The sequence below is a fragment of the Sphingomonas chlorellae genome (assembly GCF_056485145.1).
The window spans coordinates 110458-336427 of the sequence record NZ_JBQXXM010000004.1; the positions used below are offsets into that span (position 1 = coordinate 110458).

A 225970-nucleotide genomic window follows, 5' to 3' on the forward strand; every position below is an offset into this window, starting at 1 on the left:
GCCCGAACATCGCCGACAGGTCGAAGCGCCCGGCATCACCCTGCGCCAGCGCGATCCGACCGCCCAGCCCGCGCTTCGCCACCGATCTGTGCGCCGTATCGAGCATCGCCTCGCTGATGTCGAAGCCATGGAAGCGTGCGTTCGGCCATTGCCGTGCCGCGACGATCAGGTTGCGCGCGGTGCCGCAACCGATCTCGACCACATTGCCGCCCGGCGGGGGCGCGAGCTCGCGAATCAGCCGATCGCGCCCCAACAGGTAAAATTTGCGCGTCAGGTCATAGAAATGGCGATGGAGCGCATAGGTCGCGTCCATCAGCCCTTTCTGATCGGCGGCGACGCCCTCGATCTGCACGCCCCGCGTCATGCGTGCGGCTTCAATGTCCAGAGGTGGACCGCGCCATACACCGCCGACCGGTCCCGACGGGTCCAGTCGTCGCGCAGTTCGCGCGGCGCATAGTCCCATTGGTCGAGGATCGCCGCCGGCACATGGCCCGCGACGACGTCGGGGGTGGCTGCTGTGCGATAAAGAACGCGCGCGCCGGGCGCGGCAGTACGCGTGATCGCCGCCCAGAGCCGGGTCAACTGCGCGTCGGTCATCCAGTCCTGCGCATCGAGCAGAATGAACCGGTCGAGCGACTGGGCCGGCATCGATTCGAGATAGTCGACCATGTTCTGGTGCCGGATCTCGACGCGATCCGCGCGGCTGTGGACCGCGTCGTAATGACTTGCCTGAAGATAGGTGGGCAACGGCGCGTCCGGCCCCTTGGCATAACCGCGCCCGAATGCCTGCCACGCATAATAGTTGTCGCGGATATCGAAATCGCAGGCGAGCTTGCGCAGGCGGCTTTCAAGCGCGCCGGTGATACCGCCCACGGGATCGTCCGCCTTGAGCAGATCATATTGTGCCGGCGGAATGCCGAAGCCGAACAGCGTCGCCGGCTGATCGACCAGCCACCGCAACAGCCGCTTCTGGAAAAAGGGCGCGTATCGTTCGGCATAGATCTGGCGCTGCTCCTCGATCGAACGCGCCGCCAGGATCGCCCGCGGGTCGATGGCGTAACAGCGCGCGAGAAAATGGCCGATGCCGATCAAGCCGCCGAGCAGACCCTCGCGATAGAAACCCCGGGCAAAACCGCTAATCCGACGCCGCCCGCGCCAGTCGCGGGAATCCCAATAGGCGCGGGTGTCGGCATCGAGCCACGGGCGGAGATAGTCGCGATAGGCAACCAGATTGTCGCGCCGGTCGGCATCGCCGAAGAAGGTGCGGAAGCTCGCATGCCCCGGAAGGCGCAACGCCGCCTCGCGCTTGAGCCGGTTGAGCGCGATGTGCGCAGGATTGAGGTCGACCGCGGTGATCGCGCGCGGATTGGCGGTCAGATAGGAAAAGACGTTGCACCCGCCCGAAGCGATGGTGACGACATGGCTATCGGGCGTGATCGCCAACGCCTCCATGTCGATTTCGGGGTCTTCCCAGATCTGGGCATAGACCAGCCCGCGAAAGGCGAAAGTGAAAGCTCGTTCGAGCATTCCCTGCTTTGTCAGACGGTCATGCCGATGCACCGCCCCCCGCACCGCGCCGTTCCTAGGCGCCTTGGCAACTGAACGCATTCCCCACTCCTGGCCGGACGGCCCGAGCGGGCCGTGCAAGCCCGACCTATAACAAAATGAGATCGGGTCATAACACTATTAGCAGGGTGGTGTGACAGAATGCGGTCATCCCGCAGACCAATCGCCCGGCCGCCTGCCGATCCGTGTCCGCAATGCGGTCGAGCGCCTGCAAAAGATCCGCGGGGGTTGGCTTGCCCGATCGCCAGCCCGCCCCCTTCGCCGACCACGGGGCCGGCCCGCATCAGGTTTAGCGCGCCTGATTGTCGATCGCGTCGCCCGCGTTATCGAGCCCGTCCGAAACGGCATTACCCACATTGTCCGCGCCGTCGCGAAGCGCCTGCCCCGCGCGATCGGCACCGTTTTCGATACGATCGCTCAGCCGATCGGCAGCATTTTCGAGCGAATCTCCCGCGCGATCGAGCGAATTGTCGACGCGATCCTCGGTCCCCGGCGAGCAGGCGGCAAGCCCCAGCGCAAGCGCAGGCACCAGGACAAAGAACGACTTCGACATCATTGACTCCCTATGGTCTAGCCAGCGGACGCGCACCGGCGTAGGGAGCGCGCCATGTCGCACCGCATCGCCATCGCCTCGGACCACGCCGCCTATGCCATGAAGGCAGAACTCGCCGATTGGTTGCGTGAGGCCGGCCACGACGTCGCCGATCTGGGCACGCACGGGCCCGAGAGCGTCGACTATCCCGACTATGGCTATCGCCTCGCCGCCGCGATCGAATCGGGTGCGGCCAGCTTTGGCGTGGCGCTTTGCGGATCGGGGATCGGCATTTCCATCGCGGTCAATCGCAACCCGGCGGCGCGGTGCGCGCTGGTTTCCGAGCCGCTTTCGGCAAGCCTGGCGCGCCAGCATAACGATGCCAACGTCATCGCGCTCGGCGCCCGGCTGACCGGAATCGAAATGGCCAAGGCCTGTATTTCCACTTTCCTCGAAACCAGCTTCCTGGGCGACCGCCACCAACGTCGCGTCGACAAGCTGAGCAACCCCGAAAGGAGCCCCGCATGAGCACCAACCCCGTAACGGCAGGCCTGCAACCCGACGGCTTCTTTTCCAAATCGCTCGCCGAGGTCGACCCCGCAGTGTTCGCCGGCGTCGCGCACGAGCTCGACCGCGAGCAGCATCAGATCGAACTGATCGCCAGCGAGAACATCGTTTCGAAGGCGGTGCTCGAGGCGCAGGGTTCGGTCTTCACCAACAAGTACGCCGAGGGCTATCCCGGCAAGCGCTATTATCAGGGCTGCCATCCGTCGGACGAGGTCGAGCAGCTGGCGATCGATCGCGCCAAGCAGTTGTTCGGCTGCGGTTTCGCCAATGTCCAGCCGCACTCGGGCGCGCAGGCGAACGGCGCGGTGATGCTCGCGCTGACCAAGCCCGGCGATACGATCCTCGGCCTCAGCCTCGATGCGGGCGGCCACCTGACCCACGGCGCCCGCGCAGCGATGAGCGGCAAGTGGTTCAACGCGGTTCAGTACGGCGTGCGGCCCGACGATCATCTGATCGATTTCGACCAGGTCGAGCGGCTGGCCAAGGAACACAAGCCCAGCCTGATCATTGCCGGCGGCTCCGCCTATCCGCGCCACATCGATTTCGCGCGCTTCCGTGCGATTGCCGATGAAGTGGGCGCGCTGTTCATGGTCGACATGGCCCATTTCGCGGGCCTGGTCGCCGGCGGCGTGCACCCGACCCCGTTCGGCCATGCGCATGTCGTCACCACCACCACGCACAAGACGCTGCGCGGTCCGCGCGGCGGCATGATCATGACGAACGACGAGGCGATCGCGAAGAAGATCAACTCGGCGGTGTTCCCGGGGCTGCAGGGCGGTCCGCTGATGCACGTGATCGCCGCCAAGGCGGTTGCGTTCGGCGAGGCGCTGCGCCCCGAGTTCAAGAGCTATGCCGCAGCTGTGGTCGAGAACGCCAAGGTGCTGGCGGCGACGCTCAAGGAGCGCGGTGCGAACCTCGTCTCGGGCGGCACCGACACGCACCTCGCGCTGGTCGACCTCACCCCGATGGGCGTGACCGGCAAGGACGCCGACGAGGCGCTGGAGCGCGCGGCGATCACCTGCAACAAGAACGGCATCCCCAACGATCCGCTGCCGCCGATGAAGACCAGCGGCATCCGCGTCGGCTCGCCAGCGGGCACCACCCGCGGCTTCGGCCCGGCCGAGTTCCGCGAGATCGGCAACATGGTCGCCGACGTGCTCGACGGGCTGCGGAACAAGGGCGAGGCGGGCGACGCCGCGGTCGAGGCCGATGTGAAGGCCCGCGTCCGCGCGCTGTGCGAACGCTTCCCGATCTATAACCAAGCCTGATGCGCTGCCCCTTCTGCGGCAATGAAGCGAGCCAGGTGAAGGATAGCCGCCCCACCGAGGATGGGGCGGCGATCCGGCGCCGGCGACAATGCGAGGCCTGCGCAGCCCGCTTCACGACCTTCGAACGCATCCAGTTGCGCGACCTGACCGTGGTCAAGAGCGGCGACCGGCGCGAGCCGTTCGATCGCGACAAGCTGGTCCGATCGGTGTCGACCGCATGTCGCAAGCGCCCGATCCTGCCGGCGCAGATCGAACGGCTGGTATCCGGCATCCAGCGCCAGCTGGAGACGGCAGGCGACAGCGAAGTGCCGTCACAGCGGATCGGCGAGCTGGTGATGGAGGCGCTCAAGGGCCTCGATTCGGTTGCCTATATCCGCTTTGCCAGCGTGTATAAGGATTTTCGCGAGGCGAAGGACTTCGAGGAGTTCGCCGGTAACGTCAGCGAGGTCGGCAAGAATTGAATCCCCCCGTCATCGTGCTCGTCCGCCCGCAGCTGGGTGAGAATATCGGCAAGGCGGCGCGTGCCATGCTCAATTTCGGATTGACCGAGATGCGGCTGGTGAGCCCGCGCGACGGCTGGCCGAATCCGTCCGCGGGTCCGGCCGCAAGCGGCGCCGATCTGGTACTCGAAAGGGCTCAGCTCTTCGAGAACGTCGCCGACGCAGTCGCCGATTGCGCGCATGTCTATGCGACGACGGTGCGCAAGCGCGGCGTGACCAAGCCCGTGGTCACGCCCGAGGTGGCAGCACGCGAGGTTCACGCCGCGGTCGGGCGGACGGCGATCCTGTTCGGACCCGAGCGGTCGGGCCTGGAGACCGACGACGTCGCGCTTGCCCGGACGATCGTGACCGTACCGATCAACCCCGAGTTCGGATCACTGAACCTGGCGCAGGCGGTGATCCTCGTCGCCTATGAATGGTCGAAGCACGTCGCACTTGAAAGCCCGCCGTCGGTCGAGCTCGACCCTCCGGCACCGCAGGAAGAACTCGACGGCATGATCGGCCAGCTCGACGCGATGCTGGATGAATCGGGTTATTACTTCCCGCCCGACCGTGTCCCGGCGACCAAACGGACGCTGCGCGGCCTGCTGACCAAGCCCGGCTGGACGAGCCAGGAGCTGCGCACGCTGCGCGGCGTGCTCTCGGCCCTCGAGGGCAAGAAGCGTCACCGCGCCGGCTAAAGCCCGGCGCCGCGCCACAGCTTGACTCGGCGAGAGCCTGCCGCTAGGCGCACGCCTTCGCAATTGGCGCCGCACCCCGGTGAAGCGGTTGCCCTGCGCACTTTCCCAGGAAAGGCTCAGGCGAAACCGGGATCGCGATCAGGACGGCTTGCCGCCCGGGTCAACGTCAACGCAATTGGTAAGGAAATACGATGTCGAAGCGCTCCAGCGCCAAGCATAAGCTCGATCGCCGCATGGGCGAAAACATCTGGGGGCGTCCCAAGTCCCCGGTGAACAAGCGCGAATACGGTCCCGGCCAGCACGGCCAGCGCCGCAAGGGCAAGATGTCGGACTTCGGCCTGCAGCTCCGCGCGAAGCAGAAGCTGAAGGGCTATTACGGCGACGTCACCGAGAAGCAGTTCCGCAAGGCCTATGACGATGCGTCGCGCATGAAGGGCGACACCTCGCAGAACCTGATCGGTCTGCTTGAGCAGCGCCTCGACATGATCGTCTATCGCGCCAAGTTCGCGCCGACGATCTTCGCCGCGCGCCAGCTGGTCAACCACGGTCACATCCGTGTCGACGGCGAGAAGTGCAACATCGGTTCGCGCCGCATCAAGCCGGGCCAGACCGTCGAGCTGGGCAGCAAGGCCAAGGAAATGGCGCTGGTGCTCGAAGCGCAGGCGCTGAGCGAGCGTGACGTGCCGGACTATGTGGTTCCCGATGGCAACGGCAAGGTGACCTTCACCCGCGTGCCGACGCTCGACGAGGTTCCGTATCCGGTGAAGATGGAACCGAACCTGGTCGTCGAGTTCTACTCGCGCTAAGAACGGTTTCCTTCGGGAACGAAAAGAGGGCGGTCCTGCGGGGCCGCCCTTTTTCGTTGCCTCGATCCGAAGCGCAAGGCCGCCGGCAGCGACGCCGCCGACGGCAATCGGAAAAGCTCTGTCAGGGCCGGATCGACATGGCTTCGCGCAGGAAGGCGTCGGAGCGGCTCAGCAGGGTGGTACGGGCGGCATCATCAGCGAGCTGGTGATCGAGCCCCTTGAACTCGACATATTCGACACGACGCCCCGCTGCCTTCAGCCGATCGGCCATCATCCGCGATTCACCCACGCCGACATTGATGTCGACCGAGCCATGGAAGAGCAGCACGGGCGCCTTGATGCGTTCGGCATTCCGCGCGGGCGATCCCGCGCGAACATGATCGCCATGACCGATAAAGCGGTCGACCATCGGGAAGCTGGTGAAGTTGCGGCTCTCATCGCGCAACGTTTCCAGGTCGGTGACGGGCGCCACCGCAACGATCGCCTTGAACAGATCGGGATCGAGCACGCTCGACTGGAGCGCGGCATAACCGCCATAGGACCAGCCGACGATGCCGAGCTGGTCGGCGCGGGCGATGCCCTTGGCAACGAGCCAGCGCCCGGCATCGTTGACGTCGCCGATCGCGGTTTTCCATGACTGGAAGCCGTTGTTCTGGAACCAGGAATCGCCATAGCCCGTCGATCCGCGGAAATTGGGCTGAAGCACCGCATAACCCCGGGCGGCGAAATATTGCGACAGCCAGTCGAAGCCCCATTCGTCGCGCGAGCCCGGCCCGCCATGCGGCAGCACGATCGCGGGCAGACCCTTGCCGCTGCTACCCACGGGGAGCGTCAGATAGCCGGGGATCATCGTGCCGTCGGCGGCCGGAAACCGCACCGGCTCGACATGGGCGAGCGCGACCTTGGCGAGCGGCGGGCGCACGGGAAGAATCTCCTCGAGCCGGCGCGTGGCCTTGTCGTAGCGATAATAGGTGCCCGGATCGTTGTCGCCTCCCGCAAGAAGGAGCAGCTTGCTCTCGTCGGCGCTGGCATCGACGAAGGTCACGATGGGCTTGTTGGGCAGCGCGCGGCCGAGCGAGGCGGACAGTTTGCGCAGTTCGGGATCGAAGAATTCGACCTGGCGCCGATCGGTGGCGAAGCTGGCGCCCACCACGCGCCGGCTGCGCCCGATGCGGACAAGGCCATCGACATCGACGTCGGGATGGCGAACGAGCGTGGTGCGGGTGAGCGTCCCGTCGAGCGAAACCGCAACGAGCGCCAGCCGCCCCTCGATCTTCTCGAAGCCGATCGCACGATTGGTATCGCGGTCCACCGCCACCGGCTCGAACCCTTCGCTGCGGCCGTCGGGCAAGCTGGTGACGGTGCTCAGCGGCTTCCACTGGCGGCTGTCGGTCGTGCGATAGTAATAGCGCTCGACATTGCTGCTGTAGCCGTCGTCGTTCCGGTTGCGCGTGGCCATGATGCGGACGGCGCCATGCCCGTCGCTGATGAATCCGCGCGCGTCGCGGTTTGGCTGCTCGACGACGCGGCGCTCGAGCGTCGCCACATCGACGATCTCGACTCCCAGCCCCTCGCGCGTCTCGGCCGTCAGCCGACCGGTCGTCTGTTCGGGAACGAACTGGCGCGTCATCATCACCGAGCCGTCCTTCCCCTCCGGCCCCCAGTCGACGATCGACCCGCCAAACTGCATGAATCCAAGCGCATAGGGGCTTTGGCGGACATCGACCATCTTGAGGCCCTTGCCCTCGGCGTCGATCGAGATCTGCCGCGTCACCGCCATATGATCGGTGGTATCGTTGATCAGATAGACCTCGCAGATCAGCCGGATGTTGCTCACCCAGCGACATCCGGCGAGTCGTTCGGGCTTGCCGTTGGCGGCGAGGATGATCCTGGTCCCGTCGCCGGCGACCAAGTCGCCGATCGCCAGCACCTGGGCGCGGCCTTCCGCCGACTCGATGATCGCGACGCGATTGCCGTCGGGCGAAAGACGCATCTGCTCAACGAACTCGCGCGCGCCGAACCTTGCGGCCAGATCATCGGGCGCCGGCGCGTCCAATGGCAGTACAAACGCCGCAAAAAACGGCCAGATCATGCTGTTGACCATCGAAATCCCCCTGTTCTTTCCAGCTTATCTGTCGTTCGGACGCGCGCAAGGGCCGTTCGGAATCCACCCGTCGCGCCTGCTGGACCTTTGCGCCCACGGGCCTAAGACTTGGCGGGTTCAAGACAGAATCCAGGGAGCCATGATGTCGCAGCGCCGGTTTGCCCTTTTCACCTGCACCAGCCTGATCGCCGCAGCGGCGGTCGCCGTGCTTCCCGCCGCGACGCGGGCCCAGACCGCGACGCCGCCGCAGATCCCCGTCGAGACGTTGCGCACGGTGACGCAGACGCTGGCGTCGGACGCCTTCGAGGGCCGCAAGCCGACGACGGCGGGCGAGGACAAGACGATCGCCTATCTGATCGAGCGGTTCCGGAAGGCGGGCCTCAAGCCCGGAAACAGGGGCCAGTGGGTGCAGGATGTCCCGCTGGTCGAACTGACCGTGAACAAGCCGACGCCGCTTGTCTTCACCGGCGGCAAGGCACCGCTGTCGCTCGCCTATGGCAGCCAGGCGGTGTTCGGCACCTATCGCGTCGCGCCGCGCATCGACCTGAAGGACAGCGAGGTCGTGTTCGTCGGTTACGGCATCAACGCCCCCGAGCGCGGCTGGAACGACTATGCCGGCGTCGACGTGAAGGGGAAGACGGTGGTCATCCTCATCAACGATCCCGACTGGGAGACGATGACGCTCGACGGACCATTCGGCGGACGCGCGATGACCTATTACGGCCGCTGGACGTACAAATATGAGGAAGCGGCCCGCCAGGGCGCCGCCGCAGCGATCATCGTCCACGACACCGAGCCCGCCGCCTATGGCTGGGGCGTGGTGGAAAGCTCGTGGACCGGCCCGAAGCTGGAGCAGGACACGCCGGGCGACCATGCCGACCAGTCGCAGGTGATCGGCTGGATCCAGCAGGACGCCGCCCGCGCGCTGTTCGCGGGCGCCGGCAAGGACTATGCCGCGCTCGCCGCCGCCGCCAAGCGGCCGGGCTTCCGCGCGGTGCCGCTGGGGGTCAAGGCATCCGTCGGGTTCGACGTGGGGATCAAGCGCCAGGCGTCGAAGAACGTCGTCGGCATCCTGCCCGGCACCGAACGCCCCGACGAGGTCGTGCTCTATTCGGCGCACTGGGACCATCTGGGCCACTGCACGCCCGTCAAGGGCGACGGCATCTGCAACGGCGCGGTCGACAATGCGACGGGCACCGCAGGGCTGATCGCGCTGGCCGAAGCACAGGCCAAGGCCGGGCCGGCCAGGCGCAGCATGGTGTTCCTGGCGGTCACCGCCGAGGAACAGGGGCTGATCGGTTCGCAATATTATGCCGAGAACCCGGTCTATCCGCTCGCCAAGACGGTCGGCGGCGTCAACATGGACGGGCTCAACATCGTCGGCAAGGCGAAGGACTTCGTCCTTGTCGGCGCGGGCAAGTCCGAGATCGAGGACATGGTGAAGCCGTTCGTCGCCGCCGAAGGCCGCGTGATCGGCGTCGAGCCGAGCCCGGAAAAGGGCAGCTATTACCGGTCGGACCATTTCAGCTTCGCCAAGCTGGGCGTGCCGATGCTCTATGGCGAGAGCGGCGAGGACCTGGTGAACGGCGGCAAGGCGGCGGGCGCGAAGGCGGCCGAGGACTATGTCACCAACCGCTATCACAAGCCGCAGGACGAATATGATCCCGCGTGGAACTGGGACGGCGCGCTGTCGGACCTGCGCATCTATTACGGGCTCGGCCGGACACTCGCCGAAGGGCAGATGTGGCCCAACTGGTACAAGGATGCCGAATTCCGCGCGATCCGCGACAAGTCGCGCGGCGGCAACTGACGCGCGACCGCGGCGCGCCGGGGGCGCCGCGCCGGCCGGTCTTTTCCGCGCGACACGATGTGGTAAGGGCGGCGGATGACTTTGACCCCTCCCCCCGAATGGGCGCCGCATGATGCGGTCTGGATCGGCTTTCCCAGCCATGGCGAGCTGTGGCTCGAGGATCTGGAACCGGCGCGCGCCGAAGTCGTCGCCTTTGCCCGCGCGGTCCATGCCGAAGGGCGCGGCGAACAGGTGATCCTGGTCGCCGCCGACGCCGATGCGGGCGCCGCCGCCACCGCGATGGCGGGCGATTTCGCGCAGGTCGTCGTCGAGGCGTTCGGCGACATCTGGCTGCGCGACACCGCGCCGATCCTCGACGCCGCGGGACGCGCGCACGACTTCGGCTTCAACGGCTGGGGCGGCAAATACGACCTGCCCGGCGACGGCGACATTGGCGCCCGGCTGGCGGCGAGCCGCGGGCTCGATTGCGCCGCGCACGACTGGGTGCTGGAAGGCGGCGCGATCGACGGCGACGGCACCGGGCTGGTCGTCACGACCGAGCAGTGCCTGTTGAACCCCAACCGCAACCCCGCGCTGACCCGCGCCGAGATCGAGGCGCGGCTGGCGTCCGACCTGGGGATGACGCGCGTGCTGTGGCTGGGCGACGGGCTGTTGAACGACCATACCGACGGCCATGTCGACAACCTCGCCCGCTTCATCGGCCCCAACCGGCTGCTGATCCCCGAGGCGGCGGAGAACGACCCCAACTGGCGTATCTATCAGGATGCCGCCGCGCGCGCGCAGGCGTTCGGCGTCGAACTGGCGCGCCTGCCCTCGCCCGGCCGCGTGCTCAACGACGAAGGCGAGGTGATCCCCGCCAGCTACATGAACTTCTATATCGGCAACGCCGCGGTGGTCGTGCCGCTGTACGGCACCGACCAGGACGAGGCGGCGGTGGCCGCGCTCGCGGCGCTGTTCCCCGGCCGCACGATCGCGGGACTGCGCGCCGACCATATCCTGACCGGCGGCGGCAGCTTCCACTGCATCAGCCAGCAGATTCCGGCGCGCTGATCCCGACCCGTGCCCCCGTTTCCGGCGTCCGCCGGGACGGGGGCACGGACGCGACGGGGGTGGATTTGCCGCCGCCATCGATTACATGGGCGCCATGACCCAAGTGACCGTCGCGGCGCTGCAGCTGCCCTTCACCAACGACATCGACCACAATATCGCGCAGGTTTCCGAACTGGTGCGCGAGGCCGCCGGCCGCGGTGCGCAGGTGGTGCTGCCGCCCGAGCTGTTCGAGGGCGAATATTTCTGCCGCGTCGAGGACGAGGGGCTGTTCGCCAACGCCAAGCCGGTGGGCGAACACAAGGCGGTGCGGGCGATGCAGGCGCTGGCCGCCGAGCTGGGCATCCATATCCCGACCAGCTTTTTCGAGGCCGACGGGCCGCACCATTACAACAGCCTGGCGATGATCGGCCCCGACGGCAAGGTCGCCGGGGTCTATCGCAAGAGCCATATCCCCGACGGCCCGGGATATGAGGAGAAATTCTATTTCCGCCCCGGCAATACCGGGTTCAAGGTGTGGGACGGCCCCGGCGCCAAGCTGGGCGTCGGCGTGTGCTGGGACCAGTGGTATCCCGAAACCGCGCGCGCGATGATGCTGATGGGCGCCGAGCTGCTCTTTTATCCCACCGCGATCGGCAACGAGCCGCATGACGAGAGCCTCGACACCGCCCGGCTGTGGCGGCGCGCGATGGTGGGCCATGCGGTGTCGAACGTCGTGCCGGTGATCGCCGCCAACCGCGTCGGCACCGAGCATGGCCAGACCTTTTACGGCACCAGCTTCATCTGCGACGAGCGCGGCGACATCCAGGCCGAGCTCGACCGGACCGAGACCGGCGTCATCACCGCGACGCTCGACCTCGACCGGATCAAGCGCCACCGCGCCGCATTCGGCTTCTTCCGCGACCGGCGGCCCGAGCTTTACGGGCGGCTGGTGCAGGACATCTGAGCCGCCGCGGCGCGGTCAGCCGCGCAGCGCGATCGCACGGGCGAACACCGCGTCGAGCATCGCGGGCGTGATGCGGCCGGTATTCTGGTTGTAGCGCGAGCAGTGATAGCTATCGAGCACCACGCGCCCGTCGGGCATGCGGTGCTCGGCACCGTGCGCGAAGCGGGCCTTGGGCAGCTTTCCGCCCAGCGCCTTGACGGTCGACTGGTGCGCGACCTCCCCCAGCGCGATCCAGATCCGCGCGGGCAGCCGTGCCGCATCGGCGGCGAGGAAGTCGCGGCAGCTATGGATTTCGGCGGTCGTCGGCCGGTTTTCGGGCGGCAGGCAGCGGACGGCGTTGAGGATCACCACCCCGTGCGGCCGGCCTTCGTCGGCAAGCCCGGTCCGCGCGAGCGTGGCGAAGAGCATCGCGCCCGATTCATCGCCGGTGAAGGCGAGCCCGGTGCGGTTGGCGCCCGTCCGCCCGGGCGCGAGCCCGACCACCGCGAGCCAGGCATCGGCGTCGCCATGGGGCGGAACCGGCGCGTTCCACCAGTCGGGCTGCGCCGCGCGCAACTGCGCACGCAGCGCGACGAGGCGGGGACAGCGCGGACAATCGCGATTCGGCTGGGGGCTTGGCGTGGACATGCACCCCGGATAGGCAGACGCGCGTGGGAACGACAAGCTATGCCATCGCGCTGGGATCGAACCGGCGGGGACGCCATGGCGGCCCCGAGCGCGAACTGGCGGCAGCGCTCGACGCGCTGGCGGCGCTGGGCAGCGTGCGTCGCGTCGCCCCGGTGATCCGCACCGCGCCGGTGGGGCCGTCGCTGCGACGCTTTGCCAACGGCGCGGCCATTCTGGACACCGGGCTGACGCCGCCGGCGCTGCTCGCGGCGCTGAAGCGAATCGAGCGCGCGTTCGGGCGACGCCGGGGCCAGCCCTGGAGCGCGCGCGTGATCGACCTCGACATCCTGATGTGGTCCGAGGGGGCCTGGGCCGGCCCCGGACTGGTGGTGCCGCACGCGCTGTTCCGGACGCGCCGCTTCGTCCTCGACCCGCTGGTGACGATCGCCGCGGACTGGCGCGACCCGCTGACCGGGCTGAGCGTCCGCCAGCTCCGGACCCGGTTGACCCGAGCCGCCGCCGTGCGTAGGGGCGACGATGTGGGTCCGTAGCTCAGTCGGTAGAGCAAGCGACTTTTAATCGAGAGGTCCCGGGTTCGAATCCCGGCGGACCCACCACCGTCCCCTTTCCGCCTCTCGCTGCCCTTGCCCTGCCGATTGCCCTGCGACGCCGGGGCGGCACGAGGCGCGCGGCCCCGTGCCGCCGGCATGTCAGGCCTCGGCCATCTGTTCGGCGCGCAGCGTCCGCGCCGCGGCGACCATCGCCTCGATCGCGGGGCGCACCTCTTCCCAGCGGCGGGTCTTGAGCCCGCAATCGGGGTTCACCCAGAGCTGGCCGGGCCGCAGATATTCCTGCGCCAGCCGCATCAGCGCGACCATCTCCCACCGCCCGGGGACGCGCGGGGTGTGGATGTCGTACACGCCGGGGCCGATCGCCGCGGGATAGCGATAAAGGGCGAAGGCCTCGAGCAGCTCCATCTGCGAGCGCGCCGTCTCGATCGAGATCACGTCGGCGTCCATCGCCGCGATCGCGGGAAGGATGTCGTTGAACTCCGAATAGCACATATGCGTGTGGATCTGGGTGGCGTCGGCCACGCCCGAGGCGGCGAGACGGAAGCTTGCCACCGCCCAGTCGAGATAGCCCTGCCAGTCGCGCCGGCGCAGCGGCAGCCCCTCGCGCAGCGCAGCCTCGTCGATCTGGACGATGCGCGCGCCGGCGGCCTCGAGGTCGAGCACCTCGTCGCGGATCGCCAGCGCGATCTGGCGGCAGGTTTCGGCGCGCGGCTGGTCGTCGCGGACGAACGACCAGTTGAGGATCGTCACCGGGCCGGTGAGCATCCCCTTCATCGGACGCTTGGTAAGCGACTGCGCATAACGCCACCAGTCGACCGTCATCGCATGCGGGCGCGCCACGTCGCCGAAGAGGATCGGCGGGCGGACGCAACGCGAGCCATAGCTCTGTACCCAGCCGTGCGTGGTGAAGGCAAAGCCGTCGAGTTGCTCGCCGAAATACTGAACCATGTCGTTGCGCTCGAACTCGCCATGGACCAGCACGTCGAGCCCGACCGACTGTTGCCAGCGCACCGCACGCCGGGTCTCGTCGCGGAGGAACGCGGTATAGCCCGCATCGTCGAGTTCGCCGCGATTGTGTGCGGCGCGGGCGCGGCGGACCTCGGCGGTCTGGGGCAAGGAGCCGATCGTCGTGGTGGGAAAGAGCGGGAGGTCGAGCGCGGCCGCCTGGGCGCGGGCGCGCGCGGGCTGATCGGAGGCGCGGCGCACCATCGCCGGCGTCACCGCCGCGAGCCGGGCAGCGACCGCCGGGTTGTGGATGCGCGGGGATCGTGCGCGGCTCTGAACCGCCCGGCGCGCCGCGGCGAGCGGTTCGGCCACGCTGTCACGGCCATGGTTGAGCGCCTGCTTGAGGATCGCCAGCTCGTCGAGCTTCTGGACCGCAAAGGCGAGCCATTGCGCCACCTCGGGGTCGAGCTTGCGTTCGAGCGCGAGATCGAGCGGGACATGGAGCAGCGAGCAGGAGGGCGCGAGCACCAGGTCGCGGCTTGCCGCGACGGGTTCGAGCCGGTCGAGCAGGGCGTCGAGATCGGCGCGCCACACGTTGCGGCCGTCGATCACGCCGAGCGAGAGGAGCAAGTCGCGCGGCGCGGCGCGCAGCAGCGCATCGAGCTGATCGGGCGCACGCACGAGATCGACATGGAGCCCGGCGACCGGAAGCGCCGCGGCCAGCCCCAGATTATCGTCGAGCCCGCCGAAATAGGTCGTCAGCATCAGCCGCACGCCGGTGCGCGCGAGCCGGGCATAGGCGCGCGTGAAGGCGCGGCGCTGAACGTCGGTGAGATCGGTGGCGAGCACGGGCTCGTCGATCTGCACCCACTGCGCGCCGGCCTGGCCGAGCTGGCCGAGGATCGCGACATAGAGGCCGAGCACCGCGTCGAGATAGTCGAACGGATCGACGCCGCGCCCCTTGGCGAGGCTGAGCCAGGTTACCGGCCCGACCAGTACCGGGCGGGTTTCGAAACCCTGTGCGCGCGCCTCGCGATATTCCTCGACCACCTTGAGCCGGTTGAGCGCGAGCCGGTCGCCGAGCGCGAGTTCGGGGACGGTGAAGTGGTAGTTGGTGTCGAACCACTTGGTCATCTCGCAGGCGGTATGGCTGGCATGGCCGTGCGTGCACCCGGCCTCGCCGGTGGTGCCGCGCGCCATCGCGAAATAGGTGTCGAGCCCCGCCTCGCCCGGCGCCGCGCCATAGCGCGACGGCACCGCGCCGAGCATCACGCTCATGTCGAGCACATGGTCGTAGAGCGAGAAGTCGTTCGAGGGCAGCCAGTCGATCCCTGCCCGCTTCTGCCGTGCCCAGCCGGCGGTGCGCAGCGCACCCGCCGCCTCGACCAGCATGGCCTCGGTCGAGCGACCGGCCCAGTAATCCTCAAGCGCGAATTTGAGTTCACGGCGCGGCCCCATGCGCGGGAAGCCGAGCGTGGCAATCGAAACGGTCATCGGTTTCTTCTACCCCGAAGAAGGGCAGGACACCGGGCCGAACGCAGGCGCGCGCGGACGCCGGGCGGCCGCGACAGGCAAGCGGCCAGCCCGGACACCCCGCCGGTGGACGTTATCGCGTCGGAGGCAGGTCTCCTGGCTCGCGGGTCGACGCGGGCGGTCTGGCCTTCCCGGAAGCAGTCGCCTCCAGTGACACGTATCGACCGTCCGCTCACCGCTTACAGTTGCGGGGGCAGCGCCGGAATCGCACCGGCTTCCCGTCTTCGCTTCGGCGCGGCGCGAGACCGGCCGAAGAACCTCGACCCGGCCAGCATCGCGGCACATCGGCAGCGCGTCAAGCCTGATATAAAGATTTCTTTATATCACGTTCCACGCCGTGCCTGGGATCCTCGCGCGCTTTCGCAACCCGCAACGCGGCTTTGCCCGCCGATATATTTTCTAACCAGCGCGCGCGGCGACGAGCCTATAGTCCGATCCGGACAATCAGAATTAGGGGCAATCCAACGATGCGATTCCGCACGACCACGCTGCTTTCGGCCGCCACGCTGGCGCTGGTGCACGCCGCACCGGCATGGGCACAGGACGCGACCGCCGCGGCCGGGGACAAGAATGCGAGCGAGGCCCGTTCGGGCCAGGCAGGCGCCGCGGCAAACGAAGGTGACGTCATCATCGTCACCGGCACGCGCGCGCAGGGCCGTTCGCGGCTCGACACCGCGTCGCCGGTCGACGTGCTCGGCGGCGCGGCGCTGCGCCAGCAGGGAACGACCGAACTCGGCAGCGCGCTGGCTGCAGTGGCGCCGTCGATCGACTTTCCGCGTTCGTCCGCGACGGACGCCACCGACGCAATCCGCCCGGCGACGCTGCGCGGGCTTTCTCCCGACCAGGTGCTGGTGCTCGTCAACGGCGTCCGCGCCAACAGCTCGGCCCAGCTCAACACCAACGGGTCGGTGGGCCGCGGCAGTTCGGCCGTCGACCTCAACACCATTCCGACGGTCGCGCTCGACCGGATCGAGGTGCTGCGCGACGGTGCGTCGGCGCAATATGGTTCCGACGCGATCGCCGGCGTCATCAACCTGCGGCTGCGCGAGGCGCGTGAAGGCGGCGGCGCGTCGGTGACCTATGGCTTTTACGATACCGACATCATCACCGCGCGCGGGCGCCGCCACACGACGGGCGAACCCGCGCTGACGGCGTCGGCGTGGCAGGGCTTCGGCTTCGGCGACGACGGCTATGTCACCGTTTCCGGCGAGTATCTGAACCGCAAGCCGACCAACCGGGCCGATTTCGACCCGCGCGTCACGCCCGCAGGCACGCTGACCGGCCGTTTCGGCGATCCCGAGCTGGAGCAGTATAGCGGGTATGTGAACGCGGGCAAAAGCCTGAGCGATTCGCTCAAGCTCTATGGCTGGGCAGGCTATCAGGACCGCGACAGCAAGGGTGCGGCCTTCCCGCGGCTTGCCAGCGCCGCAGCCGCGGGCGGCGTGGGGGCGATCTACCCCAACGGCTTCCTGCCGATCATCAACACCAAGTCGATCAACGCCAACGGCGCGATCGGGCTGAAGGGCGAGTTCGGCGACTGGTCGACCGACCTCAACCTCGCCTATGGCCGCAACAAGGTGAGTTTCCGGACGCTCAATTCGGCCAACTATGCCTATGGCAGCGCGTCGCCGACCAACTTCTATGACGGCGCAGTGATCTATGACCAGTGGGTCGCGGGTCTCGACGTGTCGCGCAAGTTCGACCTGTTCCGGTCGCTCAACCTCGCCTTCGGCGTCGAGGCGCGGCGCGAGGGGTACAAGATCACCGCGGGCGAGCGCGCCTCCTATGGCTATCCCGAAGGCGCGACGGTGTTCAACCAGACGCCGGGCGCCCAGGGCTTTGGCGGCTTTTCGCCCGCCAATGCGATCGAGCGCAGCCGCAAGAACATTTCCGGCTATATCGACGTCGAGGCGCAGCTGACCGACGCGCTGTTGATCGGCGTCGCGGCGCGCGGCGAGCATTATACCGATTTCGGCGACACCGCGACCGGCAAGCTGTCGCTGCGTTACGACGTGACGCCCTGGTTCGCGCTGCGCGGCACGGCGTCGACGGGCTTCCGCGCGCCGAGCCTGCAGCAGCAATATTTCACCTCGGTCGCGTCGGTCGTGCAGAACGGCGTGCCGGTCACCACGGGTACCTTCCCGTCGGTCGATCCGGTGGCCAAGGCGCTGGGCGGCAAGCCGCTCGAGCCCGAGAAGTCGACCAACCTTTCGTTCGGCACGGTGATCCGCAGCGGCGGGTTCGACCTGACGGTCGACGCCTATCAGATCCGGCTGCGCGACCAGCTGGCGCTTTCCGAGAACATCTCGCGCACGTTCAGCGCCGAGGTGGCAAAGATCCTGGACCCGCTGGGCGTGCCGCAGGCGCGGTTCTTCATCAACGGGCTGCGCTCACGCACGCGCGGCATCGACGTGGTGGCGCATTACCGCTTCGCCACCGCCGCGGCGGGCAAGTTCGACCTGACGCTGGCCGGCAACGTCAACGAGACCGTGATCACGCACGTTCCCAACTCGACCGCGACGCTGGCCAACCCGCCGGTGCTGTTCGGGCGCAACCGCGTGCTGAGCCTGGAGGAAGGCACGCCGGGCGAGAAGCTGACCGGCACGATCGACTGGAGCCTGGGCGATCTGGGCGTCACCGCGCGCGCCACCTATTACGGCAACGTCAACCAGCCGGGTACGACCCCGGCGGCCGACGTCAACAGCGGCAAGCACGTCATCACCGATCTGGAGTTCCGTTACAGCCCGCAAAAGGGGGCGCAGTTCGCGCTGGGCGTCAACAACCTGTTCGACGTCTATCCCGACGCGACGATCGCGGCGAACAATTCGACCGGCGTGGTCGGGTTCCCCTATTACTCGCCCTTCGGTTTCGGCGGGCGCTATCTCTATGTCCGCGCCGGGCTGAACTGGTAAGCGGATACCGGCGGGGACGGCCATGTCCCCGCAACCATCGCCAAGGGAGCGAGCCGAAGCCGAACGGCGGCGGCCGCTCCCTTTTCGATGCGGCAAAGCCACATGCGCCATTTTCGTTGCCGGCGATGCGCGATCGAGGCCGATTGGCGCTTGATACTTTATATCATCCCGTCTAACCGCCACGCAGCTCCCACGATCTAACGGATTGCCCATGCTGCGTTTCCTGCTTCTTGCCTCTGCCGCCATCGTCTCCCCGCCCGCGTTTGCCGACGGCAGCGACACGACCGCGCCGGCCGGCGCGACGGCGACGCAGGACCATGACGCGCCCAATGCCGAAATCGTCGTCACCGGCACGCGCGCGCGCGCCAATGTCGACGTGCTCGGCGGCACGACGGTGCTCGCCAAGGAAGAACTGACGCGCGAGATGCGCTCGACGATCGGCGAGACGCTGGCGCGCCAGCCGGGCGTTTCGGCCACCTCGTTCGGTCCGAATGCGTCGCGGCCGATCCTGCGCGGCTTCACCGGCGACCGGGCGCGGCTGCTCGTCGACGGGATCGGCAGCATCGACGTTTCGAACACCTCCGCCGACCATGCCGCGATCATCAACCCGCTGACCGCCGAACGAATCGAGGTTCTGCGCGGGCCGGCCGCCCTGATGTTCACCCCGTCGTCGGTCGGCGGCGTCGTCAACGTCATCGACGCGCGCATCCCGCGCCACGTTCCCACCGAACCGGTGCACATCGACGCGATCGCCACCTATGGCAGCGCCGCCGACGAACGTACCGTTTCCGGCGCGGTCGACGTGCCGCTGGCCGGGAAGATCGTCGTCCATGCCGACGGCAGTTACACCAAGACCGACGATCTGGGCATCGGCGGCCATGTGCTGAGCCGCGGGCTGCGCGCTCAGGCGCTGGCGAGCGCCGACCCCGAGACGCGCGCGCTGGCCGACCTGAAGGGCACGCTGCCCAATACGGCGACCGAGAACTGGGAAGTGGCCGGCGGCGCCGCGCTGATCACCGACGGCGGCAATCTGGGCTTTTCCGCGAGCCATTACGACACCTTCTATGGCGTGCCGGTGCGCTATTCGCTCGATCCCGCGGTCGAGGCCGAACGCGTCCGGCTGCACGCCAAGCAGGACCGTTTCGACCTGCGCGGCGAGGTCGATGTCGGCGGCGGCTTCCTGCAGAAGATCCGGCTGCGCGCCGCGGCTGCGGATTACCAGCACAGCGAGATCGCCGAGGACGGCACCGTCGGCACGACCTTTTTCAACCAGGGTTTCGAGGGGCGGCTCGAACTGGTCCAGAAGGTTCGCGGCGGCTGGGACGGGCTGATCGGCGCCGAGGCGTCGGTGCGCGACATGCACGTCGTCGGCGACGAGAAGTTCCTGCCCAAGAATTCGAGCAACCGCGTCGGCCTGTTCACGCTCCAGTCGCTCGATTTCGGGCCGTTCCGCGCCGAGGCCGCGGGCCGGTACGAGCATAACGAATTGACCGCGCAGGCGGATGCCGACATCGGCAATCCGCGCATCCAGCGACGCTTCGACAGCTTTTCGGCGTCGCTGGGCGGCAGCTATGCGCTCGCGCCCGGGCTGCGCTTCGGCGTCAATGTTTCGCGCAGCGAACGCGCGCCGACGCCCGAGGAACTGTTCGCCAACGGCCCGCATGCCGGCACCCAGGCCTATGAGATCGGCAACGCCGACTTCCGGTCGGAAAAATCGTGGGGCGTCGAGGCGACGCTGAAGGGCAGCGGCCAGGGCTGGAACCTGTCGGCCGCAGGCTATTACACCTGGTTCGACGACTATATCTATGACACGCCGACGGGCGCGGTGCGCGACGACCTGCCCGTGTTCGAATATCGTCAGGCCAATGCACGCTATTACGGCTTCGAGATCGAAGGGTCGGTCGTGCTGGGCACGGTGGGCGAGTTCCGCATCAACGCCGACGGGCTGGCCGACTATGTCCACGCGCAGATCGTCGACGGCGGCCCGGTGCCGCGCATTCCGCCGCTGCGCCTGATGGGCGGGCTCGAGGCGCAGTCGGACCAGCTCACCGGCCGAGTCGAGATCGAGCATGACTTCGCGCAGGGCCGGATCGCCGCGTTCGAGACGCGCACCGATGCCTATACGATGGTCAATGCCTCGATCGCATGGAAGCCGTGGGGCGCGCAGTCGAACACCAGCCTGGTTCTTTCGGCGAACAACCTGTTCGACGTCGAGGCGCGCCGCCATACGAGCGTACTCAAGGACTATGCGCCGCTGGCAGGACGCGACATCCGCGTGACGGCGCGCTTCCAGCTCTGAACGCAAGCGCTCGATACGCAAAGGGGGCGCCCGCATGGGTGCCCCCTTTCTGCCGCCCCCGTCGGGAGGGGGCGGAGATCAGCCCTGGCGTTCGGCGAGCTTGCGCTCCCACGCCAATGCGTCGCGCACGATTCCTTCGAGATCGTCGTGACGCGGCCGCCACGGCAATGCGGCGAGGATCGCGCCGTTATCGGCAACCAGCGCGTCGGGATCACCCGCGCGCCGGCCCTCGAGCCGACGGTCGATCTTCATGTTGGTGACGCGATCGACGGCGTCGAGCACCTCGAGGACCGAGAAGCCGCGCCCATAGCCGCAATTGAGCGTGTGGCTGGTGCCCGGATCGGCGATCAGCAGGTCGAGCGCATCGACATGCGCCGCGGCGAGATCGCTGACATGGATATAGTCGCGCACGCCGGTGCCGTCGGGCGTCGCGAAATCGGTCCCGAACACGCTGACATGGCTGCGCTTGCCGGTCGCCGCCTCGACCGCGACCTTGATGAGGTGCGTTGCCCCCGCGGTCGACTGACCGCTGCGCCCCTGCGGATCGGCGCCGGCGACGTTGAAGTAGCGCAGCGCGCAATAGTTGAGCGGATGCGCCGCGGCGACGTCGCGCAGCATGATCTCGGTCATCAGCTTCGACATGCCATAGGGGTTGATCGGCGACTTGGGCGCATCCTCGCGGATCGGGATCGCATCGGGGATGCCATAGGTCGCCGCCGTCGACGAGAAGATGAAGTGCCGCACGCCGCACGCCACCGCGCTTTCGATCAGCGAACGGCTCGCGACCGTGTTGTTGCGATAATATTTGAGCGGGTCGGTCACCGATTCGGGCACCACGACCGACCCGGCGAAGTGCATCACCGCGACGACATCGTGCGCGCGCATCGTCTCGCGCACCGTTTCCGAATCCTCGATATTGGCGACCACGAGCTTCGCGCGCGGATCGACCGCCCAGTCGAAGCCGGTGACGAGATTGTCGACCACCACCACCGGCCAGCCCGCGTCGAGCAGCGCGAGCACCGCGTGGCTGCCGATATAGCCCGCACCGCCCGTGACCAGCACCGTTCCGTTACGCATTGCGTCAAATCTCCTTTGCGCGCGGACCTACACCCACGCGTTGCATGGCGCCATGGCGCACCTATCTTCGAGACGACGAAACGAGGAGATTTTGATGACGATCGAGACCGCGACGCTGGCGGGCGGCTGTTTCTGGTGCACCGAGGCGGTGTTCAAGGACGTGATCGGCGTCCAGTCGGTCGAGAGCGGCTATACCGGCGGCACGGCGGCCAACCCGACCTACAAGCAGGTCTGTTCGGGCGATACCGGCCACGCCGAGGCGATCCGCGTCACCTATGACGCCGATCAGTTGCGCTATGCCGACCTGCTCGACATCTTTTTCGCGACGCACGACCCGACGACGCTCAACCGCCAGGGCAATGACGTCGGCACCCAGTATCGTTCGGCGATCTTCCCGCATTCGCCCGAGCAGGAAGCCGAGGCGCGTGCCGCCATCGCGCGCAACCAGGCCGAATGGCCCGCGCCGATCGTGACCGCGATCGAGCCGCTGGGCGAATGGTGGCCCGCCGAGGACTATCACCAGCAATATTGGGAAGGCGAAGGACAGCGGAACCCCTATTGCCTGGCGGTCATCCCCCCCAAGCTGCGCAAGCTCCGCAAGAGCTTCGCTGCGCGCGTGAAGGAAGAGGGCGCCACGCCCGCCGCCTGACACCCGCGCGCACCGCGGGTTCGCCGCCCCTACCCGGCCGTGTTGCCGGCGGGGGCGGCATCGCGCGGAAAGGCGGCCCGGCGGAGGCGGTCGTTGATCGCCACGCCGATGCCGCTTTCGGGCACCGGCGCAACGGCGATACGCGGCGCCGGTGCGGCGTCGGCGCGATGGAGGGCATCGAACAGCCGCGCCGCCGCCTCCGCCGGATCGCCCGTCGCCGACAGCGTGTCGTCGCCCGCAACCGCGCCGAAGCCGATCAGCCATTCGTCCGGATCGGCGACGGTGACGCCCAGGCGGACGGGCTTGCCGGGCGCATAATGGCTCGACATCTGCCCCGGCGCGACGATCCCGGCGGTGGTGGCGACGCGATCGGCCAGGCCGAGCACCGCCGCGGTCAGCGGCCCAGGGCGCAGGATCGCATCGCCCGCCACGATCGTCGATTCGATCCCCGCCGGCGTCGCGCCGTCGTCGATCACCAGCGGGATGCGGCCGGCGAGGCTTGCCGCGACATGCTCCGCACGCGTGGGGCTGATCGAACCGCTGGCATTGGCGGACGGGGCGGCGAGCGGGCGCCCGCTGGCGGCGAGCAAGGCCTGCATCGCCCGGTGACGCGGCACGCGCAGCGCGACGGTCGGCAGGCCCGCGGTCACCAGGCTGGCGATTTGCGACTCGGGGCGAAGCGGAAGCACCAGCGTCAACGGCCCCGGCCAGAAGCGACGGGCAAGATCGCGTGCCCGATCATCGAACACCGCGATCCGCTCGGCTGCGGCAAGATCGGGCAAATGGACGATCAGCGGGTTGAACGACGGCCGCCCCTTTGCCGCGTAAATACCTGCGACCGCTTGGGAATTGGTGGCATCGGCGGCAAGGCCATAGACGGTTTCGGTGGGCACCGCCACGCAGCCGCCGGCCCGGATGATCGCCGCCGCTTCGGCGATCGCGGCCGTACCAAAGGTCATCAAACGCGGATTTGCTGAGATCACCTCCCTGGGGCTATAGCGCCGACGGGAGTCACACAAGAGAGGGCAAGAATGTTCACCCCCGCCACGACCGAGCAGCGTTTCGTACTGGACCATGTCGTCCGCCTCTCGGAAATCAGCGATGAAGCGACGCCGGACCTGGTCGACGCCGTTCTCGAAGGCGCGGGGCAGTTCGCAGCGGGCGAATGGGCGCCGCTGGAACGGCTCGGCGATACACAGGGTCCGAAGTGGACGCCCGAGGGCGTCAAAATGCCGGAAGGCTTTCCGGCCGCGTACAAGGCCTTTGTCGAAGGCGGCTGGGGCACGATCGGGTCGCCTGCCGATTTCGGCGGGCAGGGCCTGCCCGTGAGCCTGTCGGTCGCGGTGCTGGAGACGCTGGGCACGGCGAACATGGGCTTTGCCCTCGCCCCCATCCTGACCGTCGGCGCGGTCGAGGCGCTGACGCACCACGGCTCGGCCGAGCAGCAGGCGCTTTACCTGCCCAAGCTCGCGACCGGCGAGTGGAGCGGCACGATGAACCTGACCGAGCCGCAGGCCGGTTCGGACGTCGGCGCGCTCAAGACCAAGGCCGAGCCCGCCGGCGAAGGCAAGTGGAAGATCAAGGGCACCAAGATCTTCATTTCGTTCGGCGACCACGACATGGTCGACAACATCGTCCATCTGGTCCTGGCGCGCACGCCCGGGGCACCGGCGGGCACCAAGGGGCTGTCGCTGTTCCTCGTCCCCAAGTACCGCCTGAACGCCGACGGTACGCCGGGTGCGTTCAACGACATCCGCGTCGTGTCGATCGAGCACAAGATGGGCCTGCATGCCTCGCCCACCTGCGTGCTGAGCTTCGGCGACAATGACGACTGCATCGGCGAGCTGATCGGACCCGAATTCGGCGGCATCCGTGCGATGTTCACGATGATGAACAACGCGCGACTGAACGTCGGGCTGCAGGGCGTGCAGGTCGCCGAACGCGCGACGCAGCGCGCCGTCGCCTATGCCCGCGAGCGCATCCAGTCGGCACGCGCCGGCTCGGCCAGCCGCGACTCGGTGGCGATCATCGAGCATCCCGACGTGCGCCGCATGCTGCTGCGCATGAAGGCCCAGACGCAGGCGGCGCGTGCGCTCGTCTATTACGCGTTCGGCCAGCTCGATCGCGCCCATAAGGGGATCGAGGGCGCGCAGGCGATGGTCGACCTGCTGACCCCGCTCGCCAAGGCGCACGGCACCGACATCGGCAACGAAGTCGCGAGCCTGGGCATCCAGGTGCATGGCGGCATGGGCTATATCGAGGAGACCGGTGCGGCCCAGCATTTCCGCGATGCGCGCATCACGCCGATCTATGAAGGCACGAACGGCATCCAGGCCGCCGACCTGGTCGGTCGCAAGCTGAGCATGGACAACGGCGCGACGATGCTGGGGCTGCTCGCCAAGATGCGGGCCGAGGCGGAGAGCCCGGTGCTGCTCCAGCTTGTCGATACCTGCGACGAGGTCGCGCGCTACCTGCTGGGCGCCGAGACCGACGACCGGCTGGCCGCGAGCTATCCGTTCCTCACCATGCTCTCGACCGCCGTGTGCGGCTGGCTGCTCGAGGACCAGGGCCGGATCGCCGCCCGCTCGGAAGGCGAGCCGAAGTTCCTGAAGATGAAGCAGACGGTCGCGCGCTTCTATGTCGAGCAGATCGTGCCGGAGGCGCTGGGGCTGAAGGCCGCGGCGATGGCGAAGGCCGACGTGCTCTATGCGGTCGAGGCAGAGGCGTTCGCCGCCTGAGCCTGCCGACCGGCTGAACCGACGATGCCCCGGGGGTGCCTGTCCGCACCGCCGGGGCATTTTCGTTGGGCTGCGGCGACGTGCTCCGACGCCGGCGAAGCGTCAGTCGCCGGCCCTGCCGTCGTCCTGCGACGACGCCACCTCCTCCGGCAGCGCCCAGAGCAGGTCGCCCTTGCCCAGCACCCTGCCGTCGTGCGCCTGGACCGTCACCGGCGCGATCGGACGATGGTCGCGCGCGTCGACCAGAATCGGGCTGGCGGGCATTCCCGTTTCCCACCGTTCGCCCCACTGGCGCAGCGCGACCATGGTGGGGAGCAGCGCATAGCCCTTCTCGGTCAGCCGATACTCGATCTTGCGACGATCGTCGGCGCACCGGCAGCGTTCGAGGATGCCCTTGTCCACCAGCCGTTGCAGCCGGTTGGCAAGGATGTTGCGCGCGATCCCGAGTTCGGACTGGAACTCCTCGAAATGGCAGAGGCCGTTGAACGACCCGCGCAGGATGAGGAAGGACCAGCGCTCGCCCATCGCCTCGAGCGCGGCAGGAAGGCTGCACCGGGCCGCCAGTTCGCGCAGCGCCTGCTGGATCGCCCCTGCCATGTTCCATTCCCCTTTCGACTGACGACGCGAACGACACCACATCTTGCGCCGCAGCAATAGTTCTCCATTGCAACTTAACGTGATGTCATTAATCCTGCTGCGCAAGCATAATGGACAGGAGAGGGATTGAAATGCGGGGGATTTCCAGTGTCGCCGGGCTGGCTGCCGTCATGCTGGCAGCGACGACGGCGGGCATCTTTTCGACCGATGCACTCGCGCAGGCGCGCGGCGGCTATTATTCGGCGGTCCCGGCCAAGACATCCGCCAAGGCGAGCTTCGTGACGCGCAGCGCGATCTGGAAGTGCCAGGAAGGCGGCTGCACGGCGCCGCGCGCCGAGATGCGCGACGCGGTGATGTGCGAACTGGTTGCCCGCGAGATCGGCACGCTGACCGCTTTCCGCGCCGGCGAGACCGAGTTCAGCGCCGATGCGCTGGCCAAGTGCAACGCAAAAGCACGCTGACCGCGGAAAAGCGTTGCATTGCCGCGGCACGGCGCCCCATTTAGGTGCCGTGCTGCGACAATATGAACTGGTCGATCGGGTTCTTTCCTACGATCCTCATGCCGATGAGGCGCTGCTCAACCGCGCCTATGTGTTTTCGGTCAACGCCCATGGCACGCAGAAGCGCGCGTCGGGCGATCCGTATTTCAGCCACCCGATCGAGGTGGCGGGCATTCTGACCGACCTGCACCTCGACGACGAGACGATCGCCACCGCAATCCTTCACGACACGATCGAGGACACGGTGGCGACGCCGGACGAGATCCGGCGCCTGTTCGGCGAGAATGTCGCCCGGATGGTCGACGGCGTGACCAAGCTGTCGAAGATCGAGGCACAGACCGAAAGCGAGCGCGCCGCCGAAAACCTGCGCAAATTCCTGCTCGCCATGTCGGACGACATTCGCGTGCTGCTGGTCAAGCTTGCCGACCGGCTGCACAACATGCGCACGCTCCATTTCATCAAGAACCCGGACAAGCGCAAGCGGATCGCGCGCGAGACGATGGACATCTATGCCCCGCTCGCCGAGCGGATCGGCATGTACGAGTTCATGAAGGAGATGCAGACGCTCGCCTTTCGCGAACTCGAACCCGACGCCTATGAATCGATCAAGCGCAGGCTCGAGGCGTTACGCATCGAAGGCGAGGACCGCGTCCAGAAGACGTCGACCCAGCTCCAGCAACTGCTCGCGCGCGGCGGCATCGAAGCCGAGGTCACGGGGCGCGAAAAGCACCCCTATTCGATCTGGAAGAAGATGTCCGAGCGGCACGTCAGCCTCGAACAGCTGTCGGACATCATCGCCTTCCGCGCGATGGTCGAGACCGAGGAGGAGTGTTACCGGGCGCTGGGACTGATCCACCGCCGCTGGCCGATGGTGCCGGGACGGTTCAAGGATTACATCTCGACGCCGAAGCGCAACGGCTATCGTTCGCTGCACACCACCGTCATCCACGCCGAGAATATGCGGATCGAGGTGCAGATCCGCACCCGCGAGATGCACGCACAGGCCGAATACGGGCTCGCCGCGCACTGGGCGTACAAGCAGAGCGCCGTCCGCCCCGACACGCAGGTCAGCTGGATCCGCGATCTGGTCGAAATCCTCGACCATGCCGCAAGTCCCGAGGAACTGCTCGAGCACACGCGGATGGCGATGTACCAGGATCGCATCTTTGCCTTCACGCCCAAGGGCGAGCTGATCCAGCTGCCCAAGGGCGCGACGCCCATCGACTTTGCCTATGCCGTGCATACCGACCTGGGCGACCAGGCAGTGGGGGCCAAGATCAACGGCCGGGTGGTGCCGCTGCGCACCGAAATCCAGCAGGGCGACCAGGTCGCGATCCTGCGGTCCAAGGCGCAGGAACCGCAGCCCAACTGGCTTGCCTTTGCCATCACGGGCAAGGCGCGCGCGGCGATCCGGCGGCACATCCGCCTGAAGGAGCGCGACGAGACGCTGAAGCTGGGCCGCAAGCTGTTCGAGGACATCCTGCATCGCCTGCCCACCCCCGCCGGCCCCGAAGCGACCGGCGACGCGCTGAAGCGGCTGAAGCTCAGCGACGAGGACGCGTTGATGGAGGCCATTGCGCGGCGCAAGCTGACCGATGCGCAGGTGATGGAGGCGATCATGCCCGGATCGGCGGAAAATGCCGAGCACGCCGCGCCCCCGCAAAGCTCCGCGATCGATATCAAGGGGCTCACTCCCGGCGTCGCATTCGTCCTGTCGGAGGATTGTCGACCGATTCCCGGCGACCGGATCGTCGGCATCCGCCGCCCCGGCAAGCCGATCGAGGTCCACGCCATCGACTGCGCGAGCCTGGCGGATGTCGGCGAGGACGACTGGGTCGACCTCACCTGGGGCGACAAGGCCGAAGGCGGGACCGCGCGCATCGCCGTGACGCTGAAGAACGAGCCGGGCGCGCTGGGCGCGATCGCGACGATCATCGGCCAGCACAAGGCGAACATCCTGGGGCTGCGGCTCGACAACCGCGACACCACCTTTCACACCAACACGATCGACCTGGAGGTACGCAACGCCGCGCACCTGATGCGGCTGCTTGCGGCGTTGCGCGCAGCAGACGCGGTGAACTCTGCCGAACGCGCGTGACGACGCGGAACCTTTCGCCTGCGCCCTGCTAATCGCCTTTGCGAAGCGGGGCGCACAAGGCTAGAGAGGCCGCCCATGAACCGACCCAAACTTTCCGTCGTCGTCCCCTGCTACAACGAAGAAGCGTGCCTGGAGGCGCTGCACGCGCGCGTCTCCGCTGCGGCACACGCGGCCGTGGGCGACGATTACGAGATCGTGCTGATCAACGACGGATCGCGCGACAATAGCTGGCAGGTGATGCAGCGGCTTTCTGCCGTCGATCCGCATCTCGTCGCGATCAACCTGTCGCGCAACCATGGCCACCAGCTCGCGCTGACGGCCGGACTCGACCTGTGCGCGGGGGACGAGATCCTCATCATCGACGCCGACCTGCAGGATCCGCCCGAATTGCTGGCCGACATGCGCGCGGCGCTGCGGTCGCAACAGGCCGACGTGGTCTATGCCGTTCGGCGCAAGCGCGCGGGCGAGAGCGTGTTCAAGAAGATGACGGCGGCGATCTTCTATCGCGCGCTCGACCGGATCACCGACACGCCGATCCCGCTCGACACCGGCGATTTCCGCCTGATGACCCGCCGTGCGCTCGACGCGCTGCTGTCGCTGCCCGAACAGGCGCGCTTCATCCGCGGGATGGTGGCGTGGATCGGGTTCAAGCAGGTGCCGTTCGTCTATGACCGGCACGAGCGCCACGCGGGCGTGACCAAATACCCGCTGGGCAAGATGATCCGCTTCGCACTCGACGCGATCACGGGCTTTTCGACCGCACCGCTGCGCTTTGCCAGCCATGTCGGCCTGATCCTGACGGCGGCATCGGCGTTGCTGGTGCTCTATATCGTGTTCGGCTGGCTGATGGGTTCGGCGATCCCGGGCTGGACATCGCTGATGCTCGTCGTCGTCGTGCTGGGCGCGGTGCAGATGTTCGTGCTGGGGATGATCGGCGAGTATCTGGGCCGCCTCTATGTCGAGTCGAAGCGCCGGCCGCTCTATCTGATCGCCGACATCGCCGGACCGGTGCAGCGCCACGCAACGCTCGGCTATCGCTATGCCGACGATGCCGAGGAGGAAGTGCCGCTCCACCCGCTTCAGGGCGAGAACGAACGCCACTGACGCGGAACGGGGCGCCAGCCCCACACCGGCACCCCACACCGGCAAAAAGCCCCGTCGCGACCGCGTGCCGCGCGGGGCCGCCGGAACTAACGCGGTTCGGCGAGCGCGATCAGCGAAAGGCCCGGCGGCATCGGCAGCCGCCCGACCAGATGGCGCTCGGCCGCAAAGATCCGCTGGAACACCGCATTGACCAGCGCGGGCGGCGGCGAGTCGTCGCTGTCGTCCTTGCCCATCAGCTTGCCGGCGAACCGCGCCGCGACCGCCACCGGGAACAGCAGCGAATTGAAATAGCCGAGCTTGCGCCACTTGAGCCCGGCGCTGGCGAGCGCCGACTCGAACGCCGCCTTCGAATAGCGGCGCTGGTGATGGTTCACGACGTCATGCGCGCTCCACATCCACTGATGCGCCGGCACGGTGACGAGGATCTTGCCGCCCGGCTTGAGCAAAGTCGCCATGGCACGCAGCGCACCGACATCGTCGGCGACATGCTCGACGACATCGAGAACGGCGACCAGATCGTAGCTGGCACGCGGCACGCCGGGCAGTTCGGGCAGCGGCGCGGTCCCCACCGGCTTGCCGAGCCGTTCAGCAGCCTTGGCGCGGGCGGTCGCGTCGATCTCGATCGCATCGACCGTTCCGAACCGCGACAGCATCGGCAGGTTATGCCCGGTGCCGCAACCGATCTCCAGAATATGGGCATCGGCGGGAAGATTCCCCCAATGCGCAAGATAGTCGGCCAGGATCTCGCGGCGCGCGCGATACCACCAGTGCGTGGTGTCATGCGCCGCCATGCGGTCGTAAACGATACGGTCCATCAGCCGAAAACCCAGAGACGATTGAGAAGGAAGGTGGCGAAGGGCGTGACGAACACCACCGGGACCAGCGGAAGCCAGGTCGGTCCCGGCACGATGCCACCGGTGAGCGCCCAGGTGAAGCCCGCATTGAGCAGCATTCCCACGCCCTGCACCACGAAGAAGCGAAATTGCGTGCCGGGCCCCTCATCGGCCTGGTGCCCGCGGAAGCTCCAGCGGCTGTGCATGAAGAAACCGAACACCACCGCGACCAGAAATCCGGCGATCGACGCCAGCACGGGATGCATCACGTGACCGGCGAGCGGCAGATAGACGGCGGCATAGACAAGCGTCGACAGTCCGCCGACGATGACGAACCGGATCAGCTGTCCCAGCGCCCCGCTGGCGTGCAGCGCCTCCAATCGATGAAGCAGTCCCGTCACGATCCCTTGCCCTGAAGCCAGAACGCGCCCTAATGCGCGCGACGGAACGAGGAAAGCCATTTTGCAGCGCAACACCATCGCCCGCCTGTTCGCCGGATGGCGGATCGACCGTGATCTCGATCAGAACTGGAAGACCTGGACCTTCGCCTTCTGGGCGGGCGTCGTCGCCTGGTTCCTGTGGCAGCGCCACGGCAACATCTATTGGCTGGTGCTGGGCGACACCGACGACAATATGCGGCTGATGCAGGTCCGCGCGCTGCTGGCGGGCCAGGGCTGGTACGACCTGCGCCAGTATCGCATGGACCCGGCACTGGGCGGATTCGACATCCACTGGTCGCGTTTCGTCGATCTGCCGATCGCGGGGCTGATCCTGTTGCTGAAGCCGATACTGGGCACCGCGGCGGCCGAACGCTGGGCCTGCGGCATCGCGCCGCTGCTTCCGCTGAGCATCGCGATGACCGGGCTGGTGCTCACCATCCGCCGCCTGCTGGCCCCGGCGGCATGGCCGATCGCGCTCGTCATCCTGCTCGGCTGCACCTCGACGATGCTGATGTTCGCGCCGATGCGGATCGACCATCATGGCTGGCAGCTCGCATGCCTGGCCCTGACGGTCGCCGGACTGGCCGACCCCAAGGGGGGACGCGGCGGCGCCACGGTCGGCCTGTCGAGCGCACTGTCGCTGACGATCGGGCTCGAACTGCTGCCCTATTGCGCGATGGCGGCGGCGATCATCGCGCTGCGGTGGATCTGGGATTCGGCCGATGTGCGCCGGATGCAGGTCTATGGCCTTTGCCTTGCCGGCGGATCGAGCGCGGGCTTTGCGTTCTTTGCCTCCAACGCCAACCACGCCATGCGCTGCGACGCGCTGACGCCGGTATGGCTGACGGTGATGGTCGCGGCGGGCGCGCTGCTCTTTGCGCTCTCGCTGGCCAATCCGCGTAGCCGCTGGGCACGTTTCGGCCTGGCGGCGGTTGCCGGCGCGGCGATCATTGCCGGGTTCGTCGGCATGTTCCCGCAGTGCCTGGGCCGCCCCGAACAGGTTTCCGACGAACTGGCCAACACGTGGCTCAACAATGTCCGCGAGGCGCGGCCGATCTATCGCCAGACGTTCAAGAACGCGTTTCCGGTCGCGACGCTGCCCATTCTGGGGCTGATCGGCGCGCTTGCCGGCGTCTGGCGCACGCGGGGCACGCAGGCAGCGGCCGGGTGGGCGGCGATTGCGCTGTTCACGGCCTTTGCCGGCGGGATGCTGTTATGGCAGATGCGCGCCGCCCCGGCCGCACAGATGCTGGGCGTTGCCGGCGCGACCGCGCTCGTCTGGATCGTCGTGCCCTGGTTCCTGCGCCGCCGCTGGATGGCGGTGCGCGTGCTGGGGGCCGTGGCGGGCTTCCTTGTCGTCTCGGGCTTCTTCACCGGGCTCGTGCTCCGCTTCATGCCGGCAGAGAAGCCCGCCAAGCCGGGAACGAGCGGCCCCGACAAGGTCGCACAGGCCAATGCCGCCTGCGCCCGCGTGACGTCGCTCAGCCCGCTCAACAACCTGCCGCGCGCGATCATGTTCACGCATGTCGACCTGGGGCCGCGGCTGATCGTCGTGACGCACCATGACGCAGTTGCCGGCCCCTATCACCGGAACGGCGACGCGATCCTTGACGTCCACCACGCCTTCACCGGCCCGGCCAAGGCGTTCCGCGCCATCGCCGCGCGGCACCATGCCGAATATCTGCTGGTTTGCCCGAACCTGTCCGAAACGACGGTGTACCGCGCACGCAATCCGAACGGCTTTTACGCCCAGCTCCACCGCGGGCAGGTGCCGAGCTGGCTTGAGCCCGTGGCGCTGCGCGCCGGATCGCCGTTGCGGCTGTGGCGAATCCGCTATGACCTGCCCGACGACCCCGCGACGGACAAGAAGGCTGGCGTCAGTGCCCCGTCGCCGCGCGCACGGCCACAAGGCTAGCGCGGATCCCGTCGATCACGAACTGCGCCGCCAGCGCCGCGAGCAGGACGCCGAGCAGCCGTGACACCACGGCCTCGATCCGTGCTCCGACCAGCCGCATGATCGGCCCGGCGGCAAGCAGTGCCAGCAGCGACAGCGCGAGTACCGCGATCATCGCCGCGAGGACGACCGCCGAACGATCGAGTCCGCTGTTCTGCGACATCAGCAGCATCACCGACGCGATCGATCCCGGCCCCGCCAGCATCGGCATCGCCATCGGAAAGATCGAGATGTCGACGGGCTCGCCCGCCTTGACCTTCTCGGCGCGATCCTCACGGCGCTCGGTGCGCTTTTCGAACACCATTTCGAGCGCGATCAGGAACAGCATGATCCCGCCCGCGATCCGAAACGCGCTGAGGCTGATGCCGAGCGCGCGCAGCAGCAATTCGCCGAAGAGCGCAAAGCCGATCAGGATGATGCCCGCGACGATCACGGCCCGGACCGCCATCGCGCGCCGGTGAACGGCATTGGTGCCCGCCGTCAGCCCCGCAAAGATCGGCGCACAGCCCGGCGGATCGATCACGACGAAAAAGGTGATGAACGCCGAGACGAAGAGTTCGATCATGCCGGACACGCTCCCGCGCCGATCACAACGCCGACTCGTCGAGATCGATGCCGTCGCGACGGTGCGCGGCGACCAGCGTGTTGCGGAGCAGGCAGGCGATCGTCATCGGCCCAACTCCGCCGGGGACCGGCGTGATCGCGCCTGCGACGGACGCCGCGCTGTCGAAATCGACATCGCCGACCAGAACCCCGTCGACGCGGTTGATGCCGACGTCGATCACCGTGGCGCCCGCCTTGAGCCATTCGCCCTTGACGAAGTGGGGACGCCCGACCGCGGCGACGACGATATCGGCATGGGCGAGGAAATGCGGCAGGTTGCGCGTGCGCGAATGCGCCAGCGTGACCGTCGCGTTGCGCGCGGTGAGCAGCGCCGCCATCGGCTTGCCGACGATGTTGGACCGGCCGATCACCACCGCATTGAGCCCCGACAGGTCGCCCAGCCGATCCTCGAGCAGCATCAGGCAACCCAGCGGGGTGCACGGAACGAACCCGGGCAACCCGGTGGCGAGACGCCCGGCATTGACCGGATGGAAGCCGTCGACGTCCTTTTCGGGGTCGATCCGCAACAGCACCGCCTGCGCGTCGAGATGCGCCGGCAGCGGCAACTGGACGAGGATGCCGTCGACCCGCGGATCGGCATTGAGTTGATCGACGAGTGCGATCAGCGCATCCTGGCCGGCATCGGCCGGCAGGCGATGCTCGAAACTCTCCATACCCGCTTCGCGGGTCATCTTGCCCTTTGAGCGCACATAGACGGCCGATGCGGGATCGTCGCCCACCAGCACCACCGCAAGGCCGGGAACGCGCCCGGCTGCGGCCTGGAATTCGGAAACCTGGTTGGCGATACGGGCCCGCAGGCCCGCGGCAAAGGCCTTGCCGTCGATCAGTGCTGCGCTCATGGTTCGCCCTCATAGAGACGCGCGGCGATTTGCGCCAGCGCCGCGGCGTCGCCGGCGACCGCCAGCCGCTTGAGCCGCGCAGTATCGCCCGCAATCAGCCGGACGTCGCGCCGCGCCACGCCAAAGCTGCGCGCGACCAGCGCCACGAGTGCGGTGTTCGCCGCCCCTTCGACGGGCGGGGCGGCAAGCCGGGCGGCGAAATGGTCGGGCGTTCCCGGCCCGATCCGGTCGCGCGAGGCGCGCGGCGTCACGCGGACGGCGATTTCCAGTCCGTCCGCCGTCTCACGCCACGCAGGCACTCAGACGCCGGCTGCCGACAGCGCGATCTGGCGCGCGGCAAAGGGGATCAGGTAATTCTGCAGAATGATGACCAGCAACAGCACCACGAAGGGCGAAAAATCGAGCCCGCCGAAATCGGGGAGAATCCGGCGGATCGGCCGATAAAAGGGTTCGGTCATCACGCGCAGCGCGTTCCACAGCGAACGCACGAAGTCGTTATAGGTGTTGATCACGTTGAACGCGATCAGCCACGACATGATCGCCTGGACCACGATGATCCACCAGAACACCGTCAGCAGCATCTGCACGATCTGCAGCAGCGTTATCAGAAAGTCGCTCAAGGGGGTCTCCGCAATTCGCCGAGGGGCTGGATACAGGAAAGCCTGCCGCGCCCACAACCGGCATTATCGTCCGGGCATATAGGGGATGCACAACCCGGGCGCATCCGCCGCCCGGGTCGTAGCCTCAGGCGCGGACCAGCGTCCCGGCGCCGCACCGGGTGAAGATTTCGAGCAGCATCGCGTGCGGGATGCGGCCGTCAAGGATCACCGCGGCATCGACCCCGGCCTGAACCGCAGCGACGCAGGTATCGACCTTGGGGATCATGCCGCCCGAGATCGTGCCATCGGCCTTGAGCGCGGCGATCCGGGCCGGATCGAGATCGGTGACGAGTGCGCCCGACTTGTCGAGCACCCCCGCAACGTCGGTCAGCAGGAAGAAACGCGATGCGCCGCACGCGCCGGCGATCGCGCCCGCCATCGTGTCGGCGTTGATGTTGTACGTATGGCCGTCGGCACCCATCGCGATCGGCGCGACCACGGGGATGAAGCCCTGGTCGGCGAGCGTCTTCAGTAATGACGGATCGACCTCGACCGGCTCGCCGACGAAGCCGAGGTCGACGTGGCGCTCGATCCCCTGAAGCGGGTCGGCGGCACGACCTTCAACCTTCCGTGCAGTGACGAGGCCGGCATCCTTGCCCGCGATCCCCACGGCCCGGCCGCCCGCCTGCGCGATCCAGCCGACGATTTCCTTGTTGATCGAGCCCGCCAGGACCATCTCGGCGATCCGTGCGGTTTCGGCATCGGTGACGCGCAGGCCGCCGACAAATTCGGATTCGACGCCCAGGCGCTTGAGCATCGCGCCGATCTGGGGGCCGCCGCCATGAACGACGATCGGGTTGATCCCCACCGCCTTGAGCAGGACCATGTCATTGGCGAACTGGCGCTGAAGCTCAGGATCGCCCATGGCGTGGCCGCCATATTTCACCACAAACGTCGCCCCCGCATAGCGCTGCAGATAGGGCAGCGCCTCGGTGAGCGTTTCGGCCTTGGCGAGCATCGCCGGATCGGGTGCGTGATCGGTCATTCGGGCGCCCTTAGGCCAAATGACGACGAAGCCCAACCCCTGGGACGACGCACGCCCGCTGCGACGTCAGAGCGGACGCCGCCCGTCGAGCCGGCGCCCGAACGCGACAAAGGCATAGATCAGCGGCGGAACGAGCACGAGGCTGAGCACCACCTTGGCAATCATCTGTCCGACGAGCAGTTCGCCGATCGGAAAGACGTTATAGAAGGCCACGGTGACGAAGATCAGCGTGTCGGCAATCTGGCTGAGCATGCTGGCCAGCGCCGCGCGCAGCCACAGCATCCGCCCCGTTCCCGAACGCAGCGCGCCGAAGATCGTCACGTTGAGGATCTGCGAAATGCCATAGGCGATGATTCCGCCCAGCCAGATTCGCGGCGTCCCCTCCATCATCAGGGTAAAGGCGGCGAGCCGGCTCGGCTCCATGCTCGCCGAAGCGGGGAGCCTGAGGACGAGCAGCGAGAGCAGCACCGACACGACGAGCGGCACGAAACCGAACAGCACCAGGCGGCGCCCGATTTCCGGACCATGGAGTTCGGCAACCGCGCTCGACACCGAGACGAGCATGAGGAAGGCAAAGATTCCCGCCTCGACCGCGAGCGGACCGACGCCCACCCATGTTCCGAGGACCGACAGCGGCCCGAGCGAGACCTGCTTGTTGCCAAGCACCCCCGCAATGCAGACCATGCCGCCGTAAAAGACCGAGAAGAAGAAGAGCGAGCGCGTGATGCTGGCGCTGGAGCGGATTTCCATCGGAGGACGCTAGCGGCAAAGCGCCGCCGGCGAAAGAGGGCGGCGGCAAGACCGTGCACCGAAGCCGCCATGAAGGCGTCGCACCTGTCCCATTTGCGGGCCTGCATCGTCGATCGTACGCGTGCAATGCCCCCTATCGCCTTCGCCCGCCCGACGTGTATGAACGGCAAGTTTGGCCGGCCGCCCATGGGCCGGCGCTGGGGCGCATTTCAGCGGATGACTCATTTTCCGACCGGTATCTTCGGTATTCTGGCGATCCTTGCGATCGCATTCCTGCTTTCGACCAACCGCCGCGCGATCCAGCTTCGCGTCGTGGGCGCGGCATTTGCGTTGCAGACCGGCATCGCAGTGCTCGTGCTGCGGACCAGCTGGGGCCAGGCCCTGTTGCACACGATGTCGAACGGCGTTTCGGCGCTGCTCGGCTATGCGAGCGCGGGCACGAGCTTCCTGTTCGGCCCGCTCGCCAAGCCTGAACTGGGGGGAAACAGTTTCGCGATCAGCGCACTGCCGGTGATCGTCTTCTTCGCCGCGCTGGTCTCGATCCTCTATCACCTTCACATCATGCAGTTCGTGATCCGCTGGATCGGCGGCGCGATCGAGAAGGTGGTGGGAACGAGCAAGGTCGAATCGCTGTGCGCGGCGGCCAACATCTTCGTCGGCCAGAGCGAATCGCCGCTGGTGATCCGGCCTTATCTGGCGCGATTGACGCCGTCGCAGCTCTTTGCGGTGATGAGTGTGGGCATGGCCGGCGTCGCGGGCACGATCCTTGCCGCCTATGCCAGCCTGCTGGGGCCGGGGTCGCTCCCCTACCTGCTCGCCGCGTCGTTCATGGCGGCACCGGGCGGACTGCTGATGGCCAAGATCATCATGCCCGACACCGACGTCGCCGACGACGAACTGCCGCTGGGCGACGATGTCGAGGAAGAGGTCATCAAGCTCGCCGAGCACGACCTGGAGGAAGAGCGCGCCGCCAACATCATCATGGCGGCGGCGACGGGCGCGTCGACCGGCGTGAAGATCGCGGTGGCGGTCGGCGCGATGGTGCTTGCGTTCGTCGCGCTCGTCGCGCTTGCCAACGGCCTGCTCGCGAGCGCAGGCGACTGGGTTTACCACGCGAGCGGCAATGCCGCCTGGGCAAGCGGCCTGGCCGGGCTGAGCTTTCAGAAGATCATCGGCACCATCTTTGCCCCGGTGATGTACCTGCTCGGCATTTCGTGGCGCGAAGCGGTCGAGGCGGGCGGCCTGTTCGGCACCAAGCTGGTGCTCAACGAGTTCGTCGCATTCATCGACCTGGGCAACATGACCGACCTGGCGCCGCGCACGCGCGCGATCATCACCTTTGCGCTGTGCGGCTTCGCCAATTTCAGCTCGATCGCGATCCAGATGGCTTCGACCGGAAGCCTCGCGCCCAATCAGCGCCCGCTCATCGCTAAGCTGGGCATCCGGGCGCTGATCGCCGGAAGCCTGGCCAATCTGATGTCGGCAGCGCTCGCGGGGCTGCTGCTTCCCTGACGCATCCGCGCCATCGCGAACCAAAAAAGGGGGGCGCCCGGCACTGGCCGGACGCCCCCTTTTCGATTGCGGCAACCGCGAAGATCAGCGCGTCGGGACCGGCTCCGGACCGGTATAGTCGTAGAAGCCGCGCTTGGTCTTGCGACCGTACCAGCCGGCTTCGACATATTTGACCAGGATCGGCGCCGGGCGGAACTTGGGATCGCCCGTCCCCTCGAACAGCACGCGGCAGATCTCGAGGCACGTGTCGAGACCGATGAAGTCGGCCAGCGTGAACGGCCCCATCGGGTGGTTGAGGCCCAGCTGGCACGCCGCGTCGATGTCACGGATCGTCGCGACGCCCTCGCCCAGCGCGAAGCAGGCCTCGTTGAGCATCGGCAGCAGGATGCGATTGACAATGAAGCCGGGCGCGTCGTTGGCATGAACGATACGCTTGCCGAGCGACTGACCGAACGCCTCGACCGTCTTCACCGTCGCGTCCGAGGTCGCAAGGCCGCGGATCAGTTCGATCAGCCCCATCACCGGCACCGGGTTGAAGAAGTGGACGCCGACGAACCGCGCGGGATCGGGCGCAGCCTGGGCCAGCCGCGTGATCGGGATCGACGAGGTGTTGCTTGCCAGGATCGCGTCGTCGCCGAGCACCTTGCCGACATTCTCGAAGATCTGGCGCTTGATCGACTCACGCTCGGTCGCGGCCTCGATCACGATGCCGCACGGCGCCATCGCCGCGACATCACCGACCGGCTCGATCCGGGCGAGCGCGGCGTCGGCGTCGGCCGCGGCGATCTTTTCCTTCTCGACCAGACGCTTGAGCTGCTTGGCAATCCCCGCCTTGCCGGCTTCGGCACGCGCGACGTCCACATCCGACAGGAGCACATGGTACCCCGACTGCGCCGAAACCTGGGCGATCCCCGCCCCCATCTGACCTGCACCGATTACACCGATCGTCTGCATCGTTTCGTCTCCGTTGGTGGTTCGTGACCGCCGCCCTACCGCTCCCTGCCCGGCTCGGCTAGACTGCGATCATGCTGCTCCTCGCGATCCTTGCCGCCGTACCGACCGATCCTGCCATGGGTTCGATCAAGACTTTCTCCGATTGGGCCGTCGCCTGCGACAATGTGCGGGCGTGCGAGATGACCGCGCTGGCGCCCGATGGCGGCGACTGGCCCGATGACGGACCGCGGCTCGCCTCGATCGAGCGCAAGGCCGGGCCGGATGGCACGTTCCGGGTCTCGATCGACGCCGGGGATGCCAAGGGCGACGCGGTGGTCGCCATCGACGGGCAGCGGGTCGGTGCGGGCCGCATTGCCGAGGGGCAAGTGACGCTGACGGGTGCGGACGCCGCGCGGCTGGTCACGGCTGCGGCCAACGGCACGGCGCTGACGCTCGCCGACGCGCGGGGGAAGATGATCGCGCGGGTTTCGCTGAAGGGGTCGTCGGCTGCGCTGCGCTTCATCGATGCCGAGCAGGGGCGTGCGGGCGGGGTGACGGCGGCGATTGCGCGGGGGCCGAAACCGGCGTCGGCAGTGCCCGCACCGCCGGCGGTGCCGCGGATTGTCGGGGTGAAGGCCGATGGGACGGCGGTGCCGATTACCGCCGCGATGCGGGCGCAGATGGAAAAGATGGTGGATTGTTCGAGTAATTACAGCGACGACAATCCCGCCCCGGAAGTCGAGATGGCAGCACTGGGCGGCGGCGCGACGCTTGCGCTGCTACCGTGCGGGAACGGCGCCTATAATTTTTCGAGCGTCGCCTTTATTGTCCGCGGAAGCAAAGTAGAAACGGCAGACTTCGATTATCTTGGCGACGCGGAGTTGCTGACGAATGCGGGATGGGATCCGAAGAAATCAGAACTATCCACCTATTCAAAAGGGCGCGGCGTCGGCGATTGTGGAGAAAGTGCGCGATATATTTGGGACGGCACCTCGTTCCGCGCGATCGAGGTGCGCGAGATGGACGAGTGCCGGGGGTCGATCAACTGGCTGCGAATCTGGCACGCGGAAGCCGTAACGCGTTGAGATAAAACAGCTTGTCAGGGCGCGCTGGTCATCGCGCGCGCCTGGCACAGCAGCAGCGCGAACCAGTCGCGCGGATCGGTCCATTCGGCCACGGGCTCCCAATGGCCGGCGCGAAGCAGCAATCGGCTGCCGTTCGGGCCGTATTTATGGCTGTTTTCGGTGTGAATCGTGTCGTTCGCCGCGATTTCGAAGTCGTTCCCGGAAACCGAAAAGCCAACCGCCCGGACTGCCTCGAGATGCATTTCGATCCGCGCCGAATCGGCATTCCAGATCGCGCGATGGCGGAAGGCGTCGACCGGGATCGTCCCGTCGAGCTCGCGATTGATCCGTTCGAGCAGGTTGCGGTTGAACGCCGCGGTCACGCCGGCCGCATCGTCATAGGCGCGCACGAGGATGTCGGGATCCTTGATCCGGTCCATCCCGATCAGCAGCCACGCCCCCTCGCCCAGCCAGTCGCGCATCGCGCGCAACAGGTCGACCGCGGCCGGCGCGGTGAGGTTGCCGATCGTCGAGCCGGGAAAGAAGCCGATCTTGGGCAGCCCCGCGACCGGCGCGGGGAGCGGCACCGGGCGCATGAAATCGGCCTCGACCGGATAGACGGGCAGCCCGGGAAACGCGCTGCCAAGCGCGGTCGCCGATTCGCGCAGGAAATCGCCCGAAATGTCGATCGGCACATAGGCCGCAGGCGCGACCGCGCGCAGCAGGTGCGGCGTCTTGGCCGACGCGCCCGACCCGAATTCGACCACCGCCGCCCCCCGCGGCACCGGCAGCGCCGGACAGACGCGTTCGAGCAGCGCGGTCTCGGTCCGCGTCGGATAATATTCGGGAAGCCGCGTGATCGCTTCGAACAGTTCGGAGCCGCGCCGATCGTAGAACCAGCGCGCCGGAATCGCGCGCGGCCGCCGCGCGAGCCCGGCGAGCACATCGGCGCGGAACTGGGGATCGACGCGCGAGCGCGGCCCCGTCGTCGGATGGGCGAGCGCATCGGCCGGCGTTTCGAGAAGCGTGTGCATCGTCAGAGATCCTTGGCGAGCCGCACGCCGGTGAACTGCCAGCGCTGATGCGGGTAGAAGAAGTTGCGGGTGGTCGCGCGCACGGTGCCGCGCGGCGTGGCGCAACTGCCGCCGCGCAGCACGAACTGGCCGCTCATGAACTTGCCGTTATATTCGCCCACCGCGCCCCCGGGCGGATCGAAGCCCGGATAGGGACGATAGGCGCTGCCGGTCCATTCCCAGACATCGCCGAACCAGCCCGCACCCGCCGGACGCGGCGCCACCGGACCGGCGGCGTCGAGCTGGTTGCCGCCGTCGGGATCGTCGCCCGCGGCCGCGGCCTCCCATTCGGCCTCGAGCGGCAGGCGCGCGCCGGCCCAGCGCGCATAGGCGTCGGCTTCGAAAAAGCTGACATGCGTGACCGGCGCCGCCGGATCGACCGGACGCCGCCCGTCGAGCCCGAACCGCGTCCAGCCGTCGCCGTCGCGCGCGCGTTGCCAGTAGAGCGGCGCCGCGATCGCATTGGCCTGGACCCAGGCCCAGCCGTCGGACAGCCAGAGCCGCGGATCGCGATAGCCGCCGTCGGCGATGAACCCCAGCCATTCGGCGTTGGTGACGGTGCGGTCGGCCAGCGCATGCGCGTTGAGCAGCACGCGATGCCGCGGCGTTTCGCAGTCGAAGGCGAAGCCGTCGGCCCCGGCCGCGCCGTCGGTGCCGATCGCGACGATGCGTTCCCCCGATTCGCGCCAGCGCACCGGCGCGGGCACCGCCGCGGGCGGCCGCGGCGCCCCCGCCGACGCGGGCGGCCAGACGGCCGGTTCGAGCGGGTTGACCGAGAAATGATGGAGAATGTCGGTGAGCAGCAATTCCTGATGCTGCGCCTCATGCTCGCACCCCAGCCGGACGAGCGCGGCGGCGGCGGGGGACAGGTTGGGAAGCGCGTCGCGCACCGCGGCATCGACCGCGGCGCGATAGGCGATCACGGCATCGAGCGTCGGCCGCGAGAGCATCCCGCGCGCGGCGCGCGCCTGGCGTGCGCCTTCGGCGTCATAATAGCTGTTGAAGAGAAAGCCCCAGCGATCGTCGAACAGCCGGTAGCCGGGGACGTGATCGCGCAGCACGAAGGTTTCGAAGAACCAGCTGGTGTGCGCGAGATGCCATTTGGCGGGCGACGCATCGGGCATCGACTGGATCGTCGCATCGGCGTCGGAAAGCGGCGCGGCGATCGCGGCCGTGAGCGCGCGCGTGCGCACGAAGCGATCGGCAAGGGGCGACAGCGCCGGGTCGGCGGCGGTCGATATTGGCATGATCCGTCTCCTCCACGACCGCGCTGCCCGCCCCGGAGGAACCGTTATGGTTCAGCGCGATGCCCCTGGAACCCACAGAACGTCGCCGCCACGGCTTTGGTTCACAAAGCGCGCCGCAACGAAGAGCAGGTCCGAAAGCCGGTTGAGATAGGCGAGCGCCGCCGCGTTGAGCGGCGCGGTGCGGTTGGCGAGCACGGCGGCGCGTTCCGCCCGGCGCACGATCGCGCGGGCGAGATGGACCGCCGCGGCATCGGGATTGCCGCCGGGAAGGATGAAGCTGTTGAGCGGCGCGAGCGACGCGTTCATGTGGTCGATCGTCGCCTCGAGCCATTCGACCTGCGGGTCGGTGATGCGCAGCGCCCCCGCCACTCCGTCGGGCGTCGCGAGATCGGCGCCGAGATCGAACAGATCGTTCTGGATGCGCGCGAGCACGGTGTCGCGCAGCCATGGATCGGCCAGCCCCGCGCGGGCGACGCCGATCGCGCTGTTGGCTTCGTCGACATCGCCGATCGCTTCCATGCGCGGATCGGCCTTGGAAATGCGCGAGCCGTCGACCAGCCCGGTGGTGCCGTCGTCGCCGGTGCGCGTGTAGATCTTGTTGAGCTTGACCATCGTGCCGCCGGTGTAGAGCGGAAGCGGCGCGGGGGAAAGCGGCCGGAGGGGAAGCCCCCGCCCCCACCCGGGCGCGGCGCGCTCAGCCCTTGGCCGAGGCGACCATCAGCAGCAGCACGAGCACGACGATCGCCCCCGCCTGGAACAGGATGCGCTGTTGCATCAGCTTGTTCGAGCGGAGGCTGGGGTTGCTGGGGCCTTCGCCCTTCAGATCGGCCTCGGTCGCGCGCAGGAAGTTCACCACCCCGCGAATGAGCGTGAAGAGCGTCGCGACCATCATCGCGACCAGGACGAGCACGAGCAGCCAGTTCATCCCGCGAGCCTAACCCGCCGCCGGGGCGAAGCCAATCGGAAGTTGGCCGCCGCGCAACGCATCGGCGACGGCGCGGCCGTCATGCCCCGCCTCGCGCATCGCGGCGAGCGTCGGCGCGCCGTGGCGCTTGGCAAGGCGCCGGCCGTCGGGGCCGGCGAGCAGCGCGTGGTGGCGATAGAGCGGCACCGGCAGCCCGAGCAGCGCCTGGAGCAGCCGGTGGACATGCGTGGCCGCGAACAGGTCGGCGCCGCGCACGACGTGCGTGACCCCCTGGGCCGCATCGTCGACCGTGACCGCGAGATGGTAGCTGGCGGGCGCGTCCTTGCGCGCGAGGATGACGTCGCCGTGCGCGGCGGGATCGGCCGCGACATGGCCGGCAAAGGCATCGTCCCAGCCGAGCGCCGCGGCACCGCCGGGAACGGCCGCGAGCGCGCGCGCCATGTCGATCCGCCAACTGTGCGGCGTCGCGGCGAGGCGGGCGGGATCGGGCGGCAGCCCGCGGCAGGTGCCGGGATAGACCGGCCCGTCGGGGCCGTGCGGCGCCGACAGCCGCGCGGCGATGTCCGCGCGCGTGCAGAAACAGGGATAGAGCAGCCCCCGTTCGCGCAGCCGGGCGAGCGCGGCGTCATAGGCGGGCTGGCGCCGCGACTGGAACCAGACCGGCCCGTCCCATTCGAGCCCCAGCCAGTCGAGATCGGCGAGGATCGCATCGACATGTTCGGGGCGGCTGCGCGTGCCGTCGATATCCTCGATCCGCAGCAGGAAGCGCCCGCCATGCGCGCGGGCGAAATCGTGCGCGGCCAGGGCGGACCAGGCATGGCCGAGATGGAGCCGCCCGGTGGGGCTGGGTGCGAATCGCGTGCAGACCCCGGCAGCTTCCGGGGGTTGACCATGAGTCAAGGGCTGTGCTGTCATACCCCGGTCACGCTTCCCCGGCAGGAAGCGTCGGCGTGAAAATTAGGGCGAGGGTGTGCATGTACCATCCCGATCTGATCCGCCATCCGGACGGTTGCCCGGCGCTCGTGCTCAATGCCGATTATACGCCGCTCAGCTATTATCCGCTCAGCCTGTGGCCGTGGCAGACGGCGATCAAGGCCCTGTTCCTCGAGCGCGTCGACGTCGTTTCCTATTACGAGCGCGAAGTGCGCAGCCCGAGCGCGCGGCTGAAGCTGCCGTCGGTGATCGCGCTGAAGCAATATGTGAAGCCGTCGCAATTCCCCGCCTTTACCCGGTTCAACCTGTTCCTGCGCGACCGTTTCGCGTGCCAATATTGCGGCAGCCACCACGACCTGACGTTCGACCATGTCGTGCCGCGCGCGCAGGGCGGGCGGACCACCTGGGAAAATGTGGTCACCGCGTGCGCGCCGTGCAACCTGAAAAAGGGCGGCCGGACGCCGCGCCAGGCGGCGATGCCGCTGGCCGAGGCGCCGATTCGCCCGACGAGCTGGCAGTTGCAGGAACATGGCCGCCGGTTTCCGCCCAACCACCTGCACGAGACCTGGCGCGACTGGCTGTACTGGGACGTGGAGCTGGAAGCCTGAACGGGGGTGGGCTGCGGAACGGGCGGGCACGCGGGTTGGTGCGCGGCTTGCCGGGCGGACTGTATTGGAATATCAATACACCTCATGGCTAGTGCTTTGCAGCGGCGCGCGAGGGGTCTAGAGGCGCGCCATGGCGCGTGATCCCGGTTCCAGCGAGAGCAGCTTTCCGCTGCGTCGGCGTTCCCAGTCGGACGAGGACGAGGCAGCGCCGCCGCGCGGCTGGCGATCGCGGCCGCTCGACGACGATGCGGCGCCGCTGCCGCTGGCGCCGGGCGGGCGCGTGATGCCCCCGGCCCCCCCCTATCCCGCGGTCGATCCGGTCGCCGAGGCACCGGCGCCGCGGCGCGGCGGATGGTGGCGGCGCGGCGACGGCGCGCAAGGCCCGGCGAACGGCGCGGGCGGCCCCGGAATGCCCGGCGGCGGCGGCGCGGGCGGCGGCGGCCCCGACGATCCCGACGCACCGTGGCTGCACGGCCAGGAACCGGAGCAGCCCGGCGGCGAGGCCGCGGCGCCCCGGCGCAATTTCCTGTTGCGGCGATCGACGTGGCGCTGGGCGGCGCGCGGCGTCGCGGCGCTGATCGTGCTGTTCGTCGTGGCGGTGGGATGGCTGGCGGTGACCGCACCGCTTTCCAAGTCGCTCCAGCCGCCGACGCCGCCGTCGATCACGCTGCTTGCCGCCGACGGCACGCCGATCGCGCGGCGCGGCGCGGTGATCGACAAGCCCGTCGACGTGAAGAAGCTGCCCCGCCATGTCGGCGAGGCGTTCGTCGCGATCGAGGACCGGCGATTCTACAGCCACTGGGGCGTCGACCCGCGCGGCATCGTGCGCGCGGTGCTCCACAATGCGACGAGCGACGGCAGTTCGCAGGGCGCGAGCACGATCACGCAGCAGCTTGCCAAGAACGCGTTCCTGACGATGGACCGCACCGCGACGCGCAAGTTCCAGGAGGTGCTGATCGCCTTCTGGCTCGAGGCGTGGCTGAAGAAGGACGAGATCCTCTCGCGCTATCTTTCGAACGTCTATTTCGGCGACAATGTGTACGGGCTGCGCGCGGCGTCGCAGCATTATTTCTCGGTCGCGCCCGAGGACCTGACGGTGAGCCAGGCGAGCATGCTGGCGGGGCTGGTCAAGGCGCCGTCGCGACTGGCGCCGACGGGCAATCTCGACGGCGCGCGGGCGCGGCAAAAGCTGGTGGTGGCGGCGATGGCCGATGCCGGTTTCCTGACCGCGGCCGAGGCGGCGCGCGTGCGCCCCGCCGTGCTCCACGTCCGCAAGACCGCCGAGGACCTGCCGAGCGGCACCTATTTCGCCGATTGGGTGCTGCCGCAGGCGCGCGACCGCGCGGGCGAGATCGCGAGCGAACAGACGGTGCGCACGACGCTCGACACGCGGCTGCAGGCGGCGGCCGAGCGCGTCATCAAGGGCGCCGGCCTCAGCGGTGCGCAGGTGGCGATGGTGGCGATGCACCCCGACGGCCGCGTCGTCGCGATGGTGGGCGGCCGCAGCTATACCGAAAGCGCGTTCAACCGCGCGACGCAGGCGCGACGCCAGCCGGGTTCGACCTTCAAGCTGTTCGTCTATCTCGCCGCGCTGCGTTCGGGGATGACGCCCGACACGATGGTCGACGATTCGCCCGTCGAGATCGCCGGGTGGAAGCCCGAAAATGCCGAGGGCCGCTATGCCGGGCGCATCCCGCTGCGGCGCGCCTTCGCCAAGTCGAGCAACGTCGTCGCGGCGCGGCTGACCGCCGACATGGGACCGAGCAAGGTGATCCAGGCGGCGCGCGACCTGGGCATTTCGACGCCGATCCCCAACGAGGCGTCGATCGCGCTCGGCACCTCGGGCGTGTCGCTGCTCGAACTGACCGCGGCCTATGCGTCGGTGGCCAATGGCAGCTATCCGGTGCGGCCGCGCGGCGTCGACGACGACCCCGCCGACAGCGACTGGCTGTCGCGCCAGCTCAGCGGCCCGCGCAGCTATGGCGGGCGCGAGCTGGCCGACCTGCGCTCGCTGCTGGCGACGGTGGTCGAGGCGGGGACCGGGCGCGGCGCCAACCTGCCCGTGCCGACCTATGGCAAGACCGGGACGACGCAGGACGGCCGCGACGCGCTGTTCGTCGGCTATGCCGGCGACCTGGTCGTGGGCGTGTGGGTCGGCCGCGACGACAACAAGGCGGTGCCGGGCCTGGCGGGCGGCGGGTTGCCGGCGCGGATCTGGAAGGACTTCATGGTCCGCGCGCTCGACCTGACGCTGCCCCCGCCGCCGCCGGTCGAGGAGGAAGGCAACAACGCGATGACGCTCGACGACGTGCTGAACGGCGTCCAGGACTTTGTCGAGGGCAGCCGCGTCGAGACGCAGGTGGATCCGCAGGGCGATCCCGACGCCGGGCCGCCCGAGCCCGCGCCGCCGCCGTCCGCACGCGCCGCCCCCAGCCCCGGCGCACGCGGCGCCCCGGCCCCGGCGCGGCCCGCGCCCGACACCGGGCGGCGCCCCGGCGGTGACGCGACCCCGACGGCGCGGCGGACGCGGACGCCCGACGCGCCCGCCGGCGACGGCACCTTCTGATCCCGTCGGGGGCGGTTGACCCGCGCCGCGCGGGGCCGCAAGGCAGCGCCATGCGCTTCTTTTCGGACAATGCCGCCCCCGTCGCGCCCGCCGTGCTTGCCGCGCTGGCCGAGGCGAACACGCTCGACACCGCCTATGACGGCGACCGCTGGTCGCAGGCGCTCGACGCCCGCTTCTCGGCGCTGTTCGAGACAGAGGTGCGCGTGCTGTGGGTGCCGTCGGGGACCGCGGCCAACTGCCTGGCGCTCGCCGCGCTGTGCCCGCCGCACGGCGGCGTGATCTGCCACCGCGACGCGCATATCCAGAACGACGAGGGCGGCGCGCCCGAATTCTATACGCACGGCGCCAAGCTGATCCTCGCCGACGGACCGGGCGCGAAGCTGACCCCGGCCGCGATCGAGGCGGTGGCGGGCGCGATCCGCAACGACGTGCACCAGGTGCAGCCGCACGCGATCTCGATCACCAACGCGACCGAATATGGCCGCGTCTATACCCCCGACGAGGTGGCGGCGATCGGCGCGGTGGCGCGCGCGCGCGCGCTGGGCCTGCACATGGACGGCGCGCGCTTTGCCAATGCCGTCGCGCATCTGGGATGCTCGCCCGCGGCGCTGACCTGGCAGGCGGGGGTCGACGCGCTGAGCTTCGGCTTCATCAAGAATGGCGGGATGAGCGCCGAGGCGCTGGTGTTTTTCCGCACCGAGCTGGCCGATGTCGCGCGTTATCGCCGCAAGCGCGCGGGGCTGCTGTTTTCCAAGGGCCGCTATCTGGCGGCGCAATTGCTGGCGATGCTGGCGGAGGACCGCTGGCTCGACCATGCGCGCGCGGCCAATGCGGGCGCGGCACGGCTGGCCGCAGCGGCGGGACCGGCGCGGCTGGTCCACCCGGTCGAGGCCAACGAGGTTTTCCTGAAGGTCACGCCCGCCGAGGCGGCAGCGCTGCGCGCGCAGGGATTCGACTTTTACGACTGGGCGCCGGGCGAGATCCGGCTGGTGACGGCATGGGACCAGGACGCGGGCGTCGTCGCGCCGCTGGCCGACGCGATCGCCGCGCTGTGAGCGCGCCGGACGACGCCTCGCCCCCAACGCCCACGCCGCCGCGCTCGACGCGGCTGACGGTGCTGATCCCGTTCGCGATCGTCGTGCTGATCTGGGGATCGACCTGGATCGTCATCCGCGACCAGATCGCGGTCGTGCCCGCAAGCTGGTCGATCAGCTATCGGTTCCTTGTCGCGGGCGTGACGATGCTCGGCTGGGCGGCGATGCGGCGCGAACGGCTGTGGCTCGACGCGCGCGGCTATGGCTTCGCGGTACTGCTGGGGCTCGCGCAGTTCGTGCTCAACTTCAACCTCGTCTATCGCGCCGAGGCGCACATCACCTCGGGCGTCGTCGCGATCGTCTATGCGCTGCTCCTCGTCCCCAACGCGCTGCTCGCGCGGGTCTTTCTGGGGCAGCGGATGGGACAGCAACTGCTGATCGGATCGGCGATCGCGATGGCCGGCATCGCGCTGCTGTTCGTCCACGAGGCACGGATGGCCCATGCCGGGCCGCACGAGGCGGTGATCGGCATCGGGCTGGCGCTGGCCGGCGTGCTGGCAGCGTCGATCGCCAATGTGATGCAGGCGACGCGCACCGCCCAGGCCTATCCGATGACGGCGATGCTCGGCTGGGCGATGCTGGGCGGCGCGGGCATCGACGCCGCGATCGCCTGGGTCATGGCAGGACCGCCGGTGTTCGAATGGCGCCTCGCCTATCTGGGCGGCATCCTGTATCTGGGCGTGCTGGGATCGGCGGTGGCGTTCAGCCTTTATTTCCGCATGATCCGCACGATCGGCCCGGCCAAGGCGGCGTATACCGGCGTGGTCATTCCGGTGGTCGCGATGCTGTTTTCGACGTGGATCGAGGGTTATCGCTGGTCCGGACTGGCGATCGGCGGCGCGGTGCTGGCGCTGGCGGGGCTGGTCGTCGCGCTGAGGGCGCGCAGGCCCGCGCGGTAATCGGGATAGAGCGGCGCCCAGCCGAGCAGCCGCCGCGCCCGCCCGTTCGCGACGCGCCGGTTTTCGGCATAGAAGGCAAGCGCCGCGGCGCTGAGCCCCGCCCGGTCAAGCGGCACCAGCGGCGGCGGCACGCATCCGAGCAGCCGCGCGGCATAGGCGATCACGTCGGCCTGCGACGCGGGAAGATCGTCGGCGAGATTGTAGATGCCGGCCGGCGCGTCGAGAGCGGCGAGCACGCCCGCGACCAGATCGTCGACATGGACGCGGCTGAACACCTGTCCCGGCACGTCGACACGCACCGCCTGCCCGGCACGGAGCCGGTCGAGCGGCGATCGGCCGGGACCATAGATGCCGGGCAGCCGGAACCGCCGCGCGCCGGGAAGCGCGCCCCAGGCGGCATCGGCGGTGCTGCGCGCGCTGCGCCGGCCCGTGCCGGTGGGGCTCGCCTCGTCGACCCAGGCGCCGCCGACATCGCCATAGACGCCCGTCGACGAGAGATAGCCGATCCAGCACCCGCCCGCCGCCGCAGCGGCGATCGCCGCGCCATGGCGGCCGAGCACGGGATCGCCCGCGGCATCGGGCGGGACGGTCGAAAGCAGGTGGGTCGCCCGCGCGAGCGCGGCCGCGACAGCGGGGCTGTCGTCGAGCGCGAGCGTGGCGTCGCGCCCGTCGCGCGTCACCGCCGTCACCTGTCCCCCGCGCGCGACGACGGCGGCGGCGATCCGCGCGCCGCAATAACCCGGCCCGAACAGGAGCAGGCGGACCGCCGACAGCGTCGTGCGGTCGCCCGCCCCGGCCGGGGCACGATCAGCGGGCGACAGGGCCGCCAAAGAAGGTGCCGAAGAAATCACCCTTGTTCCACACCGGCCGCTGATCGGCGTCGGCGATCGCGCGGGCGATGCGATAGTTGACGTCGACGAAGCGCACGCCCGATTCCCAGTCGATGCCGGGTTCCTGCGCGACCTCGTCCGAGGCCTGGTGATAATGTTCCTTCATGAAGCGTTCGGTCGCTTCCTTGCCCGGCCCGGCCTGACCCGGCCACAGGAACACCGAGGGGATGCCCTGCTGGACGAAGCGATAATGGTCCGAACGCACGAACAGCCCCTCTTCGGGCATCGGATCGGGCGAGATGGTGACGCCGATTTCGGCCGCCGCCTTCTGCACGATCGGGCCGAGCGTCGAGCGCGGCGCGCCGAACACGACGATGTCCGAGAACTTGTAGGTGATGATCGGCATGTCGAGATTGACGTCGGCGACGAGGTTCGCCTTGGGCAGCGTGGGGTTGTGCGCGAAATAATCGGCGCCCACGAGGCCCTTTTCCTCGGCGGTGACGGCAAGGAAAAGCACCGAGCGGCGCGGCGCCTTGCCCGACGCCTTGAACCGCTTGGCCTCCTCGATCAGCGAGGCGACGCCGACCGCATTGTCCATCGCGCCGTTGTAGATGGTGTCGCCCTTCCGATCGGGACGACCGACGCCGACATGGTCGAGATGCGCGGTGAGCACCACGACCTCGTCCTTGAGCTTGGGGTCGCTGCCCGGCAGCAGGCCCGCGACATTGTAGCTGGTGAGCGGCTTCGACGTCGTCTTGAGCGACACGGTGAGCGTGCCCGGAAGCTGGACCGGCTTGAAGGTGGCGCCGTCGACCTCCGCCGCCTTGCGGATCGCATCCCACGCGCCGGGCGTGCCGGCGAAGAGCTTGGCCGCGCCCGCCATGCTGAGCGCGCCGAGGCCGGGCGTCGCCGGGGTGGGGATGTGGCCCACGCCGCTCGCGTCGGCCCAGGTCACGCGCGGGCGATCCCAGAAGCTGGCCGCCATCGCGAAGGGGCGGTTGCGCGCGGTGATCGGCGATTCGAGCGTGATATAGCCGACCGCGCCCTTCTTCATCGCGATTTCGGCCTTGGACGCGGGGCTGCCGAAATGCGCGCGCTCCTCGCCCGGGAAGCTGCTGGGCGCGCCGCCGAAAAAGGCGACGATCTTACCCTTCACATCGGCGCCCTTATAGTCGTCGCGGCCCACGCCGACGATGCCGTAGCCGACGAAGACGACGGGCGCGGTGAGCGTGAAGCTGGGGCTGGCGGGAACCGCGCCGGGGACGAAATCCTGGCCGAAGGCGAGCGCGACCGGATCGCTGCCCTTGCGCGAGACGACCATGCTGCCCTTGTCCGCGGCGTTGTAGGCGACGAGCGGCACCTTTTGCAGATAGCCGCCGGCATCGCCCGCCGGGCGCAGCCCCTGGGCATAGAATTGCGACGCCACATATTGCGCGGCGATGTCATATTCGTTCGAGCCCGCGTCGCGGCCGCGCATCGGATCGGAGGCGAGGAACATCACATGGCTCTTCATCGCCGCCTGATCCTCGGGCAGCGGCGCGGTGATGATCGCGTTCTTTTCCGCCGCGGACATGCCCGTCGCGGCGGGGGCCGGTGCGGGCGCCGGCGTCGGCGCCGTCTGGGCGGTGGCGGCGGACGCGGCAATGGCGGCGATCGCCAGCGGCGCGGTCAATCGGAACATGCAACCCCTCTTCCTGAAAACCTGTGACCGGCGTATCGGTAGCATCACACACCGCCGGCGCAACGACAGAAATGGTTCGGGCGAGAATGGGATGGCGGGCGGCGCCCATGGCCCTATATCCTGTCGCATGATGGCAGACGCACCGAATGCAACCGCGACGCCGCGCGTGACGCGCCGCGACGATTACCGGCAGCCCGACTGGCTGGTCCCCGAAATCACGCTCGATTTCGCGCTCGATCCCGCCGCGACGCGCGTGCGCGCGGTGCTGGAGGTCGTGCGCAACGGCGCGCACGACCGGCCGTTGCGGCTCGACGGCGACGGGCTGACGCCGGTGCGCGTGGCCGTCGACGGCGATGCGAGCGCGCGCCGGTCGATCGAGGACGGCAACCTGATCGTGCCGCTGGCCGGCGAACGCCACCGGATCGAGACCGAGGTGGTGATCGCCCCCGAACGCAACACGCAGTTGCAGGGGCTCTATGCGTCGGGCGGGATCCTGTGCACGCAGTGCGAGGCCGAGGGGTTCCGGCGCATCACCTTCTTCCCCGACCGGCCCGACGTGCTGTCGCGTTACAAGGTGCGGATGACGGCGGACAAGGCACGCTTTCCCGTGCTGCTCGCCAATGGCGACCCGGTGGGCGAGGGCGTGCTGGACGACGGCCGCCACTGGGCCGAATGGCACGATCCGTTCCCCAAGCCGAGCTATCTGTTCGCGCTGGTGGCGGGCGACCTGGTCGCCAATCGCGGCAGCTTCACCACGCGGTCGGGACGCGAGGTGGCGCTGGGCATCTGGGTCCGCCAGCCCGACATCGCCAAGACCGGCCATGCGCTCGAGGCGCTGAAGCTGAGCATGGCGTGGGACGAGCGCGTCTATGGCCGCGAATACGACCTGGACGTGTTCAACATCGTCGCGGTCGACGACTTCAACTTCGGCGCGATGGAGAACAAGGGGCTGAATGTCTTCAACAGCCGCTATATCCTGGCCGATCCCGACACCGCGACCGATTACGACTATGACGCGATCGCCGCCGTGGTCGCGCACGAATATTTCCACAACTGGTCGGGCAACCGCGTGACGTGCCGCGACTGGTTCCAGCTCAGCCTGAAGGAAGGCTTCACCGTCTTTCGCGACCAGAGCTTCTCGGCCGACCAGGGATCGCCCGCGGTCAAGCGGATCGAGGATGTGCGGTCGCTGCGCGCGAGCCAGTTTCCGGAGGATTCGGGACCGCTCGCCCACCCGGTGCGGCCCGAGGAATATATCGAGATCTCGAACTTCTACACCGCCACCATCTACAACAAGGGCGCCGAGCTGATCCGGATGATGCACACCATCCTGGGCCCCGACCGGTTCCGCGCGGCGACCGACCTGTATTTCGACCGGTTCGACGGCACGGCGGCGACGTGCGAGGACTTCGTTGCGTGCATGGAAGAGGCCGGCGGCGTCGACCTGGGCCAGTTCCGGCTGTGGTACAGCCAGGCCGGGACGCCGCGCGTGCGGGCGGCGCTCCACCACCAGGACGGGCGCGCGGTGCTCGACCTGACGCAGACGGTGCCGCCGACGCCCGGCCAGCCGGTGAAGGCGCCGATGGTGCTGCCGCTGAAGCTGCGCCTGTTCGGCGGGACGAGCGGACGGCCGCTGACCGAGGAACGGCTGGTGCTGCTCAACGAGCCGACGCAGCAGATCGTGTTCGACGCGATCGACGAGGCGCCGGTGCTTTCGATCAACCGCGGCTTTTCGGCGCCGGTGATCGTCGAGACCAACCGCAGCGCGGCCGACCTGGCGTTCCTTTCAGCGCACGACGACGATCCGTTCGCGCGCTATGAGGCGATGCAGCAGCTGATGCTCGACACGCTCGTCACTGCGGTGCGCGAGGGCAAGGCCGACCATGGGCCGGTGATCGAGGCGGTGCGCAACACGCTGGCCGACCCCGCGCTCGACCGTGCCTTTGTCGGCGAGGCGGTGCTGCTGCCCTCCGACAGCTTCATCGGCGACCAGATGGCGGTGGTGGAACCCGAGGCGATTTTCCGTGCGCGCGAGGCGCTGCGCGCCGAACTGGGCCGCGCGCTGATCGCCGAATGGCGCGAAACGCATGACGCGTTGCGCCAGAACCGGTTCGAGACCTCGCCCGCGGCCAAGGGCGCGCGGCGGCTGCGCAACGTCGCTTTGGGCTATATCGCGGCGAGCGGCGCGGCCGACGCGCCCGCGCTTGCCTATGCCCAGTTCGAGGCGGCGGACAACATGACCGACCGGCAGGGTGCGCTGAGCACGCTGGTGAGCGGCGATTCGCCGGAACGGGCAGAAGCGCTGGCCGCGTTCTATGCGCGCTATGCCGGCAATGCGCTGGTGATCGACAAATGGTTCCAGACGCAGGCGCTGTCGCCGCGCGACGACACGGTCGAGGCCGTCGCGGCGCTGGCGCGGCACCCCGACTTCACGCTGGCCAACCCCAACCGCGCGCGCGCGCTGATCGGCGCGTTCAGCGTCAACCAGCGCGCCTTCCACCACGAATCGGGCCGCGGCTATCGCTTCGTCGCGGACCAGCTGATCGCGCTGGACCGGTTGAACCCGCAAACCGCGGCGAAGCTGGTGCCGCCGCTGGGACGGTGGAAGCGTTTCGGCGCCGATCGCGCCGCGCGGATGCGTGCCGAGCTCGAACGGATCGTCGCGACGCCGGGGCTGAGCAAGGACACCTATGAACAGGCGACCAAGTCGCTGGAAGGATGAACAGGCCCCCTCCCGCCGCACCGACGGCGGGAGGGCGGACGCTCAGGCCATGACGTTGCGGCCGCGCAGCACCGTGGCGGTGTGGCCGATGCTGGCGCGGGTCGAACGCTGGCGCACCGTATCGACGAAGATCCAGTCGTTGGTCGCGCGATCGGGCGTGAGCGTGAGCGCCATGTAGCCGCGACGGCTGGTGTCGCACCATTTGAGCTCGGGATTGGCGGCAACGAGCCCCGCGGCGACGACCTTCGGATCGGCCGCGGTCGCGCTTTCGAAGCCCGGCGAGGTGACGCTGTGGCCCGCAAACTCGACGCCCGCGGGGCGGCCGTCCTGCGCCAGGTCATAGGCCCAGGCATTGTGGCTGTCGCCGCAGACGACGAGCAGATTGGCCCCCATCGCCTGCGCCGATTTGAGGAAACGCGCGCGCGCCGCCGGGTAGCCGCCCCAGTTGTCATAGCCGAGCGGCAGGCCGAGCCGGCTGGCGGCGACGCCGGCCTCGACATATTGGCGCGCCCGCGACGAGGTATCGGCGGAAAGCCAGCTCGCCGCCTGTTCGGGCAGGCGGGTGTTGCCCATGATCGTGCCGAAGCCGACCACCTGCCAGCGCTGGCCGGTGCGCACCGAGGCCGCCATGGCATGTGCGAGCCAGTTTTCCTGTTCGGACCCCAGCATCGAGGCGGCGGGATCCTGCCACGCGCCGTCGCGGAACGCCGCGAGCGCGCGGGCCGGATCGGCTTCCTTGAACAGCGGCGCGATGTCGGGCTGCTGCGTGCGGCCGAGCAGCCGCGATTCGGTGCGGAAGAAGGTCGCGAGGTTGCCGATCGCATAGGTGCCCCAGGGCGATTCGGAGACGGGCATCCATTCGCGGAACACCTGCATCGCCGCCGCCTTGCGCGCCGACCAGTCGCCCTCGTCGGCGTCGTGGTTCTCGGCACCGCCTTCCCAGCTGTCGTTCGCGCTTTCGTGATCGTCCCACTGGACGAGCATCGGCTTGAGCCGGTGGAGTTCCTGGAGATCGGGGTCGCTGCGATAGCTGGCATAGCGCAGGCGATAGTCGGCGAGGTGGATCATCTCGCCCGCAGGTTCGGGCCAGCGTCCGTCCACCGCGCCGTCCTTGGGCGCGTAGCCGCCGCGCTTGTACTCGTAGAGATAGTCGCCGAGATGGATCCACAGGTCGATATCGTCGCGCTGCGCCGCATGGGCATAGGCGTTGAAATAGCCGAAGGGCAGGTTCGAGCAGGAGAAGACGGCGATGCCGAAGCGGCGCGTGTCGCCTTCGGGCAGCGTCATCGTGCGGCCGATCGGCGAAATCGTCCCGTCGGGCGCAATGAAGCGGTAGAAATAGCGCCGGCCGGGCGCGAGACCCGCGACGGTCACCTTGACCGTGTGGTCGCGCCAGGGTCCGGTGATGACTTGGCCGCCGCCGACGACGCGCGCGAAATCCTGGGTTTCCGACAATTCGGCGCGAACATGCGCGGCGCCGCCATCGGCGGGGACATAGCGCGTCCAGACCAGCACCGAATCGGCCGCGGGCTCACCGCTTGCCACCGAATGGGTGAAGCCGCGCGCGGCCGACTGGGCGAGCGCAAAGCCGGGGATGGCAAGCGCACCGAGCCCGAAGCTGCCGGTGAGCAGCAGTGAACGACGATCGATCTGGGTGGTCATGGGGCGTCCCTCTGATTTTGTGACGGCCTGTTGCCGCGCGTAGATGTCGCCCCCGTGACAAGCGCCGCCGGCTCGGCTAATTCCGACCCGACGGGGGCACAAATGCAGGTTTCACTTCCTATGTGCTCAGACTATCGGCCGGACGATCACGCCCGGCACCCATGCGCTCGCTGATGCCGGTCGAGACGCTGGCAACCACGCGCGCAGCGACGCGCATTCCGGACCGGGCGCTTGCCCTTCCCATCTGGCTGGCCCTGCTCGTGACCGCGATCGCGGCGCGCGCGCTGACCTTTGGCGATCCGCTCGTCCATGTCGACGAGCAATTCTATTTCGTCACCGCCCAGCGGATGCTCGACGGCGCGCTGCCGTTCGTCGACATCTGGGACCGCAAGCCGATCGGGCTGTTCCTGATCTATCTCCCCGCCGCCGCGCTGGGCGTCCCGACGGGCATCTGGGCCTATCAGATGATGGCGCTGGCAAGCGTGGTGCTGACGGCGATGCTGATCCATCGCATGGCCTGCCGCGCCGGATGGGAGGCGGGTGCGCTGCCGGCCGCGATGCTCTACATCGTGGCGCTCAACCTTGCCGACGGCCAGGGCGGACAGTCGCCCGTCTTCTACAACCTGCTGACCGCCGCCGCCTTTGCGCTGGTGCTGCCCGACACGCCGGCCGCCGACAACGAGACGGTGCGGCGGATCAAGGCGGCGGTCGCGATGCTGCTGTTCGCGATCGGGCTGCAGATCAAATACACGGTGCTGTTCGAGGGCGTGTTCCTGGGGCTGTGGCTGTTGTGGCGCGAACTGCGGCTGGGCGTCGCGCTGCCGCGTGTGCTGGGACTGGGCAGCGTGCTGGCGGGCGTCGCGCTGAGCCCGACGCTGATTGCCGGACTCAGCTACGCCGCGATGGGGCATGGCGACGCCTGGTTCTATGCCAATTTCGGATCGATCCTCGACCGGCGCAGCGACCCGCCGATCGAACTGATCGGCGGGCTGCTGGAGGTGCTGCTGTACCTTGCGCCGTTGCTGATCGTGAGCGGGCTTTCCTATCGGGTAACGCGCGCGGACAATGCGGTGCCGCCGGTGCGCACCCTGCTGTTCGGGTGGCTGATCGCCGCGTGCGCGGGGCTGATCGCGTTCGGCGGTTATTTCACCCATTATGCGTTGCCGGTGATGCTGCCCGCGGCGCTCTGCTGCGCGGGCTATTTCGGGATGGGGACGCAGGGCCGGCGCACGGCGGTGGCGCTGCTGGCGCTGATCGGCGTGATCGGCACCGCGATGGTGTGGCAGAAGCAGCGCGGACGCGGCAGTGCCGCCGAGATCGAAGCGCTGGCGCATGCGATCGGCCAGGGGCGCGAGTGCATGTTCGTCTATTCGGGCGATGCGATGCTGTACGGCTATACCGGCCGCTGCGGCGTGAGCCGCTGGCTCTATCCCAGCCACCTGACGCGCACGCGCGAGGACGGCGCGATCGGCGTAGACCAGATGGCCGAGATCGACCGGGTATTTGCCCGCGCGCCCCGTTTCGTCGTGATGCAGCCGCGTTTCATCGGCGAGCGCGCCGAAATCCGCGCGCGCACATTCGCTCAACTGCGCGCGGGCCGTTATCGCCTGAAGGGGCAGTATCGCGTGGGCGACCGGATGATCGACCTCTATGAGCGTCAGGCGATGCCCGCGACCCGCGCCAGCGCAGGCTCGGGCGCACGTGCGGGCACCGGCGTCGTCCCCCCGGCGCGCGGCGCAGACGCCGCCGTCGGGCGTGCCGACACCGCCGCCCGGCGCCGCGCGAGCAGCATCGCATAATGCGCGGACAGTTCGCGGGCATGGTCGCGATCTGAACGGACCGATGCCGCCGCCTGCCGTGCGGCGGCGCGCAGCGTCGCGGGATCGCGGGCGACGAGGCGACAGATCGCCGCCGCCGCGGCCCGGCCGTCGCGCGCCGCATAGGTTTCGGCAAAGGCGGGCCGCGCAATCTCGGCAAAGCCGCCTTCGTCAGGCCCGATCAGCGGAACGCCCGATGCCAGCGCCTCGGCCGCGACGAGCCCGAAGGGTTCGGCATCCGAACCATGGATCAGCGCGTCGCAGCTTGCCATCACCCGCGAAAGCCGCGCGCGGTCATAGACGGGGCGGAAGATGCGGATGTGCGGGCTCCCCGCGATCCGCGCCTCGAGCCGCCGGCGCTCGACGCCGTCGCCGATGAGGATCAGGCCCACCGGCACCTCCGTCGCGGCGCGCTCGACGGCGTCGATGACCATCGGCCAGCGCTTTTCCTTGTGGTGCCGCCCCAGGCCGAGCAGCAGATGCGCACTGGGCGGCAGGCCGCATTCGGCGAGCAGCGCGGCGCGCAATGCCTCATCGCGCAGATCGGGGGAGAACCATTCGCGCTCGATGCCGAGCGGCATCACCGCGTCGACGCGCAGCCCGCGCCGGGTGAAGCGCCGCTCGAGCGCCGGACCGTTGGTGACGAAGCCGTCATAATGCGACAGGAAGCGCGCCATGTAGCGCGTGTACCAGGCAAAGGCGCGTTCGACCTGAAGCGGCGTCGCGACGCGTTCGAGCCAGCGTTGCGGATAGGCGCCGATATTGTCGTTGTGGGCGAAGAAGATCTTGAGCGCGTCGCCACGCCAGCGCGCCACGGTCCATGCCGGGAGCCAGGGCGAACTGGTTTCGACGATGTCGGGTGCGAGCCGGTCGAGTTCGGCCCAGACGGGTTCGTCGCGAACGAAGATTCGATAGGCCGGATCGAGCACGAGCGGCGGCGCCTTGACCCAGTGGATCCGTCCGCCGCCCGGGCGATGCTCGACCCGCGTCTCGCGGCCCGGGGCGACGACGATGAGTTCGTGCCCCAGTTCGGCCATCAGGGCCATTTTACGATCGAGATAGGTGCGAACGCCGCCGCCGGTGGGAGAATAATATTCGTTGACGTCGACGATGCGCATCCATGGCCCTCACTCGAGCGGGCCGAACCCTCCCAGCCCGCGAAGATACTGGGCCCGAACGTTCACGACCGTCACACCGTTCCCGACATGAACAAGCGCCTGCCGCAGCTTGGGACGGCTGCGGCCCAGCCGCTGGTTGCTGGGGAAGCCGGCGCCGTCCTGCCAGAAGTTGAACTTGTTCTTGTGATCGCGGTCGTGCGTGAAGAGGATCGCGAACGTGCCCGGGTGCGGCACGCGGATGCACATCGCGACCGGCCCCGACCCGCCGGGCGTTTCGGCCCAGATCCGGCGGAAGGTCTTGCCCTCGCGGACGAGGTCATGGTCGTCCTTGAGGAAATCCTCCTCGGTCGCGGGATAGAGTTCGAGCTTCAGACGGCCGCTGCGGTCCTTGAGCCCCGTCACGTTCACCTGGACCGCGGGACCGCGGCCGGAGGTGCAGGCGGACGCATCTTCACCCAGAACCTGGGCCTGGACCGTGACGGGGGTGGCAAGCGCCGCAAGCGCCAGCACGACCATCGTCGTTGGACGAATCATTGCTTCTTCCTCGTGATGAACGACTCAACGCCGAACAGGGCGATCAACACCACATGCGCCACCAAGCATAGCGCGGCGATGAACGCCATGAGTTCCGACAGCGCCTGGCCCGACCCGATCAGCATGATCGCGAAAGTGGCGAACACCACCTCCTTGTTGGGGACGAGCGGCAGGCGCGAAGCGAGCAGGCGTGCGGCGGCCAGGAACAGCCAGTCGCGCACGGCCACCTCGGGCAAGGCGAAATGCCAGGCGAGTGCGATGAACAACGATCCCGACAGGATGCGCAGGCAATGGACGCCGAACACCCACCACAGCGTCCCGCGCGGGAGCGAGAAAACGCGTTTCGAGAAGATCATGAACGGCACCGAGGTGCCGATGATGATCGCCACCGAGCCGATCGCCGCCTTTTGCTGACCCGGGGTCAGCAGGTTGATGCCGAGCGGGAGCGCGATCGCGACCAGCGCCAGCGTGATCGCGTTGCCCGCGATCGCCGACAGGATGGTGACGTCCTTGACCGCACCGAACGGCGCGGCGACCATCTGGGTCCGCTGCCGCGCCCAGGCGTAGAAATAGGCCTCGCCCGAATAGCCGACGAGCACCTCGTTCGCGATGCGCTTCTTGTGGAGCGCGACCATGCCGGCAAAGGGAATGCGCCACAGCCGCCGGAAAATGATGTAGTCGAAGGTCGGCGGGCCGAGATAGTAGAGCACGAACGCGATGTAGAAGAGCGGATTGGACGGCGTCGCCTTCCGGAGCGGCTCCAGCCCCGAACCGAGCAGTTCGTGCAGCAGCCCGGCCACCATCAGCAGCGTCACGCCCGCGCCGAGGAACATCGGCCAGCGCCGCTTGATCTTTTCAACAGGCTCGAGCCCCGCAAGATCGGGGGCGCTCGCCAACACGTCCTCGACGGCGCCTGCGCCCCTCGAAGCTTCTACAGCCTGTCCGTTCACTGATTCGTTATCCGCTGCCGCCACGCCATTCATCTATAGACTGTCCGCGTCTCGCTGTGCCCTCTGAGCGTCCGGCGCAGGCGCGGTGGCTGTCGTTGGCAGCAGATTGCGGTTTATTGCGGGGCCGATTTGGGCTTAAGAGTGGCAATCTGCAAGTCCGCAATGTTGTATCAGAGCCCCCCTTCCCCCCCGGCCGCGCATATTTTGACCTTTGCCGAGACGCTTGACGGCGGCGGGGTGGAACGCGCGATGCTGCGCATGATCACCGGCTGGATCGAAGCCGGACGTCGCGTCACGCTGGTCGCGGGCGACTGCAGCGGGCCGTTGTCGCGCGAGGTGCCGCCGGGAGTCGAACTCGTCGAGCTGGGATCGCGTGCGTATGTCGCGCTGTTCGCGCTGGCCGGGCATATCCGCCGACTCGCCCCCGACATCGTATTCTGTCCGGGCAACTATTACTCGCTGATCGCAGCGGTCGCGCGCTGGCGGCTGGGCGCGGCGTGCCCGCCGATGATCGCCAAGGTCTCGAACGCCCTGGTCCGGCCGGAGATGAATGCGGTGACGGCCTGGGGCTATCGCCGATGGCTGCGGATGCATCCCGGCTTTGTCGACATGCTGGTGGCGATGAGCCCGGCCATGGCCGAGGAAGCGGCGACGACGATGCGGATGCCGCGCGAGCGGATCTGTGTGATCCCCAATCCGCCGGCACGGCGCATCCCGGGCGTGGCGGGCGTCGCCCTGCCGCAGGGGAAATATCTGTTGGGCGTCGGACGGCTGGAGCCGCAGAAGCGCTGGGACCGGCTGATCGCCGCCCTGCCCCGGATCGCCGACCGAACGATCCCGCTGGTGATCCTGGGCGAAGGAAGCGCGCGCGCTGCGCTGGAAGCACAGGTGGCGGCGCTGGGCCTGGGGAGCCGCGTGACGATGCCCGGCCATGCGGGCGACCCGATCCCCGTGCTTGCCGGCGCCGCGGCGACGGTGCTCACCTCCGATTTCGAAGGCGTGCCGGGCGTGCTGCGCGAATCGCTGTCGCAGGGCACGCCGGTGATCTCGACCGAATCGAGCGTCGCGGTGCGCGAGATCATCCATGCGCCCGAACTGGGCAGCATCGTTCCGCGCGACGACGGCGACGCACTGGTTGCCGCCATCGATCACTGGCTGGCCCCCGGGCAACCGCGCCCCGCCCCCGTCCCCGACCCTGCCCGCGATTCGGTAGCGGATTATCTGGCGCTGTTCGACACGATCGCAGCGGCGCGTCAGCGGAGCCGATAACGCAGCCCGAGCCACAGCGTCCGCGGACTGGCCCGTTCGATCACCCCGGGACCGCTGACCGCCGCCTCGACCCGCGCATCGGCAAGGTTTTCGGCACGCGCCTCGACCGCCAGCCGCCCGGTGACGGGAAGCACAAGCACCGCGTCGAGCGTGAACGCGTCCGCCAGGCGACGGACATTCTGGTCATCCTCGAACTGGGGGCCAAGATACCGGGCGGTGATGCCGAGGTGACGGCCGTCGCGTTGCCAGGCGGCGGTCAGCGACGCCTGGTGCGCGGGCGTCTGGGCGGGGCGGAGGCCGTCGAGCGCGGCGGCCGCCCCGCGCGCCGACACGCGCGCGTCGGTCCAGGCCCAGCTTGCCGCGAGGCGCCATGGGCCGCGATTCCATTCGGCATCGAGTTCGACGCCATGCGCGCGGATGGCGCGAAGATTCTGGCGCTGGCGATAGCTGCCCGCGGCCGAGACGAAGCCCACGCCCGCGAAATTGCCGGGACCGCGGGCGAGCGTGACGTTGGCGATCGCGTCGTCGAGCCGGTTCCAATAGCCGGTGGCTCGGAGGCTGAGCGCGGGTAGCGGGTGCCAGTCGACCCCCGCTTCGGCGCCCAGCAGCGTTTCGGGCGCGAGCGCGGCATTCGCCGCCGTCGCGTCGGCACCGGCGCGGAACGGGCGGTAAAGCTCGTTGAGCGTGGGCAGGCGCCAACCGCGATAGGCAGCCGCGCGCAGGGCAAGCGCGGGCGCAACCGCAACCGCGATCCCGCCGCGCCCCGTCGGCGCCCAGCCCTGGCGATCGGCAAAGCGCTGGTCGTTGATCGGCGCGCCCGGCTGGAGCGGCGCCTCGACGAGCCGCCCGTCGGCGATCCACCAGCGGTCGAGCCGGCCGCCCAGGCTGAGCGTCAAGGCCCCGCGGACCAGGCTGGCATCGGCGAAGGCGCCCAGCGTGGTGGCGGCACCGCCGGCAACGCGGCGGCGGGTGGGCGCGCCCGCGACATAGCTGTAAAGTTCGTGCGTCTCGCCGCTGACCCGGCGCCAGTCGCCCCCGAGACGAAGCGTCAACGCCGAACCCGCAGGCGACGACAATTCGATCCGGCCGCCGGTGCCGGTGGCGGGAACGCTATATTGGTCGAGCGTCCTGGTCACGCTGGTGCGGGCGTCGTTGGCGCTGGCAAAGCCGGAGGCAAAGGCGCGCGATTGAAGATAGGCCAGCAGCGATGCGTTCCAGCGGCCGCGATGAACAAGGCGGAGACTGGCATCGGCCCCGTCGCTCGCGACGCGCGTGCCGGCCAGCCCGCGATCACGCCGGTCGCGAAAACCGGAAAGATTCGCCTGAAGCTCGGCATCGGCACCGATCGCCACGACGCCGCGCAGCGCCGCGCTCGCCTGGGCATAGGGCGCGGCGCGGTCGGCGGGGCCGCGCGCCTCGGCAACGATCGGGACGAAGCCGTCGCCACGGGCGACGTCCGCCCCCAGCGTGACGAAGCCGGTTCCCAGCGGGGCCGCAAGCGTGCCGCCGACGTCGAGCCCCGCGCGACTGCCGCCGGCGGCGTGGAGCGCGAGCGGGCCGAGCTCGCCGGCATTCGCGCTCGACAGTTCGATCGTCCCGGCGAGCGCGCCGGGGCCGGCATAGCCGCTGCCGCCGCCGCGCGTGACGCGTACCGCGCCCAGGCGATCGGGCGCATAGGCGGGGAACGCCACCCAGCCGCCGAACGGATCGGCCTGCGGCACCCCGTCGAGCAGCACCAGCACGCGGCTGGCCGCGTTGCCGCCGAGCCCGCGCAGCGTCGCGCCCTGGCTGGTCGGATGCGCCGAGCGCGAATCGGCGCGACGAAACTGGGCAAGCCCGGCGACGTCGCGCAGCGCGTCCTCGATCCGGTCGGACGCGAGGTTCTGCAAGCGGTCGCGATCGATCGACACGCTCGCATAGGCGGCGCTGCCGGGCGGCGCATCGAGCCCGCGGCCGGTGACGACGATCGCATCGTCGGTCGAGGCGGCGGCGGCGATATGGTCCTGTGCCGCGGCGGGCGCCGCAAACAGCAGCCCGACCGAGGTCGCGGCAATCAGCCGCACCGACTGGCGCTCATGCCGCGGCGGGGCGGTCGGGATGCGTCGTGGCGAACGCATCGAGCGCCAGGCACGCCGCCTCGGCAGCGCGCAGCCGCGGATAGGCGTCGAGCGAGAGGCCGAACCGCCGCGCATTGACGAGTTGCGGCACCAGGTACACGTCCGAGATGTCCGGCGCGGCACCGCCGAGGAACGGCCCCGCCGCGACCGCCGCCGCATCGCCGGTCGCCATCGCTTCGAGCGCGGCGAAACCCTCGGCCATCCAATGGTGCATCCAGCGGCGGCGCGCGTCGGCATCGGCGCCGAGTTCGGTTTCGAGCCAGCGCTGCACGCGGAGGTTGTTGAGCGGATGGACGTCGGCCGCAATGACCATGGTGCGCGCGATCGCCGCCGCCCGGGCGCCGGGCTCGACCGGGATCAGCAACGGATCGGGATATGTCGCGTCGAGCCAGTCGATGATCGCATAGCTTTGGGTGAGCAACCGGTCGTCCACCGCAAGCGCGGGAATCAGCCCTTGCGGGTTGCGGGCGAGATAGGCGGGATCACGCTGCTGGTTCTCGAGCAGCATGATATTGTGCCGTTCGGGTTCGACGCCCTTGAGCGCGAGCGCGATGCGGACGCGGTAACAGGCCGACGAACGCGTATAGTCGTAGAGCAGCAAGGCATGCCTCCCCTAAAAGCGGCCGGCGCCCGGGCCGTTCGGCCGAGGCGCCGCCGACCGGTGTTCAGCTCGCCGAGGCAGGCTCGGCGGGATCGCTTTCCTCGACGCTGCCGCCGCGACGGCCGCGCAACCGGACCCGGCGCACGCCCTGCGTTCCCGCGGCGGCACGCGCGGCGCGTTCGGCCTCGCTTTCGAGCGCCACCTTGATCATCGCGACCATCGGATCGGCCAGCGCGAGCCCCATCACCCCGAACAGCGTGCTCGACAGAATCTGGGCCGAAAGCGTGAGCGCGGGCGGAAGGTCGACCGTATGCTTCGCGACGAGCGGGATCAGGACATAGCCGTCAAAGGTCTGCACCCCGAAATAGACGGCGATCGCCCAAAGCCCCTCATGCGGGCCCGCGCTGAACCCGACCGAGACCATCAGCACGCCGCTGACAAAGGCGCCGATATTGGGAATGAACGCCAGAATTCCTGTGAGAATGCCTAGCAGTAGCGCCATCGGCACACCGACGATCGACAGCAGGATCCAGGTAAGCACGCCTTCGAACACCATGCCGAGCAGGCGTCCGCCCAGCAGCACGCGCATCGTGCGCGCCATGCGGGCGAGGATGATTGCGAACTGGTCGCGCGCGCCGATCGGCACCAGCCATTGCAGCCCGCGCTCATAGATGCGGGGATCAAGCGCGACGAACAGCCCGATCGACAGCATCATCACCAGGCTGGCACCCGCGCCGAGCACAGTTCCGACCGCCGAGGTGAGCCGGCCGATCGACCCCAGCGCCTGCTGCACCATGCCGGAGAGATCGGTGCGCCCCGGCATCAGCCCCATGCTGGTAATCCAGCCCATGACGCGATTGCCCTGAAGCTCGAGCGTGGTGCGCAACTGTTCGGCCTGCTGCGCGATCTGCACGCCGGTCAGGTAGAAGGTGCCGCCAATGAACGCGAACACCGCCAGGACGACGATGAAGATGTTGACACTGCGCGGCAGCGGCAGGACGCGGCCGAGCAGCCGCGCGCCGCCGTCGAGCAGCGAGGCGATGACGAGCCCGGCAAAGATGATGAGCAGCGGCTGGATGAGCAGCACGACCAGCGCCACCGCGAGCCCCAGCCCGACCCACACCGACGCCCGCTTGAGTTCGGCGCGGACGAGCGGATCGCGCAGTTCGTTCGGCCCGGGCGTGTGGACGACGCTGATCCCCTCGCTTTCGGGCGAATCGACGCTCATTTGCCGTCCTGGGCCGGGTGGAGCGAGGTGCCCGCCCGCCCCGGCCGGAACGAGCCGAACCAGGTCAGCGGATTCCAGGTGGCGCTGCCGTCGAGCGAGAAGGTGATGAATTCGGCGCGCCCGCCGATATTCTCCCACGGCACCGGCCCGCCCAGCCCGTGTTCGGCAAGCGAATAGCGGCTGTCGGCGCTGTTGTCGCGATTGTCGCCCATCAGGAAGACGCGGCCCTGGGGCACGACGATCTCGGCGAAATTGTCGCCGGGGCTCCAGCCCTTGTCGACCGTGTCGTAGGAACGGCCGCCGGGCAGCGTTTCGCGGTAGATGGGCAGACGACAATAGACCCGGCCGTCGCGTTCGACACGCAACCCCGGATATTCGAGCGGGCTGCACCGCGTATTGGCGTCGACGGGCACGTAGCGATCGGGCATCGCGCGCCGCGGAACCGCGACGCCGTTGAGATAGACGACGCCGTTGCGAACGCCGATCCGGTCGCCGGGCAGCGCGATCACGCGCTTGATATAGTCGCTGCTTTCCCCGGGCGGCGTGACGATCACGACGTCGCCGCGCTCAGGCAGCCGGCCGAAGAGGCGACCCGGCATGAACGGAAGCAGGTGAAAGGTCGGCGTGACGAAGCTGTATCCGTAGGGATATTTGGTCACGACCAGCCGATCACCGATCTCCAGCCCGGGCAGCATCGATTCGGATGGAATGTAGAAGGGCTTGGCGACCAGGCTGTGAAAGCCGAGGACGGCCAGGACCAGCCAGACGATGCCGCGAAGCTCCGCCCACCAGTCGGTCCGTCCCGCGCGCGCTGCCGCGGGCTGTGTCTGCTTTGCCTTGCCCTGATCCAACGCCAACTCGTCCGCGGCCATCGCCCTCAATCGTCCTTTCCGATCGCCACCGCCTCGATGATCACGAGGGCGAAGGCCCAGGGATGATCGTCGGTCAGCGTCAGATGCACCCGCGCTGCGTGGCCCGGGGGCGTCATGGCGTCAAGCCTCGCCTTGGCGCCGCCGGTGAGCGCCAGCGTCGGCGCCCCGGATCGCGCGTTGACGACGCCGATGTCCTTCAGGAACACCCCCGCCTTGAACCCGGTTCCGACCGCCTTGGAAAAGGCTTCCTTTGCCGCAAACCGCTTGGCGAGCGTTGCGGCGCGCGTGTGCGGACGGGCGTTGGCCTTGGCGATCTCGACATCGGTGAAGGCGCGCGCTTCGAAGCGGGCGCCGTAACGGTCGAGCGAATGCTGGATCCGATCGATGTTGCACAGATCGGAACCGAGACCGAGGATCATCGCCTTCATTCGACGGGTGTCGCCAGCGGGCGCGCGACGGACGCGGGACGATGCCCGGCCGAAATCGCGGTCACCGCGCCGAGTCCATCAGGGCGCGCATCCGGCGGACGACGGGCACGAGACCGTCGAAGATCGCCTCGCCGATGAGGAAATGGCCGATGTTGAGCTCGGCCACCTGCGGGATCGCGGCGATGGGCGCGACATTGTCGAAGGTGAGGCCGTGGCCCGCATGCGGCTCGAGCCCGTTGCGCGCGGCGAGCGCCGCGGCATCGGCGAGCCGCTTGAGTTCGCCCGCGAGCTCGTCACCCGCCAGTTCGGCATAACGACCGGTGTGGAGCTCGACCACCGGTGCGCCGAGGCGGACCGCCGCCTCGATCTGGCGCGGCTCGGGCTCGACGAACAGCGACACGCGGCTGCCATTGTCGCGCAGCCGCGCAACGATCGGGGCGAGATGGTCGAACAGCCCGGCGGCGTCGAGCCCGCCCTCGGTCGTCCGCTCCTCGCGCTTTTCGGGCACGATGCAGACGGCGTGCGGACGGTGGCGAAGCGCGATCGCGAGCATCTCGTCGGTCGCGGCCATTTCGAGGTTGAGCGGCACGGGCAGTTCGGCCGAAAGCCGTTCGATGTCGCGATCGGTGATGTGACGGCGATCCTCGCGCAGATGCGCGGTGATGCCGTCCGCACCGGCCTGTGCCGCGAGCAGCGCCGCACGAACCGGATCGGGATAGCCGCTGCCGCGCGCATTCCGCACGGTGGCGACATGGTCGATATTGACCCCCAGGCGCAGCGGGATGGTCATACCAGCGCGCGGCTCCCCGGCTTGGTTGCCGGCAGCGCGGCGAGTTCGGGCGGAAGCTGGTCGGCGGGATAGGCCGGCACGTCGAGCCGGCACAGCGACACCAGCGGGACGCCGATGTCGGCCTTGCCGTTCGAACGATCGATCAGGCAGGCGGCGCCGAGCAACTCGCCGGGATATTTGCGGATCGCGGCGATGCATTCGCGCGACGACAGGCCGGTGGTGACGATATCCTCGACCATCACCACGCGTGCGCCCGCCGGAATCTCGAAGCTGCGCCGCAGCTGGAACTCGCCGTTCTCGCGTTCGACGAACACGGCCTTGCACCCGAGCGCACGCGCCGTCTCGTAACCGGGAATGATGCCCCCGATGGCGGGCGAAACAACCAGATCGACATGGCCGAACGACTCGCGGATCAGCGCGCCGAGCGCCGCGCAGACGCGGCCCGTGCGGACCGGATCCTCGAAGATCCGCATCTTCTGGAGAAATACGGGGGAATGGAGCCCCGAGGAGAGGATGAAGTGCCCCTCGAGCAGCGCGCCCGCATCCTTAAACTCTTCAAGAATCTCGTTACCCGTCACGACCCGTTTCCTCCGTCTGGTGCGGCTGCTGCGACACCACCTCTTAGGAGGCGCATTGATCCACCGCAACCGCACGCGAAAAAGGTTGAGAATGGCCCCCGCGCCGTATACGCCTTGACGCACTGGGCAGGTTACTTGCCCCGCCTTTGGCGCCACACGCGAACAGGGTGAAGAACAACGATGCGGATGCTTGGGTTGACTTCGATATTCCTGGCGGCGGGACTGGCGATGGCCGCCCCCGTCCAGGCCCAGAATAGTGCGGCGCCCGCCGCACCTCCTCCCGCCGCGGCCAGTACCGGAACGGCGACCGCAACCACGCCGGCCGATCCGACGGTGGACGCCAAGGGCGTGCCGCTCAACGGGGGCAGCGGCACGATCGGTCAGCCCAGCAATGGCGGCTGGTTCCTGCAGGATCAGGTGACGCCGACGGGGCAGGAAGCGCACTGGTTCCACAACCAGGTGCTGTTGCCGCTGATCACGCTGATCTCGCTGCTGGTGCTGGTGCTGCTCATCTGGGTGATGCTGCGGTATCGGCGCGGGGCCAACCCGGCGCCGTCGCGCACCAGCCACAACACCGTCGTCGAGGTGCTGTGGACGCTGTTGCCGGTGCTCATCCTGATCGCGATCGCGGTGCCGTCGATCCGGCTGCTCGCCGCGCAGTTCAAGCCCGCGCCCAAGAACGCGGTGACGCTGAAGGCGATCGGCAACCAGTGGTTCTGGAACTACGAATATCCCGACCATGGCGTCCGGCTGACGTCGAACATGCTGAAGGAACAGTCGCAGGTCGGCCCCGGCGAGCGCCACCGGACCGATCGCGACGGGCCGCGCCTGCTGGCGACCGATCAGCGCGTCGTGCTGCCCTATGGCGTACCGATCCGGTTGCAGACGACGGCGCAGGACGTGATCCACAGCTGGGCCGTTCCCGCTTTCTGGATCAAGCTCGATGCGATTCCCGGCAAGGTGAACGAGACGAGCTTCATCATCCCGCGTCCGGGCGTGTATTTCGGCCAGTGCTCCGAACTATGCGGCGCGCGCCACGCCTTCATGCCGATCGCGGTCGAGGCGGTGAGCCCCGCGGTGTTCGAACAATGGGTCCGCGCGAAGGGCGGCACCATGCCCGGCGCGCCGAAGGAACCCGCCACCGCGGCGAGCAACGACAGCGTCGACGCGACCGCGAACGGCACTTCGGACGCAAGCGCCCCCACCGTGAACGCCACCGCCGCGCCGGCGGCCAGCAACAAGCCCGCGACGCAAAATCCCGCGGGCCTTGGACAGACGGGCAACTGACATGAGCGATACCGCGCTTTCCTATTCGGCCGCGGGTCATCTCGACCACGCCGGCGATCACGCGGACCACAAGCCGGGCTTTTTCGCCCGCTGGTTCCTTTCGACCAACCACAAGGACATCGGCACGCTGTACCTGATCTTCGCGATCTTCGCGGGGATCGTGGGCGGCGCGATCTCCGGGCTGATGCGCGCCGAACTGATGCATCCGGGCATCCAGTACCTGCCGCAATGGCTCAGCATCCTGCGCGGCGGCGACGCATCGTTCGACGAATCGCTCCATTTCTGGAACGTGCTGATCACGGCGCACGGGCTCATCATGGTGTTCTTCATGGTGATGCCGGCGATGATCGGCGGCTTCGGCAACTGGTTCGTGCCGATCATGATCGGGGCGCCCGACATGGCGTTCCCGCGGATGAACAACATCAGCTTCTGGCTGACCGCAGTCGCGTTCGTGCTGCTGCTCGCCTCACCCTTTGTCGGCAACGGCGCCGGGACCGGCTGGACCGTCTATGCCCCGTTGTCCACCTATGGCGAGCCGGGGCCGTCGGTCGACATGGCGATCCTGTCGCTCCACCTCGCGGGCGCGGGATCGATCCTGGGCGCGATCAACTTCATCACGACGATCTTCAACATGCGTGCGCCGGGCATGACGCTGCACAAGATGCCGCTCTTCGCCTGGTCGGTCCTGGTGACCGCGTTCCTGCTGCTGCTCGCGCTGCCGGTGCTCGCCGCGGCGATCACGATGCTGCTCACCGACCGCAATTTCGGCACCGCCTTCTATGACCCCAATTATGGCGGCGATCCGGTGCTCTATCAGCACCTGTTCTGGTTCTTCGGCCACCCCGAAGTCTATATCATGATCCTGCCGGGCTTCGGCATCATCAGCCACATCATCGCGACGTTCAGCCGCAAGCCGGTGTTCGGCTATCTGGGCATGGCCTATGCGATGGTCGCGATCGGCCTGGTCGGCTTCGTCGTGTGGGCGCACCACATGTTCACCACCGGCCTGTCGGTGACGGTCAAGATGTACTTCACCGCGGCGACCATGGTGATTGCGGTGCCGACCGGGGTGAAGGTGTTTTCGTGGATCGCCACGATGTGGGGCGGCTCGATCAGCTTCAAGACGCCGATGGTGTGGGCGATCGGGTTCATCTTCATGTTCACCGTGGGCGGCGTGACGGGCGTGGTGCTCGCCAATGGCGGCGTCGACGATTACATGCAGGACACCTATTACGTCGTCGCCCACTTCCACTATGTGCTGTCACTGGGGGCCGTGTTCGCGCTGTTTGCCGGCTTCTATTACTGGTTCCCGAAGATGTCGGGACGGATGTACAACGAATTCCTCGGCCATCTCCATTTCTGGGTGTTTTTCATCGGCGTGAACCTGTTGTTCTTCCCGATGCACTTCCTGGGGCTGCAGGGGATGCCGCGGCGCTATCCCGACTATCCCGACGCCTATGCCTATTGGAACAACATCTCGACGATCGGCTACATGATCATGGCGACGGGTGTGGCGATCTTCTTCGTCAACATCCTGTGGTCGCTGTTTGCCGGACGCCGGGCCGAGGCCAATCCGTGGGGCGAAGGCGCGACGACGCTCGAATGGACGCTGTCGAGCCCGCCGCCCTTCCACCAGTTCGAAACGCTGCCGCGGATCGACTGACCGACGGCACCGGGAGGCAATGCAATGCGGCATCAACAGCCCAACGCCCCCCGCCCCGCGACCGACATCATGCCGGTCGCGGCGGGTGCCGGGGCGGGCGCCTTTGCGACAGCAGGCAGCGCGCCTATAGCCGGGCGGATCATGGCTTCCTCCACCACCCCGATGCTGCCCGCCGACTGGCGCGATTTCCTGGCGCTCACCAAGCCGCGCGTGATGACGCTGGTCGTCTTCACCGGGCTGTGCGGCATGCTCGCCGCGCCGGTGCCGATCCATCCGGTGCTCGGCTTTACCGCCATTCTGTGCATCGCGCTCGGCGCGGGCGCGGCGGGGGCGCTCAACCAATGGTATGAAGCCGATCTCGACGCCAAGATGCGGCGGACACAAGGGCGCCCGCTGCCCGCCGGCCGGATGGACCGCCAGTCGGCGCTGCATTTCGGCGTTGGTCTAGCGGGCTTCAGCCTCGCCCTGATGTATTTCGCGCTCAACCTCGCCGCGACGTTGATCCTCGCCGCGTCGATCCTCTTCTATGTCTTCATCTACACGATCTGGCTCAAGCGCCGGACGCCGCAGAACATCGTGATCGGCGGGGCGGCCGGGGCGTTTCCGCCGCTGATCGGTTGGGCCGCGGCAACGGGACAGGTGGCGCTGCTGCCCGTGCTGTTGTTCGCGCTGATCTTTCTGTGGACGCCGCCGCATTTCTGGGCGCTCGCGCTGTTCGTGAAGACCGATTACGCCAATGCGGGCGTGCCGATGCTGCCCGTCGTCGCCGGCGAGCGCACAACGCGCACGCAGATCGGCCTTTATACGCTGCCGATGGTCGCCGCAGCAGTCGCGCCCTGGCCGCTGGGCCTGGTCGGGTCGGTCTATGGCTGGAGCGCCCTCCTCCTCAACGCCGTTTTCCTGGCGCTGGCGGCGCGCGTGGCGCTGCGCCAGTCAATGCCGGGCGACGGCATGAAGCCGGAAAAGCAGTTGTTCAAATTCTCGATCCTTTATCTCTTCCTGATGTTCGGCGCGCTGGTCGTCGACCGGTGGCTCGCATGAGCGGCGAACACGGGAGCCGGCGCGGCACGCTGGAAGCGCCGCCACGCGCGGGCGACGAGCCGCCCTCGGTCGAGGCGGTGCGCGCGCGCCAGCTGGGGCGGGCGCGGGTGATGGCGTGGCTGCTCGGCGCGTTCGTGCTGCTCGTCTTCGCCATCTCGATCGTCAAGATCGCGCAGGGGCACGCGCCATGAACCCGCGCCACCGCACAGCAATGCTGGCCGTTGTCGGCATTTGCGGGATGACGGGCCTCGGCTTTGCGAGTGTGCCGCTCTACCGCGCCTTTTGCGAGGCGACGGGCCTCAACGGTACCACGCAGCGCGGCGAGCGCGCGCCGGGGGCGACGGGACGCAAGATCACGATCGCGTTCGACAGCAATGTCAGCAACAAGCTGCCCTGGCGGTTCGCCCCCGAGCATCGTCGCGACGTGGTCGATATCGGCGCGCGCGACATGGCGTTTTTCGTCGCGACGAACACCGCCAACTATCCCGTCACCGGGGCCGCCGGGTTCAACGTCTCGCCGGCGCAGGCGGGCAAGTATTTCACCAAGATCCAGTGTTTTTGCTTCACGCAGCAAACGCTGGGACCGGGCGAGACGGTGCGGATGCCGGTGATCTATTATGTCGACCCGAAGATTCTGGACGATCCCGACGCGCGCGACATCGAACAGATCACGCTTTCCTATACCTTCTACCCCTCAGAACCCACCAAGAGCTGATATCAATACCTTAGAAACATAGAAAACAGGAACGGGGACAGCCAATGGCCGGAACGAAGAACCACGAATACCACATTCTGCCGCCCAGCGCCTGGCCACTGATCGGATCGCTGTCGGCGCTGACGCTTGCCTTTGGTGCGATCCGGTGGATGCACCAGATGCCCGCCGGGAACATCGTGTTCTTCGTGGGGCTGGCCGGGTTGCTCCTGACCTTTTTCGGCTGGTGGCGCGACGTGATCCGCGAGGCGCATCGCGGCGACCATACGCCCGTCGTCCAGCTGCACCTGCGCTATGGGATGATCCTGTTCATCGCGTCCGAGGTGATGTTCTTCGTCGGCTGGTTCTGGGCCTGGTTCGACTTTTCGCTGTTCCCGGCGACCGTCGACGTGGTCGGCGGGCAGTGGCCGCCCAAGGGGATGGAGGTCATCAACGCGTGGGAACTGCCGCTGCTCAACACGATGATCCTGCTGCTTTCGGGCTGCACGGTGACCTGGGCCCACCACGGGTTGATCCACAACGAGCGTGGTGGTGCGCTGAAGGGAGCCTGGGGGCTGATCGGCGTCGGCGAGAACGACACGGTGAAGAAGGGGCTGTGGCTGACGATCGTGCTCGGGCTCGTGTTCAGCGCGCTTCAGGCCTATGAGTATGTCCATGCGCCGTTCCCGTTCAAGGCGGCGAGCGAAGGCGGGTCGAATTATGGCGGCGCCTTCTTCATGGCGACGGGATTCCATGGTTTCCATGTGATCGTCGGCACGCTGTTCCTGATCGTCAACCTGGTGCGCGTGTACCGGGGCGACTTCACGCCGCGGCAGCATTTCGGCTTCGAGGCGGCGGCGTGGTACTGGCATTTCGTCGACGTGGTGTGGCTGTTCCTCTTTGCCTCGATCTATGTCTGGGGCGGCTGGGGCGCGCCGGTCCACGCGGGCTGATGCCCGACGAAACGCCCGGGACGGGCGGCGGCGCCACGCTGCCGCCCCCGATCGCATCGGGGCTGAAGGGGTGTTGCCCGCGCTGCGGCGCGCGCACGCTGTTTCGTAATTTCCTCGCCTTTTCCGATCGTTGCAGCGCGTGCGGGCTCGATTTCGCGGCGTTCAACGTCGGCGACGGGCCGGTGGTGTTCCTGACGCTGGGGATCGGTGCGATCGTGACGGTGCTGGCGCTGTGGGTCGAGTTCACGCTGCAGCCCGGATTGCTGGTCCATATCGCGCTGTGGGTGCCGATGACGCTGGGGTTGACGGTGGGGACGCTGCGGGTGGCGAAGGGGTGGTTGCTGGCGCTGGAATATCGCAACCGGGCGCGCGAAGGCCGGATCGCGCCGGGCGAATGAATCGGCGGATTCCCGTGGTTGCGACGGCGGTCGTCGCGTTGGCGGTGCTGGCGATGCTGGGGCTGGGATGCTGGCAACTGTTCGTTCGATTGCCCGAGAAACGGGCCGCTTTATCGAAATTCGCTGCCAATCCGGGGCTCCCCCCCGTCGTTTTCCCGCAATTTCCCGACGAAAAGCTGTTGTTCCGGAGAACGCGCGTGACATGCGCCGATTCCCGCCGCGTCCAGCTGACCGGCGCGGGCAAGGCCGGGTTCCGCGCGATCGCCGAATGCCCCGCACGCCCCGGCGACGCGACCCCGTTGCGCATCCAGATCGGCACGACGCACGACCCGCGCCAGCCGGTCCGCTGGGCCGGAGGAACGGTGACGGGCTATATCAGCCTGGCGCCCGAGGGGCAGCCGATGCTGGTCCGCGCGCTGCGCCACGGCGCCCCCGCGCTGATGGTCGTCGCCGACCGCCCCGCCCCCGGACTGGCCCCCAACGGCGCACCCGACCTGAGCGCGGTGCCCAACAACCACCTCGCCTATGCGGTGCAGTGGTTCCTGTTCGCGGGCGTCGCGGTGGTGATCTATACGATCGCGCTGCGGCTGCGCCGGCGCGCGGCGCGCAGCCCGGCGGCCGACTGACCCCACAGGCGCCGCTTCAGCCGTCGCAACGGCCGAAGAAGCGCATCGTCCGCCCCGGATAGTCGAGCAGCATCCGCAACCGCATCGCGTCGAACAGCCGGTTGCCGACATTGGCGACGCGCGTCGTGCGCGACCCCGGTTCGGCATAGCTGCTCATCGCCACGCCGGGCGGCAGCGCGAACGGCCCGAAGCCCAGCGGCGCATCGAACCGATAGGCCGCCGACCGCGCCTGGCCGCGCGCGCCAGTGCGCGTCACCGCCCCCGCCGGATGGAGCGCCGCCGCCATGCCGGGGAGCGCCACCCCGCTCTGGAACAGGCCGACGAAACCGGTCGACCCGGTATCGAGGCTGACCGGCGCGGCGACGCCGCCGAAGCGGAAACGCGGGATGATCGGAAAGCCGTCGACGATACGCAGCGGCGCCTGCCAGCGCACGCGACACGGCCGGACCAGCGCCGCCGCGCCGCGCGGATCGTCGAGCAGCACCAGCCGGCGCGCGGGATAGTCGATCAGCACGCGCTTGTCGGCAAGGAAGCTCTGCCCCAGCACGCCGTCGAGCCGCCGCCCCAGCCCCGCCGAGATCGCACGCATGTCCGCCGCGAGCGCATCGAACCCGCCATAGCGCCGCCCGCCGAGCACGATCGCGGGCACGCGCGTCGGATAGATGGTCGCGCCGCGCCCGTCGCCGAAACCGCTCGCCTCCCCCGCATCGCCGCGATCGACCTTGAGCCCGATCCGGTCGGCAACGGCGAGATCGACGATCGACGGATCGACCCCGGTGTCGAGGATGACGTGGAGCGGCGTGTCGTTGACGACCACGTCGAGCTCGATCGCCGCGCGCGAGAAATCGAACGGCACGACGCGCGGCGCCGCCGACCCGCGCGGCGCGGCGCCCGCCGGGGGCGCGGCGGACAGCCCCGCACCGAACAGCAAGCCGAGCAGCGCCCCGGCCGCGAGGCGCAAACGCCGACGACGCGGCAGGACGGCGGAAGCGCGACGACGGCAGGATCGGGGCATGACGGCTCCGGTCGGGAGAGGCGGGATGCCCGCAGCGTGCGCGATCGGCAGGGCGGCGGCAAGGGGGATGCGCGCGCGACGCGGGCGCAGGGGGGTTATGGCAAAAGCCGAGTCTTCAGCACGATCCAGCGCATGCCGAAGTAGCAAACCGATCCCCTTGGCGGCCCGCATGTCGCGGACAGAACACCGCGTTGGGCGCGCCAGCGCCTTTCCATATCGCTGATGGTCGCGTGGTTTCCGCCGAACGGGAAAGCGGCTGCGTCGATGCCAATGTGGGCGCTCCCCATTTCACCCAAGATGTTGCAGCGGAACCGGCTCCTGAATTGCCTTGTTGCGCGGAAGCGCCCGCAATGCATGCGCGAACGGGGCCGTGACGCCCGTTCGGGAAAACTCGACCAATTCGTTAAGCCCGCTTGCACTGCGCAAAAGGGCCGCCTCGTAGCGGCAGACCGGAATGCGGCGGTTATCGCGAAAGCGCCGATCAGGCCCCCCGTTTTTGTTCGGATGCTTCCACGTATAATCGATCACCTGCGCGTCACGCGGGACGGTGCCTTCCTCAATGAAATTCGAATCTTGCCAGGTAATCTGCAGGTCAGAATAGCCAACTGCTCCCACGCGCCGGCCGTCGTCGATCACGGCAACGTCCGGGAAGAAATAGATGACCTGTCGACCGACATGGAGCGCGGGTGGCGTCAAATTGCAGCGAACCACCGAAGGAAGTTTATACCCAAGCGCCGTCGGCTTTTTCCGCACGATATGGGTGGCGCCAGCATTTCGTTTCCACGTCGTGAGATCCCGAACTGCCCCGCCCGCCTCGACGTGCCATTTGCCAATACAGGCGGCCATGGCATCGAAGCAGCGAACCGCCTGCTCATAGCTGCGCTCAACTTCGGGTTCGAGGTCGTAGAAGAGCACGCATGTGCGCCGATATGAATCGAGCCACTTGCCCACGATCCAGCCGGGCAGCCCAAGAAGCGCGAAGAGGCTCCACGCACCGCCAGCCGCAACGGAAATGAACAGACCGAGAAGCCCAAGCGACCAACCCAGCAACGCTGCCATGCGGAGTTGCTGTCGCTTTGCATTAGGCCGTAGACTCATAAACACGCAGCCACAGGCGCATTGATGCGAGTTGGACCATGGCCAAGAAGTTCTCGGCCAGCTTGTCGTAGCGGGTGGCAACGCGGTGGAAGTGCTTCAGCTTGGAGAAAAAGCGCTCGATCAGGTTCCGCTCACGATAGAGCCACGTGCTGAAGTACGGTTTTGACCGGCGGTTGGACTTTGGCGGAATGTTTGCGAATGCCCCTTTCTCGGGGAGAGACGGCCGGATGCGATCGGCATCGTAGGCCTTGTCCGCCAGAACGATTGTGCCGGCACCGACATGATCGAGCAAATCGCCAGCGGCTTGGCCGTCATGGCTTTGCCCTGCGGTCAGGCTCAGCCGGATCGGGAGGCCTTGGCCATCGACGATCGCATGGATTTTCGTGGTGAGCCCGCCTCGGGGGCGACCGAGACAATGATCTCGATCCCCCTTTGCCGTCGGGGCCTGCTGGTGGGCGCGAACGGAAGTGCTGTCGATCATCTGGATGTCGCCATCATGTGCGGCGGTGATGGCGTCCGTCATCCGATCCCACACTCCGGCCTTCCGGCAGCGCGCGAAGCGCTTGTAGCAAGTAGTGCGCGGGCCATAGCGTTCCGGCAAATGGCGCCACGGCGCAACGGATCGAAGCACCCAGAAAATACCGTTCAGCACGCGGCGATCATCAACGCGTGGCACGCCCCTAGGTTTGTTGGGCAGAAGCGGTTCGATCACGCGCCACTCGAAATCGGTCAGATCATATCGGCTCATGCCGATGCTGAATCAGAGTTGCGCTTAGAGGTAAGGCCTGGAGCTTGCGCCATGCATGCCGAACGATCAGCTTGCAGGCACAGCTTTGCATTGCATGTCCGTCCGGCTGTGCCCGGAGCCGCGCGGCGGTCGATGCTTCACCATCCACCCGTCGGATCCTTCCTGGCGAACGAACTGCGCAGTGCAATTAAGCCGGTCGGGTGCTGCTTCGTTGAAGGCCATTCGCACACCACCGTCACGCAACAGAGTAAAGGAGCAACGATGTCCCTCGCGGTTGCTCCCACAGGACATATCCAGAATGTGGAGGTCGGGTGCCTTGGCGTCGTCATGACCCGCATTGTACCAAAGCGACGCCAGCCAGTTGCCGTTCCCAATCATGGCGTTGAGTTGCAGATCGCTCCAAATCGCAGTACGAAGCTGGCCGGCTAACGGCTCCGCGGGTGGAGAGAGACTTGCTGCGGCCATGATGGTCAGCACGAACAACATGTGGCTATCGATACCACGTCAGACGGAGCTTTCTACCCCATCTGCAACGAAGCCGATTTATGGGTTCACCAATCGCCCGCCACCGGCGCCGTCGCGATGTCGGCGAGGCAGGGGGCGGCGGTGGTGAAGCGGGGTTCGTCGCCCGGTTTGCCGCGCGCCATCCAGTCGCGCTTGTCGCGCAGATAGGCGAGCAGCGTGGCGAGATCGGCGGCCTTTTGTTCGAGGCGGGCGAGCTGGGTGTCGATGATCGCGATCTCGCGTTCGGGCGCGAGGCCGTCGGCGAGCAGTTCGCGCGCGATCTCGGCGACCTCGCGCAGCGGCATGCCGAGCGACTGGGCGAAGCGGATCATCCATGCGGTCGAGACGTCGCGTTCGCTGAAGATCTGATACGGATTGCGCCCGCCGCGCGCGCCCGATTGCGGCGCGAGCAGCCCCTTGCGCACATAGAAGCGCACCGTGTCGTGGCTGAGCCCCGTCCGCCGCGCGAATTCGCCGATCAGCATGTGCATTCCCCCTTTTGGCCCGCGCGGGCGGCGCCGTTGCGCGTTGTCCGTTGCCCGTTGGTCGTTGGTCGTTGTCCGTTGGTCGGGTCCGCCGGTCCGGTCCCGCGGCCCCGTCGATAGTGCCTTGACCATGGACCATGGTCCACTCTTATGGAGCCGGCTCCCCTGATGGATGTGGAGCAATGACGATGATCGACGATCCGGCCCCCGGCGCCCCCGCAGCGGGCGCCCCGCCGACGGCCTTTGTGACGGGCGCGACGGGATTGCTGGGCGGCAACCTGGTGCGCGCGCTGATTGCCGAGGGATGGCGGGTGCGCGCGCTGGCGCGATCGCCCGACAAGGCGCAGCGGCAGATCACCGACCCGGCGGTGGAAATCGTCGCGGGCGACATGCGCGACGTGCGCGGCTTTGCCGCCGCGCTGACGGGGGTGGACACGGTGTTCCACACCGCCGCCTATTTCCGCGATTCGTACAAGGGCGGACGCCACTGGCCGATGCTGGAGGCCGTCAATGTCGCGGGGACGCGCGACCTGCTCGACGCGGCATATCGCGCGGGGGTGCGGCGGCTGGTGCACACCAGTTCGGTCGCGGTGCTGCACGGGCCGCGCGGCGCGGTGATCGACGAGACGATGCTGCGCGCCGAAAGCGACGCCGACGATTATTACCGCAGCAAGATCCTGGCCGATCGCGCGGTGCTCGCCTTTCTGGACGCGCATCCCGATTTCTGGGCGGCGATGGTGCTGCCCGGATGGATGCACGGCCCGGGCGACGGCGGCCCGACTTCGGCCGGGCAGACGGTGATCGACGTCGCGCTGGCGTGGCTGCCTGGCGTGCCGCCGGGGTCGTTTTCGGTCGTCGATGCGCGCGACGTGGCGCAGGCGATGATCCTGACGGCGGCGAAGGGCCGGCGCGGCGAACGCTATCTGGCGGCGGGGCGGCACATGACGATGGCCGAGCTGGTGCCGATGATCGCCGCCGCGACCGGCGCGACGCCGCCGCGCCGCGCGATGCCGTTGTGGCTGATGCACCTGATCGCGGCGGGATATGAGGGCTATGCCCGCGCGACGGGGCGGCCGGTGCTGCTGAGCTGGGCGATGGCGCGCACCGTGGCGCGCGAGAACGACCGATCGCGCTATGCCTCGGCCAAGAGCGCGCGCGAGCTGGGGCTGACCTTTCGCCCCGTCACCGAGACGCTGCGCGACGCGGCGGCATGGTTCCGCGCGGCGGGGATGCTGCCCGGATAGCGCGCGGCCGGGTCAGCGCGCCGGCGGCCGGGCGCCGATATGCGCCTCGCCCCGCGTGGCGGCGAAGCATTGCTGGCGATGGCGTTCGCGGTAGCGCGCGCGCTGGGCATCGGTACGCTCGGCATGGCAGGCGGGGCACGACACCCCCTCCTCGTAGAGCGGCGAGCGGCGATCCGCGGCGCTGACCGGGCGGCGACAGGCGTGGCACAGCGCGAAGCTGCCCGGGGCGAGGCCGTGGCCGACGGTGACGCGCTGATCGAACACGAAGCATTCGCCCTGCCACAGGCTTTGTTCGGGGGGCACGGTTTCGAGATATTTGAGGATGCCGCCCTTGAGGTGATAGACCTCGTCGACGCCCTCGGCCTTGAGGAAGGCGGTCGACTTTTCGCAGCGGATGCCGCCGGTGCAGAACATCGCGACGCGGCGCGGACGGTCGCCGGTGCCGAGCAGCTCGTCGCGATGCGCGCGGAACCAGGCCGGGAATTCGCGGAAGCTGTGCGTGTGCGGATCGACCGCGCCGCGGAAGGTGCCGGCGGCGACCTCGTAATCGTTGCGCGTGTCGATGACGACGGTGTCGGGATCGGCGATCAGCGCGTTCCATTCGGCGGGGGCGACATAGGTGCCGACGATCGCGCGCGGATCGACATCGGGCTCGCCCATGGTGACGATCTCGCGCTTGAGCCGCACCTTCATGCGGTGGAAGGGCAGGTCGGGCGCGCGCGAATATTTGACGTCGAGCGTCGCGCAGCCGGGCAGGCCGCGCAGATGGTCGAGCACCGCGGCGATCGCGTCGTCGCTGCCCGCGATCGTGCCGTTGACGCCTTCGCGCGCGAGGAGAAGCGTGCCGCGCACGCCCTGCGCGACGCACAGCCGCGCGAGCGGGCCGCGCAGGGCCGCAGGATCGTCGAACCGGGTAAACTGGTAGAGCGCCGCCACACAGACCGGCAGCGCGGGCACATGCTGCGCAAGATCGTTCATCGGCGGCGCTGTAGCGCGTTTCGCGCGCGATGGCGATGTCCGCGCGGCCCGCGCGGCGGCGCGCCCTGTCCCGCAGGCGGCGCGGGGGCAAGCAGAGCTATCTTGTCGTCCCCCGCCCCGCCGGGTAACGCGGGCGATCATGCAGTATCACAGCACCCGCGGCGCCGCGCCCAGGCTGGGCTTTCGGGACGTCACCCTTACCGGGCTTGCCAGCGACGGCGGCCTTTACATTCCCGAGAGCTGGCCGCGGCTGAGCCGCGAGGCGATCGCGGCGATGGCGGGGCTCGATTATGTCGAGACCGCGGTGCGCGTGATGCAGCCCTTTGTCGAGGGCGACCTGGACGCGGACGAACTGCGCACGCTGTGCCGCGAGGCCTATGGCCGGTTCGCGCATGCCGCGGTGACGCCGCTGGTCCAGATCGACGCGCAGCACTGGCTGCTCGAGCTGTTCCACGGGCCGACGCTGGCGTTCAAGGACGTGGCGTTGCAGTTGCTGGGGCTGTTGTTCGAGAAGTTCCTGCGCGGCACCGACCAGCAGCTGACGATCGTCGGCGCGACGTCGGGCGACACCGGCAGCGCGGCGATCGACGCAGTGGCGGGGCGCGAGGGCATCGACATCTTCATGCTGCACCCCAAGGGCCGCGTGTCGGACGTGCAGCGCCGCCAGATGACGACGGTGCTGGCGCCCAACGTCTATAACATCGCGATCGAGGGCAGCTTCGACGACGCGCAGGCGCTGGTGAAGGCGATGTTCAACGACCCCGGCTTTTCGGGGCGGTTCCAGCTGAGCGCGGTCAATTCGATCAACTGGGCGCGGCTGATGGCGCAGGTGGTGTACTATTTCTACGCCGCCGTCCGGCTGGGCGCGCCCGAGCGGCCGGTCGCCTTTTCGGTGCCGACGGGCAATTTCGGCGACGTGTTCGCGGGCTATGTGGCGGCGCAGATGGGGCTGCCGGTGGCGAAGCTGATCGTCGCGACCAACGTCAACGACATCCTCCACCGCGCGCTGTCGGCGGGCGACTATTCGGCGGGCACCGTCACCCCCACCGCCGCGCCGTCGATGGACATCCAGGTCAGCTCGAACTTCGAGCGGCTGCTGGCCGACCTGGCCGGCGCGCCGATCGCCGAGCAGATGCGGGGTTTCGAGACGACGCGGGCGATGCAACTGACCAACGCGCAGCGCGACGGCGCCGCCGCGCTGTTCACCAGCGACGCGATCGACGCCGACACGATGAACGAGGCGATGCGCCGCGCCCATGCCGAGAGCGGGCAGGTGATCGACCCGCACACCGCGATCGGGCTGGCCGCCGCGCGCCGCGCGGGGATCGACCCGGCGACGCCGGTGGTGACGCTGGCGACCGCGCACGCCGCCAAGTTCGCCGATGCCGTCGAGCACGCGACGGGCGTGCGTCCCGTGCTGCCGCGCCGCGTCGGCGACCTGTTCGAGCGGCAGGAGCGCTATGACGTGCTGCCCGCGACCTTCGAGGCGGTGACCGGCTATATCGCCGAGCGCGCCCGCGCCCGGGCATGAAGCTCGTCACCCTCACCGGCGAGCCGTGGCGCGACTATGGGCTGGTCGATTCGGGCCATGGCCGCAAGCTCGAGCGTTATGGCGCGTATCGCTTCATCCGCCCCGAGCCGCAGGCGATGTGGGCGCCCGCGACCGCCGAATGGGACGCACATGCCGAGTTCGTCCCCGGATCGGACGAGGACGGCGGCGGCCGCTGGCAATATCTGAAGCCGGTGCCGCGCGAGGGCTGGCCGCTCGCATGGCGCGAGGTCCGCTTCACCGCGCAGACGACGCCGTTCCGCCACCTGGGTTTTTTCCCCGACATGGCGCCGGTATGGGACTGGATGCGCGGCCGGATCGACGGGATGGACAGCCCCGAGTGCATGAACCTGTTCGGCTATACCGGCGTCGGCTCGCTCGCGCTGGCGGCGGCGGGCGCGAAGGTGACGCATGTCGACGCCTCCAAGAAATCGGTGATGGAGGGCAAGGCCAACGCCCAGCTTTCGGGCATGGCCGACAAGCCGATCCGCTGGATGATCGACGACGCGATGAAATTCACCGCGCGCGAGGTACGCCGCGGCCGCCGTTATGACGGCATCATCCTCGATCCCCCGAAATGGGGCCGCGGGCCGAATGGCGAGGTGTGGAAGCTGGAAGAGGGCCTGCCCGGCCTGATCGAGGACGTGGCCAAGCTGCTCGATGCGAACTCGCGCTTCCTGTTCCTCACGGTCTATGCGGTGCGGATGTCGGCGCTGGCGATCGGCGAGCTGGTCCGCCAGGCGATGGCCGACAAGGGCGGGACCGTCGAGGCGGGCGAGCTGACCGTGCGCGAGGAAGCGCGCGGGCTGGAACTGCCGACCGCGATCTTTGCGCGGTGGAGCCGATGAGCGCGCCGCTGTTCGCCTTTCTGGCGACGGCGATCGCCGACACCGCCGAGGGGCGCCGGCCGGGCGGGCGGCACGCGATGCTGGTGTTCGTCACCGCCCCCGATTTCGAGGCCGCGCAGCGCAGCGCCGCCGGCGTCGCGATCGGCGCGGGCTGGATGCTGGTGCGGCTGGAAAAGGGGATGGCCGTCCCCGCCGGGCGCGTCGGTGACGACCCGGTGATCGCCGACGCCGCCGCGACCGCACGCGCCGAGGGATCGGCGCTGGTCGTCTATGCCGACGAGTTGCCGCCCGAGGCCTGATCCGCCGGGGTGCCGTGCGCGGCGCTCAACGCAGCGCAGCGCGGTCCAGCGCAGCTCAGCTCAGCTCCGCCCCATCCGCACCGCCGCCCCCGCGACGAACGGACACCCGGCGACGAGCAGCAGGCTGACCGCGCCGAGCAGCTTGATCGCGCCCGGCTGATCGCCGCCCGCCCCGGCGCCGAAGATGAGCAGCGGCACCGCGAAGGGCAGCATGACGAGCCCGCCGAGCGCGCCCGCGCCGCGCAACCCCGCGACGAGCGCGGCGGTGGCGATGCCGAGCGCGGCGAGCCCCGGCGTGCCGATCGCGAGCGCGACGAGCAGCGGTCCGAGCGCCGCGCCGTCGAGGTGGAGCAGCCCCGCCGCGACGACGGTCGCGCCGAGCAGCGCGGGCGCGAAGCCGAGCCAGTGGCCGATCATCTTTGCCGCGGCGACGACCGCATCGGGAATCCCGCGCGCCGCGAACTGGTCGAGCACGCCGCTTTCGGCATCGGGCGCGACGAGGCGTTCGACGGGAAGCAGCGCCGCGAGCAGCGCCGCCGCCCACACGACGCCGCCGCCGACGCGCGCGAGCAGCCGCGCATCGGGACCGATCGCGAAGGGGAACAGGATTGCGACGAGCAGGAAGAAGGCGACGGGAAGCATCAGCCCGCCCGTGCTCCACGCGCGGCGCAGTTCGCGCCAGACGATTGCGGCAAACATGGTCATAACCGCACCGCCTGGGCATCGGGGAGGTCGATCGGCTGGTGCGTCGCGACGACGACGATGCCGCCGGCGGCGCGATGCGCGGCGATGCGCGCTTCGAGCGCGGCGACCGAATCGCGATCGAGCCCATTGGCGGGTTCGTCGAGCAGCCACACCGGCGCCCCGCTGGCGATGACGCGCGCGAGCGCAGCGCGCCGGCGCTGGCCGGTCGACAGCAGCCGCACCGGCACGCGCGCGAGCGCGGCGAGCCCGACCGCCTCGAGCGCGTCGGCGACGGCATCGCGCCGCCCGTCGAGCGCGGCCCAGAAGCCGAGCGCCTGCGCGATGCTGCATTCAGGATCGAGCGCCGCCGCCTCGGCGAGCAGCGCCCGCGCGCCCTCGCCCGTGACGCGGCCCGCCGCGGGCGCGAGCAGCCCGGCGGCGATGCGGATCATGCTGGACTTGCCGGTGCCGTTGGGGCCGACGACGAGCGCCGCCTCGCCGGGGCCGAGCGCGTAGGACAGCCCCTCGAACAACAGCCGGCCGCCGCGCAGGCAGGCGACATCCTGAAATACCAGGCCGGCGCTCACCCGACGGCTTCTTCCAGCGCGTGCATGTCGTCATCCGACAGGCCGAAATGATGCCCCACCTCGTGCACGACGACGTGCGTGACGAGCGATTCGAGCGACACGCCGGTCGCCGCCCATTCGTCGAGCAGCGCGCGGCGATAGAGGTGGATGCGATCGGGCAGCGCCCCCGAATCGAACGCCGATTTCTCCCCCACCGGGCGGCCGTGATAGAGGCCGGTGAGTTCGAACGGATCCTCGATCCCGAGCGCGTCGAGCGTTTCGTCGTCGGCCAGTTCATCGACGATCAGCACGATGTCGGCGAGATAGCCGGCGAAGGGCGCGGGAATGCGCGCCAGCGCGTCGCGGGCCAGCCGCTCGATCGCGGCGGCATCGGGGGCGTAGGTGGCGGGTTGCCCGTTCATCGGCTAGTCCATAGGCACAGCCGCGAAGCCACGGCAAGGCGCGAGCGCAAGGAGGGGACCGATGGTTGCACGACTGACCGAGCATGAACGCGGCGAATCGCTGACCGCGATCGAGGGATGGCATTATGACGCGACGCGCGACGGCGTGCGCCGCGTGTTCGAATTCGCCGATTTCAGCGCCGCCTTCGGCTTCATGGCGCGCGTGGCGCTGCTCGCCGAAAAGGCCGACCATCACCCCGAATGGTCGAACGTGTGGAACAAGGTGGACATCCTGCTGACCACGCATGACGCGGGCGGGCTGTCGCCGCGCGACATCCAGATGGCGAAGGCGATCAACCGCCTGCTCGACTGAACGCCGCCGGCCCCGCCCGCGCGGGCGGGGCGCCGATCAGCGTTGCAGCCCCGACCGCCGCATCTGGCTGCGCAGCCGGCCGGGGAACCAGCGCGCGGCAAAGGCCAGCCGCTGCGCGGTGCGGCCGACGATCATGTGCAGCCGATCGCCGTGCACCGCATCCCACACCGCCTGCGCAACGGTTTCGACCGGGGTGAATTCGAGCCCGGCGGCACGCACGCTTTCGCGCGCGGTTTGGTTGCTGCCGTGCGACACGGCGTCGAGCAGCGGCGTGTCGATGAAGCTGGGCATGATCGAGCGGACGCGGATGCCGTCGGCCGCCCATTCGGCATCGAGCGATTCGGTGAGCCCGCGCACCGCGAACTTGCTGGCGGCATAGAGCGCGAGCCCCGGCGAGCCATAGATGCCCGCCGCCGAGGCGGTGTTGACGAGGCACGACCCCGGCGTCGCGCGCAGGAAGCCGTGGCCGATCCGCGCGCCGTTGACGACGCCCATGAAATTGATCGCGACGAGCCGGTCGATCGCGTCGAAGTCGGTGGCGGCAAGCGGACCGCCGACCGCGATTCCCGCATTGTTGCACAGCACGTCGAGCCGCCCGCCGCTCTGTTCGGCGAAATCGGCGAGCGCGCGCGCCCATTGATCGCGATCGCGCACGTCCATCACATGCACGCTCGCCGGCCCCGGCAGCATCGCGCGCGTCGCGGCGAGCCCGGCTTCGTTGACGTCCGCGAGGCCCACGCGCCAGCCGCGCGCGGCAAACAGCCGCGCCACCGCCTGACCGATGCCCGACGCGCCGCCGGTGATGAAGATCGCCTTTTCCTCTGCCATGCCCTCTCCCCTATGCATCGCGGGCGCTCGTCGTGCGGCGCCCTTGGCACCTTCATCCCCCAGTCGGCGCGGCTTGGCCAGCCCCGGCGTGCGGGGGCGCAGGCGCGGCGGATGCCCAAAGGGGGACTTGCGAACGCATCGCCGCCGCGCCAACGCTGAACGCCGTGCCCATTCCCCCGCCCATGCCCGCCGCCGCGCCGCCCGAGGGGCTGCCCGACGTGCTTGCGCGATGGTTTGCCGCGCGCGGATGGGCGCCGCGACGGCACCAGCAGGCGATGCTGGCGGCGGCGCGCGCGGGGCGCCACGCGCTGCTCGTCGCGCCGACGGGCGCGGGCAAGACGCTGTCGGGGTTCCTGCCGAGCCTGGTCGAGCTGATCGAGGCGCCGGCCGAGGGGCTCCACACGCTCTATGTCTCGCCGCTCAAGGCGCTGGCGGTCGACGTGCAGCGCAACCTGCTCACCCCGATCGCCGAGATGGGGCTGCCGATCCGCGTCGAGACGCGCAGCGGCGACACGCCGCACGAGCGCAAGCAGCGCCAGCGCGTGCGGCCGCCGCAGATCCTGCTGACGACGCCCGAATCGCTGAGCCTGTTGCTGTCCTATCCCGACAGCCTGACGCTGTTCGCGGGGCTGAAGACGGTGGTGGTCGACGAGGTCCATGCCTTTGCCAACGGCAAGCGCGGCGACCTGCTCGCGCTCGGGCTCGCGCGGCTCCAGCGGATCGCCCCGGGGCTGCGCCGCGTCGCGCTTTCGGCGACCGTCGCCGACCCCGACGACTATCGCGGCTGGCTGGCGCCGCACGGCGACATCGACAGCGTGGCGCTGGTCGAGGGCGAGGCCGGGGCACCGCCCGCAGTCGAGATCCTGTTGCCGCAGGGCCGCGTGCCATGGGCCGGACATTCGGGACGCTATGCGATCCCGCAGGTGATGGCCGAGATCGAGCGGCACCGCACCACGATCGTGTTCTGCAACACGCGCGGGCTGGCCGAGCTGATCTTCCAGGAACTGTGGAAGGTCAACGCGGCGCGGCTGCCGATCGGGGTGCATCACGGCAGCCTGAGCCTGGAGGCACGGCGCAAGGCCGAGCAGGCGATGGCCGACGGCAAGCTGCGCGCGCTGGTGGCGACCGCGAGCCTGGACCTGGGCGTCGACTGGGGCGATGTCGACTGCGTGATCCAGATGGGCGCGCCCAAGGGCTCGTCGCGACTGTTGCAGCGCATCGGCCGCGCCAACCACCGCATCGACGTGGCGAGCGAGGCGGTGATCGTGCCGGGCAACCGTTTTGAATATCTGGAGGCGCGCGCGGCGCTCGACGCGGTGGCGGCGGGCGAGCTCGACGCGGACGCGTTCCGCCCCGGCGCGCTCGACGTGCTGGCGCAGCATGTGATGGGATGCGCCTGTGCCGAGCCGTTCGCGGCGGCGGCGCTTCTCGACGAGGTGCGTGCGGCGCTGCCCTATTCGGCGCTGAGCGACGAGACGTTCGAGCGCGTGCTGGGGTTCATCGCCGACGGCGGCTACAGCCTGCGCGCCTATGACCGGTTCAAGCGGCTGACGCGCGGTGCCGACGGGCGGTGGCGCGTGACGCAGCCCGCCTTTGTTGCGCAGCATCGGCTGAACGCGGGGATCATCGTCGAATCGCCGATGCTCGAGGTCCGCTTTCGCAACGGGCGCAAGCTGGGGCGCGTCGAGGAAGGCTTCGGCGCGACGCTGAGCCCCGGCGACACCTTTTTCTTTGCGGGCATGAGCCTGGAGGTCGAGCGCGTCGATGCGACCGACCTGGTGGTGCGCGCGACGACGCGATCGGCGCGCATCCCCTCCTATATGGGCGCGCGGCTGGCGATCAGCACCAACCTGGCGGCGCGGGTGCGCGGCTTCCTGCACGACCGGAGCCAATGGCCGCGTTTCCCGGACGAGGTGCAGGAATGGCTGACCGCGCAGGCCGAACGGTCGGCGCTGCCCGCGCCGGGGCAATTGCTGGTCGAGACCTTTCCGCACGAGGGCCGGCACCACATGGTCGCGTACAGCTTCGAGGGGTGGAACGCGCACCAGTCGCTGGGGATGCTGCTGACGCGGCGGATGGAGGCCGAGGGGCTGAAGCCGCTGGGGTTCGTGGCCAACGACTATGGCCTTGCCGTCTATGGGCTGGAGAAGATCACCGACCCCGCCGCGCTGTTTTCGCCCGACATCCTGGAGCATGAGTTCGTCGACTGGGTGCAGCAGTCGGCGCTGCTCAAGCGGGCGTTCCGCGAGGTGGCGATCATCGGCGGGCTGGTCGAGCGCCAGCATCCGGGCAAGCGCAAGACGGGGCGCCAGGTGAGCTTTTCGACCGACCTGATCTATGACGTGCTGCGCCGGTACGAGCCCGACCATCTGTTGCTGCGCGCGGCATGGGAGGATGCGCGCGCGCGGATGACCGATGTGGGGCGGCTGGCGCATCTGCTCGACAGCGCGGCGGCGACGATGCTTCACCGCGACCTGGCGCGGGTGAGCCCGATGGCGGTGCCGATGCTGGTGATGATCGGGCGCGAATCGGTGCCGCAGGGCAGTGCCGACGACGCGCTGCTGATCGAGGCCGAGGCGCTGGCGGCCGAGGCGATGCGGCGCGACTGAACCGCGACGCGGCGCGGGCGGCCCCGTAGCGGCCCGCAATTGCTGCAAAATGCTGCATGCAATAGGGCTGCAGCATGAACCGACTCGCGCCTGCCCTCGCGACGTTGACGATCGCGACCTTCGCCCTTGGATCCCCCATGGCCGGCGTCGCGGCGGCGCAGGCGACCGGCGGCGCGACCACCGCGCCCGCCCCTGCCCCGCCCGCCGAGGCACCGCCCGCCGCGCCGACGGGCGACGACCCGATCGCGGTGATGCTGGGCACGCTCGACATGCGGCTGACCGTTCCGGTGGCGGTGGGGAGCAGCGGCCCCTATCCCTTCATCATCGACACCGGCGCCGAGCGCAGCGTGATCGCGCGCGAGCTTTCGGGGGCGCTCAGGCTGGCGCCGGGCAACCCGGTGCGCGTCGTGTCGGTGACGGGCACGCGGCAGGTCGACACGGTGCTGATCCGCGACCTGATGATCCCGGCGATCGGCCAGCGGCACGACGTCGTCGCGCCCGCGCTGGCGGCACGCGACATCGGCGCGCTGGGATTGCTGGGCATCGACACGCTGGCCAACCACCGCGTCGAGATCGACTTCGCGGCCGGGACGATGGCGGTGCGGCCGAGCGAACGGCGCGCGCGCAACGACGCCCCGCGCGACCCCGATGCGATCGTCGTCACCGCCAAGAGCACGCACGGCCAGCTGATCGTCACCGACGCGCATTACGGATCGACGCGAATCCGCGTGATGATCGACACGGGGTCGCAGGTGACGGTCGGCAACACCGCGCTGCTGCGCCGCATCCTGCGCAGCAAGGGCGTGCCGACGCCGGTGCTGGTGACGACGGTGACGGGCGACCAGCTCCACGCGGTGTCGCACCTGGTCCCCGACATCCGGCTGGGACCGATCGCGTTCGGGGCGATGCCGATCGCCTTTGCCGAGACGCCGCCCTTTGCCCGGTTCGGGCTGGGCAAGGGACCGGCGCTGATGCTGGGGATGGACGCGCTGCGCAGTTTTCGCCGCGTCGAGATCGACTTCGCCAACCGGCAGATCCGCTTCATCGTCCCCGAAGCGACCACGCGACCGCCGCGGCCGGCGCGAACCGCAGTGGCCGATGCGGGATCGCCGGCGCGCGCGATCCCCTGACGCGCGCGGCGCGGCGGATCAGAGCCGTTCGGGCACCCCGTCGCGCAGGACGTGCGTGCAGAGCTGCGCTTCGGGCGTATCCTCGGCCTCGAGCGCAGCAACGGTCACCCAGCCTTCGGCCCGCAGCGCCGCACCCTCTTCGGCGGGCGTGCCGAACGGGAGGAACAGCCGCCGCCGCTCGTCGGCGCCGACGCCCGCATCGAGCACGGGATCGACATAGAGCGAGAAGCCGACCGCCGGTTCCTCGCGGCCGTCGCCATGGAGCACGGTGTAGGTGCCGCCGCGGCCGATTTCGCCCATCACGCCCTTGGCGAAGAGCGAGAAGCCGAGCCAGCTCTGATATTCGAAGCCATGGCGTTCGGTGGGATCGAGCGTGAGCTGCGCCTTGCCCCCGATCCCCGCCGCGATCGCCGCGAGCCCTTCGAGCCGGCTGTCGAGCGCGTTGCCCGCATCGAACGCGCGCAGCCGCGCCATCGCGGCATCGAACGGCCCCGCCGCCTCGATCAGCGGGAGGTAGCGCGGGTCGATCGCCGCGACGCCGCCGGCATCCTTGGCATCGAGCCGCTCGCGCAGCGCTTCGAGCCGGGCAGGATCGAGCTGGGGACCGGCGAGCGTGTCGACCAGGTCGGGCAGCGTGAAATCGACCGCGATGCCGCGCAAGCCCGCGGCGTAGAGCGCCTCGATCGCGACCTCGACGATCTCGCGCGCGGCGGCGACGCTGTCGCGCCCGATCAGCTCGCAGCCGATCTGGCGCATCGCGCGCTGGGGATGGAGCGACGGCGCGCTGAGCTTGAGCACCGGGCCGGCATAGGACAGCCGCACCGGGCGCGGATGGTGCCCCATGCGCGTCGCGGCGATGCGGCCGACCTGTGCGGTCAGATCGGGACGGATCGCCAGCGTCCGCTGCGACACCGGATCGACGAAGCGCACCGCGTCGCGCATCCGTGCCGCCTTGAGCCGCGCGGCGAGTTCGTCGGCGAATTCGGCGAGCGGGGGATCGACCTGCTCATAGCCATAGAGCCGCGCGACGCCGAGCGCGCGCGCCTCGATCCGCGCCGCCGCGTCGGCCGCGGGCGGCAGGCGATCATGGAATCCTTCGGGGAGCAGTCCGGTCATGGTCGGGGAAACGCCTTCATCTTCATGGACGCGCCGGCGGGCAGGGCACGGTCGCGGCGCACAGGCTGCGCTAGAAGATGCCGCGCGCTTCGACAAGCCGGCGCCGCGCGGGAAGCCCGCCACCGGGTGCGACGCGACGCGACCGCCGCGCCGCACCCGGCACCGATGCTTACTGGAACGCCAGCGCCATCGCGGTCTTGACGCCCGGCAGCGCGCGCACGCGCGCGATCAGGTCGGGCTTCACCTCTTCGTCGACCGAGAGCAGCAGCACCGCCTCGCCCCCCGCCGAACGGCGGCCGAGGTGGAAGGTGCCGATGTTGACCCCCGCCTCGCCCAGCGTGGTGCCGAGCCGGCCGATGAAGCCGGGCGCGTCCTCGTTGACGATGTAGAGCATGTGGCCCGAAAGATCGGCCTCGACCTTGATGCCGAACAGCTCGACAAGGCGCGGCGCGCCGTTGCCGAACAGCGTGCCGGCAACCGAACGATCGCCCGCCTGGGTACCGACCGTGACGCGGACGAGCGTGTGGTAGTCGCCCTCGCGATCGCGCCGCACCTCGCGCACGTCGAGCCCGCGTTCCTTGGCCAGATAGGGCGCGTTGACCATGTTCACCGTGTCCGAATGGACGCGCATCAGCCCGGCGAGCACCGCGCTGGTGATCGGCTTCTGGTTGAGTTCGGCGGCCGCGCCCTCGACCTCGATCGCGATGTTGACCAGTTCGCCGTGCGCAAGCTGGCCGACCAGGCTGCCGAGCGCCTCGGCAAGCGCCATATAGGGCTTGAGCCGCGGCGCTTCCTCGGCCGAGAGGCTGGGCATGTTGAGCGCGTTGGTGACGCCGCCGGTGGTCAGATATTCGGCCATCTGCTCGGCGACCTGGATCGCGACATTGACCTGCGCCTCGGTGGTCGAAGCGCCGAGGTGCGGGGTGGCGACGAAGTTGGGCGTGCCGAACAGCGGATGTTCCTTGGCCGGTTCGGTGACGAACACGTCGAGCGCCGCGCCCGCGATATGGCCCGAATCGAGCCCTTCCTTGAGCGCCGCCTCGTCGATCAGGCCGCCGCGCGCGCAGTTGATGATGCGCACGCCGCGCTTGGTCTTGGCAAGGTTCTCGCGGCTGAGGATGTTGCGCGTCTGGTCGGTCAGCGGGGTGTGGAGCGTGATGAAGTCGGCGCGCAGCAGCAGATCGTCGAGGCTCATCTTTTCGACGCCCATCTCGAGCGCGCGTTCGGGGGTGAGGAAGGGATCATAGGCGATCACCTTCATCTTGAGCCCGCGCGCGCGGTCGGCGACGATCGAGCCGATATTGCCCGCGCCGATCAGGCCGAGCGTCTTGCCGGTGACTTCGACGCCCATGAAGCGGTTCTTTTCCCACTTGCCCGCCTGGGTCGAGGCGTCGGCCTCGGGAAGCTGGCGGGCGAGCGCGAACATCAGCGCGATCGCATGCTCGGCGGTGGTGATCGAGTTGCCGAAGGGCGTGTTCATCACCACCACGCCCTTGGCCGACGCGGCCGGGATGTCGACATTGTCGACGCCGATGCCGGCGCGGCCGATCACCTTGAGGTTGGTCGCGTGCGCGAGGATGTCCTTGGTGACCTTGGTCGAGCTGCGGATGGCGAGGCCGTCATACTGGCCGATGATCGCCTTGAGCTCGTCGGGGGTCTTGCCGGTGATCTCGTCGACCTCGAGCCCGCGCTCGCGGAAGATCTGCGCGGCCTTGGGGTCCATCTTGTCGGAAATCAGTACCTTGGGCATGGGTCGTATCCTTGGATTCTACCGCCGCCCCGGCCGTTGCGCCGGGATCCTGCTGTCGCGGAGACGGTTAGAAGCGGCCCCCTGGCGCAAAGGCCGGGGGCCGAAAATGGGTGAAAATCAGCCGGCCTTGACGGTGGCGTAGGCCCAGTCGAGCCACGGCCCCAGCGCCACGATATCGGCGGTGTCGACCGTCGCGCCGCACCAGATGCGCAGCCCCGCCGGCGCGTCGCGATAGCCAGCGACGTCGAGCGCGGCGCCTTCCTTTTCGAGCAGCGCGGCCATCTTCTTGATGAAGTCGGTATCGGCGCCCTCGACGGTGAGGCACACGCTGGTGCGCGACCGGATCGCGGGATCGGCGGCGAGATGGCCGAGCCAGTCGCGTTCGGCGACGATCGCGTCGAGCGCGGCGGCATTGGCGTCCGAGCGGGCGATCAGCCCCTCGGCGCCGCCCAGCCCCCTGGCCCATTCGAGCGCGAAGATCGCATCCTCGACCGCGAGCATCGACGGGGTGTTGATCGTCTCGCCCTTGAACACGCCTTCGACGAGCTTGCCGCCCTTGGTCAGACGGAACACCTTGGGCAGCGGCCAGGCGGGGGTATAGGTCTCGAGCCGTTCGACCGCGCGCGGGCCGAGGATCAGCACGCCGTGCGCGCCCTCGCCGCCCAGCACCTTCTGCCAGGAGAAGGTGGCGACGTCGATCTTGTCCCAGGGCAGGTCATAGGCGAACACCGCCGAGGTGGCGTCGGCGAAGCTGAGCCCCTCGCGATCGGCGGCGATCCAGTCGCCGTTCGGCACGCGCACGCCCGAAGTGGTGCCGTTCCAGGTGAACAGCACGTCGTTCGACCAGTCGACCGCGGCAAGATCGGCGATCCGGCCGTAATCGGCGCGCAGCACGGTCGGTTCGAGCTTGAGCTGCTTGACCGCATCGGTGACCCAACCTTCACCGAAGCTTTCCCAGGCGAGCGCTGTGACGGGACGTGCGCCCAGCATCGTCCACATCGCCATTTCGAAGGCGCCGGTATCCGAACCGGGCACGATGCCGATGCGGTGCGTGTCCGGCAGGCGGAGCAGCTCGCGCATCAGGTCGATGCAATATTGGAGGCGGGTCTTGCCCAGCTTCGAGCGGTGCGAGCGGCCGAGCGACTCGGTGGCGAGCTTCTCGGGCGACCAGCCCGGAGGCTTGGCGCAGGGACCGGAGGAGAAAAAGGGGCGCGCCGGAAGCGTGGCGGGCTTGGCAGGCGCAAGTGTGGCGCCGGCGGCAGTCGTATCAGTCATATAGACTCTCCTTGCAGAGAGCACGCGCGGCGTTGGGACCGCGTGGCCCGTCGGCCGCTCTAAAGCCGTTTGCGCGCCAGTCAAGCTATAAACTTGCCCGATGCGCCGCCCCTGCGCAGCAATGTTACAGAAGGCCCGCGCCGATCCCGCGATTGCGGTGAACCGCGGGCGCAGGGCGGCGGCGACGGTGGCCGCGACGGGCGACGATCTGCTAGGAGACCGGGCGATGCCGCGTCGTTTTCGCCCCATCGCCTTTCGCGTCCCCGCGCTGCTGTCGCCGATCGCCGCGCTGGCGCTGGCCGGGTGCCTGTTCGGCGGCAGCGACGCGCCGCGCGGTGCGCCGCCGCACCGGCCGCGCGTGCCCGAAAGCCCCGGCTTTCGCCCGCTGACGACGCGCGAGACGCAGCAATGCTATACCGACCTGACGCGCAACGCCGCGGTGTTCGAACCGGTGCCCGATCGCGATTTCGGCAACGGCTGCACGATGCAGGCGTCGGTGCGGCTGCTCGACATCGGCATTCCCGTCACCGGGCTGAAGGCGATGCGCTGCCCGCTGGCACGCGCCTTTACCGGCTGGGTCCATTATGCCGTGGCGCCGGCGGCGCGGCAGATCCTGGGCAGCGACGTCGTCCGCATCGAAAGCTATGGCACCTTTGTCTGCCGCGCGATCGTGGGCGGCGGCGCCGCGACGGCGGGCAAGCTGTCCGAACATGCCGCGGCGAATGCGGTCGATGTCAGCGCGTTCGTGCTGAAGGACGGGCGGCGGGTGCGCATCCTCGACGACTGGCGATCGCCCGATCCGGCCGTGCGCGAGTTCCTGACGGTGATCCACCGTTCGGCGTGCAAGCGGTTCCAGACGGTGCTGAGCCCCGATTACAACGCCGCGCACCGCGATCACCTGCACCTCGACATGGGGCGCGGCCCCTTTTGTCGCTGATTCACGCGCGCGTCATTTGCAGCGCGACGGCATTCGTCCTATTCCGGGCTAAATGAACGATACCCGCGTACCCAGCCGCGTCTTCCGCCCTGCCCAGCAGGAAGCCGAGACCGCCAACACCGCCAGCGGCACGCCCCAGACCGAGCATCCCGCCTATCGACTTGCGTTCCAGGACATGGATTTCCTGTTGCGCGAGGATCTGCGCCCGGTCCGCTTCCAGCTTGAGCTGCTGAAGCCGCAACTGCTGTTCGACGAGGCCAAGATCGCATCGACGCTGGTCGTCTATGGTTCGGCGCGCATCCCCGAGCCGTCGAAGGCGCAGGCGCTGCTCGAGCTTGCCGACACCCCCGAGCAGAAGCGCATCGCCGAACGGCTGATCGAGAAGTCGCATTATTACGACGTCGCACGCCGGCTGGCACAGCTGGCGAGCAGCGTCGCCCCCGACGAGGCGGGCAACCGCCACTTCGTCGTGTGTTCGGGCGGCGGCCCGTCGATCATGGAAGCCGCCAACCGCGGCGCGACCGACATGGGCGCCGAATCGGTGGGGCTCAACATCGTGCTGCCGCACGAACAGGCGCCCAATCCCTATGTGACGCCGTCGCTGTCGATGCAGTTCCACTATTTCGCGCTGCGCAAGATGCATTTCCTGCTGCACGCGCGCGCGGTGGCGGTGTTCCCCGGCGGTTTCGGCACGTTCGACGAGGCGTTCGAGCTGCTGACGCTGATCCAGACGGGCAAGATCGACCCGATTCCGGTGCTGTTCTACGGCAAGGACTTCTGGCAGCGCGTCGTCAATTTCGAAGCGCTGTGCGAGGAAGGCGTGATCGGGCCGCGCGACCTGAAGCTGTTCCGTTTCGTCGAGACCGCCGAAGAGGGATGGGAAATCATCCAGAACTTCTGGCAGGAAAAGGAAGCCGCGCGGGGCTGACCCGGCGGCACGGCCCCGCCCCGGCGCCGCCGCCCGCGTTCAGGCGGCGGCGGTGAGGCCGTGGTGCCGCGCGACATAGTCGCGCAGCGCCGCCTCGGCCATCGGCGGCGCCATCAGATAGCCCTGAAGCTCGAGCGCGCCGAAGGCGTCGAGCGCGCGACGCTGGTCCTCGGTCTCGACGCCTTCGGCGGTGACGGGAATGTGAAGCGCCGCGGCGAGGCTGGTGACGGCGTGGACGATCGCCGCCGATTCGGGATCGGCGAGCGCCTGGATGAAGCTCTTGTCGATCTTGACCTTGTCGATATCGAGCCGCTGGAGATGGCTGAGGCTGGAATAGCCGGTGCCGAAATCGTCGAGGACGATGCGCACGCCATGCCCGCGCAGCCGCTCGAGCACCTCGGGCACGCCGCCGTCATCGGCGAGGAGCGCGCTTTCGGTCACTTCGAGCTGAAGCCGCCGCGCGGGGAAGCCGGTTTCGGCGAGGACCGCGAGGATGCGTTCGACGAGCAGCGGGTTGCGGAGCTGAACCGGCGAGAGGTTGACCGCGAGTTGCAGATCGCCCCAGCGCGCCATCGCGGCGCAGGCATGCCGCAGCACCCATTCGCCGAGCAGGTCGATCTGGCCCGTTTCCTCGGCGATGGGAATGAACTCCGCGGGCGGGAGCGCGCCCAGCCGCGGATGCTGCCAGCGAACCAGTGCCTCGACGCCGATCAGCGCATGATCGGTGCTGGCAAGCTGGGGCTGATAATGCACCGCCAGCCCCTCGCCATGCGCGAGCGCGACGCGCAGATCGGCCTCGATCGCACGCCGGCGGCGCGTTTCGGCGTCGAGTTCGGGCGAGAAGAAGCGATAGCAGGCGCGGCCTTCGCGCTTCGCCTGGTAGAGCGCGACATCGGCGCGGCGCTTGAGTTCGATCCGCGAGACGGGCGTGCGCGGCACCCCGACCACGCCGACCGAAGCGGACACGAAGGCGGACACGCCCTCGACATGGAACGGGCGCCCGGCCGCATCGAGGATGCGCGTACACAGGCGCTCGACATCGCTGCGGCCGTGGAGGCCGCGCACGAACAGCGCGAATTCGTCACCGCCGAGACGCGCCACCGTGTCGCTGGCACGCACGATCGACGTCAGGCGCTCGGCGAAGCGGGCGAGCAGCGCGTCGCCGACCTGGTGGCCGTTGGCGTCGTTGACCGCCTTGAAACGATCGAGGTCGATGAACAGCAGATAATCGCGCCCGGTGCGCGATTCGCGGGCAAGCGCCTGCTCGATCCGTTCGTTGAGCAGCGCGCGGTTGGCGAGGCCCGTCAGATGGTCGTGCAGCGCCAGATAACGATTGTGCGCCACCGCCTCGCGATAGGCGGTGACGTCGGTGATCGTCGTCAGCACATGGGGGACACCGTCGAGGATCACCCGCGCCTTGCGCGTCACGACGGTGCGGCGCGATCCGTCGCCGCGCGTGAGGACTTCCTCGACCTCCTCGGGCTCACCGCTTTCGAGCACACGCCGGTCGGCGCGGAGAAATCCGTCGACCTCGTCCGCCGGGACGAAATCGCTGTCGAAATGACCGACCACCTGCGCACGCGAATGGCCGATGAGCGCACACATGGCGTCATTGGCCATCAGGATGCGATGATCGCTGTCCTTGACGAGGATGGCGCACGGGATGACCTCGATCATCGCCGCCAGATCCGCCAGGCTCATCACCGATCCGGCCGCAACCACGCCAACCTCCCTCTCCACGCGCACCGGGGGGAATGCATCCTTTGGCTAGGGCCGCGGTCGTTCAGGAAGGCTTGCCGGGCGGTTAAGGAGATGTACGGGATCGCCCGCGACCGCGGCCGGCGCAAACGAAAGGGCGGGCCGCGACAGCCAGACTGTCGCGCCCGCCCTTCGGCAACGCCATGAAAGGCACCCCGCTTCGCGGAGGCTCTCGCCCCCGGTCGCGGCGCCGTGCGTTATTTCGACTTGGCCGGCGCGCCGGCAGCGGGCGCGGCCTCGTTCGACAGATTGGCCGTGTCGCCGCCGGCCGCGACATTGGCCTGCGCCCCGGCATCGGCCGCCGGCGCCGCATCGGCGGCCGGAAGCGGCAGGTTCGAGCCCTGGCTGTTCAGATAGGCGATGACGTTCGCGCGATCCTGAGGATTGGCGAGGCCGGCAAAGGTCATCTTGGTCCCCGGCGCATATTTGCGCGGGCTGGTCAGCCACGCATCGAGCGCATCGAAGGTCCAGTCGCCGGGCACCTTCTTGATCGCGTCCGAATAGGCGAAGCCGGCGAGATGGCCGTGCGGCTTGCCGACGACACCCCACAGATTCGGGCCGACGCCCGAAGCACCGCCCTGATTGACGGTGTGGCACGCCGCGCACTGCTTGAACACGTCGGCGCCCTTGGCAGGGTCGGCCTTCGCCAGCCGCGCCCCGATCGGCTCAACCGCAGCCGCAGCCGCGCCACCGGCAGCCGCACCACCGCCTTCCACGGCATATCCCATCTTTTCAGGGGTTTCGGAATGGAAGATCTTGCCGCTGACGACGGTGAACCCGAGCGCCGCGATACCGCCGGCCAAAACCCAGCCAGCGAAAGTAATGAAGCGATTATCCATCACTTGCCCCTACGAAATTTTCCGAGTTGTTTAATTCGGGTGCAGCAACCTCGCAAGGTGGGGTTGCTCCGGGTTGCGGTGCGGAGTAGCGCGCGTGCGCAATGGACAATTTCGCCGCCCCCGCCCGGCCCATCGTTGCCGACCTGATCGCCCGTGCCGAAGCCGAACCCGCCCGCGCCGTCGCCTTTCAGGGCGCACCCGGCGCCAATTCGCACATCGCGGTGGGGCAGGCATGCCCCGGCGCGCTGCCGTTGCCGTGCTTCAGCTTCGAGGATGCGATCGATGCGGTACGCGAGGGGCGCGCCGACCACGCGCTGATCCCGATCGAGAATTCGCTGCACGGCCGCGTCGCCGACATCCATTTCCTGCTGCCCGAATCGGGGCTGGCGATCGTCGGGGAGCATTTCCTGCCGATCCGGTACGGGCTGATGGGCACCGGCTCGCTGGCCGACGTGCGCGAGGCGATGAGCCATCCGCAGGCGCTGGGCCAGTGCCGCCACTGGCTGAAGGACCACGGCATTTCGCCCGTCGCCTATCCCGACACCGCCGGCGCCGCCGCGATGGTGGCGGAGATCGCCGACCCCGGCATCGCCGCGCTCGCCCCGCCGGGCGCCGAGGCACTTTATGGGCTCAACCTGCTCGCCAGCGATCTGGCCGATGCCGACCACAACATGACGCGTTTCGTCCTGCTGGCGCGCGCGCCGCTTGCGCTGCCGGTCGCGGGGCCGTGCATGACCACCTTTGTCTTCGAGGTGAAGAACGTGCCGGCGGCGCTCTACAAGGCGCTGGGCGGGTTTGCGACCAACGGCGTCAACATGACCAAGCTGGAAAGCTATCAGCGCGGGGGCAGCTTTGCCGCCACCGAATTCTATGCCGACATCGTCGGCAGCCCGGGCGACCCGGCGGTCGACCGCGCGCTCGACGAGGCGCGCTTCCATTCGAAGTGGCTCCGCGTGCTCGGCACCTATCCGCAGGCGCGCCCGCGCCCCTGAACGGGCGCGCGGGCGACGCGGACGGCGATCAGTCGCCCGCCGCCCAGGCGGTGAGCAACGTGTGCGCGATCGCGAAGGGCGGCGGTGCGACGAACGGCGCCTCGGCCGAGCCCGCAAGCGCGAGGCGCACCGCGTCGCGGCTGAACCAGCGCGCATCCTCGAGCTCGTGGACGTCGATGCGGATCGCGTCGTCGGCAGCCTCGGCGATGCACGCGATCATCAGCGACGACGGGAACGGCCAGGGCTGGCTGGCGACATAGCGGACGCGCGCGACCCGGACGCCCGCCTCCTCCGTCACTTCGCGCGCGACGGCCTCCTCGATCGATTCGCCGACCTCGAGAAAGCCGGCAAGCGCCGAATAGCGGCCGGCGGGCCAGCTCGGCTGGCGGCCGAGCAGTGCACGCCCGTCATGTTCGGCGATCATGATGACGACCGGATCGACGCGCGGATAATGTTCGGCCTGACAATTCGGGCACTGGCGGCCCCAGCCCGCGCGGAACATCGCGCTGGGCGTGCCGCACACCGCGCAGAAGCCGTGGCGGGCATGCCAGTCGACGAGACTGCGCGCGGCGGCATAGAGCGCCGCTTCCTCGGCCGGCATGCGGTCGAGCATCGCGGCGAGCGTCGGGCTGCGCCCCGCCGCAAAGCGGGCACCCGGCGGCGGCGGCGCGACGAAGCACGGCACGCCGCCGTCGTGGAAGCCGAGGAACAGGAGCGCGGCGGCCGGATCGGCTTCGACCGGCTTCCAGACGAGACGCCCCTGTTCGTCGATCTGCGGATCGAGCCCGTCGAGCACCAGCCGCCGCGCGCGCGGATCGGCGCGGGCGGCGGCGAGCAGTTCGGGTTCATGGCGGACCCGATCGGCGCGATCGAGCGTCGCGCCGGTAAAGCCGGGACGCAGGATCACCGCGTCGCGGCCCCGGCACCGGCGGCAGGAGCCGTCGCGGCAAGATCGGCGTAGACGGTCTGGCCCGCCGCGCGCTTGAACGCCTGGTCGAGCAACAGGTTGATCATGCCGACGGCGCGGACGCGGTGGACGGGGTCGACCCACGCGATCGTGCCCGCCGCGCCGCCCCAGCCATAGGTGCCCTTGCCCGGGCCATTGGGCTTGTCGGCCAGATAGACCGAGCCCGCCGCGCCGAAGCCCATCGGCACGCCGCTGTCGCGCGTGAGGCTTTCGAGGCTGGAACGGTCGACCGTCGGCGGAAGCAGGTCGGACATCGCGAGCCGCACCGTCTCCGGCTTGAGGATGCGGGCGCCGTCAAGCTCGCCGCCGTTGAGCAGCATGTGGAGGAAACGATCATAGTCGCGCGCCGACATCACCAGCCCGGCGCCGCCATAGGGGAAGCTGGGCGGCGTGAGCCAGACCGAGCCCGCGCCGGGATCGACCGGGATGCGGTTGCTGCCCACCATCGCATAGTCGGTTGCGAGCTGCGACGCCTTGGCGGCGGGGACGGTCCAGTAGCTCGACGTCATGCCGAGCGGCGTGAGAATGCGCGTGTTGACGAAACGGTCGAACGGCATGCCGCTCGCCACCTCGATCACGCGGCCGAGCACGTCGAGCCCGATCGAATAGCTCCATTTGGTGCCCGGTTCGGCGATCAGCGGCAGCGTCGCGACGCGGTCTGCGAAAGCCGCGAGGCTTTCGGGGCGCAGCTTGCGATCATTGGCTTCCATCGCGGCGCCGACCTGTGCCGGGTTGATGCCGAGGCGGATATATTCGTTGAGCAGCGGCCCCTTGGTGATGATGTTGTAGCCGAGCCCGGCGGTGTGCGTGAGCAGGTGGCGCACGGTGATCAGGCGCGTCGCGGGGCGCGTCGTCAGATCCTTGTCGGGATCGACGAGCACCTTCATGTCGCGAAAGGCGGGGATGAAGTCCGAGATCGGCTGATCGAGCCGCAGCTTGCCTTCTTCGACCAGGATCATCGCGGCGATGCCGGTGATCGGCTTGGTCATCGAATAGACGCGCCACAGGCTGTCGGCATCGACCGCGCGCGCGGCGGGACCGTCGCCGATCCGGCCCGCACTGACGATCCGCGGCGCGGCGTCGCCGACGCCGATGCTGATGAGCGCACCGGGCACATGCCCTTCCGCCACATAGCGCTCGACCAGCGCCTGGCTCTGCGGCGCGGCGGCAAGCCCGGCAGAAGGGGCCGCATGGCCGGCATGGGCATTGTGCATCGCATGGGCGGCAGGCGCCTGCCCCGTCTGCGTCGTCTGCGTCGTCTGCGTCGTCTGTGCCGTCGCCGGCATCGCGACGAGCGCCGTTGCCACCACCAACGCCGGAACCCCGATCAACCGCTGCATCACATTCTCCCAAATCGTCTGGCCGCCTTGGCAAAAACGGTGGGAAGCCCCGCCGTTCCAAGCGCTTCGATCGGCCACCATTCCCCATCGACGCCGCCTGCATGCCCCTCGATTGTGGCAGCTGCAAGCGCGACCGTAAGATGGAAATGCGTGAAGCCATGCGTCACCGTATCGGGAAGCAGCCGCCAGTCGGCCGCGACCGGCGCGCCGTCGAGCCCGGGCGGCGTTTCGGCCCAGGGGCCGGTGGGGAGCGCGCGCATCCCGCCGAGCAGGCCGCGCGCCGGCCGGCGGACGAGCAGGACGGCGCCGTCGCGTTCGAGCCAGAACATCGTGCCATAGCGTTCGGGACGCGCGGGCTTGGGCGACTTGCGCGGATAGGACTCGGGCGCGCCGAGCGCATGGCCGCGGCAGGCGTCGCGCAGCGGACAGGCGAGGCAATGCGGCGCGCGCGGCGTACAGATCGTGGCGCCCAGGTCCATCATCGCCTGCGCGAAATCGCCCGCGCGCAGATCGGGCGTGATCGAATCGGTGAGCACGCGAATCGCCGGGCGCGCGCCGGGCAGCGGATCGTCGAGCGCGAACAGCCGCGTCACCACCCGCTCGACATTGCCGTCGACGACCACGGCGCGGCGGCCGAAGGCGATCGCGGCGATCGCGGCGGCGGTGTACGCGCCGATCCCCGGCAGCGCACGCAACCCGGCTTCGGTATCGGGCAGCGCCCCGATCCGGGCGACCTCGCGCGCGCAGGCGAGCAGGTTGCGGGCGCGCGCATAATAGCCGAGCCCCGCCCAGGCCGCCATCAGCTCGGCATCGTCGGCAGCGGCCAGCGCTGCGAAATCGGGCCAGCGCGCGGTGAACGCCTCGAAATAGGGAATGACGCTCGCGACCTGCGTCTGCTGAAGCATCACCTCGGACAGCCAGACGCGATAGGGGTCGGTGGCGTTGCTGCCCGGCGGCGCGCGCCAGGGCAGGCGGCGGGCATGCCGGTCATACCATTCGAGAAGCTGGGCGGCGATCGCGCAAGGAACATTGTCGGGCACGCCCCGCCTATGGCATGGACGGGCACCCATGACGAAGCCCCCCCGTACCAGCTCGCGCCGGCCCCGGCCCGAACCGCAGCGATCGAACCGCGTCCGCGCGGTCGCCGACCTGCTGCCCGATGTCGGCCGCGCCGCGTTTCGCAAGTTCGGCTTTGTCCAGCACAGCATCGTCAGCCGGTGGAGCGAGATCGTCGGCGAACGCTATGCGCGCGTGTCGATGCCCGAATCGATCCGCTTTCCCCAGGGGAAGCGGGCCGACGGCGTGCTGCACCTGATCGTTTCGGGCGCACATGCGCCGATGATGCAGCACATCACGCCCGAGATCATGGAGCGGGTGAACCGCTTTTTCGGCTATCCGGCGATCGCGCGGATCGCGATCCGCCATGGCGACGTTCGCCGCGGCGCCCCCGCCGCGCCCCCGCCGCCGCAGCCCGAGCCGCTCCCCGAATCGCTGGGACAGGGGCTGCGCGGGATCGCCGACCCCGAACTGCGCGCGGTGCTGGAGGCGCTGGCCGCCGGCGTCGCCGCCAACGAACCCAAGCCCAAGATCGGACGGATTGACTGATGAAGCTATCGCGCCTTGTCCCCATGCTGATGGTCGCCGCGACGGCCGCCACGGCGGCGACGGCGGCGGTCGCGCTACCGCAAGCACGCCGCGCCGCGCCGCACCGGGCCCCCGCGACGGCCCGGCCCGCGGCGACCAACTGGCTGAACGTCGTGGTGCGGACCCCCGAGGGCGGCTATCGCCAGGGCAATCCGAATGCGCCGGCCAAGCTGGTCGAATATGGATCGCGGACCTGCCCGACCTGCGGCCGCTTCGCGAACGAGGCGATGGAGCCGCTGCGCCGCGAGTTCATCGCGACGGGCAAGGTCAGCTATGAATATCGCGACCTGTTGATCCACGGCGCGCCCGACATGGTGCTGGCGCTGGTCAACCAGTGCGTGCCGACCGCGCGTTTCTTTCCGGTGCTCGACGCCATCTATGCCAACCAGCCGCAGTTCGAGGCGAAGATCGAGGCGCTGGTCAAGGACCAGAAGCGACTGACGGCGTTGCAGGCCAAACCGACCCCGCAGCTGATCGCCGGTTTCGCCGACGCGATGGGCGCCGTCCCCTTTGCCCAGCGGCTGGGGCTCGCGCCGGCCCAGACGCGCAAGTGCCTAGGCGATCCCGCGCTGATCAAGCGGATCGCCCGCGCGAATGCCGCGGCGGTCAACCAGCAGCATGTCCAGAGCACGCCGAGCTTTTTCCTGAACGGCCGCGCGCTGCGCGCCTTTACCTGGGACGCGCTTCAGCCCGAACTGCGCGCCGTCCTCAACTGACCCCTTTTCCGACTGGAGCCTTTGCCATGCGTCTTGCCCTTGCCCTGATTCCCGCGCTTGCCCTGACCGCCTGCGGCGGCGACGGCGGTTCGAACGGATCGGCCCCGGCCGCGTCGAGCGCCCCCGTGGCGGCCGTCGCCCCGCCCGCGGGCAAGCAGTGGGTCGACGTGGTCGAGAAGACCGCCGACGGCTATCGCCAGGGCAATCCCAACGCGCCGATCAAGCTGGTCGAATATGGTTCGCGAAACTGCCCGGCCTGCGGCCAGTTCGGCCAGTTCGGCGCGCCCAAGCTGCGCGAGAAGTACATCGCGACGGGCAAGGTCAGCTATGAGTTCCGCGACTTCCTGATCCACGGCGCGCCCGACTTTGCGGCGGCGCTGCTCAACCAGTGCGTGCCGACCGAGAGCTTCTTCGGCGCGCTCGACCAGTTCTTTGCGCACCAGGGCGAGTTCCTGGACCGCACCGAAAAGCTGGTGAAGGAAAACCAGGCCTTTGTGCAGCAGGTGCAGAGCCAGGCACCGCAGCAGCAGGCGGTCGCCTTTGCCGACGCGCTGGGCTATATCCCCTTCATGCAGCAGATGGGGCTGCCCGAAGCCAAGGCGCGCCAGTGCCTGACCGACCAGAAGGCCGCCGACGCGATCACCAAGGTCAATGCCGATGCGGTCAATGTTCACAAGGTAAGCGGCACGCCGACCTTCTTCATCAACGGCGAAATGGTGCCGAACGCCGCCGGCTGGGAAGCGTTGGAGCCTGCGCTCCAGGCCGCCGGCGCCCGCTGATCCCCGCCTGAGCGCGAAAGGCGCAGGGCACATGCAGATCAAAAGGCTGCGGCTGACGGGGTTCAAGAGCTTCGTCGACCCGGCCGATCTGCGCATCGAGCCGGGGCTGACGGGAATCGTCGGCCCCAATGGCTGCGGCAAATCCAACCTGCTCGAAGCGCTGCGCTGGGCGATGGGCGAGAACAGCGCCAAGTCCATGCGCGGCAACGGCATGGAGGACGTGATCTTTGCGGGCACCGCCGCCCGCCCGGCGCGCGATTTCGCCGAAGTCTCGATCCTGGCCGAACAACCCGCCGCGGCAGGCGACGGCGAGGGCGATGCGACCGAGGATGTCGAGATCGTGCGCCGCATCGAACGCGGCGCCGGTTCGGCCTATCGCATCAACGGGCGCGACGTTCGCGCCAAGGACGTCGCGCTGCTCTTTGCCGATGCGGCGACGGGCGCGCATTCGCCCGCGCTGGTGAGCCAGGGGCGGATCAGCGCGGTGATCGCCGCCAAGCCCGCCGAGCGGCGCGCGATGCTGGAGGAAGCGGCGGGAATCGCCGGACTGCACGTCCGCCGCCGCGACGCCGAGGCACGGCTGCGCGCGACCGAGGCGAACCTGACGCGCCTCGACGAGCTGATCGGCGAACAGGAAAACCGCGCGGCCGCGTTGCGCCGTCAGGCGAGGCAGGCCGAGCGCTATCGCGCGCTGTCGGACCGGGTCCGCACCGCCGAGGCCCGACTGATCTTTGCCCGGTGGCGCGACGCCGCCGAGGCAGCCGAAGCCGCGCGCAAGGAAGCCGCGGCGGCAGAAGCGCTCGTCGCCGAGCGCACCGCGCGCCACGAAGCGGCGGCGACGGCGCAGCAGGCGGCGGCGGGAACGCTGGCGACGTGCCGCGCCGAGGCGCTGCAACTGCGCGACCGCGCGAGCGAGACCGGGCACCGGCTGTCGACGCTGCGCAGCACGCGCCACGGTGTCGAGCGCCGGATTGCCGAACTGGCCGAGGCGCAGCGCCGGCTGGAAGAGGATCGTGCGCGCGAAGGGGCCCTGGCGCGCGACGCGGCAGAGGCACTGGCCCGGCTGGCCGAGGAAGGCGCCATGCTCGAGCGGCGGATCGCCGAGGCGAGCGCGCGGATGCCGATGCTCGACGCCGCACTGGGCGATGCCGAACGCGCCGCGCGCGACGCCGAGGTGGCGCTAGCGCAGGCGCTGGCGGCACAGGCTGCCGAAGCCGCCGAAGCACGCGTCGCCGAGGCGGCACTGGCGGCCGCGCGGACGCGCGCCGATCGAGCGGCACGCGACGAAGCGCGCGTGGAAGCCGATCTGCGCGCACTGGGCAGCGTCGAACCGCTCAACGACGCGCGCCGCGCGGCGAACGACGCGCGTGCGGCGGCTCTCGGCCAGATCGAAGCGGCGCGCGCTGGCCTCACCGAGTGCGAGAGCGCCGAACGCGCGGCGATCGCGGCCCGCGACGGCGCGCAGTCGGCACGCGCCGCCGCGCACGCCGAACTGGCACAGATCGACAGCGAGATGGCGGTGCTCGCCAAGGCGACCCAGACGACGGGCAAGGACCGGCTGCTCGACCGGGTCCGCGCCGCCCCAGGTTATGAACGCGCGCTCGCGGCGGCACTGGGCGACGATCTGGAAGCCGGGCTCGATGCCGGCGGCGAGCGTTATTGGGCCGGCGCCGCGCCCGAGCCGGACGACCCCGCCGCCCCCGCCGGAACCGTTTCGCTGGCGGCGCACGTCACCGCCCCTGCGGCACTCGCGCGGCGGCTGGCGCAGATTTTCGTCGCCGAAACCGATGACGGACGACCGCTTGCCGTGGGACAGCGGCTGGTGACGCCGATGGGCGTGCTGCGCCGATGGGACGGCTATGTTGCGCGATCGGGCGGGGCCGCGGCGGCCGAACGGCTGGAACGACTCAATCGCCTCGCCGCGCTGGAGGCGACACGCCCGGCAGCGGCGACCGCCGTTACCGCCGCCGACGCGGCGCTGCACGAGATCGACGCCACGATCGGCAGCGCGCGGAGCCGCGCCGCCGAACATCGCCGACAACTGGGGCTCGCCGAAGTCGCGGCACGCGAGGCGGCGCGCGCCGAGGATCGCGCGACGGCACAGATCGAGCGGCTGGAGGCACAGCGCGCCGACCTGGAGGCGCGTCGTGCCCGCAGCGCCGCCGAGCGCGACGAGGCGCAGGCCGAGGTGGCGCGCGCCGAGGCAGCGAAGGCCGCGCTCCCGGACGGCAGCGCGACCCGTGACCGCGTGGCGGCGCTGTCACGCGATGCCGAGATGCGCCGGGGCACGGTCGCGAGCGCACGGGCCGACCGCAGCGCGCTTGACCGCGAGATGGCCCAGGCACGCGAGCGGCAGGCGGCGGCGGCGGCAGAGATGCGCAGCTGGAAATCGCGCGCGGGCGATGCCGCCAAACGCGGCGCGGAAATGGACAAGCGCGCCGCGCAGCTCGCCGAGGATGCCGCCGCGCTGGCCGGGCGCCCGGCGCGGCTCGCGGCTGAAATCGCCGAAGCCGAGGGTGCCGCCGAGGCGGCGCGAGTCGCATCGCAACAGGCGCAGGCCGCCGAGCGCGAGGCCGAAGCGGCGCTGCACGCGACCGAAGGCGCGGTGCGCGCCGCGAGCGAGGCGCTGGCCGAAGCCCGTGAGGCGCGAGCCGGCGCCAGCGCCCGGGCCGAAAGCCAGGATCTGCGCCGCGTCGAGATGGGACGGCTTTCGGGCGAGCGCTTCGAATGTCCGCCGCCGCTGCTGCCCGTGCGCGCCGGGTTCGAGGCCGAGACGGTGGACACACCCGCCGTCGAATCGGCCGCGCATGACCGGCTGGTGGCGGAGCGCGAGCGGATCGGGCCGGTCAACCTCGTCGCCGAAACCGAACTCGCCGAAATCGAGGCCGCGTTTGCGGACAATGCGCGCGAACGCGACGAGCTTGCCCAGGCGGTCAACCGGCTGCGCGGGTCGATCGGGACGCTCAACCGCGAGGGGCGCCAGCGGTTGCTCGCCGCGTTCGAGGCCGTCGACCAGCACTTCCGGCGGCTGTTCAGCACGCTGTTCAACGGCGGCCAGGCCCATCTGGAACTGGTCGATTCGGACGACCCGCTCGAGGCGGGGCTGGAGATCATGGCGCAGCCGCCGGGCAAGCGGCTGCAGTCGCTGACGCTGCTGTCGGGCGGCGAGCAGGCACTGACCGCGGTTGCGCTGATCTTTTCGCTGTTCCTGACCAAGCCGTCGCCGATCTGCGTGCTCGACGAGGTGGATGCGCCGCTCGACGACGCGAATGTCGACCGGTTCTGCGACCTGCTCGAACGCATGACGCGCGAAACGCAGACGCGCTACCTGATCGTCACGCACAACGCCGCGACGATGAGCCGGATGCACCGGCTGTTCGGCGTGACGATGGTCGAGCGCGGCGTCAGCCGGCTGGTATCGGTCGACCTGGGCGGTGCCGAGCGGCTGCTGGCGGCCGAATAGGCCAGCTTCAGGCGAGAACCGCGCGCACCGGCCGTCGCGGCGAATAGGGCAGCGCCGGACCATGACCGAACCGGATCAGCAGGTCGGGCCGGCGGCCGGGCAGGCCCGCCAGCCGGGCCAGCGCGGCCCGGAAGCGCACCACCTCGACCGGTTGATTGACATAGGCGCATTTGAGCCCGGCGGCGGTCGCCGCGAGCGTGAACCGCTGACTGGCGCGACCGACCGCCATCCAGTGCGCCGGATCGGCAGATGCACCGACGAAGATCGCGACACCCGCCGACGAGGCAAGCTGGTGGGCATAGCGGTCGCGCTCGGCAGCGGGCGTGAAGAAACCGTCGAACAGCCGTCGGCCGAGCCATTCGGGGGCGACCGGGCTCCCCGAGCACGCGCTGAACAGCCCGTCGCCGAGGGCAAGCGCGCGGTCGGGGCTGAATCGCAGCCAGCGACGAAGCTCGCGGACAAAGGCGGAGTCGGCCATCTGCGCGTCGTTTCCGGCAACGACGAGATCGCGCACCTGCGCCAATGGCGCGCGGCCGGTCAGCAGCGCGAGCGAGACGCCGGGCTCGGCCGCCGCCGCCTCGAGCGCACGGAGCGTCGCTGGCGGCACGGGGCGGCCGTCATAGCAGGTGCGGCTCGACTGGCGCCGGGCGATCGCCGGGGCCAGCGCCGCGTGCGAGAGTTCGCCATCCCCCAGCCGCAGCGACGCGCCGCCGCCGCCGGCGTCGATCACGACCTGCCCAGCGATCCCCTGCCCCGCCGCCGCGATCGCCGCATTCTCGATCGCGCCGCCCAGGCTGACGAAGAGGTGATGATCGTCCGGATCAACGGCCGGCGTCCGGCGCGCGAAGTCGGGAAGGATGTCGATCCGGCCGGGGGCGAGGCGAAACCGCCAGGGCTGGGTATTGTGGCCGTTGGCGGCGAGCGTCGCGTGCCGCACCAGTTCGGGAAGTGTCGGATGCACGGCAACTGCCGCCCGCATCCGCGCCGTCGCCGCGCGATAGCCAGCCATCGCCGACGCGCGCTGCCATTCGAACAGCGCCCCGCCGCCCAGCCCCAGCGTCGCCAGCGCGCCCGCGCCGACGAGCAGATTCCTGCGCTGCATCGCGATTCTCCCCGATCGAGCAACGCTCGACATGCGACAGGAACGAGGCGGCGGCCATCGGGAAACCCCGCAACCGCGTTCGTTCATCGGAAGTGCGATTTGGGAATCCGGGTAAGCCGGCAGGCCAGATCGGCCTCGCCGCCGGCGACCAGATAGGCGTCCCCCGCATCGACCAGGCCGGTCGTGAACACCACCGGCGTCGGCAGGTAGCGCTGGTGCGCGATGTCGGCGGTGAGCGCCGGCGCGGCCTCGATCAGCGGCCGGTCATCCTCCTGGCGGAGCACGACGCTGGGATCGTCAGCGTCGAGCAGCGCCCAGAAGCTGCGATAGACGCCGATTGCGGCGCGGCGTTCGACGCCGTGATAGATCAGCAGCCAGCCTTCGGGCGTCCGCACGGGGGGGCTTCCCCCTCCGATCCGCTGGTTCGACGTCGAGCCCTTGCGCGCCCGGATGCCGGGCTTGTCGAGCGGCTTCCAATGGAGCCCGTCGGGCGAACGGGCGAGGTGAATCGCCGGGCCGCCCAGCCAGGGCGATTCGTCGGGATAGGCGAAATAAACCTCGCCCAGCGGGCGCGTGAGCGCGTGGTAGAAGCCGCCGATCCGCCCTTCGAACAGCACCATGTCCTTGTTCTGGTGATCGAGCACGATACCGCACGAATCCCAGTCGAGCCCGTTCGACGACCGATAGAGCGCGGTACAATGCCGCTCTGCCGAAACGCCGCACACCGTCATCCAGTAGCCGCCCTCGATCCGGCTGATCCGCGCGTCCTCGACACCATAGGCCATGAACGAGGCGCTGGGCGCGATCGCACGATCATAATGGACCGCGAGCACGCGCACGCCCTCGCCGTCGAGTTCGACCGGGAGCAGCCATGACAGCGAGGTAAGCCCGATCAGCCGGGGATTGTGCGCCTTGAAGGCGAACTGCCGCGGATCGGCGATGTCGAGATCGGCGATGCGATGGCGGTCGAGCACATAGCCGTCGTGCGTCCAGCGGATCGCCCGGGCATGATCGTCGACCACCGGATCGCGCAACGCCTCCGCCACGCGGACCATGAGCAGCAGGTTGCCATTGGGCAAGCGAGTGAAGCCCGGGTTGAAGGCGCCGAGAACATAGGTCGCCTCGCCAATCCCCCGGCGCAGCGGGGAGCGCGCGAGATCGACATCGTCGGGACGGAAGATCAGGACATCATCACGCCATGTCATCGCCGCCTCCGTTGCACGCCGGTCAGACCGCGGCGCGCCCGGCGGCGATCAGCAGCCGGGAACGCGCGAACTTCCGCCCCGAAGCCGATAGGTGCCGCCGTCGCGCACGTAGCGTTCGGCGAACGTCCGGGTTCCACGATAACGCACGGTGAAGCCCCGGCCGGGTTCGATCGGGCCGATCGTGCCGGTAAATCGCTGTGCGCCGCGTTCGACCGCGCCGCCATTGTCGTAATAGAGCGGCACGTCGGCAAGCAATTGCGGCCCCTTGGGGGTGAGTTCGACGAGCGAGGCGACGCTCATCGTGCATCCCTGCCAGGTGCCGCCGCCCTCGACCCGGACCACCGGATTGGCGCCGAACGCGGTGCTGACCTCCCATTGCGCGAAATCGCCGAAACTGCCCGTGCTGACCATCTCCGGATAGGCCTGGGCCAGCGCGAACCCCGTCGCATCGCGTCGCAGATAATAGGCGGCGACCAGCCCACCGTCGGCATGCGCGCCGTCGGGCGCGCGCCCCCGCCGGAGCAGCACCGGACCAAAGGTGGTGGCGACCAGCCGGTCCTCGACAAAGCGATAGCCGGCGGGCGGCTTTTGCGCTGCCACGGCACGGACCGCCATGGCGAGATCGGCCGGCGAAGCGGTCGGGCTCGACGCCGCAGCAGGCGCGGCGGCCGAACCGCGCCCGCCCGCCCGATCGGCGGCACAGCCCGCCAGCGCGGACGCCAGCGCAGGCAACACGAGCACGGCGCGCGTCAGAAATGATGAGGTCATCGACGATCAGCCCGCCTTCTGCATTCCGGCATGATGCCGGATAACCTCATCGATGATGAAGCGGAGAAACTTTTCGGAGAATTCAGGATCGAGCTGCGCTTCGCTCGCCAGCTTCCGCAGGCGCGCGATCTGCTGTTCTTCGCGCCCCGGATCGGCGGGCGGCAGCCCCGATTCGGCCTTGTAGCGGCCGACCGCCTGCGTAACCTTGAACCGTTCCGCCAGCATGAACACCAGCGCCGCATCGATATTGTCGATGCTCTGGCGATAGCGGGTGAGCGTGGCGTCGGGCATTCGGTTTCCCCTTTCGCGCCTCTATTCGCCTGCGCAGGCCGTAGAGGCAAGCCATGCTCTTGCGTTTGGCGATGACAGAGGCCAGAGCGAGCCCATGACTGCCACCATCCATCGCCTGGGCTCGCGCCCCGAGCCTTCGCTGGAACCGATGATCGCGCTGGTGGCGAGCGACATGGACCGCGTGAACGCCGTGATCCTGGACCGGATGCGGTCCGAGATCCCGCTGATCCCCGAACTCGCCGGACACCTGATTTCGGGTGGCGGCAAGCGGATGCGGCCGATGCTGACGCTCGCGAGTGCCCGGTTGCTCGGCTATTCGGGCACTCGGCACGTCAAGCTGGCCGCTGCGGTCGAGTTCATCCACACGGCGACGCTGCTGCATGACGACGTGGTCGACAATTCGGACCTGCGCCGCGGCCGCCGCACCGCGAACATCATCTGGGGCAATTCGGCGAGCGTGCTGGTCGGCGATTTCCTGTTCAGCCGATCGTTCGAACTGATGGTCGAGGCCGAGAGCCTGAAGGCGCTCAACATCCTGAGCCATGCGAGCGCGGTGATCGCCGAAGGCGAGGTCAACCAGCTGACGGCGGTGCGGCGGATCGAGATCGACGAGGAACGCTATCTCGACATCATCGGCGCCAAGACCGCGGCGCTGTTTGCCGCGGCGTGCCGGGTCGCGGCAGTGGTTGCCGATCGCACCGATGCCGAGGAAGCCGCGCTCGACGCCTATGGCCGCTATCTGGGCGTGGCGTTCCAGCTGGTCGACGACGCGATCGATTATGTCTCCGACGCGAGCACGATGGGCAAGGATGCTGGCGACGATTTCCGCGAAGGCAAGATGACGCTCCCCGTCATCCTGGCCTATGCGCGCGCCGGCGACGCCGAGCGCAGCTTCTGGCAGGACGCCATCCTGGGGCGGCGGACGAGCGACGAGGATTTCGCCGAAGCGGTGCGGCTGGTCCGCGCCACCCGCGCGCTCGACGACACGCTGGCGCGGGCACGCCATTACGGTCAGCGCGCGATCGAATCGCTCGCGATCTTCCCCAACGGCCCCGCCAAGGATGCAATGATCGAGGCGGTCGAGTTCGCGGTGGCGCGCGCCTATTGACGCGGCCGCCGCGATCGGCGCGGCAGACGGGCGTTATTCCTCGTCCGTTTCGGCGTCGGCTTCGTCGGCATCGACGCCCAGCAATTCCTCCTCGTCATCGTCGAGCTGTTCCTCGATCGCCTCGACGATCAGGTCGAGCTGCTCGAAGCTGGCGGTGAATTCGGTGGTTTCGCCCTCCTCGTCCTCGAGGTGGAGCGTATAGTCGCCATCGCCGTCGGCGGTGATCGTGAACTGAGCCAGGGTCTTCGCCATGGTGCCATGCTCCTTCGCTTCGCTTGCGCCCAACCCCGGCGCGGGCAATTGGTTGCAGCAGGAAACCCCCGCTTGAGATGACCCAAACGCTTCCGATCCATGAAGTGCTGGACCAGCTGGTCGCCGGGCTCGACGCGCAACCGAACGCGGTGCTGGTCGCGCCGCCGGGCGCGGGCAAGACGACCAGCGTCGCCCCCGCGCTGCTCGACCGGCCCTGGTGCACGGGCGAGGTGCTGCTGCTTTCGCCGCGCCGGCTGGCGGCGCGCGCCGCCGCCGAACGGATGGCAGCTTTGGCGGACGAGCCGGTCGGCCGCCGCTTCGGCTATGCGACGCGGATGGACAGCCGGCGGTCGGCCGAGACGCGGGTGACGGTGGTGACCGAAGGCATCTTCGTCAGCAGGATCCAGGCCGACCCCGAACTGAACGGTGTGTCGGCAGTGTTGTTCGACGAGGTGCATGAACGCAGCCTCGACAGCGATTTCGGCCTGGCGCTCGCGCTTGATGCGCAGGCCGCGCTGCGTCCCGACCTGCGGCTGATCGCCATGTCGGCGACGCTCGACGGCACCCGCTTCTCCGCCCTGATGGGCGATGCGCCGGTGATCGAAAGCGCCGGGCGCAGCCACCCGCTGACGCTGCGTTATCTGGGCCGCACCGGCGAGGTTCGCATCGAGGACGCGGTCGCGCGGGCAGTGCGCACCGCGCTGGGCGAGACGGAAGGCGGCGTGCTCGCCTTCCTTCCCGGCGTGGCCGAGATCGAGCGGACCGCCGAACGGCTCGAAGCAATCGCGGGCACCGTGCTCCACCGTCTCCACGGAAGCCTGGACCCGGCCGCGCAGCGCGCCGCGATCGCGCCCGACGCCGAGGGCCGCCGCAAGATCGTGCTCGCGACCTCGATCGCCGAGACCTCGCTGACGCTCGACGGGATCCGTGTCGTGGTCGATTCGGGGCTGGCCCGGCGCCCACGCTATGACCGCGCCGCAGGGATGACGCGGCTGGTGACCGAGCGCGCGAGCCAGGCCGCGGTGACGCAGCGCGCCGGACGCGCCGCACGCCAGGGGCCGGGCGTCGCCTATCGACTGTGGGAGGAAGCCGCGACCGCCGGATTGCCGCCGTTCGACCCGCCCGAAATCCTCGAAGCCGATCTTTCGGCGCTCGTTCTCGATTGCGCCCTGTGGGGCGTCGCCGACCCGCGCCAGCTCGCCTGGCTCGATCCGCCCCCCGACGCGGCGATCAGCGAGGCACGGACGCGACTCACCGCGCTCGAAGCGATCGATGCTAACGGGCGGCCGACTGGCCATGGCCGCACGATCGCGCGGCTGCCGTTGCCGCCGCGGCTGGGACACATGCTGGTACGCGCCGGCGAGCAGGGCCTGGCGCAGGTCGCGGCGCAGGTCGCGGTGCTGCTGGGCGAGCGCGGACTGGGCGGCAACGACGCCGACCTCGAACTGCGCATGCGGCGCTGGCGCACCGAACGCGGACAGCGCGCCGAACACGCCCGGCGGATGGCCGCGCGCTGGGCCGGGCTGGTGCCGGCCGCGCCAGGCGCCGAAATCGATGACGCTGCGGTTGCCCGCTGCGTCGCGCTCGCCTTTCCGGACCGGCTGGCCAAGCGCCGCGATGCGTCCGGCGAAAGCTGGGCGTCGGTCGGCGGCCGCGGCTTCCGACTCGACCCGACCTCCCCCCTGGCGCGCGCGGAATGGCTCGCAGTGGCCGAGACTCAGGGCATGGCCGCGGGTGCCCGGATTCTCTCGGCCGCGCCGATCGAGGCTGCGACGGTCGAGTCGCTGTTTGCCGACCGGATCGAGACGCGGCGAACCGTGCGCTTCGATCCCGCTACCGGGCGCATCGAGGCGCTGCGCGAACGGCGGCTGGGCGCGGTGCGGCTGTCGAGCGGCCCCGATTCGGACGCAAGCCCGACCGAGATCGAGGCCGCGTTGCTTGAGGGCGTGCACGCGCATGGCCTCGCGCTGCTGCCCTGGTCCGACCATGCCCGTGCGCTGCGCACGCGGGCGGCCTATGCGGGGATTGCCGCGCTCACCGATGCCGAATTGCTCGCGGCGGTGGACGAATGGCTGCCGCCGGTTCTGGCAGGGAAGCGACGGCTCGACGCAATCGCACCCGAGGCACTGACGCAGGCGATCCAGAATCGCATCGGCTGGGACGAACAAAAGGCGCTCGACCGCCTGGCACCCGCTCGCTTCGAGACGCCGGCGGGTTCGAGCCATGCGATCGACTACGCCGCCGAAGGGGGACCGCGCGTCGAACTGCGGGTCCAGGCGCTGTTCGGGCTTTCGGTCCATCCGACGATCGGCGACAATGTGCCGCTGGTGCTCAGCCTCACCTCGCCGGCGGGACGGCCGATCCAGACGACGCGCGATCTTCCGGGCTTCTGGGCGGGAAGCTGGACGGCGGTCGCCAAGGAAATGCGCGGGCGCTATCCGCGGCATCCCTGGCCCGACGACCCGGCCGGCGCCAGTGCGACGCTGCGGACGAAAAAGGCTGATGCAAGAAACGCCGCATCGCGTTAGAGGCGATGCGACCGATTGGAGGCCAGAAGTGAAGACCGCCCGTATCTTTCAGCGTCCCAAGAACTCGATGCAGTCGGGCCGCGCGCGCACCGACCAGTGGATGCTCGAGTTCGAGCCGCACACGCCGCAGCGGCCCGACCCGCTGACCGGCTGGGCCGGCGGCGGCGAAACCGCGAACCAGGTGCGCATCCCCTTCCCGACGCTCGAAGCCGCCAAGGCCTATGCCGAGCGCGAAGGTTATGCCTATCACGTCGTGCCCGCGCCGACGCGGACGCTGAAGCTCCAGGCCTACGCCGACAATTTCCGCTGATCGCAGCCGCGGCGCGCTCCCGGTCCGGGGGACGCGCCGTTGCTTGCGGCATTAGCCGCGCGCAGCGAGAAGCGACGGCCCGAGCAGCAACAGCAGCTTGACGTCGATGGCCATTCCCTCGGCGCGTCGCGCTGCGACATAAGCAGGGACATCGGCCAACGGCACGCGGTGGACGACAATATCCTCGCCATCGACGCCGCCGCCCTCGCCGATCCGGCGGAGCCCCGTCGCGCGGACGAGCGTGAACCCTTCGCTCACCATGCCGGGCGAGGAATGGAACGCGCCGATCGGCTCGATCGCAGCGCAGGCATAGCCCGTTTCCTCGGCAAGCTCGCGCCGCGCCGCGGCCTCGACCGTATCCCCCTCCAGTTCGTCACCGACCAGCCCGGCCGGAAGCTCCAGGCAGCGCCGGCCCAGCGGGACACGATACTGGTCGACGAGCAGCACATGGTCCGTCTCGTCGATCGCGAGCAGAACGACCGCCTGCATACCCCGCGCGCGCGAAACAAACTCCCACTTCCCCTTGCGGTTGGCGGTGATCCACTGGCCCTGCCAGGCGATTTCGGTCGGTTCGTCGGTCATGCGGCTGCTTACTGCCGTTGCGTTGCAGCACAAAGCACACATGCGCGGGTCGAACGCGTCAGCCGCTCGATCCACCGCACCGGGGTCAGAGTTCGATCACCGCGTCGGGCAGTTCGTTGATGTCGTCGTGGCTGCGTGGGAAATGCCTCGAAAGCACGACACCGATCTGCCGTACCGCTTCGGCCATGCCGGCGCCGACGCGATCGTCGCGCATTCCGCCGACCAGCGTCGCCATCGCCTCTCCCCACACGCCGGGATCGACGCGGCCGTGGATGGCCGCATCGGCAACGATCTCGGCACGGTGCTCGCCCAGCGAGACATAGACGAGCACCGCTGTCGCCGCCCGCGTCCGACGCTCGGCACTGGCCCGGAACAGCATCATCGCGCGACGATGGACGCGGCGCGCGCGGGTGGCCGGCGGCGTCAGCGCCATCCGCAGCGCATCGCGCGCGAGCACGAGGCGCGTCACCAGAAAGACGAACGCCATCACCACGATCGCGACGGTTAGATGCCAGCCCGCGGGGGTTTCGGCCCAGCCGCCGACCAGCTGCTCGTGCAACCAGAATGACGGCGTGGGAAACCAGGCAAGCGCGCCGGTCGCGAACAGCATCGCCACGAACGCCCAATGGAGCGCCACATCGTGATAGGCATCCGATTGCCGTGCGACGATCGTCACGATCTCACCATCGGTGGTCGCTTCGGCTGCGGCCACCGCCTCGGCAATACGTTGCCGATCCAGGTCGGTCAGGATCATCTCACCAACTCCCCGAAGCACCGCCGCCACCGAACGAACCGCCGCCGCCCGAAAAGCCGCCATCATCGCCACCGCCGCCGCCCCAGCCGCCGCCCCAGCCCGATCCGCCGCCGCCGCGCCGGGCGCTGTTGGCGATCTGATCGGCGATCGTCCACAGGACGATGGGCAGTACGTTGTCGTTGCCGTCGCGATAGGGACGGGCCCCCCAGGGGCCGCGCCGGCGCCGGCGCCGGAACAACGGCACCAGGATGATCAACAGCACGATTCCCCAGAAGATCAGCCCGAACGGCACGCCGTTCTGCTGGCGCGCGCGCGTCTGGGCCGCCGGTCGCTGGCTGTCGAGCTGTTGCTTGGCGCGCGCCTCGGCGGCCTCGAGCGGAAGCTTCATCTGCTCCGCGATCGCCTGGGCACCCGCAACGATCCCCCCGGCGACATCCTTGTCGCGGAAGTGCGGCAGGATCGTCTCGTTGATGATCTGGCTCGACAGCGCGTCGGTCATGATGGGCTCGAGGCCATAGCCGACCTCGATCCGGACCTTGCGTTCGTTGGGCGCAACGATGAGGATGATGCCGTTGTTGGCGTCCTTGCGCCCGATCTGCCAGGCCCGGCCGAGCCGATAGCCATAGTCGTCGATCGCATAGCCCTGAAGATCCGGGATCGTCGCGACAACGAACTGGCGCCCGGACGCCTTTTCAACGTCGGCGGACATCTGGGTAAGCTGAGCCTCCTGCTCGGGCGACAGGAGGTTTGCGGCATCGACGACCCGCCCGGTGAGCTTCGGAAAGCTGGGATCGGCGGCGGCCGGAAGCGGCAGCAGCAATACGACCAGCATCAGCAAAAAACGCAGCAGCTTCATGAGCCAATCTCGCGAAGAATAGAGCCGGCGCCGGCGACGATGCCGCCCTTCATATCCCCCCGGCGAAAATGCGGGAGCACGTCACGCCGGAGAATCTGCGCCGCCTCGGCATCGGTGAGCACATCCTCGAGCCCGCAGCCGACCTCGATCCGTACCTGGCGGTCACGAGGGGCGACGATCAGCAAGACGCCGTCGTCATGCCCCTTGCGCCCGATCCCCCAATGATTGCCGAGCGCGCGGCCATAGGCAGCGATGTCGAGCCCCCCGAGAGCCGGGACCGTCACGATGACGAACTGATGCCCCGTGCGACGTTCGAGTGCAGCAGATCGGGCAGCGAGACGCCGCGCAGTTGCAACCGGCAATAGGACGCTCGTATCGACCACCCGCCCGGTCAGCGCCGGGAAGCGCGTGACCGCGGCAACCGCGGCCGCCTTATCGGCCGCCTTATCGGCCGCCGCCCCGCAACGCCCGTGTACCGTCGGCGTAACCATCGTGCCCGACGGCGCCGCGCCGCCCAATAGCAGCGCAGCGGCAAGCAGGACGGCCGGCGCGATCAGTTGCTGTTCCCGAAATCGACCGTCGGCGCCTTGTCGGCGCCCGCCTGCGCCTGGAACGGCGTCATCGGCTTGGCGCCGTAGAAGATCTTGGCGCCGATCGCGTCGGGAAAGGTGCGGATGCGCGTGTTATACGCCTGCACCGCCTGGTTATAGTCGCGGATCGAGATCGTGATGCGGTTCTCGGTCCCTTCAAGCTGGCTCATCAGCGTCTTGAAATTTTCCTGGCTCTTGAGGTCAGGATAAGCCTCAACGCTTGCGAGCAGGCGGCCGACCGACGAACCGAGTTGCTGTTGCGCATCCTGGAACGCCTTGACCTTGCCGGCATCGGTCAGGTCGCCGGCATTGACCTGGATCGACGTTGCGCGGGCGCGGGCGTTGGTGACGTCGGCGAGAATCTTGCCCTCGGACGCGGCCGCGCCCTTCACGGTCGCCACGAGATTGGGGATCAAGTCGGCACGACGCTGATAATTGGCCTGAACATCGGCCCATTTGGCCTTGGCGGCCTCTTCGGCGGTCGGCACGCTGTTGAGGCCGCAGGCGGACAGCAGCGCAGCGGCGGCAAGCGCGATCACGGCACGGAACTTCATCGACAATCCTCTTTCACGACCACGGGTCAGCGGTGTCTTATACGGCAACAACACTGGAGCGCGGAAGCGAAATCGGACATCAAGGGCGTCGAGGCGCAACGCAACTCCAGGGGTCTGCACCAAGATGTTCAAGGAATTCAGGGCTTTCATCGCACGCGGCAACGTGCTCGACCTCGCCGTCGGCGTGATCATCGGCGCAGCGTTCGGCAACATCACCAAATCGCTGACCGACGACATCATCATGCCGGTGATCGGCGCACTGTTCGGCGGGTTCGATTTTTCCAGCTATTTCATCGTCCTCGGCGAGATTCCGGCAAGCTACACCGGATCGCACAGCAACTATGCCGCGCTGAAGGCGGCCGGCGTGCCGCTGTTCGGATTCGGCCAGTTCATCACCGTGGTCATCAACTTCGTGATCCTGGCGTTCATGGTGTTCCTGCTCGTGCGCTTCGTGAACCGTGCGATGGCGCTGGTGGAACACGACAAGGCTGAGGGCGATGCGGCGCCTGCGCCCGAGCCGGCCGACGTCGCGCTGCTGCGCGAGATTCGCGACGAGCTGAAGAAGCGCAACGACGCGGCCTGATGCTGCCCGTGGCCGCCCCGGGTTCAGGCGGCGGCGAGATCCTCTGCGACGGCATCGGCGAGGCTGGTGCCGTCAAGGATTCGCGCGGTTTCGTCGCGAACGCGCGCCATGGCGCGACGGATCGCGCAACTCGCCTCGTCCTTGCAATCCGCACACGGGCGATAGGCGGTGCGGCTGACGCAGGGGACGAGTGCAAGCGGCCCTTCGATCACCCGGATGATCTCACCGAGCGAAATCAGATGCGGCGCCCGCGCCAGGCGATAGCCGCCCATCTTGCCGCGCGTCGACAGCAGAAACCCGGCTTCGCGCAGATCGGCAAGAATGAGCTCGAGAAACTTGCGCGGCACGTTCGCCTCAGCCGCGATCCGGTTCATCGGCGTGGGGGCGGCCGCCGCGGGCTGTTGCGCCAGGAACAGCATCGCGCGGAGTGCATAACGGGAACGCTGCGTCAACATGATGCACCTTCCATGCCGATTGTTTATGGCGGTGTGAAGGCCCGGAGGCTGCAAATCCCCAATAGAATCGCGCGCCTGACCTTTTCATGAAGCAAAGACGCGCTATATGTCCCTTTGCCGGGTTTGCCCGGCTATGGCGATAAACTGCGGCGTGCAATAGGCGCAGCGGACCCGGGGGCAGTACCCGGCGGCTCCACCATAACCGGTGGTGTATCTGGACACCGTTTCTGACGGGGCCGAACCAGGATCGACGTGTGTTGAAAAGCGCTGTTTTCGCCCGGAATGGGACCACCGCAACGGCCCATTTTACAAGTGCCAACGATAACGAGGCGCTCGCGATTGCGGCCTAACCCAAGACCTCACGGTCTAGGTTAGATTGACAAAAGCGCGGTTGGACCACACCGGGCAACAGAAGTGGATTCCAGCGGCACGGGGAGCGCCGGGCAACAGAAGCTCCCCACCCTTCTTCAGCATCATAATCTTCCTGCGGTTCAGCCCGGCAGGATCAGTCGCGCGATCGTGACGCCGTTCCCGGCGACCAGATCGAACCGCCCACGCAACTGCTTCGCCATCGCGCGCGCGATCCGCAATCCAAGGCTCGCCGACGCCTCAGCATCGAAGCCGGGCGGCAGGCCGCGGCCGTCGTCGCGGATCTCGATGTCGATGCGTCCGGTCGGCTCGCGCGCGAGCACGACCTCGACCCGGCCGGTTTCGCGACCCTCGAAACCATGTTCGATCGCATTGGCCAGCGCCTCGGCGACGATCAGCGCCACGGGAACGGCGGCGTCGGGATCGATGACGACATCATCGTCCCCATGGACCGACAGCACGATTCCGGCGCGACCGCTGGCGGCAATCACGTCGTGGCAAAGCGGTTCGAGAAACGATCGCATGGTGCGCGCCGCCCCGGCGGCGTCATAGAGTTGGCGGCTGATCCGGCCGATCCGGGCAAGACGGTCCGCCGCCTCGTCGAGCGCCGCCCGCGCGGCCGGATCGGCGACACCGCGCTTCTGAAGGACGAGCAGGCCGGCGGCGACCTGAAGGTTGTTCGACACACGGTGCTGAAGTTCGCTGAACAACAGTTCGCGCGTCTCCGCCAAACGTCGATTCCGTTCCCGCGCATCCCGCAGCCGCGCGTTGGCGCGCTGCATCCAGGCGACGAGCAGGATGTCGGTCGCCGTTACGAAGGCGAAGAAGCCAAGCGCCAGCAGCGCGCCCGACGACAATTGCCAGCCATGCCCGCCGGGGATGAAGAAATACCATGCGAGCAGCCCGCAAAGGACGGCCGTAAGCGTTCCAGACAACACGCCGAACAGGAAGGCCGCGATGATGACCGCCGGAAAGAAGGTGAGAAAAGGATAGCCGGGCGGCAGCGTCGTGTCGGCCAGTTGCCGAACGGTGAGCGCCGCAAGCGAGAGCAGCACCGCCGCCGCGATGCCCACCCAGCGGCGCCGCGCGGCAAACGGCAGCCGTTCGATACATTCTGCGCGATCGTTTCCGACAAGTTTCGGCATCGCACAACGGCGTATCACAGCGGGCGTGCAAGTAAATGGCCTCGCCCGGACCGGTCAGGCCGGGCGAGTGTCCGTTGCCGCCGGCGGTAATCCGGGAAGGCAGAGCGCGACGCGGGCACCGCCCCCCGACGTCGAGCCCAGCCGCAGCGTTCCGCCATGCCCCTCGGCAATGCGTCGGCAGATCGAAAGCCCCAACCCGAGTCCGCCCGTGGTCGAACAGCCGGTCACCGGCGCACCGCCGGTAAAGCCGGGCCCATTGTCCTCGACCGCGAGCACGGTCATCGCACCTTCGACCGTCGCCGACAGCGACAATCGCGGCCGTTCGACCGCGCGCGTCGCCTGGGCGGCGTTGCGCAGCAGGTTGGCGAGAACCTGCACGATCTGAACATGATCGCCGCGAATGGTTCCCGCACGTTCGGCCACATGGATCTCGACGGGCGGGAGCGGTGCGTCGCGCGCCGCTCCGACGAGCTCGATCGCTTCGGCAAAGGCGTGGCGAATGTCGACGCGTTCGGTCTGCACCGCGCCATGTTCGAGCAATGCACGCGCGCGGGTGATGATCTGCGACGAACGGGTGATCTGCGCACGAGCCTGGGCAAGCCGTTGCAGGACATCCGCCCCGCCGGTGCCGCGCAGCGCCATTTCAACCATGGCGATATAGTTGCTGGCGGCGGTGAGCGGCTGCGCCATTTCATGCGCCAGCGTCGACGCCACCGCCGCGACCCCGCTTTCGGGCGCATCGGCGGAAACGCGTTCGAGCAACCGGGCCTGCTCGCGCACCAGCGCATCGCGCGCGCCGAGCGACTCCAGCAGCTCGGCCTCGACGATCATGCGATTCTTGGCGACGGCGACATAGGAGCACATCGTCCGCAGGAAACGCAGCTCAACCTCGGTGAAACGATCCGGCCCGCGACGACCGAAGCCCAGGGTGCCGAGCAGCACCTGGCCATAGATCAACGGCGTGCAGGCATAGCTGTCGAGGCCGATATCCCGGATGAAGTCGGTTTCGGGATCGGGTGAGGTCTGGACATCGGCGACCACGCACGGCGTGCGGTCGCGCGCCACTCGCCCGCAGACGGCCTGACCGAAACGCAATCGCTGCGCAGCCTGGGCCTGTTCAGGCGAAAGCCCGCCATATGCCTCCAGCACCAACATGCCCTCGGCATCGATGCCATAGTGAAAATAGACGTCGAGACGGACCTCGGCCCGGATCGTTTCGAAAAGATAGTCGATCATCGCGAGCGGATCGGCCGCGCCCAACATGCGTGCAGCGCAATCGGCCAGCAGCGCCAGCAGACGGCCCTCGCGATTCTCTGCGAGAATCTCGGGCCCCGACGACCCGGCGGCGGATAAGGCCATCGTTTCCCCTTTCCGGCCTGAACCCGCGGTTCAACAACCGCACCCCACCGGAAAGGATAGGACAGCTTCGACGTCGAGGCAAAACCCGCCGACACGAAAAAGGGGCCCGGTTTCCCGGACCCCCAATTCGGTTTGCGCCAGTGCAGCCGCGATCAGTCGCGATCGCCGGTCAGAAAGGCAGGCGCGAACTCGGGATCGGGCCCCTCGTCCTTGCCGCCTTCACGCCGGGGCTTCTCGCCACGTTCGCGACGGCCGCCGCGGCCACCCTCGCGACGACGATCGCCACGGTCACCGCGGTCGCCGCGATCACCACGGTCGCCGCGCGGCTCACGCGGTTCGCGCGCAGGACGCGAGTCCTCGAGCTCGGCGCCGGTCTCCTGGTCGACGACGCGCATCGACAGGCGAACCTTTCCGCGCGGATCGATCTCGAGCACCTTGACCTTGACTTCCTGGCCTTCCTTCAGGACGTCGGCGACCTTTTCCACGCGCTCGTTCTTGATTTCCGAGACGTGGACCAGGCCGTCGCGGCCGCCCATGAAGTTCACGAAGGCGCCAAAGTCGACGATATTGACGACCTTGCCGTTATAGACCTTGCCGACTTCGGGCTCTTCGACGATGCCGAGGATCCACTTCTTGGCGGCTTCGATCTGGTCGATGTCCGACGAGCTGATCTTGATGATGCCCTCGTCGTCGATATCGACCTTGGCGCCGGTGGTGGCAACGATCTCGCGGATCACCTTGCCGCCCGTGCCGATAACGTCACGGATCTTCGACTTGTCGATCGTGATCGTCTCGATGCGCGGGGCATGGGCCGACAGTTCGGTGCGGGTTTCACCCAGCGCCTTGGCCATTTCACCCAGGATGTGCGCGCGGCCGTCATGCGCCTGCGCAAGCGCGACGCGCATGATCTCCTCGGTGATGCCGGCGATCTTGATGTCCATCTGGAGCGAGGTGATGCCTTCGCTGGTGCCGGCCACCTTGAAGTCCATGTCGCCGAGGTGGTCCTCGTCGCCCAGGATGTCCGACAGGACGGCGAAATCCTTGCCCTCCAGGATGAGGCCCATCGCGATACCCGAAACCGGGCGCTTGATCGGCACGCCGGCGTCCATCAGCGCAAGCGAGCCGCCGCACACCGTCGCCATCGAGGACGAGCCGTTCGACTCGGTGATGTCCGACGTGATGCGGATCGTGTAGGGGAACTCTTCCTTCGTCGGCAGCACCGGGTGCAGCGCACGCCACGCCAGCTTGCCATGACCGATCTCGCGACGGCCCGGCGCGCCGAAGCGGCCGACTTCACCGACCGAATAGGGCGGGAAGTTATAGTGCAGCATGAAGTGCTCGTAGTGGAGCCCGTTCAGCCCGTCGATCATCTGCTCGGCGTCCTTGGTACCGAGCGTGGTCGTGGCGATCGTCTGGGTCTCGCCGCGGGTGAACAGCGCCGAGCCGTGCGCGCGCGGCAGGAAATGCGCTTCCGCGACGATCGGGCGGACCGTCTTGGTGTCGCGACCGTCGATGCGACGACCTTCCTTGAGGATCGCGGTGCGAACGACTTCGGCCTCGAGCTTCTTGAACGCCTTGGTGGCCTTGAGCTGCTCGACCGGCGCTTCCTCGGCAGTCATCGCCTTCAGCTCGGCCTTCAGTTCGTTGAGCGCCGCCTGGCGCTCGGCCTTCTTGACGTTCTTGTAGGCGGCGCCGATCTTCTTGGCGAAGGTCGGACGCAGCTTCTCGACCCAGCTCTTGGTCGGATCGGTGATGTCGACGTCCCAGGGCTCCTTGGCCGCCTGCTCAGCGAGCTTGATGACCGCGTCGATCACCTGCTGGCTCGCCTTGTGCGCGAACATCACCGCGCCGAGCATGACCTCTTCCGAAAGCTCCTTGGCCTCGGATTCGACCATCATCACCGCATCGTGCGTCGCGGCGACGACCAGGTCGAGCTCGCCCTCGGCGACCTGCGAGTCGGTCGGATTCAGCTGGTATTCGCCATCCTTGTAGCCGACGCGCGCAGCGCCGATCGGGCCGAGGAAGGGCACGCCCGACAGCGTCAGCGCCGCCGAAGCCGCAACCATCGCCAGAATATCGGGCTCGTTCTCGCCATCATAGCTCAGCACCTGAGCGATGACGTTGATCTCGTTGTAGAAGCCTTCGGGGAACAGCGGACGGACCGGACGGTCGATCAGACGCGAAATCAGCGTCTCGCGCTCCGTCGCGCCGCGCTCGCGCTTGAAGAAGCCACCCGGAATCCGGCCGGCAGCCGAATATTTTTCCTGATAGTGGACGGTGAGCGGAAAGAAGTCCTGCCCCTCCTTGACCGACTTGGCCGCGGTGACGGCGCAGAGCACCACGGTTTCGCCGAGCGTCGCGAGCACCGCACCGTCAGCCTGGCGGGCAACACGGCCCGTTTCGAGCGTCAGCGTCTTGCCGCCCCACTCGATCTCTACTTTCTTGATGTCGAACATTCGTCTTCCTTCACTCCCCACGCCCTATGCGCGGGGGGCCTATGGCGGGCACCGGCGGCAAGTCTAACTGCCCCGCGCCCGATGTGCGAGCCGGATTTGGCTCGGGACGGTCGGCCGGATTGCCGCACGTCCGATTTTCGTTACGGCCCCCTCCCTACGCGACGCCGGAGGGCCGATTGCACCGGCGGACCCACGGTCCGTCCGGCGATGCGTGTCCCGCCAGCATGGGTGCGGGACGTACAAAAAGGCGCCCCGCAGGGCGCCTTTCCGTCACTTGCGAAGACCGAGCTTCGCGATGAGTTCCGCGTAGCGTCCCTCGTCCTTCTTCTTCAGATAGTCGAGAAGCGCGCGACGCTTGTTGACCAGCATCAGCAGGCCGCGACGCGAGTGGTTGTCCTTGGCGTGCGTCTTGAAGTGCTCGGTCAGGTTGGCAATGCGCTCGGTGAGGATCGCGATCTGGACTTCGGGGCTGCCGGTGTCGCCGTCGGCGCGGGCATGTTCCTTGATCAGCGCTTCCTTGCGCTCTGCAGTGATCGACATCGTCCGTCCTTTCATCAATCGAGGTTGAAGCCGCGAACGACCCGGATCAATCCGGACCGGGCCTCGACCAGCGCAACCGGCACATCGTCCAGCGTCGCAAAGTATTGGCCATCGTCAGCGGCGGTCCCGGCCACTTGCTGCCCGTTGCGGAGCAGTCCTGCCTCGCCGGGAGAGAGGGGTAGAGCCGGGATGTCGTCCAGCCCCGCCCTCAACGGCAGGATTATTTGTTCAAGCATGCGCGCCTTAGCGGCATCGGCCAATTTGTCCAGCGAAATCGCCTGATCGAGCGTGAACGGACCCGCCTTGATCCGACGCAGATAGCTCACATGGCCGACCGTTCCGAGCGCGTGGGCGATATCTCGCGCCAGGCTGCGAATATAGGTTCCCTTCGAGACATGGGCGCGCAGCGTCACGGTCTCGCCCGTCGCCGAAAGCATCTCGAGCGCACGAATCGTCACTGCGCGCGTGGCGAGAACCACCGCCTCCCCGGCGCGGGCAAGGTCATAGGCACGCGCGCCGTCGACCTTGAGCGCCGAATAGGCCGGCGGCACCTGGTCGATCGGCCCGGTAAAGCGGGAAAGGATCGCGACGATCGCATCGGTGCCGGGGTGCACGTCCGAACGGGCGACGACCTGCCCCTCGGCGTCGAGCGTATCGGTCTCGATCCCGAACGCGATCGTGAAATCATATTGCTTGTCGCTGTCGAGCATCCGCCCGGCAAGCTTGGTCGCCTCGCCGACGGCAACGGGGAGCACGCCGCTTGCAAGTGGGTCGAGCGTCCCGCCATGTCCGACCTTGTGCCGGGGAAGCCCCGCTTCGCGCAGCGCGCGCTTGACCGCGCTCACCGCCTGTGTGGACCCAAGCCCCAGCGGCTTGTCGAGAATGAACCATCCGTGCATCGGCAGCCCTTAACGACGCGGCACGCCCGGCCGCAAGGGCTGCCCGCCGGGCAGCGATCACCCGATCTCGCCGCGACGTTCCATGAAATGCCGGCGGCACAATGCGACATAGCGTTCGTTGCCGCCGATCTCGCGCTGGGCGCCGTCGCGTACCGCGAGGCCGTGCGCATCGACACGCAGGTTCATCGTGGCCTTGCGCCCGCACTCGCACACCGATTTGATCTCGACGAGCGAATCGGCCAGCGCGAGCAACGTGGCGCTGCCCTCGAACAGCTGCCCCCGGAAATCGGTACGCAGCCCGTAGGCGAGCACCGGAATGTCGTCGACATCGCACAGAGCCGCGAGCTGGCGGACCTGTGTCGCCGAAAGGAACTGCGCCTCGTCGACCAGAACGCATGCCAGCGGCGCGCGAAAATGCGCGTCCTCGGCAACCTCACGCAGATTGGTGTCGGCATTGAACGGGATCGCTTCGGCATGGAGGCCGATGCGCGAATCGATCACGCCATGGCCGCCGCGGTCGTGCACCCCCGCCGTGAACAACAGCGTGCGCATCCCGCGTTCGCGATAGTTGAAGTCGGCCTGGAGCAGCGTGGTCGATTTGCCCGCATTCATCGAGGCGTAGTAGAAATAGAGCTTGGCCATCAGCCGGGCGTCCCAATCCGCGCAACGGTGCGCGCCAACGATTGATTGCCGGACGAGTCGCCCGGCAGCGAGCGATCAATCGTCCTCGCCGTCGAGGTCGCGCGCCACCTTGGGATCGCGCAGCAGCCGGTCGATATGGCTGCCCTCGTCAAAGCTCTCGTCGGAGAGGAACTTGAGGCGTGCAGCATATTTCATCTTCACGTGGTGTGCGACTTCGCGCTGCAGGAAGGCGGTGTTGGTCCGCAGCGCCTTGAGCACGGCGTCCTCGTCCTTGCCGAGCAACGGCTTCACGAACACCGTCGCGTGGCGGAGGTCGGGCGACATCCGGACCTCGGTGATCGACACCATATGGCTCGCCAACACATCGTCATGGACCTCGCCGCGCTGAAGGATCTCGCTCAGCACATGGCGCACCTGCTCGCCAACGCGCAGCACGCGGACGGAGCGGGTTTCATCGGTTTCGTTGTGGCGCATCTTGTGATTTCGACCGGTTCGCTAGGTGAATGTGGACCGCAACTGTGCCCTTGGGCGGTGCCTCGCTTCCAGAGCCCGGATGCGCCGGCGCGACGACGGCGAATGGGACGCGCGGCACCCGAACTGCAGAAGCCGCATCACGGGTGGGATTGCCGGCGAACAGAAGGCGTTCACCGGCAATCCTGCCCCATTACAGCGTGCGTTCGCGCAGTTCGACTTCGAAGGTTTCGAGATAGTCGCCCGGCTTGATGTCCACGAAGTTCTGCGTGAACGTCACGCCGCACTCGAGACCCGCACGCACTTCCGCAACATCGTCCTTGAAGCGACGCAACGAGGCGATTTCACCTTGGTAGATGATGACATCGTTGCGCGTGATGCGCGCCTTGAGCGCCTTGCGGATGAAGCCCTCGACGACCAGCAGACCGGCGGCCTTGCCGTGCTTGCCCGCCGAGAAGACTTCCTTGATTTCGGCGCGGCCGACAACCGTTTCGAAGGCTTCCGGCCCCAGTTCGCCCGCCATGCCGGCACGAATCTCGTCGGTCAGGTCATAGATGACGTCGTAATACTTCAACGCCACCTTGTTCCGCTCGGCGATTTCGCGCGCCTTGGCATTCGCACGGACGTTGAAGCCGATGATCGGCGCACCGCTTGCCGAAGCGAGCGTCACGTCGCTCTCGGTGATGCCGCCCACGCCCGAATGGAGGATGCGGACCTTGATGTCGTCGTTGCCCAGCTTGCTGAGCGCACCGACGATCGCCTCGGTCGAACCCTGGGTATCGGCCTTGATGACGAGCGGATACTCGATCGCCTGGTTGGCCTTGAGCGCCGAGAACATGCTCTCGAGGCTGGCCGGGGCCTGCGTGGTCCGCTTGCGAAGCAGAACACCCTGGCGATATTCGGCCACTTCGCGGGCACGCGCCTCGTTCTCGACGACCTGAAGCGGATCGCCCGCCATCGGCACGCCCGAGAGGCCGAGCACCTCGACCGGCATTGCCGGCCCGGCCTGCTTGACCTGACGCCCCTTGTCGTCGACCAGCGCACGCACCTTGCCGCTCTCCGCGCCGACGACGAACACGTCGCCCACGCGCAGCGTGCCGCGGCTGACCAGCACGGTCGCAACCGGGCCGCGGCCCTTGTCGAGCTTGGCCTCGATCACAGTGCCTTCCGCCGGACGATCGGGATTGGCGCGCAGATCGAGCAGTTCGGCCTGGAGCTGAATCTTCTCCATCAGCGCGTCGAGACCGATCTTCTTCAGTGCCGACACCTCGACGTCCTGCGTCTCGCCGCCCATCTCTTCCACGATCACCTCGTGTTCGAGCAGGCGCTCGCGAATGCGCTGCGGGTTCGCTTCGTGCTTGTCGACCTTGTTGATCGCCACGATCATCGGCACGCCGGCCGCCTTGGTGTGGTTGATCGCCTCGATCGTCTGCGGCATCAGCCCGTCATCCGCCGCCACCACCAGGATGACGATGTCGGTGACGTTGGCACCGCGCGCACGCATTTCAGTGAACGCTTCGTGGCCAGGCGTGTCGAGGAACGTGATCTTCGACTTGTCCTTCAGCGTGATCTGATACGCGCCGATGTGCTGGGTGATCCCGCCGGCCTCGCCCTTGACCACATCAGTCCCGCGCAACGCGTCGAGCAGCGACGTCTTGCCGTGATCGACATGGCCCATGATCGTGACGACCGGGGGACGCGGCAGCAGCTTGTCCTGCGGATCCTCGCTGGTGTCGATCTGAAGGTCGACGTCGCTCTCGCTCACGCGCTGGACGTTGTGGCCAAACTCGGTGACCAGCAGTTCTGCCGTGTCCTGGTCGATCGTCTGGTTCACGGTGACGGGCATGCCCATCTTGAACAGCGCCTTGACCAGGTCCGCGCCCTTTTCCGCCATACGGTTGGCGAGTTCCTGCACGGTGATCGCGTCAGGCACAACGACGTCGCGGACCTGCTTTGCCTGCGGTTCGCGATAGCCGCCGAACTGGGCGCGCTTTTCCTTTTCGCGGGCACGCTTCAGTGCCGCAAGCGAACGCGCACGCGCACCATCGTCGCCGCCGAGCGCACGATTGACGGTGAGCTTGCCCGACTGGCGACGATCATCGCCCTTGCGGTCGCGCTGCTGCGGACGCTGCGGAGCATCGCGGCGCGGCGCCGGGCCGCCGCTGGGCGCCGGACGCGACGGAGCGGAGTTGCTCGTCGTGGCGGCTGCGGCGGGCGCAGCGCGGGGGGCTTCAGCCTTGGGTTCGGGCTTCGGCTCGGGCTTCGGCTTGACGATTTCCGGACGCTGCACCGGCGTGAAACGGCGCGGTGCGGGCAGGCCTTCGAGCTGCACCGTCAGCGGGCGCTGCGGCGCGGCCGGGGCACGCGGCGCAGCGGGCTTGCCGGCGGCCGGAGTCGCCGCGCGATTGGCGGTATTGCCGCGCGCCGGAGCGGCGGCACGAGGCGCGGGCTTCGCAGGAGCAGGGGCCGGAGCGGCTTCCGCAACGGGAGCCACAGGCGCCACAACAACCGGAGCCGTCGCTTCGGCTACAGCGGCCGGGGCGACCGGCGCGGGCGTTTCAGCGACAGGGGTGTCAACCGGCGCCACGGGCGCTGCGGGTGCAGGCGCTTCCACCGGCTGCGGCTTTGCCGCCTCGTTCTCGCTGCGAGCACGCTCTTCGGCACGGCGACGCTCTTCCTCGACGGCCTCGTGACGCTCACGCTCTTCGCGACGGCGCGCCTCTTCCAGGGCGTTCATCCGCGCCTCTTCGGCCTCACGCAACAACTTGGCCTGAAGTTCCTGCCGCGACAACAGGCTGGCGCCTGCGGCGGGGCGCGGCGCAGGCGGCGGCGTTGCCGGACGTTGGGGCGGCGTCGGCGCCTTGGCTTGCGGTGCAGGGGAAGGCGAATCAGCCGGCGCGGGCGTCGGCGCAGCAGCTTCATCCTGGGCGTGACCATGCGGCCCGATCACGCGCCGGCGCTTGACCTCAACGACCACGGTGTTCGAACGACCATGGCTGAAGCTCTGCTTCACCTTGCCCGTTTCTACCGTGCGCTTCAGCCCCAGCGGCGCGCGCATGCCCAGTTTCGGCTTATCGTTGTCCGTATCGCTCATGCGGCTCTTCAGTTTCCTTGCGAGTGTTCTTCGTGTTCGTTCAAATGCTGCGCGTCCGGCCGAAATGCCGATGTACCCTGCGAGCCGGTTTCGCAAGGCTTGGGGCAATGATCGGGTCCGATAAAGTGCAGCCAGCGGTCGAGCGCCTCGCTCACCCGCTTCGCCGCCCGGGCGTCGGTCAGTCCGGCGTGTACCACATTTTCGCGGCCTAGCGCCAAGGACAATATGGTACGCGAGACGGGCAATGTTAAGCCCTTGAGCGCCGATCCTTCACGATCGGTGCCGACGCGCCACGCCTGGGCGAGCCGGCGGGCGCCGTCCTCGCCCGCATCGGCGGCGTGAAGCAGCAGGTGCAACCGCCCCGACCGCGCTGCAGTTTCGATCTTCTCGCCACCGGTCAGCAGATAGCCCGCGCGCGACTCGAGGCCGAGCCGGTCGAGCGCCGCCCGCTGGAGCGCTGCCGCGATCTGGGCACCCAGATCGTCGGGAACGCGAATCTCGCCCGAGCGGAAGGCCCGCGACAACGCGGCCTTGAGCCGCCCCTTGGCCTGGGCGGCGTCGAGCTCTGCACGACTCACGCCGATCCAGGCGCCGCGCCCCGGCGCCTTGGCGCGGACATCGGGAAGCACCGCACCGTCGGGCGCGAGCGCGAGGCGAATCAGCCCGTCACGCGGCGCATCCTCGCGTGACAGGACACAGGTACGAACCGCACCGACTTCCGCCCCGTCTGGGGCGGAAGCACGGCGGCTGGCCTTTACGCGTGCCGTCTCATTGTTCGGAGTCCGCAACAGCGTCCTCCTCGGCGGCGTCCGCGGGCGCTTCATCGGCGAACCAATGCGCGCGCGCGGCCATGATAATTTCGTTACCCTGCTCTTCGCTCAGGCCATATTCGGCCAGGATGCCGCCCTTGTCCTCGGCGCGCGAGGACGATTGCGTCTCGGCACCGCGACGGCGCGGCTCGGAGCGCTTCTTTGCCACGAGTTCGTCGGTCGCAAGGTCGGCGAGATCGTCAAGGGTCTTGATGCCCGCCTTGCCAAGCGTGACGAGCATCGCCTCGGTCATATACGGGATCGTCACCAGATCGTCCGAGACGCCCAGCCCGCGGCGCTCCTCGCGCGCGGCCTCTTCACGACGATCGAGCGCTTCCTGCGCGCGGCTCTGCAGCTCCTGCGCCAGATCCTCGTCAAAGCCCTCGATCGCGGCGAGCTCGTCAAGGTCGACATAGGCGACCTCCTCGAGCGCGCCGAAACCTTCGGCGACGAGCAACTGCGCGAGCGTCTCGTCGACATCCAGCTCGTTCTGGAACATCTCGGAGTTCTGGATGAACTCCTTCTGCCGCTTCTCGCTCGCATCGGCTTCGGTCAGGATGTCGATGGCCTTGCCGGTCAACTGGCTCGCCAGGCGAACATTCTGGCCACGACGACCGATCGCCAGGCTCAGCTGATCGTCCGGAACCACCACCTCGATGCGGTCATCCTCTTCGTCGATGACGACGCGGCTGACGTTGGCCGGCTGAAGCGCGTTCACCACGAAGGTCGCCGTGTCGGGCGACCACGGGATGATGTCGATCTTCTCGCCCTGCATTTCCTGCACGACGGCCTGGACGCGGCTGCCCTTCATGCCGACACAGGCGCCGACCGGGTCGATCGAGCTGTCGTGGCTGATCACGCCGATCTTGGCACGGCTGCCCGGGTCACGCGCCGCCGCCTTGATCTCGATGATGCCGTCATAGATTTCGGGCACCTCCTGCGCGAACAGCTTCTTCATGAAGTCCGGATGCGCACGGCTGAGGAAGATCTGCGGCCCGCGATTCTCGCGGCGGACGTTCAGGATGATCGAGCGGACGCGGTCGCCGACACGAACGACTTCGCGCGGGATCTGCTGGTCACGACGGATCACGCCCTCGGCGCGACCGAGATCGACGACGACATGGCCGAATTCGACGCGCTTGACGACGCCCGTGATGATCTCGCCGATCCGGTCCTTGAACTCGGCGAACTGCCGGTCGCGCTCGGCGTCGCGGACCTTCTGGAAAATGATCTGCTTCGAGGCCTGCGCCTGAATGCGGCCGAACTCGATGGGCGGCAGCGGATCGACGATGAAGTCGCCGACGGCGGCGCCCTTCTGGAGCTTCTGCGCGTCCTTGACCGACACCTGCTTGAAGAAGTCGTCGACCTGTTCGACCACCTCGACCACGCGCCACAGCCGAAGGTCGCCGGTGTTGGGATCGAGCTTGGCGCGAATGTCGTTCTCGACGCCATAGCGGTTCTTGGCGGCGCGCTGGATGGCGTCCTCCATCGCCTCGATGACGATGGCACGGTCGATCAGCTTCTCCCGCGCGACCGAATCGGCGATCGCGAGCAGCTCGGCCTTGTTGGCGGAAATGGCAGTGGCCATCCTCTTACCCTTCTACTTCGATGATGTCGTCGGCGCCGTCGGAAGAAAGCGGCGCCGTGGCGGCGATAAGCGCGTCGGTCATCAACAGCTTGGCATCGGCGATCTGGCCGAAGGGCAGCTGGACCGACTTGTATTTGCGAACGTCGATGCCGACCAGGTCGCCTTCGACGCCAAGAAGAATCCCCGTCAGCTGCTTGCGACCGTCGGCATTCGGCTCGGCAAGGTTCAGCCGGGCCTCGTGTCCCTTCCAGTCGGCATAGTCCTGAAGGCGGGTAAGCGGACGGTCGATGCCCGGCGAGCTGACCTCAAGCCGATAGGCATGGTCGATGGGATCGCGCCCTTCCGCTTCCAGCGCGTCGAATTTTTCCGAAAGGCGGCGCGACAGCGCGGCACAATCGTCGATCGTCAGCTGGCGCGTGTCGGGGCGTTCGGCCATCACCTGCAGCGTGGGATCCGACTGGCCGCCGAACATCTTGACGCGCACGAGCGCGAACCCGAGCGCAGCCGCTTCGGGTTCGATCAGCCTGGTCAGTTCGGCGATGTCCGCCACGCATTCCTCCGGATAGTCGATAAGCGCCTTCGGCGCCGGAGCCCCGGGGGCCCCGACCTCGGCATGTTTGACGATGTCGAGAAAGCATCGGCGATATACGCGTTCCGAGTCGGTTCGGCAAGGGCCCACACTGGCGGGTTAAAGGTGCCTGGCCCCGGTGGTAGAACGGCCCCCCGTGGCACCGCGCGCGGCATCGTGCGTTGCGCAATCGCCGGCGGACATATGGATCACCGGTTGCCGCGCCCTGCCGCCGAATAGGCGAAACGGATGCACGGATGAAAGGACCATGGCTGTGACGACACGAACCCGGCTCATCTGTCGCCTTGTTCCTTTGTTGACGCTCGTTGCGGCGTGCGAACCTTCGCAGGACGCACCCAAGGTCGACGGAATGACAAGCGCCCCGACACCCCCCGCCCCCTCGCCCACGAGCGATTCGGCAACGACGGCGCCGTTCACCGTCACTCCGGTGGCAACCTTCGATTCGCCTTGGGCGATGACGTTCCTCCCCGACGGGCGGATGTTGGTCACCGAAAAGGCGGGCAGGCTCCAACTCGTCACCGCCGACGGCAAGGGGCGCACGCAGGTCACGGGCGTGCCGACGGTATCCAGCGCCGGACAGGGCGCGCTGATGGATGTGGTTCCGCATCCCGATTTCGTGCGCAATCACCTGATCTATTTCAGCTTTTCTCAAGCAGACGAGGCCGGCGGCAAGGGCGTCGTCCTCGCGCGCGCACGGCTGGATGAACAACGCGGAGGCACCGGCGCATCGCTCGCCGATGTCGAGATGCTGTTCCGCGCTACCCCCTATGTGACCGGCGACGGGCATTTTTCGGGCCGTATCGCCTTTTCGCCGGACGGGCTCCACCTGTTCTTCACCAATGGCGAGCGGCAGAAGTTCGATCCGGCCCAGGATCCCAAGTCGACGCTCGGCAAGGTGCTGCGGCTCACGCTCGATGGCCGGCCGGCAGGTGACCCAGCGTTGACCGCGCGCGGTTTCCACCCGGCGGTCTGGTCCTATGGTCACCGCAACCTGCTCGGCCTTGCCTTTGATGGCGACGGCAACCTTTGGGAGCAGGAAATGGGCCCAAAGGGCGGGGACGAAGTCAATCTGATCCTTCCTGGCCGCAATTATGGCTGGCCGCGGGCATCGAACGGCGACCATTATGACGGAACGCCCATTCCCGACCATCGGCCCGGCGACGGCTATGAGCCACCCAAGGTCTGGTGGAACCCGGTGATCTCGCCGGGGGGACTGATCGTCTATTCGGGCAACCTCTTTCCGCAATGGAAAGGCGATCTGTTCATCGGCGGTCTGTCGAGCCGATCGCTGGTCCGCGTTCATCGCAGTGGCACCGCGGCCAGCAAGGGCGATCAATGGCCGATGGGCGCGCGCATCCGCGAGGTCGAGCAAGGCCCCGACGGCGCGATCTGGTTGCTAGAGGACGGCCCGGGCGGACGGCTGCTGCGCCTCAGCCCGCGGTGAAAGCGGCAGCGCGCGCCGCCCGTCAGTCGCGGCGAACGATCAGATAGTTCATCCGCGCCGCCGCAATCGGGCGCTCGCGCTCGTCCTGCCAGGCGATCGCCTCGATATTGGCGACGCGGGTACCCAGCCGGGTGACGATGCCCTGGGCGCGCGTCGTCTTGTCGCGCCCGCCGCGCATGAAATCGATCGTCAGGCTGACCGGCTTTATTCGCGGAACTGCAATCTCGCCCTCGGTCGTCCCGCGCCCTTCGAGCGCCAGCGCGTGACGCAGCGCGCCCGCCGCCGCCATCTCGAGCAGTCCGCTGATCGCTCCGCCGTGCAGGAAGCCCGGCCGGCCGACGACGTCGGGGCCAAAGGGCATGCAGAAAACGGGACCGTTCGCATCGCTTTCCACCGTCAGGTGGAGCACGCCGGCATAAGGGATCGTCACCAATAGCCCTCCACCGCCATGAACGTCCCCGCCACATGCGCGATCGGGTCGGCCGGATCGCCGTCATGCGCCTGGCCGCGAACGAACGCGATCGACCGCGTGATCCGATAGCATTCGCCGTGACCGATCACGGTCTTGCCCGGGGCCGCCGGGCGCAGATAGTCGATCCGCAGGTCGAGCGTTGCGTGGTTGCGCCACCGCCCGAGGCGGCACCACACGGCAAAGCTGTTGGCTTCGTCCATCATCGTCAGGATCGGGCCGGAGGCGAGAACACCGCTTTCAGGATCGCCGACCAGTGCGGGGCGATAGGGCAGCGCCAGTTCGGTCCAGTCCGCGCCATGGGCGTGATAGCGAATTCCCATTCGCCGACCATGACCGTCGACAGCGGCATAGATGATGCTGGGATCGAAGCTGTCGCTCATGCGGCGCGTGGACTTCCCATGATTTCGTTCGGCGGAACTGCCCGCGACCGGCGGTTACCGGGCACGTAAACCGCGACCCTAAGCGAGCCGGGCGCGCACCGCAACGCCCCGCCCGCAGGCATTTGCGCGGCTTGGCGCCGGCGGGAAGCAGCGGCTATCGTCGCCCCACAAACCTCGACGCCGCGAGCCGATGCGCCGCCGAAAGGTGAAATGACAGAGGAGCCTGCCGATGACTGAAGCCCGTGTCGCAATCACTATCGAACAGGGTGTCGCCGATGTCCGGATGACGCGGGGCGAAAAAATGAATGCGCTGGACCCCGCGATGTTCGCCGCACTGATCGACGCGATCGCGCGCCTGGAAAAAGAGGACGGGCTGCGCGCGGTGGTGTTGTCGGGCGAGGGCCGGGCTTTTTGCGCGGGCCTCGACATGGCGAGCATGGCGGGAGGGGCGCCGATCGACCTCGACGCACGCACGCACGGTGCGGCGAACGACTTTCAACAGGTCGCGTGGGGATGGCGGATGCTTCCCGTCCCGGTGATCGCCGCAGTGCACGGCGTCGCCTTTGGCGGCGGGCTCCAGATTGCGAGCGGTGCCGATGTGCGGATCGTCGCACCTGACACCCGGCTGTCGGTGATGGAAATGAAATGGGGCATTGTCCCCGACATGGCAGGCTATGCCTTGTGGCGCGGCATCGTCCGCGACGACGTGCTCCGCGAACTCATCTACACGGCGCGCGAGGTAACGGCGGATGAGGCCGTGGCGCTGGGCCTCGCGACGCGAGTCGCCGCCGATCCCCACGCGGAGGCGATGGCTTTGGCCAGGGCGATCGCCGGACGCAATCCGCACGCGATCCGCGCCGCGAAGCGGCTGGCCAACCTTGAGGGCGACGCCGCCTGCCTGCTTCGTGCCGAAAGCACCGAGCAGGCAAAGCTGCTCCGTTCGCCCAACCAGATCGAGGCCGTGATGGCCAATATGCAGCGGCGCGCGCCGGCCTTTTCCGACTGAGGGTTGCAAATACAGCCCGCATCCCTAGACAGATCTCCATACCAGAACTTCGAAAACGGAGTCACGGATGCGAGAGGCTGCAATTGTTGCGACCGCCCGGACAGGCATCGGCAAGGCACATCGGGGCTATTTCAACGCCACCGAGGCGCCCGTTCTTGCCGCGCATGTTATCCGCGCGGTGATCGACAGGGCGGGGATCGATCCCGCGCGGATCGACGACGTCATGTATGGCATGGGCAATCCTTGGGGAACGCAGGGCGGCAACATGGCCCGGCTGGCGCTGTTTGCAGCGGGCGTGCCCAACAACGTTCCGGCGTTCAGCCTCGACCGCAAATGCGGGTCCGGGCTGACTGCAGTTGCGCTCGCCGCCCGCTCGATCATGACCGGTGAAATCGATGTCGCGCTCGCGGGCGGGATGGAATCGATCAGCCTGACCGCGCCGGTCGCGCCCCGCCACGTCAACCAGTCGGTCGTCGCCCGCGAACCCGCCGCCTATATCCCGATGATCGAGACGGCGGAAATCGTCGCCGAACGCTATGGCATCGCTCGCACCGCGCAGGATGCCTTCGCGGCCGAGAGCCAGCGCCGCGCCGCCGCAGCGCTCGCCGCGGGCAACTTTGCCGACGAAATCGTGCCGATCACCGTCGAGAAATCGGTCGTCGATCGCCAGGGTGCGGTGTTGGGGCGGGAACGCGTGACCGTGACGCAGGACGAGGGCATCCGCCCCGACACCACGGACGAAGGGCTCGTCGCACTGCGCCCGGTGTGGAAGGATGGCGCCTTTGTCCGCGAGGGGCGCCATGTCACCGCAGGCAATGCCAGCCAGCTTTCGGACGGCGCCTCGGCACAATTGTTGATGGACCGTGCCACCGCGGAGGCGGAAGGGTTGCCGGTGCTCGGCGTCTATCGCGGTTTCCAGGTCGCCGGCTGCGACCCCGACGAGATGGGCATCGGCCCGGTCTTCGCGATCCCCAAGCTGCTCGATCGCGCCGGCCTCGACGTGGCCGATATCGATCTTTGGGAAATCAACGAGGCCTTTGCCAGCCAGTGCCTCTATTGCCGCGATCGGTTGGGGATCGATCCCGAACGCATGAATATCGACGGCGGCGCGATCGCGATCGGCCACCCTTTTGGCATGACGGGCAGCCGGCTCGTCGGCCATGCACTCCTTGCCGGTCGGCGGCGGGGCGTGCGCTGGGTAGTCGTATCGATGTGCACCGCCGGCGGCATGGGCGCGGCGGGGCTGTTCGAGATCGTCTGATCGCCCGCACCGTCGTCGTCGGGCTTCAATCGGGACGCATCACGCTCGCCGCCCGCGCAGCACGCACCGTGTCGGCCGCGTAGAGCGCACAGCCGGTCCAGATCAGCCCGAACGTCAGATAATGAATCGGGCGCACGGCCTCGCCAAAGAACACCGCCGAAGCGAACTGGAGCGTCGGCGCGATGAACTGGAGCAGTCCCAGCGTCGCATAGGGCATCCGCTTGGCTGCGGCGGCGAACATCAGCAGCGGAACCGTCGTCACGATTCCGGCGATCAGGAGCAGCGAATCCTGGTCACGATGGACGCCGAACGCGAGCGTCCCGGATCGCGCCGCCAGCCCCAGCGCGACGAGTGCAAACGGCAGGAGGATCAACGTCTCGATCGTCAGACCGCCGAGCGAATCGATATGCGCGATTTTGCGGACCAGTCCATAGAGCGCGAAGCTGAACGCAAGGACGAGCGAAATCCACAGCGCGCCGCCGCCGCTGGCCGCCAGCACGAGCACCCCGGCGGCAGCCACGCCGATCGCACCGGCCTGGACGGGACGCAGCCGCTCGCCCAGCACCGCGACGCCAAGTGCGACGTTGACCAGCGGGTTGATGAAATAGCCCAGGCTGCCTTCGAGCACATGATGGTTCTGGACCGCCCAGATATAGACGAGCCAGTTCACCGCGATCAGCGCCGCACTGGCCACCAGATAGATCAGCGTCCGCCCTCGCGCCGCAGCCAGAAGTGCACGTCCACGCCGCAGGAACAGCACGATCGCCACCAGCAACAGCACCGACCAGACGATGCGATGCGCCAGCACCTGCAGCGCCGGCACATCGGTCAGCAGGTGGAAATAGAGCGGCAGCACACCCCATAGGGCATAGGCGCCGGCGCCAAGCGCCAGCCCGCCTGCGGACGGATGGGTCGATTTGTTCACGCCACTCGATAGCCGAGCGACGGCTCGGCACACAACCGCCGTCATGCTGCAACGCACAGCAGCCCCATGCCGCCGTCCCTGCCGCTGCACACCGCCGCGCCCGCCACGGAAGCGCAGCGGCAAGGCCGCCGGCCGCATGCTCAGTCGGCGAAGAGCAGCACCGGCGTTTCGAGCAGCTTCTTGACCGCCTGGACAAAACTCGCCGCGTCCCAGCCGTCGACGACGCGGTGGTCGCAACTGATCGACAGGTTCATCAACTTTGCGCGGACGATGTCGTCTCCCTGTAACACCGGTCGCTCGACGATCTTGTTCGGGCCGATGATCGCGACTTCAGGGCGATTGATCACCGGCGTCGTCGCGATGCCGCCCAGCGGCCCCAGCGAGGTGACGGTGAGCGTGGAGCCGCTCAGTTCCTCGGACTTGGCCTTGCCCGTCCGTGCTGCCTCGGCCAGCCGCGCAATTTCGGCAGCAAGTTGCCAGACATTCTTGTCCTGCGCGTCCCGGATCACCGGCACCATCAGCCCGGCATCGGTCTGCGTCGCCATCCCCAGATGGACACGGCCGTGGCGCGTAACCACGCCCGCTTCGTCATCGTAACGCGCGTTGAGCATCGGGAAATCGGGCAACGTCCGGCACAGCGCGACGATCAGCAACGGCAGCATCGTCAGCTTGGGGCGCTGGCCGCGGTTGGCGTTCAGGTCGCCACGCATGGCCTCGAGCGCGGTGACGTCGATTTCGTCGACATACGTGAAGTGCGGAATGTGCCGCTTCGACGCAGCCATGTTCTCGGCAATGCGCCGGCGCATGCCGATCACCTTGACCGGCTGGTCCTCACGGGCACGGCTGGCATGCGGCGCATGATAGCCCTGCCCGCTGCTGTAACGAAGAAAGGCGTCCAGGTCCGCATGGCGGATACGATCGCCGTCCGCCGCCTTCACCTGCGCCAGATCGATGCCCAGATCGGCCGCGCGCGCGCGAACCGCCGGAGAGGCCAGCACCTTGGTCGCAACCTGCGGTTTTCCGGCGTCGGAAGCCGGAATCGCAGCCGCGGTCTGATCGTCGACCTTGGGCGCCGCAGCCGGCGACGTGGCGGGCGCAGGCGCCGCTTCCTCGGCGGTTGCGGCTTCTTCGACGCCAGGATTTTCCGCCTCGACCCGCTGCGCGACGGGCGCCTCGGTCTCGCCTTCACCTTCGACTTCGAAGACGACGAGCGCGGATCCGATCGCGACCTGGTCGCCAACCTCGCCGGCGAGTTCGACCACGACGCCGGAGACAGGCGATTCCATCTCCACCGTCGCCTTGTCGGTCATCATGTCGGCGATCTGCTGGTCTTCCTCGACCCGGTCGCCGACCTTGATATGCCACGCGACGATTTCGGCCTCGGCAATGCCTTCGCCAATATCGGGAAGGCGAAACGTGAAGCGTGCCATGACGGTCAGTCCTTCAGGATTTTCTTGAGCGCCTCACCGATCCGGACCGGACCGGGGAAATAGGCCCATTCGAGGCTGTGGGGATAGGGCGTGTCGAAACCGGTGACGCGTTCGATCGGGGCTTCGAGATGGTAGAAGCAGCGTTCCTGGACGAGCGCGGAAAGCTCCGCGCCGAAGCCCGACGTCCGCGTCGCTTCGTGAACGATCATGCAGCGACCGGTCTTCTCGACCGATTCCTCGATCGTCGCCAGGTCGAGCGGAACGAGCGTCCGCAGGTCGATGATTTCGGCATCGACCCCCATTTCGGCCACGGTGTTGGCCACGACATGGACCATGGTACCATAGCACAGGATCGTGACCGCCTCGCCGGGGCGCACCACCGCGGCCTTGCCCAGCGGGATGCGGTAATAGCCTTGGGGCACTTCGCTCGCGGGATGGCTCGTCCAGTTCTTGGCCGGACGATTGTAATAGCCGTCGAACGGGCCGTTATAGATCCGCTTGGGCTCGAAGAAGAGGACCGGATCATTGTCCTCGATCGCCGCGATCAGCAGCCCCTTGGCGTCATAGGGCGTTGACGGGATCACCGTTTTCAGCCCGGCGACATGGGTAAAGATGCCCTCCGGACTCTGGCTGTGCGTCTGGCCGCCAAAGATGCCGCCGCCGAACGGCGAGCGCACCGTGATCGGCGCGATGAAGTCGCCGTTCGACCGATACCGCAGACGGGCGGCTTCCGACACCAGCTGGTCGAGCGCCGGATAGATATAGTCGGCGAACTGGATCTCGGGCACCGGCCGCAGGCCATAGGCGCCCATGCCAATCGCCACGCCGATGATGCCGATTTCGGTAATCGGCGTATCGAACGCGCGCGTCTTGCCATATTTGGCCTGCAGCCCGGCCGTCGCACGGAACACGCCGCCGAAATAGCCGACATCCTCGCCCATCACGACGACGTTGGGATCGCGCGCCATCATCACGTCCATGGCGGAGTTGATCGCCTGGATCATGTTCATCCGGCTGGTCGCGGGGACGGCGCCCTCGGCCTCGTCGTGCATCGCGGCAGGCTCGTTCTGGTTCTCGGTGTTGCTCACAGTCCGGCGGCCTTTCGCTCGTCGAGCATCTGCTGGGACTGCTCGCGCAGGTGCCAAGGCATTTCCTCGTAAACGTCCTCGAACATCGTCTCGAAGGGCTGGTGCATGCCGTGGCCGAGCACGCCGTTCTTTTCGGCGGCCTTCTGCGCAGCCTTCACCTGTTCGGCGCATTCAAGGTCCATCGCCTCGTGCCGCGCGTCGTCCCATTCGCCGATCGCGACCAGATGCTGCTTCAGCCGGACGATCGGATCGCCGAGCGGCCAGGCGCCATATTCCTGCGCCGAGCGATAGGCGCTGGGATCGTCAGAGGTCGAATGGCCTTCGGCGCGATAGGTGAAATGCTCGATCAGCGTCGGTCCCTGATTGGTCCGCGCACGCTCGGCCGCCCACTGCATCGCGGCATAGACCGCCAGCACGTCGTTGCCGTCGACCCGCAGTCCGGCGATGCCATAGCCGATCGCACGCGCGGCGAACGTCGTCGATTCGGCGCCCGCAAATCCCGAAAAGCTCGAGATTGCCCATTGGTTGTTGACGACGTTGAGAATGACCGGCGCGCGATAAACGCTGGCAAAGGTACAGGCCGAATGAAAGTCGCCTTCCGCGGTCGATCCCTCGCCGCACCAGGTGGCGGCGATGCGGGTGTCGCCGCGCGCAGCACTCGCCATCGCCCATCCCACCGCCTGCGGATATTGGGTAGTCAGATTGCCCGAGATCGAAAAGAAGCCATGGTCGCGCGCCGAATACATGATCGGCAGCTGCCTTCCCTTCAGCGGGTCGGCACGGTTCGAATAGATCTGGTTCATCATCATCTCGAGCGGGTAGCCGCGCGTGATGAGAATCCCCTGCTGGCGGTATGACGGAAAACACATGTCGTCCGCGGCAAGCGCAAGCGCGGCACCGATCGAAACCGCCTCCTCGCCCGTCGACTTCATGTAGAAGCTGGTCTTGCCCTGTCGCTGCGCACGGAACATCCGTTCGTCAAATGCCCGGGTCAGTGCCATGCTGCGCAGCATCCGACGCAACACATCCGGCGAAAGCCGGGGATTCCACGGCCCGACAGCCTGTCCGCTTTCATCCAGAACGCGGATCAATCCATAAGCCAGTTCGTGGAAACCGGAGGCCTTATCCGCGGTGTCCGGTCGACGCGACGCACCGGCAGGGGGAATGTCGAGATCGCTGAAATCGGCGACGTCGCCCGGCCGGAATCGCGGCTCGGGGACGTGGAGCGAAAGCGGGGGCAGATTGGCGCGCGAAGCGTCCATAGTCTCTCCGAAGGCCGATCCGCGTCGTCGGGAGCAACGCGCGGACTTGATTTTTGGCATTGTTATAAAGTTTCAAATCGCTTGTCGAGTAAGTCAGCAGGGCTGACCTTTTTGATTAGAAACCAGCCCTGAATCGTAACTTCGTTATTTCAGTCCAGCAATCTTCGGCCAGTTTATTGCGGCATCCTAGGCCGAGCTTGCGCCGAACGCATCCGCGCGAATCGCATCGCGCAATCAGGCGCCCGCCTTTGGGCGCGGCTCCCAGCGACCTGCCGATTGACTTCGGCTCGAAATGGAACAAAAAACGAACAACGAGTTCTGATCCACACAAGACGGAAAGCCATGGCCGATCCCGCCATCCCAGCCTCTTTGCGCGAGCAGTTGCGGGCGGCAGAGACCAGCAGCTTCCGTCGTCGCCTGGTTCTTCCATTCGGAATCGAAACGATCGATTCGCGGTTGACCGATGGCGGCTTCCGCCTCGACTCGCTCCACGAAATTGCGGGCGCTGGGGCGCATGAGGATGACGAATGTGCCGCAACGCTGTTCGCCGCGGGTCTGGCAGGCCGCGCATGGGGCCCGATATTGTGGGTCGTGCGGCGCCGCGACCTGTTCGCGCCCCGCGTCGCACAGGCAGGCCTCGATCCCAAACGCATCATCTATGCCGAAGCGAGCGACGATACCGAATTGCTCGCAATCATGGAGGAGGGCCTACGTCATCAAGGCCTCGGGGCAGTGATCGGTGAGGTGCAGCGCATCAGCACGAATGCGACACGGCAACTGCAGCGGGCGGCTGAGGGGGGACGCACGATTGCCCTGCTGCTCAAGCGCCACGGACGCGGAGGCAGCGCCCCGCTGAGAGCGCCTTCTGCCGCGGTGACGCGATGGCAGGTCGGCCGCGTCCCTTCGGAATCGACACCCCTCGCCGCGCGCGGCCGCGCGCGCTGGCAACTCACCCTTGTCCATCAACGCGAGGGAGAGTCTTTCGAAATCGTGGTGGAAGCATGCGATGCGTCAGGGCGTTGCGCCCTTCCCGCACCGACATCCCGGCCCGGCCCCCGCACGCAATTCCCCCGCGCAGCCGCCTGAGCGCCCTTACCGATCCCGGCGAGCATGGCCCAAACGGACTCGAGGCCCCCATAGGCTGGGCATTTGGCGATTAGGAAAAGGCTGGCGCACCCGACAGGATTCGAACCTGTGGCCTCTGCCTTCGGAGGGCAGCGCTCTATCCAGCTGAGCTACGGGTGCGTGGGGAAGCCGCCTAGCAAAGCAATTGCCGCGACGCCAGCGCCTTTTCGCTATTTCGACGCCTTGGCAGGCTTGGCGATCGTCACCGGCTCAAACTGGCCCAGACCGCATGTCGCACCGCGCGTCAGTCCAGGCCCCTGCAGTACCGTGATCGTATCGACAGAACAAAGTTGCCCGACGCTGGTTTTGTAAAGGAACCGTTCCTCGAACCCCAGGCCCGGACAGGCCCCGCCGGACAGGCGATTGCGGTACACCTTGCCGCCGCGCATGTAGAAATCGATCGTCGAATCATCGCGAACGCGGGTCTGCTGGATATCGATGGTGCGGACGCAATCGACCGGCTTGCCCGCCGGGGTCGCCACAGGGATCGTTGCATGCTGGTCACCATGCGCGGCATGGCTCTCCTGCGCCGGCAGCGAGGGAGCCGCCGTGGCCAGGGCAAGGGTGGCGAGAAGCAGACGCATCGCAATCCTCCTCAATCGGGCCCGACAACCTGCTTGTGCCGGGCCGGCGCAGGCGTCTTTGGCCTGAATGCACACAGGTCGGCGACCGGGCAGCGCCAGCATTCGGGCGTGCGAGCCTTACAGATATATCGGCCGTGCAAGATTAACCAGTGATGAGCGTGCAGCCGGAACGGCTGCGGCACCACCTTTTCGAGCCCCTTTTCAACCGCAAGCGGCGTCTTTCCCGGGGCCAGGCCGGTACGATTCGCCACGCGAAAGATGTGCGTGTCGACGGCAAATGTTTCTGCCCCAAACGCCACATTCATCACGACATTGGCCGTCTTGCGCCCGACCCCGGGGAGCTTCTCCAGCGCTTCGCGATCGGCGGGGACATGGCCGCCATGGTCGCGGATCAACGCTTCGGAAAGCGCGATCACGTTCTTGGCCTTGGTGTTGAACAATCCGATCGTCTTGATGTGCGCCTTCAGGCCTTCCTCGCCAAGCGCCACCATTTTTTCGGGCGTGTCGACCTCGGCAAATAACCGGCGTGTCGCGCGATTGACGCCGGCGTCGGTCGCCTGTGCGGACAGCACGACCGCGACGAGCAACGTGAAGTCGTTGACCGATTCGAGTTCGGTTTCGGGATGTGGATTGTCCTCTGCCAGCCGTGCGAAGAACGCGAAGACATCCGCCTTTTTCAAATGCCCAGCACCTGATCCATGGTGTAGCGTCCCGGCGCCTGACGGACGAGCCACAGCGCCGCCTGAACCGCGCCGCGCGCAAAGATCGCCCGATCATCGGCGCGGTGGGTCAGCTCGATCCGCTCGCCGGTCGTCGCAAAAATGACGCTATGGTCACCGACGACCGACCCGCCGCGCAACGAAGCCATGCCGATCGTCCCGCTCGCACGGGGGCCGGTCAGGCCGGCGCGTCCTTCCACTGCGGCGTCAGCCAGCGTCGTACCCATTCCGGCAGCAGCCGCCTCACCCAGCATCAGCGCGGTTCCGGAGGGAGCATCAGCCTTGTTGCGATGGTGCATTTCCACAATCTCGATGTCCCAATCGGACCCGAGGCGCTGCGCCGCCTCGCGCACGAGCCGTGCGAGCAGATTGACGCCCACCGAGGTATTGCCGGTCTGGAGCACCGCAATCTCCCGCGCAGCAGCATCGATCAGCGCATGATGATGCCCGCTGAGACCGGTGGTGCCGATCACGATCGGGGTACGCGCCGCCCGCGCGGCCGCAAGGTGCGCCTCGATCGCGGCGGGCGCCGAGAAATCGACAAGCACATCGGCGGCCCGGGCCAGTTCGGCGGGATCGTCGCCCAGATCGGCGCCCCCGGCGATACGCGCGCCCAATTCCGGCGCGACGGTCGCGATTGCCACGCCCATCCGCCCCAACTTGCCATAGATGCCGATGCTCGTCATGCCGCTCCCTTGGCACAGATCACGCGCCCACGTCAGGGGCAAAATGGCGAGGGCTTGCCCGTCCATTTGCGCTGTCGCCGAATGCTTTCCTCGACGCTGCCCATTACGCGCGCATTACACCGACCCCGGTCGTGGCGCCGCAGCCGTTCGCCCGTTAGGTTGAGAGCCATGCCCACCGTAGCCCCGAATCTCGTGACCCTCACCGGCGCCGGCATTTCAGCCGAAAGCGGCGTTCCCACCTTTCGCGGACCGGGCGGGCTGTGGGAAGGACATCGGATCGAGAAACAGTGCGCCTATAAACGATTATAACTTTGTCCGATGATCCGCTGGCTTACTGCTTCAGTTGTGGTAGACCTTCAAGTATGTGGTCGTCCCGCCTGTGGCCCTTGTTCCCGGTTTGGCTCAAACGCCTCACCTTATTTGTTGGACTGCCTGCTTGGCTTGGCTTCGCCGCAATGGTCCTGACAGGTTCAATATTCGAATACGAAACGGTGACCTTGCTGCTATTTGGCGCGTTTGGCTTCGTCGCCGTATGCCAGATGTTGATTACCGCGCGAGCGATATGGCGTAATGATCTTTAACACGCCGAAGCGCGGCATCGCTCACTGACGATGACAAAAATACGCAACATCGTAGTCCTAACCGGAGCAGGCGTCTCTGCTGAATCCGGCATCCCTACTTTCCGCACAAAAGGCGGCGTAACGTATTGGGACATATACGAAAACGATGTTCTTCGGAAATGCCACCGGGTTGAGGACGTCTGCACACCGGAGGCGCTTGCTGCCGATCCTGCGCTCGTCCATCGCTTCTACGACCTGCGCCGCGCGCAGCTTGCCAGCGTTCAACCGAACGCGGCGCACATCGCGCTTGCGGAACTCGACGCCGCGTGGCCCGGTGAACTGCTGATCGTCACCCAAAATGTCGACGACCTTCACGAACGGGCCGGCACCCGACGCCTGTGCCACATGCATGGAGCGCTGCGCTCAGCCTTGTGCGCGGCATGCGGGCGCCGCACCCCATGGAATGCCGACCTGCCGCCACACACGTCCTGCCCAGCCTGCGGCGCGCCGGCGCTACGCCCCGACATCGTGTTCTTCGGCGAAATGCCCTATCATATGGAGACAATCGAACAGGCGCTTGCGCAAGCAGAACTGTTCGTTTCGATCGGCACCTCGGGCGCCGTTTACCCGGCTGCCGGTTTTGTCCGGACCGCAAGGCACTATGGCGCCGAAACGCTCGAACTCAACCTCAAGCCCTCCGCCGGCAGCCACTGGTTTGCGGAAAGCCGAGTCGGCCCGGCCTCGGTGCTGGTGCCGCAATGGATCGACCAGCTGCGCGCGCGAATGGGCTGATCCATCAACATCAACCGCGCGGACGGTAACGCAGGGGCACCTCGAACCGCCGCTCGCCCTCCTCCAGCCCCGCAGGGGGGCGGGGAAACGGCGCCGCCGCTGCAACCTGCGCCAGTGCAAGACGGTCGAGCAACGCCATCCCGCTGCCCCGGACCAGCGTCAGTTCGCGCACGCGCCCCAGCGCATCGATGCGGAAGCGGACGCACACCACACCGCCGTCGCCCCGTGCGGCAAGCTCTGCCGGATAGGCCTTGTGCCGTTCGAGCCATGCCGCGATCAGGGTCGCGTAGCGATCGCGTACCCCGCGCGCCGCCCCCTGAGCGCCCGCATCGATCGGTCGCGACACAACGAGTTGATGACCGGGCTGGCTCGCTTCGCCGCTGGTCGGGCCGCCCATGCCCGACATACCGGACGCTTCCGCTGTTCCCGCCACGGCCGGCACCGCACCGGCCTCGCCCATCACCGGCATCGACGGCGCTGGCGCCAGCGACACGGCCGCGGATGCCGTTGCCGGCTGCGTCGACGCCGGTAGTGGCGAGACGGAAGCCGCGGCCTCGACCTTCCTCGACGGCGGCTCCGGCGCCGGCTTCGCTTCCACCGCTTCCGGGGCCGCGATCGAATAGAGTGACAGCGTCTGGGTCCGCGCGCCGCCCCCCTGCGGCTCGACCATCGCCAGCAGCACAAACTGCGCCAGCAAAAGCGTCTGCACGCTCAATGCGCAACCGGTGGCTAGAAAACGATGAGTCGGCACGCACGCCCTTATGCGCTATTGCAAGTTATTTGCAAGAGCTTGCAATGCCCCCTCGACCGGCTTGCTCCGCGCCCGAGCGGAGCGTAGCCCGTCCCGATGACCGATCTCACTGCCATTCTCTCGCAGGTCGACGCAACGCTCGACCAGAGCCTCGACCGCCTTTTCGCGCTCCTGCGCGTGCCGTCGATCTCCACCGATCCGGCCTTTGCCGATTCGTGCCTTGCCGCGGCCGAACTGCTCGCTGGCGAACTCGCCGAACTGGGGTTCGACGCGCGTGTTGCGCCCACACCCGGACACCCGATGGTCGTCGCACACCATGCGGGCAAGGGACCGCACGTCCTCTTCTATGGTCATTACGACGTCCAGCCGGTCGATCCCGTCTCGCTCTGGCGCCGTGATCCGTTCGACCCGGCGATCGAGACGTTGGCCGATGGCCGCGAAGTGATCGTTGCCCGCGGGGCCTCCGACGACAAGGGCCAGTTGCGCACCTTTATCGAGGCCTGCCGGGCGTGGAAGCAACAGACGGGCACGCTGCCGTGTCGCGTCACGATCCTGTTGGAGGGTGAGGAAGAATCGGGCTCTTCGAGCCTCGAACCGTTCCTGCACGCGCATGCCGACGAACTGCGCGCCGATGTCGCGCTCATCTGCGACACCTCAATGTGGGATCCAGCCACGCCTGGGATTACCATCGGACTTCGTGGGATGGCCGGCGGGCAAGTGACCGTGCACGGGCCCTCGCGCGATCTCCACTCGGGGCTGTACGGCGGCCCGGCCCGCAACCCGATCCAGGTGCTGACCGGGATTCTTGCCGATCTCAAGGATTCAAGCGGCCGCGTGACGTTGCCCGGCTTCTATGACGGGGTCGAGCCGATCAGTCCGGCAGTCAAGGCCAACTGGGAAGCGCTGGGCTTCGACGGCGACGCCTTCCTGGGCGAAGTCGGCCTGGCCGCGCCCGCGGGCGAGCAAGGCTTCAGCGTGCTCGAGCAGTGCTGGGCGCGGCCGACCGCGGAGATCAACGGGATCTGGGGCGGCTATACCGGCGAAGGCTTCAAGACGGTGATCCCGGCCGAGGCGCACGCCAAGGTCTCGTTCCGCCTTGTCGGACGGCAGGATCCCGATCAGGTCTGGGCCGCATTCCAGCAGCATGTCCGGAATCGCCTGCCCGCCGATTGCCGCGCCAGCTTCATCGCCCGCGGCGGATCGCGCGCAATCAGCCTTGCCGACGACAGCCCCATGCTCGTCGCCGCCCAGCGCGCGCTCGACGATGAATGGGGGCGCTCGGCGCTGCTCGGCTGCGGCGGATCGATCCCGGTCGTCAATTCGATCCAGTCGATCCTCGGGATGGACAGCGTGATGGTGGGCTTCGCGCTCAACGACGACAACATCCATTCGCCGAACGAGAAATATGATCGGATCAGCTTTCACAAGGGCATCCGCTCATGGGTGCGCATTCTGGGCGCGCTCGGCCGCGATTGACGGCGGTCCCCGATCGCGGGATAGGAACTGGCATGGTTCCCTTTTCGTTCGCCGGCCATGAACTCTGCGCCCTTTCCGAGGGCGCGCTGTTCTGGCCGGCGCGTCAGGCGCTGCTGGTTGCAGACCTGCATCTCGAAAAGGCAAGCTGGTTCGCTGCGCGCGGACAGATGCTGCCGCCCTATGACTCGCAGGCGACGCTTGCGGCACTCGCAACGTTGATCGAACGCACCAAGGCGCGCGAACTCTGGTGCCTGGGGGACAGCTTCCACGACGATCGGGGCCAATACCGCCTGCCCACCGCCGCTGCCACCCGGCTCCGCACGCTGACGACGAGGCTGGAATGGTTCTGGATCACGGGCAACCATGACACGGGTCTCGCCGAACCGCTCGGCGGTCAGGTCCGTCACGAAGCGACCGTCGATGGGCTGGTTCTCCGCCACGAGGCCGACCCTGCCGATCCGCGCCCCGAGCTTTCAGGCCATTTCCATCCCAAGTTGCGGATCAACAGCCGCGGTCGTCACGTCGCCCGCCGCTGCTTCGTCGCGAGTGCGACCAAGCTGATCCTGCCTGCATTCGGCGCGCTCACCGGCGGCCTTGATCCGAGCCATCCCGAAATCCATCGCGCGTTGGGAGGCGCGGCCGAGGCGCTGGTCCCCGTCGACGGACGCATGCTACGTTTCCCCCTTGCCGCCTGACCGGTATCGCTAATCACGCCGTCCGCCGGGACCGTCGCAACGAACCGGCCCCGGTCCGCTGATCCGGCATTCGGGAGTTCCGAGAACCTCGATAAGGCCGGCGCCGCCAGCGAGAATCTGCGCACGATAACGAACCGTTGCGCGAATGCCGCCGCGATCCTGCGTCGCCAGCCGCGCTTCACCTGTCGCCAGTTCACCCGCATCGATCGTTCCGCTTCCGGCGTTGGTAACGCGCGCATGCATCGCGCGTCCGGTCAAAGCGATCGTTCCTCCACCACTCAGCGTCGCCGCGATCGTCTCGACGGCAATGCCGCCAATGGCGACGCGGCCGTCGCCCGCCAGCGAGACGGACGCGTCGGCTCCCTCCAGTCCCGTCACGCGCACCACGGCGTCGCCTGCAACCCGGACGGCGCGCAATGCGGGCGTCGCCAGTCGCACGCGGACCCTGGCACCGCCTCCTTTCGCCGCGTGACGCGCATCCCAGCTCGGCACGCCGCCGCTGACGATCAGCGTTCCCGCATCGACACGAACCACCAGCCGATCGAGCGCCGCAACGTCTCCCTCGGCTTCGGCGCGCGGCGCGCCCGCAACCAGTTCGACGGTATATGGGCCTTCGACGCGCAGCCGTTCGAACGCCGCCACGACATAGTGCCGTACGCGCTCCGATGGCGCGGCCGCAGGGTTTGCCGCCGCGGCAGGCGCCATCGGCAACAGGACTCCCAACAGCAGGGCAATTGCACGCGAGCTCATGCAGCGGAACGTCGCACCCCGGACCGATTGGTGCAAGCGAGACGCCCCTGGCCTAGCTACAGCGGGCCTCGCCCGACCCGGCACGGCTCACTTGGCAACGCGCGCCGCCCGTCAGAACGACATCGCCAGACCCGACGATCGAAACCTGCGCATCGCCGGCGACCACAGCATTGACGCCGCCCGATCCTGCGACCGAGATATTGGCGCCGCGCGCACGAAGCTGCTTCGCATCGACATCGCCCGATCCGCCGATCGCCACCTTCAGCATGCCGACGTTCCCGGCGGCAGTGAGCCGTCCCGACCCGCCGATCGCGAATTCGGCCGATGGGCCGTTGACGCTCCCCAGATCGAGCGCGCCCGACCCGCCGATTGCGGCCTTCACCGGGCCGTTGACGCGATCGACGCGCAATTGCCCGGAGCCGCCGACGCTTGCCTGCGACAAATGCGGCATGACGACGTGCACCCGCACGCCCCGGCTCGAGGGCGTCGACCACATGCCTCTCTTGCGGTCGACGCGCAGCACGCCGTCGACGACCCGGATCGCCAACGCATCGAGATCGCGCGGCGCGCCTTCCGCCCGGACGGAGAATTCGCCGCCGGTGCGAACGTCCACCGAATCCGAACTGCGCAATTCCACGCCGGTGAAGCCACGCGCGGCATAGCTCCGCACCGGGCCGTCACCCGGGCTCGCGACAGAGTCCGCAGCATTTGCGCCGCATGCCGCGAGTGGCAGGGCAAGAGCGAACGGCATCAGCATCAAGCGCATGACCTTCTCCGTGATCGTGTATTGTTTATGCAATACACCCGATGTCGGCAAAGGAAAAGGGGCGCACCCGCTTCCGGGGCGCCCCTTTTCAAAACCGGCCTGTGGAAGGGCCCGTTCGGGACTCAGGCTTCAGCCTTGTCCTTGTTGTGGATCGCCGCGGCCTTGCGCAAAATGTCGAGAATCTTCTCGAGCGCGGCAGGCTCGTCGGTCTCTTCCATCGCCGCCAGTTCGCGCGCAAGGCGGCTCGCGGCACCTTCAAAGATCTGGCGCTCCGAATAGCTCTGCTCGGGCTGGTCGTCGGCGCGGAACAGGTCACGGACCACCTCGGCGATCGAAACCAGATCGCCCGAGTTGATCTTCGCCTCATATTCCTGGGCACGACGCGACCACATGGTGCGCTTGACCTTGGGCTTGCCCTTCAGCGTCTCCAGCGCTTCCTTCAGCGTCTTGTCGCTCGAAAGCTTGCGCATACCCACGCTCTCGGCCTTGTTGGTCGGCACGCGAAGGGTCATTTTCTCCTTCTCGAAGCGCAGGACATAAAGCTCGAGCTGCATACCCGCGATCTCCTGCTTCTGGAGTTCGACCACACGGCCCACGCCGTGCTTGGGGTAAACGACATAATCGCCGACATCGAAGGACAGCGCCTTGGCAGCCATGTGCGAGAAACCTTTCGTGAATGACCCGGCCCCGATGGACTGGGCGTCAGCCCACAGGCGGCTACGCGCTGCGGGCGGGCGACATCGGGGCAACTTTGCTTGCTTCTCCGGGCGGAGGCGATTCTTCGCCGCCGTCTCCCCCATTTAACACGCTCGTAATAAAATTACCAGTCGTGCGGCTACGGTGCAGTGCGAAAAGTTGCACATGCCAGCAAGTTTTTGCGATTGGTTCGCATTTTCGATGGCGCCGGCCCAGCCGGCGCGCGGATCAGCTTCCGCTGCCGGGGTTGGGCGAGAAGAACTGCTCGAGCTTGTCCTTCACGTCCTTCATCGCATCGGCGTCGGCGGGCGGCTCACCCTTCTGGGTGATGTTGGGCCACTGCTCCGAATAGGACCGGTTGAGCTCCAGCCACTTCTCCAGACCATTTTCGGTGTCCGGGAAGATCGCCTCGGCCGGGCATTCGGGTTCGCACACGCCGCAATCGATGCATTCGTTGGGGTTGATGACGAGCATGTTCTCGCCCTCATAGAAGCAGTCGACCGGACACACCTCGACGCAATCCATGTACTTGCACCGGATGCAGTTGTCGGTGACGACATAGGTCATTTGAACACTGGCTCCCCTGAGCGGATTCGCGGGCGAAAAGTGGCGCCCCTGCTATGCGTCGGGGGTCCGCTCGTCAACGCCCTTGGCCGTTCCGATTTCCAATGGCGTGTACAGGGTCGCCGCCTCCGCCGGCGGTCCGCGGCGCTGGGGCAGCGCCTCGACGCGCAGCGCTCGCACCTGACCGTAAAGCGGAAACACGATAATCGAACCGACACGGACAGCCGCCGATGAGCGCTCGATGCGCCGTCCGTCGAGGCGCAACGTCCCCTTTTCGGCAATCGCCTGCGCCGCACTGCGGGTCTTGGCGAGCCGCGCAAACCACAAAAAGCGGTCGATCCGCATCGTCCCCGTCGGCTCAGCCATCCCGCAGCCCCGCGAGCACGGCAAAGGGGCTGCCCGGCGCTGGCGCGGCGACGGGAGGCGGGGGCGTCAGCCCCTGCCAGATCCAGCGCGGCGGCTCGCCCTTCGGCGCCCGCGCCGTGCGGAACCCCAGTTGCGCCATCAGCCGCGCCAGCGTCTCCGGGCGAATTCCCATCGAAGTCGCCAATGCCGGATCGGGCGCAAAGGGCGCGCGCCCCTTGCGGCTGTCATGCGCCGCCCGCGCGATGCGTTCGACAAGGTCTACGCGCACCGCCTGCGCACCGAGCGGGCGAAAGCCATGCGCCAGATCGGCACCCGGCGCGCCGCGCGGCAACACGGTCGCACCGTCGCGCGGCGCGACCTCCAGCCCCATCAACTCGCGTCGCCAACGCGCGGCCGCTGGCTTGAGAAGCGTCGGCGCGAACAGGTCCAGCGTCCCGATCGTCACGCCGATCTGGCGCAGCCGCCGCCGCGCCGCCGGATCGAGCGCCTCGACCATTGCCGCCGCCGCCCGCCGGGGCAGCAGTCCGCCGGCTTCGACCAATGCGTGCGCAATCGCCCGCAATGCGCCACCCGCGTCCGCATCGCGGGTCAGCGCGTCGAGCCGGGCAAGTACGCCCAGATGCCGCGCCACCTGCTCGACGAACCATCGCTCCAGCCGGCTCTGGCACGCCGCGCGCTGCGCAGGATCGAGAATGTCGAGCGCGCGGTCGACTTCGACGCGGGGGCGCACCGGATTGGCCCCACGGTGCAGCGTCGCCACGGCATGGCCGCGCCACCCGATCGCCGGCTGCCCGTCGTCGAGCGGTGTCAGCGCCAATTCCCCATCGGCCGCGACGGCCAACGCCTCACCGCGACGCCGCAATTCGCCCGCCAGCCGCTTTTCCGCCGCGGCGAGCAGCATCCGCTTGTCGGCCGCGCGCGCGTCGGGCGTGACGACAAACCGGAAACCCTCCAGCCGCCCCAATGGGTGTTCCTCGACGCTGACTTCCCCTTCCGGACCAATCGTCACCGGCAGATTCGAGGCGTCGGCACCAATCTGGCGCAGCAACACCGTCGTGCGCCGATCGACGAAGCGCTGCGTCAGGCTGGCATGGAGCGCGTCCGAAAGCTTCTCCTCGATCGCACGCGTCCGTTCGGCCCAATGGGCGGGCTCGGCAAGCCAGTCGGCGCGGTGGGCGATATAGGCCCAGCTCCGCGCCGCGGCGATCCGCCCGGCCAGCGTTTCGACATCGCCGGCCATATTGTCCAGCCGCTGGATCTCATCGGCAAACCACTGATGCGGGACATGCCCACGCCCCTCCGACAGATGGCCGAAGATGCGCCCCACGAAGCGCGCATGCGCATCCGCGCCCAGCTTGCGGAAATCGGGCAGACCGCAGGCGGCCCATAACCGCGCGACCATCTGCGGGTGGCTCACCCGGGTACGCACCCAGTCTTCGCCCGCCAACCGCTTGAGCACCGCAAGGTCGACCGCCTCGGGGGCGGCGCGAAGCTGCGGCACCTGCGGCCGCGCCTCAAGGCTGTCGATCAGCGCGTCGATGCTCGACAGATCGGGAGCCCCCTCGCGCCAGTAAAGATGCTCGAGCGGCGGCAGATTGTGCGCTTCGATCGCGAGTACCTCCTCGGGAGCGAAGGCGCCCGGTCCCTGCTCGTGCAGTGCGCCGAAGGTGCCGTCGCGCTGGTGTCGCCCGGCACGTCCCGCGATCTGCGCCATTTCGGCAAGCGTCAGGCGTCGCTGGCGGCGCCCGTCGAACTTGTGAAGCGACGCAAAGGCGACATGCGCGACATCCATGTTGAGCCCCATGCCGATCGCGTCGGTCGCGACCAGATAATCGACCTCGCCCGCCTGGAACATCGCCACCTGCGCATTCCGCGTTCGTGGACTGAGCGCGCCCATCACAACCGCCGCGCCGCCGCGCAGGCGCCGCAGCGCCTCGGCCACGGCATAGACTTCCTCGGCGGAAAAGGCGACGATCGCCGAGCGCCGCGGCAACCGCGACAGTTTCTTTGCCCCTGCATAGCTCAGCGTGGAAAAGCGCGGTCGACCGATCACCTCGGCATCGGGTACCAGCGCCTTGAGCATCGGCCGGAGCGCGTCCGAACCCAGCAGCATCGTTTCCTCGCGTCCCCGCGCGCGCAGGATCCGATCGGTGAACACATGGCCCCGTTCGGGATCGGCCCCCAGTTGCGCCTCATCAAGCGCGACGAAGGCGAAATCGCGCTCCATCGGCATCGATTCGGCGGTGCACAGGAACCAGCGCGCGCCCGGCGGCACGATCTTCTCCTCGCCGGTAATCAGCGCGACCTCCTCCGGCCGCTTGATCTTGAGCACGCGGTCATAGACCTCGCGCGCCAGCAGCCGCAGCGGGAAGCCGATCATCCCGCTCGAATGGCCGCACAGCCGCTCGATGGCGAGGTGGGTCTTGCCGGTGTTGGTCGGGCCGAGCACCGCGACCACCGGAGAACGGGCAAATTGACTCATTATGCGCCCAAGATCGTTCCGCGACGCCCCTTAAGCAACACCCCCTGCTTGCCCGAACGGCTCGCACCCACCAGTTTTACACCGGTTCCGAAGGGCGATTTCCCTTCGTCCTGCGGCACGCACGATCCGCCGCAGCCACGCGTGGGGCACAGGCTGCTTAATTTGACTTTAAACCCTCTCTTGCACAACGATTCGGGCAGGGCCGTTGCGATCGGCCCCGCGCGCAAAAGGTGTTTCAAGAGGCCGTCCGCCTTGTTCTTGCCCGTCGAGCCAGGTCATCAATCCGGGGGGGGCGCCACGCCGGCGTCGCCGTCCCCCGCGCCCGCGCCGACTCCCGCAGTCCGCAGACATTGGCTGGATCAGTTCGAACTTGCGCCAGACCTTGGCGCCGCCATCGGTTCGGCCACATGGTTTCGCGGCCTGGCGACCTGTCTCGGACTATGCACGCTGACGGTGATGCTGGCGCCGGGCCTGGAGACACCGATCTACGGCACCGTGCCTACCCCGCTTGCCGGCGCCGACCTCGATGCGCAGCGCGCCCAGGCGATCCGTCCGCTGGCGATGGGCGCCACCACCGGCACCCGTCTCGCCGCCACCCGACTCGTTGCGCCGCTGACCGATACGCCCGAACGCCCCGTCATCTCGCTGGACGCGCGGCTGGCCTCGGGCGACGCGCTGCTCGGCGTCCTCCAGCGCTCAGGAGTCGGTCATGCCGATGCGACACAGGTCGGCGCCCTCGTCACTCGCGCCATCGCGCTGGGATCGATTCAACCGGGCACGACGCTCGACCTGACGCTCGGCCGCCGCAACAGCAAGGATCAGCCGCGACCGCTCGAAAAGCTTGCGTTCCGCGCGCGCTTCGACCTCAAGCTCGAGGTCGCGCGCCAGGGCAATGCACTGGCGCTGCGCCAGATCCCGATCGCGATCGATCATACCCCGCTGCGTGTCCAGGGCACGATCGGCGCCAGTCTCTATCGCTCGGCACGCGCCGCCGGCGCGCCGCCCAAGGCGGTCGAAGCGTTCATCAAGACGCTGGCCAGCCGCGTTCCCGTGTCGCACCTCGGCGCCAATTGCCGCTTCGACCTGATCGTTTCGCAGGCGCGTGCGGAAACCGGCGAAGTCCAGCTCGGCAACCTGCTTTATGCCGGCGTCAACGACTGCGGCACCCGCCTGCAATTGTTGCCATGGCAAAGCAACGGCCGCACCGAATGGTTCGACGGGCTGGGCCGCGGCAGCAGCACCGGCGCGATGGCGATGCCCGCTGCGGGGCGAATTTCGTCCAGCTTCGGCATGCGCCGCCACCCGCTGCTCGGCTTCACGCGAATGCACAAGGGCATCGACATCGCCGCGCCTTGGGGGGCACCGGTCTATGCCGCGAGCGACGGCGTCGTCCAGTTCGCCGGGCGCAGCTCGGGATATGGCAATTTCATCCGGCTCGGCCACGGCGCCTTCGGGACCGGCTATGGCCATCTCAGCCGGATCATCGTTCGCGGTGGCCAGCATGTTCGCAAGGGACAACAGATCGGCGCCGTCGGCAGCTCGGGTCTTTCGACCGGCCCGCACCTTCACTACGAGCTTTACAAGAACGGCGTCGCGGTCAACCCGCGCTCGGTGTCGTTCACCACGATGCGCCAGCTCACCGGCAACGACCTGGGCGCCTTCCGCGCGAAGCTGCGCGCGATGCAGGCGGTTCCGGTCGGCCACGGAGTTGATCCGGACGCCGAATAGGTCGGGGTCGGGCAGGCACTCAGTCTCCGCGCCGCCGCCTCCAAAAAGGATCCGGGGAAAGCCGCAGGCCGATCAGCGACCTTGCGCGCGCCAGCGGCGGATCGTCCGCTCGAGCATCTGCTCCTCGCCGCCTGCGTGCCGCCACAGTTCCGAAAAGACCGGATCGCCCGATGCGGGACGACGATTCTCCTCAAGGGCGTCGAACAGCAGCCGGATCGGCGTCGCCACGCCCTCGCCCACCGCGATGCACTCGCGATTGCGCAGCGCCGGGATCGAATCGAGAAAACCCCGCGCGCCTTCGGGCATCGCTGCGCGCACGAACGCCTGGTCGCGCTCGTTGTTGAGCCGCATCGACAGGATCGTGCCGCATTGCGAGAGAACACCTTCGGCCAGGTCCGACGGCCGCTGTGTGATCAGCCCCAGCGAAACGCCGTATTTGCGCCCTTCCTTCGCAATTCGGCTCAGGATCCGCGCCACCGACGACCCATCGGCATTTCGCTCGCTGGGCACATAACGGTGCGCTTCCTCGCAGACCAGCAGCACGGGGTGCCGCGTCTCGCCGCGCGACCAGATCGCGAAGTCGAACACCATGCGGCTGAGCACAGCGACCACCACCGAGGTGATCTCGCTCGGCACGCCCGACACGTCGATGATCGAGATCGGCTTGCCCTCAGCCGGAAGGCGAAACACGCGCGCCAGAAACGATGCCATCGTGTCGGCGACGAGCATCCCCGAAAACATGAACGCATAACGCGGGTCGGACTTGATCTCGTCGATCTTGCTGCGCAGCCGCAGATAGGGGGCTGTATCGGTCGCCTTGTCCATCTTGCCCATCTCCAGCTGAAGGATCTGGGTCAGGTCGGACAGCAGATAGGGGATCGGGGCATCGACGGTGATCTTGCCATATTCGGCAGCCAGGCGGTTCTTCCCCTTGGCCTGGAGCAGGCACTTGGCCAGGATGTCGGCGTCGACCTGTCGCGCTGACCCCTCGCTCGTCAGGAACACCTCGCAGGTTTCCTGGAAGTTCATCAGCCAATAGGGCATCTGCAGGTTCGACACGTCATACAACGCCCCGATCCCGCGAAAGGCGCTGCCATATTCGCCGTGCGGATCGATCATCACCACATGCCCATGCGGCGCGCGTTCGCAAATGCGGTGCAGGATCAGCGCGGCGGCCGTCGATTTGCCGGTGCCGGTCGACCCCAGCAGCGCGAAATGCTTGCCGAGCAGCGCATCGACATACAGTGCGGCGCGGATGTCGCGCGTCGGATAGACGGTGCCGATCTCGATATGCGCGCGCTCGTCGGCAGCATAGATCTGGCGCAGATCGGCCGTCGAAAGCGGAAAGACGGGGCATCCCGGCGATGGATAGCGCGTGACGCCGCGCCGGAACTTGTAGAGCTTACCCGTCAGCCGTTCCTCGTCGCCCTCGCCGATGAAGTCGATGTCGGCGACGATCCGCTCGCCGGTCGAATCAAGCCGCAACGCCCGAATGCTCGCGATCAGCCAGGTACTGCCGACGCGCATCTTGAGCTGGCTGCCCACCTGTCCGGCGCTCGCCATCGTCGGATCGGCGTGGTTGGCAAAGGCATCGGCGGCAGCGATCTCGATCACCACCTGGCTGGCACTGCCGTTGACGGCGAACACGGCGCCGATCGGGCGCAGGCTGGCCCGAGCCGGCATTTCGCCGGCGGGCGCGCCGGGTGCGGTGCCGTGCATGGGCGATACGCCGCTGTGGCTGTGCATTCGAAACTCCGCTGATCCCCTGCGGCGATCCTGTCGGACAATATGTAAAAAATGCGTGAGTTTGCGGGGCGTTCGTCGCGTTTGCGCCCGGAACGGCGACCGACCGGTGCGACCGCGTCAGAATCGACGCCAGATCGCGCCTGCCCCCCACCCGAATGCCACCGACAGCAAGACCGCCAGAATGCCATAAGCGACCGAGTCGTGCTGCGCCGCCTGGGCGACGAAGCGCTCGAAACCCGATTTACGGATGTTGATCGGCCGTACCGCAGCCGCGAGAACGCGGCCGTTCTGGATCAGGAAGGTCTCGGCGGTAAAGCGTCCGACGGGCACACGCGCCGGGATCTGCAGGCGCGCGCGATAGAGAACGCCGTCGGTGATCTCCACCGCCCGCGGCGCCTCGACATAAAGCCCGGCGCGGCGGCGCAAATCGACGAGCCCGGCGTCGAACCGCGCCTGAACCGTGGGGGCAGCCCCCGATGCGGGCGACAGCTGAAGACTGTCCACTCCCAATTCGTAAATGGCGCGCGTGCGGGCATCGACCAGCCTGTCCACCGGGCGCGACGACGCCAGCGCATAAAAGCTCGGCGCGGATCGATAGCGCATCCGCTCGGCGTTGATCCAGATGCCGGCGATCTTCCGCTTCTCGCGAACCACGATCGACTGCGTCGGGCCCTTGACGACCACGACGATGTCGAGCGGCCCGTCGCGCGGATCGGGCGCCCGCCCGCCGGGATAGAGAATGGCGCCGAACAGCAGCAGTTCGGCGCCGGTGAACGAATAGACGATCTCGATATCGCGCTGCGATACGTCCGGGACGAGCACCGGCTTGGCCTGTCCCATCACCAGCGGCGCCGCGAGCGCAAGAAGCAGCCGCCGTGCCCGTCTCACGACAGCGCGACCGAATAGATCTCGTCAGGGCGCCAGGCGAGCCCCAGCCCCATCCGCAGCGCCACCATCAACACCATCAATGCCAATGCCAGCCGCAAGTATTCGGGCTTCATTCGCTGGGCGAACCGGGCCCCCAGTTGCGCGCCGGTCACCGATCCAAGCAGCAGCAGCACCGCCAGCACGATGTCGACGGCCTTGGTCGTCGTCGCATGCACCATCGTCGCGGCGGCGGTCACGAAGAGGATCTGGAACAGCGAGGTGCCGACCACCACCTGCGTCCCCATGCCGAGCAGATACAACATTGCCGGCACCAGGATGAAGCCGCCGCCGACACCCAGCAGCACCGTCAGGATGCCGGTAAAAAAGCCGAGCAACAGCGGCGCCAACGGCGAGATATAGAGCCCAGAGCGATAGAATCGCCAGCGCAACGGCAGCATCGCCACCAGCGGATGGTGCCGGCGGCGACGCACTGGGGCCGGCCGGCTCCCCCGCGCGACCCGCACCGCCCCGATCGATTCGTGCAGCATCAGTCCGCCGATCGTGCCGAGGAGCAGCACGTAAAGGATCCCGATCACCGTGTCGATCTGGCCGCTCGACTGGAGCAGCGCGAACAGCCATGCACCCGCGATACTGCCGATCACGCCGCCGGCAACAAGAACCAGCCCCATCGGCACGTCGACGCCGCCACGACGGAAATGCGCGAACACTCCCGAAACGCTCGCTCCCGTCACCTGGCTTGCGGCAGATGCAGCTGCGACCGTCGGCGGAATGCCGTAAAAGATCAGCAGCGGCGTCGTCAGGAACCCGCCGCCCACACCGAACATGCCCGAAAGCAGCCCGACGCCGAGCCCCAGCGCGACGATGACCAACGCGTTGACCGACAGGTTCGCGATCGGGAGGTACAGATCCATGCCCCCCACGGCATAACCTGCTTTACCGCGTGAACAAAGGCCGGCCGCCGTCTGTCGTCGCGGCGCGCTCTAGCGGTTGAGCCGCTGCAGCAACATCGCGCGCAGCCGCCGCGCAGTAGCGGCGTCGATGGGCCCCAACGGCCCTCGCGCGGCTTCGGGCAGATGCGCGCCCGCACGCTCGGCCGCGCCGAACACATAATAATCGAACAGCGCCTGCCACGCGCGCTTCTCGGGCTCGGGCCGATCGCGCAGGCTCAGCAGCGCGTGGAGCAGCGTCAGCTGCGGCGTGTCGAGCCAGTCGGGGCTGGTATTCCACCAATAATTGACCAGCACATTGAAGGGCGCCAGCGCCTCGACGTGATGCCACCACATGGCCGGGTAGAAGAGCAGGTCGCCCGGCTCGAGTTCGGCCACCTGCGCGGTCGCAATGGCCGCGCGAAAGCCGGGATAGCGCTCGAAATCCGGGGTCGCGAAATCGACCATGCTCACCACCTGCCCGCCCGGCGTCGGTTCAAGCGGGCCGGGATAGAGGTTGGCGACCTGATCGGGTGGAAACAGGGTGAAGCGTCGCCGGCCGACCGCACACACCGCCAGATTGTGCGACATGTCGTAATGGCACGTCGCGATGGTGCGGTTGCCGATCCAGATGCTTGCAAGCGGCGGATGCGCAGCAAACATCGGATGGTTGAGCGCCAGGTCGTTTTCGGCCCGAAAGCCGGGAAGATAATCGTCCAGATCGGTCGACCCGACATAGAAGCTGGGCGCATCCGTATCGCCGATCCGCGGACCAACCGCATCGAGCAGCGTGCACAACGGCTCCCGCCGCCCGGTGAAATTGAGCCCCGTCACCGTTTCGTTGTAAAAGAAGCGTCCGCCGATCTCCGGGGCACCGGTGAACGTGACGACGGGCCGGCCGCCGTCGAATCGCTTGAGGACCGCCATCGCGGTGTCCGCCGATTCGATCCCGGCCCGCACGAGCGGCCAGCCGGCGGCGATGCCCTTCAGGATCACCGGCTGCTGGCCCGCCATCAGCGCGTCATAGGGAATCGCATCGGGCGCGACACCCGTCATTGCCGGCACCGGCCGCGCCGTCTGCGCCACGATGTTCATCGACTGCGCTGCCGGATTCCCGGCCGTGCCACCGTTACGATCATCCCTCTCCACATGTCGGCGCGCCGTAGCCTCTCGGTTCAAGCGAACACGTCGGCCAACGACTCAACCTGCGGGCCTTCCTTCCAGTCGCGCAGCGCAACGAACAGGCTGGTCTGCACCGCCCCGCCGATCGCGCTGGTAAGGGTCGTGACGACCGCCGAGCCAATCAGGAAGATCGGGCTTATCGCGAACAACGATTCCGGATCACCCTGCGCCATCTGGGCGCCGGTGAGTACCGCCAGGATGCCCAGCGGAATGCTCAGCAACCAGAACAATACCATCACGACCAGCCCAAGGCCCAGAATACGCCAGCGCGCACCGCTGGTCAGGAAGCTGCTGCGTCCCAGCGCTTCGGTAATCCCGTGATCCTCATCCACCAGGGCCGGAACCGCCACCGACCACATGATCGCCAGGATCACACCCGGAACGATCAGCAAAAGGAAACCGAAGCCGATGCCCAGCGCCATCAGGATCGACAACAGCAGCAACGGCAACGCCTTGCCGACGCCCGCTGACAAGGTCTCGCCCAGCGACGCCCGTTCGCCGCGGGCATAGGCGGCGGTCGCGCGCACCAGCGCGCCCTGCACCAGGAAGCTGCAGAAGATCGCGATCAGTCCGGCCAAGATCGATGTGAACGCGGTTGCCACGGCGGCACCGGGAACCGCCAGCATCGGAAACACCACACCGCGGAGCACCAGTTGCGGCAGCGCGCCGAACAGAAATGCGATCCCGAAAGTCGCCACCGGATTGTCCTGCACGACGCCGAACGCCATGCTCAAGACGCTGCTGATTGAAAAGGCGCGATCCTCGCCGCGCTCCGCTGCACTCGCCATGTTAAAGATCCCCCTCTGCAAATAGCCCGGAATGGATTGCGCAATTCGTATCGATTGTCATCCATCCGCTTGCGGTGCCCCGTAAAATATTTAGGTTGGGGACCGGACGTGGGGGAAGCAATTCGGTGGCAGGGCAAGAGGGGAGCGCGGACGCACGGCTCGCCGCGGCGCATCGCGCGCTGCGGTCGAACGGCGATATCCAGTTCGACCTGCCGAGCGCCGCACCGCCCAAGCCGCCCCAGATGCCCGAATGGCTCCAGGCCATCGGGCGCTGGATCGCCGACGCGCTGCGGCCGCTTGCCCGGCTGATCCGCTGGATTTCGGGGCATCTGCCCCAACCGCAACTGGTGGAGGCCCTGCTCTGGGGCATGATCGCGCTGCTCGCGCTCTTTGCCTTGTGGATGGCGTTTGTCCGCCTGCGCGAAGGCGAATGGCGGCTGCCCCGTCTGCGCCGCCGCAACGTGGCTTCACCCGCTTCGATCGATGCGCCCGATCCGGATGCCGACTGGACGCCTGACGCTGCGCCCGCGCGCGAATGGCTGCGCGAGGCCGATGCGCTCGCCGAACGCGGCCAATATGGCGAGGCGGTGCACCACCTGCTGCTCCGCAGCGTCGAGGACATCGCCGAGCGCCGCCCGCATCTCGTCCGCCCTGCGCTTACCAGCCGGGATCTCGCCCGCGCCACCGCGATTCCCGAACGTCCACGGCACCTGTTCGCCACGCTGGCGGCCGTCGTCGAGCGCAGCCTGTTCGGTGGGCGCGCTGTCGATGGCGAAACCTGGACGCGCTGCCGGGCCGCCTATGCCGATTTCGCTCAGGTGCGGAGCTGGCAACGATGAGCGACATCGCGATCGGTCGCCAACCCGCCGCGGCGGGCCTGATGCGCCCCATCACCTTTGCGCTGCTGCTCGCCATCGGCCTGCTGGCCTTTGCCGGGATGCTGGTGCTGGGTGCCTTCGCGCCCGATCTGCAGTCGGGGCGAAACGGCGGCGCGCACGCGTTGTCGAACGGTGCGACCGGCTTTGCGGCGCTCGTCGAGCTGGCGCAGGCGGGCGGACGGAACGTCCGCATCGTCCGGGATCCCCGCCAGTTCGATACGGAAAGCCTGCTGGTCATCACGCCCGAACGGGCCTCGACCGAGATTTCGGAGGCGACAAGGCGCGAGGCAAAGCCGACGCTGGTCATCCTGCCGAAATGGCAGACGGTCACCGACCGAAAACACCGTGGCTGGGTGAAGGCGCAAGGGCTGCTTCCCGCATTCGAGCCAGAAGGTGTCTTCGCGCCCGGCGCTCAACTCAAGATCGCGCGCCGACGCACTGCAGGCAAACTGCTCAACGGAGCCGACCTGTCCCCCGGCGTGAAGCTGTACGAGCCGCGCGTCGCGCAGGTCATCACCGGTCTGGCACCGCAGGCACCCGTTCAGCCGCCGCGCGTCCGCCCTGTGCAGCCCCGGGCAGCAGCGCCGGACCATGATGCCGAGAATGATGCGGATAATCGCACAGAGGCGGGCCGGGCTGATCCCGGTGCCCCGACGGTCCCCGGCTTGCCCGCACCGGCGACAGCCCCCGCACGGCCAACCCCACCCCGCATCACTCCGCTTCTCAGCGATGCGCAGGGCGGTATCCTGCTGGCGCAGATCGGGGACGGACCGCTCTACGTGCTCGCCGATCCGGACCTGCTCAACAATCAGGGCATGAAATCACTCGATCAGGCACGCGCCGCGCTCGCGCTGCTCGACTCGCTCAACAGCACGCCGCCCGACACGATCGTGTTCGACGTCAGCCTCAACGGCTTCGGCCACTCGAAAAGCCCGTTGCGGTTGATGTTCGAGCCGCCTTTTCTCGCGGTGACGCTCACGATCCTCGCGGCGCTGGTGCTCGCCGGGATTCAGGCCTTTGCGCGGTTCGGCCCGCCGGCGCCGCGCGGCCGCGCGATCGCGTTCGGCAAGACGGTGCTGGTCGACAACAGCGCGGCGCTGGTCCGCAAGGCGCGACGCGAGGCGGCGATGGGGCCGCGCTATGTCGCGGTGATCCGCGAGCGTGCCGCGCGGGTGTTCGGCGCGCCCGCACGGCTGCGCGACGCAGCGCTCGACGATTATCTCGACGCGCTCAGCGGCCCGCGCCGCTTTACCGAGTGCGCCGCCGCGGTCGAGGCCGCACGCAACGCCGAGGAACTGCGGGAGGCGGCACGCGCGCTCCACGCATGGCTGGGGGACAGAATGGAGAAGGGCAAGTGACGGTTGAGCAAGTCCAGGCGCTCGCGGCGCGTATCCGGGGTGAGGTCGCCCGCGCGGTCGTCGGCCAGGAAAGCACGGTCGAGCTGATGCTGATCGCGCTGTTCTCGGGCGGGCACATCCTGCTCGAAGGACCGCCCGGCACGGCCAAGACGCTGCTCGCGTCGAGCTTCGCGCGGGCGCTGGGGCTCGATTTCGGCCGCATCCAGTTCACGCCCGACCTGATGCCGGGCGACATCATCGGTGCGAACCTGTTCAACTTCCAGACGAGCAGCTTCACACTGACGCGCGGCCCGATCTTCACCGAACTGCTGCTCGCCGACGAAATCAACCGCACCCCGCCCAAGACACAGGCGGCACTGCTCGAGGCGATGCAGGAACGCACCGTGACGATCGACGGTGAGACGATGCCGCTCTCCGACCGCTTCACCGTGGTCGCGACGCAGAACCCGATCGAGCAGCAGGGGGTCTATCCGCTCCCCGAGGCCCAGCTCGATCGCTTCCTGTTCAAGCAGATCGTCGACTATCCCAGCGCGGAGGAAGAGCGAAAGATCATCGCGCTTCACGGTACGCGCACCGCAACCACCGGGCCGGGCGACTGGGGGGTCACCCCCGTCGCCGATGCCGCCACCATCGCCGCAGCGGTCGCAACCGTCGGCACGGTGCTGCTCGCCGACAACGTCGTCGACTATATCCTCGCGCTGATCCGCGGCACACGCGACGTGGCCGATCTCGAATCGGGGGCATCGCCCCGCGCCGGAGCGATGCTCGCCGGCGCCGCCCGCGCGCGCGCCGCGATCGACGGGCGCGACTTTGTCATCCCCGACGACGTCAAGGCGCTTGCGCCCGCGTTGCTTCGTCACCGGCTCATCCTCTCGCCCGCCGCCGAAATCGACGGGCGCGCGATCGAGGACGTCGTCCACACGATCATCGAATCGATCGAGGCGCCGCGCTGAGCCGGTCGATGCTCTATCCCACGCGCCTTGCCGTGCTGCTGATCGTGCTGGGGCTGCCGGTAACGCTGGCGGTGGCGATCGCCGTGCCCGATCGCTGGTATGCCGCGCTCGCGCTGCCGCTGGCGGTGGTCGTCGCGGCGCTTGCCGACGCCTTGTCGGGCGCCGGACCGCGCGCAGTCACAGCAAACCTCGTGCTGCCGCCGCAGGCGAGCGTCGGCGCAACGGTCGAGGCCGCACTGGGCGTGACGATCACGGGCGCAGCACCACGTCGCGTCGCGTTTGCGCTCGACGATGATCCGTTGCTTGCACCCGCAACGGCCTCCGGTCCCGACAGCGGCGATGCGGCACCGGACAATGGCGGCTGGCTCGCGCTCGACGGCGGGCGCGGCACCGCCGCGATCCCTCTGGTCGCGCATCGCCGCGGCACTGCCCGGATCGAACGGCTGTGGTTGCGCTGGAGCGGACCGCTGGGGCTGATCTGGAAGCAGCGCGTGCTCACCATCGGCGCGACGATGGCGATCCACCCTGATACGCGGCCCGTCCGCGCCCGCGGTGCCGAGCTGTTCCGCCGACGCACGATTGAGGGGCTGATGGCGCAGATCGAACGCGGCGACGGCGCCGATTTCGACACGCTGGTCGAGTTCCGCGCCGGGATGGACCGCCGCACGATCGACTGGAAGCAGTCGGCGCGCCATGTGAAGCTTCACGCCAAGGAATACCGGACCGAACGCAACAACCAGCTCGTTTTCGCCGTCGATTGCGGTCGGCAGATGTGCGAGCCGATCGGCGGCCTCAGCCGTCTCGACCGTGTCGTTTCCGCGATGCTGCTGACAGGCTGGGTGGCGCTCAAGGTCGGCGACCGCGTCGCGCTCAACGCATTCGATTCGCGGCCCCGCGTCGCCAGCGGCCTCATCTCCGGCACCGCCGCTTTCGGCGAGCTTCAGCGACTGGCCGCACGGATCGATTATAGCGGCGACGAGACCAACTACACGCTTGCGCTCACCACGCTCGCGACCCGCCTCGTCCGGCGGTCGATGATCGTGCTGTTCACCGAATTCACCGATCTCACCTCGGCCGACTTCATGGTCCGCGCCGCCCAGCGGCTGATGGACACGCACCTGGTGCTCGTCGTCGTGCTCGAGGATGTCGAATTGGAAACGATCGTCGATCGCGGACCGCAAAGCGCCGCCGACGTCACCCGTGCGGTCACCGCCGCGGCGCTGCTGCGCGATCGGCGAATGGTGCTGCTTCGCCTGCGCCACCTCGGCGCGCATATCGTCGAAAGCCCCTATGATCAGGTCGCCGACCGGCTGGTCGAGGCCTATGTCGATCTCAAGCGGAGGAACCTGCTGTGAACGCGCTTGTCGATCGCGACGCCGCGCCGGTGGCTGCGGGCGGCGCCCCGCTCGTCAACGCCACGCGCTTCCGCACGGCACATGAGGCAGAATGGCGGCGGCTCGACGCGCTGCTGACCCGGATCGAGAAGCGGTCGGTACGCGTGCTCGACGCCGACGACCTGCTCGCGCTGCCGCTGCTCTACCGTACCGCGCTCTCGTCGCTGGCGGTGGTTCGTGAGACTTCGCTCGATCGGGCGCTCGCAACCTATCTCGAGCAATTGTGCACGCGCGCCTATTTCCAGCTTTATGGCGTGCCGACCAGCTTTGCCGATCAGTTGCGCCACTATCTGTTCCGCGGCTGGCCGGCAGCCGTCGCGGCGCTGTGGCGCGAAACACTGTTCGCATTCGCGCTGCTCATTGTCGGGATGCTCGCCGGCTATCTGCTCGTGCGCGGCGATCCGAGCTGGTATTATGCGATCCTGCCCGACGGCCTCGCCGGCGGCCGCACGCCCGACGCGAGCGCAGAGGCACTGCGGGCGACGATCTATGCCCCGCGCGGGCGCAGCGACCACGACGGCCTCGCCGTCTTCGCCGCCTTCCTGTTCACGCACAACAGCCAGGTGTCGATCTTCGCCTTCGCGCTCGGCTTCGTCTTTGCAGTGCCAACCGTGCTGCTTCTGCTTTACAACGGGCTCACGCTCGGAGCGATGCTCGCCGTTTTCGTGCCCAAGGGGCTCGGCGTCGGCTTTTGCGGGTGGCTTGCCATCCACGGCACCACCGAATTGTTTGCGATCACGCTCGCGGGGGCGGCGGGGACGCGGATCGGCACCGCGCTGGCATTTCCCGGCCGTCGCGCTCGGCTCGACGCGATGGTCGCGGCCGGCCGCGCCGTCGCGCCGGTGATGTGCGGCGTGGTGGTCATGCTGCTTGTCGCCGGGATACTCGAGGGTATCGGGCGTCAGACGATCCAGGACGATTCGACGCGCTATGCGATCGGGCTGGCGATGCTCGGCGGCTGGCTCGCCTATTTCTATCTGCCCCGCCGCCGGGAGACGCGCGATGCGCTGGCCGATCCGCTTTAGGCGCGGAGCCCGGCGCCGCGAAGCCGCGTCGCTCCAGCGCCATTTCATCACGCCCGAGGGCGTCGACCTGCGGCTCCGGCTGGGGGGCGGGGGTGCGCGCGCGGCCGCTTTCCTGCTCGACTGGTTGCTGATCCTGCTCATCATGATCGCGCTGACGTTGATCCTCGCCTTTCTGGTAAAGGCGCAGACCAAGTCCGAACTCGCATTGATCCTGTGGTTCATCGGACTGTTCGTCTTGCGCAACGGCTGGTTCATCCTGTTCGAAGCAGGATCGCGCGGCGCGACGCCCGGCAAGCGCGTGATGGGGCTGCGCGTCGTCGCGCGCGACGGCGGACGGCTCAGCGGCGGCGCGGTGGTCGTTCGCAATGCCATGCGCGAACTCGAGGCATTCCTCCCGCTCTCCTTCCTGGTCGCACAGGTTTCGCAAAATCTCGCCGACGCCTTCCTCGTCGTGTTCGCCCTGCTCTGGTCGGGCATCTTTCTGCTGTTTCCGCTGTTCAACCGCGACCGGCTGCGGATCGGCGATCTGCTGGCGGGGACCTGGGTCGTCGAAACGGTCCGCGGAAAGCTCGCCGACGACCTCGCTGCCGAGGCCGAGCGCCCGCGGCGCGTGTTCAGCGATGCGGCGCTCGACCTTTATGGCATCTACGAATTGCAGACGCTCGAAACGGTGCTGCGCAAGGGGCGCGAGGACGCGCTCGCAACCGTCGCCGCGACGATCCGTCACAAGGCCGGGTTGCCTGACGACGGCGACGACCTGGGTTTCCTGTCCGACTATTACGCGGCGCTCTGTGCGCGGCTCGAACGCTCGATGATGCTGGGCAACCGCCGCGACGACAAGTTCGGCACGCGCCGCGCCGGCTAGCGACTGTCTGCCGCAGCGGCGGCGGCGCGCAGGTCGGCAACGAATGCGGCCATCTCGGCGGCGCGCGTCTCGCGGTCGGGCTGGCGCAGCAGAAAGCTGGGATGGACGGTAACCCAGCCGAGCCCGCCATCGGGGGACAACACCCATGGCCGTCCGCGTGCAGCGCCGATCGTCACGCTGCGTCCAAGCATCTGCCGCGCCGCCGTCGCGCCCAGCGCGATCGTCATTGCCGGCCGCACGACCGTCCGCTCCTGCGCATACCACCATCGGCACGCCTCGATCTCGCCGGCATTGGGACGCGCATGAATCCGGCGGCGCCCATGGCGCACGAACTTGAAATGCTTGACCGCGTTGGTGACATAGACGCGACCGCGCGCGATCCCCGCCGCGCTCAGCGCCTTGTCGAGCAACTGCCCCGCTGGGCCGACAAAGGGATGGCCGGCAAGATCCTCATGATCGCCGGGCTGCTCGCCCATCAGCATCAATGCGGCGTCGCGCGGTCCCTCGCCGAACACCGTCTGGGTCGCGCCACGATAAAGCGGGCAACGCGTACAGGCGGCGGCTGCGTCGCGCAGCGTCTCCCAATCGATCGCCCCGTCGTCGCCGGCCGCGGTCGAGGAATCGGTCAAAGGGCGGTGGCCGCCCTTCCGCTCATTCGCGGTCGTCACCCGGCACATGCTCCTCCGCGCGGGCACGCTCCTCGGGCTTGCGCGCTTCGAAACGCCGCGCCAGGTCGGCGGCCTCGGCCTTGTCGATCCGTTTCGCCGCGGCGGGGAACATCTCCTGCTCCTCCTCGTCGATATGGTGCATATAACGGTGGCGCAGCTCGCCGAAACGTTCCGCCCACTCCGGCGATCCGAAATCGGCCTCGATCAACGCCCCCAGCAGGTCATCGACCTCCTTGTGCTCGGCAACCGAATGCCGCGCATCCTCGCGCAGCTCGGGATCGGCGAGCATCGCAGCGTAGAGCGACTCCTCCTCGGCGGCGGCATGCGCCTGCAGTTCCAGCCGCAGCGCCTCGAACGTCGCACGGCGCTCGCCGCTGTCGCCGCTGCCCTCGCCCAGCCGCGCGAACAGCGTGCGCTGGCGATCATGATCAGCTTTCAGGTCGGCAAAGATGCGGGCGTCGGCCATGCTCGTCTCCTGCGGTTGTGATGGTTCAACCCGCAGGGCCGTCGGTTGGTTGCCGTACGCGTCGGCTGCGCCGATACGGCGCTAATGCACTGCTGCACCGGGACCGTCGATCGCATCGGCGATCGTCGCCAGCACCCCGGCCATGGATTGGGTGAACACGCCCCCTTTCGCGCGCCGCCATTCGGCGATGCCCTCGTCGGGCGAGAGAAACCGCAGCGTCGCGGCGATGCGCGGATCGGGCTGTGCGCGCACGCTTTGCACCAGCGTCGCCTCGGAAACAGGCAAATGGGCGATGTCGACCGGCGCGCCGTTGGGCGTGCGATAACCGACGACGCCGATGTGATAGATTAGGTGCCCGGCCGCATCGGGCTCGATCCGGTGGATGCGCAGCATCGCCTCGGGCTCGCGGGGACGAACCAGAAAGGTCCAGGTCTGCCCCACGGCGAAACGTCCTGTCGCCGGCGCGGGGCTTTGCCCCAGCATCGCCGCGAACAACCCTGCAAGCGCGACCAGCAATCCCATGAGGATCAGGCTAACACGAAGTACGGCAACGCCAAATAGGATCGCGCCGCGAACGAGGGCTCGCGCTCGATGGACGCGGCCTCGACCCCGCGATAGGGCTTGCGATCATGAACGCGCCGCGCTTCTCCCTCCCCCGAACCGCCACCGGCGCGGCGCCGGTTTCGGTCGCGCTCGGCGCGGCGATGCTCGCCACCTGCTTCGCGGGGTGGCTATTCAAAAGCCATTGTCTCGCCGGCGGCTGGACGGGTGCCGAACAATATACCACCGGCTGCTACAGCGATGTCGTCCCCTTCTGGCTGGGACGCGGCGTCGCGGCGGGTCAGGTTCCCTATTTCCAGGTGCCGATCGAATATCCGGTGCTCACCGGGCTCCAGATCGGACTGGAGGGGCTGATCGCGCGGCTGATCGGCGGGGCGCATGCGAACGACGCATATTTCCTGGGCGTGGTCGCCTTCGTCAACGCCGCGATCGCGTGGGAAATGCTGTGGATGTTCGCGATGGCGGGCGTCGATCGCCGGCGGCTCTGGGCCTGGGCCTTCGCGCCGCCGCTCATTCTCTATCTGGGGCACAACTGGGATATGGCGGCGGTCGGGCTTGCCGCTGCGGCGATGCTGCGCGCGCGCCGCGGACATCTCGCCCATGCGGCGGCGCTGGCGGGCCTGGGCGCGGCGGCGAAGCTGTTTCCGGCGCTGCTGCTTCCCGTGTTCGGGCTCGCCGCGCTGGTCGAGCCCGGCCAGACGCTTCAGCGGCGCATCGCCCGTGCCGGCGGCGCGGCCGCTGCGGCAATCGCGGCGTGGGGGCTCGTGAACCTGCCCGTCGCGCTCCTGGCTTTCGACAATTGGAGCATGTTCTACCGCTTCTCACAGTCACGGCCGGGCACTGCCGCGTCGCTGTGGGAAATCGCCGCCCATTATCGCGGCTGGTTCGCGGCGATCGACGCGCGCAATCTTGCGGCAAGCATTGTCTTTCTCGGCGGCGCGCTTGCGATCCTCGGCATCGCCGGCTGGCGTCATCGCGACCGGCTCTGGGTGCTCGGCACTCCGCTGATCGCGTGGTTTCTCCTTACCAACAAGGTTTATTCGCCGCAGTTCGACCTGTGGCTCTATCCGCTGCTGCTGCTCACCGCACCGAGGCTCGTGCCGGTGGCACTTTTCGCGCTGGCCGATCTGGCGGCCTATTTCGCCGAGTTCTGGTGGTTCGCCGGCATGGAACATGCCAGCCCCGCGGTCAGCTATGACATGATCGCGGTCGCGGCGGGTCTGCGCGCGCTGGTGTTGCTCTGGCTGATCGCCGACGCGCTGTTGCGCGCGCCGCCCGAATGGGTGCGGCGCCGCGGCGACTGAACCAGGCGCTGCGCCGCTTCAGGGCAGCGGCAGCGTCGATTCTTCCTTCTTGCGTTCCTTCTGCTCGGCCTTCCAGCGATTGGCCTGGCCGACGAAACAGCCGGATGCGCCGTTGAGGCCGACGGTCGAGCAACTGCCGACGCCGGTCGCCCCGGCCTGGAGCGCATCCTGCGAACGCACGGCCCAGCTCTGGTTCGCCTGCGGCCGACCCGGCTGCTCGCGCAGCGTTTTGGGGATGCGGAATCGCTCTGCCTCGTCCAGCCGCTGGCAGACGACGATCTCGTCGCCGTTGCTGTTCGTCGGGCACTTGTCGTTGCCATAGATGACCAGCACGCCGCCTTGGGGGGCATTCTGCGCCGTCGCAGGCGCCGCGACGAACAGGGGGGCCGCAGCCAGCGCCGCGCCGATCACGATCCGCTTCAGCATCACAACGTCTCCCAATCCCCGCCGGTCACGTCCCACCGCTCTCATATCCGTTTCGACAAGGCAATGGCCGCCCGGCAACCCAGGCGGATCAGCCCGCTCAGCACCGGATAGCCGGGAGCCATCTCGGCACCTTCGGCGATCGCGGTATCGTGGTGCTCCATCTCCTCGGCGCGGAAGCGCTCCACCGTCTCCGCCAGTTCGGGATCGTCGTCGCCGATCAGGTCGAGCTGGTGGCGGTAATGCCGGTCGATCTCGGTCTCGATCGCCGCGGTACACGCCATCGCCGCCGCCGGCCCCATCGCCGCCGTCGCGGCGCCCAGCGCAAAGCCGGCGACGCTCCATATCGGCTGCAGCGCCGTGGGGCGGACGCCGCGCCGCGCCATCGCCGCGTCGAACCAGGCGCGGTGATGCGCCTCCTGGTTCGCCATGCCGGCGATCTTGCGCGCGGCGGGCGTGCGGTCGCCCATCACCGCCAGTTGCCCGGCATAGATGCGCACCGCACCATACTCGCCCGCCTGGTCGACGCGGACCATCGTCGGGATCGTCTCGCGCGGGTCGCCGGGCTTCCACCCGCCCCGTCTCGTCGCCATCATCGTGCATGCCTCCGGCCGAGCGCGAGCCACAGGATCACTGCGGCGCCGCTCAACGAGAAGATGGCGTTGAATCCCGCAAGCGAAATGCCGAACAGCGTCCATTGCGGCGAATCGCACCGGATCAGCGGCTTGCGCAGCGCCTGATTCAGGATGTCCATCGGATCGCCGCCCTGCAGGCTGGTGGTGCAGGCAGTCACCCCCTGCCACCAATGATATTCGACCCCGGCATGGAAAACGCCGATCGCGCCGCTCACCGCGACGAGCAATCCCGCGAGCACCGCCGCGCCCCGGCGCAGCCCCGCGCCCGGCAGCACCAGCCCGATCGCCGCGACGACCACTGCGGCGTAATGCGGCCAGCGCTGCCACCAGCACATCTCGCACGGGACCAGCCCGAACAGCTCGGAAAAATGCGCGCCGCCCACCAGCGCGGCGGGAAGCAACAGCGCCAGCCATCCGGCCAGCTTGGTACGGTCAGCCAGCATTGCTCAACGTTCCTTCGGTGCCACCAGCGGTTTGCCGTTCAGCCGCGCCAGCGTCTGCACCGCATAATGAAGCTGGAAATCGTCGATGCCCTGCTTCTTCAGCTGTTCGGGCGTCGCCGCAAAGCGCGGATCAGGCCGCGTGTCCTCTTCCAGCAGGCCGTTGTCGACCTTTTCCGAATTGATCAGGTGACGGCGCAGATCGGCCTCGCGCAGCACCGGCCGCTCCTTGTAATCGGGGTCGGAAATCTGCGGCACGCCGATGTCGGGCTTGATGCCGCCCTCCTGCACCGAATGGCCCGAGGGCGTGTAATAGCGCGCGGTCGTGAGGCGCAGCGCGGCGCGCGGCCCCATCGGCAGGATCGTCTGCACCGATCCCTTGCCAAAGCTGCGCACGCCCATCACCAGCGCGCGGTGATGGTCCTGGAGCGCGCCCGCGACGATCTCCGACGCCGACGCCGTGCCCGCATCGACCAGCACGATCACCGGCAACCCGCGCGCCAGGTCGCCCGGCACCATCGATTCGGCATAATAACGCTCGATGTCGGCCTTCTCGCGCCCGCGCTGCGACACGATCTCGCCATGGCTCAGGAACACGTCCGAAACCGCGATCGCCTCGGTCAGGAGGCCGCCGCCATTCTCGCGCAGGTCGACGACATAGCCCAGCGGCTTGTGACCCAGCTGGCGGTCGATCGCCTGGATCGCCTTCACCGTGTCGGCCCCGGTCTGCGCGGTAAAGGTGTTGATGTTGATGATGCCGACGCCGTCCTTCACCTCCCACTTCACCGGCTTCTGCACGATCACCTCGCGCGTCAGGGTGAACTGCAGCGGCTTTTCGGCGCCCGGTCGCACGATCGTCAGGCTGATCTTGGTGCCCGGCTTGCCGCGCATCTGCTGGATCGCCTCGTCCAGGCTGCCGCCGACAATGAACTTGCCGTCGAGGTGGGTGATGTAATCGCCGGCCTTGATCCCGGCGCGGGCCGCAGGCGTGTCCTCGGTCGGCGCGATCACCTTCACCGCGCCGTTCTCCTGCGTCACCGTCAGGCCCAGCCCGCCATAATTGCCGTCGGTCTGGATCTTCAGATTGTCGAACTCGAGCCCGTCGGCATAGCTGCTGTGCGGGTCGAGCGCGGCGAGCATCCCGTCGATCGCGCCCTTCACCAACGTCTTGTCGTCGACCTTGTCGACGTAATTGGCCTTCACGGTGTTATACACTTCCATGAAGGTATCGAGCTGCCGATAGCTTTCGGTGTCGACCGCGGCCAGGGCGCCGGAAGCGATGGGAACGATGGCAAGCGCGCCGACGGCGGCAGAAACCTGAAGGATCGAACGGAGCATTCAACGACTTTCCGACGGCCGACACGGCCTTGTTGGAAGGGGACGATAGCGGCTTTTGCGCTGCGGGGATAGCACGCCGCGCGCGTCGCTCAACCGAGCATCTGGGTCAGGTCCATGGGCACGCCGCGTCGCCGCAGCTCGACGGTGATCCGCCCGCCCTCGCCCACGCCGCCGCGGGCCTCGCCAAGCGTCGCCCCCGCCGCGACCCGTGCGCCCACCTTCACCGCCAACGGCCCCAGCCCGGCGATCAGCGTCGTCCACCCGCCGCCATGATCGAGAATCACCACGCTGCCATAGCCGCGGAACGGCCCTGCATAGGCAACCGTCCCGCCCGCCGGCGCCACCACGCCGCTGCCCGCTGCGCAGGCAAGCGTAAGGCCGCGCGCCCGCACGCCCGAATCGGCGATCTCGCCGAAGCCGGTGACGAGCGCCCCCCGCACCGGCAGGCGATAGGCGCCGCGCGCTGGCAATCGCGGCATCACGCCCGGCGCATCGGGACGCAGCAGCGGCCCGGGCAACATTGCGAGCGCGCGGCCCACTGCCCGGGCATCGTCGCCGGCCTGCATCTGGTCGACGATGTCGCGCGCGCGCTCGCCCGCCGCGATCGCACGATCGGATTCGATGAGCGCAGTACGCCCCAGCGATTCGGCACGCAGCCGGTGCGCCGCCTCCAGCCGCACGAGCGCGATCCGCTCGGCCTCGATCCGGGCGCGCCCCTCGGCAAGTCCCGCCAGCGCCTGCGCCGCGCCGCGTCGATATTGCGCCGCACGGCCGATCTCCTCGCGCACCGTCCGGGTCCGCGCCGCGACCTGGGGAATGGCGGTCGCGAGCACCGCGCGCGCATGCACCACGTCACGCAGCGATCCCGGCTGTACCAGTCCCAGCGCCGCCGGCCGGCGCGCCATCGACTGGAGCGCGGCGACAAGCCGGACGATCGGCGCCTGCGCCGCCGCCAGCCGCTGTCGCTGCACCGCCTGCAGCCGGTCGAAGATCGCGATCCGAGCGGTCGCTGCATCGATCGCCGCCTGCGCCGCCCGGATCCGTTCGCCCGCAGCCGCCTCGCGCGCGCGCGCGGCCTGTGCCGCGTCACGCTCGCGTGCAGCCTCGGCCTCAAGCGCCGCGGCACGCGCCTGCGCGGCCCTGGCGGCAGCATCGGCTTCGGCCAGCCGCGCCTGTTCGCCGCGCAACGCCTGCCGCGGGGCATCGGCCAGCGCCCCGCGCGCGCCGATCGCGAGCAGCGTGCCCGCCAGCGCCACGACCATCAGGCTGCGCGCCGGCACCATGGGCTCAGCCCTCGCGGTGATAAGGATGGTTGGAAAGGATCGAGGCCGCACGCCAGATCTGCTCGGCGAGCATCACCCGCGCCAGCATGTGCGGCCAGGTGGCACGCCCGAACGACAGCAACAGGTCGGCCTGCGCACGGTCGGTGTCGTCGAAACCGTCAGCCGCGCCGATCATGAAGCGGAGTTCGCGCACGCCGTCGTCGCGCCAGCGGCCGATACGCTCGGCAATCGCGCGCGACGGCAGGTTCTCGCCCTTTTCGTCGAGCATCACCAGCCGCGTCCCCGGCTCGATCGCGGGCACGCGCCCACCCTGGTCGGGCAGTTCGGTGACGCGCACCGGCCAGCCGACGCGCTTCAGATAGCGGTCGACCAGCTCGGCCTCGGGCCCGCGCCCGATCCGGCCGCGCACGACAAGATGGACCAGCACCGGCCTGCCCCCCGCGCGAGCGCGTCAGGCCTGGCCGGCGGCATTGTCCCCGAACGCCCACATGCGCTCGAGATTGTAGAAGCTGCGCACTTCGGGGCGGAACAGATGGACGATGACGTCGCCGGCATCGATCAGCACCCAGTCGGCGGTCGGCAGCCCCTCGACGCGCGGGGTGCGGCCGAACTGGCCCTTGATCTTCTCGGCCAGCTTGTTGGCCATCGACGCCACCTGCCGCGTCGAGCGGCCCGAGGCGATGACCATGAAGTCGGCAATGCTGCTCTTGCCCGCCAGCGGGATCGAGACGGTTTCGACCGCCTGATCGTCTTCGAGCGAGCTGAGCACGAGCGCATGCAGGGCCTCGACGCTGTCGGCGCCGGGAGCTTGCTGCACTGGGGAAGATGTGGCCAAGGGAACTCCTAGAATTGAACCGGGTCTGTGCACGCCAATGGGCTCGGCACGGACGCAGGCGATATGGGTGCTCGATCCACGTTCGAAAAGTGCCGGTGCCAAGCGGGATCGGCGGCGCGCAACCGTGTCGCCGAAGTCGGGTCGGGGCGGAATCGCAGCAGCACGAGCGCCGGCAAACTCCAACTCGTCCAGTTCTTCGCCTGGCCTGCGGGCCGCACAGCGCGCCGCAGCCAGCTCATCGCAGGGCTTGCGTGAGCACGCTGGTTATATCCCGGCCGCGCGATAACCGCAATCGGAACCTGTCGCGCAATGTCGCGCCACCGGTCCCAGCGGTGAAACTGCGCCAGATTGTCGGCACCCATCAGCCAGATGAAACGGTGCTTGGGGAACAGCGCGATCAGGTTTTCCAGCGTGTCGGCGGTATAGCGTGTGCGGATGCGCGTCTCGATCGCGCTCGGGCGGATCGGGGCGTGGCGCGCCATGCGGCGGGCCGAGGCCAGCCGGACGGCAAAGGGGGCCATGCCCTCCACCGGCTTCAGCGGGTTGCCCGGCGAGACCAGCCACCATACTTCGTCGAGGCCCAGTGCGCGCAGCGCGTGGAGCGACAGCTTGCGATGCCCGCGATGCGCCGGGTTGAACGACCCACCCAGCAACCCCACCCGCTTCGCCCGGCCCAGCATCCGAAAGGACGGTGCGCCGACGATGCGCGCCGTCAAGGCCGCGCCTGCCCGGTGCCGCGCACGATCCACTTGTACGTGGTCAGCCCCTCCAGCGCGACCGGGCCGCGTGCATGCAGCCGTCCCGTCGAAATGCCGATCTCGGCCCCCAACCCGAATTCGCCGCCGTCGGCGAACTGGGTCGAGGCGTTCCACATCACGATCGCGCTGTCGACGCGCGCCAGGAAGGTCTCGGCGGTCGCCGCGTCTTCGGTGACGATCGCGTCGGTGTGGTGCGAACTGTGGCGTGCGATATGCGCGATCGCGCCCTCGACGCCGTCGACCATCCGAACCGACAGGATCGCGTCGAGATATTCGGTATCCCAGTCGGCGTCCGTCACGGGCTGCGTCCGCGGTTCGATCGCGGCGACCTCGGCATCGCCGCGCAGCGCGCATCCGGCATCGGCAAGCGCCGCGAGCACGGTGCCGGCGTCGGCGAAGGCGCGGTCGATCAACAGCGTCTCGGTCGCGCCGCAGATGCCCGTGCGGCGCAGCTTGGCGTTAAGCGCGAGCGTGCGTGCCATCGCAGGGTCGGCCGCGCGGTCGATATAGGTGTGGCAGATGCCGTCGAGATGCGCGAGCACGGGCACGCGCGCTTCGGCCTGCACGCGCGCCACCAGCCCTTTGCCGCCGCGCGGGACGATCATGTCGATCCCGCCTGCGCCCGCCAGCATCGCCCCCACGGCCGCGCGATCGGTGGTCGGGACAAGCTGGACGGCATCGGCGGGCGCACCGCCTGCGGCGAGGCCGGCGGCGAGCGCCGCGTGGATCGCGCGGTTGCTGCGGATCGCTTCGGAGCCGCCGCGCAGGATCGCGGCGTTGCCCGCCATCGTGCACAGCACGCCTGCATCGACGGTCACATTGGGGCGGCTTTCATAGATGATGCCGATCACGCCGATCGGCACGCGCACGCGCGTCAGCACCAGCCCGTTGGGGCGCTCGGCCCGATCGATAACGCGGCCGACCGGATCGTCGAGCGTCGCGACGGCTTCGGTCCCGGCAGCCATCGCCTCGACGCGCGCGGGATCGAGCCGCAGCCGGTCGAGCATCGCGCCCGACAATCCGGCCGCCGTCGCGGCGGCGACGTCCTCGGCATTGGCGGCAAGGATCGCCGGCACCGCGTCGCGCAACGCCGCGGCGGCGTGGCGCAACGCGCGACGGCGCGCTTCGGTCGGCATCGTCGCCAGCGTGCGGGCGGCGGCGCGCGCGCGCGCGGCCATCGCCGCGATCATCGTCGCGGGGTCGGCGGAAGGCGTGTGGGTGTGGTCTGCATCGGCCATCGCGCATGGCTAGCACGCGCGCAGCGAAGCTGGTAGCCTCAGGCCCCATGGGGGACATTGGCGCAGCAGGCGATATCGTCACGGGAGCATTGGTCGCAGGGGCAGTCGAGCCCGGCGGCGGCACGACAAGGCACCACGGGCACGCGCCCGACCTCTGCCTCAACTGCGGAACGCGGCTGGTGGGCGACCATTGCCACGCCTGCGGACAGGCGGCGCATGTCCATCGCTCGCTCGGCGCCATCGGGCACGAGATCCTTCACGGCGTCGCGCATTTCGAGGGCAAGCTCTGGCGGACGCTGCCGCTGCTCCTGTGGCGGCCCGGCGCCCTCACCCGCCGTTACATCGCGGGCGAGCGGGTCCGTTTCGTCTCACCGATGGCGCTGTTCCTGTTCGGCGTGTTCACGATGTTCGCGGTGTTTTCGATCGTCGGCCTCTCGCCGCCGGCCGACATCCACGCAGCAACGGAAATGCCCCGCGCAACGCTCCAAAAACAGCTCGATGATGCACGATTCCGCCGCGAAACGGCGGTGAAGGCGCGTGAAACTGCGCGAAACGACGCCGCATCGCTGGCAAGTATCGATCGCCAGATCGCGCAAGCGGACAAGGATATCGCCTCGGCCAGCGAAACAATCCGGGCGCTCGACGAATCGAATCTCAATATCGACCTGGGCGAACCGCACACCGGCTGGCACCGGCTCGATCACGGCATCGAAAAGTGGAAGAAGAACCCGTCGCTGATGCTCTACAAGCTTCAGTCGAACAGCTACAAATTCTCGTGGCTCCTCATTCCGCTGTCAATTCCGTTCGTCTGGCTGCTGTTTTTCTGGAAGCGTGAATATCACCTGTACGATCACGCGGTGTTCGTGACCTACTCGCTGTCGTTCATGACATTGCTGTTCATCGCCATCACGATCGCCGGCGAACTCGGCGTCGGCCACAATGTTCTCACCAACGTCGCGGTCTTTGTCCCGCCGATCCATATCGCGGTTCAGCTCAAGCAGGCCTATCGCCTCTCCTGGCTGTCGGCCCTGCTCCGCACCGTCGTGCTCGGGATCTTCATCGGCATCATCCTGACGCTCTTCGCGATCCTGCTCATTCTTCTCGGCACGGTCGGCTGAACCCCACGCGCAAAAGCCCCCTCCCGGCATCCCGGAAGGGGGCTTCAACCACCTGAAAATCAGGTCGATTTGTGTCAGGCGCCCTGCGGCGTCGGACTCCCGAACGGCCCCTTGGGGCGTCGCGTCTTGGGAATCGACGTTCCCGCCACCGCCACCGGCACCGGCGTCGCGCCGGGCTCGTCGCGGCCCAGATCCTCGCCGGCCACCAGCCGCTTGATCTCCTCACCGGTCAGCGTCTCATATTCGAGCAGCGCCTGCGCGAGCGTGTGGAGCTGATCGACGTGGTCGGTCAGCACCTGCTTCGCACGCGAAAGTCCGCCCTCGACGAGCCGCTTGATCTCGGCATCGATCAGCTGCGCGGTCTCGTTCGACATGTTGGCCGGGCGGTTGGCGGTATAGCCGAGATAGTTCTCGTCCGACCCGCCATATTCCAGCGGACCGACCGCATCGGACATGCCCCAGCGCGTCACCATGTCGCGCGCCAGCCCGGTCGCATACTGAATGTCGCCGCTGGCACCCGATGAGACCTTGTCATAGCCGAAGATCACTTCCTCGGCGACGCGGCCGCCCATCGAAACCGCCAGGTTCGCGTACATCTTGTCGCGGTGATAGCTGTACGAATCGCGTTCGGGCAGCCGCATCACCATGCCCAGCGCGCGGCCGCGCGGGATGATCGTCGCCTTGTGGATGGGGTCCGAAGCGGGTTCGTGCAGCGCGACGATCGCATGGCCCGCCTCGTGGTAGGCGGTCATGCGCTTCTCGTCCTCGGTCATCACCATCGAACGGCGCTCGGCGCCCATCATCACCTTGTCCTTGGCGTCCTCGAACTCGCTCATTGCGACCAGCCGCTTGCCGCGGCGCGCAGCAAGCAGCGCCGCCTCGTTGACGAGGTTGGCAAGGTCGGCGCCCGAAAAGCCCGGCGTGCCGCGCGCAATCACCCGCGCATCGACGTCGGGGGCCAGCGGCACCTTCTTCATGTGGACCTGCAGGATCTTGATGCGTCCCTCGATATCGGGGCGCGGCACCACCACCTGCCGGTCGAAACGGCCCGGACGGAGCAGCGCCGGGTCGAGCACGTCCGGCCGGTTGGTCGCGGCGATGATGATGATGCCTTCGTTCGCCTCAAAGCCGTCCATCTCGACGAGCAGCTGGTTCAGCGTCTGCTCGCGCTCGTCATTCTGGTTGCCCAGGCCCGCCCCGCGCGAACGGCCGACCGCGTCGATTTCGTCGATGAACACGATGCACGGCGCCGACTTCTTGGCCTGCTCGAACATGTCGCGTACGCGGCTGGCGCCGACGCCGACGAACATCTCGACGAAGTCCGAACCCGAAATGGTGAAGAAGGGCACGCCTGCCTCACCCGCGATCGCGCGGGCGAGCAGCGTCTTGCCGGTACCGGGCGAGCCGACCAGCAGCGCGCCCTTGGGGATCTTGCCGCCCAGCCGCGCGAACTTGGTCGGATCCTTGAGGAACTCGACGATCTCCTGCAGTTCCTCGCGTGCCTCGTCGATCCCGGCGACGTCGTCGAACGTGACCTTGCCTTCTTTCTGCGTCAGCAGCCGGGCACGGCTCTTGCCGAAGCCCATCGCGCCAGATCCCGAATTCTTCTGCATCTGGCGGACGACGAAGAAGGCAATGCCCATGAACAGCAGGAAGGGCAGCGACTGGACGAGGATATACTGCCAGATCGACGGCGATTCTTCAGGACGCGCGTTGATGACGACGTTCTTGCTGCGCAGCGTCGGGATCAGCTGCGGATCGTTGGGAACGATCGTACGGAACTTGCCGTCGCCGGTCAGCGTGCCCGAAATCACGCTGTTCCCGCCGCTTGCCGCCGCGATGTTGACCGCGCGCACCTCGCCGGCCTGCACCTTGTCGAGGAACGCCGAATAGGGGATCGTATCGCCCGCCGCCTGCGTCGCGGGCCGTTCGAACAGGCTGACAAACAGCGCCAGGGCCGCGAGGATGCCCACCCAGATCAGCAGGCTCTTCATCCACGGGTTGCCGCCGCCGTTTTCGGGGCCCTGCGGCTTGTTGTTGTTGTCGTTCATCGGCGTCGATACCTTTCACCGTCCAACATAGGAACAGCGCGGTTAATGGCAATGGAACAACGTCGATCAGTGTGATCGGCGCGCCGGGGCCTCGTCGAACCACCATGAAGCATCGCGCGACCGCGCGATCACCCCCGCAATCGTACCGATACCGCCGGCCCGAAGCGTCGCGATCAGCCGGTCGATTCCGGTCTGGCGCCATGCGGCGTGCAGACCCGCCGCCTGCCGCACGGTGTCGACCGCACGCACCGTCAACCGCCGGACCAATTCGCGCGGCAGGTCGTCAGCGACCTCGAGCCGAACCCGTCCGTCGCGCACCGCCGCACGCGCCGTCCACTCGCGCGCCGCGGCCCATGCGATCGCCACCTCCGCCTCGCGAAGATTGTTCGCCGCCATCGCCAGCCGCGGTACCGGCAGATCGTCGGCTTCGGCCAGCAGCGCACGGATGCGCGCGCGGTCATAATGCGGGTCGCGGTTCGACGGGTCGTCGGCGGCGACCCGGCCCGCCTGCACCACGATCGCCGCCAGTTCGGCACGCCGCCAGCCAAGCAGCGGACGGATCAGTCGCGGTCCGGCGCTCCCCGCCACCAACGGCCGCTCGGCCCGCATCGCGGCGAGCCCGCCCAGCCCCGCCCCGCGTCGCGCGCGCATCAGGAAGGTTTCGGCGACGTCGTCGCACTGGTGCGCGGTCGCGATCCAGCCCGCGGGGCCGGCCCATTCGCCGAGCAGCGCATACCGCGCCTGCCGCGCCCGGTCCGGGACGTTGCCGCCTCCGGCGATCGGCACCTCGGGGATCAGCGTCGCGTGCGGGACGCCCAGCTCGCGGCAGGTTTCCGCGACCATTGCCGCCTCCGCGGCGGCCTCGGCACGCAACCGATGGTCCACCGTCGCCGCGCGGACGGCGCCGGGCCATGCCGCGGCAGCGAGCAACAGCAATGCCAGGCTGTCGGGACCACCCGAGACCGCGACGCCGATCGGCATCGCGGGCGTAAAGCCGCTTTCGACGATCGCCAGGCAGTCGCGCCGAAACCGCGCGACCGCCGCGTCGTCGACGCCGCAGATCACGGCCTCACGGCTTGCACTTGTTCGCGGTCCGGCCGGCCGCGACGCCCGCGCGCATCTCGGCCGACAGCCGGTCGCCATAGAGCTGCGTCAGCTCGGTATAGACCTTGCAGACCTCGCTCGACGGCTTCTTCAGCTTGGTGAGCGCATCGGCGAGATAATAGAGGCTGTCCGGGGCGCGCTCGCCGTTCGGGTTCTTCTTGTAATTCTCGTAGAAGGCGACGGCCGCCAGGCTGGGCGCGCCCGAATCGAGATAGGTGCGGCCGAGCAGATTCTGGGCATAGCTCGCGCGGCGATGCGTCGGATATTTGGCGACCACCGCCTCGAGCGCCTTGCGCGCCTCGGGATAGAGCTTCGCCTGCCACAGCCGGAAGCCATAGACATAGCCGTCCTCGGCGGCATCCCCGGTGCTCGGCCTTTCCACGGCGGCCAGCGCCTGCGCGCGCGCCGGGCTCGGCTTCGCCGCGGCCTTGTCGTCGGGAATCGTCACCGGTTGCGGCTTGATCGGCGCGGCAGGGCGCGTCGTCGGGCGCGCATTGCCCGCATCGCCCACCGCGGCTGCATCGCCGGCCATGCCGCCGCCGGTCGCCGACGCGCTCTCGTCGAAAGCCTTCAGCCGCGCATCGGTCGCGCGCTTATAGGCGTTGAAGGCGTCCTCAAGCTGACGCAGCCGGAACTGGTTCTGCTCGACCTGCCCGGTCAGCGTCGTGATCTGGCTCTCCAGCGACGCGACGCGCTGCGTCAGGTCGGCGACCGGGCTGCTCGCGGGCGTTCCCGGAACCTCGACATTGGTTTCGGGACGGATCTGCGGTTCGACCAGCTGGCCGCCGCCGCCCGGGAACACCTTGCGCTGCACCGCGCGCATCTCGCGCTCGAGCCGGTCGACGCGCCCTTCGATCGGGGTGGTCTGCGCCCATGCACTTCCCGTCGTCCCAAGCGCCGTCGCCGCCAGCGCCACTGCCATCAACAACCGCATCTTTGTCTCACCCCCCGGTGGTGGATTGAGCCGGGCCGGCGCTTCGTCGCCGGCCGCATGTTTCGATACCGTCCGCCGCCCGCCTTCTGGCCGGCAGCGGCGCCTGCATTCGCCTTAGAGCCCGGCCGCGGCGTTGCCAGCCGCATCGGCGCCGCCTGCGCCGGTCGGGGCCGCCGCCGCGCCGGGCTGCGGCCGCTCGGCCGGGTTGCCGGCCGCGGGCGTCGCCGGCACCGGACGCGCCTGCAATGCCGCAGCGCTCACCTCGACATCGACCGTCTGCACGCCGACGCCCAGCGGAGCGACGCGCGATCCGTTGATCAGCACGTCAATGTCGCCCGGGCGCCCGGTGCGAACATGCGGCCGATCGGCATCGGCGGGAACATCATAACGTTCGCCCGCCGCCAGTTCCTTTTCGAACAGGCGCTTGCCGCTCGCGTCGGTGACGCGGATCCAAACCTTGTCGCGCGCGACCAGCGTCACCTGGCCGCCCGCCGGGGCCGCCGCCAGCGCATTGTCCGCCGCGGCATTGTCGGGTGCCGCCGCCTCGGGCGTCGGCGTGGCGCTCGCCTCGACCAGCGGTTCGGGCGCGGGCGCGCCGCCGCGGAACAGGTCGGTCCCAAACCACAGTGCGACACCGACGATCACCAGCAGCGCGACCAGCGCGGCGCCCCAGGCGAGGCCGCTCGGCGGCACGCGCCGGGGGTCTTCCATCTCATAGGTCGGCACCGGGGCCGCACGCTCGGGATTCTCGCCCAGTTCGCGGCGCAGCGCGCGCGCGATGTCCACCTCGTCGGCACCGACCGCGCGGGCATAGGCCTTGGCAAAGCCCAGCGCATAGGTGACCGAGGGCAGCCCGCTGAAATTGGATGCCTCGATCGCCTCCAGATGCCGCTGCGGAATCCGTGTCCGCGCGGCGATTTCGGCCAGATCGATCCCCTGCGCCTCGCGCGCACTGCGCAGACGTTGCCCGACGGTCGCGGGGGGCGGCACAGGGTTGTCGGCGGCTTCGCCTTCCATTCTGATCTCCGGCGGGAGGGTTGCGGCCCGTGGGGCTCCCGCCTGTGTCCGCGGATGTTCCCCAGCGCGACCCCAGTGTCAACGCCGGACTGTGCAAAACACCCGCGGTTCAGGCCAATTCGACCGAATGTCGCGCCGCCCATTGCGCCAGCGCGTCGCGCACCGATGTCGGCGGTTCGGCCAGGATCGCCGCGATGTCGCGCATGATCGCGCCGCGGTCGAGCGAGCGGATCATCGCCTTGATCGGCCCCACTGCCGCCGGCGTGATCGACAGCCGGTCGATCCCCAGCCCGATCAGCGCCATCGCCTCCAGCGGCCGGCCGCCCATTTCGCCGCACACCGCCACCGGCACACCCGCTGCGCGTGCATGCGCACTCACGCGCTGGATGAAGCGCAGGATCGCAGGGCTCAGCCAGTCATACCGCAACGCCAGCTTGGGATGTGCGCGATCGGCGGCGAACAGGAACTGCGTCAGGTCGTTGGTGCCGATCGACAGGAAATCGATCCGCGGCAGCAACAGGTCGAGCACCTCGGCGAGCGCCGGCACCTCGAGCATCGCGCCATAGCGGATCTCGGTCGGCATCTTGCGCCCCCGCCCCGCCAGCCAGGCCCGCTGCGTCTCGAACAGCGCGCGTGCCGCGTCGAATTCCCAAGGCTCGGACACCATCGGGAACATGATGTTCAGCCGCCGCCCGGCGCCGGCCTCGATCAGCGCGCGCGCCTGCGCCTTCATCAACCCGTCGCGGTCGAGCGCGAGCCGGAGCGCGCGCCAGCCCATTGCGGGATTTTCCTCGTCCTCGTCCTGGTCGTGGTTGAGATAGGGGAGCGCCTTGTCGCCGCCGATGTCGACCGTGCGGAACACGACGGGCCGGTCGCCCGCCATGTCGAGCACGTCCTTATACAGCCGGCGCTGCCCCTCGCGCTGCGGCAGCGTCGCCGAAACGAGGAACTGGAACTCGGTGCGAAACAGCCCGATCCCGTCGGCGCCGGTCAGGTCGAGCGCGGCGAGGTCGTCGCGCAGCCCGGCATTGACCATCACCGTCACGCGGTGGCCATCGGCGGTCACCGGCGCCACGTTGCGCAGCCGGGCAAACGCCGCACGCCGCTTCTGGCTCAGCGCCAGCTTGGCTTCGAACGCCTCGACCATCGCCGTGGTCGGGCGGATGAACAGGCTCTCCTCGCCCACGTCGAGCAGCAGCATGTCGCCCTCGGCGATCAACCGGCGAACGGCGCGCACGCGGCCGAGCACCGGGACTCCCATCGCGCGCGCGACGATCGTGACGTGCGCGGTCAGCGACCCTTCCTCGAGCACGACGCCCTTCAGCCGCCGTCGATCATATTCGAGCAGCTCGGCGGGCCCCAGGTTACGCGCGACCAGGATCGAATCCTGCCGCAGCCCCAGTTGCGCCGCAGTCCCCAACTGCCCCGACACGATGCGCAGCAACCGGTTGGACAGGTCCTCCAGGTCGTGCATGCGGTCGCGCAGCAACGGATCGTCGATCTCGCGCATCCGCATCCGCGTGCGCTGCTGGACGCGCTCGATCGCCGCCTCGGCGGTCAGCCCGGAATCGATCGCCTCGTTGATGCGACGGCTCCAGCCCTCGTCATAGGCGAACATCTTGTAGGTCTGGAGCACCTCGTCATGCTCGCCGCCCATGCCGAACTCGGCCTGGCTCGCCATGCGCTCGATCTGCTCGCGCATCTTGTCGAAGGCGGCATAGACGCGGTGGCGCTCGGCCTCGGTGTCCTCTGCAACGGTGTGCTCGATGACGATGCGCGGCTGGTGGAACACTGCCACGCCCTGCGCCATGCCCTCGACGAGCTTGAACCCCGTCACGCGCGCCGCCGCGGTGGACTGGGCACGCGCCGCCGCAGCAACGCTCGCATCGTCGATCAGCCCGGCATTGGCGATCAGTTCGGACAGCACCATGGCGACGGTCTGCAACGCCTCGATCTCGACGTCGGCGTAGCGCCGCCGCTCGCTGTGCTGCACGGCAAGGACGCCGACCGCGCGTTCGCGCCGGATGATCGGCACGCCCGCAAAGCTGCGGAACCGCTCCTCGCCCGTCTCGGGTCGATAGGCGAAATCGGGATGGCTCGCCGCGTCGTCGAGGTTGAGCGTCTCGACATTGGCCGCGATCGTGCCGATCAGTCCTTCGCCCATCGCCAGCTTGGTGACGTGCACCGCCTCCTGCGAAAGCCCGCGCGTCGCGAAAAGTTCCAGCACGCCTTCGCGCAGCAGATAGATCGAGCAGACTTCGCTATCGAGCGCCGATCCGATGATCTCCACAACGGCGTTGAGCTTCGATTGCGCCGGCAGGCGCCGGGCCATCACGTCATGAAGGCGGGTCAGGATCTCGCGGGCGGAGGCAGCAGCGGCAAGGGCCATGGCATCAGCGCTACCAGATTGCGCGGGCCGACGCCAATGGTCGCGTTCACCGCAAGGTTCAGGGAATCGGACCCCAGGCACGCGGCGTCGGGGCGGACGCGTGCGACGCGGGCATCGCCGTTGCAGCCGTGCCCACGGGCGCGATGCGGACCGGCGCAACGCTGGGCCGCGCGACCACGGGCGCGCGAAGCGCAGGGGCGGCCATCGCCGCGGTCGGCCGGACGCCGGGCGCGGCGAGCATGGGACGCGGCGCCGGTCGCGCGGCCGGCCGCGGCGACCAGGCCGGGGCCGGCGCGCGCGGCGTCGGGCGGGTGGCCGACCGCGGCGGCTGGCCGTTCCACGCCATCATCGCCGCAGCCGGCGTCGGGGGCGCGAAGAAGGGCGCCTCGAGCCGCGACAGCGCAGCCGCGGCAAAGTCGCGGAACGCCGCAGGCTCGATCCGCCCCGCCTCGCGCAGCACGGTGCGCGCCGCCGTGCAAAAACCTGCGCGCGCAGCGGGCTGGGCAAAGAAATTGTACACGCGCGTCATCTGCGTCTCATGCGCAGCCTCCCAGGCCTCGCCCAGCCGCGCGCGAAAATCTGCCTTCACGGCCGCATCGGCATCGGCAAGCGGGCGCGTCTGGCGGCGCAGCAACTGGTTATAGGCCGCCACGGTCTGCGCCTCCTCGCGATCGCGACAGGCGAGCGCCGCGACATTGAGCGCGGCGCGCGTATGCCAGGCGGCCTGATCGGGCGACAGGCCGCGATTGGGGCTCGCGATCGCGGGCCCCATGCCGGGGATGGGCAGGTCGAGTGTCCGCGGCACTGCGCCCGGGACAAGATCGCCCGGCGACCCGCGCCATGGTGCCATCGACTGGGCGTGCGCCGGTCCCGGCGCAGCGACACCGATTGCCGCGACCAGGGCCAGCGTCAGCGCGTGTCGCGACGTGCGGAAACGGGAATGGCGCATGGGAACCTTCCTGCCGCGGGCGGGAAACTGCTTCCCGCCCTTCCGGCCTCGATTCCCTTATAGAAAGCCCGGGGCGGACATCGGATCGGTCCGCCTCCGGGATTGCCCGAAGGCTCAGGCCGCGCGCTTCTCCAGCGCGTGCGCAGCCTCGGCCATCAGCGCGGCGATAATGTCGGCGACGGGTTCTTCCTTGGTCACCATGCCCACCGACTGGCCGGCCATCACGCTGCCATGCTCGACATCGCCCTCGATCACCGCGCGGCGCAGCGCGCCGGCCCAGTAATGCTCGATCTCGAGCTGCGCCTCGGCCATCGCGATACGCCCTTCGTCGAGCGCCTGCGCAACCTCGCGCTGCTTGGCGGTGAAGGCATCGCTGCCGGCATTCTTGATCGCGCGCACCGGGATCACCGGCAGGCGCGGGTCGATCTGGACGCTTGCCACCGCGTCGCGCGCCGAAGCGCGGATGAACGCCTTCTTGAAATTGGGGTGCGCGATGCTCTCGGTCGCGCACACGAACCGCGTGCCGAGCTGCACGCCCGCCGCGCCCATGTCGAGATAGCCGGCAATCGCCTCGCCGCGACCGATTCCGCCCGCGACGAACACGGGCACCTGGTCGGCGATCGCGGGCAGGATCTCCTGCGCCAGCACGCTCGTCGACACCGGGCCGATATGGCCGCCCGCTTCCATGCCCTCGACGACGATCGCGTCGACGCCCGAACGGATGAGCTTCTTGGCCAGGCTCAGTGCCGGCGCAAAGCAGATCACGCGCGCACCGATCGCCTTGATCGCGTCCAGGCTGCCCGCCGGCGGCAACCCGCCCGCGAGCACGACATGACCGACGCCGTGGCGCCCGCACACCGCGATCAGGTCGAAAAGCTGCGGGTGCATCGTGATCAGGTTGACGCCGAACGGCTTGTCGGTCAGCGCCTTGGTGCCCGCGATCTCGGCGTCGAGCAGCTCGGGGCTCATCGCCCCGCACGCGATCACGCCGAAACCGCCCGCGTTCGAAATCGCGGCGACCAGATGGCGCTCGGACACCCACGACATCGCACCGCCCAGGATCGCGACCTGCGACCCCAGAAAGGCGCAACCGCGCGCCATGCGGCGGGCAAGACGTTCCTCGCCGACGGTCACGCGTCGTGCTCCTCGCCGGGCGTGTCCTCGGAATCGAGGCCATAGGCGGTGTGCAGCACGCGCACCGCCAGCTCGGTGTAATCGTCCTCGATCACGACCGAGACCTTGATCTCCGACGTGGTGATCGCAAGGATGTTGATCCCGCGCTCGCCCAGCGTCTTGAACATCGTCGCCGCGACGCCCGCATGGCTGCGCATCCCGACGCCGACGACCGAGATCTTGCTGATGCGGATGTCGTGCTTCAGATCCTGATAGCCGATCGCGTCCTTCTGCTTCTGCAGCGTGTCGAGCGCACGGGCCAGTTCGGCCTTGGGCACGGTGAAGGTGACGTCGGTCGAGCTGCTCGAATGCGCGACGTTCTGCACGATCATGTCGACGTTGATGCCGGCATCGGCAAGCGGGCTGAAGATCGACGCCACCGCGCCGGGCCGGTCCGGCACGGCGGTCAGCGTGATCTTCGCCTCACTCTTGTCATGGGCGATGCCGGTGATGAGCTGGCGTTCCATTTCCTCGATTTCCTCTTCGCCCACGATCAGCGTGCCGCGGTGCCCGGTCTCGTCGCGCTTGTCGTCGAACGACGAAAGCACGCGCACGCGAACCTTTTCCTTCATCGCAAGGCCCACCGAGCGCGTCTGCAGCACCTTGGCGCCGACGCTGGCGAGCTCGAGCATCTCTTCATAGGTGACGCGCGTCAGCTTGCGCGCGCGCGGCACGATGCGCGGGTCGGTGGTATAGACGCCGTCGACATCGGTATAGATGTCGCAACGGTCGGCCTTCATCGCCGCCGCGACCGCCACCGCCGACGTGTCCGATCCCCCACGCCCCAGCGTGGTGACGCGGCCATCCTCGGTCATGCCCTGGAAACCCGGGATCACCGCCACCTCACCGCGCGCGAGCGACGCATCGAGCGCGACGGTGTCGATCGACTCGATCCGCGCCGCGGCATGGGCGTCGTCGGTGCGGATCGGCAACTGCCAGCCGAGCCAGCTGCGCGCGGGCACCCCGATCGACTGGAGTACGATCGCCAGCAGTCCGCTCGTCACCTGTTCGCCCGACGCGACCACCACGTCATATTCGCGGCGGTCGTACAGCGACGATGCCTCGCGACAGAAATTGACGAGCCGGTCGGTGTCGCCCGCCATGGCGGAAACGACCACGGCGACCTGGTTGCCGGCTTCCCACTCGGTCTTGACGCGCTGCGCGACGTTGCGGATTCGTTCGATCCCGGCCATCGACGTGCCGCCGAACTTCATTACAATGCGGGCCATCTCGGTTGCTTTGTTCCTGGCCTTGGGAGAGACGGGCCAGCCTGATAGGAGGCGCGCATGGCAAACGCAACTGCAACGACGGTCGCAACGACGATCGACCCCGCCGAAGCCCAGCATTTCGGCCGGCTGGCGGCCGATTGGTGGAACCCGCACGGCTCGTCGGCGATGCTGCATCGCCTCAATCCGGCGCGGCTGCGTTTCGTCCGCGCGGCGGTCGACGCGCATTGGGGCACCGACCCCGCCGATTTCACGCCGCTCGCGGGGCGCACCGGGCTCGACATGGGCTGCGGCGCCGGCCTTCTCGTCGAACCGCTGGCGCGGCTCGGCGCGCAGATGACCGGCGTGGACGCGGCGCCCGAAAATATCGGCGCCGCCCGCGCGCATGCCGAGGCGATGGGGCTTGCGATCGATTATGTCGCGGGTGGAGTCGAGGATCTCGGCGGACGCCAGTTCGACCTCGTCACCTCGATGGAAGTGATCGAGCATGTCAGCGATCCCGCCGCCTTCGTCGCGGGGCTTGCGGGAGCGCTCGCGCCGGGCGGGCTGATGGTGCTGTCGACCCCCAACCGCACGCCGCTGTCGCGCCTCGCGATGATCACGCTGGCCGAGGGCACGGGCGCGATCCCGCGCGGCACGCACGACTGGGATCGCTTCCTCACTCCCGACGAGCTCGTCGCGCTGCTCGAGGGCGCGGGGCTTCGCGTCACGCAACGTACCGGGCTCGGCTTCTCGCCCGCGCGCGGGTTCGAAACGGGGCGCGGCGAGTCGCTCAATTATCTGGTGAGCGCGGTCCGCGCCTGATCGAAGCCGCGTGGGCTGCGCATCAGCGCAGGTTGAGCGCGATGCTGATACAGGCGACCACCGCCAGCATCGCTAGGAACTGGACGAGCGGCCACGGCACCCAGCCCATCCGGTCCATCACGGTCCGGCGGCGGCGGCGGTGTTCGGCGACGCCGCTCGTCACCGCGAGTAACAGCGCTGCAACCGCGCCGGTCCATAGGCTTTCCTGCATCGGCTCGATTCATACTCCCTGGTCGATGCATCATTTAGGTGAGGGATTTTCATGCGCCAGTTTCTTGTCGTTCTTGCGTTGGGCACCACCGCCGCCGCGGTCGCCAGCGTCGCCGCGCGCGAACCCGCGACGCCGCGCCAGACGATCGCGCGCGCGGTCGCTGCCCCCAGCCGCACGCCCGCCAATGTCGCGCGCGACCGCTATCGCCATCCGGTCGAAACGCTCACCTTCTTCGGCGTCAAACCCACCGACACGGTGGTTGAAATCTGGCCGAGCGGCGGCTGGTATACCGAGATTCTCGCGCCGCTCACGCACGGCAAGGGCACGCTCTATGCGGCGGTGCCGGCCGGCAACACCAAGGGCATCGACGCGCTGAAGGCCCGCGACGCCGCGCTCTATGGCGCGATCCGCGTCGTCAGCTTCCCCGCGGCGGCCGGCCAGGCCAGGGTGCCCGACGGCACCGCAGACGTGGTGCTCACCTTCCGCAACGTGCACAACTGGCGGATGGGCGGCCAGGACGGGAAGGATTATTCGCCCGAAGCGTTCAAGCAGATGTACGCGATGCTCAGAAAGGGCGGCACGCTCGGCATCGAGGATCACCGCTTGCCCGAAAGCGCCAGCGACGCGCGCGAGACCAAGAGCGGCTACATCAAGGTGTCGACCGTCCGCCGCCTCGCCGAGGCGGCCGGCTTCAAGTTCGTCGGCGCATCGGAAGTCAACGCCAACAAGGCCGACCCCGCCGACTGGCCGAACGGCGTGTGGACGCTGCCGCCCACCTATGCGCTGAAGGATCAGGATCGCGCCAAATATGCCGCGATCGGCGAGAGCGACCGCATGACGCTCAAGTTCCGCAAGCCCTGACGGACGGCGCCCGCACGGCCGGCGGCCTCCTGCTACGGGGAGCGCCGCCGACCGTTGCGGGGGTTATTTCGCCAGTTTCTCGATCTTTTCCTGCAACCGGGCGAGCTCGGCCTTGAGCGCGGTGACGTCGTCGCCCGCGCCCTCGGCCGTCGGCGCGGCGGCCGGAGCAGCGGCATGGCTCCCCGCGACGCCGGTGCCCGGGGTAAAGGCGCTCGCAGCCGCCTCGAACATCGCCATGTTGCGCTTGGCGAGCTCGGCGAAGGGCGAGTTGGCGAACGCGCCCTCGACCGCCGACTTGAACTGCTCCTGGTTGCGGCGGAAGCTCTCCATCGAAGCCTCGAGATAGCCGGGCACCATCGCCTGCATCGAATCGCCATAGAGCGAGATCAGCTGGCGCAGGAAGCTCACCGGCAACAGCGTCTGGCCGCGCGCCTCTTCCTCCATGATGATCTGGGTGAGGACATTGTGCGTGATGTCCTCGTCGGTCTTGGCGTCGACCACCTTGAAGTCGCGTCCCTCGCGCGTCATCGCGGCGAGATGATCGAGCGTGATGTAGGACGAAGTTTCGGTATTGTAGAGCCGTCGGTTCGCGTACTTCTTGATGATGACGGGGCCTGTCCCCGTTGCAGCCTTTTTCATGGACACCCCCGCGCGTGAGTGACGATGTCCTAACATCCTTTGATCCCGCGTCGCAACAAGGGCCGCGCCCCCTTCCCTTGTTTCTCGCGATGTTGCGCAGCGAAACCGCGACGTCCGGAGCGCGCCGCACCGCGGCGCTCGCCGGGCTGCGCGCCTATCAGGCGGCGCCGCGCACCGCCCCGCCGCCGCCGCGGCCCGCCGTCGCCGCCGCGGGACGCGCCCGCTTACGCGACTATGGCGGGCGGGGCTGGCCGGTGGTGTTCGTCCCCTCGCTCATCAACCCGCCGCAGGTGCTCGATCTGGCGCGCGGACGCTCACTGCTGCGCTGGCTCGCACGCCAGGGGGTGCGGCCGCTGCTCGTCGACTGGGGCTGCCCCGATGTCGCCGCGCGCGGGCAGGACATCGACGCGCACGTCACCGACCTGCTGCTGCCGTTGCTGCGCAGCCTGCCGCGACCGCCGATCCTGGTCGGTTATTGCCTCGGCGGCACGATCGCGACCGCCGCGGCGGCGCTGCATCCGGTCGCGGGGCTGGCGACGATCGCCGCGCCCTGGCACTTTTCCGCCTATGGCGACGCGGCCGCGCCGATCAGCACGATGTGGGATCAGGCCCAGCCGGTGTGCGAGGCGCTGGGCCTGGTGCCGATGGAGGTACTCCAGTCCGGCTTCTGGCAGATCGACCCGGGCCGTACCGTCGCCAAGTTCGAGCGCTTCGGCCGCCTGCCGCCGCGCAGCGCCGCCGCGCGCAGCTTCGTCGTGCTCGAGGACTGGGCCAACGCCGGCGCCCCGCTCACCTATGCTGCCGGGCGCCAGCTGTTCGACGATTTCTACGCCGCCGACCTGCCCGGCCGCGGACGCTGGCGGATCGGCGAGACCGTGATCGACCCGGCGACGATCACCGTACCGCGCATCGCCTTCGCCTCGACTGCCGATCGCATCGTGCCCGCCGCGACGACGGCGGCTTGCCCCGACACGCGGCAGCTCGCGATCGGGCATGTCGGGATGATCGTCGGCAGCCATGCGCGCGACGCGCTGTGGGCGCCGCTTGCGGACTGGCTAAGGCAGGTCGCGCGGAGTAGAACGCGCGCCGACCGTTTCTGAAGGACGGACGATCGCAGGAGATTTACCGCATGACCGATATCGTCATCACCGCCGCCAAACGAACGCCGGTGGGCAGCTTTCTTGGTGCGTTCGCCGCGACCCCCGCGCATGTGCTGGGTCAGGTGGCGATCGAGGCGGCGCTGGCCCAGGCGGGCGTGCGCGGCGACGAGGTTTCGGAAGTGATCCTCGGCCAGGTGCTCACCGCGGCCCAGGGTCAGAACCCGGCGCGCCAGGCCGCGATGGCCGCAGGCATCGCCAAGGAAGTGCCCGCCTGGGGCGTCAACCAGGTGTGCGGCTCGGGCCTGCGCGCGGTCGCGCTGGGCTTCCAGGCGCTGCGCAACGGCGACGCCGACATCATCGTCGCGGGCGGCCAGGAAAGCATGTCGCTCAGCCCGCATGCGCAGCAGCTGCGCGGCGGCACCAAGATGGGTGACGTCAGCCTGGTCGACACGATGATCAAGGATGGCCTGACCGACGTGTTCAACGGCTATCACATGGGCATCACCGCCGAAAACCTCGCCGAGCAGTATCAGGTGAGCCGCGGCGATCAGGACGCCTTTGCCGTCCGCTCGCAGAATCTGGCCGAAAAGGCGCGTGCAGAGGGTCGCTTCCGCGACGAGATCGCGCCCGTGACGGTCAAGACGCGCAAGGGCGAGACGGTCGTCGATCAGGACGAGTATATCCGTGCCGGCGCGACGCTCGATGCGGTGTCGGGGCTGCGCCCGGCGTTCAAGAAGGACGGCACCGTCACCGCGGGCAATGCCAGCGGCCTCAACGACGGCGCGGCCGCGCTGGTGCTGATGCGCCGCGAGGATGCCGAACGCCGCGGCGCGCCGATCTTGGCGACGATCCGCAGCTGGGCCAGCGCGGGCGTCGACCCGTCGATCATGGGCATCGGCCCCGTCCCGGCCAGCCGCAAGGCGCTCGAAAAGGCGGGCTGGACCGTCGCCGATCTCGACCTGATCGAAGCGAACGAGGCGTTCGCGGCCCAGGCGCTCGCCGTGGGCAAGGACATGGGCTGGGATCCCGAAAAGGTGAACGTCAACGGCGGCGCAATCGCGATCGGCCACCCGATCGGCGCCAGCGGCGCCCGCGTGCTGACGACGCTCCTCTACGAACTCCAGCGCCGCGACGCACACAAGGGCCTGGCGACGCTGTGCATCGGCGGCGGCATGGGCATCGCGGTCTGCGTCGAACGCTGACACGCTTCGGAAATGACGGCGCCGGCAGCCCGCCGCGCCGTCATTTTCTCGATTGTTCGCAGGTGCAAAAAGACAGGAAACAACAGCGCGCAAGCACTTGTTTGAATGATCCTTTCACACAGTGTTGCAGATCTGCAACATGGGTCGCCTTATTTCCGATTCATCCCGCATTAATGTTGCATTGACGCGACGTTTTTGCCCCAAATGTTACATCAGGCATCCCGCCTGGAGGGGCAAAAATTATGAAATTACGGGCCTTGGCCGCGTCCAGCGCCATCGTAAGCTCGTTCTTCCTGTTGCCGCAGGTCGCTTTCGCGCAGAGCACCGACGCTCAGCCGAAGCAGGAAGAACAGAATAACGAACCCGAATCCGCGATCGTGGTGACCGGCTCGCGCATCGCGCGCCTGCCGACGCTGGAATCGCCGGTGCCGGTGACGACCATCACCGCCGATCAGGTCCTGGGCAAGGGCAACCTGTCGCTCGGCGACGCGCTCAATTTCACGCCGTCGATGCGTGCCAGCTATTCGCAGGCGAACTCGACGCGCTTCATCGGTACGGCCGGCCTCAACCTGCTCGACCTTCGCGGCCTCGGTTCGGAACGCACGCTGGTGCTGGTGGACGGTCGTCGTCACGTGACCTCGACTCCGGGCAGCTACGCCGTTGACGTCAACACCATCCCGACCGATCTGGTCGAGACGATCGACGTCGTCACCGGCGGCAGTTCGGCCGTCTATGGTTCCGACGCAGTTGCAGGCGTCGTCAACTTCGTCCTGAAGAAGGATTATCAGGGCCTTCAGCTCAAGGCTCAGGGCGGCGCCTCGGACAAGGGCGATCGTGGTTCCTATTATGTCAGCGCCGTCGCGGGGCATAATTTCTTCGACGGCCGCCTGAACATTTCGGGTGCGGTTGAATATTCGCAGTCGAACCCGCTGTTCTATTCCGATCGCCCGGATTTCACGGGTGCCTTCGAGGGCACGCCGGGCTGGGTGACCTCGCAGCCCGCCTATATCAACAACGTTCCTGTCCCGAACCGTAATAACGACGGTATTCCGAACACGCGGTACATCTCGGGCAAGCCTGGCATCACGTACAACACGCTGTCGCTCGGCGGCACCGTGCTGGCAACGTGCCCGGCCGCGACGGCGACCAATGCCGATCGTCGTTCGCTGGTCTGCACCGGCCAGCTTTCGCCGACCAACGGGCGCCTTGCCTATAACTTCATGTTCCAGCCGGACGGCACGCTGGTCCGCAACGACACCATCACCGATCTTCGCAACGTCGGCGGCGGCACGTTGGGCGGCATTGGCGCCACCGGCGTCGAAGACGCGATGTTGATGGCCGGCCTGAAGCGTACCTCGGCGGTGTTGCTGATGTCGGGCGAGGTGTCGCCGGCGTTTCAGCCGTTCTTCCAGGGCGAATATGTCCACATCACCGCGCGCCAGCAGTCGACTCAGCCGACCTTCATCGCCAGCGCCCTCAGCCCGATTTTCAGGCTCGACAATCCGTTCCTGACGCCCCAGGCAGTCGCCACGCTTCAGCGCATCCTAGCGCCAGGCGCGACGACCTTCCAGATGCAGCGCTTCAACAACGACTTCGGCACGCGTGCCGAAGACCATAAGCGCGACACTTACCGCTTCGTCGGCGGAGTCAAGGGCACGATCAGCACGACCGCGAACCTCAATTATGAAGTCGCCGTCAACTGGGGTCGTACCGAGACCTATTATCAGACCGGCGGCAATGTCAGCCTCGAACGCTACGCGAATGCAGTCGACGCCGTCCGCTCGGGCAGCAATATCGTGTGCCGTGTCAACGCCGATGCGGATCCCACCAACGACGATCCGCGCTGCGTGCCGCTCAACGTCTTCGGCTATGGCGCGCCGTCCCGCGCGGCACTCAACTACGTGCTCCATACGTCCGAACGCAACGAGTGGGCTGAGGAACTCGACGTCACCGCTTTCCTGAGCGGCGATTCCAGCGGCATTTTCGAACTGCCGGGCGGCCCGGCGGGCTTCAGCCTCGGGCTCGAATATCGCCGTGAGGACGCCTACTCGGCCTACGACGCCTACACCGCGCAGGGGAACACCTTCCTCAACGGCAGCGATCCGTTCGATCCGCCCGCGATCAAGACCAAGGAAGCGTTTGGCGAAATCCGCCTGCCGCTGCTCAAGGACCTGCCGCTCATCCGCTCGCTGACCGTCAGCGGCGCGGCACGCGTCACCGACTATAACAGCATGAAGGATCCCGTCTGGGCCTGGAATGCTTCGGGCACCTGGTCGCCGACCCGCGGCGTCATGTTCCGCGTCGGCTATGCCCGTTCGGTGCGCGCACCGAATCTGGGCGATCTCTATTCGACCGCCAGCACCAACTATGCGAACGGCCTGGTCGATCCGTGCAGCCAGAGCGTGATCCGCGACAACCCGAACCGCGCACGCAATTGTGCCGCGGCCGGCATTCCCACGACGATCGTCGTCGATGGCGTCACCATTCCTTGGGAAAACACCCCGGCATCGGGCGTTCAGTATGTCGACTCGGGCAACCGCAACCTGAAGGCGGAAAAGGGCACCAGCCTGACCGTCGGCGCGGTTTTCACGCCGGCAATCATCCCGGGCCTGTCGTTCACCGTCGACTATTATAACATCAAGGTGACCGACTCGATTGCGTCGCTTAGCGGGCAGGAAATCGTGAACCGCTGCTACGACGATCCTGTGAGCATCAACAATCCGTTCTGCGCCGCGGTCAATCGCCGCTCGTCGACGGATCCGCTGTTGAACTACACCTTCGCCGGCCAGTCGGGCCGCACCTTTGCAGGCATCCCGACGGTCAACATGCCGGTGCTCGGCCCGGCTTTCGCGGCCCAGCCGTTCAACTATGCGAAGCTCAAGACGTCGGGGATCGACTTCGACCTCAGCTACAATCATTCGATTGCGCCCGGGGTGAAGCTGTCGGTGCGTGCGCTTGTGGGCTACCTGCTCAATCGCGAGCAGTTCTCCTACATCACCGATCCGTCGCGTTCGGATCGTATCCATGGCACGCTGGGTGACCCCGAAATCCAGGGCACCCTCGACATCGGGCTCGACTTCGGCACCTTCGATGTCCGCTACAGCGGCCGCTATATCGGCCGCCAGACCATTGCCAGCTGGGAGACGCAGTTCTCGTGGCAGGGTCGCGCGCCGACCAACCCGGATGCCTATCCGATCAAGTGGTATTCGCCGGTCACCTATCATGATCTGCGGATCGGCGTGAACCCGACCGACAAGTTCCGCCTCTATGCGGGCGTCGACAATCTGTTCGACAAGATGCCGCCCTACGGCCTCACCGGCACCGGTGGCGGCAGCGGCATCTTCCCGAACATCGGTCGCTTCTTCTACGCGGGCGTTCAGACCAAGTTCTGACGCTTCGGCAGATGACGGAAAATTGGCCGCGTCCTTCGGGACGCGGCCTTTTTTGTGTCGAAAGGGTGAGGCAAAAGACCGGCAACACCACGCCGCCCGTCTGCATGCCGTCGCTTCTGGGCCCACCGAACATCGCGCGCGCCACAGTTGCAACGATGCAGTCTGGCGAAAGCATCGCCCTCCGGGCGACTCTTTGCAGCAGCATAATTACCTTCACGCCATCTATTTCGCACTTATATTTCTATATATGTGGTAAAATTGCAACTTGTCTGGCGAAAGCGCACGCCCCTGCGGGCACCATCTTGTAATGTTTGTTTCCGAAATGATGCTGCGGAACCATCAGGCATTCCGCCTGGTGGGGCAAAATGATGAAACTCTATCGTCTGCTAGGGGCCACTGCGCTCGCAAGTGTGTCCACCATGTTTCCGACGGCGGCGTTGGCCCAGACGGGTCCGGCGGCGCCGACCCGGGCCGAGCCGGCTCAAACCGAACAGGGGAAGACAGCACAAGAAGATCAACAACAGATCGTCGTGACCGGTTCGCGCATTCCGCGCCCGGAATATGAAGGTGTTCTGCCCGGCGTCCAGATTCGCGCCGACACGATCGACACGCGCGGCTTCACCAATGCGCTCGAAGCGGTCAACGACATTCCGTTCGTCGGTGCCGGCGCCAGCCCGCTCAGCGGCAACAACGGCGGCCAGACCGCCAGCCTCGGCGCCGCATTCGTCGACCTGCTCGATCTCGGCACCGCGCGCACGCTGACGCTCGTCAACGGCCGGCGCTTTGTGTCGGGCAACTCGGCCTCGCTGTTCGTCGCAGGCAACGAAACGGGCAGTCAGGTCGACGTCAACGCCATTCCTTCGTCGCTGGTCGAACGGATCGACATCGTCACCGTCGGCGGCGCGTCCGCTTACGGCGCCGATGCGGTCGCCGGCGTCGTCAACTATATCCTGCGTACCGATTTTGACGGCTACCGCATTCAGGCACGCGGCGGCATGGCCGGCCGCGGCGACACGGGCCAGTATCAGCTCAGCGCCCTCGCCGGCTGGAACTTCCTCGACGGTCGTGCCAACATCACCCTGTCGGGCGAGTACAGCCGCAACGACGGCCTGCAGGCGACGGCGCGCGATTTCCGCAACATCCGTCCCGGCAGCTACACCAATCCGCTGAACGGCGGCATCCGCAACCCGAACTTCACCGGAACCTCGGTCATCGACGTGACCGGCGCGAACAATGGCGCGTTCCTCCGCGCGTCGGATGACGGCCAGCCGTCGACGCTGTTCGCATTCGGCCTGGTGACGCAGACGCTCAGCAACCCGGGTACCGTGCTCAACGTCAACAGCACGACCTTCTATCCAGCCTATACCCCGATCACGTCGGGTAGCGGCGCGTCGCTCAAGACCAGCAACTATATCACCTTCCAGAACGGCATCGCGCCCGTCGGCTTCGCGATCACCGCGACCACCGCAGCCGGCGCGCGCACGACGATCTCGACACCCAACAACGGCTATTGGGTGACTTCGGGACAGATCATCCAGGGAACGCCGGGTTCCGCGCTGGTCGGCGGCAACGGCCTCAACGGACGGAGCACGCAGGCAACCAACGTCCCCTACACCACCTTCGCGCCCACCGCACTGCCCAGCAATGTCACGGCTGCACAGGTATTGGCCGCCTATGGTGTAACGGCGCCCGCGGGGTCCAGCGCGTCGCAACAGACTGCAATCGCGGTCAACCTCCTCCAGGCAAACCGTTTTACCGCACGCGAATTCCTCGCCGCAAATCCCGGCGTCAATCTCAACTATTTCATCGGCACTTTCGCGCCCGACGTACCACGCGTCGCGAATACCGACACGACGCTGGTCAATGTCAAGGTTAACAACACCACCGTTCAGGTACCGGTGAACCAGGTGCTGCCATACGTCGCGGTGCCGCTTGAGTTCAACGACGACGGGACGCTGCGGACCTACAATTTCTCGGGCCCGGTCGGCGGCAATTCGCCGCTCACGGTCGGATCGTCGGTCGGCGGGAATGGCGGTTTCCGCCGCAGCCTTGAAAACACGGTGCTGCGAACCCAGCAGGATCGCTATGTTTTCAATGCCAACGCCAAATACGACATCAGCGATTCGCTGACGTTCTGGACAGAGAACATGTATGCCAATGTTCTCAATCGTTCACTCGGCAATATCTCTGGTGCACAGAACTTCCTGACAAGCAGCCAGGAAAATGCCGCACTGATGGTCAACTACAACAATCCGTTCCTCACGGCGCAGAATCGTGCGGTGCTGGATTCGGTCGGCATCAACCCCACCGCATCGAACCGGGGCAACTTCATCGTCACGCGTCAGAACCAGGACATCTTCGGCCCCAATCCTTATACGAACCGCCAGGAGACCTACCGAATCTCGACCGGGTTGAAGGCAAAGTTCGGCCTGCTCGGCAAGGATTGGACTGCCGAGGTCTCGGCGACCTACGGCAATTCGAAACAGAACACCCGCTCCTATGGTATCGGTGATCTGGAATACCAGCTCGCGCTCGATGCCGTCGATCAGGGCCTCGCAACCACGGGTGTGGCGAACGGGCGCATCGTCTGCCGAGCACAGGTTTTCCCCAACCAATACCTCGGCAAGACGCCGATCGGCACGGCCGAGAATATCACGCGGCGCAAGGGAGCAGACGGCCTGCCGACCGAGGTACTGGTTACGCCGACCATTACCCAGGATCTGATCGACTCGTGCAAGCCGCTCAATCCCTTCGGCTACAACCAGATGTCGGAGGAATCGAAGAAGTACGTGCTCAGCCCGTCGCTGTTCCGAAACCTGTCGGAGCAAACGTACCTCCAGTTCTCGGTGGGCGGGGGTCTGTTTGACCTGCCCGCTGGCACGCTGATGGTGAACGCCAACGGCGAATATCGCCGCGAGCATCTGAAGTTCACGACCAACGACCTCAACCAGCTCGGCCGGTCACGCTCGGCGCCGTCGGCCAATACCGACGCTACGACGCACACCTACGAGTTCGGCGGCGAGCTGGCCGTGCCGATCACGAGCGAGAGCTTCCTCGGCTTCCTCGGCGACCTGACGTTCAACCCCGGCTTCCGCGTGTCGAAGCAGAACGGTGAGGCGGCACGGTATCGCAATCTCGCGGGCCAAGTGATCAGCCCCAAGGCCAGCGGCGACTGGAACTCGATCTATTCGCTCGCCGGCACCTGGCGGCCGATCCGTGACATCCTGTTCCGCGGCAACTACACCAAATCGGTCCGTCAGCCGTCGATCGTCGAGCTTTTCCTCGGCGGTCAGCCGGTGTTCACGACGCCCACCGACTATTGCAGCCCCGCCAATATCGATTCGGGGTCGACGCCGGCGACGCGTCGCGCCAACTGCGTGGCGGCTGCGATCGCCAACGGCAACGCGACCGATACGGCTTCGGCAACGGCGTTCCTCGCCTCGTTCACGCCGGCTGGCTCGGGGCTGCAGGGTACCTATACCGGGGCGCCCAACCTCAAGCCCGAACGCGGGACAAGCTGGACGGTCGGTGCGGTGCTGCGCCCGCGCTGGGTCAAGAACCTCAACATCTCGGCCGACTATATCGAGGTTCAGCTCGACGATACCATCGTCCCCGTCGGCCTGGGCACGATCCTGCAGACCTGCTACGACAGCAAGACCTATCCGGATCCCTCGCCTTCGGTCGGCGTGAACACCTGTTCGCAGTTCTCGCGCGACGCCAGCTTCCAGCTGCAGAACGGCTTCCGCGCCGGTTTCCTCAATCTGGGCGGTATCCGCATCAAGGCGGCGAACTTCGCGCTCGACTATTCGGTGGCACTGGGTTCGGACAAGCTGTCCTTCTCGGGAAGTGCCTATTATCTGATCAGCTACGATGAATCGTCGTCGGGTGCGTTCGACGACACGATCGGCAGCGCCGGCAGCCGCGGCCGCCCGACGCTCAAGAGCCGCGTTTCGGTCCGTTACGACCATGACGGGCTCTATGGTCAGGTCGCATGGAACCGCGAATCGCCGACCCGCATCTTCGTCAGCGGCCTCCCGGCGACGTCGGAGCAATATCCGTACAGCCGCTATTCGCCGGTCAACAATATCGACTTGGCGCTCGGCTACGACATCGACAAGTCGTTCCGGCTTCAGTTGAGCGTGGCCAACCTGCTCGACCAGACCTCGGTCGGCTCGCTCGGCTACCGCTTTGCGGATTATTACGATCAGATCGGCCGTCGTTTCCAGATCGCTGCAACGGCGAATTTCTGAACCGGCCTCGCGTGAAATGCTGGGGGCTGCCGGCAACGGCAGCCCCCTTTTTTCTTACCCCCAAACCCGCGCGAACCGCGCGCCCAGCCCGGTCAGCAGCTCATATTGCGACAGCCCGCTCAGCGCCGCGGTCTCGGGCAGGTCGTAATCGAATGCCACCCAGTCGCCCTCGGCCAGTTCGGGTGCGGCATCGACGCCGATCGCGGTCAGGTCCATCGAGATGCGGCCGAGCACCGGCAACACCGCGCCGCCCGCCCGCGCGCGTCCCCGGTTCGAGAAACAGCGCAGATAGCCGTCGGCATAGCCCATGTTGACGATCGCCACTTCCATGTCGGCGGGCGCGGTGAAGGTCGCGTTATAACCGATCGTCTCGCCCGCGGGCACGCGCCGCCGCTGCAGGATCTGTGCCTCGGGCGTTGCCACCTGGCGGATCGCGTCATGCTCGGGCCGCTGGCGCCCGCCATAGAGGGCGATCCCCGGCCGGGTGACGTCGAAATGATAATCGGGGCCCAGCGCGATTCCCGACGAATTGGCCAGGCTCAGCCGCCGTGCGCCGCTCCGTTCGCGCAAGGGGGCGAAACGCGCGCGCTGGCGGGCGTTGAGCGCCACATCCTCCTCCGCCGAAACCAGGTGGCTCAGCAGCGTCTCGACCTCGAGCCCGTCGAGCAGCCCGTCGGCGACGTCCTGCGGCGCGATGCCCAGCCGGTTCATGCCGGTATCGACCATCACGTCGCACGCGCCGCCGCCCGCCGCGCGCCAGCGCTGCACCTGCGCCGCGCTCGCCAGCACGGGGCGCACATTGGGGGGGCGGTCGGCCATGTCCTCGGCCCGGGCGCCGTGCAGCACCGAAACCGCGACGCCCAGGTCGGCGATCGCGCGCGCCTCGGCCCAGCTCGCCACGAAGAAATCGCGGCACCCCGCCGCCGCCAGCCGCTCGACGACGCCGTGTGCGCCCAGGCCATAGCCGTTGGCCTTCACCGCCGCGCCGCACGCCGCCGCGCCGCTCAGCCGTTGCAGGTGCCGCCAGTTCGAAACGAGCGCCGCGCCGTCGAGGCGCAGCCGAAGGGGGGAGTCCGTCATCCGGCGAGGGTTAGAACCATTGCGCCCGCGCCAAAACCCCTTTCCTGCGCGCGCCCGGATGCAGCGGGTGCAACGCGCGCGCGCCGCTCAATCGAGGTTGGGGCGCAACCAGCGCTCGGCCTGCTCGACGCTCACGCCGCGCCGCGCCGCATATTCCTCCAGCTGGTCGCGCCCGACCCGCGCGACGCCGAAATATTCGGCCTGCGGGTGCCCGAAGTAAAAGCCGGAGACCGCCGCCGTCGGCAGCATCGCAAAGCTCTCGGTCAGCGTGATTCCCGTGCGGCGGTGCGCGTCGAGCAGGTCGAACAGCACCGGCTTCAGGCTGTGGTCGGGGCAGGCGGGATAGCCGGGCGCCGGCCGGATGCCGCGATATTGCTCGCGGATCAGCGCGGCATTGTCGAGCTGCTCGCCCTCGGCATAACCCCATAGCGAGGTCCGCACATATTGGTGCAGCCGCTCGGCGAACGCCTCGGCCAGCCGGTCGGCCAGCGCCTTCAGCAGGATGTCCGAATAATCGTCGATCGCGGCCTTGAACCGCGCCAGGTGCGGTTCGATCCCGTGGATCGACACCGCAAAGCCGCCGATCCAGTCGCCGTCGCGGTCGATGAAGTCGGCCAGGCACATGTTCGCCCGCCCCTCGCGCTTGGCGATCTGCTGACGCAGGAAGGGCAGCCGCACCGAATGGTCGCTGTCGGCATGGACGACCACATCGTCGCCGTCGCGGCGGCACGGCCACAGCCCGGCAACGCCGCGCGCGGTAAGCCATTTTTCGGCGATCAGCGTGTCGAGCATTTTCAGCGCATCGGCATAGAGCGAACGCGCACTGTCGCCGACGACCGCATCGTCGAGGATCGCGGGGAAATTGCCCGCCAGCTCCCAGGCGCGGAAAAAGGGCGTCCAGTCGATATAGCTGCGCAGGTCGGCCAGGTCCCAGTCGGGAAAGTCGTGCACGCCGGGCATCAGCGGCCGCCGCGGCTTCAGCGCCATGTCGGCCTCGAAACCGTTGTCGCGCGCCTTGTCGATCGGCACCAGCTCGCTCTGCCCCTTGCCCTCACGCGCGGCGCGCACCTGGGCATATTCGTCGGCGACCTTGGTGACATAGGGGTCGTGCTGCGTGTCCGAAACCAGCGCGGTCGCCACGCCCACCGCACGGCTGGCGTCGAGGACATGGACGACCGGGCCGGTATAGGCCGGATCGATCTTGAGCGCGGTGTGGACGCGGCTCGTCGTCGCCCCGCCGATCAGCAGCGGCATCGTCATGCCCGCGCGCTGCATTTCCTCCGCCACGGTCACCATCTCGTCGAGGCTGGGGGTGATGAGGCCCGACAGGCCGATCATGTCGGCGTCGTTCTCGTTCGCGGCCTTCAGGATGTCGGTCCACGGCACCATCACGCCCAGGTCGACCACCTCGAAGCCGTTGCACTGGAGCACGACGCCGACGATGTTCTTGCCGATGTCGTGGACGTCGCCCTTCACCGTGGCGAGCACGATGCGGCCCTTGGCCTTGGCGCCTGCCTCCTTCTCCGCCTCGATGAAGGGGAGCAGGTGCGCAACCGCCTTTTTCATCACGCGCGCCGATTTCACCACCTGCGGCAGGAACATCTTGCCCGATCCGAACAGGTCGCCGACGACGTTCATCCCGTCCATCAGCGGCCCCTCGATCACCTCGATCGGCCGCCCGCCGCGTGCCGACACCGCCGCGCGGCATTCCTCGGTATCCTCGACGACATGCGCGTCGATGCCCTTGACCAGCGCATGCTCCAGCCGCTTCTCGACCGGCCAACTGCGCCATTCGGCCGCCTGCTTCTCCGCCACGGCATCGGTGCCGCGATACTTCTCGGCCAGCGCGACCAGCCGCTCGCCCGCCTCGGGGTCGCGGTTGAGTACCACGTCCTCGCACGCCTTGCGCAGCTCGGGGTCGATCGCGTCATAGACGTCGAGCTGGCCGGCGTTGACGATCGCCATGTCCATGCCCGCGGGGATCGCATAATAGAGGAACACGCTGTGCATCGCCCGGCGCACCGGCTCGTTGCCGCGGAAGCTGAACGACAGGTTCGACAGCCCGCCCGAGATATGGACGTGCGGGCAGCGCTTCTTGATCTCGCGGCACGCCTCGATGAAGTCGACGCCGTAGTTGTTGTGCTCCTCGATGCCGGTCGCCACCGCGAACACGTTGGGATCAAAGATGATGTCCTCGGGCGGAAAACCGATGCCCGTGAGCAGCTTGTAGGCGCGCTCGCAGATCTCGACCTTGCGCGCTTGCGTGTCCGCCTGGCCGGCCTCGTCGAACGCCATCACGACCACGGCCGCGCCATAGGCCATGCACTTGCGGGCATGGGCAAGGAACGCTTCCTCGCCTTCCTTCATGCTGATCGAATTGACGATCGGCTTGCCCGAAACGCACTTGAGCCCCGCCTCGATCACGTCCCATTTCGAGCTGTCGATCATCACCGGCACGCGGGCGATGTCCGGCTCGGCGGCGATCAGCTTGAGGAAGGTGGTCATCGCCTCGACCGCGTCGAGCAGGCCCTCGTCCATGTTGACGTCGATCACCTGCGCGCCGTTCTCGACCTGCTGGCGCGCGACCTCGACCGCGGCGGTATAGTCGCCGGCCATCACCAGCTTCTTGAAGCGGGCCGATCCGGTGACGTTGGTGCGCTCGCCGACATTGACGAAGTTGGTGGAGGAAGGCGTGGTCATGCTCTCGGGTTCTTCTTCGATCCGCCCCGGCTCGGGGCGGGTGTTGGCGCTTCGGTCCGGCTCCCCGCCTCGCGACGGGGAGGATTCAGGCGACTAGGCCGCCATCGTGAACGGCTCGAGCCCCGCCAGCCGCGTGCGGACTTCGGGCGTCGGGATGACGCGCGGCGGCAGCCCCTGCACGGCGCGCGCGATCGCGGCGATGTGCGCCGGGGTCGATCCGCAGCATCCGCCCAGGATGTTGACCTGTCCGGCATCGGCCCATTCCTTAACCAGCGCCGCGGTCCGCTCGGGCAGCTCGTCATACTGGCCCAGTTCGTTGGGCAGCCCGGCATTGGGATAGACCATGATCAGCGTGTCGCAGATCGCCGACAGCGTCTTGACGTGCGGGCGAAGCTGCTCGGCCCCGAACGAGCAGTTGAGCCCGATCGTCACCGGCCTGGCGTGGCGCACCGCGTGCCAGAACGCCTCGACCGTGTGGCCCGACAGGTTGCGGCCCGACAGGTCGGTGAGCGTCATCGACAGCATGATCGGCAGGTCGCGGCCCAGCGCCTCGCCCGCCTCGATCGCCGCCATGATGCCGGCCTTGGCGTTGAGCGTGTCGAACACCGTCTCGATCAGGATGAAGTCGACGCCGCCCTCGACCAGCGCGTCGATCTGCTCGCGATACACGTCCTTCAGCGTGTCGAAGTCGATCTCGCGATAGCCGGGATCGTTGACGTCGGGCGACAGCGACAGCGTCTTGTTCGTCGGCCCCAGCGCGCCGGCGACGAAGCGCGGGCGGCCGTCTTTCGCCTCGAACTCGTCGGCGATGCTGCGCGCGAGCTTCGCGCTCTCGATGTTGATCTCGCGCACCAGATGCTCGGCGCCGTAATCGGCCTGGCTGATCCGGTTGGCCGAAAAGGTGTTGGTCTCGGCGATGTCGGCGCCCGCCTCGAAATAGGCACGGTGGATGCTCGCCGGCACCTCGGGCTTGGTCAGCGCGAGGATGTCGTTGTTGCCCTTCTGGTCGCGCGCGAGCCCCAGATCGCCTGCATAGGCGGCCTCGTCGAGCTTCCAGCGCTGGATCTCGGTGCCGAAGGCGCCGTCGGTGATCAGGATGCGCTTGGCGGCTTCGGCCAGCAGTTTCTCGCGTGCAGTCATGTTTCGTCTCTCGATCCTCCCCGGTCCGGGGAGGGCGGCCATTCGCGTGCGCGAAGGGTGGAGGGGGCCCTCCGCTGGATTCATCGCCGGTGGAGGGCCCCCTCCACCGCGCCTCCCGTTTCCGGGAAGGCACTGTTCACGCCGCCGCCGCAGCCCCCGCCGCGCCGGGGCGCAGCCCCAGCAGATGACAGATCGCGTAGCTCAGCTCGGCCCGGTTGAGCGTGTAGAAGTGGAACTGGCGCACCCCGCCGGCATAGAGCTTGCGGCACAGCTCGGCCGCCAGCGTCGCGGCGATCAGCTGGCGCGCGCCGGGATGGTCGTCGAGCCCGTCGAACAGCCGCCCCATCCACGCCGGCACCGCGGTGCCGCACATTCCCGCCATGCGGACGATGCTGGCATAATTGGTCACCGGCATGATGCCGGGCACGATCTCGGCGTCGATCCCCGCCGCCGCCGCCGCGTCGCGAAAGCGCAGGAAGGTGTCCGGCTCGAAAAAGAACTGGGTGATCGCCCGCGTCGCGCCGGCGTCGAGCTTGCGCTTCAGATTGTCGAGGTCCGCCGCCGCGTCGGGCGAATCGGGATGGCATTCGGGATAGGCGGCGACCGAAATCTCGAACGGGTGCAGCCGGCGCAGCCCCGTGACGAGCGCGGCGGCATTCTCATATCCGCCCGGATGCGTGTGGTACTTTTCGCCCGCGCGCGGCGGGTCGCCGCGCAGCGCGACGATGTGGCGCACGCCCGCGGCCCAATATTCCTCGGCGACGGCGTCGATCTCGTCGCGCGTCGCCTCGACGCAGGTCAGGTGCGCGGCGGCGGCCAGCGGCGTCTCGCGCGCGATCCGGGCGACGGTCGCGTGCGTGCGTTCGCGCGTCGATCCGCCCGCGCCATAGGTGACGCTGACGAACCGCGGCCCCATCGGCGTCAGCGCGGTGATCGAATCCCACAGCGTGCGTTCCATCGCCTCGGTCTTGGGCGGGAAGAACTCGAAACTCACCGCCACGTCGCCCGCCACATCGGCGAACAGCGGCGGGGCCAGGGGATCAACGCGTGTCATGCCGCCTTCACTTTCTCCGCAACCGGCCGTGCCCGCCGGCCCAGCCACAATTTCACCGTCAGCTCGCCGCCCTCCAGCGTCTCGACCTGCACCGGCGCCAGTCCCGCCGCCTCGAACCAGCCGAGGATCTGCGCGTCCGAAAAGCCCAGCCGGCTGTGCGCATCGCGCGTGCGCAGTTCCTCGCGATCGTGCGGCGCGAAATCGACGATCAGCAGCCGCCCGCCCGGCGCCAGCACGCGCGCCGCCTCGGCGATCGCGGCGCCCGGCTGCTGCGCGAAATGGAGCACATGATGCAATATAGCGGTGTCCGCCGCGGCGTCGGCGAGCGGCAGCGCATAAAGGTCGGCCTGGCGCAGCTCGGCATTGGCGAGCCCCTGTTCGGACAGCTTGGCGCGCGCCAGCCGCAGCATCTCCGACGACCGGTCGATCCCGATCGCGTGCGTCGCGCGCGGGGCGAACAGCGCCAGCATCCGCCCGGTGCCGGTGCCGATGTCGATCAGCTTGCCCAGCGGCACGTCGCCCAGCGCCGCCGCCATCGCGGCCTCGATCTCGCTTTCGGCGACGTGGAGCGACCGGATCGCGTCCCATTCGCGCGCATGCGCCTCGAACCATTCGGCCGCCGCCGCCGCGCGTACGGCGCGCACCGCCTCCAGCTTGGCGAGGTCGGCCGCGAGCACCGGATCGTCATGGTCCCATGCGTCGAGCGCGGCGAGCAGCGGGTCGACCACCGCCGCCTCGCCCAGCGCGACGAAGACCCAGCTCCCCTCCTTGCGCCGCCGGACGATGCCGGCGTCGCACAGGATCTTGACGTGGCGGCTCACGCGCGGCTGGCTCTGGCCCAGCACGTGCGCCAGCTCGCCCACCGCCAGCTCCATCGCGCGCAACAGCGCGACGATGCGCAGCCGCGACGAATCCGCCAGCGCGCGAAAGAGGATGAGCGATCGTTCCATGCGGAATTGGGACATAAAGAAATCTTTATATCAGGTCAACGGAGCATGCGCGCCATTGCCTCCCCCGGCGGCGGGGGTTAGCCATCGCCACTGATTTTCCATTCGCTTTTTTCAGGAGCCCGCCGATGCGCCGCCTGCTCGCCCCGCTTGCCGTCCCCGCCCTTTTCGCTCTGGCCGCGTGCGGGGGCGCCGGCAACGAGGCGGCCGGCGCGAACGAGACGCTGTCGGGCGACAGCAACGCGATGGGCGAGGCGGTGAGCGATGTCGACGCCGCCAATGCCGCGCTCGACGGCGCCTTCGCCAATGCCGAAAACGCCTATGCCGGCAACGGCGCCGCGATGGCCGAGGGCAACGAAATCACCGACTGATCGTTCGGAGCCGCATTCCATGCCCCTTCGCCTGCGCGCCCCGTCCCGCTTCCGCCGTCCCGTCGCCCTGCTGCTCGCGCTCGGGCTTGCCGCGTGCGGCGGCGGGCACGATCCGGCCGCGCCGGCGACGCCCTCGGCCGAGGAATCGCGCCAGCTCGACGCCGCCGCGCAGGCGAGCGACATCAACGCCGCGTTCGCCCCCGACGACGCCAACGCCACGGAGCCCAAGCCATGATCCCGATCCGCGACCTCGGCACCAGCGGGCTCGCCACCCGTCCGCTCGTCCTCGGCGGCAACGTCTTCGGCTGGACCGCCGACAAGGCCGCGAGCTTCCGCATCCTCGACCGGTTCGTCGACGGCGGCGGCACGCTCGTCGATACCGCCGACGTCTATTCGGTGTGGGTGCCCGGCCATCGCGGCGGCGAATCGGAAAGCCTGATCGGCGAATGGCTCCGTCAGTCGCGGAAGCGCGGCCAGGTCCAGATCGCGACCAAGGTGGGGATGCTCGCCGGCGCCGGCGGCCAGGGGCTCGCCCCGTCGCGCATCGCCGCCGCATGCGACGAATCGCTCGCGCGGCTGGGGGTCGAGACGATCGACCTCTATTTCGCGCACCAGGATGATGCCACGGTGCCCCAGGCCGATTATCTGGGCGCCTTCGCCCGGCTGATCGAGGCGGGCAAGGTCCGCGCGATCGGCGCGTCGAACTTCCACGCCGCGCGGCTCCAGTCGGCGCTCGACCTCGCCACGCGCGAGGGGCTGCCGCATTTCCGCGTGCTCCAGCCCGAATACAACCTCATCAGCCGCAGCAAGTTCGAAGGCGAGCTTCAGGACCTGTGCATCACGCACAATGTCGGCGTGATCCCCTATTACGGGCTCGCCTCGGGCTTCCTCACCGGCAAATATCGCAGCGAGGCCGATCTGGGCAAAAGCGTGCGCGGCGGGCGCATGGCCAAGCTGCTGTCGGGACGCGGCGCGGCGGTGCTCGCCGAAATGGACCGGGTCGCCGCCGAGACCGGCGCGGGCCACGCGCAGATCGCGCTCGCCTGGCTCGCCGCCCAGCCCGGCGTCACCGCGCCGATCGCCAGCGCGACCTCGGTCGAACAGCTCGAAACGCTGCTCGGATCGTGGACGGTGTCGCTCACCCGCGACCAGCTCGACCGGCTCACCGCCGCGGGGGCCGACACCGGCACCGCGGCGGGCTGAGGCCGGGGCCGGGGCTCAGTCCTCGCCCGCGCCGTCCAGCCGCTTCGCCAGCACGTCGACCAGCCCCTGCACCGCGCCGCGGAATGCGTCGCCCTCGGCGGGGTCGAACGCCATGCCCTCCAGCATCGTCTCGGGCACGCGCCGCGCCGGCACGCGCAGCGCGTCGCCGCGCTCGGTCAGCGCGATCTGCACGCGCCGCTCGTCGCTCGGGTCGCGCTGGCGCGTCACCAGCCCCGCCGCCTCCATCCGCTTGAGCAGCGGCGTCAGCGTCCCGCTGTCGAGGTGCAGCCGCGCGCCCAGCGCGCTCACGCTCTGCGGCGCCTGCTCCCACAGCACCAGCATCACCAGATATTGCGAATAGGTCAGCCCGATCTCGGCGAGCACGGGGCGATAGAGCCGCGTCAGCAGGTTGGTCGCGGCATAAAGGGGGAAGCAGATCTGCCGGTCGAGCCGCAACGGGTCGTCCATCCGGCGATCGTCGTCGTTCGCATCCCTGGTCAGAACTGCCTCCCCTCGCCGTCACGCGGCCTTGGTCGTCAACACCACGTCAATATTGCCCTTCACCGCGTTCGAATAGGGGCAGACGGCGTGCGCGGCCTGCACCAGCGCCTCGGCGGTCGCCTGGTCGACGCCTTGGATCGCCGTTTCCAGCGTCACCGAAAGCTGGAAGCCGCCGCTCGCATTGGGCGAAATCCCCACCTCGGCGGTCACTTCGACGGCCTGGTCGGCGATCCCGGCCTTCTGTGCCCGGGCGACGTGCAGCACCGCATTCTCGAAACACGCGGCATAGCCCGCGGCAAAGAGCTGCTCGGGGTTGGTCTTGCCGCCCTTGCCGCCCAGCCCCTGCGGCAGCGCAAGGTCGAGTTCCAGGATGCCGTCCTCGCTGCGGACGGTGCCGGCGCGGCCGCCGACGGCGCGAACCCGGGTCGAATAAAGCGTAGCCATGCGAAAATCTCCTCAGGCGCGATTGCCTGGGGTCGATATAGGTTGTGCACAATCTAATTGCTAGTTACTTTTATCGGCGCCCGCTCAGTCGCTGGCAAAGGTCAGCGGCGACATCCCTGTCTCGCGCTCGCTCAGCAGCAGCGCCCGCCCCGCGGGCGGCGCCGAGCGCTGCGGACAGGCCGGGCGCGTGCAGGCGCGGCACCCCAGCCCGACCGGAACCGCCGGCCCGGCCAGATCGATCCCGCCGGCCGCCGCAAGCCCGGCGGCTTCGGCCGCAGCCACGCCCAGCGCGACCGCAAAGCGCGCCCGCACGCCGCCCACGCGCGCGCCCTGCGCGGGCACGCTGCGCGCCAGCGTGAACCATCGGCTGCCGTCCTCAAGCTCGAGCAGTTGCGGCACGATCTCCTCGGCGCGGGCAAAACTCTCGAACAGGTTCCACAGCGGGCACAGCCCCGGCCCCTCGGCCAGCGGCGACCCGCTCGCCCCGGCATAGCGTTTCGAAACCTGCCCCGCCCGGTCGACGCGCAGCATGAAGAAGGCGAGCCCGCGCGCGCCGACGCGCTGCAACGTCGTCAGCCGGTGCGCGACCTGGGCATAGCTCGCGCCGAACCGCCGCTGGAGCACGTCGAGGTCATAGCCCGTCGCCTCGCACGCGCGCAGGAAGCGGGCATAGGGCATCATCAGCGCCGCGGCGAAATAGCCGACCAGGTGCCGGCGATAGATGCGCTCGCCCACCCGGTCGAACCCCGCGCCGCGCACCAGCGCGTCGATCTCGCCGCGCACCTCGGCGGCAAGCTGCTCGGCCAGCGCAAAGCTGCGCGACGGCGCGTCGAGCAGTTCGGAAAGCTGGACCTGGCGCGCATGAAGGTCGAGCCGCTTGAGCCGGTCGGGCATCACGTCGGCGGGCAGGATGCGCACGCTCAACTGGTGGCGCACGCGCAGCCGCTCGGCCATCGCGCCGTACAGGTCGCCCGCGCCCATCCGCAGTTCGTCGGCCAGTGCTTCGGCCGCGGCGTCGAGGTCGGCGAAATGGTTGCGCCAGCGTTCGATCTCGCGCCGCACCTCGCGCGCGGCGTCGGGCGCCCCCGGCGTCGCGGCGCCGCCCGCGCCGATGCGGTCATAGGCGCGGGCAAAGGCCTCGGCCCCGCCCGGCGCGGCGCCCAGCCATTCCTCCAGCTCGCCCCGGTCGATCTCCAGGTCGGCAAAGATCGGGTCGGCCAGCCGCCGCCGCATCGCCTCGGCGCCGCCGCCCGGCTCGGCGGCGGCAAGCTGGCGCGGATCGAAGTCATAGACCTCGGCCAGCCGCAGCATCAGCGTCGCCGACACCGGGCGCTGGTTGCGCTCGACCAGGTTGAGATAGCTGGGCGAGATGTCGAGCGCATCGGCCATCGCCGCCTGGGTCAGCCCCATCTGCCGGCGCAGCCGCCGCACCGCGTGGCCCGCGAACAATTTGGCTTCGGCCATCCTGCGCCCTTCCCTCCGGCGTCACGGCGCATCCCGCGCCGCCCTTCTGTAATTACTTTACACGTTGACAGTCCGCAACCCCGTGGCCGCGCACCGCCAGACCCCGTTCTAGCGCGAAACCGCGTGTACGCGACTCGAAAATGCGCGTTATCTCGCCTCAACTTTGGTTCACTTGTGAAGGATGCCACAATGTCGCTGCGCTTCGAAGATCTGGTTCCCGCACCCGAAGGCCGCTTCGAGGGGATCGAACGCCCCTATTCGCCGCAGGATGTGGCGAAGCTGCGCGGCTCGGTCGCGGTCGAACACACGCTCGCGCGGCGCGGCGCGCTCAAGCTGTGGGAACTGCTCCGCAACGAGGATTATGTCCATGCGCTCGGCGCGCTCTCGGGCAACCAGGCGATGCAGATGGTCCGCGCGGGGCTCAAGGCGATCTATCTGTCGGGCTGGCAGGTCGCGGCCGACGCCAACACCGCGGGGCAGATGTATCCCGACCAGTCGCTTTATCCCGCCAATGCCGGTCCCGAACTGGCGCGCCGCATCAACGCGACGCTCCAGCGCGCCGACCAGATCGAGCATATGGAAGGCGGCGCGCAGCGCGACTGGTTCGCGCCGATCGTCGCCGATGCCGAGGCCGGCTTCGGCGGTCCGCTCAACTGCTTCGAGATCATGAAGGCGTACATCGCCGCGGGTGCGGCGGGCGTGCACTATGAGGACCAGCTCGCCAGCGAGAAGAAGTGCGGCCATCTCGGCGGCAAGGTGCTGATCCCCACCCAGGCGCACATCCGCAACCTTGACGCCGCGCGCCTCGCCGCCGACGTCAGCGGCGTGCCGACCGTGATCTGCGCGCGCACCGATGCCGAATCGGCGCGCCTCATCACCTCGGACGTCGATGAACGCGACCGCGAGTTCCTCACCGGCGAACGCACCGCCGAGGGCTTTTTCCGCCTCAAGGAAGGCACCGGCGTCGATCATTGCATCAAGCGCGGGCTCGCCTTCGCGCCGCACGCCGACCTGCTGTGGTGGGAAACCAGCCACCCGAACATGGACGATGCGCGTCGCTTCGCCGAGGCGATCAAGAAGGAATATCCCAACAAGATGCTGGCGTATAACTGCTCGCCCAGCTTCAACTGGGAAAAGAACCTCGACAAGGACGACATCGCCAAGTTCCAGCGCGAGATCGGCGCGATGGGCTACAAGTTCCAGTTCGTGACGCTCGCGGGCTTCCACCAGCTCAACTACGGCATGTTCGAGCTTGCCCGCGGCTATCGCGATCGCGGCATGGCGGCCTATTCGGAGCTTCAGCAGGCCGAATTCGCTGCCGAGGCGAACGGCTACACCGCGACGCGCCACCAGCGCGAAGTCGGCACCGGCTATTTCGACGCGATCTCGCAGGCCGTCGCCGCCGGCGAGAGCTCGACGACCGCGCTCGCCGAATCGACCGAGACTGCCCAGTTCAACATGCAAGCCGCGTGAGAGGAGTAGAGCATATGTCGAACGAACCGCCGCGCAGCCGCGCCGTCTTTTCGACCGAGGATTTCCGCCTGCTGCGCGCCGCCGTCGCGTCGCACCTCCAGCAGGTCAAGGATACGCCCGAATCGGTGAAGTACAGCAATCTCTACCATCGCCTCGGCCGCGTTTCGTAACGCGGACGAGACCCGACTTTCCTGGGGAGGAAAGGGTGCCCGCCGGAACCTGGTTCCGGCGGGCATTTCGTTTGCCTGCGCCGCCCGCTCGCCTTGCCTGCGCGGTTTGGAAGATCGGGTACGGCTTGCGCGCCGCTTTATCGCTCGATACCCTGCCCGCTTAGAACAAAAGGAACGGGCTGGAAGAGGATGGCACTGGAACCCGAGCTGTTCGACGCGCTGATCGCGACGATCCGGCGCTTCGTCGCCGAAAGGCTGCGCCCGCTCGAGGCGGCGGTCGAGGCCGCGGACGCGATCCCGCCCGAACTGGTCGACGAGATGAAGGCGATGGGGCTGTTCGGCCTGTCGATCGACCCCGAATATGGCGGGCTCGGCCTTACCATGGGCGAGGAGGTGCAGGTCGCGATGGCGCTGGGGCATACCACCCCCGCCTTCCGCTCGGCGTTCGGCACCAATGTCGGCATCGGCAGCCAGGGGCTCGTCATCGCGGGGTCGCCCGAACAAAAGGCCGAATGGCTGCCGCGGATCGCCAGCGGCGAGATCGTCACCAGCTTCGCGCTCACCGAACCCGATGTCGGCTCCGATTCGGGCGCGGTGCAGACGCGCGCGGTGCGCGACGGCGACGGCTACCGGCTCTCGGGCACCAAACGCTACATCACCAATGCCGACAAGGCCCAGCTCTTCACCGTGATGGCGCGCACCGGCGACGAACCCGGCGGCCGCGGCGTGTCGGCCTTTCTCGTCCCGCGCGACCTTGCGGGCGTGTCGGTCGGCGAGCCCGAACGCAAGATGGGGCAAAAGGGCGCGCGCGTCGCCGACGTCGTGTTCGACGATGTCCGCGTCCCCGCCGCCAACCGGCTGGGCGCCGAGGGCGAGGGGTTCCGCATCGCGATGCAGGTGCTCGATCGCGGGCGGCTCCACATCGCCGCGGTCTGCGTCGGCATCGCCGAACGGCTGATCGCCGATTGCGTCGGCTATGCGCAGCAGCGCCGCCAGTTCGGCAAGCCGATCGCCGAGCACCAGCTCATCCAGGCGATGCTCGCCGATTCAAAGACCGAAACGCTCGCCGCGCGCGCGCTCGTCCTCGAAACCGCCGCGGCGCGCGATGCCGGCACGGCGGTGACGATGGAGGCCGCCGCCGCCAAATATTTCGCCAGCGAGATGGTCGGCCGCGTCGCCGATCGCGCCGTCCAGATCTTCGGCGGCGCGGGCTATATCGCCGATTACGGCATCGAACGCCTCTATCGCGACGTGCGGCTGTTCCGGATCTACGAAGGCACCAGCCAGATCCAGCAGCTCATCATCGCGCGCGAAACGCTGCGGCGCGGCGGCTGACCCGCCCGCGCCGCGACCCCATCAGGATCAGGAGAGGGAAAACACCATGGACGTCACCAGTCTGTTCCGCCTCGACGGGCGCGTCGCGCTCGTCACCGGCGGCTCGCGCGGCATCGGCCGGATGATCGCGGCGGGGTTCGTCGCCTCGGGCGCGCGGGTCTATGTCTCGTCGCGCAAGGCGGATGCGTGCGCCGAAGCCGCCGCGGCGCTCGGGCCCAACGCCGTCGCGCTGCCGCACGACGTCTCGACCGTCGCGGGTTGCCGTGCGCTCGCCGAAGACCTCGCCGCGCGCGAACCGCGGCTCGACATCCTCGTCAACAATGCCGGTGCCGCCTGGGGCGAGCCGTTCGAGACCTTTCCCGAAAAGGGCTGGGACAAGGTGATGGACCTCAACGTCAAGTCGCCCTTCTTCCTCACCCAGGCGCTGCACGGGCTGCTCAGGGCCGCGGGCACCGCCGATCGCCCGGCCAAGGTCATCAACATCACCTCGATCGACGGCCAGCGGCTCAACCCGTGGGAAACCTACAGCTATCACGCGTCCAAGTCGGCGCTGATCTATCTCACCAAGCGGATGGCGGCGCGGCTGGTGCGCGATCACATCAACGTCACCTCGATCGCGCCGGGCGCTTTTGCCAGCGACATGAACAAGGCGGCGCGCGATCATGGCGACGCGGTATCGCGCGCGATCCCGGCGCGGCGCATCGGCCATGACGAGGATATGGCGGGGGCCGCGATCTATCTCGCCAGCCGCGCGGGCGACTATGTTGTAGGCGACACGCTCACGGTCGACGGCGGACTCGTCAACGCGGCCCTTGGGCTCAGCATCGACGGCTGACGTCGCCGCGGTTCACGCGAACGACGCGTTTTGCGCGAAAAATGCGCGATCCGGCCGGCGATTGGGCGGCGTTTCCGCCGCCCGCCGGCCGGTTTTCAGCGCGCGATGCCGCCCGCCGCGAGCACCGCCAGCGTCACCAGCTCGCTCGCCGTCGCGGTCATCGGCGCGATCTGGACCGGCTTTTCCATGCCGATCAGCATCGGCCCGATCATCGAATCACCGCCCAGTTCGCGCAGCAGCTTGGCCGAGATATTGGCCGACTGGAGCCCGGGCATGATCAGCACGTTCGCCGGGCCGGAAAGCCGCGCGAACGGATAATTGGCCATTTGCCGCGGGTTGAGCGCCACGTCGGGCGACATCTCGCCTTCATATTCGAACTCGGCGCCCCGCGCATCGAGCACCTTCACCGCCCCGCGGATATTGTCGAGCCACTGGCCCTCGGGGTTGCCGAAGGTCGAATAGCTCAGGAACGCCACGCGCGGCTCGTGGCCCATCCGCCGCGCCACCTGCGCACTGCCCTCGGCGATCCGCGCCAGTTCCTCGGCGCTCGGCCGCTCGTTGACCGTCGTGTCGGCGATGAACACCGTGTGCGACTGGCCCACCAGCACATGCACCCCGAACGGCACGCGCCCTTCCTGGTGGTCGATCACGCGCCGCACCTGGCGCATCGTCTCGGCATAGGTGCGCGTCACGCCGGTGATCATCGCATCGGCCTCGCCCAGCTGAAGCAACAGCGCGCCGAAGATGTTGCGGTCGCGGTTGACCAGCCGCTCGATATCGCGGCGCAGATAGCCGCGGCGCTGCAGCCGGGCATAAAGGAAGTCGATCATCGCCGGCACCAGCGGCGAATTGACGCTGTTGTGCAGCTCGAAATCGGCGGGGTCCGCCCCCAGCTCGCGCAGCCGGTCGAGCACCGATTCACGCCCGACGAGCACCGGCGTGCCATAGCCGCCCTCGCGGAACGCGATCGCGGCGCGCAGCACCACCTCTTCCTCGCCCTCGGCAAAGATCACGCGCTTCGGGTGCGCCCGCGCGCCCTCATAGGCGAGGCTGAGCACCGACGTCGTCGGGTTGAGCCGCGCGCGCAGCCCCTGGCGATAGGCGTCGAAATCCTCGATCGGCTTGGTCGCGACGCCCGACTCCATCGCCGCCTTGGCGACGGCGACGGGAACGATCTCCATCAGCCGCGGGTCGAACGGCGCCGGGATGATATATTCGGGGCCGAAGCTGTGGCTGGTGCCATAGGCGGCGGCGACCTCCTCGGGCACCTGCTGGCGCGCGAGATGGGCGATCGCCTCGGCCGCGGCGATCTTCATCGCGTCGTTGATCGTCGTCGCGCGCACGTCGAGCGCCCCGCGAAAGATGAACGGGAAGCCCAGCACGTTGTTGACCTGGTTCGGATAATCCGAACGCCCGGTCGCGATGATCGCGTCGGGCCGCGTCGCCTTGGCGAGCGGCGGGCTGATCTCCGGGTCGGGATTGGCCATCGCGAAGATGATCGGGTTGGGCGCCATCGTCGCCAGCAGTTCGGGCGGCAGCGCGTTGGCGGAGGCCAGGCCCATGAACACGTCGGCGCCCTGCAACGCCTCGGCCAGCGTGCGCTTGTCGGTCGCGACCGCGTGCGCCGACTTCCACTGGTTCATGCTGTCTTCGCGGCCCTGATAGATCACGCCCTTCAGGTCGACCATCAGCAGATGGTCGTGCGGCAGCCCCATCGCCTTGATCAGCTCGGCGCACGCGATCGCCGCCGCGCCCGCGCCCAGCATGACCACGCGCGTTTCCTTGATCGAACGCTTGGTCAGGTGGAGCGCGTTGATCAGCCCTGCCGCCGCGATGATCGAGGTGCCGTGCTGGTCGTCATGGAACACCGGGATGTTCATCCGTTCGCGCAGCGTCTGCTCGATCACGAAGCATTCGGGCGACTTGATGTCTTCCAGGTTGATGCCGCCGAAGCTCGGCTCCATCAGTTCGACCGCGTCGATGAAGCGGTTGACGTCCTCGGTCTTGAGCTCGAGGTCGATCGAGTCGACATCGGCGAAGCGCTTGAACAGCACCGCCTTGCCTTCCATCACCGGCTTCGAGGCGAGCGCGCCCAGATTGCCCAGCCCCAGGATGGCCGTGCCGTTCGAGATCACCGCGACCAGATTGCCCTTGGCGGTATAGTCATAGGCGCTCGCCGGGTTCTCGGCGATCGCGCGCACCGGCACCGCGACGCCGGGGGAATAGGCCAGCGCCAGGTCGCGCTGGGTTGCCATGGGCTTCGAGGCGACGATCTCGATCTTACCGGGGCGGCCTTCGGCATGGTAGCGCAGCGCCTCGCGGTCGGAAAACTGGACGTTGCTCTCTTCGGCCATCCGCTCGGTTCCTAATTCTGTAGAGACTTTGCGTTCCTAAAGCAGCCCGGGACGGCGATTGCAAACCACAGAAGCATGATTCCGTGCTTTCCCCTACGTCGTTGCGCCGCCACGCACCGCATAGAGCGCGCTGCGCCCCGATCGCCAGACCGGCACCAGCCGCGGGTCGCGCACGCCGGGCGGCAGGTCGGTCCCGATCAGCCACAGATAGTCGACCTGGTCGAGCGGCAGCCGGGGCAGGCTCTCGACCAGCCCGTGACGCGACCGTCGCTCGAACGGGACCGCCCGATCCACGCAATGCTCGCCGACGATCAGTTGCGACGGGTCGTGCGCATAGCCGCGCGGTTGATAGGTGACCTGCAGCAACTGCAGCGCGCCGTTGGTCCAGTGCGCATTGACCCATGCCTGACGCAGCGGCGTCGCCAGATTGGCGAGATGTTCGGTGCGCTCGCGTCGCCATTGGTCGCCGCGACAATTGACCAGGCTGAGGTTCAGGACGCGCGATCCGACCGCGACATGGTCGAGCGCCGCGAGCTCGCGCTGATAGCTTTCGGCATAGCCCGCGAAGCTGACGGTGGTGACGGTGAAACGGACGAGCAGCAGCATCCAGCCGACCCGCGCCGTCCAGCGCCGCTGCGCCGGCCGCACCTCGCGCCAGTCCTGCAGGACGAAGGCGAGCATCGGCACAAAGGGCAGCAACCGCCCGTCGACCCGCGCCGCGCCGCCCAGAACGCCGGGCGCGGCAACGAACAGCGCCAGCGTCGCGACGACGATCAGCGCATTGCCGCCACGCAAGCGCGCGCGCCAGATCCAGCCGAGCACGAACACCGCCAACGCCGCGACCACGCTTGCCAGGTCAAGCCAGCGATTCTGGTCCTGAAGTGCTGTGGCAACCGCATCCAGCTTGTCGAGAAAGTCCCAGCGCGTGACGCCGCCGCCGCCGGGGGCAACCGCAAGCAGCAGCGCCCCGCTCGCCAACGGCCAGAGCGACCCGGCGGCGCCGATCCATGCGCGCGGATCGCGCAGCGCCCCCGGCCCGCCCGCCTCCAGCCGCGCCGCCAGCGTCAGGCTCGCGATCCACACCACCATCAGCAGGGCGCCCACCGCGTGTCCGACGAACAGGATCGGCGTCAGCAGCACGAACAGGGCCGCGCGCAGTCGCCGCCGCTTGTCGAGCGCTTCCCACAGCAGCACCGCCCATAGCGACAGCGCGGCAACCAGGAAGAAATTGAGGAAACCGTACAGGAACCAGAGATTGTAGACGAAAAGCAGGGCCCAGGGCAGCGCGCCGGCCCCGCCGGGATTGCGCCGCCGCGCAAGCATCAGCAGCGCACCGACGGTCAGCCCCGGGATGATCGCGCACAACAGCCACACCGCCGGTACCAGCCCCAGCAGCCGCGCCAGCGGAACCACCAGCAGGTCGGCGGCAAGGTTCGGCGCCGGAACCCAGTGGAACGCGAAATAGCGCAGCATCGGGCTGCCCGGCGGCGCCAGTTCGACGGCATAGCGCCCGATATGCCCCGGCACGTCGATCAGCGGCGGGATGCGAACGAACAGAAACGGCAGGGCAGACAGCAGCGTGATCGCGGCGATCCAGCGACGGCGCAAGGGGAACAAAATCATCTCGTTCGACGGATCCGGTCGCATCGCCACGCCTTATCCCCGCTTTCCGCAGCCGTCATCCCATGGCCGCGGCTTGTGCCTCCCCCTCCGCATCCGGTAGCGGAGGAGCCATGTCTGCTGCCCCCACCCCGATGATGGCCCAGTATCTCGCGCTCAAGGAAGAAGCGGGGGATTGCCTGCTCTTCTACCGGATGGGCGACTTTTTCGAGCTGTTCTTCGACGATGCAAAGATCGCGAGCGGCGTGCTGGACATCGCGCTCACCGCACGCGGCGAGCATGAGGGCGAAAAGATCCCGATGTGCGGCGTGCCCGTGCACGCGATGGAGGCCTATCTCGCCCGGCTCATCAAGGCCGGCCACCGCGTCGCCATCGCCAACCAGACCGAGACGCCCGAGGAGGCGAAGAAGCGCGCTGGATCAAAGGCGCTGGTGGCGCGCGCGATCGTCCGCGTCGTCACCGCCGGCACGCTCACCGAAGAGGCGCTGCTCGACAGCCGCACCGCCAACTGGTGCGTCGCGGTGGGCGAGGCGGGCGGCGGGGTCGCGATCGCCTGCGCCGACATCTCCACCGGCCGGTTCGAGCTGATCGAAACCGATGCCGCGCGGCTCGGCGCCGAACTCGCCCGCCTCAACCCGGCCGAGACGATCGCCAGCGACGCGACCGACTTCGCCGAACTCGCCACCGCGCTGCGTCCGAAGATCGACTTCGACAGCAGCGGCGGCGAGGCGCGGCTCAGGCGGCTGTTCGGCGTCGCGACATTGGACGGTTTCGGCCAGTTCTCGCGCGCCGGGCTGGCGGCAGCGGGCGGGCTCGTCGCCTATCTCGAGCATACCGCCAAGGGTTCGCTCCCCTTCCTCCGCCCGCCGCGCGTCAGCCGCGCCGAAGCGGCGATGGCGATCGACGCGGCGACGCGCGAAAGCCTCGAACTCACCGTCAGCGCCGCCGGCACCCGCAAGGGCAGCCTGCTCGATGCGGTCGACCGCACCGTCACCGGCGCCGGCGCGCGGCTGCTCGGCGCCGACATCGCCGCACCGCTGATGGACCGCGCCGCGATCGACGCGCGGCTCGATCTCGTCACGCTATTCCATGACGATGCGGGGCTTCGCGACGGCATCCGCGCGACGCTGCGCGCGCTGCCCGATATCGGCCGCGCGCTCGGCCGCCTCGCCGCCGGGCGCGGCTCCCCGCGCGACCTCGGCCAGCTGCGCGACGGGCTCGACGGCGCCTGGCGGCTCGGCGAGCGGATCGACGACATCGCCGACGCGCCCGCGCTGCTGCGCGAACTCGCGCCGCAGCTTCGCGGCCACGGTGCGCTGATCGACCTGCTCGGCCGCGCGCTGGTGCCCGAACCCCCGGTCGACGCCGCGAACGGCGGCTATATCGCCGAAGGCTATGACGCCGCGCTCGACGATCTGCGCGACGCCGGCGCGGGCGGCCGCCGCGCCATCGCCGCGCTCGAGGGCGAATATCGCACGCGTACCGGCATCGCCGCGCTCAAGATCCGCCATAACGGCGTGCTCGGCTATCATATCGAGGTGCCGGCGCGCGCCGCCGATGCGCTGATGAAGCCCGACAGCGGTTTCACCCATCGCCAGACGCTCGCCGGCGTCGTCCGCTTCAACGCGCCCGAACTGCACGACGTGGCGCTGAAGGTGACGCAGGCGGGCGCCCATGCCCTCTCGGCCGAAGCCGCACATCTGGAAGACCTCACCGCCCAGGCGCTCGCCCGCCGCGAGGCGATCGCCGCCACCGCCGACGCGCTCGCCCGCATCGACGTCGCCGCCGGGCTCGCCGAGCGCGCGGCCGAGGGCGGCTGGGCGCGGCCCGAACTCGTCGAGCATCGCTGCTTCGATATCGAGGGCGGCCGGCATCCGGTGGTCGAGG

General features: G+C 68.3%; 210 protein-coding genes, 2 tRNA genes, 1 other RNA gene, 1 pseudogene and 1 riboswitch (2 of these 215 running past the window's edge). Of the genes and pseudogenes, 84 read left to right on the plus strand and 130 right to left on the minus strand.

Going from position 1 to position 225970, the window contains the following annotated elements; genetic code table 11:
• The 3 genes from ACT3CF_RS11925 to ACT3CF_RS11935 form a co-directional block, all read right to left on the minus strand.
• Window positions 1-364, minus strand: partial view of a class I SAM-dependent methyltransferase gene (locus tag ACT3CF_RS11925; RefSeq protein ID WP_478423028.1) — the 5' portion only. 314 nt of this gene lie to the left of the window's left edge; 364 of the gene's 678 nt are visible here — the first part of the coding sequence; its start codon is at window positions 362-364; its stop codon lies off the left edge, out of view.
• Entirely contained in the window at window positions 361-1608 is a 1248-nt protein-coding gene (locus tag ACT3CF_RS11930; RefSeq protein ID WP_478423030.1) for a BtaA family protein, read from the minus strand. The genes ACT3CF_RS11925 and ACT3CF_RS11930 overlap by 4 nt, the downstream gene beginning before the upstream one ends.
• Window positions 1609-1855: 247 nt before the next feature.
• A complete protein-coding gene (locus ACT3CF_RS11935) occupies window positions 1856-2119 on the minus strand; it encodes a hypothetical protein (RefSeq protein ID WP_478423031.1) in 264 nt (87 codons plus the stop codon).
• A gap of 54 nt (window positions 2120-2173) precedes the next feature.
• On the opposite strand from ACT3CF_RS11935, the gene rpiB reads away from it, so the two are divergent.
• The 5 genes from rpiB to rpsD all read left to right on the plus strand — a co-directional run bounded on the left by rpiB (window position 2174) and on the right by rpsD (window position 5919).
• Entirely contained in the window at window positions 2174-2626 is a 453-nt protein-coding gene (rpiB, locus tag ACT3CF_RS11940; RefSeq protein ID WP_478423033.1) for a ribose 5-phosphate isomerase B, read from the plus strand.
• Window positions 2623-3933 carry a serine hydroxymethyltransferase gene (gene glyA / locus ACT3CF_RS11945; protein ID WP_478423035.1) on the plus strand — a complete coding sequence of 437 codons (1311 nt, stop codon included), beginning with the start codon at window positions 2623-2625 and terminating at the stop codon, window positions 3931-3933. The genes rpiB and glyA overlap by 4 nt, the downstream gene beginning before the upstream one ends.
• A complete protein-coding gene (gene nrdR, locus ACT3CF_RS11950; protein ID WP_478423036.1) occupies window positions 3933-4394 on the plus strand; it encodes a transcriptional regulator NrdR in 462 nt (153 codons plus the stop codon). Before glyA ends, nrdR begins: the two co-directional genes overlap by 1 nt.
• Window positions 4391-5113 carry an RNA methyltransferase gene (locus tag ACT3CF_RS11955; protein WP_478423038.1) on the plus strand — a complete coding sequence of 241 codons (723 nt, stop codon included), beginning with the start codon at window positions 4391-4393 and terminating at the stop codon, window positions 5111-5113. Before nrdR ends, ACT3CF_RS11955 begins: the two co-directional genes overlap by 4 nt.
• A gap of 191 nt (window positions 5114-5304) precedes the next feature.
• Window positions 5305-5919, plus strand: coding sequence for a 30S ribosomal protein S4 (gene rpsD / locus ACT3CF_RS11960; protein WP_478423040.1), 615 nt, complete (start codon window positions 5305-5307; stop codon window positions 5917-5919).
• 121 nt (window positions 5920-6040) lie between these two features.
• On the opposite strand, the gene ACT3CF_RS11965 is transcribed toward rpsD, so the two are convergent.
• Window positions 6041-7912: an alpha/beta hydrolase family protein gene (locus ACT3CF_RS11965; RefSeq protein ID WP_478423041.1), complete on the minus strand. Its 1872-nt coding sequence runs from the start codon at window positions 7910-7912 to the stop codon at window positions 6041-6043.
• A gap of 253 nt (window positions 7913-8165) precedes the next feature.
• On the opposite strand from ACT3CF_RS11965, the gene ACT3CF_RS11970 reads away from it, so the two are divergent.
• The 3 genes from ACT3CF_RS11970 to aguB all read left to right on the plus strand — a co-directional run bounded on the left by ACT3CF_RS11970 (window position 8166) and on the right by aguB (window position 11826).
• Window positions 8166-9833: a M28 family metallopeptidase gene (locus tag ACT3CF_RS11970; RefSeq protein WP_478423043.1), complete on the plus strand. Its 1668-nt coding sequence runs from the start codon at window positions 8166-8168 to the stop codon at window positions 9831-9833.
• Between the two features lie 75 nt (window positions 9834-9908).
• The gene (locus ACT3CF_RS11975; protein ID WP_478423045.1) at window positions 9909-10883 is read left to right on the plus strand and encodes an agmatine deiminase family protein; all 975 of its coding nucleotides are present in this window, start codon (window positions 9909-9911) and stop codon (window positions 10881-10883) included.
• Window positions 10884-10977: 94 nt separating this feature from the next.
• The gene (aguB, locus tag ACT3CF_RS11980; RefSeq protein WP_478423047.1) at window positions 10978-11826 is read left to right on the plus strand and encodes an N-carbamoylputrescine amidase; all 849 of its coding nucleotides are present in this window, start codon (window positions 10978-10980) and stop codon (window positions 11824-11826) included.
• Between the two features lie 15 nt (window positions 11827-11841).
• On the opposite strand, the gene ACT3CF_RS11985 is transcribed toward aguB, so the two are convergent.
• On the minus strand, window positions 11842-12453 hold the full coding sequence (locus ACT3CF_RS11985) for a uracil-DNA glycosylase (protein WP_478423049.1): 612 nt from the start codon (window positions 12451-12453) through the stop codon (window positions 11842-11844).
• 23 nt (window positions 12454-12476) lie between these two features.
• On the opposite strand from ACT3CF_RS11985, the gene folK reads away from it, so the two are divergent.
• Both folK and ACT3CF_RS11995 read left to right on the plus strand, forming a co-directional pair.
• Window positions 12477-12983, plus strand: coding sequence for a 2-amino-4-hydroxy-6-hydroxymethyldihydropteridine diphosphokinase (gene folK, locus ACT3CF_RS11990; protein WP_478423051.1), 507 nt, complete (start codon window positions 12477-12479; stop codon window positions 12981-12983).
• A tRNA-Lys gene (locus ACT3CF_RS11995) sits at window positions 12974-13049 on the plus strand. Before folK ends, ACT3CF_RS11995 begins: the two co-directional genes overlap by 10 nt.
• 93 nt (window positions 13050-13142) lie before the next feature.
• Here ACT3CF_RS11995 and metE read toward each other — a convergent pair.
• Window positions 13143-15443, minus strand: coding sequence for a 5-methyltetrahydropteroyltriglutamate--homocysteine S-methyltransferase (gene metE / locus ACT3CF_RS12000; protein WP_478423053.1), 2301 nt, complete (start codon window positions 15441-15443; stop codon window positions 13143-13145).
• A gap of 107 nt (window positions 15444-15550) precedes the next feature.
• A riboswitch (cobalamin riboswitch) is annotated at window positions 15551-15759 on the minus strand.
• Window positions 15760-15949: 190 nt separating this feature from the next.
• On the opposite strand from metE, the gene ACT3CF_RS12005 reads away from it, so the two are divergent.
• The gene (locus ACT3CF_RS12005) at window positions 15950-18394 is read left to right on the plus strand and encodes a TonB-dependent receptor plug domain-containing protein (protein ID WP_478423055.1); all 2445 of its coding nucleotides are present in this window, start codon (window positions 15950-15952) and stop codon (window positions 18392-18394) included.
• A 211-nt stretch (window positions 18395-18605) separates the two neighbouring features.
• Window positions 18606-20693 carry a TonB-dependent receptor gene (locus ACT3CF_RS12010; RefSeq protein ID WP_478423056.1) on the plus strand — a complete coding sequence of 696 codons (2088 nt, stop codon included), beginning with the start codon at window positions 18606-18608 and terminating at the stop codon, window positions 20691-20693.
• A gap of 78 nt (window positions 20694-20771) precedes the next feature.
• Here the strand turns inward: ACT3CF_RS12010 and galE are convergent, their stop codons facing one another.
• Window positions 20772-21770 (minus strand): UDP-glucose 4-epimerase GalE, encoded by a 999-nt coding sequence (gene galE / locus ACT3CF_RS12015; RefSeq protein WP_478423058.1) that lies wholly within the window; start codon window positions 21768-21770, stop codon window positions 20772-20774.
• 94 nt (window positions 21771-21864) lie between these two features.
• Between galE and msrA the strand changes: the two genes are divergently transcribed.
• A complete protein-coding gene (msrA, locus tag ACT3CF_RS12020; protein WP_478423060.1) occupies window positions 21865-22419 on the plus strand; it encodes a peptide-methionine (S)-S-oxide reductase MsrA in 555 nt (184 codons plus the stop codon).
• A 29-nt stretch (window positions 22420-22448) separates the two neighbouring features.
• Here msrA and ACT3CF_RS12025 read toward each other — a convergent pair whose 3' ends face one another.
• Window positions 22449-23378, minus strand: a complete 930-nt coding sequence (locus ACT3CF_RS12025; protein ID WP_478423062.1) for an L-threonylcarbamoyladenylate synthase — start codon at window positions 23376-23378, stop codon at window positions 22449-22451.
• Between the two features lie 72 nt (window positions 23379-23450).
• Here ACT3CF_RS12025 and ACT3CF_RS12030 point away from each other — a divergent pair, with 72 nt between their 5' ends.
• Window positions 23451-25157, plus strand: a complete 1707-nt coding sequence (locus tag ACT3CF_RS12030; protein WP_478423064.1) for an acyl-CoA dehydrogenase — start codon at window positions 23451-23453, stop codon at window positions 25155-25157.
• Window positions 25158-25259: 102 nt separating this feature from the next.
• On the opposite strand, the gene ACT3CF_RS12035 is transcribed toward ACT3CF_RS12030, so the two are convergent.
• Window positions 25260-25754 (minus strand): winged helix-turn-helix transcriptional regulator, encoded by a 495-nt coding sequence (locus ACT3CF_RS12035; RefSeq protein WP_478423066.1) that lies wholly within the window; start codon window positions 25752-25754, stop codon window positions 25260-25262.
• Window positions 25755-25885: 131 nt separating this feature from the next.
• On the opposite strand from ACT3CF_RS12035, the gene ACT3CF_RS12040 reads away from it, so the two are divergent.
• The 3 genes from ACT3CF_RS12040 to ACT3CF_RS12050 all read left to right on the plus strand — a co-directional run bounded on the left by ACT3CF_RS12040 (window position 25886) and on the right by ACT3CF_RS12050 (window position 29456).
• The gene (locus ACT3CF_RS12040; protein ID WP_478423068.1) at window positions 25886-26215 is read left to right on the plus strand and encodes a CC_3452 family protein; all 330 of its coding nucleotides are present in this window, start codon (window positions 25886-25888) and stop codon (window positions 26213-26215) included.
• 49 nt (window positions 26216-26264) lie between these two features.
• Entirely contained in the window at window positions 26265-28352 is a 2088-nt protein-coding gene (locus ACT3CF_RS12045; protein WP_478423070.1) for a RelA/SpoT family protein, read from the plus strand.
• Window positions 28353-28427: 75 nt separating this feature from the next.
• Window positions 28428-29456 carry a glycosyltransferase family 2 protein gene (locus tag ACT3CF_RS12050; RefSeq protein WP_478423072.1) on the plus strand — a complete coding sequence of 343 codons (1029 nt, stop codon included), beginning with the start codon at window positions 28428-28430 and terminating at the stop codon, window positions 29454-29456.
• A gap of 86 nt (window positions 29457-29542) precedes the next feature.
• Here the strand turns inward: ACT3CF_RS12050 and ACT3CF_RS12055 are convergent, their stop codons facing one another.
• Both ACT3CF_RS12055 and ACT3CF_RS12060 read right to left on the minus strand, forming a co-directional pair.
• Window positions 29543-30271, minus strand: coding sequence for a class I SAM-dependent methyltransferase (locus tag ACT3CF_RS12055; RefSeq protein ID WP_478423074.1), 729 nt, complete (start codon window positions 30269-30271; stop codon window positions 29543-29545).
• Window positions 30271-30690: a GtrA family protein gene (locus ACT3CF_RS12060; protein WP_478423076.1), complete on the minus strand. Its 420-nt coding sequence runs from the start codon at window positions 30688-30690 to the stop codon at window positions 30271-30273. Before ACT3CF_RS12060 ends, ACT3CF_RS12055 begins: the two co-directional genes overlap by 1 nt.
• Window positions 30691-30751: 61 nt before the next feature.
• On the opposite strand from ACT3CF_RS12060, the gene ACT3CF_RS12065 reads away from it, so the two are divergent.
• Window positions 30752-32644 (plus strand): AcrB/AcrD/AcrF family protein, encoded by a 1893-nt coding sequence (locus ACT3CF_RS12065; RefSeq protein WP_478423078.1) that lies wholly within the window; start codon window positions 30752-30754, stop codon window positions 32642-32644.
• Here ACT3CF_RS12065 and ACT3CF_RS12070 read toward each other — a convergent pair.
• From ACT3CF_RS12070 to ACT3CF_RS12095, 6 genes are all read right to left on the minus strand, one after another.
• Window positions 32607-33248: a MarC family protein gene (locus ACT3CF_RS12070; RefSeq protein ID WP_478423080.1), complete on the minus strand. Its 642-nt coding sequence runs from the start codon at window positions 33246-33248 to the stop codon at window positions 32607-32609. The two genes, ACT3CF_RS12065 and ACT3CF_RS12070, sit on opposite strands and share 38 nt — an antisense overlap.
• A 22-nt stretch (window positions 33249-33270) precedes the next feature.
• Complete coding sequence (gene folD / locus ACT3CF_RS12075) at window positions 33271-34146, minus strand: bifunctional methylenetetrahydrofolate dehydrogenase/methenyltetrahydrofolate cyclohydrolase FolD (RefSeq protein ID WP_478423082.1); 876 nt, start codon at window positions 34144-34146, stop codon at window positions 33271-33273.
• Window positions 34143-34445 carry a DUF167 domain-containing protein gene (locus tag ACT3CF_RS12080; RefSeq protein WP_478423084.1) on the minus strand — a complete coding sequence of 101 codons (303 nt, stop codon included), beginning with the start codon at window positions 34443-34445 and terminating at the stop codon, window positions 34143-34145. The genes folD and ACT3CF_RS12080 overlap by 4 nt, the downstream gene beginning before the upstream one ends.
• Window positions 34446-34727: a YggT family protein gene (locus ACT3CF_RS12085; RefSeq protein WP_478423483.1), complete on the minus strand. Its 282-nt coding sequence runs from the start codon at window positions 34725-34727 to the stop codon at window positions 34446-34448. It lies immediately after the preceding gene.
• A gap of 163 nt (window positions 34728-34890) precedes the next feature.
• The gene (gene argB, locus ACT3CF_RS12090; RefSeq protein ID WP_478423086.1) at window positions 34891-35790 is read right to left on the minus strand and encodes an acetylglutamate kinase; all 900 of its coding nucleotides are present in this window, start codon (window positions 35788-35790) and stop codon (window positions 34891-34893) included.
• Between the two features lie 66 nt (window positions 35791-35856).
• The gene (locus tag ACT3CF_RS12095) at window positions 35857-36540 is read right to left on the minus strand and encodes a queuosine precursor transporter (RefSeq protein ID WP_478423088.1); all 684 of its coding nucleotides are present in this window, start codon (window positions 36538-36540) and stop codon (window positions 35857-35859) included.
• Between the two features lie 216 nt (window positions 36541-36756).
• Between ACT3CF_RS12095 and ACT3CF_RS12100 the strand changes: the two genes are divergently transcribed.
• Complete coding sequence (locus ACT3CF_RS12100; protein WP_478423090.1) at window positions 36757-38052, plus strand: NupC/NupG family nucleoside CNT transporter; 1296 nt, start codon at window positions 36757-36759, stop codon at window positions 38050-38052.
• Between the two features lie 84 nt (window positions 38053-38136).
• On the opposite strand, the gene ACT3CF_RS12105 is transcribed toward ACT3CF_RS12100, so the two are convergent.
• On the minus strand, window positions 38137-39006 hold the full coding sequence (locus ACT3CF_RS12105; protein WP_478423092.1) for a 3-hydroxyacyl-CoA dehydrogenase NAD-binding domain-containing protein: 870 nt from the start codon (window positions 39004-39006) through the stop codon (window positions 38137-38139).
• A gap of 71 nt (window positions 39007-39077) precedes the next feature.
• Here ACT3CF_RS12105 and ACT3CF_RS12110 point away from each other — a divergent pair, with 71 nt between their 5' ends.
• Window positions 39078-40070, plus strand: coding sequence for a DUF1176 domain-containing protein (locus tag ACT3CF_RS12110; RefSeq protein ID WP_478423093.1), 993 nt, complete (start codon window positions 39078-39080; stop codon window positions 40068-40070).
• A 14-nt stretch (window positions 40071-40084) separates the two neighbouring features.
• On the opposite strand, the gene egtD is transcribed toward ACT3CF_RS12110, so the two are convergent.
• The 5 genes from egtD to gluQRS form a co-directional block, all read right to left on the minus strand.
• Entirely contained in the window at window positions 40085-41083 is a 999-nt protein-coding gene (egtD, locus tag ACT3CF_RS12115) for an L-histidine N(alpha)-methyltransferase (protein ID WP_478423095.1), read from the minus strand.
• A 2-nt stretch (window positions 41084-41085) separates the two neighbouring features.
• The gene (gene egtB, locus ACT3CF_RS12120) at window positions 41086-42369 is read right to left on the minus strand and encodes an ergothioneine biosynthesis protein EgtB (protein ID WP_478423097.1); all 1284 of its coding nucleotides are present in this window, start codon (window positions 42367-42369) and stop codon (window positions 41086-41088) included.
• 51 nt (window positions 42370-42420) lie between these two features.
• Entirely contained in the window at window positions 42421-42981 is a 561-nt protein-coding gene (locus ACT3CF_RS12125) for a cob(I)yrinic acid a,c-diamide adenosyltransferase (protein ID WP_478423099.1), read from the minus strand.
• An 82-nt stretch (window positions 42982-43063) separates the two neighbouring features.
• Window positions 43064-43294 (minus strand): twin transmembrane helix small protein, encoded by a 231-nt coding sequence (locus tag ACT3CF_RS12130; RefSeq protein WP_478423101.1) that lies wholly within the window; start codon window positions 43292-43294, stop codon window positions 43064-43066.
• 9 nt (window positions 43295-43303) lie between these two features.
• A complete protein-coding gene (gluQRS, locus tag ACT3CF_RS12135; RefSeq protein ID WP_478423103.1) occupies window positions 43304-44194 on the minus strand; it encodes a tRNA glutamyl-Q(34) synthetase GluQRS in 891 nt (296 codons plus the stop codon).
• Between the two features lie 74 nt (window positions 44195-44268).
• Here gluQRS and ACT3CF_RS12140 point away from each other — a divergent pair, with 74 nt between their 5' ends.
• From ACT3CF_RS12140 to ACT3CF_RS12155, 4 genes are all read left to right on the plus strand, one after another.
• Window positions 44269-44835: an HNH endonuclease gene (locus ACT3CF_RS12140; RefSeq protein WP_478423105.1), complete on the plus strand. Its 567-nt coding sequence runs from the start codon at window positions 44269-44271 to the stop codon at window positions 44833-44835.
• Between the two features lie 130 nt (window positions 44836-44965).
• Window positions 44966-47401, plus strand: a complete 2436-nt coding sequence (locus tag ACT3CF_RS12145; protein WP_478423107.1) for a transglycosylase domain-containing protein — start codon at window positions 44966-44968, stop codon at window positions 47399-47401.
• A 50-nt stretch (window positions 47402-47451) separates the two neighbouring features.
• A complete protein-coding gene (locus tag ACT3CF_RS12150; RefSeq protein WP_478423109.1) occupies window positions 47452-48456 on the plus strand; it encodes a threonine aldolase family protein in 1005 nt (334 codons plus the stop codon).
• Window positions 48453-49394 carry a DMT family transporter gene (locus ACT3CF_RS12155; RefSeq protein ID WP_478423111.1) on the plus strand — a complete coding sequence of 314 codons (942 nt, stop codon included), beginning with the start codon at window positions 48453-48455 and terminating at the stop codon, window positions 49392-49394. The genes ACT3CF_RS12150 and ACT3CF_RS12155 overlap by 4 nt, the downstream gene beginning before the upstream one ends.
• On the opposite strand, the gene ACT3CF_RS12160 is transcribed toward ACT3CF_RS12155, so the two are convergent.
• Both ACT3CF_RS12160 and ACT3CF_RS12165 read right to left on the minus strand, forming a co-directional pair.
• Window positions 49304-50167, minus strand: a complete 864-nt coding sequence (locus ACT3CF_RS12160; RefSeq protein WP_478423484.1) for a Rossmann-fold NAD(P)-binding domain-containing protein — start codon at window positions 50165-50167, stop codon at window positions 49304-49306. The genes ACT3CF_RS12155 and ACT3CF_RS12160 overlap by 91 nt on opposite strands.
• A gap of 34 nt (window positions 50168-50201) precedes the next feature.
• Window positions 50202-51905: a M28 family metallopeptidase gene (locus tag ACT3CF_RS12165; RefSeq protein WP_478423113.1), complete on the minus strand. Its 1704-nt coding sequence runs from the start codon at window positions 51903-51905 to the stop codon at window positions 50202-50204.
• 130 nt (window positions 51906-52035) lie between these two features.
• Between ACT3CF_RS12165 and pepN the strand changes: the two genes are divergently transcribed.
• Window positions 52036-54627 carry an aminopeptidase N gene (gene pepN, locus ACT3CF_RS12170; protein WP_478423115.1) on the plus strand — a complete coding sequence of 864 codons (2592 nt, stop codon included), beginning with the start codon at window positions 52036-52038 and terminating at the stop codon, window positions 54625-54627.
• Window positions 54628-54669: 42 nt separating this feature from the next.
• On the opposite strand, the gene ACT3CF_RS12175 is transcribed toward pepN, so the two are convergent.
• The 4 genes from ACT3CF_RS12175 to ACT3CF_RS12190 all read right to left on the minus strand — a co-directional run bounded on the left by ACT3CF_RS12175 (window position 54670) and on the right by ACT3CF_RS12190 (window position 60657).
• Window positions 54670-56289 (minus strand): alkaline phosphatase D family protein, encoded by a 1620-nt coding sequence (locus ACT3CF_RS12175; RefSeq protein ID WP_478423117.1) that lies wholly within the window; start codon window positions 56287-56289, stop codon window positions 54670-54672.
• Between the two features lie 1657 nt (window positions 56290-57946).
• Window positions 57947-59224: a glycosyltransferase gene (locus ACT3CF_RS12180; RefSeq protein ID WP_478423119.1), complete on the minus strand. Its 1278-nt coding sequence runs from the start codon at window positions 59222-59224 to the stop codon at window positions 57947-57949.
• 9 nt (window positions 59225-59233) lie between these two features.
• Entirely contained in the window at window positions 59234-59758 is a 525-nt protein-coding gene (locus tag ACT3CF_RS12185; protein WP_478423121.1) for a DUF2141 domain-containing protein, read from the minus strand.
• Window positions 59755-60657, minus strand: a complete 903-nt coding sequence (locus tag ACT3CF_RS12190; protein WP_478423122.1) for a hypothetical protein — start codon at window positions 60655-60657, stop codon at window positions 59755-59757. The genes ACT3CF_RS12185 and ACT3CF_RS12190 overlap by 4 nt, the downstream gene beginning before the upstream one ends.
• A 213-nt stretch (window positions 60658-60870) precedes the next feature.
• On the opposite strand from ACT3CF_RS12190, the gene ACT3CF_RS12195 reads away from it, so the two are divergent.
• Entirely contained in the window at window positions 60871-61977 is a 1107-nt protein-coding gene (locus tag ACT3CF_RS12195; RefSeq protein WP_478423124.1) for a glycosyltransferase, read from the plus strand.
• Here ACT3CF_RS12195 and ACT3CF_RS12200 read toward each other — a convergent pair.
• From ACT3CF_RS12200 to pyrE, 7 genes are all read right to left on the minus strand, one after another.
• Window positions 61962-64094 (minus strand): TonB-dependent receptor, encoded by a 2133-nt coding sequence (locus ACT3CF_RS12200; protein ID WP_478423126.1) that lies wholly within the window; start codon window positions 64092-64094, stop codon window positions 61962-61964. The two genes, ACT3CF_RS12195 and ACT3CF_RS12200, sit on opposite strands and share 16 nt — an antisense overlap.
• Window positions 64051-64695, minus strand: a complete 645-nt coding sequence (maiA, locus tag ACT3CF_RS12205; protein WP_478423128.1) for a maleylacetoacetate isomerase — start codon at window positions 64693-64695, stop codon at window positions 64051-64053. The genes ACT3CF_RS12200 and maiA overlap by 44 nt, the downstream gene beginning before the upstream one ends.
• 64 nt (window positions 64696-64759) lie before the next feature.
• Entirely contained in the window at window positions 64760-65923 is a 1164-nt protein-coding gene (locus tag ACT3CF_RS12210; protein ID WP_478423130.1) for an AI-2E family transporter, read from the minus strand.
• On the minus strand, window positions 65920-66795 hold the full coding sequence (gene lepB, locus ACT3CF_RS12215; protein WP_478423132.1) for a signal peptidase I: 876 nt from the start codon (window positions 66793-66795) through the stop codon (window positions 65920-65922). Before lepB ends, ACT3CF_RS12210 begins: the two co-directional genes overlap by 4 nt.
• A 5-nt stretch (window positions 66796-66800) precedes the next feature.
• A complete protein-coding gene (gene acpS, locus ACT3CF_RS12220; RefSeq protein WP_478423133.1) occupies window positions 66801-67214 on the minus strand; it encodes a holo-ACP synthase in 414 nt (137 codons plus the stop codon).
• Window positions 67215-67284: 70 nt separating this feature from the next.
• Entirely contained in the window at window positions 67285-68013 is a 729-nt protein-coding gene (locus tag ACT3CF_RS12225; protein ID WP_478423135.1) for a pyridoxine 5'-phosphate synthase, read from the minus strand.
• On the minus strand, window positions 68010-68591 hold the full coding sequence (gene pyrE / locus ACT3CF_RS12230; RefSeq protein ID WP_478423137.1) for an orotate phosphoribosyltransferase: 582 nt from the start codon (window positions 68589-68591) through the stop codon (window positions 68010-68012). The genes ACT3CF_RS12225 and pyrE overlap by 4 nt, the downstream gene beginning before the upstream one ends.
• A gap of 186 nt (window positions 68592-68777) precedes the next feature.
• Here pyrE and coxB point away from each other — a divergent pair, with 186 nt between their 5' ends.
• From coxB to ACT3CF_RS12270, 8 genes are all read left to right on the plus strand, one after another.
• Complete coding sequence (coxB, locus tag ACT3CF_RS12235; RefSeq protein ID WP_478423139.1) at window positions 68778-69878, plus strand: cytochrome c oxidase subunit II; 1101 nt, start codon at window positions 68778-68780, stop codon at window positions 69876-69878.
• A gap of 1 nt (window position 69879) precedes the next feature.
• Window positions 69880-71541, plus strand: a complete 1662-nt coding sequence (gene ctaD, locus ACT3CF_RS12240) for a cytochrome c oxidase subunit I (protein ID WP_478423141.1) — start codon at window positions 69880-69882, stop codon at window positions 71539-71541.
• Window positions 71542-71682: 141 nt separating this feature from the next.
• Window positions 71683-72582 carry a heme o synthase gene (locus tag ACT3CF_RS12245; protein ID WP_478423486.1) on the plus strand — a complete coding sequence of 300 codons (900 nt, stop codon included), beginning with the start codon at window positions 71683-71685 and terminating at the stop codon, window positions 72580-72582.
• The gene (locus ACT3CF_RS12250) at window positions 72579-72773 is read left to right on the plus strand and encodes a hypothetical protein (protein WP_478423143.1); all 195 of its coding nucleotides are present in this window, start codon (window positions 72579-72581) and stop codon (window positions 72771-72773) included. The genes ACT3CF_RS12245 and ACT3CF_RS12250 overlap by 4 nt, the downstream gene beginning before the upstream one ends.
• Window positions 72770-73297 carry a cytochrome c oxidase assembly protein gene (locus tag ACT3CF_RS12255; protein WP_478423144.1) on the plus strand — a complete coding sequence of 176 codons (528 nt, stop codon included), beginning with the start codon at window positions 72770-72772 and terminating at the stop codon, window positions 73295-73297. The genes ACT3CF_RS12250 and ACT3CF_RS12255 overlap by 4 nt, the downstream gene beginning before the upstream one ends.
• A 44-nt stretch (window positions 73298-73341) precedes the next feature.
• Window positions 73342-74226: a cytochrome c oxidase subunit 3 gene (locus ACT3CF_RS12260; protein ID WP_478423145.1), complete on the plus strand. Its 885-nt coding sequence runs from the start codon at window positions 73342-73344 to the stop codon at window positions 74224-74226.
• A complete protein-coding gene (locus ACT3CF_RS12265; protein WP_478423147.1) occupies window positions 74226-74624 on the plus strand; it encodes a DUF983 domain-containing protein in 399 nt (132 codons plus the stop codon). Before ACT3CF_RS12260 ends, ACT3CF_RS12265 begins: the two co-directional genes overlap by 1 nt.
• Window positions 74621-75250, plus strand: a complete 630-nt coding sequence (locus tag ACT3CF_RS12270; protein ID WP_478423148.1) for an SURF1 family cytochrome oxidase biogenesis protein — start codon at window positions 74621-74623, stop codon at window positions 75248-75250. Before ACT3CF_RS12265 ends, ACT3CF_RS12270 begins: the two co-directional genes overlap by 4 nt.
• A gap of 16 nt (window positions 75251-75266) precedes the next feature.
• Here the strand turns inward: ACT3CF_RS12270 and ACT3CF_RS12275 are convergent, their stop codons facing one another.
• The 5 genes from ACT3CF_RS12275 to ACT3CF_RS12295 all read right to left on the minus strand — a co-directional run bounded on the left by ACT3CF_RS12275 (window position 75267) and on the right by ACT3CF_RS12295 (window position 79100).
• The gene (locus ACT3CF_RS12275; RefSeq protein ID WP_478423149.1) at window positions 75267-76211 is read right to left on the minus strand and encodes a retropepsin-like aspartic protease; all 945 of its coding nucleotides are present in this window, start codon (window positions 76209-76211) and stop codon (window positions 75267-75269) included.
• Between the two features lie 342 nt (window positions 76212-76553).
• Window positions 76554-77324, minus strand: a complete 771-nt coding sequence (locus ACT3CF_RS12280; protein ID WP_478423151.1) for a hypothetical protein — start codon at window positions 77322-77324, stop codon at window positions 76554-76556.
• 22 nt (window positions 77325-77346) lie between these two features.
• Window positions 77347-78111 (minus strand): IS5 family transposase, encoded by a 765-nt coding sequence (locus ACT3CF_RS12285; protein WP_478423153.1) that lies wholly within the window; start codon window positions 78109-78111, stop codon window positions 77347-77349.
• A 66-nt stretch (window positions 78112-78177) separates the two neighbouring features.
• Window positions 78178-78597 (minus strand): hypothetical protein, encoded by a 420-nt coding sequence (locus tag ACT3CF_RS12290; protein WP_478423155.1) that lies wholly within the window; start codon window positions 78595-78597, stop codon window positions 78178-78180.
• Window positions 78598-78662: 65 nt separating this feature from the next.
• Complete coding sequence (locus tag ACT3CF_RS12295) at window positions 78663-79100, minus strand: MerR family transcriptional regulator (protein WP_478423157.1); 438 nt, start codon at window positions 79098-79100, stop codon at window positions 78663-78665.
• A gap of 182 nt (window positions 79101-79282) precedes the next feature.
• On the opposite strand from ACT3CF_RS12295, the gene ACT3CF_RS12300 reads away from it, so the two are divergent.
• Window positions 79283-80344 carry an SDR family oxidoreductase gene (locus tag ACT3CF_RS12300; RefSeq protein WP_478423158.1) on the plus strand — a complete coding sequence of 354 codons (1062 nt, stop codon included), beginning with the start codon at window positions 79283-79285 and terminating at the stop codon, window positions 80342-80344.
• A 12-nt stretch (window positions 80345-80356) separates the two neighbouring features.
• On the opposite strand, the gene trhO is transcribed toward ACT3CF_RS12300, so the two are convergent.
• Window positions 80357-81322 (minus strand): oxygen-dependent tRNA uridine(34) hydroxylase TrhO, encoded by a 966-nt coding sequence (trhO, locus tag ACT3CF_RS12305; RefSeq protein ID WP_478423160.1) that lies wholly within the window; start codon window positions 81320-81322, stop codon window positions 80357-80359.
• 139 nt (window positions 81323-81461) lie between these two features.
• Between trhO and thrC the strand changes: the two genes are divergently transcribed.
• Genes thrC through ACT3CF_RS12320 form a run of 3 tightly spaced genes read left to right on the plus strand, consistent with a single transcriptional unit; the run spans window position 81462 to window position 84018 of the window.
• Window positions 81462-82853, plus strand: coding sequence for a threonine synthase (gene thrC / locus ACT3CF_RS12310; protein WP_478423162.1), 1392 nt, complete (start codon window positions 81462-81464; stop codon window positions 82851-82853).
• Window positions 82850-83719: a class I SAM-dependent methyltransferase gene (locus tag ACT3CF_RS12315; RefSeq protein ID WP_478423163.1), complete on the plus strand. Its 870-nt coding sequence runs from the start codon at window positions 82850-82852 to the stop codon at window positions 83717-83719. The genes thrC and ACT3CF_RS12315 overlap by 4 nt, the downstream gene beginning before the upstream one ends.
• Entirely contained in the window at window positions 83716-84018 is a 303-nt protein-coding gene (locus ACT3CF_RS12320) for a hypothetical protein (RefSeq protein WP_478423165.1), read from the plus strand. The genes ACT3CF_RS12315 and ACT3CF_RS12320 overlap by 4 nt, the downstream gene beginning before the upstream one ends.
• A 60-nt stretch (window positions 84019-84078) precedes the next feature.
• Here ACT3CF_RS12320 and ACT3CF_RS12325 read toward each other — a convergent pair whose 3' ends face one another.
• From ACT3CF_RS12325 to ACT3CF_RS12335, 3 genes are read right to left on the minus strand one after another with little or no spacing between them, the layout of a single operon-like run.
• On the minus strand, window positions 84079-84723 hold the full coding sequence (locus ACT3CF_RS12325) for a heme exporter protein CcmB (protein ID WP_478423167.1): 645 nt from the start codon (window positions 84721-84723) through the stop codon (window positions 84079-84081).
• Window positions 84720-85289 (minus strand): heme ABC exporter ATP-binding protein CcmA, encoded by a 570-nt coding sequence (gene ccmA / locus ACT3CF_RS12330; protein ID WP_478423169.1) that lies wholly within the window; start codon window positions 85287-85289, stop codon window positions 84720-84722. Before ccmA ends, ACT3CF_RS12325 begins: the two co-directional genes overlap by 4 nt.
• Window positions 85286-85690: a metallopeptidase family protein gene (locus ACT3CF_RS12335; RefSeq protein ID WP_478423171.1), complete on the minus strand. Its 405-nt coding sequence runs from the start codon at window positions 85688-85690 to the stop codon at window positions 85286-85288. Before ACT3CF_RS12335 ends, ccmA begins: the two co-directional genes overlap by 4 nt.
• Before the next feature lie 61 nt (window positions 85691-85751).
• Between ACT3CF_RS12335 and ACT3CF_RS12340 the strand changes: the two genes are divergently transcribed.
• The gene (locus ACT3CF_RS12340) at window positions 85752-86042 is read left to right on the plus strand and encodes a 4a-hydroxytetrahydrobiopterin dehydratase (RefSeq protein ID WP_478423173.1); all 291 of its coding nucleotides are present in this window, start codon (window positions 85752-85754) and stop codon (window positions 86040-86042) included.
• A gap of 36 nt (window positions 86043-86078) precedes the next feature.
• Here the strand turns inward: ACT3CF_RS12340 and ACT3CF_RS12345 are convergent, their stop codons facing one another.
• Entirely contained in the window at window positions 86079-86870 is a 792-nt protein-coding gene (locus ACT3CF_RS12345) for an SDR family oxidoreductase (RefSeq protein ID WP_478423174.1), read from the minus strand.
• Window positions 86871-87052: 182 nt separating this feature from the next.
• Here ACT3CF_RS12345 and ACT3CF_RS12350 point away from each other — a divergent pair, with 182 nt between their 5' ends.
• Complete coding sequence (locus ACT3CF_RS12350; RefSeq protein ID WP_478423488.1) at window positions 87053-89479, plus strand: ligase-associated DNA damage response DEXH box helicase; 2427 nt, start codon at window positions 87053-87055, stop codon at window positions 89477-89479.
• Window positions 89480-89553: 74 nt separating this feature from the next.
• Window positions 89554-90609, plus strand: coding sequence for an aspartyl protease family protein (locus ACT3CF_RS12355; protein ID WP_478423175.1), 1056 nt, complete (start codon window positions 89554-89556; stop codon window positions 90607-90609).
• Between the two features lie 18 nt (window positions 90610-90627).
• On the opposite strand, the gene ACT3CF_RS12360 is transcribed toward ACT3CF_RS12355, so the two are convergent.
• The 3 genes from ACT3CF_RS12360 to ACT3CF_RS12370 form a co-directional block, all read right to left on the minus strand.
• Entirely contained in the window at window positions 90628-91725 is a 1098-nt protein-coding gene (locus ACT3CF_RS12360; protein WP_478423176.1) for an ATP phosphoribosyltransferase regulatory subunit, read from the minus strand.
• Between the two features lie 169 nt (window positions 91726-91894).
• Window positions 91895-93475 carry a phosphoglycerate dehydrogenase gene (gene serA, locus ACT3CF_RS12365; protein ID WP_478423178.1) on the minus strand — a complete coding sequence of 527 codons (1581 nt, stop codon included), beginning with the start codon at window positions 93473-93475 and terminating at the stop codon, window positions 91895-91897.
• A gap of 117 nt (window positions 93476-93592) precedes the next feature.
• Window positions 93593-94750 carry a phosphoserine transaminase gene (locus ACT3CF_RS12370; RefSeq protein ID WP_478423179.1) on the minus strand — a complete coding sequence of 386 codons (1158 nt, stop codon included), beginning with the start codon at window positions 94748-94750 and terminating at the stop codon, window positions 93593-93595.
• 226 nt (window positions 94751-94976) lie between these two features.
• On the opposite strand from ACT3CF_RS12370, the gene ACT3CF_RS12375 reads away from it, so the two are divergent.
• Window positions 94977-95687 carry an extensin family protein gene (locus ACT3CF_RS12375; protein ID WP_478423181.1) on the plus strand — a complete coding sequence of 237 codons (711 nt, stop codon included), beginning with the start codon at window positions 94977-94979 and terminating at the stop codon, window positions 95685-95687.
• Between the two features lie 52 nt (window positions 95688-95739).
• Window positions 95740-96615: an LOG family protein gene (locus tag ACT3CF_RS12380; protein ID WP_478423183.1), complete on the plus strand. Its 876-nt coding sequence runs from the start codon at window positions 95740-95742 to the stop codon at window positions 96613-96615.
• Between the two features lie 39 nt (window positions 96616-96654).
• Here ACT3CF_RS12380 and ACT3CF_RS12385 read toward each other — a convergent pair whose 3' ends face one another.
• Window positions 96655-98337, minus strand: coding sequence for a putative bifunctional diguanylate cyclase/phosphodiesterase (locus ACT3CF_RS12385; protein ID WP_478423185.1), 1683 nt, complete (start codon window positions 98335-98337; stop codon window positions 96655-96657).
• A gap of 233 nt (window positions 98338-98570) precedes the next feature.
• The gene (locus ACT3CF_RS12390) at window positions 98571-99212 is read right to left on the minus strand and encodes a c-type cytochrome (protein WP_478423187.1); all 642 of its coding nucleotides are present in this window, start codon (window positions 99210-99212) and stop codon (window positions 98571-98573) included.
• Window positions 99213-99313: 101 nt separating this feature from the next.
• On the opposite strand from ACT3CF_RS12390, the gene ACT3CF_RS12395 reads away from it, so the two are divergent.
• Window positions 99314-100204, plus strand: a complete 891-nt coding sequence (locus tag ACT3CF_RS12395; protein WP_478423188.1) for a prephenate dehydratase — start codon at window positions 99314-99316, stop codon at window positions 100202-100204.
• A gap of 28 nt (window positions 100205-100232) precedes the next feature.
• Here the strand turns inward: ACT3CF_RS12395 and nudC are convergent, their stop codons facing one another.
• Genes nudC through ACT3CF_RS12410 form a run of 3 tightly spaced genes read right to left on the minus strand, consistent with a single transcriptional unit; the run spans window position 100233 to window position 103551 of the window.
• On the minus strand, window positions 100233-101108 hold the full coding sequence (nudC, locus tag ACT3CF_RS12400) for an NAD(+) diphosphatase (protein WP_478423489.1): 876 nt from the start codon (window positions 101106-101108) through the stop codon (window positions 100233-100235).
• Window positions 101108-102511, minus strand: a complete 1404-nt coding sequence (locus ACT3CF_RS12405; RefSeq protein WP_478423189.1) for a serine hydrolase domain-containing protein — start codon at window positions 102509-102511, stop codon at window positions 101108-101110. Before ACT3CF_RS12405 ends, nudC begins: the two co-directional genes overlap by 1 nt.
• The gene (locus ACT3CF_RS12410; RefSeq protein ID WP_478423191.1) at window positions 102511-103551 is read right to left on the minus strand and encodes an A/G-specific adenine glycosylase; all 1041 of its coding nucleotides are present in this window, start codon (window positions 103549-103551) and stop codon (window positions 102511-102513) included. The genes ACT3CF_RS12405 and ACT3CF_RS12410 overlap by 1 nt, the downstream gene beginning before the upstream one ends.
• 28 nt (window positions 103552-103579) lie before the next feature.
• Between ACT3CF_RS12410 and ACT3CF_RS12415 the strand changes: the two genes are divergently transcribed.
• The 4 genes from ACT3CF_RS12415 to smc are packed head-to-tail and all read left to right on the plus strand — an operon-like array spanning window position 103580 to window position 109113.
• The gene (locus tag ACT3CF_RS12415) at window positions 103580-104116 is read left to right on the plus strand and encodes a DUF721 domain-containing protein (protein WP_478423193.1); all 537 of its coding nucleotides are present in this window, start codon (window positions 103580-103582) and stop codon (window positions 104114-104116) included.
• On the plus strand, window positions 104116-104871 hold the full coding sequence (locus tag ACT3CF_RS12420; protein WP_478423195.1) for a thioredoxin domain-containing protein: 756 nt from the start codon (window positions 104116-104118) through the stop codon (window positions 104869-104871). The genes ACT3CF_RS12415 and ACT3CF_RS12420 overlap by 1 nt, the downstream gene beginning before the upstream one ends.
• 26 nt (window positions 104872-104897) lie before the next feature.
• Complete coding sequence (locus ACT3CF_RS12425) at window positions 104898-105650, plus strand: DsbA family protein (RefSeq protein WP_478423197.1); 753 nt, start codon at window positions 104898-104900, stop codon at window positions 105648-105650.
• A 31-nt stretch (window positions 105651-105681) separates the two neighbouring features.
• Complete coding sequence (gene smc, locus ACT3CF_RS12430; protein ID WP_478423198.1) at window positions 105682-109113, plus strand: chromosome segregation protein SMC; 3432 nt, start codon at window positions 105682-105684, stop codon at window positions 109111-109113.
• A gap of 7 nt (window positions 109114-109120) precedes the next feature.
• Here smc and ACT3CF_RS12435 read toward each other — a convergent pair whose 3' ends face one another.
• From ACT3CF_RS12435 to ACT3CF_RS12450, 4 genes are all read right to left on the minus strand, one after another.
• Window positions 109121-110215, minus strand: a complete 1095-nt coding sequence (locus tag ACT3CF_RS12435; protein WP_478423199.1) for an Acg family FMN-binding oxidoreductase — start codon at window positions 110213-110215, stop codon at window positions 109121-109123.
• An 83-nt stretch (window positions 110216-110298) separates the two neighbouring features.
• Window positions 110299-111420 (minus strand): glycoside hydrolase family 130 protein, encoded by a 1122-nt coding sequence (locus ACT3CF_RS12440; protein ID WP_478423201.1) that lies wholly within the window; start codon window positions 111418-111420, stop codon window positions 110299-110301.
• Window positions 111421-111468: 48 nt separating this feature from the next.
• Window positions 111469-112188, minus strand: a complete 720-nt coding sequence (locus ACT3CF_RS12445) for a hypothetical protein (protein ID WP_478423203.1) — start codon at window positions 112186-112188, stop codon at window positions 111469-111471.
• 6 nt (window positions 112189-112194) lie between these two features.
• Complete coding sequence (locus tag ACT3CF_RS12450; protein ID WP_478423204.1) at window positions 112195-112479, minus strand: chorismate mutase; 285 nt, start codon at window positions 112477-112479, stop codon at window positions 112195-112197.
• A gap of 94 nt (window positions 112480-112573) precedes the next feature.
• Between ACT3CF_RS12450 and ACT3CF_RS12455 the strand changes: the two genes are divergently transcribed.
• Window positions 112574-113587, plus strand: a complete 1014-nt coding sequence (locus tag ACT3CF_RS12455; RefSeq protein WP_478423206.1) for a polyprenyl synthetase family protein — start codon at window positions 112574-112576, stop codon at window positions 113585-113587.
• A 33-nt stretch (window positions 113588-113620) separates the two neighbouring features.
• Here the strand turns inward: ACT3CF_RS12455 and ACT3CF_RS12460 are convergent, their stop codons facing one another.
• On the minus strand, window positions 113621-113839 hold the full coding sequence (locus tag ACT3CF_RS12460) for a hypothetical protein (protein ID WP_478423207.1): 219 nt from the start codon (window positions 113837-113839) through the stop codon (window positions 113621-113623).
• A gap of 77 nt (window positions 113840-113916) precedes the next feature.
• On the opposite strand from ACT3CF_RS12460, the gene hrpB reads away from it, so the two are divergent.
• The gene (gene hrpB / locus ACT3CF_RS12465; protein ID WP_478423208.1) at window positions 113917-116367 is read left to right on the plus strand and encodes an ATP-dependent helicase HrpB; all 2451 of its coding nucleotides are present in this window, start codon (window positions 113917-113919) and stop codon (window positions 116365-116367) included.
• 28 nt (window positions 116368-116395) lie between these two features.
• Complete coding sequence (locus tag ACT3CF_RS12470; RefSeq protein WP_478423209.1) at window positions 116396-116677, plus strand: ETC complex I subunit; 282 nt, start codon at window positions 116396-116398, stop codon at window positions 116675-116677.
• A 51-nt stretch (window positions 116678-116728) separates the two neighbouring features.
• On the opposite strand, the gene ACT3CF_RS12475 is transcribed toward ACT3CF_RS12470, so the two are convergent.
• The 5 genes from ACT3CF_RS12475 to ACT3CF_RS12495 all read right to left on the minus strand — a co-directional run bounded on the left by ACT3CF_RS12475 (window position 116729) and on the right by ACT3CF_RS12495 (window position 120013).
• Window positions 116729-117259 carry an NUDIX hydrolase gene (locus ACT3CF_RS12475; RefSeq protein ID WP_478423211.1) on the minus strand — a complete coding sequence of 177 codons (531 nt, stop codon included), beginning with the start codon at window positions 117257-117259 and terminating at the stop codon, window positions 116729-116731.
• An 85-nt stretch (window positions 117260-117344) separates the two neighbouring features.
• Complete coding sequence (locus ACT3CF_RS12480; RefSeq protein ID WP_478423212.1) at window positions 117345-118013, minus strand: TPM domain-containing protein; 669 nt, start codon at window positions 118011-118013, stop codon at window positions 117345-117347.
• Window position 118014: 1 nt separating this feature from the next.
• On the minus strand, window positions 118015-118869 hold the full coding sequence (locus tag ACT3CF_RS12485) for a TPM domain-containing protein (RefSeq protein ID WP_478423214.1): 855 nt from the start codon (window positions 118867-118869) through the stop codon (window positions 118015-118017).
• A complete protein-coding gene (locus ACT3CF_RS12490; RefSeq protein WP_478423215.1) occupies window positions 118866-119360 on the minus strand; it encodes a TPM domain-containing protein in 495 nt (164 codons plus the stop codon). Before ACT3CF_RS12490 ends, ACT3CF_RS12485 begins: the two co-directional genes overlap by 4 nt.
• A 62-nt stretch (window positions 119361-119422) precedes the next feature.
• Window positions 119423-120013: a LemA family protein gene (locus tag ACT3CF_RS12495; protein WP_478423217.1), complete on the minus strand. Its 591-nt coding sequence runs from the start codon at window positions 120011-120013 to the stop codon at window positions 119423-119425.
• A gap of 124 nt (window positions 120014-120137) precedes the next feature.
• Here ACT3CF_RS12495 and mscL point away from each other — a divergent pair, with 124 nt between their 5' ends.
• Window positions 120138-120596 carry a large conductance mechanosensitive channel protein MscL gene (gene mscL / locus ACT3CF_RS12500; protein WP_478423218.1) on the plus strand — a complete coding sequence of 153 codons (459 nt, stop codon included), beginning with the start codon at window positions 120138-120140 and terminating at the stop codon, window positions 120594-120596.
• Between the two features lie 23 nt (window positions 120597-120619).
• On the opposite strand, the gene ACT3CF_RS12505 is transcribed toward mscL, so the two are convergent.
• A complete protein-coding gene (locus ACT3CF_RS12505) occupies window positions 120620-121051 on the minus strand; it encodes an RrF2 family transcriptional regulator (protein WP_478423220.1) in 432 nt (143 codons plus the stop codon).
• 77 nt (window positions 121052-121128) lie between these two features.
• Between ACT3CF_RS12505 and ssrA the strand changes: the two genes are divergently transcribed.
• Window positions 121129-121474: a transfer-messenger RNA gene (gene ssrA, locus ACT3CF_RS12510) on the plus strand.
• 68 nt (window positions 121475-121542) lie between these two features.
• Here the strand turns inward: ssrA and ACT3CF_RS12515 are convergent.
• From ACT3CF_RS12515 to rimP, 11 genes are all read right to left on the minus strand, one after another.
• Window positions 121543-122565 (minus strand): sensor histidine kinase, encoded by a 1023-nt coding sequence (locus ACT3CF_RS12515; protein ID WP_478423222.1) that lies wholly within the window; start codon window positions 122563-122565, stop codon window positions 121543-121545.
• 54 nt (window positions 122566-122619) lie between these two features.
• Complete coding sequence (locus ACT3CF_RS12520; RefSeq protein WP_478423223.1) at window positions 122620-123924, minus strand: GAF domain-containing protein; 1305 nt, start codon at window positions 123922-123924, stop codon at window positions 122620-122622.
• 152 nt (window positions 123925-124076) lie between these two features.
• On the minus strand, window positions 124077-126380 hold the full coding sequence (pnp, locus tag ACT3CF_RS12525) for a polyribonucleotide nucleotidyltransferase (RefSeq protein WP_478423225.1): 2304 nt from the start codon (window positions 126378-126380) through the stop codon (window positions 124077-124079).
• A 270-nt stretch (window positions 126381-126650) separates the two neighbouring features.
• Window positions 126651-126920 carry a 30S ribosomal protein S15 gene (rpsO, locus tag ACT3CF_RS12530; protein ID WP_478423227.1) on the minus strand — a complete coding sequence of 90 codons (270 nt, stop codon included), beginning with the start codon at window positions 126918-126920 and terminating at the stop codon, window positions 126651-126653.
• 14 nt (window positions 126921-126934) lie between these two features.
• Window positions 126935-127819 (minus strand): tRNA pseudouridine(55) synthase TruB, encoded by an 885-nt coding sequence (gene truB, locus ACT3CF_RS12535; protein WP_478423228.1) that lies wholly within the window; start codon window positions 127817-127819, stop codon window positions 126935-126937.
• Window positions 127820-127876: 57 nt separating this feature from the next.
• Window positions 127877-128461 (minus strand): thymidine kinase, encoded by a 585-nt coding sequence (locus ACT3CF_RS12540; RefSeq protein ID WP_478423229.1) that lies wholly within the window; start codon window positions 128459-128461, stop codon window positions 127877-127879.
• A 75-nt stretch (window positions 128462-128536) separates the two neighbouring features.
• The gene (gene rbfA / locus ACT3CF_RS12545; protein WP_478423230.1) at window positions 128537-128935 is read right to left on the minus strand and encodes a 30S ribosome-binding factor RbfA; all 399 of its coding nucleotides are present in this window, start codon (window positions 128933-128935) and stop codon (window positions 128537-128539) included.
• A 190-nt stretch (window positions 128936-129125) separates the two neighbouring features.
• A complete protein-coding gene (gene infB, locus ACT3CF_RS12550; protein ID WP_478423232.1) occupies window positions 129126-132026 on the minus strand; it encodes a translation initiation factor IF-2 in 2901 nt (966 codons plus the stop codon).
• Window positions 132027-132034: 8 nt separating this feature from the next.
• The gene (locus ACT3CF_RS12555) at window positions 132035-132718 is read right to left on the minus strand and encodes a DUF448 domain-containing protein (RefSeq protein ID WP_478423491.1); all 684 of its coding nucleotides are present in this window, start codon (window positions 132716-132718) and stop codon (window positions 132035-132037) included.
• Between the two features lie 76 nt (window positions 132719-132794).
• Entirely contained in the window at window positions 132795-134423 is a 1629-nt protein-coding gene (gene nusA, locus ACT3CF_RS12560; protein WP_478423234.1) for a transcription termination factor NusA, read from the minus strand.
• A 4-nt stretch (window positions 134424-134427) separates the two neighbouring features.
• A complete protein-coding gene (rimP, locus tag ACT3CF_RS12565; RefSeq protein ID WP_478423235.1) occupies window positions 134428-134973 on the minus strand; it encodes a ribosome maturation protein RimP in 546 nt (181 codons plus the stop codon).
• Between the two features lie 388 nt (window positions 134974-135361).
• On the opposite strand from rimP, the gene ACT3CF_RS12570 reads away from it, so the two are divergent.
• Complete coding sequence (locus ACT3CF_RS12570) at window positions 135362-136456, plus strand: PQQ-dependent sugar dehydrogenase (RefSeq protein ID WP_478423237.1); 1095 nt, start codon at window positions 135362-135364, stop codon at window positions 136454-136456.
• Window positions 136457-136478: 22 nt separating this feature from the next.
• Here the strand turns inward: ACT3CF_RS12570 and ACT3CF_RS12575 are convergent, their stop codons facing one another.
• Together ACT3CF_RS12575 and ACT3CF_RS12580 are read right to left on the minus strand one after the other, a co-directional pair.
• Window positions 136479-136886: a PaaI family thioesterase gene (locus ACT3CF_RS12575; protein ID WP_478423239.1), complete on the minus strand. Its 408-nt coding sequence runs from the start codon at window positions 136884-136886 to the stop codon at window positions 136479-136481.
• Complete coding sequence (locus ACT3CF_RS12580) at window positions 136883-137308, minus strand: PaaI family thioesterase (RefSeq protein WP_478423241.1); 426 nt, start codon at window positions 137306-137308, stop codon at window positions 136883-136885. Before ACT3CF_RS12580 ends, ACT3CF_RS12575 begins: the two co-directional genes overlap by 4 nt.
• 229 nt (window positions 137309-137537) lie before the next feature.
• On the opposite strand from ACT3CF_RS12580, the gene ACT3CF_RS12585 reads away from it, so the two are divergent.
• Complete coding sequence (locus ACT3CF_RS12585; RefSeq protein ID WP_478423242.1) at window positions 137538-138314, plus strand: crotonase/enoyl-CoA hydratase family protein; 777 nt, start codon at window positions 137538-137540, stop codon at window positions 138312-138314.
• A gap of 67 nt (window positions 138315-138381) precedes the next feature.
• Window positions 138382-139575 (plus strand): thiolase family protein, encoded by a 1194-nt coding sequence (locus ACT3CF_RS12590; protein ID WP_478423244.1) that lies wholly within the window; start codon window positions 138382-138384, stop codon window positions 139573-139575.
• A 25-nt stretch (window positions 139576-139600) separates the two neighbouring features.
• On the opposite strand, the gene rarD is transcribed toward ACT3CF_RS12590, so the two are convergent.
• From rarD to ACT3CF_RS12610, 4 genes are all read right to left on the minus strand, one after another.
• Window positions 139601-140500, minus strand: coding sequence for an EamA family transporter RarD (rarD, locus tag ACT3CF_RS12595; RefSeq protein WP_478423246.1), 900 nt, complete (start codon window positions 140498-140500; stop codon window positions 139601-139603).
• Between the two features lie 140 nt (window positions 140501-140640).
• Window positions 140641-141930, minus strand: a complete 1290-nt coding sequence (locus ACT3CF_RS12600) for a dihydrolipoamide acetyltransferase family protein (protein WP_478423248.1) — start codon at window positions 141928-141930, stop codon at window positions 140641-140643.
• Window positions 141931-141935: 5 nt separating this feature from the next.
• The gene (locus ACT3CF_RS12605; protein ID WP_478423493.1) at window positions 141936-142940 is read right to left on the minus strand and encodes an alpha-ketoacid dehydrogenase subunit beta; all 1005 of its coding nucleotides are present in this window, start codon (window positions 142938-142940) and stop codon (window positions 141936-141938) included.
• A 74-nt stretch (window positions 142941-143014) separates the two neighbouring features.
• Window positions 143015-144280, minus strand: a complete 1266-nt coding sequence (locus ACT3CF_RS12610) for a thiamine pyrophosphate-dependent enzyme (protein WP_478423250.1) — start codon at window positions 144278-144280, stop codon at window positions 143015-143017.
• 342 nt (window positions 144281-144622) lie between these two features.
• Between ACT3CF_RS12610 and ACT3CF_RS12615 the strand changes: the two genes are divergently transcribed.
• The gene (locus ACT3CF_RS12615) at window positions 144623-145366 is read left to right on the plus strand and encodes an ImuA family protein (RefSeq protein ID WP_478423252.1); all 744 of its coding nucleotides are present in this window, start codon (window positions 144623-144625) and stop codon (window positions 145364-145366) included.
• 82 nt (window positions 145367-145448) lie between these two features.
• Here ACT3CF_RS12615 and ACT3CF_RS12620 read toward each other — a convergent pair.
• The 4 genes from ACT3CF_RS12620 to dapB all read right to left on the minus strand — a co-directional run bounded on the left by ACT3CF_RS12620 (window position 145449) and on the right by dapB (window position 147394).
• Window positions 145449-145525: transfer RNA gene (locus ACT3CF_RS12620), tRNA-Arg, on the minus strand.
• A 50-nt stretch (window positions 145526-145575) separates the two neighbouring features.
• Window positions 145576-145989, minus strand: coding sequence for a hypothetical protein (locus tag ACT3CF_RS12625; protein WP_478423254.1), 414 nt, complete (start codon window positions 145987-145989; stop codon window positions 145576-145578).
• Between the two features lie 11 nt (window positions 145990-146000).
• Window positions 146001-146669 carry an endonuclease III gene (gene nth / locus ACT3CF_RS12630; RefSeq protein ID WP_478423256.1) on the minus strand — a complete coding sequence of 223 codons (669 nt, stop codon included), beginning with the start codon at window positions 146667-146669 and terminating at the stop codon, window positions 146001-146003.
• The gene (gene dapB, locus ACT3CF_RS12635; RefSeq protein ID WP_478423258.1) at window positions 146666-147394 is read right to left on the minus strand and encodes a 4-hydroxy-tetrahydrodipicolinate reductase; all 729 of its coding nucleotides are present in this window, start codon (window positions 147392-147394) and stop codon (window positions 146666-146668) included. The genes nth and dapB overlap by 4 nt, the downstream gene beginning before the upstream one ends.
• Window positions 147395-147562: 168 nt before the next feature.
• Here dapB and ACT3CF_RS12640 point away from each other — a divergent pair.
• Window positions 147563-147700: pseudogene (locus tag ACT3CF_RS12640) on the plus strand (Sir2 family NAD-dependent protein deacetylase); the annotation flags it as partial.
• A 305-nt stretch (window positions 147701-148005) separates the two neighbouring features.
• Window positions 148006-148746, plus strand: coding sequence for an NAD-dependent deacylase (locus tag ACT3CF_RS12645; RefSeq protein WP_478423260.1), 741 nt, complete (start codon window positions 148006-148008; stop codon window positions 148744-148746).
• A gap of 10 nt (window positions 148747-148756) precedes the next feature.
• On the opposite strand, the gene ACT3CF_RS12650 is transcribed toward ACT3CF_RS12645, so the two are convergent.
• Window positions 148757-149455, minus strand: a complete 699-nt coding sequence (locus tag ACT3CF_RS12650; RefSeq protein ID WP_478423494.1) for a TonB family protein — start codon at window positions 149453-149455, stop codon at window positions 148757-148759.
• A gap of 138 nt (window positions 149456-149593) precedes the next feature.
• On the opposite strand from ACT3CF_RS12650, the gene ACT3CF_RS12655 reads away from it, so the two are divergent.
• Window positions 149594-150973 carry a M20/M25/M40 family metallo-hydrolase gene (locus ACT3CF_RS12655; RefSeq protein ID WP_478423262.1) on the plus strand — a complete coding sequence of 460 codons (1380 nt, stop codon included), beginning with the start codon at window positions 149594-149596 and terminating at the stop codon, window positions 150971-150973.
• Between the two features lie 32 nt (window positions 150974-151005).
• Window positions 151006-151668, plus strand: a complete 663-nt coding sequence (gene pdeM / locus ACT3CF_RS12660) for a ligase-associated DNA damage response endonuclease PdeM (protein ID WP_478423264.1) — start codon at window positions 151006-151008, stop codon at window positions 151666-151668.
• 9 nt (window positions 151669-151677) lie between these two features.
• On the opposite strand, the gene ACT3CF_RS12665 is transcribed toward pdeM, so the two are convergent.
• The 6 genes from ACT3CF_RS12665 to ACT3CF_RS12690 all read right to left on the minus strand — a co-directional run bounded on the left by ACT3CF_RS12665 (window position 151678) and on the right by ACT3CF_RS12690 (window position 157292).
• Entirely contained in the window at window positions 151678-152418 is a 741-nt protein-coding gene (locus tag ACT3CF_RS12665; protein WP_478423266.1) for a GIN domain-containing protein, read from the minus strand.
• Between the two features lie 52 nt (window positions 152419-152470).
• Window positions 152471-153235 (minus strand): head GIN domain-containing protein, encoded by a 765-nt coding sequence (locus ACT3CF_RS12670; RefSeq protein WP_478423268.1) that lies wholly within the window; start codon window positions 153233-153235, stop codon window positions 152471-152473.
• Between the two features lie 71 nt (window positions 153236-153306).
• Window positions 153307-153840, minus strand: coding sequence for a CarD family transcriptional regulator (locus ACT3CF_RS12675; protein WP_478423270.1), 534 nt, complete (start codon window positions 153838-153840; stop codon window positions 153307-153309).
• 268 nt (window positions 153841-154108) lie between these two features.
• Window positions 154109-154447: a ferredoxin FdxA gene (gene fdxA, locus ACT3CF_RS12680; RefSeq protein WP_478423272.1), complete on the minus strand. Its 339-nt coding sequence runs from the start codon at window positions 154445-154447 to the stop codon at window positions 154109-154111.
• Between the two features lie 51 nt (window positions 154448-154498).
• Entirely contained in the window at window positions 154499-154789 is a 291-nt protein-coding gene (locus tag ACT3CF_RS12685) for an RNA-binding S4 domain-containing protein (RefSeq protein ID WP_478423274.1), read from the minus strand.
• Between the two features lie 13 nt (window positions 154790-154802).
• Window positions 154803-157292 carry a helicase-related protein gene (locus ACT3CF_RS12690; RefSeq protein ID WP_478423276.1) on the minus strand — a complete coding sequence of 830 codons (2490 nt, stop codon included), beginning with the start codon at window positions 157290-157292 and terminating at the stop codon, window positions 154803-154805.
• 456 nt (window positions 157293-157748) lie between these two features.
• On the opposite strand from ACT3CF_RS12690, the gene ACT3CF_RS12695 reads away from it, so the two are divergent.
• The gene (locus tag ACT3CF_RS12695; protein WP_478423278.1) at window positions 157749-159020 is read left to right on the plus strand and encodes a peptidoglycan DD-metalloendopeptidase family protein; all 1272 of its coding nucleotides are present in this window, start codon (window positions 157749-157751) and stop codon (window positions 159018-159020) included.
• A gap of 72 nt (window positions 159021-159092) precedes the next feature.
• Here ACT3CF_RS12695 and ACT3CF_RS12700 read toward each other — a convergent pair whose 3' ends face one another.
• From ACT3CF_RS12700 to ACT3CF_RS12720, 5 genes are all read right to left on the minus strand, one after another.
• A complete protein-coding gene (locus ACT3CF_RS12700) occupies window positions 159093-160703 on the minus strand; it encodes an ATP-binding protein (RefSeq protein ID WP_478423496.1) in 1611 nt (536 codons plus the stop codon).
• Window positions 160704-160883: 180 nt separating this feature from the next.
• Window positions 160884-161606 (minus strand): TIGR02186 family protein, encoded by a 723-nt coding sequence (locus tag ACT3CF_RS12705; RefSeq protein WP_478423498.1) that lies wholly within the window; start codon window positions 161604-161606, stop codon window positions 160884-160886.
• Between the two features lie 44 nt (window positions 161607-161650).
• Window positions 161651-162565 (minus strand): sulfite exporter TauE/SafE family protein, encoded by a 915-nt coding sequence (locus ACT3CF_RS12710; protein WP_478423280.1) that lies wholly within the window; start codon window positions 162563-162565, stop codon window positions 161651-161653.
• A gap of 69 nt (window positions 162566-162634) precedes the next feature.
• Window positions 162635-163675, minus strand: a complete 1041-nt coding sequence (locus ACT3CF_RS12715; RefSeq protein WP_478423282.1) for a cupin-like domain-containing protein — start codon at window positions 163673-163675, stop codon at window positions 162635-162637.
• A gap of 80 nt (window positions 163676-163755) precedes the next feature.
• A complete protein-coding gene (locus ACT3CF_RS12720) occupies window positions 163756-164550 on the minus strand; it encodes a DUF7847 domain-containing protein (protein WP_478423284.1) in 795 nt (264 codons plus the stop codon).
• Window positions 164551-164675: 125 nt separating this feature from the next.
• Here ACT3CF_RS12720 and ACT3CF_RS12725 point away from each other — a divergent pair, with 125 nt between their 5' ends.
• From ACT3CF_RS12725 to ACT3CF_RS12750, 6 genes are read left to right on the plus strand one after another with little or no spacing between them, the layout of a single operon-like run.
• Window positions 164676-165389: a DUF4129 domain-containing protein gene (locus ACT3CF_RS12725; RefSeq protein ID WP_478423286.1), complete on the plus strand. Its 714-nt coding sequence runs from the start codon at window positions 164676-164678 to the stop codon at window positions 165387-165389.
• Window positions 165386-166786, plus strand: a complete 1401-nt coding sequence (locus ACT3CF_RS12730; RefSeq protein WP_478423288.1) for a DUF4350 domain-containing protein — start codon at window positions 165386-165388, stop codon at window positions 166784-166786. The genes ACT3CF_RS12725 and ACT3CF_RS12730 overlap by 4 nt, the downstream gene beginning before the upstream one ends.
• Window positions 166783-167739, plus strand: coding sequence for an AAA family ATPase (locus ACT3CF_RS12735; RefSeq protein ID WP_478423290.1), 957 nt, complete (start codon window positions 166783-166785; stop codon window positions 167737-167739). Before ACT3CF_RS12730 ends, ACT3CF_RS12735 begins: the two co-directional genes overlap by 4 nt.
• An 8-nt stretch (window positions 167740-167747) precedes the next feature.
• On the plus strand, window positions 167748-169094 hold the full coding sequence (locus ACT3CF_RS12740) for a DUF58 domain-containing protein (protein ID WP_478423292.1): 1347 nt from the start codon (window positions 167748-167750) through the stop codon (window positions 169092-169094).
• On the plus strand, window positions 169091-170158 hold the full coding sequence (locus tag ACT3CF_RS12745; RefSeq protein ID WP_478423294.1) for a stage II sporulation protein M: 1068 nt from the start codon (window positions 169091-169093) through the stop codon (window positions 170156-170158). Before ACT3CF_RS12740 ends, ACT3CF_RS12745 begins: the two co-directional genes overlap by 4 nt.
• The gene (locus ACT3CF_RS12750; RefSeq protein WP_478423296.1) at window positions 170136-171023 is read left to right on the plus strand and encodes an RDD family protein; all 888 of its coding nucleotides are present in this window, start codon (window positions 170136-170138) and stop codon (window positions 171021-171023) included. The genes ACT3CF_RS12745 and ACT3CF_RS12750 overlap by 23 nt, the downstream gene beginning before the upstream one ends.
• Here ACT3CF_RS12750 and ACT3CF_RS12755 read toward each other — a convergent pair.
• The 3 genes from ACT3CF_RS12755 to ACT3CF_RS12765 all read right to left on the minus strand — a co-directional run bounded on the left by ACT3CF_RS12755 (window position 171020) and on the right by ACT3CF_RS12765 (window position 172679).
• A complete protein-coding gene (locus tag ACT3CF_RS12755) occupies window positions 171020-171652 on the minus strand; it encodes a UdgX family uracil-DNA binding protein (RefSeq protein ID WP_478423298.1) in 633 nt (210 codons plus the stop codon). The genes ACT3CF_RS12750 and ACT3CF_RS12755 overlap by 4 nt on opposite strands.
• A 22-nt stretch (window positions 171653-171674) precedes the next feature.
• Entirely contained in the window at window positions 171675-172157 is a 483-nt protein-coding gene (locus tag ACT3CF_RS12760; RefSeq protein ID WP_478423300.1) for a hemerythrin domain-containing protein, read from the minus strand.
• Window positions 172158-172238: 81 nt separating this feature from the next.
• Window positions 172239-172679 (minus strand): hypothetical protein, encoded by a 441-nt coding sequence (locus ACT3CF_RS12765; protein ID WP_478423302.1) that lies wholly within the window; start codon window positions 172677-172679, stop codon window positions 172239-172241.
• A gap of 107 nt (window positions 172680-172786) precedes the next feature.
• On the opposite strand from ACT3CF_RS12765, the gene ACT3CF_RS12770 reads away from it, so the two are divergent.
• Complete coding sequence (locus ACT3CF_RS12770) at window positions 172787-174022, plus strand: hypothetical protein (RefSeq protein WP_478423304.1); 1236 nt, start codon at window positions 172787-172789, stop codon at window positions 174020-174022.
• An 18-nt stretch (window positions 174023-174040) separates the two neighbouring features.
• Here ACT3CF_RS12770 and ACT3CF_RS12775 read toward each other — a convergent pair whose 3' ends face one another.
• From ACT3CF_RS12775 to ACT3CF_RS12815, 9 genes are all read right to left on the minus strand, one after another.
• Window positions 174041-174448 carry a hypothetical protein gene (locus ACT3CF_RS12775; protein WP_478423306.1) on the minus strand — a complete coding sequence of 136 codons (408 nt, stop codon included), beginning with the start codon at window positions 174446-174448 and terminating at the stop codon, window positions 174041-174043.
• A 41-nt stretch (window positions 174449-174489) separates the two neighbouring features.
• Window positions 174490-175038 carry a demethoxyubiquinone hydroxylase family protein gene (locus ACT3CF_RS12780; RefSeq protein ID WP_478423308.1) on the minus strand — a complete coding sequence of 183 codons (549 nt, stop codon included), beginning with the start codon at window positions 175036-175038 and terminating at the stop codon, window positions 174490-174492.
• A complete protein-coding gene (locus tag ACT3CF_RS12785; protein ID WP_478423310.1) occupies window positions 175038-175523 on the minus strand; it encodes a disulfide bond formation protein B in 486 nt (161 codons plus the stop codon). Before ACT3CF_RS12785 ends, ACT3CF_RS12780 begins: the two co-directional genes overlap by 1 nt.
• Window positions 175524-175526: 3 nt before the next feature.
• Window positions 175527-176858, minus strand: coding sequence for a S41 family peptidase (locus ACT3CF_RS12790; protein ID WP_478423312.1), 1332 nt, complete (start codon window positions 176856-176858; stop codon window positions 175527-175529).
• An 89-nt stretch (window positions 176859-176947) separates the two neighbouring features.
• Complete coding sequence (locus ACT3CF_RS12795) at window positions 176948-178141, minus strand: murein hydrolase activator EnvC family protein (RefSeq protein WP_478423314.1); 1194 nt, start codon at window positions 178139-178141, stop codon at window positions 176948-176950.
• A 4-nt stretch (window positions 178142-178145) separates the two neighbouring features.
• Window positions 178146-178568, minus strand: a complete 423-nt coding sequence (locus tag ACT3CF_RS12800) for a 23S rRNA (pseudouridine(1915)-N(3))-methyltransferase RlmH (RefSeq protein ID WP_478423316.1) — start codon at window positions 178566-178568, stop codon at window positions 178146-178148.
• Window positions 178569-178592: 24 nt separating this feature from the next.
• On the minus strand, window positions 178593-178958 hold the full coding sequence (gene rsfS / locus ACT3CF_RS12805) for a ribosome silencing factor (RefSeq protein ID WP_478423318.1): 366 nt from the start codon (window positions 178956-178958) through the stop codon (window positions 178593-178595).
• Between the two features lie 26 nt (window positions 178959-178984).
• Window positions 178985-179656, minus strand: a complete 672-nt coding sequence (locus ACT3CF_RS12810) for a nicotinate-nucleotide adenylyltransferase (RefSeq protein ID WP_478423500.1) — start codon at window positions 179654-179656, stop codon at window positions 178985-178987.
• A 32-nt stretch (window positions 179657-179688) separates the two neighbouring features.
• Complete coding sequence (locus tag ACT3CF_RS12815) at window positions 179689-180972, minus strand: glutamate-5-semialdehyde dehydrogenase (RefSeq protein ID WP_478423320.1); 1284 nt, start codon at window positions 180970-180972, stop codon at window positions 179689-179691.
• 47 nt (window positions 180973-181019) lie between these two features.
• On the opposite strand from ACT3CF_RS12815, the gene ACT3CF_RS12820 reads away from it, so the two are divergent.
• Window positions 181020-182090: a DUF3667 domain-containing protein gene (locus ACT3CF_RS12820; RefSeq protein WP_478423322.1), complete on the plus strand. Its 1071-nt coding sequence runs from the start codon at window positions 181020-181022 to the stop codon at window positions 182088-182090.
• Between the two features lie 74 nt (window positions 182091-182164).
• Here ACT3CF_RS12820 and ftsH read toward each other — a convergent pair whose 3' ends face one another.
• The 8 genes from ftsH to ACT3CF_RS12860 all read right to left on the minus strand — a co-directional run bounded on the left by ftsH (window position 182165) and on the right by ACT3CF_RS12860 (window position 192936).
• Window positions 182165-184141: an ATP-dependent zinc metalloprotease FtsH gene (gene ftsH, locus ACT3CF_RS12825; protein WP_478423324.1), complete on the minus strand. Its 1977-nt coding sequence runs from the start codon at window positions 184139-184141 to the stop codon at window positions 182165-182167.
• A 66-nt stretch (window positions 184142-184207) separates the two neighbouring features.
• Window positions 184208-185206 carry a tRNA lysidine(34) synthetase TilS gene (tilS, locus tag ACT3CF_RS12830; protein ID WP_478423326.1) on the minus strand — a complete coding sequence of 333 codons (999 nt, stop codon included), beginning with the start codon at window positions 185204-185206 and terminating at the stop codon, window positions 184208-184210.
• Between the two features lie 4 nt (window positions 185207-185210).
• On the minus strand, window positions 185211-186167 hold the full coding sequence (locus ACT3CF_RS12835) for a hypothetical protein (RefSeq protein WP_478423328.1): 957 nt from the start codon (window positions 186165-186167) through the stop codon (window positions 185211-185213).
• A gap of 126 nt (window positions 186168-186293) precedes the next feature.
• The gene (locus ACT3CF_RS12840; RefSeq protein WP_478423330.1) at window positions 186294-187196 is read right to left on the minus strand and encodes a helix-turn-helix domain-containing protein; all 903 of its coding nucleotides are present in this window, start codon (window positions 187194-187196) and stop codon (window positions 186294-186296) included.
• 109 nt (window positions 187197-187305) lie between these two features.
• On the minus strand, window positions 187306-189585 hold the full coding sequence (gene ptsP, locus ACT3CF_RS12845; RefSeq protein ID WP_478423332.1) for a phosphoenolpyruvate--protein phosphotransferase: 2280 nt from the start codon (window positions 189583-189585) through the stop codon (window positions 187306-187308).
• A gap of 58 nt (window positions 189586-189643) precedes the next feature.
• Window positions 189644-190534, minus strand: a complete 891-nt coding sequence (locus tag ACT3CF_RS12850) for a hypothetical protein (RefSeq protein WP_478423334.1) — start codon at window positions 190532-190534, stop codon at window positions 189644-189646.
• Between the two features lie 114 nt (window positions 190535-190648).
• Entirely contained in the window at window positions 190649-191635 is a 987-nt protein-coding gene (locus ACT3CF_RS12855) for an NAD(P)H-dependent flavin oxidoreductase (RefSeq protein WP_478423502.1), read from the minus strand.
• 29 nt (window positions 191636-191664) lie between these two features.
• Window positions 191665-192936 carry an aspartate kinase gene (locus tag ACT3CF_RS12860; protein WP_478423336.1) on the minus strand — a complete coding sequence of 424 codons (1272 nt, stop codon included), beginning with the start codon at window positions 192934-192936 and terminating at the stop codon, window positions 191665-191667.
• Between the two features lie 57 nt (window positions 192937-192993).
• Between ACT3CF_RS12860 and ubiG the strand changes: the two genes are divergently transcribed.
• The gene (gene ubiG, locus ACT3CF_RS12865) at window positions 192994-193737 is read left to right on the plus strand and encodes a bifunctional 2-polyprenyl-6-hydroxyphenol methylase/3-demethylubiquinol 3-O-methyltransferase UbiG (protein WP_478423338.1); all 744 of its coding nucleotides are present in this window, start codon (window positions 192994-192996) and stop codon (window positions 193735-193737) included.
• Between the two features lie 22 nt (window positions 193738-193759).
• Here the strand turns inward: ubiG and ACT3CF_RS12870 are convergent, their stop codons facing one another.
• Window positions 193760-193948: a hypothetical protein gene (locus tag ACT3CF_RS12870; protein WP_478423340.1), complete on the minus strand. Its 189-nt coding sequence runs from the start codon at window positions 193946-193948 to the stop codon at window positions 193760-193762.
• Between the two features lie 51 nt (window positions 193949-193999).
• Between ACT3CF_RS12870 and ACT3CF_RS12875 the strand changes: the two genes are divergently transcribed.
• On the plus strand, window positions 194000-194809 hold the full coding sequence (locus ACT3CF_RS12875; RefSeq protein WP_478423342.1) for a class I SAM-dependent methyltransferase: 810 nt from the start codon (window positions 194000-194002) through the stop codon (window positions 194807-194809).
• A 63-nt stretch (window positions 194810-194872) separates the two neighbouring features.
• Here ACT3CF_RS12875 and phaR read toward each other — a convergent pair whose 3' ends face one another.
• Window positions 194873-195448: a polyhydroxyalkanoate synthesis repressor PhaR gene (gene phaR, locus ACT3CF_RS12880; RefSeq protein ID WP_478423344.1), complete on the minus strand. Its 576-nt coding sequence runs from the start codon at window positions 195446-195448 to the stop codon at window positions 194873-194875.
• Window positions 195449-195537: 89 nt separating this feature from the next.
• Here phaR and ACT3CF_RS12885 point away from each other — a divergent pair, with 89 nt between their 5' ends.
• From ACT3CF_RS12885 to ACT3CF_RS12900, 4 genes are all read left to right on the plus strand, one after another.
• A complete protein-coding gene (locus ACT3CF_RS12885; RefSeq protein ID WP_478423346.1) occupies window positions 195538-196548 on the plus strand; it encodes an alpha/beta hydrolase in 1011 nt (336 codons plus the stop codon).
• 29 nt (window positions 196549-196577) lie between these two features.
• Complete coding sequence (locus ACT3CF_RS12890) at window positions 196578-197750, plus strand: acetyl-CoA C-acetyltransferase (protein WP_478423348.1); 1173 nt, start codon at window positions 196578-196580, stop codon at window positions 197748-197750.
• 257 nt (window positions 197751-198007) lie between these two features.
• The gene (locus tag ACT3CF_RS12895; protein WP_478423350.1) at window positions 198008-201142 is read left to right on the plus strand and encodes a TonB-dependent receptor domain-containing protein; all 3135 of its coding nucleotides are present in this window, start codon (window positions 198008-198010) and stop codon (window positions 201140-201142) included.
• 530 nt (window positions 201143-201672) lie between these two features.
• Window positions 201673-205392: a TonB-dependent receptor domain-containing protein gene (locus ACT3CF_RS12900; protein ID WP_478423352.1), complete on the plus strand. Its 3720-nt coding sequence runs from the start codon at window positions 201673-201675 to the stop codon at window positions 205390-205392.
• 54 nt (window positions 205393-205446) lie between these two features.
• On the opposite strand, the gene ACT3CF_RS12905 is transcribed toward ACT3CF_RS12900, so the two are convergent.
• The 5 genes from ACT3CF_RS12905 to ACT3CF_RS12925 all read right to left on the minus strand — a co-directional run bounded on the left by ACT3CF_RS12905 (window position 205447) and on the right by ACT3CF_RS12925 (window position 212316).
• Window positions 205447-206472, minus strand: coding sequence for an alanine racemase (locus ACT3CF_RS12905; RefSeq protein ID WP_478423354.1), 1026 nt, complete (start codon window positions 206470-206472; stop codon window positions 205447-205449).
• Window positions 206473-206559: 87 nt separating this feature from the next.
• Window positions 206560-209172 carry a methionine synthase gene (gene metH, locus ACT3CF_RS12910; RefSeq protein ID WP_478423356.1) on the minus strand — a complete coding sequence of 871 codons (2613 nt, stop codon included), beginning with the start codon at window positions 209170-209172 and terminating at the stop codon, window positions 206560-206562.
• A 93-nt stretch (window positions 209173-209265) separates the two neighbouring features.
• A complete protein-coding gene (locus ACT3CF_RS12915; RefSeq protein ID WP_478423358.1) occupies window positions 209266-210312 on the minus strand; it encodes a homocysteine S-methyltransferase family protein in 1047 nt (348 codons plus the stop codon).
• Between the two features lie 136 nt (window positions 210313-210448).
• Window positions 210449-211366 (minus strand): methylenetetrahydrofolate reductase [NAD(P)H], encoded by a 918-nt coding sequence (gene metF, locus ACT3CF_RS12920; protein ID WP_478423360.1) that lies wholly within the window; start codon window positions 211364-211366, stop codon window positions 210449-210451.
• Complete coding sequence (locus ACT3CF_RS12925) at window positions 211363-212316, minus strand: ArsR/SmtB family transcription factor (RefSeq protein WP_478423503.1); 954 nt, start codon at window positions 212314-212316, stop codon at window positions 211363-211365. The genes metF and ACT3CF_RS12925 overlap by 4 nt, the downstream gene beginning before the upstream one ends.
• Before the next feature lie 125 nt (window positions 212317-212441).
• On the opposite strand from ACT3CF_RS12925, the gene ACT3CF_RS12930 reads away from it, so the two are divergent.
• The 3 genes from ACT3CF_RS12930 to ACT3CF_RS12940 are packed head-to-tail and all read left to right on the plus strand — an operon-like array spanning window position 212442 to window position 213887.
• Window positions 212442-212684, plus strand: coding sequence for a hypothetical protein (locus ACT3CF_RS12930; RefSeq protein ID WP_478423361.1), 243 nt, complete (start codon window positions 212442-212444; stop codon window positions 212682-212684).
• A 19-nt stretch (window positions 212685-212703) separates the two neighbouring features.
• Complete coding sequence (locus ACT3CF_RS12935) at window positions 212704-212919, plus strand: hypothetical protein (RefSeq protein WP_478423362.1); 216 nt, start codon at window positions 212704-212706, stop codon at window positions 212917-212919.
• Window positions 212916-213887, plus strand: a complete 972-nt coding sequence (locus ACT3CF_RS12940) for an aldo/keto reductase (RefSeq protein ID WP_478423364.1) — start codon at window positions 212916-212918, stop codon at window positions 213885-213887. Before ACT3CF_RS12935 ends, ACT3CF_RS12940 begins: the two co-directional genes overlap by 4 nt.
• Window positions 213888-213902: 15 nt before the next feature.
• On the opposite strand, the gene ACT3CF_RS12945 is transcribed toward ACT3CF_RS12940, so the two are convergent.
• The 3 genes from ACT3CF_RS12945 to ACT3CF_RS12955 all read right to left on the minus strand — a co-directional run bounded on the left by ACT3CF_RS12945 (window position 213903) and on the right by ACT3CF_RS12955 (window position 216296).
• Complete coding sequence (locus tag ACT3CF_RS12945) at window positions 213903-214355, minus strand: MarR family winged helix-turn-helix transcriptional regulator (protein ID WP_478423366.1); 453 nt, start codon at window positions 214353-214355, stop codon at window positions 213903-213905.
• 51 nt (window positions 214356-214406) lie between these two features.
• Window positions 214407-214832, minus strand: coding sequence for an organic hydroperoxide resistance protein (locus ACT3CF_RS12950; RefSeq protein WP_478423368.1), 426 nt, complete (start codon window positions 214830-214832; stop codon window positions 214407-214409).
• An 84-nt stretch (window positions 214833-214916) separates the two neighbouring features.
• On the minus strand, window positions 214917-216296 hold the full coding sequence (locus tag ACT3CF_RS12955) for a helix-turn-helix domain-containing protein (protein WP_478423369.1): 1380 nt from the start codon (window positions 216294-216296) through the stop codon (window positions 214917-214919).
• A 189-nt stretch (window positions 216297-216485) separates the two neighbouring features.
• Here ACT3CF_RS12955 and aceA point away from each other — a divergent pair, with 189 nt between their 5' ends.
• The 4 genes from aceA to ACT3CF_RS12975 all read left to right on the plus strand — a co-directional run bounded on the left by aceA (window position 216486) and on the right by ACT3CF_RS12975 (window position 220109).
• Window positions 216486-217769: an isocitrate lyase gene (aceA, locus tag ACT3CF_RS12960; protein ID WP_478423371.1), complete on the plus strand. Its 1284-nt coding sequence runs from the start codon at window positions 216486-216488 to the stop codon at window positions 217767-217769.
• A gap of 14 nt (window positions 217770-217783) precedes the next feature.
• Window positions 217784-217939, plus strand: a complete 156-nt coding sequence (locus ACT3CF_RS12965; protein ID WP_478423373.1) for a hypothetical protein — start codon at window positions 217784-217786, stop codon at window positions 217937-217939.
• Window positions 217940-218128: 189 nt separating this feature from the next.
• Window positions 218129-219274 carry an acyl-CoA dehydrogenase family protein gene (locus ACT3CF_RS12970; RefSeq protein WP_478423375.1) on the plus strand — a complete coding sequence of 382 codons (1146 nt, stop codon included), beginning with the start codon at window positions 218129-218131 and terminating at the stop codon, window positions 219272-219274.
• Window positions 219275-219320: 46 nt separating this feature from the next.
• On the plus strand, window positions 219321-220109 hold the full coding sequence (locus tag ACT3CF_RS12975) for an SDR family oxidoreductase (protein ID WP_478423377.1): 789 nt from the start codon (window positions 219321-219323) through the stop codon (window positions 220107-220109).
• A gap of 95 nt (window positions 220110-220204) precedes the next feature.
• Here ACT3CF_RS12975 and ACT3CF_RS12980 read toward each other — a convergent pair whose 3' ends face one another.
• Both ACT3CF_RS12980 and ACT3CF_RS12985 read right to left on the minus strand, forming a co-directional pair.
• The gene (locus ACT3CF_RS12980; RefSeq protein WP_478423379.1) at window positions 220205-222463 is read right to left on the minus strand and encodes an NADP-dependent malic enzyme; all 2259 of its coding nucleotides are present in this window, start codon (window positions 222461-222463) and stop codon (window positions 220205-220207) included.
• A gap of 93 nt (window positions 222464-222556) precedes the next feature.
• Complete coding sequence (locus tag ACT3CF_RS12985) at window positions 222557-224110, minus strand: hypothetical protein (RefSeq protein WP_478423381.1); 1554 nt, start codon at window positions 224108-224110, stop codon at window positions 222557-222559.
• Window positions 224111-224217: 107 nt separating this feature from the next.
• On the opposite strand from ACT3CF_RS12985, the gene mutS reads away from it, so the two are divergent.
• Window positions 224218-225970 carry the 5' portion of a DNA mismatch repair protein MutS gene (gene mutS / locus ACT3CF_RS12990; RefSeq protein WP_478423505.1) on the plus strand. It continues 824 nt past the right edge of the window, so only the first 1753 of its 2577 coding nucleotides appear in the window; its start codon is at window positions 224218-224220; its stop codon lies beyond the right edge, outside the window.

Excerpts from the sequence above, each read along its gene's own strand:
- ACT3CF_RS11930 (WP_478423030.1), bottom strand. The coding sequence starts at position 1,608 with ATGCGTTCAGTTGCCAAGGCGCCTAGGAACGGCGCGGTGCGGGGGGCG.
- ACT3CF_RS11935 (WP_478423031.1), bottom strand. The coding sequence starts at position 2,119 with ATGTCGAAGTCGTTCTTTGTCCTGGTGCCTGCGCTTGCGCTGGGGCTT.
- rpiB (WP_478423033.1), top strand. The coding sequence starts at position 2,174 with ATGTCGCACCGCATCGCCATCGCCTCGGACCACGCCGCCTATGCCATG.
- glyA (WP_478423035.1), top strand. The coding sequence starts at position 2,623 with ATGAGCACCAACCCCGTAACGGCAGGCCTGCAACCCGACGGCTTCTTT.
- nrdR (WP_478423036.1), top strand. The coding sequence starts at position 3,933 with ATGCGCTGCCCCTTCTGCGGCAATGAAGCGAGCCAGGTGAAGGATAGC.
- rpsD (WP_478423040.1), top strand. The coding sequence starts at position 5,305 with ATGTCGAAGCGCTCCAGCGCCAAGCATAAGCTCGATCGCCGCATGGGC.
- ACT3CF_RS11965 (WP_478423041.1), bottom strand. The coding sequence starts at position 7,912 with ATGCGTCTTTCGCCCGACGGCAATCGCGTCGCGATCATCGAGTCGGCG.
- ACT3CF_RS11970 (WP_478423043.1), top strand. The coding sequence starts at position 8,166 with ATGTCGCAGCGCCGGTTTGCCCTTTTCACCTGCACCAGCCTGATCGCC.
- ACT3CF_RS11975 (WP_478423045.1), top strand. The coding sequence starts at position 9,909 with ATGACTTTGACCCCTCCCCCCGAATGGGCGCCGCATGATGCGGTCTGG.
- aguB (WP_478423047.1), top strand. The coding sequence starts at position 10,978 with ATGACCCAAGTGACCGTCGCGGCGCTGCAGCTGCCCTTCACCAACGAC.
- ACT3CF_RS11985 (WP_478423049.1), bottom strand. The coding sequence starts at position 12,453 with ATGTCCACGCCAAGCCCCCAGCCGAATCGCGATTGTCCGCGCTGTCCC.
- metE (WP_478423053.1), bottom strand. The coding sequence starts at position 15,443 with ATGACCGTTTCGATTGCCACGCTCGGCTTCCCGCGCATGGGGCCGCGC.
- ACT3CF_RS12005 (WP_478423055.1), top strand. The coding sequence starts at position 15,950 with ATGCGATTCCGCACGACCACGCTGCTTTCGGCCGCCACGCTGGCGCTG.
- ACT3CF_RS12010 (WP_478423056.1), top strand. The coding sequence starts at position 18,606 with ATGCTGCGTTTCCTGCTTCTTGCCTCTGCCGCCATCGTCTCCCCGCCC.
- galE (WP_478423058.1), bottom strand. The coding sequence starts at position 21,770 with ATGCGTAACGGAACGGTGCTGGTCACGGGCGGTGCGGGCTATATCGGC.
- msrA (WP_478423060.1), top strand. The coding sequence starts at position 21,865 with ATGACGATCGAGACCGCGACGCTGGCGGGCGGCTGTTTCTGGTGCACC.
- ACT3CF_RS12025 (WP_478423062.1), bottom strand. The coding sequence starts at position 23,378 with ATGACCTTTGGTACGGCCGCGATCGCCGAAGCGGCGGCGATCATCCGG.
- ACT3CF_RS12030 (WP_478423064.1), top strand. The coding sequence starts at position 23,451 with ATGTTCACCCCCGCCACGACCGAGCAGCGTTTCGTACTGGACCATGTC.
- ACT3CF_RS12035 (WP_478423066.1), bottom strand. The coding sequence starts at position 25,754 with ATGGCAGGGGCGATCCAGCAGGCGCTGCGCGAACTGGCGGCCCGGTGC.
- ACT3CF_RS12040 (WP_478423068.1), top strand. The coding sequence starts at position 25,886 with ATGCGGGGGATTTCCAGTGTCGCCGGGCTGGCTGCCGTCATGCTGGCA.
- ACT3CF_RS12050 (WP_478423072.1), top strand. The coding sequence starts at position 28,428 with ATGAACCGACCCAAACTTTCCGTCGTCGTCCCCTGCTACAACGAAGAA.
- ACT3CF_RS12055 (WP_478423074.1), bottom strand. The coding sequence starts at position 30,271 with ATGGACCGTATCGTTTACGACCGCATGGCGGCGCATGACACCACGCAC.
- ACT3CF_RS12070 (WP_478423080.1), bottom strand. The coding sequence starts at position 33,248 with ATGATCGAACTCTTCGTCTCGGCGTTCATCACCTTTTTCGTCGTGATC.
- folD (WP_478423082.1), bottom strand. The coding sequence starts at position 34,146 with ATGAGCGCAGCACTGATCGACGGCAAGGCCTTTGCCGCGGGCCTGCGG.
- ACT3CF_RS12085 (WP_478423483.1), bottom strand. The coding sequence starts at position 34,727 with ATGCTGCTGACGGTGTTCTGGTGGATCATCGTGGTCCAGGCGATCATG.
- argB (WP_478423086.1), bottom strand. The coding sequence starts at position 35,790 with ATGACCGATCACGCACCCGATCCGGCGATGCTCGCCAAGGCCGAAACG.
- ACT3CF_RS12095 (WP_478423088.1), bottom strand. The coding sequence starts at position 36,540 with ATGGAAATCCGCTCCAGCGCCAGCATCACGCGCTCGCTCTTCTTCTTC.
- ACT3CF_RS12100 (WP_478423090.1), top strand. The coding sequence starts at position 36,757 with ATGACTCATTTTCCGACCGGTATCTTCGGTATTCTGGCGATCCTTGCG.
- ACT3CF_RS12105 (WP_478423092.1), bottom strand. The coding sequence starts at position 39,006 with ATGCAGACGATCGGTGTAATCGGTGCAGGTCAGATGGGGGCGGGGATC.
- ACT3CF_RS12110 (WP_478423093.1), top strand. The coding sequence starts at position 39,078 with ATGCTGCTCCTCGCGATCCTTGCCGCCGTACCGACCGATCCTGCCATG.
- egtD (WP_478423095.1), bottom strand. The coding sequence starts at position 41,083 with ATGCACACGCTTCTCGAAACGCCGGCCGATGCGCTCGCCCATCCGACG.
- egtB (WP_478423097.1), bottom strand. The coding sequence starts at position 42,369 with ATGCCAATATCGACCGCCGCCGACCCGGCGCTGTCGCCCCTTGCCGAT.
- ACT3CF_RS12125 (WP_478423099.1), bottom strand. The coding sequence starts at position 42,981 with ATGGTCAAGCTCAACAAGATCTACACGCGCACCGGCGACGACGGCACC.
- ACT3CF_RS12130 (WP_478423101.1), bottom strand. The coding sequence starts at position 43,294 with ATGAACTGGCTGCTCGTGCTCGTCCTGGTCGCGATGATGGTCGCGACG.
- ACT3CF_RS12140 (WP_478423105.1), top strand. The coding sequence starts at position 44,269 with ATGTACCATCCCGATCTGATCCGCCATCCGGACGGTTGCCCGGCGCTC.
- ACT3CF_RS12145 (WP_478423107.1), top strand. The coding sequence starts at position 44,966 with ATGGCGCGTGATCCCGGTTCCAGCGAGAGCAGCTTTCCGCTGCGTCGG.
- ACT3CF_RS12150 (WP_478423109.1), top strand. The coding sequence starts at position 47,452 with ATGCGCTTCTTTTCGGACAATGCCGCCCCCGTCGCGCCCGCCGTGCTT.
- ACT3CF_RS12165 (WP_478423113.1), bottom strand. The coding sequence starts at position 51,905 with ATGTTCCGATTGACCGCGCCGCTGGCGATCGCCGCCATTGCCGCGTCC.
- pepN (WP_478423115.1), top strand. The coding sequence starts at position 52,036 with ATGGCAGACGCACCGAATGCAACCGCGACGCCGCGCGTGACGCGCCGC.
- ACT3CF_RS12175 (WP_478423117.1), bottom strand. The coding sequence starts at position 56,289 with ATGACCACCCAGATCGATCGTCGTTCACTGCTGCTCACCGGCAGCTTC.
- ACT3CF_RS12180 (WP_478423119.1), bottom strand. The coding sequence starts at position 59,224 with ATGCGCATCGTCGACGTCAACGAATATTATTCTCCCACCGGCGGCGGC.
- ACT3CF_RS12185 (WP_478423121.1), bottom strand. The coding sequence starts at position 59,758 with ATGATTCGTCCAACGACGATGGTCGTGCTGGCGCTTGCGGCGCTTGCC.
- ACT3CF_RS12195 (WP_478423124.1), top strand. The coding sequence starts at position 60,871 with ATGTTGTATCAGAGCCCCCCTTCCCCCCCGGCCGCGCATATTTTGACC.
- ACT3CF_RS12200 (WP_478423126.1), bottom strand. The coding sequence starts at position 64,094 with ATGCGTTCGCCACGACGCATCCCGACCGCCCCGCCGCGGCATGAGCGC.
- ACT3CF_RS12210 (WP_478423130.1), bottom strand. The coding sequence starts at position 65,923 with ATGAGCGTCGATTCGCCCGAAAGCGAGGGGATCAGCGTCGTCCACACG.
- lepB (WP_478423132.1), bottom strand. The coding sequence starts at position 66,795 with ATGGCCGCGGACGAGTTGGCGTTGGATCAGGGCAAGGCAAAGCAGACA.
- acpS (WP_478423133.1), bottom strand. The coding sequence starts at position 67,214 with ATGATCCTCGGTCTCGGTTCCGATCTGTGCAACATCGATCGGATCCAG.
- ACT3CF_RS12225 (WP_478423135.1), bottom strand. The coding sequence starts at position 68,013 with ATGACCATCCCGCTGCGCCTGGGGGTCAATATCGACCATGTCGCCACC.
- coxB (WP_478423139.1), top strand. The coding sequence starts at position 68,778 with ATGCTTGGGTTGACTTCGATATTCCTGGCGGCGGGACTGGCGATGGCC.
- ctaD (WP_478423141.1), top strand. The coding sequence starts at position 69,880 with ATGAGCGATACCGCGCTTTCCTATTCGGCCGCGGGTCATCTCGACCAC.
- ACT3CF_RS12245 (WP_478423486.1), top strand. The coding sequence starts at position 71,683 with ATGGCTTCCTCCACCACCCCGATGCTGCCCGCCGACTGGCGCGATTTC.
- ACT3CF_RS12250 (WP_478423143.1), top strand. The coding sequence starts at position 72,579 with ATGAGCGGCGAACACGGGAGCCGGCGCGGCACGCTGGAAGCGCCGCCA.
- ACT3CF_RS12255 (WP_478423144.1), top strand. The coding sequence starts at position 72,770 with ATGAACCCGCGCCACCGCACAGCAATGCTGGCCGTTGTCGGCATTTGC.
- ACT3CF_RS12260 (WP_478423145.1), top strand. The coding sequence starts at position 73,342 with ATGGCCGGAACGAAGAACCACGAATACCACATTCTGCCGCCCAGCGCC.
- ACT3CF_RS12265 (WP_478423147.1), top strand. The coding sequence starts at position 74,226 with ATGCCCGACGAAACGCCCGGGACGGGCGGCGGCGCCACGCTGCCGCCC.
- ACT3CF_RS12270 (WP_478423148.1), top strand. The coding sequence starts at position 74,621 with ATGAATCGGCGGATTCCCGTGGTTGCGACGGCGGTCGTCGCGTTGGCG.
- ACT3CF_RS12280 (WP_478423151.1), bottom strand. The coding sequence starts at position 77,324 with ATGGCAGCGTTGCTGGGTTGGTCGCTTGGGCTTCTCGGTCTGTTCATT.
- ACT3CF_RS12285 (WP_478423153.1), bottom strand. The coding sequence starts at position 78,111 with ATGAGCCGATATGATCTGACCGATTTCGAGTGGCGCGTGATCGAACCG.
- ACT3CF_RS12290 (WP_478423155.1), bottom strand. The coding sequence starts at position 78,597 with ATGTTGTTCGTGCTGACCATCATGGCCGCAGCAAGTCTCTCTCCACCC.
- ACT3CF_RS12295 (WP_478423157.1), bottom strand. The coding sequence starts at position 79,100 with ATGCTGATCGGCGAATTCGCGCGGCGGACGGGGCTCAGCCACGACACG.
- ACT3CF_RS12300 (WP_478423158.1), top strand. The coding sequence starts at position 79,283 with ATGACGATGATCGACGATCCGGCCCCCGGCGCCCCCGCAGCGGGCGCC.
- trhO (WP_478423160.1), bottom strand. The coding sequence starts at position 81,322 with ATGAACGATCTTGCGCAGCATGTGCCCGCGCTGCCGGTCTGTGTGGCG.
- thrC (WP_478423162.1), top strand. The coding sequence starts at position 81,462 with ATGCAGTATCACAGCACCCGCGGCGCCGCGCCCAGGCTGGGCTTTCGG.
- ACT3CF_RS12315 (WP_478423163.1), top strand. The coding sequence starts at position 82,850 with ATGAAGCTCGTCACCCTCACCGGCGAGCCGTGGCGCGACTATGGGCTG.
- ACT3CF_RS12320 (WP_478423165.1), top strand. The coding sequence starts at position 83,716 with ATGAGCGCGCCGCTGTTCGCCTTTCTGGCGACGGCGATCGCCGACACC.
- ACT3CF_RS12325 (WP_478423167.1), bottom strand. The coding sequence starts at position 84,723 with ATGACCATGTTTGCCGCAATCGTCTGGCGCGAACTGCGCCGCGCGTGG.
- ACT3CF_RS12335 (WP_478423171.1), bottom strand. The coding sequence starts at position 85,690 with ATGAACGGGCAACCCGCCACCTACGCCCCCGATGCCGCCGCGATCGAG.
- ACT3CF_RS12340 (WP_478423173.1), top strand. The coding sequence starts at position 85,752 with ATGGTTGCACGACTGACCGAGCATGAACGCGGCGAATCGCTGACCGCG.
- ACT3CF_RS12345 (WP_478423174.1), bottom strand. The coding sequence starts at position 86,870 with ATGGCAGAGGAAAAGGCGATCTTCATCACCGGCGGCGCGTCGGGCATC.
- ACT3CF_RS12350 (WP_478423488.1), top strand. The coding sequence starts at position 87,053 with ATGCCCGCCGCCGCGCCGCCCGAGGGGCTGCCCGACGTGCTTGCGCGA.
- ACT3CF_RS12355 (WP_478423175.1), top strand. The coding sequence starts at position 89,554 with ATGAACCGACTCGCGCCTGCCCTCGCGACGTTGACGATCGCGACCTTC.
- ACT3CF_RS12360 (WP_478423176.1), bottom strand. The coding sequence starts at position 91,725 with ATGACCGGACTGCTCCCCGAAGGATTCCATGATCGCCTGCCGCCCGCG.
- serA (WP_478423178.1), bottom strand. The coding sequence starts at position 93,475 with ATGCCCAAGGTACTGATTTCCGACAAGATGGACCCCAAGGCCGCGCAG.
- ACT3CF_RS12370 (WP_478423179.1), bottom strand. The coding sequence starts at position 94,750 with ATGACTGATACGACTGCCGCCGGCGCCACACTTGCGCCTGCCAAGCCC.
- ACT3CF_RS12375 (WP_478423181.1), top strand. The coding sequence starts at position 94,977 with ATGCCGCGTCGTTTTCGCCCCATCGCCTTTCGCGTCCCCGCGCTGCTG.
- ACT3CF_RS12380 (WP_478423183.1), top strand. The coding sequence starts at position 95,740 with ATGAACGATACCCGCGTACCCAGCCGCGTCTTCCGCCCTGCCCAGCAG.
- ACT3CF_RS12390 (WP_478423187.1), bottom strand. The coding sequence starts at position 99,212 with ATGGATAATCGCTTCATTACTTTCGCTGGCTGGGTTTTGGCCGGCGGT.
- ACT3CF_RS12395 (WP_478423188.1), top strand. The coding sequence starts at position 99,314 with ATGGACAATTTCGCCGCCCCCGCCCGGCCCATCGTTGCCGACCTGATC.
- ACT3CF_RS12405 (WP_478423189.1), bottom strand. The coding sequence starts at position 102,511 with ATGCAGCGGTTGATCGGGGTTCCGGCGTTGGTGGTGGCAACGGCGCTC.
- ACT3CF_RS12415 (WP_478423193.1), top strand. The coding sequence starts at position 103,580 with ATGACGAAGCCCCCCCGTACCAGCTCGCGCCGGCCCCGGCCCGAACCG.
- ACT3CF_RS12420 (WP_478423195.1), top strand. The coding sequence starts at position 104,116 with ATGAAGCTATCGCGCCTTGTCCCCATGCTGATGGTCGCCGCGACGGCC.
- ACT3CF_RS12425 (WP_478423197.1), top strand. The coding sequence starts at position 104,898 with ATGCGTCTTGCCCTTGCCCTGATTCCCGCGCTTGCCCTGACCGCCTGC.
- smc (WP_478423198.1), top strand. The coding sequence starts at position 105,682 with ATGCAGATCAAAAGGCTGCGGCTGACGGGGTTCAAGAGCTTCGTCGAC.
- ACT3CF_RS12435 (WP_478423199.1), bottom strand. The coding sequence starts at position 110,215 with ATGCAGCGCAGGAATCTGCTCGTCGGCGCGGGCGCGCTGGCGACGCTG.
- ACT3CF_RS12440 (WP_478423201.1), bottom strand. The coding sequence starts at position 111,420 with ATGACATGGCGTGATGATGTCCTGATCTTCCGTCCCGACGATGTCGAT.
- ACT3CF_RS12445 (WP_478423203.1), bottom strand. The coding sequence starts at position 112,188 with ATGACCTCATCATTTCTGACGCGCGCCGTGCTCGTGTTGCCTGCGCTG.
- ACT3CF_RS12450 (WP_478423204.1), bottom strand. The coding sequence starts at position 112,479 with ATGCCCGACGCCACGCTCACCCGCTATCGCCAGAGCATCGACAATATC.
- ACT3CF_RS12455 (WP_478423206.1), top strand. The coding sequence starts at position 112,574 with ATGACTGCCACCATCCATCGCCTGGGCTCGCGCCCCGAGCCTTCGCTG.
- ACT3CF_RS12460 (WP_478423207.1), bottom strand. The coding sequence starts at position 113,839 with ATGGCGAAGACCCTGGCTCAGTTCACGATCACCGCCGACGGCGATGGC.
- hrpB (WP_478423208.1), top strand. The coding sequence starts at position 113,917 with ATGACCCAAACGCTTCCGATCCATGAAGTGCTGGACCAGCTGGTCGCC.
- ACT3CF_RS12475 (WP_478423211.1), bottom strand. The coding sequence starts at position 117,259 with ATGACCGACGAACCGACCGAAATCGCCTGGCAGGGCCAGTGGATCACC.
- ACT3CF_RS12480 (WP_478423212.1), bottom strand. The coding sequence starts at position 118,013 with ATGATCCTGACCGACCTGGATCGGCAACGTATTGCCGAGGCGGTGGCC.
- ACT3CF_RS12485 (WP_478423214.1), bottom strand. The coding sequence starts at position 118,869 with ATGAAGCTGCTGCGTTTTTTGCTGATGCTGGTCGTATTGCTGCTGCCG.
- ACT3CF_RS12490 (WP_478423215.1), bottom strand. The coding sequence starts at position 119,360 with ATGGTTACGCCGACGGTACACGGGCGTTGCGGGGCGGCGGCCGATAAG.
- ACT3CF_RS12495 (WP_478423217.1), bottom strand. The coding sequence starts at position 120,013 with ATGAAGTTCCGTGCCGTGATCGCGCTTGCCGCCGCTGCGCTGCTGTCC.
- mscL (WP_478423218.1), top strand. The coding sequence starts at position 120,138 with ATGTTCAAGGAATTCAGGGCTTTCATCGCACGCGGCAACGTGCTCGAC.
- ACT3CF_RS12505 (WP_478423220.1), bottom strand. The coding sequence starts at position 121,051 with ATGTTGACGCAGCGTTCCCGTTATGCACTCCGCGCGATGCTGTTCCTG.
- ACT3CF_RS12515 (WP_478423222.1), bottom strand. The coding sequence starts at position 122,565 with ATGCCGAAACTTGTCGGAAACGATCGCGCAGAATGTATCGAACGGCTG.
- ACT3CF_RS12520 (WP_478423223.1), bottom strand. The coding sequence starts at position 123,924 with ATGGCCTTATCCGCCGCCGGGTCGTCGGGGCCCGAGATTCTCGCAGAG.
- pnp (WP_478423225.1), bottom strand. The coding sequence starts at position 126,380 with ATGTTCGACATCAAGAAAGTAGAGATCGAGTGGGGCGGCAAGACGCTG.
- rpsO (WP_478423227.1), bottom strand. The coding sequence starts at position 126,920 with ATGTCGATCACTGCAGAGCGCAAGGAAGCGCTGATCAAGGAACATGCC.
- truB (WP_478423228.1), bottom strand. The coding sequence starts at position 127,819 with ATGCACGGATGGTTCATTCTCGACAAGCCGCTGGGGCTTGGGTCCACA.
- ACT3CF_RS12540 (WP_478423229.1), bottom strand. The coding sequence starts at position 128,461 with ATGGCCAAGCTCTATTTCTACTACGCCTCGATGAATGCGGGCAAATCG.
- rbfA (WP_478423230.1), bottom strand. The coding sequence starts at position 128,935 with ATGCGCCACAACGAAACCGATGAAACCCGCTCCGTCCGCGTGCTGCGC.
- infB (WP_478423232.1), bottom strand. The coding sequence starts at position 132,026 with ATGAGCGATACGGACAACGATAAGCCGAAACTGGGCATGCGCGCGCCG.
- nusA (WP_478423234.1), bottom strand. The coding sequence starts at position 134,423 with ATGGCCACTGCCATTTCCGCCAACAAGGCCGAGCTGCTCGCGATCGCC.
- ACT3CF_RS12570 (WP_478423237.1), top strand. The coding sequence starts at position 135,362 with ATGACAAGCGCCCCGACACCCCCCGCCCCCTCGCCCACGAGCGATTCG.
- ACT3CF_RS12580 (WP_478423241.1), bottom strand. The coding sequence starts at position 137,308 with ATGAGCGACAGCTTCGATCCCAGCATCATCTATGCCGCTGTCGACGGT.
- ACT3CF_RS12585 (WP_478423242.1), top strand. The coding sequence starts at position 137,538 with ATGACTGAAGCCCGTGTCGCAATCACTATCGAACAGGGTGTCGCCGAT.
- ACT3CF_RS12590 (WP_478423244.1), top strand. The coding sequence starts at position 138,382 with ATGCGAGAGGCTGCAATTGTTGCGACCGCCCGGACAGGCATCGGCAAG.
- ACT3CF_RS12600 (WP_478423248.1), bottom strand. The coding sequence starts at position 141,930 with ATGGCACGCTTCACGTTTCGCCTTCCCGATATTGGCGAAGGCATTGCC.
- ACT3CF_RS12605 (WP_478423493.1), bottom strand. The coding sequence starts at position 142,940 with ATGAACATGATCCAGGCGATCAACTCCGCCATGGACGTGATGATGGCG.
- ACT3CF_RS12610 (WP_478423250.1), bottom strand. The coding sequence starts at position 144,280 with ATGGACGCTTCGCGCGCCAATCTGCCCCCGCTTTCGCTCCACGTCCCC.
- ACT3CF_RS12615 (WP_478423252.1), top strand. The coding sequence starts at position 144,623 with ATGGCCGATCCCGCCATCCCAGCCTCTTTGCGCGAGCAGTTGCGGGCG.
- ACT3CF_RS12625 (WP_478423254.1), bottom strand. The coding sequence starts at position 145,989 with ATGCGTCTGCTTCTCGCCACCCTTGCCCTGGCCACGGCGGCTCCCTCG.
- dapB (WP_478423258.1), bottom strand. The coding sequence starts at position 147,394 with ATGACGAGCATCGGCATCTATGGCAAGTTGGGGCGGATGGGCGTGGCA.
- ACT3CF_RS12645 (WP_478423260.1), top strand. The coding sequence starts at position 148,006 with ATGACAAAAATACGCAACATCGTAGTCCTAACCGGAGCAGGCGTCTCT.
- ACT3CF_RS12655 (WP_478423262.1), top strand. The coding sequence starts at position 149,594 with ATGACCGATCTCACTGCCATTCTCTCGCAGGTCGACGCAACGCTCGAC.
- pdeM (WP_478423264.1), top strand. The coding sequence starts at position 151,006 with ATGGTTCCCTTTTCGTTCGCCGGCCATGAACTCTGCGCCCTTTCCGAG.
- ACT3CF_RS12665 (WP_478423266.1), bottom strand. The coding sequence starts at position 152,418 with ATGAGCTCGCGTGCAATTGCCCTGCTGTTGGGAGTCCTGTTGCCGATG.
- ACT3CF_RS12675 (WP_478423270.1), bottom strand. The coding sequence starts at position 153,840 with ATGGCTGCCAAGGCGCTGTCCTTCGATGTCGGCGATTATGTCGTTTAC.
- fdxA (WP_478423272.1), bottom strand. The coding sequence starts at position 154,447 with ATGACCTATGTCGTCACCGACAACTGCATCCGGTGCAAGTACATGGAT.
- ACT3CF_RS12685 (WP_478423274.1), bottom strand. The coding sequence starts at position 154,789 with ATGCGGATCGACCGCTTTTTGTGGTTTGCGCGGCTCGCCAAGACCCGC.
- ACT3CF_RS12690 (WP_478423276.1), bottom strand. The coding sequence starts at position 157,292 with ATGAGTCAATTTGCCCGTTCTCCGGTGGTCGCGGTGCTCGGCCCGACC.
- ACT3CF_RS12695 (WP_478423278.1), top strand. The coding sequence starts at position 157,749 with ATGCTGGCGCCGGGCCTGGAGACACCGATCTACGGCACCGTGCCTACC.
- ACT3CF_RS12700 (WP_478423496.1), bottom strand. The coding sequence starts at position 160,703 with ATGCCGGCTCGGGCCAGCCTGCGCCCGATCGGCGCCGTGTTCGCCGTC.
- ACT3CF_RS12705 (WP_478423498.1), bottom strand. The coding sequence starts at position 161,606 with ATGGGACAGGCCAAGCCGGTGCTCGTCCCGGACGTATCGCAGCGCGAT.
- ACT3CF_RS12710 (WP_478423280.1), bottom strand. The coding sequence starts at position 162,565 with ATGGATCTGTACCTCCCGATCGCGAACCTGTCGGTCAACGCGTTGGTC.
- ACT3CF_RS12715 (WP_478423282.1), bottom strand. The coding sequence starts at position 163,675 with ATGAACATCGTGGCGCAGACGGCGCGGCCGGTGCCGGCAATGACGGGT.
- ACT3CF_RS12720 (WP_478423284.1), bottom strand. The coding sequence starts at position 164,550 with ATGGCGAGTGCAGCGGAGCGCGGCGAGGATCGCGCCTTTTCAATCAGC.
- ACT3CF_RS12730 (WP_478423288.1), top strand. The coding sequence starts at position 165,386 with ATGAGCGACATCGCGATCGGTCGCCAACCCGCCGCGGCGGGCCTGATG.
- ACT3CF_RS12740 (WP_478423292.1), top strand. The coding sequence starts at position 167,748 with ATGCTCTATCCCACGCGCCTTGCCGTGCTGCTGATCGTGCTGGGGCTG.
- ACT3CF_RS12750 (WP_478423296.1), top strand. The coding sequence starts at position 170,136 with ATGCGCTGGCCGATCCGCTTTAGGCGCGGAGCCCGGCGCCGCGAAGCC.
- ACT3CF_RS12760 (WP_478423300.1), bottom strand. The coding sequence starts at position 172,157 with ATGGCCGACGCCCGCATCTTTGCCGACCTGAAAGCTGATCATGATCGC.
- ACT3CF_RS12765 (WP_478423302.1), bottom strand. The coding sequence starts at position 172,679 with ATGGGATTGCTGGTCGCGCTTGCAGGGTTGTTCGCGGCGATGCTGGGG.
- ACT3CF_RS12770 (WP_478423304.1), top strand. The coding sequence starts at position 172,787 with ATGAACGCGCCGCGCTTCTCCCTCCCCCGAACCGCCACCGGCGCGGCG.
- ACT3CF_RS12775 (WP_478423306.1), bottom strand. The coding sequence starts at position 174,448 with ATGCTGAAGCGGATCGTGATCGGCGCGGCGCTGGCTGCGGCCCCCCTG.
- ACT3CF_RS12780 (WP_478423308.1), bottom strand. The coding sequence starts at position 175,038 with ATGGCGACGAGACGGGGCGGGTGGAAGCCCGGCGACCCGCGCGAGACG.
- ACT3CF_RS12785 (WP_478423310.1), bottom strand. The coding sequence starts at position 175,523 with ATGCTGGCTGACCGTACCAAGCTGGCCGGATGGCTGGCGCTGTTGCTT.
- ACT3CF_RS12790 (WP_478423312.1), bottom strand. The coding sequence starts at position 176,858 with ATGCTCCGTTCGATCCTTCAGGTTTCTGCCGCCGTCGGCGCGCTTGCC.
- ACT3CF_RS12795 (WP_478423314.1), bottom strand. The coding sequence starts at position 178,141 with ATGGTGCCGGCGCGCAGCCTGATGGTCGTGGCGCTGGCGGGCACGCTG.
- ACT3CF_RS12810 (WP_478423500.1), bottom strand. The coding sequence starts at position 179,656 with ATGCTGGGCCGGGCGAAGCGGGTGGGGTTGCTGGGTGGGTCGTTCAAC.
- ACT3CF_RS12815 (WP_478423320.1), bottom strand. The coding sequence starts at position 180,972 with ATGGCCGATGCAGACCACACCCACACGCCTTCCGCCGACCCCGCGACG.
- ACT3CF_RS12820 (WP_478423322.1), top strand. The coding sequence starts at position 181,020 with ATGGGGGACATTGGCGCAGCAGGCGATATCGTCACGGGAGCATTGGTC.
- ftsH (WP_478423324.1), bottom strand. The coding sequence starts at position 184,141 with ATGAACGACAACAACAACAAGCCGCAGGGCCCCGAAAACGGCGGCGGC.
- ACT3CF_RS12835 (WP_478423328.1), bottom strand. The coding sequence starts at position 186,167 with ATGGCAGTGGCGCTGGCGGCGACGGCGCTTGGGACGACGGGAAGTGCA.
- ACT3CF_RS12840 (WP_478423330.1), bottom strand. The coding sequence starts at position 187,196 with ATGGAAGGCGAAGCCGCCGACAACCCTGTGCCGCCCCCCGCGACCGTC.
- ptsP (WP_478423332.1), bottom strand. The coding sequence starts at position 189,585 with ATGGCCCTTGCCGCTGCTGCCTCCGCCCGCGAGATCCTGACCCGCCTT.
- ACT3CF_RS12850 (WP_478423334.1), bottom strand. The coding sequence starts at position 190,534 with ATGCGCCATTCCCGTTTCCGCACGTCGCGACACGCGCTGACGCTGGCC.
- ACT3CF_RS12855 (WP_478423502.1), bottom strand. The coding sequence starts at position 191,635 with ATGGCGCGCGGTTGCGCCTTTCTGGGGTCGCAGGTCGCGATCCTGGGC.
- ACT3CF_RS12860 (WP_478423336.1), bottom strand. The coding sequence starts at position 192,936 with ATGGCCCGCATTGTAATGAAGTTCGGCGGCACGTCGATGGCCGGGATC.
- ubiG (WP_478423338.1), top strand. The coding sequence starts at position 192,994 with ATGGCAAACGCAACTGCAACGACGGTCGCAACGACGATCGACCCCGCC.
- ACT3CF_RS12870 (WP_478423340.1), bottom strand. The coding sequence starts at position 193,948 with ATGCAGGAAAGCCTATGGACCGGCGCGGTTGCAGCGCTGTTACTCGCG.
- ACT3CF_RS12875 (WP_478423342.1), top strand. The coding sequence starts at position 194,000 with ATGCGCCAGTTTCTTGTCGTTCTTGCGTTGGGCACCACCGCCGCCGCG.
- phaR (WP_478423344.1), bottom strand. The coding sequence starts at position 195,448 with ATGAAAAAGGCTGCAACGGGGACAGGCCCCGTCATCATCAAGAAGTAC.
- ACT3CF_RS12885 (WP_478423346.1), top strand. The coding sequence starts at position 195,538 with ATGTTGCGCAGCGAAACCGCGACGTCCGGAGCGCGCCGCACCGCGGCG.
- ACT3CF_RS12890 (WP_478423348.1), top strand. The coding sequence starts at position 196,578 with ATGACCGATATCGTCATCACCGCCGCCAAACGAACGCCGGTGGGCAGC.
- ACT3CF_RS12905 (WP_478423354.1), bottom strand. The coding sequence starts at position 206,472 with ATGACGGACTCCCCCCTTCGGCTGCGCCTCGACGGCGCGGCGCTCGTT.
- metH (WP_478423356.1), bottom strand. The coding sequence starts at position 209,172 with ATGACCACGCCTTCCTCCACCAACTTCGTCAATGTCGGCGAGCGCACC.
- ACT3CF_RS12915 (WP_478423358.1), bottom strand. The coding sequence starts at position 210,312 with ATGACTGCACGCGAGAAACTGCTGGCCGAAGCCGCCAAGCGCATCCTG.
- metF (WP_478423360.1), bottom strand. The coding sequence starts at position 211,366 with ATGACACGCGTTGATCCCCTGGCCCCGCCGCTGTTCGCCGATGTGGCG.
- ACT3CF_RS12925 (WP_478423503.1), bottom strand. The coding sequence starts at position 212,316 with ATGGAACGATCGCTCATCCTCTTTCGCGCGCTGGCGGATTCGTCGCGG.
- ACT3CF_RS12930 (WP_478423361.1), top strand. The coding sequence starts at position 212,442 with ATGCGCCGCCTGCTCGCCCCGCTTGCCGTCCCCGCCCTTTTCGCTCTG.
- ACT3CF_RS12935 (WP_478423362.1), top strand. The coding sequence starts at position 212,704 with ATGCCCCTTCGCCTGCGCGCCCCGTCCCGCTTCCGCCGTCCCGTCGCC.
- ACT3CF_RS12940 (WP_478423364.1), top strand. The coding sequence starts at position 212,916 with ATGATCCCGATCCGCGACCTCGGCACCAGCGGGCTCGCCACCCGTCCG.
- ACT3CF_RS12945 (WP_478423366.1), bottom strand. The coding sequence starts at position 214,355 with ATGGACGACCCGTTGCGGCTCGACCGGCAGATCTGCTTCCCCCTTTAT.
- ACT3CF_RS12950 (WP_478423368.1), bottom strand. The coding sequence starts at position 214,832 with ATGGCTACGCTTTATTCGACCCGGGTTCGCGCCGTCGGCGGCCGCGCC.
- ACT3CF_RS12955 (WP_478423369.1), bottom strand. The coding sequence starts at position 216,296 with ATGGCCGAAGCCAAATTGTTCGCGGGCCACGCGGTGCGGCGGCTGCGC.
- aceA (WP_478423371.1), top strand. The coding sequence starts at position 216,486 with ATGTCGCTGCGCTTCGAAGATCTGGTTCCCGCACCCGAAGGCCGCTTC.
- ACT3CF_RS12965 (WP_478423373.1), top strand. The coding sequence starts at position 217,784 with ATGTCGAACGAACCGCCGCGCAGCCGCGCCGTCTTTTCGACCGAGGAT.
- ACT3CF_RS12970 (WP_478423375.1), top strand. The coding sequence starts at position 218,129 with ATGGCACTGGAACCCGAGCTGTTCGACGCGCTGATCGCGACGATCCGG.
- ACT3CF_RS12975 (WP_478423377.1), top strand. The coding sequence starts at position 219,321 with ATGGACGTCACCAGTCTGTTCCGCCTCGACGGGCGCGTCGCGCTCGTC.
- ACT3CF_RS12980 (WP_478423379.1), bottom strand. The coding sequence starts at position 222,463 with ATGGCCGAAGAGAGCAACGTCCAGTTTTCCGACCGCGAGGCGCTGCGC.
- ACT3CF_RS12985 (WP_478423381.1), bottom strand. The coding sequence starts at position 224,110 with ATGCGACCGGATCCGTCGAACGAGATGATTTTGTTCCCCTTGCGCCGT.